Genomic DNA, 230686 nt, shown 5'->3' with positions numbered 1-230686 from the left:
CGCAGTCTGTTAGCCGAGAGGGCAAAACATATTCCGGTTCAGCAGATTACGCATGAAGCATGGTTTTTCGGTCTGCCTTTTTATGTCAATGAGAATGTGCTGATACCAAGACAGGATACGGAAGTGTTGATAGAAGAAGTGCTGTCAGCTGTAAAGAAGTATAGAATACAGACACCAAAAATCCTGGATATGTGTACGGGCAGTGGATGTATTTTGCTGAGTCTGCTTGTAAATATAGAAGGCGCAGAGGGACTTGGAGCAGATTTGTCTGAAAAAGCACTTGAGGTTGCACAAAAAAATGGCAGTCTGCTGAATTTAAAAGTAGAGTGGTGTTTAAGCAATTTATTTTCCCATATAAATGGAAAGTATGATATAATCGTGTCAAACCCGCCTTATATTGAGAGTGCAGTGATTGAAACCTTGATGGAAGAAGTAAGGGAACATGAACCGAGAATGGCACTGGATGGTAAGGAAGATGGTTTGTATTTTTACCGTGAAATTACAAAGCAGGCCGGAGTTTATCTAAATGCCGGAGGAATTTTAGCATTTGAGATTGGATATAATCAGGGAGAAGCAGTCAGCCAAATGCTTAAAGAAGAACAATATGAAGAAATAAAAGTAGTAAAAGACCTGGCAGGACTTGACAGGGTAGTAATTGGAAGAAAAAAACAGGAGGATTCCCATGTTTGATAAATTAGATGATATTTTAATTCGTCTGGAAGAAGTATTAAATGAATTAAATGAACCGACAGTGGCAAATGACACTGTAAGATTTCAGAAACTGATGAAAGAACAAAGTGACTTACAGCCGATTGCAGACGCTTATACAGAGTATAAAAACTGTAAGCAGACCGTAGAAGACAGCCTGATGATGTTAGAGGAAGAAACAGATGAAGAGATGAAAGAAATGCTCAAAGAAGAACTTTCTGATGCAAAGAAACGAATCGAAGAGTTAGAGCATGAATTAAAAATCTTATTACTTCCGAAAGACCCGAATGATGATAAAAACGTAATTGTTGAAATTCGTGCAGGTGCAGGTGGAGATGAAGCTGCGTTGTTTGCTTCTGAAATCTATCGTATGTATGTAAAATTTGCAGAGTCTCAAAACTGGAAAACAGAAATGCTCAGCTTAAATGAAAACGGAATTGGCGGATTCAAGGAAGTTACCTTTATGATTACCGGACGCGGTGCTTATTCCAAATTAAAATACGAAAGTGGTGTACATCGTGTACAGCGTGTGCCGGAGACAGAAAGTGGCGGACGTATCCATACTTCAACCATTACGGTTGCAATTATGCCGGAAGCAGAAGAAATCGATTTCCATCTGGATATGAATGACTGTAAATTCGATGTATTCCGTGCCTCAGGAAATGGTGGACAGTGTGTCAACACAACAGACTCTGCAGTACGTCTGACTCATATCCCGACGGGAATTGTTATTTCCTGTCAGGATGAAAAATCACAGTTAAAGAATAAAGATAAAGCATTGAAAATTCTTCGTTCCCGTCTGTATGAGATGGAACTGGAAAAGAGACATGATGAAGAGGCAGAAGCAAGAAGAAGTCAGGTTGGTACAGGAGATCGTTCAGAGAAAATCAGAACTTATAATTTCCCACAGGGACGAGTAACAGACCACAGAATTAAGTTGACTTTACACCGTTTAGATTCTATTATGAATGGAGACCTTGAAGAAATCATCGACAGTCTGATTGCAGCAGACCAGGCAGCCAAACTGAGTAATCTGCAGGGTGAAGAATAAAAAATAAATAGTTTTAAGTGTTATTTTAATCTTAAAAGATAGGAGTAAATAGCGATGGGAAAATATTTTGGAACAGATGGTTTTCGTGGAGAAGCAAATGTAAATCTTACAGTAGAACATGCTTATAAAGTAGGACGCTTTTTAGGATGGTACTATGGACAGGCGCATAAAGCGCAGATTGTAATCGGAAAAGATACAAGAAGAAGCAGTTATATGTTTGAATATTCACTGGTAGCAGGTCTGACTGCGTCTGGTGCGGATGTATACTTACTGCACGTAACGACAACTCCAAGTGTTTCCTACGTTGTTCGTACAGAAGGATTTGACTGCGGAATTATGATTTCTGCAAGCCACAATCCATTTTATGACAATGGTATTAAGGTTATCAATGGAAACGGACAGAAACTAGAGGCTTCTGTAGAAGCAAAAATCGAAGAATACATTGATGGAAAAATACCGGAACTTCCATTTGCAAAAAGAGAGGACATTGGACGTACTGTAGATTTTTCAGCAGGAAGAAATCGTTATATTGGATATCTGATTTCCATTCCGACCCGTGCATTTAAAAACAAAAGAGTGGGTCTGGACTGCTCAAACGGAAGCGCTTCTGCAATTGCAAAAAGTGTATTTGACGCATTAGGTGCGAAAACTTATGTCATTAATAATGAGCCGGATGGAACAAACATTAATATGAACTGTGGTTCTACCCATATTGAAGTCTTAAAGCAGTTTGTAAAAGACAATCAGTTAGATGTCGGATTTGCTTATGACGGAGATGCAGACCGCTGTATCGCAGTAGATGATAAGGGCGAAGAAATTAATGGAGATTTAATTCTTTATGTCTGTGGGAAATATATGAAAGAGCAGGGCAAATTAAACAACAATACGATTGTTACCACAATTATGTCCAATCTGGGGCTGTATAAAGCCTGTGACAGAGAAGGAATTTCTTACGAAAAGACAGCAGTTGGAGACAAATATGTCTGTGAAAATATGATGCAGAATGGACATTCCATCGGTGGAGAACAGTCCGGACACATCATTTTTTCCAAACATGCGACTACGGGTGATGGAATCTTAACTTCTCTGAAGATTATGGAAGTTATTATCGAAAAGAAACTGCCGTTAAGTACACTGGCATCCGAAGTAAAGATTTATCCGCAGGTTTTGAAAAATGTGCGTGTGTATGATAAAAAAGAAGCCAGAGAAAATCCGGAAGTGGTAAAGGTAATTAAAAAAGTAGAAGAAGCACTCGGAGAGGATGGAAGAATCCTTGTAAGAGAAAGCGGAACAGAACCGGTTGTACGTGTTATGGTTGAGGCATCTACAGATGAAATCTGTAATCAGTATGTCGATGAAGTGATTGCAGTGATGAGAGCCCAGAATCTGGTTCAGTAGAAATGAGGAACAGTGAGTGAACAGAAAATATAGAAGAAGTTTGATAGTTGGCGGATGCCTTCTTTGTCTGCTGACTGGCTGTGCAGGTAATCAGAACAGTAATTATGAGCAGGGTGCACTGGATTTGGAAAATAAAGAATATGAAAGTGCAATTGAAAACTTTGAACTGGCAGTGGCAGAAAAAGAGCACACCGCAGAAGCGTTAAGAGGAGAAGGAATTGCCTATCTTCGACTCGGAAATTATGAAGAGGCCGAGAAAGCGTTTTCCTCTGCATTAAAAAAAGCAGAAAAATCAAAGACAGAGGTAAAGACAGATATTTTATCCTATCTTTCCTCGGTAGAATATAAGCTGGCAGACTATGAGAGTAGTTTAAAACATGCAGAGGCACTGATGGATTTAAAAGAAAGCAAGGAAGCTCATTTCTTAAAAGGAAGTGCAGAACTGCATCTTGACCAGTATGATGATGCAAAAGAAGATTTTTCAAAAGTGATAGAAAAATCAGAAGATTATGATGATTATCTGCAGGTTTACAAAGTTTATGCAGATTATGACTTGAAAGCAGATGGCGCATCTTATCTGGAACAGGCACTTGAAATTGACGGAACAGGCAAAGAAGACGCTTACAATAAAGGCAGAATTTATTATTATCTGGAAGAATATGACAAGGCAAAAGAAGAACTTTCGAGTTCTTATGAAGATGGATATAAAGATGCTGCAATTTATCTTGGAAAGGTTTATGCAGAGCTGGGTGATATTGATAATGCAAAATCCATGTATCAGGAATGTCTGAACGAAAAAGGCTATCAGGCAAAGGCTTATAATGGATTGGCATACTGTAATATTTTAGAAGAAGATTATGCTTCTGCTCTTAAAAATATCCAAAAAGGGCTGGATGCAGGAGATGAAGAAGAAAAACAGGGACTACTGTTTAATGAAATTGTAGTCTATGAAAAGACTTCTGATTTTGCAACTGCAAAAGAAAAAATTGCAGAGTATTTAAAATTATATCCGTCCGATGAAAAAGCGGTAAAAGAAAGTTATTTTCTGGAAACCAGATAAATAGGAGATTAGATGGAATTATTTGATTTAAGTGATAAAACCGAGCGTGTCATCTTAGTCGGTGTACAGGAAAATGACGGAGATGATACGGAAGAATCGCTTCAGGAGCTGGCAGAACTTGCAAAAACTGCAGGAGCAGAAGTTGTAGGAACAGTCATTCAAAAGAGGGAACGGATTCATCCTGGGACTTATGTCGGAAAAGGAAAAATCGATGAAATCCGTACTCTGTTAAATGCACTTGATGCAACTGGAATTATCTGTGATGATGAACTGAGTCCGGTTCAGATGAATCATTTACAGCAGGAACTGGAATCTAAGATTATGGACCGTACCCTGTTGATTCTGGATATTTTTGCAAGCCGTGCAGTCACGAAAGAAGGAAAGATTCAGGTCGAACTTGCCCAGCTCCGTTACCGTGCGGTGCGTCTGGTCGGACTTGGAAGTTCCCTTTCAAGACTTGGAGGCGGAATTGGAACAAGAGGACCAGGAGAGAAAAAACTGGAAATGGACCGTCGTCTGATTAAAGAGCGGATTTCCCAGTTGAAAAAAGAGCTGGAACATGTGAAAAAGCATAGAGAACTCTTAAGAGAAGGACGAAAAAAAGACCGCGTGATGACTGCTGCAATTGTAGGATATACCAATGCGGGAAAATCGACGCTCTTAAATACCTTGACGGATGCAGGCGTGTTATCTGAAGATAAATTGTTTGCAACGTTAGACCCGACCACTCGCCTGTTAGAGTTAGATGGTGGACAGAGGATTTATCTGACCGATACGGTTGGATTTATCCGGAAACTTCCACATCATTTGATTGAAGCATTTAAAAGTACACTGGAAGAAGCAAAGTATGCGGATGTGATTTTGCACGTAGTAGATGCATCAAATCCTCAGGTAGAAGAGCAGATGTTCATCGTCTATGAAACTTTGCGGGAACTGGGTGTAAAGGATAAGACAATTGTCACGTTATTTAACAAGCAGGATAGTTTGGCAGGTAATGAGATTCTTCGGGATTTTAAGGCAGATTATGTTTTAAAAATCTCTGCGCGTACCGGTTTGGGTCTGGATGAATTAAAAAATACACTGGAAAAAATTTTGATTGGAAATCAGATTTATATCGAACGTGTGTTAGATTATAAAGATGCCGGAATGTTACAGCTGGTACGAAAATACGGTCAGTTAATTGAAGAAAAATATACAGAAAATGGAATCGAAATCAAAGCAAGAGTTCCAAAAGATATCTATGGAAGACTTGGAGAATAAAAGAGTTTTATGAAGATTAAAATACCATATATGGTGGAATGTAAAAAAAATCAACCCATATATGGTATTTTTTACGGTTGACTTCTCCAGGGGCATTTGCTAAAATGAATCTACAGCGTTTCAAAACAAGGCGCAAACGAGGAGGAATGAAAAGTATGTTTCAGGTAGTAAAGCGGGATGGAGAAATTGACAATTTCCGAATAGACAAAATAACAAAGGCCATCAAAAAAGCATACGATGCAACCAATAAACAATTCAGTGACGATATGCTAGACATGCTGGCACTTCATGTGACATCTGATTTTCAGAAAAAAATCAAAAAAGGAAAAATTTCTGTAGAAGATATTCAGGACAGTGTGGAGAATGTACTGATTCAGGCAGGATATGCAGATGTTGCAAAGGCATATATTTTATACCGTAAACAGAGAGAAAAAATCCGTAACATGAAATCCACGATTCTGGATTATAAAGAGATTGTCAACAGCTATGTAAAAGTAGAGGACTGGAGAGTGAAAGAAAACTCTACCGTGACATATTCTGTTGGTGGATTAATTTTAAGCAACTCCGGTGCAGTTACCGCAAATTACTGGCTCTCTGAAATTTATGACAATGAAATTTCAGAAGCACACAGAAATGCCGATATCCATATTCATGATTTGTCTATGCTGACCGGATACTGTGCCGGCTGGTCTTTAAAACAGCTGATTCAGGAAGGGCTTGGCGGAATTGAAGGAAAGATTACTTCTGCGCCGGCAAAACATTTAAGCGTGCTTTGTAATCAGATGGTGAATTTCCTTGGAATTATGCAAAATGAATGGGCTGGTGCGCAGGCATTTTCATCCTTTGATACTTACCTTGCACCGTTTGTAAAAGTAGATGGATTAAGCTATAAAGAAGTAAAAAAATGCATTGAAGCCTTTATTTATGGAGTGAATACACCAAGCCGTTGGGGAACGCAGGCACCATTTTCCAATATCACATTAGACTGGACGGTTCCTGATGATTTGGCAGAGCTTCCTGCAATTGTCGGCGGCAAAGAAATGCCGTTTAAATATAAAGACTGTAAAAAAGAAATGGATATGGTTAATAAAGCATTTATTGAGACCATGATTGAGGGGGATGCCAATGGACGAGGATTCCAGTATCCAATTCCGACTTATTCTATTACCAAAGATTTTGACTGGTCTGATACCGAAAATAACCGTCTGCTATTTGAAATGACTTCCAAATATGGAACACCGTATTTTTCAAATTATATTAACAGTGATATGCAGCCAAGTGATGTAAGAAGTATGTGCTGCCGCCTGCGCCTTGATTTACGTGAATTAAGAAAGAAAACAGGCGGATTCTTTGGTTCAGGAGAGAGTACAGGTTCTGTCGGTGTTGTAACAATCAATATGCCGCGTATTGCATACCAGGCAGAAGATGAAAATGATTTTATGCTGCGGCTGGATCGTATGATGGATATCTCAGCACGTTCATTGAAGATCAAGAGAGATGTAATTTCCAAACTGCTCGAGGAAGGTCTGTATCCATATACCAAACGTTATCTGGGAAGTTTTGACAATCATTTTTCCACCATTGGATTAGTAGGTATGAATGAAGCCGGATTAAATGCAAGATGGCTCAAATGTGATATGACCGATGTGCGTACACAGGAATTTACCAAGAGAGTTTTAAATCATATGAGAGAGCGTCTGGTGATGTATCAGGAAGAATATGGTGACTTATATAATCTCGAAGCAACACCGGCAGAGTCAACTGCTTATCGTTTGGCAAAACATGACAGAGAACGCTGGTCGGATATCCGTACTGCCGGAAAAGAGGGAGATACACCATATTATACCAACAGCTCTCATCTGCCAGTGGAATATACCTCCGATATTTTTGACGCACTCGACGTACAGGATGAACTTCAGACCCTTTATACTTCCGGAACGGTATTCCATGCATTTCTTGGAGAAAAACTTCCAGACTGGAAAGCAGCCGCTTCTCTGGTTCGCAAAATTGCAGAGAATTATAAACTGCCGTATTATACGCTGTCTCCAACTTATTCAGTATGCAAGACGCATGGCTATATTGCGGGAGAACATTTTATTTGTCCAAAATGTGGAAAAAAAGCGGAGGTTTACAGCCGAATTACCGGTTATTATCGTCCGGTTCAGAACTGGAATGATGGAAAGAGCCAGGAATATAAGAATCGTACCGTATATGATATCTTACATTTTAATTTGAAAGCAAAACCGGCAGAACAAAAGCTTGAACAAGAACAGCCGGTGAAAACAGAACAAGAAACAGTTGTGGAAACTGCAAAAGAAGAAAAATACTTATTTACAACGGCAACCTGTCCGAACTGTAAAATTGCAAAAAAAATGCTTGAGGGAGAAGAGTATCAGGTCATCGATGCAGACCAGAATCCGGAAATGGTGCGAAAATTTGGAATTATGCAGGCACCGACGCTGGTTGTGTTTGATGGGGACAAGATGCATAAATATGTCAATGCATCGAATATTCAAAGATATGTAGACCAGATGTAAGAAACAAGACATAAGATAAGAAATGAAGATATAGATAAAAGAAAAGCGCTTCAGCGAGAAAGTAAATCACTCGCCGGAGCGCTTTTTGATAGCTTTAAAATTTGATGGTTTTGCAATCTATTAAAACTTAGTTCTGTTTTTCATTTTTTAATTCGGCCATTTTCATAGCACGAACTTTTAACGGAAGACCAAACAGAGTGATAAATCCATCTGCATCGTGGTGGTCATACAGGTCACCTGTTGTGAAAGAAGCAAGGGATTCGTTGTATAAGCTGTATGGAGAAGTGGTACCGGCTTTGATGATGTTACCCTTGTACAGTTTGAATTTAACTTCACCTGTTACATATTCCTGAGTGGAAGTAACGAATGCCTGAATTGCTTCACGCAGCGGAGTGAACCATTTTCCTTCGTATACAACCTGTGCGAACTGGCTTCCGAGTTTCTTCTTTGTTTCCATTGTTTCACGGTCAAGAATCAGTTCCTCTAACTGGTCATGAGCAGCCATTAAGATTGTTCCGCCAGGAGTTTCATATACACCACGGGATTTCATACCAACAACACGGTTTTCTACAATATCAATGATACCGATACCGTGTTTTCCGCCAAGTGTATTTAATTCAGTGATGATTTCAGATACTTTCATGGATTTTCCATTTAAAGAAACCGGAACACCTTTTTCAAATGTCATAGTAACATATTCTGGTTTATCTGGAGCTTTTTCCGGTGTGACACTAAGAACGAGCATATCGTCATAGTTTGGTTCCTGAGATGGGTCTTCCAGTTCAAGACCTTCATGGCTGATGTGCCATAAGTTACGGTCACGGCTGTAGCTGTGGTTTGCATCGAATGGAAGGTCAATTCCATGTGCTTTACAGAATTCTAACTCATCTTCACGGGACTGCATAGTCCATACATCAGTCATACGCCATGGAGCAATGATTCTTAAATCAGGAGCAAGTGCTTTGATACCGAGTTCAAAACGAATCTGGTCATTTCCTTTACCGGTAGCACCGTGGCAGATAGCAGAAGCGCCTTCTTTTCTTGCAATTTCAACCAGTTTCTTTGCGATAACCGGACGAGCCATGGAAGTTCCGAGCAGATATTTGTGTTCATATACAGCACCTGCTTCAACACAAGGCATGATATAATCATCACAGAATTCATCAACAATATCTTCAATATATAATTTAGAAGCACCGGAGAGTTTTGCACGTTCTTCCAGACCGTCTAATTCATTTCCCTGTCCACAGTTTACACAACAGCAGATTACTTCATAATCGAAGTTTTCTTTTAACCACGGGATTAAAGCAGTTGTATCAAGACCGCCAGAGTATGCTAAAATAACTTTTTCTTTCATGATAAGTTTCCTCCTAAGATTTATAAAAATAAATTTTAAAAATTTCAATTATGTTTTTCAACACGGTTTACTATACAACAACTCTTATAATTATGCAATAGAAAATTGAAAAAAGTGTAAAAAAAATAAAAAAACAAGCAAATAAAAGGTCGAATCAATACCTATTTTAAATGTAAACCAAATGAAATTGCAGAAAATGAAAAAAATCAAAAATAGGGGTTGAATATTATGCATAAAAGATGTATTATTATGCAATCGGAGCGAATCTTATGCATAAAAAATAAAAATATCGCATAAAAACAGGATTCTTGGACTTTACTCAAATGAAGAACTGCGGTATTATGGTAAAGATAAAGATATAATCAGGGAGTGTGTTCCTTAAAAAAAATCGTTAAAAGAGAGGTTGGGAAGATATGATAAAAGCAGGAATAATAGGTGCAACCGGTTACGCCGGAGGAGAATTGGTAAGATTACTTTTAAATCATAAAGATGTTGAGATTAAATGGTATGGTTCAAGAAGCTATATTGATAAGAAATACTATGAAGTATATCAGAATATGTTTCAGTTAGTGGATGACAAATGCATGGATGATAACATGGATGCGTTAGCAGACCAGGTAGATGTTATCTTTACTGCAACTCCTCAGGGACTGTGTGCTTCTTTAATCAATGAAGAAATCCTTTCAAAAGTAAAAGTTATTGATTTAAGTGCAGACTTCCGTTTAAAAGATGTAAAAGTATATGAAGAATGGTATAAAATTGAACACAAAGCTCCACAGTATATTGATGAAGCAGTTTATGGACTTTGCGAAATCAACAGAGAACAGGTGAAAAAAGCAAGAATTGTAGCAAATCCGGGATGCTATACAACCTGCAGTATTTTAACTTGTTATCCGTTAGTAAAAGAAGGATTGATTGACCCGTCTACTTTAATTATTGATGCAAAATCCGGTACATCCGGTGCAGGAAGAGGCGCAAAGATTGATAACCTGTTCTGCGAAGTAAATGAAAATATGAAGGCTTATGGTGTTGCAACACATCGTCATACACCGGAAATTGAAGAACAGCTTGGTTATGCGGCAGGAAAACAGTTCTGCATCAACTTTACTCCACACTTGGTTCCGATGAACCGTGGAATCTTAGCAACTGCTTATGCAACCCTGACAAAAGATGTTAGTTATGAAGAGGTAAAAGCAGTTTATGACAAATATTATAAAGATGAATATTTCGTACGTGTCTTAGACAAAGATGTATGCCCGCAGACAAAATGGGTAGAGGGAAGCAACTTTGTAGATGTCAATTTTAAGATTGACAAGAGAACAAACCGTATCATTATGATGGGTGCAATCGATAATCTTGTAAAAGGTGCAGCAGGACAGGCAGTTCAGAATATGAACCTTTTATTTGGATTTGAAGAAAATGAGGGCTTAAAATTAGTTCCGATGTTCCCGTAAATTACAGAAATAGCATTGTAATAGAGCAATCAGGGGATATTATAATTAAAAAAATAAAATTAAAAGAAGTACACGTCAGGAGGAACACTCATGAAAGTAATAGAAGGCGGTGTAACCGCAGCACAGGGATTTTTGGCGGCAGGACTTTCCGCAGGAATCAAAAAAGGAAATACAAAAGATATGGCAATGCTTTACAGCAAAGTACCTTGTGAAGCCGCAGGAACTTTTACAACCAATATTGTAAAAGCGGCACCGGTGAAATGGGATCAGAAAATTGTATATGAATCAGAAAAAGCGCAGGCTGTCATCTGCAACAGTGGAATTGCAAATGCCTGTACAGGAGAAGAGGGCTTTGGCTATTGTAAGGAAACTGCGAAGGCAGCATCTTTGGCATTAAACATTCCGGAAGATTCAGTTTTAGTGGCTTCTACCGGTGTTATCGGACAGCAGATTCCGATTGAAAAGATTAAAAAAGGAATCGAAAATATGGCTCCGTTACTTTCAGAAAGTATCGGTGCAGGAACACTTGCAGCAGAAGCAATTATGACAACCGATACCGTAAAGAAAGAAATTGCAGTTGAAGTTGAAATTGACGGAAAGAACGTAACCGTTGGAGGAATGTGTAAAGGTTCCGGTATGATCCATCCAAATATGTGTACCATGCTTGGATTTATCACAACGGATGTTGTAATTTCAAAAGAACTGCTTCAGGCAGCCTTAAGTGAGAGCGTAAAAGATACTTATAACATGGTATCCGTAGATGGAGATACTTCCACAAACGATACGGTATTATTACTTGCAAATGGACTTGCGGGAAATAAAAAAATCGAGACAAAAGAAGAAGATTATAAAAAGTTTGCGGAAGCATTAAATTATGTCAATACCTGGTTGGCAAAACATATTGCAGCGGACGGAGAAGGCGCATCCGCCTTATTTGAAGTAAAAGTGATTGGTGCCAAGTCAAAAGAGCAGGCAGTGACGTTAAGCAAATCCATTATTACATCGAATCTGACGAAGGCAGCAATTTTCGGTCATGATGCAAACTGGGGACGAATCTTATGTGCAATGGGCTATTCCGGTGCAGTATTTGACCCTGAAAAAGTAGATTTATATTTTGAAAGCAAAGCCGGAAAATTAAAAATTATTGAAAACGGTGTGGCTACCGGATATAGCGAAGAAGAGGCAACCAAAATTCTTTCAGAAAAAGAAGTAACAGCAATTGCAGATGTAAAAATGGGAACAGCTACAGCAACTGCATGGGGCTGTGACTTAACCTATGATTATGTAAAAATTAATGCGGATTACCGCTCATAAAAGTACAAAAAGAAACAGATGGAGGAACGGGAGAACATGGTAAATCAGAAATATCTTGAAAAAGCAGAAGTACTTATTGAGGCACTTCCTTACATACAGCGTTTTAACAGAAAAGTCATTGTTGTAAAATACGGCGGAAGCGCAATGGTCGATGAAGAACTCAAAAGAAATGTCATCAAAGACGTTGTACTGTTAAAGTTAGTTGGATTTAAACCGATTATTGTACATGGTGGTGGAAAGGAAATCAGCCGCTGGGTAGGAAAAGTCGGAAAAGAAGCAAAATTTGTAAATGGACTTCGTGTGACAGATAAAGAAACTATGGAAATTGCAGAGATGGTGCTTGGGAAAGTTAATAAAGAACTGGTCACTTTAGTGGAATCTTTAGGAGTAAAAGCAATCGGAATCAGTGGAAAAGATGGTGGACTCTTAAAGGTAAATAAAAAACTTTCTCAGGGACAGGATATAGGATATGTAGGAGATATAAAAGAGGTCAATCCAGCAATCTTAAATGAATTACTTGAAAAAGATTTTCTCCCGATTGTCTGCCCGGTTGGTCTTGGTGATGATTTTGCAACTTATAATATTAATGCAGATGATGCAGCCTGCGCAATTGCACGCGCAATGAAAGCAGAAAAACTGGCATTTCTTACGGATATCGAAGGTGTTTATAGAGACCCGGAAGATACATCCAGTTTAATTTCAGAGCTTTTTGTAAATGAAGCAAAAGCATTAATCGAAAATGGAAATGTCGGTGGTGGAATGATTCCAAAATTGCAGAACTGTATTGATGCAATTGAGTCCGGTGTAAATCGTGTACATATTTTGGACGGAAGAATCCAGCACTGTCTGTTACTTGAAATCTTTACCAATAAAGGAATCGGAACAGCAATCTTAAGAGAAGGCGAGGGAAAGTACTACAATGAAGAAAACAAGTAGTGAATATATGGAACAAACAGAAGAGTATGTGCTTCATACTTATAACCGTTTTCCGGTTGTAATGGAAAAAGGAGAGGGTGTTCATCTATATGATGTAGATGGAAAAGAATATCTGGATTTCGCAGCAGGAATTGCAGTATTTGCTCTTGGATATAAAAATGAAGACTATAATCAGGCATTAAAAGATCAGGTAGATAAAGTCATTCATACTTCTAATCTGTATTATCATGCACCGCTTGCAGAGGCTGCAAAAAAAGTAGTAGAAGCAACTGGGATGAGCAAAGTATTCTTTACAAACAGTGGGACAGAAGCCATTGAAGGAGCAATTAAAGTAGCAAGAAAATATGCATGGTTAAAAGATGGTTCAAATGACCATGAAATTATTGCAATGCAGCACTCTTTCCACGGAAGAAGTTTAGGCGCACTTGCAGTAACAGGAAATGCACATTACCAGGAACCGTTTAAACCATTAATTGGCGGAATTAAATTTGCACAGTATAATGACCTTGAAAGCGTAAAAGCACAGATTACAGAAAAAACGTGTGCAATTATCTTAGAAACTGTACAGGGTGAAGGCGGAATCTATCCGGCCAAGGCGGAATTTTTAAAAGGAATCCGTGCCCTTTGTGATGAAAAAGACATTTTGCTTATCTTAGATGAAATCCAGTGTGGCATGGGCCGTACCGGAAGCATGTTTGCTTATCAGCAGTATGGTGTGATGCCGGATGTTGTAACCGTAGCAAAAGCATTGGGATGCGGTATTCCGGTTGGAGCATTTGTCTTAAATGAAAAGACAGCAAAACATTCTTTAGTTGCTGGAGACCATGGAACAACTTATGGTGGAAATCCACTGGCTTGTGCAGCAGTGAGCACAGTATTTGATTTGTTTGAAAAAAATAAAATTGTAGAACATGTCAAAGAAGTTACTCCATATCTGGAGAAAAAGCTGGATGAACTGGTTGAAAAATATGACTGCTTCACTGCAAGACGAGGAAAAGGTTTTATGCAGGGACTGGTTGTAGCGGGAAGACCGGTTTCAGAAATTACTTCTAAGGCACTTGAAAACGGACTGCTTGTGATTTCCGCAGGAAGTGATGTACTGCGTCTTGTTCCTCCACTTGTCATTACTGAAAAAGATATTGATGAGATGATAGAAAAATTAGAGAAGAGTCTGTAAGATACAAAAGTTAGAGAAATAAATATAGGGTAAAAAATAGAATAAAATAAAGAATAAAAAAATCCTTCTGCGGAGATTCTAAAAAGAAAAATGATAATTAGAATAATCATACTTAGAACAACGTGGAGGGATTTTTTATGTGGGGAATTTTAACAGCGCTGCTTTCCGGAGCATTGATGAGTATACAGGGTGTGTTTAATACAAATTTAACTAAACAGACGAGTCTGTGGTTGGCAACAGGCTGGGTACAGATTACGGCTTTTCTTATCTGTGTGGGAGCATGGTTTTTTACCGGAAGAGAACCGATTGGAAAATTAATGACCGCAGAGCCGAAGTATATTTTAGCAGGAGGCGTGATTGGTGCATTTATTACGATTACAGTCATTCAAAGTATGGCGGGGCTTGGACCGGCAAAAGCAGCAATGTTAATCGTGATTTCACAGCTTGTAGTAGCCTATTTAATTGAATTACTTGGAATTTTTGGAATGGAAAAAGCTTCCTTTGAATGGAGAAAGGTAATTGGAATGGCAGTTGCAATTGGTGGAATTATTTTATTCAAGTGGGAATCTTGACAGGAGGCAGAAGCAGAGTTTTTTGTCGAACGTATTTTCTTGCCTTTTTAAAATAGAGCGGATATAATAGAAGCGTAAAAATAGAGGGGTGTATAAGAAAAAGAAAGTAAAATGGAAGGGGTCAGGATATGAGTGAGTCCGGCTATTTGGTTTCTCAGGCATCAAAACTTCTTGAAGTGCAGTCTCATGTGCTTCGCTACTGGGAAGAAGAACTGTTATTACCGATAGGAAGAAATGAACTGGGACACCGGTACTACACCCGATATGATATACAGGTTATTTTGTGTATTAAAGAACTGAAGAAAAAAGGTTTTTCATTGAAAGAGATAAAAAAAGTAATTCCGCTGTTTTATGAGACCGTAAAAAAGGAAGAAACAAATTCGAAAGGAGATGATTTAGAAAGAGAAGTATTAGAAAAAGAAAATTCACAAAGAATTTCAGAAATAAAAAACTTAGAAAAAGCAGAGAGAAAGTTCGAGACAGCCGTAAATTCTGTAAGTCGTTCTGCATATTCTGGAAAACGTAAAAAAGCGCAGAAAGCAGCAAGAGCGAGGGAACAAAAAAAGAAAAAGGAACAGAACAGACAGACGAACAAACCAGATGGGCAGGAGAGCGGAGTCCCTAAAGAGTTTATGGAAATTTTGAACCGGATTGTAAAAGAGCGGATGAAAGAGCAAAATTACCGGAATCAGGAAGAAGAAAAATGTAGGAAGCTGGATGAAAAAATAAGAATCTGTCAGAAAGCAAGAAAAGAGGTTGCAGTGGCAGTAGAAAAAGAAAAACAGGAAAAACATCATTTTTTCCGAAAAAAAAAGAGTGATGCATGAAGCACCACTCTTCATTTTTGTAATAGCTTTTTAATAAATTAGCCTTCTACGATAGCTTCTGCAGGACAGACACCAGCGCAAGTTCCGCAATCTACACATTCATCAGCGTTGATTTCGTATTTTCCATCTCCTTCAGAGATAGCGCTTACTGGACATTCTCCTTCACAAGTTCCACAGCTTAAACATTCATCTGTAATTACATATGCCATAATAATTATCCTCCTTATATTCTCTGAACTTCATAGCTCAGTTTATATGCATATTCTAATATATTTAGATTGAGAATACAAGTCTTTATTTACAAACAATTTGTGAAAAAAATTATCATCTTATAAATTCAGATAAAAATAGTTGAATATCGGGGGAAAAACGTTTATAATAGGGACGTACGAAAATTAAGGAGGAAATGAAGAATGACAATTTCTAAAGATATGACAATTGGCGAATTAATCCGCACAGATGAAAATATTGTTCCGATTCTTATGAGAGCAGGTATGCACTGCATCGGATGCCCATCCGCTCAGGGTGAAAGCTTAGAAGAAGCTGCTATGGTTCATGGAATCGACGCAGATGTTTTAACTGCGCAGATTAATGATTTTTTGGCAAACAAATAAGAATTAAGCCGAATAATTGTGAGATTTGGTAAATAAAATGCCATCGGGAAAATTATCCTGATGGCATTTTTAAGTCTGTTTTATAAATCAGCAAGTTGTTCTAACGCATGACCGGAAAGAATACAGTCAGCATGTTCAATCAGATGTGCTTCTCCGGCTAAAGAGAATGGTTTTCCACTTCCATATTCGGAGAGCATGTTGCAGACTTTATTAAAATCAGATGGAGAGCTTCCGGACTGATGGAGTACTAAACTGTATTCTTCAGCAAAGTCATCTTTATATAAAGAATTTTTTCCGGTAAAGAAATGATTCAATGCTTTGGAAGCCAGAATTACATCATCAAGTGTATGGAACGTAAAGTTGCGGATTAAATCAAGCTTGATTTCTGTATCCTCTTCGGAAGTTTCTGATTTAGCAGAGGATGCAGATGCTGTATTGGTTTCAGAAGAAGCAGGCTGTGGTTTGGAAGATTTCTTTTTTGCGGCAGCTTTGCTTCTTGCATCATAAACTTTTTGGAAGAGGTCTAAAATATCATCTGCTCCTTCAATAGCTGGAGGGGCGGAAAGCGTATCATTTCCGGAAGAAGAAAACGGTGTAAATTTTGAAAAACGGGTATCTAACTCGTCAGGGTCTTCTACTTTTGTAATGATTAAGACGATACTGTCCATTGAAATTGGAATTGCCTCAATCATAAGAGGAATATTGTCCGCTTCAAATCCAAATTCAATGTTTGCCTGCTGCATCATATCACGAAACAGACTTTTGGCTTTCTCTGTGCCATAGGCAAGCTCACTTAAACGAATCTGGCGGTCTTCTAAATCCGCTTTTGTTAAAGTGCATCGAATCTGATTTTCATTAATTTTTTCTATTTTCATAAATATCACATCCTGTCTCAAACTATTCTACAATCAAAAGAATATACTTTTTCATTTATATTATATACTATCAAAACGAAGAATGTAAAGCAGTTCCTTGTTTTTTCATAAATCTTCCGAATTTTAAGTAAAAATGCTTGTGGGAAAGCAGGGAGCATGGTATAGTAATACTACAGATAAAAAGGCTGGGCAGGTTTTATGGAAAGGAGGATAAAAAAACTTCAAATCCTTTATTTAGTCGAAAGCCAAATAGAATAAAAGTAAATGAATTAATGCTAGAAACAAATTCATTTATAGAAACAAATCAAAATAATCTGAGACAATTTTCTAATCATATAACCATCTGGTTAAATCGGAACATTCATTCAGAATGTCTGTAGAAATTTCCAATTTGAAAGAACAAAATATAAGAGCATAAATATAAGAATATAAAAAAATCAAAAAACGTCAAAGCTTTTTTGTCTGTAAGGAGATTTGCGCCTGTGCCAAATATCAGAATGTTACATATCTGCTATTTTGTTTCTGCTGTTATCATATATCACAAATATGTATTCTGTGAATACATAAATACAGAAAGGCAGAAAAAGTGTATGAGCAAAGAAAAAGAACCATCCCCGCTTGGGCGTGAACTGGAAACCTATCAAACAGAAGGAATTCCGCTGTGGCTGAACGGAAAACCAAGTACACCGGAAGAAATCGTGCATGCCTGCATGATTGAAGAAGAAGGTACTTATATGCGGGATTATGTGCAGAATGAAAGGGGGAAAGTGGAACGGCTTGAATTTGATTTGATAAAATTAAAAAAAGAAGAAACATAAAAATAAAATGCTATAGGTCCCCGCTTAGGCATAAAAGAAAGGCTGCTGCTTTCATGAATAAAAATTCGGAAAGTAGCAGTCTTTTTGAGTTTCTCTGAATCTTAAAAAAACATAAATTGTCGAAGAAAGATAATGACGGAAGCGAAAAGTATGTTATAATGAAAAAGAATTTGAAGATAAGGAGCGCAAAATGAGTGGAAAAAAAAGAAAAGAAATGGTTCCTGTCATTGTTGTGATTTTATTGATTGTACTGGTTGGATGTGTGGGTGCTCTAACCGCAGTTATCAAAAGAATGACGCCGTCGGATGAGAGGATGGACGTTCGCACTTATTATGGGCTGACTTCGGATGACGATGTCGCTCTGGTTTTGCAAAACACAGTCAGTGATAGAAAAGCGAAAATGATAGACGGACATATTTATCTGGATTATGATACAGTATCCGATGTTTTAGGTGGACGTTTCTACTGGGATGAAGCAAATCAAAAGATGCTTTATTCAACACCGTCAGAAGTGATTTCAATTTCACCGGACAGTAATACTTATACTGCCGGAGGAAAAGAAAAGACAGAAGAATATCCGATTATCTGTGAAAAAGAGGATACCGTATATCTGGCATTGGAATTTATCGAACAATATATGCAGATTATGGTGACAAAGAGTGAGAATCCGGATAAAGTGATTATTTCTTATAAATTTGGAACACAAAAAACGGTAACAGTAACAGAGGATACGGTAGTTCGTTATCGCGGTGGAATTAAAAGTGAAATTCTAACCGATGTCAAGAAAAAGGACAAATTGGTGCTGCTGGAGACACTGGATGAATGGTCAAGAGTTGCAACGGAAGATGGATTTGACGGTTATATCAAAAATGACAGTATTTCAGATGCAAAGGAAGAGAAAACCGAGTATCAGGGCGAATTTAATGAAACTTATACAAGTCTGACCAGAGATTATAAAATTAATTTAGCCTGGCATCAGGTAACTTCCGAAGATGCAAATAAGGCATTATCAGAAGTACTTTCCGGAACAAAGGGAATTAATGTGCTTTCCCCTACCTGGTTTTCTGTGACCGGAACAGATGGAGCAATTTCTTCGCTTGCAAGTGCAGATTATGTAAAGACTGCGCATGAAGCCGGAATGGAAGTCTGGGGACTGGTAGACAATTTTAATTCGAGTGTCAGTACACTTGCAACGCTTTCGAATACCGCTTCAAGAAATCATCTGGTAGAGATGCTTCTCTCAGAAGCAAAACGGGTTGGAATGGATGGAATTAATGTGGACTTTGAGTCTATGACAAAAGAGGAAGCCCCTCATTTTATTCAGTTTATCCGTGAACTTTCCATCGGATGCAGGAAGAACAGTCTTGTGTTATCTGTGGATGATCCGGTGCCGGAATTTACAACTTACTATAATCGTAAAGAGCAGGGGATTGTAGCAGATTATGTGATTATTATGGGATATGATGAACATACGGAAGGCTCAGAAAAAGCCGGTTCGGTGGCATCTCTTCCGTTTGTGGAAAAAGGGATTACGCAGACTTTAAAAGAAGTTCCTGCAAATAAAGTAATTAATGGAATGCCATTTTACACCAGAATGTGGTATACTGATACTACTGGCAGTGTGACGAGTGAAATTCTTGGAATGAGTCAGGCTGGACAGTCAGTAGAAAATATGGGAATGACCTCTGCCTGGGATGAAAAAACTTCACAGAACTATGCAGAACTGGAAACAGGAAGCGGAAAATACCAGATGTGGCTGGAAGATGAACAGTCTCTGGAAGAAAAGCTGAAGTTATTTCAAAAATATGAGCTGGCAGGAGTGGCGGAATGGAAACTGGGACTGGAGCGTAACAGCGTATGGGATTTGATTGAGCAGTACCTTAAGTAGAAAATCCGTAAAATGTAATGAAAATTATTTTGCAAAAATAGAAAGGAAGACAGTGATATGGCAGAAGAAATGTTTAAAACAACATTAATGGGTGGATTTGATAAGGATGACGTACAGGAAAAAGTACAGAAGATGAAAGATGAAACAGCTCAGCAGCAGCTTGCCTTCAAAAAAGAGATTGAAGAAAAAGAACAAAGAATTGCTGAACTGCAGAAAAGACTGGAATTAAAAGAAGCCAATCAGGAACGTCTGGAAAGAGATATTCAGGAAAAATACCAGAAATATGTAGATAATTATGAAACCATCGGAAGAGTTGCGTTGGAAGCACAGTTAAGAGCGGACAAAATGATTGAAGAAACACAGGAAAAATGCGATAAGATGGTTGCCGATGCAGAAGCGGAAGCAAAGCAGAAAATTGCCGATGCAGAGTTAGAAATTGATGGCAAACTCTTAGATGGAAAGAAAAAGTACCTGGCATTACAGGAAGAGATGAGCCAGATTGTAGATTTGATCAACAGTGCACAGAAGCATTTCGCAGATTCCTATAGCGAAGTACATAAAATCATTGATGCAATGCCGACTTCTTTTGCTGAAATGGAAGGTGTGGAAAGTGAACTTCTGCCGGAAACAGAGAAAGAAGGGGCAGAAGTAGAGGCAGAGGCAGAAGTAGAAACAGAAACTGAGCTTGAAACAGAAGCGGAAGCAGAGACTGAAGATGCAGAAACAGAAGAAACACAGGAAATCGAACCGTTAGATGAAGAAGACGAAGACTTGGATGCACTCGATGATTTAGATGAAAATTTAGATGACTTGGAGCTGACTCCGCTTGAAGAGGAGGAAGAGGAAGAAGAAGAAAACAGCGAGGCATTGGATGAAGATGAAAAGATTGCGCTTCAGATTTCAAAACTCTTAAATCAGGAAGACCAGTACATGATGGAAAATGAAGAAGAATAATTTTTTAGAAGTTCTGAATCATTTCGATTGAGAAAATAAAAATCCTTTAAAGCATATACTTAACAGAGTATACTTTAAAGGATTTTTTATTTATGAAAAAGCATATCGCACAGACTGTTATGGCATTGCTTCTTCTGGTTTCTGTCTTTTTTCTTTCAAAAGAAGGGGCACAGCTGGCAAATGGAACACCTAAAGAAAGCAAGGGAGTAATTGTTGTAGACAGCGGGCATGGCGGAATAGACCCGGGAGTGATTGGACAAAATGAATTAAAAGAAAAAGAGATTAATCTTGCAATTGCGAAAAAGCTGGAACGTTTGTTAAAGGCAGCTGGATATGACGTGATTATGACAAGGAAAAAAGACGAAGGACTGTATGAAGAAAACAGTCCAAACAAAAAAGTGCAGGATATGCAGAAAAGATGTGAGATAATTAAAGAAAATCACCCTCTTTTAACAGTCAGCATTCATCAGAACAGTTATCCGGATGAACAGGTCTGTGGACCGCAGGTGTTTTATTATGAAAGTTCAGCAGAGGGGAAGAAGCTTGCAATATGTATTCAAGAAGCATTGAATGAAAAATTAAAGATTGAGCATCCAAGGGTAGAGAAGTCCAATCGTACTTATTATCTTTTAAAAAGAAGCGAGGGGATCTTAAATATTGTGGAATGTGGTTTCTTAAGCAATAAAAAAGAAGCGGGGCTGTTAGTGCAGGATAAGTATCAAGAAAGAGTGGCGAAGGCAGTTGAAAAAGGAATTTTAAAATATCTGGAAGATTAACCGTTTTTATGATATGATAAAGATGTATGTGAAGATAGAAAGAGAGTGTAATTGTGATTACAAAAATAGTAAAAGTAGATAAAGAACATCCGGATGAAGCGGCAATAAAAGAAGCTGGAGAAATCTTGAAAAACGGTGGACTTGTGGCATTTCCGACAGAGACAGTATATGGTTTGGGTGGAGATGGATTAAATGCTCGTTCTTCAGAAAAAATATATCAGGCAAAAGGCCGTCCATCGGATAATCCGCTGATTATTCATATTGCCCAATTGGAAGACTTGGATAAGATTGCAGAGGATGTTCCGGACGGCGCAAAAAAACTGGCAGAAAAATATTGGCCCGGACCTCTTACGATGATTTTTAAGAAAAAAGACATTGTTCCGATTGAGACAACAGGAGGTCTTGAAAGTGTGGCAGTGCGTATGCCGTCTCATAAGGTGGCAAGAGCGCTAATATGCTATGGCGGAAAATATGTGGCAGCTCCGAGTGCAAATACTTCAGGACGTCCAAGTCCAACACTTGCAGAGCATGTAATAGAGGACTTGAATGGCAAAGTAGATATGATTTTAGATGGCGGTGAAGTTGGAATTGGTCTGGAATCAACGATTGTAGATTTTACAGAGAAAATTCCGGTTATTTTAAGACCAGGCTATATCAATCAGAAGATGATTGCAGAGGTAATCGGAGAAGTGCGAATGGATAAAGGGCTTTTGATTACCGATGCCTCTGTGAGACCGAAAGCACCGGGAATGAAGTATCGTCATTATGCCCCGAGAGCGGAGTTGACCATTATTGAAGGAGAAACAGAAGCAGTTGTAGCGGCAATTAATGAGAAATGCCGTAAAGCAGAAGCCGAAGGTCTTCGCGTTGGTGTTATCGGAACAGATGAGACAAAAATGCTTTATCATGCATCTGTTGTAAAAAGCATCGGAAGCAGACAGGATGAAGAAAGCATCGGTCTGCATTTATTTAGAATTTTAAGAGAGTTTGATAGTGAAAATGTTAATTTGATTTTTTCGGAATCGTTTGATACACCGAATATGGGTCAGGCAATCATGAACCGTCTGTTAAAGGCAGCGGGACATCATGTAATAAAAGTATAAAAAACAGGAGGAAAACTTATGATAGCATTAGGGTGCGACCATGGGGGATTTGAATTAAAACAGGAGATTATTGCTTACTTAAAAGCACGTAAAATCGAGTATAAAGATTTTGGATGTTACGATAATAAATCTGTGGATTATCCGGTTTATGCAAAATTAGTAGGAAAAGCAATTCAGTCTGGAGAGTGTGAAAAAGGAATCTTAATCTGTGGAACGGGAATTGGTATTTCAATTGCAGCAAACAAGATGAAAGGAATCCGCGCGGCAGTTTGTACAGACTGCTTCTGTGCTGAGGCAACAAGACTTCATAATGATTCTAACGTACTTGCACTTGGAGGCAGAGTCGTAGGACCTGGTCTTGCAATCAAAATCGTAGATACTTTTTTAAATACAGAATTTTCAGGCGAAGAAAGACATCAGAGAAGAATCAACCAGATTGAAGATTAAAAATTAAAAAAATTGAATTCAGGAAAATTAAGACAGCAGGCTTAAAAATTTTGCAAAGAAAACAGGAGATAAGAAAATGGCGAAAATTAAAATTATGGAACATCCGTTAATTCAGCACAAAATTGGTATCATCAGAAGAAAAGAGACAAGTTCAAAAGAGTTTCGTGAACTGGTTAGTGAAATTGCAATGTTTATGGCTTATGAGGCAACCAGAGACTTAAAATTAACGGACATTGAAATTGAAACACCTCTTCAGAAAACAGTAGTAAAAGAGCTGGCAGGAAAAAAACTTGCGGTTGTTCCGATTTTAAGAGCCGGTCTTGGAATGGTAGAAGGTATGCTTGCTATGGTTCCGGCTGCAAAAGTAGGACACATTGGTCTGTACCGTGATCCGGAGACTTTAAAACCGGTGGAATATTACTGTAAACTTCCGGCAGACTGTGAAGAAAGAGAAGTATTTGTAACAGACCCGATGCTTGCAACCGGTGGTTCTGCGATTGCTGCGATTACGATGTTAAAAGAAAAAGGAGTAAACAACATCCGTTTCCTTTGTCTGCTTGCTGCACCGGAAGGATTAAAAGCACTAAGCGAAGCACATCCGGATGTTGATATCTATGTAGGTGCATTAGATGAATGTCTCAATGAACATGGTTATATTGTACCGGGACTTGGTGACGCAGGAGACCGCATTTTCGGTACGAAATAAAAAAACATACTTTCGAAGTTTCAGACACGAAAATAGTTACAGTGAAGATTCTGAGAATAAATAAAGGCAGAGGAAAGTAATGACGGGGAAGAGAAAAGATTATATATCCTGGGATGAGTATTTTATGGGAGTTGCAAAGCTTTCCGGAATGCGCTCCAAAGATCCGAATTCTCAGGTGGGAGCATGTATTGTAAGTTCAGATAATAAAATATTATCTATGGGATATAATGGATTTCCAAGTGGATGTTCTGATGATGAATTTCCATGGGAAAGAGAAGGCGAGCCTTACAATACCAAATATCTGTATGTAACGCACAGTGAACTCAATGCGATTTTAAATTACAGAGGCGGTTCTTTGGAGGGCGCAAAATTGTATGTTTCCCTGTTTCCCTGTAATGAATGTGCAAAGGCAATCATTCAGGCGGGAATCAAGACAATTGTTTATGACAGCGATAAATACAGTGATACACCGGCAGTAAAAGCATCGAAACGAATGTTAGATGCAGCCGGAGTCCGTTATTATCAATATACACATACAGGCAGAAAAATCAGCTTTGATGTTTAAAAGAAAATCAGCAAAAATTTTCCCCCTTCTATAGTTGGTGAGAAAAACTGTATTTTCTATGTTCTATGAAAGAGAGAGTTTTGAGATAACGGCTAAAAGGAGAAACAGAAAAAATGAAAATAAATGTTCCGAAAGAAGTTCAAGAAATCATTTCCGTCTTGCAGGAACATGGGCATGATGCTTATGCGGTAGGGGGCTGTGTCAGGGACAGTCTCCTTGGCAGAGCACCGGCAGACTGGGATATTACAACATCAGCAAAACCGATGGAAGTAAAGCACCTTTTTCGTCGTACCGTTGATACTGGAATCCAGCATGGAACGGTAACTGTTATGTTTGGCAAAGAAGGATTTGAAGTAACAACTTACCGTATTGATGGAGAGTATGAGGATGGACGTCATCCAAAAGAAGTAACTTTTACCGGAGAGGTAAGAGAAGATTTACGTCGAAGAGATTTTACCATTAATGCGATGGCGTACAATGACAAAGAAGGACTGCTTGATTTATTTGGAGGGATTGATGATCTGAATAAGAAAGTTATTCGGTGTGTGGGAAATCCGGAAGAACGTTTTACAGAGGATGCCCTTCGGATTATGCGTGCCGTGCGTTTTGCCGGTCAGCTTGGTTTTTCAATTGAAGAAAAAACAAAACAGGCAGCATCGAAACTTGCAAGTAATCTTGAGAAAATCAGTGCAGAACGAATCGAGACAGAAATCCGAAAACTTTTGTTATCAAATCATCCGGAACTTTTAAGAACAGCTTATGAACTTGGAATCACAGAAGTAGTACTTCCGGAATTTGATGCCATAATGCAGACCGAACAAAATACACCACATCATTTTACCAATGTGGGAGAACACACATTAAAGGCTTTGGAACTCATTCCGGCAAATAAGGTTTTGCGTTATACCATGCTGCTTCATGATATGGGGAAACCGAAAATGAAAACTACCGATGAAAATGGAAGAGATCATTTTAAAGGACATGGGGAAGAAAGCGAGAGAATCGCAAATGAAGTGCTGCATCGGCTAAAAATGGATAATGACACGATAAAGAAAGTGACCAAACTGGTAAAATGGCATGATGTGAGAACCCAGCCGACACCAAAAGCAGTAAGAAAAGCCATGAATAAACTGGGAGAAGAATTGTATCCTCTGCTTCTACAGGTACAATATGCCGATACAATGGCGCAGAGTACCTATCAAAGAGAGGAAAAACTGGAACGGATTCATAAAGTAAAAGTAATTTATGAACAAATTATTGAAGAGAAACAGTGTTTTTCTATTCGTAATCTTGCAGTGAATGGAAAAGATTTGATTGCAATTGGAGTAACGCAGGGAAAACAGATAGGAGAAATCTTAAATATACTTTTAGAAGATGTTTTAGAAGAACCGTCTCATAATACAAAAGAATATTTACTTGAACTGGCGAGAAATAAAATCGGACAGGAAGCATGATGCCCATGTTTTCTGTCTGTTTTTTGGTTTCCGTTTCTTTCGTATTCTTTCTTATACTAGTCCTCAAAAAAACTGCATACAATAAAAAGACAGATTAATGTATGAGTGAGTTCTTTTGGTTTTTAGAAAGAGTCCTATCGTATGTATGGAAAATAAGGGGGAGGAAAAAAGGAGTGCATGACAGGGGGATTAGCATTTTAGAAAAGTATGATTTAGAAGCATCGGCTGCAAGCAGAGGTCGTGGTGCTTTAATTTGCCAGACCGGGCAGGGGCTTGTTTTAATCAGAGAGTATTACGGTTCAATAAGAAAATTAGAATATCAGGCGAAACTACTTGAAAAAATTTCAGGTCAAAAAGAAATTCATGTAGATACACTAAAACGAAATAAAGAAGAAAACTATATTACAGTTGATAAAGAAAATATTCCATATCTGGTAAAGAACTGGTACGATGGAAAAGAATGTGATACACAGTCCCGCAAGGATATCATGCGCAGTGTAAAAGCACTTGCCAGCTTACATAAAACAATGCAGATGCCGGTCTGGGAGCATTATGTGAGGGAATCTCTTTTGAGTGAATATGAACGCCACAATCGGGAATTGAGAAAAATTAAAAAGTTTATATTTCAAAAACATCAGAAAAATGAATTTGAACGCTGTTATCTGGAACATGCAGACCGTTATCTTTGCTGTGCAGAAGAGGCTTTTAAGCGTATCAGTCAATCTTCTTATGACAGACTGCGTACCGTAAGCCTGGAAAGAGGCTGTGTCTGCCATGGAGCGTTTCATCAGCATAACATTTTGATGTGGGATTCAGAAACTGCGGTTGTCAACTTTGATAATTGGAATTATGATGTGCAGATGGCAGATTTGTATCAGTTTATGAGAAAGATATTAGAGAAACACGGTTGGGACAAAGAACTGGGAAAAGAGATGATTCAAAGCTATTGCGAGATTCGCCCGCTCATAAAAGAAGAGAGGGAAAATCTTGCCGTCCGATTTGCTTATCCGGAAAAATTCTGGAAACTTGCAAATTATTATTATACGCACAATAAAGTCTGGATTCCGAAAAAAAATCTGGAAAAACTTAAAAAGCTGATTTCTCAGTACGAAAAGTGGCTTGAATTTGTAGAAAGTATCAACACATTGGAAAAATAAGAGAAAAAGATGTCCGGGGCTTTTTGAATACGCTTGACAAACTATAGGAAACAAGGTATAAATAACAGTATGTTGAGGTTGTATTTTGCAGCCACAGTTAGAATCAACATTGTAAATAAGATTATTTATTTTAGGAGGAAATATTCATGAACAGAACAGAATTAGTTGCAGCTATGGCAGCAGAAACTCAGTTATCAAAAAAAGATGCAGAAGCAGCTTTAAAAGCATTTATCGATGTAGTATCTGCTGAATTAAAGAAAGGTGAAAAAGTTCAGTTAGTTGGTTTTGGTACTTTCGAAGTAGCTGAAAGAGCAGCAAGAGAAGGAAGAAATCCTCAGACTGGTGAAACTATGACAATCGCAGCTTCTAAAAATCCAAAATTTAAAGCTGGTAAAGCATTAAAAGATATGGTAAACGCATAAAAAATGAGATTAGACAAATATTTAAAAGTCTCCCGTCTGATTAAGCGCAGAACTGTTGCAAATGAAGCCTGTGATGCGGGACGTGTTCTGATTAATGACAAACCGGCAAAGGCATCTGCGCAGGTAAAAGCAGGAGATATTCTGGAAATCCAGTTCGGAAGCAAGAATGTTCGAGTGGAAGTGCTGGATGTGCAGGAAACGGTGAAAAAAGAAGCAGCAAGCGAGCTGTTCCGTTACCTTTAAAATTTGTGTATATTAGAGAAAAATCCCCCATATAATCTTTTTAAGAGAGTTGGGGGATTTTTTATTTTGGAAGAAAAAGTGGTGGAAAGAAGAGCACATAAACTGGAACTTCGTGCAAGAAATAAGGGGAGTATAACCGGAGTCAGTGATGTGCTCTGTTTTGATGAAGAAGAGATTCGTTTGGTGACAGAATTGGGTATTTTAAGTGTAAAGGGAAAAGAACTGCATGTGACACGGCTTGATTTGGAAAAACAAGAGGTAGACATTGCAGGGAAAGTAGACAGCCTTATTTACGACCGGGCAAGGGGAGAAAGTGTGCAGGGAAAAGAAGGAATGATAAAGAGGTTTTTTAAATAAAGATGAGCAAATATATGGAACAGGAATTTTTGCTTCTTCTGAAACTTTTCCTGACGGGGATTTTCCTTGGTCTGCTTTATGACTGCCTTAGAATCTGGCGCAGTGTGATGACGAACAGCCGTTTCTGGATTGATTTACAGGATTTAATTTATTGGAGTAGTGCGGGTCTTTTTGTTTTTTATGTTATATATATGGAAAATAATGGTCAGATACGTGTTTATGCGCTGGCTGGAATGGCAGCAGGAGCTCTTTTCTATTATGCGACAATAAGCAGATGGATTGTGAGACTGTTTGGATTTTTATTGTTGAAAATCGTAACTTTATTTGGAATCTTGCTGACTCCTCTACACAGGGGAAGAAAAAGGTTGAAATTATGTATTAAAAGAGTTAAACTTTTTTTGTATGAACAAAAGTCGATACAAAAAGTCAGGAAGAATCAGAATGAGAAAGAAAGAAAATCAAAAATTCAGTCGGAAACGAAGAGAAAAATTAAAGAAAGATGAAAATAGACAGCCGGAAAGCAAAACGGCGATGATTAGTGTGATTTTAGTTGCTTCTGCACTTTCGATTTCTTTAATGGCAAGAAGTTATGCATTAGAAGAAAAAATAGGTGACTATAAAAGCCAGAGAAAAGAAGTCAAGGCACAGATATCAGCAGAGGAGCAGCGCACAAAAGAGATTGAAGCATTAAAAGAATATATGCAGAGTGATGAATATGCAAAACAGGTAGCAAGAGAAAAACTTGGACTGGTGGAAGGAGATGAAATTATTTTTAAAGAAAAGTGATAATTTTGTCTAAAATTTTTTGAAAACCAGAACATGTTTTTGACAAAGTTTAAAAGAAAAAACATCTATAATACTCTTTGGACAGGAGTGGCTGTTTAGGGAGGGATATAAGATGCAGGAATGGATGATTGCCATGTTCATAGTCAGTATCCTGTTAATACTGAGGGACATGGCAAAAACTGTTTTTTCAGATATGAGAAAAAGTGCGGCAACTGTAATTTATGAAGAGCATCCGCAAAAAGAGAGAATGAGACGTTATGCCGCTGCATTTCAAAAGCTTGCGGATAGTTTTTATGGACTTCCTTATCGAAAAGACTATATCAGCAATGGAGAGCTGGAAGACATGATTCGACAGCTTCGGGATGGTCCTTGCAGAAGTTGTACGGCGGGAAAACTCTGTTGGGAAGAACATCCTTTGCAGACGTATCAGATTTTATATCATCTGCTTCGTTTGATGGAAAAACAGGATGTACAGAAAATCATGTCGGCAAGAGCGAATTTAACAGAGTTTTGTATCAATCAGGGGAAAATGACGGAACAGATGCAGAGGCTGATGGAACGACAGAAGCAAATCCTGATTTGGAATAATAAACTGCTGGAAAATCGGATGGCGGTTGCAGAACAGTTGGGAGAGATGGCACAGCTTATGAATACGCTGTCGAATGAACTCTTTGATATTATCCCTGTAGATGCCGTGTTTCAGGAAGAGTTAAAACGTCGTTTAAAGAAAAAACATATTTTGGCAGGAAATATCTGGATGTTAGAACAGCCAGACGAGAAAATCCAGTATTTCTGTGAATTATATACGAAGGGAAAACGCTGTATTTCGGCAGCAGAAGCAGGACAGGTACTTTCAAAAATGTGTGGCTGTCAGATGACACCCCGAATAGAGGGCAAGATGTTTCTGACAAAAGAAAAGATGACCGTGCGATTTGTAGAGGATGTAAATTTTCGGATTTTATATGGAGCTGCAAAGGTAACAAAAGACAGAGAAACAATTTCCGGTGATAATTATATGTGCACGGCAGAAGATAATGGTCAGTTTTTTATGTGTCTTTCGGATGGAATGGGTTCTGGACTCGAGGCTTGTAAAGAAAGCGAACATGTGGTAGATTTATTAGAACAGCTGGTGGAGTCTGGATTTTCAGGGGAAAGTGCGGCAAAATTAGTGAATTCTGTTTTAAATCTTCAGATGCGGGGCGGTAAATTTTCAACCGTTGATGTGTCAATCATTGATTTATATACGGGAATGTGTCACTTCTTAAAGGCTGGTGCAGCAACGACATTTATCAAGCGTGACCAGTGGGTTGAGAGTATTTCATCGGAGAGTATGGCACTGGGGCTGGTATTTCCGGCAGATTACGAATCACTGACAAAAAAGTTGTATAATGGTGATTTTTTAATTATGGTGACAGATGGAGTTTTAGATGCACTTCCGGAGGAGCGGGCCGAGGAGACTTTAAAGGAAATTATTTTACAGACTCATGCGAAAGCGCCTCAGGAATTAGGAAGAGGAATTTTACAGAAAGTGCTGGCACTTTGTGAATATAAGGCAGCAGATGATATGACTGTGCTGGCAGCAGGCGTATGGAAAAAATAAAGATTGGAAAACAGATGAAATGAAAAAGGTATTTTCCTATATCGAACAATATCAGATGATAAAACCGGATGACAGGGTGATTGTGGGGTTTTCAGGAGGCGTAGACTCAGTAGGGCTTCTGCTTTTATTAAAAGAATATCAGACAGAATGTCAAAAGAAATCTCCGGAAAAAAATTCTTTTTTGCTTGAGGCAGTCCATGTCAATCATCAGATTCGAGGTGAAGAAGCAAACAGGGACGAAACATTTGCAAAAGACTTGTGTGAGTCACTTGGTGTTTCCTGTTCCTGTTATTCCTATCCGGTTTTAGAACTGGCAAAAAAGCAACATTTAACGGAAGAAGAAGCAGGGCGGATGGTCAGACATCGGGCGTTTGAGACGCAGGCGAAAAAGGCGAAAGAGACCGTTAAAATCGCACTTGCACATCACAGAGATGATTTGGCGGAGACAATGATTCATAATCTGGTACGGGGAACAGGAATCGGTGGAATGGCGGGAATCCGTCCGGTTACAGAGATTAATGGGATTTCTTATATTCGTCCGCTCCTTTGTGTGGAAAAAGAAGAAATTAAAGAATGGCTGGAAAATAAAAATCAGCTTTGGGTAGAAGACAGTACCAACAAGGAAGCTTCTTATACAAGAAATAAAATCCGTCAGAATATTCTTCCACAGTTGAAAGGACTGAATGAAAAAGCAGTCCTGCATCTGGCAAATGCAGCAGAAACTTTTCTTATGGCAGAGGAATATATTGGCAGAAATGCGGATATGATGTATAACAGATATGTAATCTGTAAAAAGGACAGAACAATCATAAAACAGGGATTATTTCAGGAAGATAGATTAATGCAGTCTTATGTGATTCAAAGAGCGGTTTCTGAGACAGCAGGTAAAAAGAAGGATATCGGAATGTTACATGTCAAGCTGATACAGGAGCTTGAAAAGAAGCAAAGCGGAAGCCGAATTTCTCTGATTTATGGGATTACAGTCTGGCAGAATTATGGGGATATCTGTCTGATAAAGGGAGAACTTGAAAAAAAATCAGAAATCGAGCTGAAAATGGAAGTATTTCCTTATGAAAACATGCAAATTCAGGAAAAAAAGTATACGAAATGGTTTGATTATGATAAAATAAAAGAGATTCCGTGTGTGAGAAAAAGACAGGCGGGAGATTTCCTTACCGTAACGAAAGAGGGAGGAAGAAAAAAATTAAAAGATTATTTGATTGACTGTAAAGTTCCAAGACAAGAAAGAGACAGTCTTACTGTTTTAGCAGACGGTTCTCATATTTTATGGGTAGTAGGATATCGTATCAGCGAATACTATAAAGTTACGGAAAAGACGAAAACAGTAATCAGAGTACATGTAAAAGGAGAAAGCGAAGATGAGTGAAACAATCAGAGAGTTAATCAGTGAAGAAGATGTGGCTGCAAAAGTAAAAGAAATCGGAGCACAGATTACAAAAGATTATGAAGGTAAAGCGGTTCATTTAATCTGCGTTTTAAAAGGCGGAGTGTTCTTTACCTGTGAACTGGCAAAAAGAATTGAAGTGCCGGTAAGCCTTGACTTTATGTCTGTATCGAGTTATGGGGATGATACTAAATCAAGTGGAGTGGTAAAGATTATTAAAGACTTAGATGAGAGTATTGAAGGAAAAGATGTTCTTATTGTAGAAGATATTATTGATTCCGGAAGAACATTAAGCTATTTAATCGAAGTATTAAAACAGAGAAATCCGGCAAGCATCCGTCTGTGTACCCTGCTTGACAAGCCGGAAAGACGAGTAAAAGATGTAAAAGTAGATTATGTATGTTTCAATATTCCGGATGAATTTGTAGTGGGATATGGTCTGGACTATGCACAGAAATACAGAAATCTTCCATTTATTGGAGTGGTAGAATTCTAAGGGCAGTCCGGTGAAAGGAGATACACGAAGTGAATAAGCAGGCAAGAAGCTGGATTCCAAGTATTCTGCTGTTGATTGTATTGTTTGTTGGCGGTTACTGGTTTATGACCAGACAGTTTACAATTAATAACAGTTATTCCCAGCAGGATTTCTATGAATCCGTACAGAATAATGAAGTGGAAAGTGTATACATCCATCCGAACAAAGAATACCCAACCGGAAGAGTGTCAGTTGATTTAACAAATGGAAATTCCGTACAGTTTTACGCTTTGGATGTAAAAGAAATACAGGATTTTTTGGGAGATTATTCAGAAATTGCACTGGAAGTCGGAGATGTTCCGGGAGATAATATTTTCCTGTCTTCTGTACTGCCGATTATTTTAGTGGCAGGGATGGCATTTTTTCTGATTAGTATGATGAGCAGACAGATGTCTGGAGGCGGAGGTGGCGGAACCAATGCCAAGATGATGAACTTCGGAAAGAGCCGTGCCAGGATGACGGTGAATGAAGAAAATAAGGTGACATTTAAAGATGTTGCCGGTTTGGAAGAAGAAAAAGAAGACCTTGAAGAAGTAGTCGATTTCTTAAAGAATCCACAAAAGTATACAAAAGTCGGGGCGAGAATCCCAAAAGGTGTGATTTTAGTCGGACCTCCGGGAACCGGTAAAACACTGCTTGCAAAAGCAGTTGCGGGTGAAGCCGGAGTGCCGTTCTTCTCGATTTCCGGTTCGGATTTCGTAGAGATGTTTGTTGGTGTAGGTGCATCGAGAGTCCGTGATTTATTTGAAGAAGGCAAAAAAAATGCACCATGTATTATTTTTATCGATGAGATTGATGCGGTAGCAAGAAAACGAGGCACTGGAATGGGCGGTGGTCATGATGAAAGAGAACAGACTTTGAACCAGTTATTGGTTGAAATGGATGGTTTTGGAGTCAATGAGGGAATCATTGTGATGGCTGCGACAAACCGTGTAGATATTTTAGACCCTGCCATTTTACGTCCGGGACGCTTTGATAGAAAAGTTGGAGTTGGAAGACCGGATATTAAAGGTAGAGAGGAAATTTTAAAAGTTCATGTAAGAAAGAAACCTCTTGGAGAGGATGTCGATTTACATGAAATTGCAAGAACAACCGCCGGATTTACCGGTGCAGATTTGGAAAATCTTATGAATGAAGCTGCGATTTTAACTGCCAAAGATGGAAGGTATTATCTGACGCAGAAAGATATCCGTCAGGCATTTGTAAAAGTTGGAATCGGTGCAGAAAAGAAAAGTAAGGTTATTTCAGAAAAAGAGAAGAAAATTACAGCATATCATGAAGCAGGACACGCAATTTTATTCCACCTTCTGCCAAATATGGGACCGGTTCACACGATTTCTATTATTCCGACCGGTCTTGGGGCAGCTGGATATACGATGCCGCTTCCAGAGGTAGATGAAATGTTTAACAGCAAAAATAAAATGCTTGAGAACATTGTAGTAGACTTAGGAGGAAGAGTTGCTGAGGAACTTATTTTCAAGGATGTGACGACCGGTGCTTCTCAGGATATCAAACAGGCAACACAGCTTGCAAGGGCGATGGTGACACAGTACGGAATGTCAGATAAAGTCGGATTGATTAACTACGGAAGTGATGAGGACGAAGTATTTATTGGTCGTGATTTGGCGCATACGAGAAATTATGGCGAACAGACCGCAGCAGTGATAGATAGCGAAGTAAAAAGAATCATTGATGAAGCGTATTCACAGGCAAAAGAGCTGATTGGTTCACATATAGATGTCTTACACAAATGTGTGGAACTGCTGTTGGAAAAGGAAAAAATCGGACGGGAAGAATTTGAGGCATTGTTTTCAGAAAATGAGGAGCAAAAAAGCTTAGAGAATGATTTGGGCGGTACTTTGTATGATTTAACAAAGAGATAAGCAGAGTCGTTTTATAGAGCATGTAAAATTATTCAAAAAAAGTTTTAAAATAATAATAAGATTGTGCACACTTTTTGTGCCGTACATGCTATTATAATAACTGTAAAAACCCCCCAATACATTATATAGTTTTTGCTACACCCCATAAGAAGAAATACCTTCTCCAAAAGAGGCAGTCGAGAGACTGCCTCTTTTACTTTACACTCATTTAGAATTATAAAGAGTAATTCAAACACAGACCGGAATAAAAAGAGAGGATGCAAAATATGAATTACGAAAACTTAAAAAATATGCAAAAAATTCAGGAGTATGTGACGAACATGCGCCCTGCTTTCAATAAACGTGCGGTATTTAGTGATGAGACGGAAAGTTACCGTATGCCATTTGAGCCAAAAGCCGGAGACACAGTAAAAATCAGAATTCGTACGAAACGTGGAAATGTTGATATGGTCTGTCTGGTCAGCGGACAAGAAAAAAAGAAGATGAATCTGGTTGAGACAAGAGATGGGTTTGATTATTACGAAACTAAACTTCTGGTTGGAACAGAAACCATTCATTATCATTTTGAATTATTTTCCGGTAAAGTGCATTGCTACTATAACCGTTTTGGTATTGTAAAAGATTTAGATGAACATTATGCATTTGGAATTGTTCCGGGATTTGAAACTCCGGATTGGGCAAAAGGTGCAGTCATGTACCAGATCTTTGTGGATCGTTTTTGCAATGGAGATAAATCAAATGACGTTGTAACCAATGAATATTCTTATATTTCAGCACCGGTACAAAAAGTAGAAGATTGGAATCGGCCGCCACAGGCAATGGATGTTCGTGATTTTTATGGTGGAGATTTACAGGGAGTATGGGATAAGTTAGACTATCTTCAGGATTTAGGTGTAGATGTGATTTATTTCAATCCGATTTTTGTCTCTCCATCCAATCATAAATACGATATTCAGGATTACGATTATGTAGATCCGCATTACGGAAAAATCGTAAAAGATGGAGGAGAACCGTTAAACTGGGGTGATCAGGATAATTCTCATGCATCAAAATACATTCAGAGAGTAACCGATTATGAGAATCTGGAAGCAAGTAATCGTTTCTTTGCACGATTTGTAGAAGAAGTACATAAAAGAGGAATGAAGGTGATTCTGGATGGTGTCTTTAATCACTGTGGTTCATTTAATAAATGGCTGGACAGAGAGCGTATTTATGAAAATCAGGCAGGTTATGAAAAAGGGGCTTATGTATCGGCAGACAGCCCATACCGCAGTTTCTTTTTATTCCATAATCAAAATGACTGGCCGTATAATAAAGACTATGATGGCTGGTGGGGACATGAAACTCTGCCAAAACTGAATTATGAGGCATCGGACAGTCTGTATGAATATATTATGAAAGTGGCAAGAAAATGGGTTTCTCCGCCTTATAATGTAGATGGATGGAGGCTGGATGTGGCAGCAGATTTGGGACACAGCAACGAATATAATCATAAATTCTGGCGTGATTTCAGAAAGAATGTAAAAGAAGCCAATCCAAATGCGATTATTCTGGCGGAACATTATGGAGATGCCAAGAGCTGGTTAGAGGGTGACCAGTGGGATACTGTTATGAATTATGATGCATTTATGGAACCGGTGACTTGGTTCCTGACCGGAATGGAAAAACACAGTGATGAATACAACGAAGGCATGTACGGAAACAGTGACTGCTTTATCGGGGCAATGAAATATCATATGGCAAGCTTTTATGCTCCATCTTTGATGGTATCCATGAATGAGCTTTCCAACCATGACCATTCCAGATTTCTTACAAGAACCAATCATAAAGTAGGTCGTGTGGCTAATTTAGGTTCCCATGCAGCATCAGAAGATATTAATAAAGCAGTATTGCGAGAAGCCGTTGTCATGCAGATGACTTGGCCTGGCGCACCGACTGTTTATTATGGAGACGAAGCAGGGGTATGTGGATTTACAGACCCGGATAACCGAAGAACCTATCCGTGGGGAAATGAAGATAAAGAGTTAATCGAATTTCATAAAGAAATGATTGCGATTCATAAAGAAAATGAAGAATTTATCAAAGGTTCTTTAAAATTCCTTGCAAATGATTATCAATTGCTTTGTTATGGAAGATTTACGAATACACAAAGAAGTGTGATTGCAATCAATAACAGTAATGAAGCTAAAACAATTTCTCTGTCGGTATGGGAACTTGGAATCTCACGATCCAGAGAAATTCACTTTAAACAGTTAATTGCAACCGGTGATTTCGGTTATAGCCTGATAAAGAAAGTATCTGTCTGTAAAGGCGGTGTGCTTCAGCTGACCCTGCCATCACATGGTGCAGTCGTTCTTCGTTGTACCGAATAGGAAAAAGTGCGTTAAAGCACGTTAAAATACGTTAGAAATAATGAAAATAAAAATATGAATTGACAGACAATACAGGATTTGATATAATTATTTTCAATAAAGAAAAATGCTAAGACGAGGAGGAGTACATGCTCAACCGGTTTTCAGAGAGAAGATGGCAGGTGAGAATCTTCAGCAAGGGAGTATGGAAGTAGCCTCTGAGCAGTGAGACGAACGAAGCGGATAACAGGTTTTCAGTAGCGCTCAACGGAAGTTTCCAACGTTATATGGAAAATGATATCGAAAAAATCTGATTTTTTTCCGTATCAGCAGAGTGCAGGAAGAGATTCCTGAAATTAGGTGGTAACACGGATTGTTTATTCGCCCTAAGCCAGAGATGGTTTAGGGCGTTTTTTTATCCCCTCGTGAGGGCACTCAAGTAAATTTGAATTAGGAGGAAACGATATGAAAGGGACAGAATTGTTTGTAAAGGCATTACAAAAAGAGGGAATTGATTTTCTTTTTGCTTATCCAGGAGGATATGCGATTGATATTTTTGATGAATTATATAAGCAGGATTCCATTCAGGTAATTCTGCCACGTCATGAACAGGGGCTGGTACATGCAGCGGATGGATATGCAAGAGCAACTGGGAGAACCGGAGTCTGTCTTGTAACAAGCGGACCTGGAGCAACAAATCTGGTAACAGGAATTGCAACTGCCAATTATGATAGTGTTCCGCTTGTTTGTTTTACCGGTCAGGTACCGACAAGCTTGATTGGAAATGATGCATTTCAAGAAGTTGATATTGTAGGGATTACAAGAAGTATCTGTAAATATGCGGTAACAGTAAGAAAAAGAGAAGATCTTGGAAGAATTATTAAAGAGGCATTTTATATTGCAAATACCGGAAAAAAAGGACCGGTTGTAGTAGACCTTCCAAAAGATATTATGTTAGAAGAGGGCGATGACCTTTATCCAAAAGAAGTAAAAATCAGAAGCTATAAGCCAAGCAAAGGTGTTCATATCGGGCAGCTTAAAAAAGCAAATTCTCTGCTTTCACAGGCAAAGAAACCATTATTTTTAATGGGTGGCGGAGTCAATATTTCCGGTGCAAATGAAGAAGCAAAAAAACTTGCAGAGCTGACACAGGTTCCGGTTATTACAACCATTATGGGAAAAGGGGCACTTCCAACCAATCATGAACTGTATATTGGAAATGTTGGAATGCATGGATGCTATGCCGCAAATCACGCAATCAGTGAATGTGACCTGTTGTTTTCAATTGGAACACGTTTTAATGACCGTATTACCGGTAAGATTGATGAGTTTGCAAAAAATGCAAAAATTGTTCATATCGATATTGATGCGGCTTCGATTTCCAGAAACATTCAGGTTGATATCCCGATTGTAGCCGATGCAAAAGAAGCAATGACAGCACTTTTAAAACATGCCAAACCATGTGATACCAAAGACTGGCTTGAAGAGATTCGTGGATGGGAAAAAGAACAGCCACTTGGTATGAGGAAAGATAAGGGAATCACACCGCAGAAGATTATCGAATGTATGAATGAAGAATTTAAAAAAGCGGTTGTTGTAACAGACGTTGGACAGCATCAGATGTGGGTAACACAATATCTGGAAATGGATGAAAACAAAAAACTTTTGACTTCCGGTGGTCTTGGAACGATGGGATATGGACTTCCGGCAGCAATCGGTGCAAAATTCGGTTATCCGGATACCCCTGTTATCTGTGTTTCCGGTGATGGTGGAGTACAGATGAATATTCAGGAGCTTGCTACCGCAACAGCTTACGGACTTCCGGTTATTCTCTGTATCTTTAATAACAGTTATCTGGGAATGGTTCGCCAGTGGCAACAGTTATTTTATGGAAAACGTTATTCCTCTACCTGTACCAGAAGAAGAAAATCTTGCAGTGCTACCTGCAAAGGACCTGGAGAACAGTGCCCAAAATATCAGCCGGATTTTGTAAAATTAGCAGAGAGTTATGAAGCTTATGGAATGAGAATTGAAAAAGAAGAAGATATCAAAAAAGCATTTGAATTTGCAAAAGAACATACAGATGCACCGACCATACTTGAATTTATGATTGACAGCGATGAGCTGGTACTTCCTATGGTACAAGGCGGACAGGCACTTGACTGTATGATTTTGGACTGCTAAGGAAAGGAGAAAATGATTATGAAAAAAAGATGGATTTCATTATATGTGGAAAATGAAGTAGGTGTACTGGCAAAAATTGCAGGATTATTTTCAGGAAAATCCTATAATTTAATGAGCCTGACAGTAGGAACAACGGAAGATTCGACCATGTCACGAATGACAATCAGTGTGGAAAGTGATGATGCCACATTTGAACAGATAAAAAAACAGCTCAACCGCTGTGTCGAAGTAATCGAAGTTATTGATTTTACAAATTGTCCGATTCACAGAAAAGAAGTATTGTATATCAAAGTGAAAAAATGTGATGAAAAAATAAAAAATGAAGTGCTTAGAATTGCAGGTATCTTTAAACTTCCGATTGTGGATTATGGAAAAGAAGAAATTTTGCTGGAATGTATGCAGACAGAAACCAGGAATGATGAAATGATTGCTTATTTTTCACAGTACTTTAAAAATATTGAAGTAGTAAGAGGAGGGAGTGTAGCAATCCAGGGAGTTAGTATTCAGGATAAATAAGATTAAGAAAAACAGAAAATAAGAAAACAGTGTCGGTTTAATACGGAAGGGCTCTTGAATCGGCACTGTTTTTTGGTGTGAAAAATCGGTACAAATTTGGTATAGAATAAAAAAAATACTCCAAACCCAGTAAGAATTTGGAGTAAAAAAATGCCGCAGACCGGAATCGAACCGTTTTTCTTAATCTCAAATACTGATAGAAAGGGGCTTTGAAGACTTCATCACGGTTGCGGTGTTCAAAAAGTGTTCAAATGTTTGTCGCATACAAACTTGAAGTTATCTTTTTCCTAATGGCAATGCTATTAAATTTCCCAATAATGCAATAACAGCATATCCAACTACATAAACCCATGCACTTGAGTTATAAAATATAAATATAGATGGCGCAAACATTATTGCTACAATCAAAATATACCAGAAGTTAAAACCATTCCTAATCCCATAAAAAACAGAGGTTATTAAACATATTAGAGGAATAATTACTAACATAACAATCATTGCACTTCCTGTGTTTTTTATAAACCAAGGAACGATATAAAAATCTATCAGCAACAGTAGGTAGAAAACCATGTTCTTTTTTAATTTATCCATCATATCATCATCCTTTCAAATCCCGATTTGTCTGTTTCACATTATACACAGTATAATTCCATTTCACAAAATGTTCAATCAAAAAAAGTATGCAAGATTTTTATATTTTCTTGGCATACCTCTTATTGCAGTATTTCCTTGTTCGTATTTTCGCAAACTAACGTTCCGCAAGGATGCCCAGTGCGACGGTTCCTAACAGGGCGGCGGGTCGACTGGGCAAGTGGTCGGCTGAGAAGCATTTTCTACTCAACGACATATTTAACGTTTGATTCTCTCCGTCCCTCATATTTCTCCTGTGCCAACAGTTTATCAAGAAATTCTGACACTTCTTCCATGTCTTCACTGTCTATCAAATCCAGTTTTATCAATACATCAAGGTCTGTCTGATTCTTCGGTTGTATTGAGATCGGCTGAGATGTATCCACAACCACTTTCAACTGTTTTGTCTTATTTGCTGTTTCAATATCCGTAGTTAATCCCATAACGTGGCTTTTACTCACGCCGAATATCTGTGATAATTTTTCCCATATAGATTCATCTCTCGGCGTTCCGTTTCCATTTTCATAGTTCGTAAGCATACTTTGTGAAATGCCTAATTCTTTTGCAAGTTCCGCAACGGTTATATTCTTTTCTTTCCGCAATTCTTTTATTTTATTCATAGCGAACCTCCTTTATAAGCACATTATATTTCATCAAATTTTCTCTGTCAATCTTTTTATCGGATATTCAGATATTTTCTATTGACATTCTGCAATGCTTGTTTTATCATAAGATTATCTTAATATCTGATAATCAGATATCTATAAGGAGGTGAAACGATGATTAGAGGAAATGACTTTATTTTAAATCCAGACAAACTGCAAGAGGAATTTCAGTTAGTAGAAGTTTCTGACTGGGTAGACTTTTCTACAAAAGAAAAATTAGGATTCTACTATACAGTTCTTCTTCCAAAATTAAAGTTTGAAAAAGTCAAAGTAGGCATTAAAGCTAACACAGCGATTGTTACCAACGAAGAACTTGAACAAAAAGGGCAGATTCCAGTCTCATTTGATGGATTACATACTTGGGCTAGTCTCTATAATGGACGTCTTTCTGTCAAAGCAGAAGCTTCCAATATCAGAAAAGTGGGAATGAAATAATTTCCCTACTATGTCAGCCAGTCAGTACCGGACAACGTCATAGGTGCTGAACTGGCTGACCTCTATACTTGATATATAAAACAACATCTTCCGAAAACAATCGGAGCATTCATTACAAAAATTGGGATATGAGGTGAGATTCGTGAGCAAAACAAAAGAGTGTTTTGCATACAATACGAAAATCATTGAAACTCCTACTACAAAAGAAGTATATATTTACGAAAACCCTATTTTTATTCACTCGAAAGAAAAGGCAAATTTAACAGACACAAGTAACCGAAAAAAATTTGATGAAATGTCAGCTCATAAGCAATATGACAGTTTAAAACGCAAGCAGAAGCATTACGAACAGGCTCGTTGGGATATTGCCCGTATTGTTGACTGCAACTTTGATAACAGAACAAAATTTATAACACTGACATTTAAAGAAAACATTCAGGAAATCCTGATAACCAACAGAGAATTTAAGTATTTTATCCAGCGATTAAATTATTATTTGTACCATACCAAAACCCAGTTATTAAAATACCTTGCAACGTGGGAGAAACAGAAGCGTGGAGCAATCCATTATCATGTTATTTTCTTTGATTTTCCGTATATAGCAAAAGAAAAATTACAGAATTTATGGTCACATGGATTTATTAAAATCAATCGCATTGATGTAGACAGCAAAGAAAACAGAGGTCGTTATCTTAGCAAGTATTTTGGAAAAGACCTTGATTTGAAAGAACATAAGAAAAAAGCCTTTTTTAAATCTCAAAATCTGAAAGTTCCACACGAAACAAAAGTCATGCTGACCGAAGACATTTTACATGACTTACAAAAAGAAAATATCGTCTTTCAGAAAGAATACACAAGGCAAATTTACGATACCAACACTTTCTTATCTACTGGTTCATGCTTAAAGGACAGCAGTGTTATCTACATCAAAATTAAAAAAGAAAATCCTTGCGTAAAGGGGGAATCTTATGGATAATCCCGTTACGTTTTCAGATATAACATTATTGAATACGTTAGCCACCTGTGCTAACATGACCACAGATGAAGTCTTCAAAGATTTTAAAATTATGGCAAATAAAAAAATCTTGAAGAATCACAAATATGAAATTTATTACTCGGAATCAGAAAAAAGCTGGCGTACTTATTTACCCGATGAAACCAAACCTAACAAACGCCGTCCTGTTAAGAGGAAGAGTAAAGAGAACCTTGAAAAAGAAATCATCAGATTTTATATCGAAAAGCAGAAAGCTGAAAACCGTCAGAATGTCACACTAGAAGAATTATATGCTGAATGGCTTTTGTATAAAAGAGATTATACTTCCGTAAAAGCAAAAACAATTCAAGAATATGTATCTGAATGGAATAGATTTTTCAAAGATACAGAACTTGTTAAAATGAAGATAGGCGAAATCAAACCAATCACGCTTATCCGCTTTTTCAGAGAAGCTACAAAAGACCGACAGTTCACGCACAAACGAGTCAGTAATGCCCGTTCTGTTTTGAATGGAATCATGAGTTATGCGATCGAAGAAGAAATTATATCACATAATCCTGTCTCTGATGTGAATTTCAAACAGTTTACCTATAAGCCAGTAGAAGCACAAAGTGACAATGTATTTTCCCGTGATGATACGCATAAGTTATTAAATTATCTTCGGTGTATCATAGAGCCATATTCTCTTGCAATACAGTTATCTTTCTATCTGTTTATCCGTGTTGGAGAAACAAAAGCGATCCGTTGGGAAGATATTGACTACAATAACAGGCTTGTATATCTTCACAGACAGGCGACCTGTGAACGTACATTGAATGATGATTTAACATTCTCAAGCCGAAAAGTAAAAGTAGTAAATCAAATGAAAGGAAATACTTCTCATGGATTCCGTAAACAGTTCCTTACAGACGAAGCACTTAAAATTCTTCACAAAGCAAAGGAATTAAATCCAAATGGAATATATGTCTTTGAACCCAACGGCGAGATTATGACAACAGACAGCTTTAATCGCCGTTTGAAGAAATATTGCAAAGAAGCCGGTGTTCCTTATCATTCCAGTCATAAAATCCGCTTTTACAATGCTTCAACAGCTTTTGACGGAAATAATCTTACAACCCTTAGTTATTTAATGGGACATAGTGAGACAGCTACAACATTGCATTACTTGCGGAATGTCAATAAGAGGAAGAATGACAGGCTTGCTTTTCAGAATCTTGGTATTTCATCATAAAGTGTTCAAAGGTGTTCAAACATTTTAAAACAAAAAAATAAGAGAAACGCTGTAAATTCAACGTTTCTCCTACTTTTTACTAATGCCGCAGACCGGAATCGAACCGGTACGGGTATCACTACCCACGGGATTTTAAGTCCCGGGCGTCTGCCAGTTCCGCCACTGCGGCATAATAAAATAAATAGGATGGGCGATGGTGGATTCGAACCACCGAAGGCGTTGCCAGCAGATTTACAGTCTGTCCCCTTTGGCCACTCGGGAAATCGCCCATATTTATTTTTGCCATTTGTCCTGACAAGGTATTATTATAACAGATAAATTAGAAAAATCAAGAACTTTTTCAAAAAAATTAGAAAAATCTTTATTGCTGTTTAACCAAATCAAGTAAGTCCCATGCTTCAATTGCGAAAAGCAATAAGCAAGGGTGGGGACTTGCTTGTATCAGGAGGGGGCAAGCCCCTTCTGATAAGCTGCGTAGCAGCTATTTGGTTATGAGCAAGTAGCGAAGCGGATTGCGAATATCCACTTGACTACAGGAAAATAATAGAATATAGTGCAAAAATCAAGAAATTGTTGTATAATAAAAGTAATAAAAAATGAAAGCACAGACAATAATGTGACAAATTGCGGGAGGTGTCTTTATGGGGAAAGTAATTACAATCGCAAGAGAATTTGGCAGTGGGGGAAGAATAATTGCACAAAGTCTGGCAGAACAGTTGAAGATTGGATTTTATGATAAAAATCTGATCACACTTGCTGCTGAGCGGAAAAATCTGCCGGAAGAGAGATTAGAGCGGGTCGATGAAAGAAGAGAAAATCCATGGCGCTATGATATGGAAGATGATATTGCCATACAGAGACAGTTTTATTATGAACCACTCAATGATGTATTATTTGAAGCCCAGAGTGAAATCATCAAAGAAAAAGCAGAAACAGAAGATTGTGTAATTGTAGGAAGATGTGCGGATTATCTGTTAAGAATCAAACCAGATTGCCGTTGTGTTTTTATTACGGCACCGTTGGAAAAACGAATCCGAACCATTTCTGCCCGCACCGGATTGGATGCAAAGGCAGCAAAGCAATTAATTAAAAAAGTAGACAAGCAGAGAAAATATTACTATGAAAATTATACGGACCGAAAGTGGGGAAAACATCATGGATATGACCTCTGTCTTGACAGCAGTCGATTGACGAAAGAGCAAATTCTTAAAATATTGACTACATTATATGAAACCATTGAGTAAGCTGTAGTTACAAAATTAAGTGCAAAAAAATTCTGAGAACACATAAATCAGAGAATGTATAAGAAATGTATAAGATAAGATTAGAAGCGAGGGTCAAAAGCCCTCGCTTTTTTTGAGAAAGTTTTTCATTTTCAGAAAAAATCAGCATGAAAAAGGACCATTCAAAGTTGACATTTCGAATGGTCCTTTTAATTACTATTATCCATTGGATTATACCTTCCTGATTTTTAAATTTTTTTGGGATAAAACGTTAAGTTTTCGGTGGTCCGTACCTCCTGTTCTTGAATTTTTAATAAATTTTAAGGTAAATCATTACGTTTTTGGTGGTCTGTACCTTCCTTTCATAAAAATATGAGGTATTACGTTATGTTCTTGGTGGTATCATTCCTTTCGGGTTTGTTTGTTTCGTTCTCTTTGTTTATGATGTTATTATATCAGGTAAAAATCAAAATGTCAACAACTAAATTGAAAATAATAAAAAAAATAACGACTAATTTTAAAATTGATAGAAAATATTGTAATTATCAGAAAATTATAAACAGTAATTTTTTGTCTCTGTATAGCAACTAACATCTGGCAGAATAAAGAAAAGAGTGCTATACTTCATACAGAAAAAACAGAATGAATCATAAGCAGAAAGGAATTAAAATAAAATGAATCAAATTGGAAGAAACGATGCATGTTGGTGTGGAAGTGGAAGAAAGTATAAAAAATGCCATGAGAATTTTGACCATAAACTCAATCTTCTTCATGGTCAGGGACATTTAGTACCTTCTCATAAATTAATTAAGACAGAAGCTCAGATTGCAGAAATTAGAAAGAGTGCGGAGATTAATGTAAAAATCTTAGATTATGTTGCAGAACATATTAAAGAGGGAATTTCCACTGCTGAAATTGACAAATGGGTATACGACATTACAACAAAAGAAGGAGCAATTCCAGCTCCGCTTGGATATGAAGGATTTCCAAAGAGTGTGTGTACTTCGATTAACAATCAGGTGTGTCATGGAATACCATCTGAAGATATTATTCTGGAAGAAGGCGATATCATCAATGTTGATGTGTCTACAATTTTAAATGGATATTATTCCGATTCTTCTCGTATGTTCTGTATCGGAGATGTCGGGGAAGAGAAAGCACGTCTGGTTCGTGTTGCAAAAGAGTGTGTGGAAAAAGGTCTTGAACAGGTAAAAGCGTGGGGCTTTTTAGGAGATATGAGTCAGGCAGTGCATGAACATGCAGTAAAAAATGGCTACAGTGTAGTAAGAGAAATTGGTGGACACGGAGTTGGTCTGGAATTTCATGAAGACCCATGGGTCGGTTATATTGGAGCAGCAGGAACCGGAATGGTAATGGCACCAGGACTGATGTTTACAATTGAGCCAATGGTTAATATGGGAACAGATGAAATTTTTGTGGATGAAAGAGATGGATGGACCATTTATACAGAAGATGATATGCCGTCTGCACAGTGGGAGATTATGGTTCTTGTAACGGAAAACGGACCGGAAGTCATTGCGTGGTAAGAAAAGAAAGCAGAAAGAGGAAAGGAAAAAAGTAAAATATGAGTATTGCAGTTGCAGTGTTGAAAAAAGGGGAAGGACGTGCATTAAAATCAGGCGGACCTTGGGTTTACGACAATGAAATCGCAAGTATTATGGGAAACTTTGAAAACGGAGATATTGTGATTGTACGTGATTTCGACGGCTATCCGCTTGGGAGAGGATTTATTAACACCAATTCAAAAATCCGGATCCGTATGATGACAAGAAATGAAAATCAGGAAATTGACCGTGAATTTTTAAAAATGAGAGTACGAGACGCGTGGGAATATCGAAAGAAAACGGTAGATATTTCAAGCTGTCGTGTGATTTTCGGGGAAGCAGATTTTCTGCCTGGGATGGTGATTGACAAGTTTTCAGATGTTCTTGTTGTACAGTCTTTAGCACTTGGAATTGATAAGTTAAAAATGATAATCATTGAAGAATTAAAATCAGCAATGGCAGAAGATGGGATTACAATCCGTGGTGTTTATGAGAGAAGCGATGCAAAAGTGCGGCTTCAGGAAGGAATGGAAAGAGTCAAGGGATTTATCGGTGAGCCATTTGATACGAAAGTACAGATTGTGGAAAATGGTGTAAAATATATTGTAGACATAGAAGATGGACAAAAAACAGGCTTTTTCTTAGACCAGAAATATAACCGTCTTGCCATTCAGAGATTATGTAAAGATGCGAAAGTTTTAGATTGCTTTACGCATACAGGCTCTTTTGCATTAAATGCGGGAATTGCCGGAGCAAAGAGTGTAACCGGAGTCGATGCCTCTCAGCTTGCAGTAGACCAGGCAACAGAAAACGCGGAGTTAAACGGACTCGAAAAGCGTGTAAAATTCATTTGCGAGGATGTCTTTGAGCTGCTTCCTAAGTTAGAAGCCGAAGGAGAAAAATATGACGTAGTAATTCTCGACCCTCCTGCATTTACAAAATCAAAAAATTCGATTAAAAACGCAGTGAAAGGTTATCGAGAGATTAATTTGCGAGGAATGAAACTGGTCAAAGACGGAGGTTATCTTGCAACTTGTTCTTGTTCTCATTTTATGTCGTATGAGTTGTTTACCCAGACAATCGGACAGGCAGCAAGAAATGTGCATAAACGTCTACGTCAGGTAGAATACCGCACACAGGCAGCAGACCATCCGATTTTATGGTCTGCAGATGAGTCGTATTACTTGAAATTCTATATTTTTCAGGTAATTGACGAAAAATAGAAAATAAAATATTGACAATCTTTTTTATCCATGCTATGTTGTAATTGCTTATATGACTGACGGAAGTGGAATCAACCACAGGGAGTATAAGCCGTTGAAGCCGACCGTCTGGGCATTGGATGTTCAGAAAGTGGGCTTTTTTTTCGTTATTATTATAGAAAATTTTGTTCTATGAAATGAAAGTCAACGGATCAATTAAAAATGTATGATGGGAAAAAGGAGAGACATTCATGAAAATGTTATCGCTGGAAACAGAATTAAAAGAAAATGCTTATCCTGGACGAGGAATTGTAATTGGAAAGTCCAAAGATGGTACAAAAGCAGTGACTGCTTATTTTATCATGGGAAGAAGTGAAAACAGCAGAAATCGTGTGTTTGTAGAAGATGGAGAGGGAATCCGTACACAGGCATTTGACCCGTCTAAATTAACTGACCCAAGCTTAATTATTTATGCGCCGGTTCGTGTACTGGGAAATAAAACAATTGTGACAAATGGTGACCAGACAGATACCATTTATGAAGGAATGGACAGACAGCTGACTTTTGAGCAGTCTTTAAGAAGCCGTGAATTTGAGCCGGATGGTCCAAATTATACCCCTCGTATTTCCGGAGTTATGCACATTGAAAATGGAAAATACAACTATGCAATGTCAATTTTAAAGAGCAATAATGGAAATCCGGATGCCTGCAACCGTTATACCTTTGCTTATGAAAATCCGGTAGCAGGAGAGGGACATTTTATTCATACTTATATGCATGATGGAAATCCACTTCCAAGTTTTGAGGGAGAACCAAAACTGGTAGAGATTCCAGATGACATTGACGCATTCACAAAAAATGTATGGGAAAGCCTCAATGGAGATAATAAAGTTTCTTTATTTGTACGTTTCATTGACCTTGAAACGGGAGACTATGAGACTAGAATTGTAAATAAAAATCAGTAATCTAAAAATGTTACGGCATTAGAGTATTTTTAAATCTGTTCTAACAATAAAGGAGAAAATGAGAATGAAAGAATTAGCATTAAAGTATGGATGTAACCCAAACCAGAAACCGTCCAGAATTTATATGGCAGACGGAAGTGAGCTTCCAATCGAAGTAATCAGCGGAAGACCTGGATATATCAACTTTCTGGATGCATTTAACGGTTTTCAGTTAGTAAGAGAATTAAAAAAAGCGACCGGACTTCCGGCGGCTACTTCTTTTAAACATGTATCGCCAGCCGGTGCTGCAGTGGGACTTCCGTTAAGTGAGACCCTTGCAAAAATTTACTGGGTAGATGATATGGGAGAGCTTTCTCCGCTTGCCTGCGCTTATGCAAGAGCAAGAGGTGCAGACAGAATGTCTTCCTTTGGTGATTTTATTGCACTCTCTGATGAATGTGATAAAGATACAGCGATGCTGATTAAACGAGAAGTTTCTGATGGTGTTATCGCACCGGGATTTTCCAAAGAGGCACTTGAAATTTTAGCGCAGAAGAAAAACGGAAACTATAATATCATTAAAATCGATGAAAATTATCAGCCGGCACCGTTAGAGCACAAACAGGTTTATGGTGTGACATTTGAACAGGGAAGACAGGAACTTCCAATTGATGATGAACTGCTTTCCAATATCGTGACAGAAAATAAAGCAATTCCGGAAAATGCAGTCAGAGACTTAAAGATTTCCCTGATTACATTAAAATATACACAGTCCAATTCCGTCTGCTTTGTAAAAGACGGACAGGCAATCGGTATCGGTGCAGGACAGCAGTCTCGTGTACACTGCACAAGACTGGCAGGACAGAAGGCAGATAACTGGTGGTTAAGACAGTGCCCGAAAGTCATGAATCTTCCATTTATTGATGGAATCCGTCGTGCAGACAGAGATAATGCCATTGATGTTTATATTGGAGAGGAATATATGGATGTTCTTGAAGATGGTGCATGGCAGAGAATCTTCAAGGAAAAACCGGAAGTCTTTACAAGAGAAGAGAAACGTGCATGGTTAGATAAACTGACCGATGTTACTCTTGGTTCTGATGCATTCTTCCCATTCTCGGATAATATTGAGCGTGCACATAAGAGTGGTGTAAAATATATTGCAGAACCAGGCGGTTCTGTAAGAGATGATGCAGTAATCGAATGTTGTAATAAATATGGTATGGCAATGGCATTTACAGGCATTCGTTTGTTCCATCACTAAAATTACGAAAATTATTTTTAAAAGAGGCGGCAGTGAGAGTTTTCTTACTGCTGCTTTTTGATGGTTTAAAAAAGTGAAATTTTAGTTGAAGAGAAAAATAGAATTTGCTATACTGTATACGACGTAACGGGATTGTGGTTGGACAGACCGCTGCGAAATAAATTTACAGGAGAGGTTTAATAAAATGAGTATAAGAATTGGTATCTTAGGTTATGGTAACCTTGGAAGAGGCGTAGAATGTGCAATCAAACAGAATGCAGACATGGAATTAAAAGCAGTATTTACCCGTCGTAATCCTGCAGATGTACATATTCTTACCGAGACAGCAAAAGTATATTCTGTAGATGAAGCAGTAAAAATGAAGGATGAAATCGATGTATTGATTCTCTGCGGAGGAAGTGCAACCGATTTACCGGTACAGACTCCAGAATATGCACAGTACTTTAACGTAGTTGACAGCTTTGATACACATGCAAAAATTCCGGAACATTTTGCAGAGGTAGATGCAGCAGCGAAAAAGAGCGGAAAAATCGGCTTAATTTCAGTAGGCTGGGACCCGGGAATGTTCTCTTTAAATCGTTTATATGCAAATGCAATTCTTCCGGAAGGAAATGACTATACATTCTGGGGCAAAGGTGTAAGCCAGGGTCATTCCGATGCGGTTCGTAGAATTGACGGTGTAATTGATGCAAGACAGTATACCATTCCGGTAGAGAAGGCATTAAACGCTGTAAGAAATGGTGAAAATCCGGTACTTGCAACAGGCGAAAAACATACAAGAGAAGTTTTTGTTGTGGCTGAAGAAGGTGCAGATAAAGATAGAATTACAAATGAAATCAAAACAATGCCGAACTATTTTGATGAATATGAAACAACGGTACATTTCATCAGCGCAGAAGAAATGAAAGCAAATCATGCAGGACTTCCTCATGGTGGCTTTGTAATCCGCAGTGGTCAGACAGGATGGGAAAAAGAACATCATCATGTCATCGAATACAGTTTAAAACTGGATTCTAATCCGGAATTTACATCTTCTGTTATTGTAGCTTATGCAAGAGCAGCTTACCGATTAAATCAGGAAGGACAGAGCGGATGCAAGACTGTATTTGATATTGCACCGGCATATTTGAGTACAAAAACACCAGAAGAACTTCGCAAACATATGCTTTAATAAGCAGATTGGGAGAGGATATCAGTGAATTTTGATTTAAAAACGGAAGTAAAACGAATGGGTCTGGGCTTAATCAGTGCACTGATTATGGCAGTGAATATTAAAACACTGGTAAGAGCAGGAGGGCTGTATCCAGGTGGCTTTAACGGAATTACCCTTTTGATACAGACAATCTGCGAACGATTTTTGAATCTGCAGATTCCATTTACAGCAGTCAGTCTGTCATTGAATGCAATTCCTGTTATTATTTGTTTTCGTGCAATTGGCAAGAAGTTTACAAGCACTTCAGCTCTGATCGTTATTGTAACCAGTGTGCTTACAGACTTAGTTCCTTATCATCCAATTACAGATGATATTCTGCTGATTTCTGTGTTTGGCGGTATTATTAATGGATTTGCAATCAGTTTGTGCCTGATTGGAGGCGCAAGTGCCGGAGGTACGGACTTTATTGGGATTTATTTTGCAGAAAAGAAAAATAAAGACGTATGGAATTTTATTTTACTTGGAAATGCCTGTGTGTTGACCATTGCCGGAGTTTTATTTGGCTGGGATAAGGCACTTTATTCCATTATTTTCCAATTTGCTTCTACGCAGATGATACACATACTTCATACTGCCTACAAGAAAGAAACTCTCTTTATTGTTACGGATCGTCCGGATGATGTTTATAAAGAAATTTATGAAGTGACAAACCATAGTGCAACAGAGTTTGCGGCAACAGGCTGTTATTCTAATAAACAGAGAAAGATGTTATATTCTGTTGTATCTTCCTCAGAGGCAAAAGTTTTAGTCAGTCGTGTGCAGAAAGCAGACCCGGAGGCATTTATTAATGTGATTAAAACGGACTTTCTGGAAGGACATTTTTATCAAAAAATTGACTATTAATCTGGTTAATTTGGTATGCGTATCAGGTGTGTCACAATTTGTTCCGTAAAAATTAAATAAAAGGACTATTACAAAAATGTGAATTTTTTGTGATAGTCCTTTGTTTTTTTACCATTTTGTGGTACAGTAATAAGTGGAGTAGAGCGATTAAAAATCGTGAAAAATAAACGAAAAGAGAAGTCGAAAGTTGTTTCGACGAGAATTAAGGCAGCTTATTGTAAGACAGAGGGAAAATACAGAGAGTATTACAAGCAGCAGGAGGAACTAAATGAAAATAAAAGAAGTAAAAAAACTGCTGGCAATCGCTGTGAGTGTTTCTATGCTTACACCGTCAGGTGTATTTGCATCAGAAGTTTCCAGTACAGAGGCAGCAGTAACGGCTGAACAGACAACAGGGGAAACGAGTGTGACAGAGCCGGAGCAGTCATCAGGAGAGGTTTCTGAACCGGAACAGCCGTCTGAACCGGAACAGCCATCTGAGCCGGACCAGCCGTCGAATCCAGACAAACCAGAAAATCCGGATCAGCCGTCAAACCCAGATAAACCAGAAAATCCGGACCAGCCGTCAAACCCGGATAAACCAGAAAATCCGGATCAGCCGTCGAACCCGGATAAACCAGAAAATCCAGACCAGCCGTCAAATCCGGACACTCCGGAAAATCCAGATAAACCAGCCCAGGGTATGACTCCGGAGCAATATGAGGCATCAACCGGATATAAACTTCCGGATGGTTATGCTTACGTGCTGGATGCAAATGGATATGTCATTATCGAAAATGGTGCACCAAAGCTTGCGAAAAAAGCAGAAGATAATACAAAAAAAGACGATAACAATAATCAGAATAATAACAATAACAATAGTAATAGCAATAACAATAGCAATAACAATAGTAATAACAATAGCAATAGCAATTCTTCTAATGATAACAGCAGTGATACCAAGAAAGATACGGAGAAAAAAGAAGATACAACCGCAGCAAACAGTGGAAGTGGTTCAAATTCCCAGTTAATTGCAAATCAGCAGATTTATTCTTCTCTGCCTACAATGGTGGATGATTTCCGTTTCTGGACAGTTGCAAAGAAATATGCCTTTGCAAAAGAAGAACTGTCAATCGTAGAAGAAATGAAGGATGGAGCAAAAGAAGTAGGTAAACTGTCAAAAGATGGTGTCTGCTATATTCTTCAGGAAGAAAACGATGGATGGCTTTTTGTAGAGTCAGGTGATGTACGTGGTTTTGTAAAAACAGAGCAGGTGATTTTAGGCGATGAAGCAGACCAGATTGTACAGAAACTGACGGAAGAGGCAAAAAAAGAAGCAAAAGAACAGAAAAAGACATACAAAGGAATTGCAAAACTGTTGACAGAAGCAACACCGAGCGTTCCGGAATCCGAAAATGGAGCATTTTTCCATACTCGTTCTACGGTAAAACAGACCGTTGTGGATAAAGTGTATGCACTTTGTAATGCAGATTTTGTAACAATTCATGAAGATAAAAATACGGAGAGTCGTGCTGTCGGAACGTTAAACAAAGACAATATCTGTTATATTTTAGCAGACGAAAATGCGGAGTTTGTTTATGTGGAATCCGGAGATGTCAGAGGATTTGTAGAAAATAAATTCCTTGATACGGACAAGAAAGAAAAGGAAAAAGCAGAAAAAAGTTTGTTAACACAGGCAACAGCCGCAGCTTCTGCTCTTAAGAATACAAAAGAGGTCATCAGTCTGTTCCCTACAACAAAAACGGCTGCTGACCAGAATGATGATATTGATAACATTATCAGTAATAAAATTTCTGCAACCGGAGAAGACCAGTTTGTGACCGCACAGGAAGTCGTAAAACCGGCAGAAAATGCAGCCTGCTATTATACTTTGACTTCTGTAAAATCTGGTGTTCCAAACGGGGAACTGAGAACTTCGATTGTTCAGTTTGCAAGTCAGTTTATTGGAAATCCTTACGTATGGGGTGGAACAAGCTTAACAAACGGTGCAGACTGTTCTGGATTTGTACAGAGCATTTATGCTCAGTATGGTTATACACTGCCGCGAGTTGCAGAAGATCAGGCTCAGTATGGTACAAAGATTCCAGTAGAAGAAGCGCAGCCGGGTGACTTGATTTTCTATGCAAGAAATGGTTATATCTACCATGTTGTTATGTACGCAGGAAATGGAGAAACCGTTGAAGCACAGAGTTCAAGAACTGGTATTGTTCATGGAACGGTCAATACGAACAATGCAGTATGGGCTGTTCGTATTCTCGAAGACACTCCGTCTACAGTAAGTGGAATTTATGGAAGTGATATTTCTGAAGTAAATGCAACACTTCTGCAGTATGGTCAGTCTCTTGGTACATTTAAAATTACACATTATTGTGGTGGTTCCTGCTGTAATGATGAATGGGCAGGTGTAACTGCGACAGGCGCTCCGTTAGTAGAGGGAGATACCATTGCAGTTGACCCGACTGTCATTCCTTATGGAACAAAAGTCATTATCAATGGTCATATCTTTACAGCAACAGACTGTGGTGGAGCAATCAAAGGAAATCGTATCGATGTATTTGTAAATGACCATAATCGTGCAAATCAGCTTGGCGTTTACTATACTGATGTGTATGTTTTAAAATAAAAATTACATAAAAATGATAAAATTCGCCACCTGCATAGGTGGCGAATTGATTTGTAAAAAGAGGAAGGAGCGTATCGTATGATTTATACAAGTCATTTATTAGAAGATACGCAGATGCAGGAAGTGGTTCGTGAATGTGCGACTGGTATAGAGAGTATTGAATTTTCAATTGCTGAAAATCTGGATCGTTTGGAAGAAAAAATCAGCAGTTATCGAGAACGACTCTGGAGAATGGGATGGCCGCATTTGTCCCTTCACGGTCCGTTTCTGGATTTGAATCCGATGACGTATGATTCTTTGATTTTAGAGGCGACAAAAAAACGCTATGAGCAGGTCTACGAAGCAGGAAGACGTCTGGAAGCAGAAAAAATTGTTTTTCATACCTGCCATTTACCGGATGCCTATCTGTTGATTGGCTGGGCAGAGCGTGTGGCAGATTTTTTTAAACGGTTTTTAGATGGGAAAGATGGAATCATGATTGTAATGGAAAACGTATTTGACCGGATTCCGGAACCGATGGTGGAAGTTGTAGAACGGGTAGACCGTCCGGATTTCAGACTCTGTCTGGATATTGGACATGCACATTGTTATTCGGATATTTCTGTCCTGGACTGGGCAAAAAGCTTTGGCAGTTACGTCAGTCATGTCCATGTTCATGACAATATGGGTGACAGAGACAGTCATATTGCACTTGGAGAAGGAACAATTCCTTATGAAGAAGTGCTGGGATTATTAAAACAGAATAATCCACAGATGGATTGTACGATTGAGTGTAGTAGTCTTGAAAAGGTAAAGAAATCTTATGCCTGTCTGAAACAGTTAAAAGAAAATGGTATCTTATGAAAAATAAAAAAGGGCACATTCTGGCGAAAACCAGGATGTGCCCTTTGTAAATATGACTGCGGCTTGGCTGATTTGTACTGTCAGGCTTATCCTTGATGGTTAAAACAGTAGGTGCACATTTTGCATGGACTTAAGCCGATAGAGGCAGTCAGGTCATCTAAACGATGATAGTGCAGAGTTGTGAAGTTTAACTGTTTTCCGATTTCCTCTAACATTTCTTTGTAGTTTGTAGAGTCTGGATCGGCATAATCAGCAAGTACTTTATCTGAAACGTTGTCTCCTTCACGCTTTGCGATGATACGGCGGGTAATTAGATCCATCTCAGATTTGGAACGTGAGAAGTTTAAGTACGGACAACCGAATAAAAGCGGAGGACAAGCCGGACGGATATGTACTTCTTTTGCACCGCTGTTATATAAAAATTCTGTAGTCTCACGAAGCTGTGTTCCGCGGACAATGGAGTCGTCAATTAAGAGCAGACTCTTATTTTTGATTAAGGCTTCGACAGGAATTAATTTCATACGTGCAATCAGATTTCTCTGGCTCTGATGTGTTGGCATGAAAGAACGAGGCCAGGTTGGTGTATACTTAATAAATGGACGAGAAAATGGAATTCCAGACTCATTTGCATAACCGATTGCATGTGCAGTACCGGAATCCGGTACACCGGCAACTAAATCAGGTTTTACATGGTCTCTTCCGGCATCATGCTGAGCCAGTTTTTTACCACATTCATATCGCATTTCTTCGACATTGATTCCTTCATAAGTAGAAGTTGGATAACCGTAATAAACCCAGAGAAAAGAACAGATTTTCATTTCATTTCCAGGTTTTACAAGAGTTTCACAACCCTCAGCAGTCAGAAAAGCAATTTCTCCAGGACCGAGTTCGCGTTCGGTTTCGTATCCAAGATTTAAGTAAGCAAAACTTTCAAATGATGCACAGTAAGCATCTGATTTTTTACCGATAATAATCGGAGTACGACCAAGTCTGTCTCGGGCTGCAAAAATTCCTTTTGGAGTTAATACGAAAAGAGTCATAGAACCATCTATCATTTCCTGGGCATATTGAATTCCCTCTACGATAGACGATTTCTGGTTGATAAGAGAAGCAACCATTTCAGTCGGATTGATACTTCCGCCGCTCATCTCAAGAAAATGTGTGCATCCGTTTTTGAAAGAAATATTGACAAGTTCCTCCATATTGTTAATTTTTCCTACCGTTGTGATGGCGAAACTTCCCAGATGTGACTGTACAAGAAGAGGTTGCGGTTCTGTGTCGGAAATACATCCGATTCCAAGCCGGCCTTCAAGTTCATCTAAATCTCCATCAAATTTGGTACGAAACGGTGTGTTCTCAATATTGTGAATTGAACGCGCAAAGCCGTTTTCACCATACACTGCCATACCACCTCTGCGTGTTCCAAGATGAGAGTGATAGTCAGTTCCGAAAAATAAGTCCAGTGTACAACTGGATTTAGAAGCTACTCCAAAGATTCCACCCATTGTTTTTCTCCTTTTTCTTCAGAATTCTTTTTATAGTACGTGGAATATTATATACTCTTTTTTAAGGATTCGTAAAGATATTTTTGAAAAAATGGTGTATAATGAAGCGAAGAGTTAAAAAAACAGCGCGAAAGGGGAACATTTATGAAATTTATTTCCTGGAATGTAAACGGTTTAAGAGCCTGTGTACAAAAGGGGTTTATCGAATACTTTAATGAAATGGATGCTGATTTTTTCTGTGTTCAGGAAACGAAATTACAGGAAGGTCAGATCGACTTTGCACCGGAAGGATATCATGCATACTGGAATTATGCGGTAAAGAAAGGCTATTCGGGAACTGCCATTTTTGCAAAGAAAGAGCCGATTGCGGTGACTTATGGTCTTGGTATTGAGCAGCATGACCAAGAGGGCAGGGTGATTACCCTTGAGTATGAAGATTTTTATGTGATTACTTGTTATACGCCAAATTCACAGACCGAATTGGCAAGATTAGAGTATCGCATGAAATGGGAAGATGACTTCCGTGAGTATTTAATTGGACTGGATAAAAAGAAACAGGTTATTTTCTGCGGGGACTTAAATGTGGCGCACCGTGAGATTGACTTGAAAAATCCAAAAACAAATAAGCATAATCCAGGATTTACCGAAGAAGAGAGAGGAAAATTCACCAAACTGTTAGAGGCAGGATTTACGGATACCTTCCGATATTTTTATCCGGAAGAAACGGGAATTTATTCCTGGTGGTCTTATCGTTTTAAAGCACGTGATAAGAACATCGGATGGAGAATTGACTATTTTTGTGTCTCAAACCGCTTAGAAGAAAAACTGATTTCTGCAAAAATTCATACAGAGGTACTGGGTTCTGACCATTGCCCGGTAGAAGTTCAGATTAATTTATAAGAAAATCAAAAAGAGGTACAGAGTTTAATGAAAGAAAGTGTAAAATTGACGCAGTTTGCAAAAAGTGCTGGCTGTGCGGCAAAAATTGGACCGAAAGTGCTGGCTGAGATTGTTGGAGGACTTCCGAAATTTTTCGATGAACATCTTTTAGTCGGAACAGAGACAAATGATGACGGCGCAGTGTATCAGATTTCAGATGAACTGGCACTGATTCAGACACTTGATTTTTTCCCTCCTGTGGTAGATGAGCCTTCTCTTTTTGGAGAGATTGCGGCTGCAAATGCATTGAGTGATATTTATGCGATGGGCGGAACACCGAAAATTGCATTAAATATTGTGGCATTTCCAAATTGTCTGGGGCAGGAAGTGTTAGGTGAAATTCTTCAAGGTGGTGCAAAGAAAGTACAGGAAGCTGGGGCAGTGCTTGCCGGCGGACATTCCATTAACGATGAAGAGCCAAAATACGGTTTGAGTGTTACAGGCTTTGTCAACCCAAAGAAAATGTGGAAAAATTCAGGTGCAGAGCCAGGGGATGCTTTGATTCTTACCAAACCAATCGGAACAGGGCTGGTCAATACGGCTGCAAAAGCTGATATGGTATCAGAAACATCAAGAAAACTTGCAATTGGACAAATGAGATGTTTAAATTATTATGCATCAGAAATTTTAAAAGATTATGAAGTACATGGATGTACAGATGTGACAGGTTTTTCTCTTGCCGGACATGCACTTGAGATGGCGGAAGGGAGTCAGGTAACCATTAAAATTGATACCAAAAAAATTCCATTTTTACCGGATGTGGAAGAGTATGCCAAAATGGGTCTGGTACCAGAGGGAACGTATCGAAATAAAGAATTCTTAAGAGAAAAAATCAAATTAAATGATACAATAAAAGAAAGTTTTGAAGATTTGTTGTTTGACCCGCAGACTTCAGGGGGACTTTTAGTCAGCCTGAAAAAGAAAGATGCCAAAGAAGTTTTGAAAAGACTTCAGGAACAGGAACAGACACGCTACAGCAAAATTGTCGGTGAAGTAGAAGAAAAACAGGAAGTACATTTAATATTTTTGTAGAACAAATAACTCTTTTTGTTACAAAAGTAAGTAGAATAAAGACTCAGAGAGTATGTGCAGATGGTAAGGAGTAAGAGAAATGATTTATCTGGATAACAGTGCCACGACACTTAAGAAACCGGATTGCGTAAAAGAGGCAGTCTGGAATGCAATGGAACAGATGGGAAACAGCGGAAGAGGCGGATATCAGACTGCATTATCGGCATCAAGAATGATTTATCAGGCAAGAATGGCAGTTTCCGAGTTTTTTGATTTGAATCATCCATCCGGTGTGGTATTTACCTCCAATGCAACAGAAGCACTGAATACTGTTATTCAGGGATTATTTTCAAAGGGAGACCATGTGATTACCACTGTGCTGGAACATAATTCAGTCCTGCGCCCGCTTTATATGGAGCAGGAAAGAGGTGTGGAACTCAGCATAATCGGTGCAGATGAACAGGCAGATGTGTTATATGAGAAACTGGAATCTGCAATTAAGTGTAATACAAAGGCTGTGGTTTGTACGCATGGTTCAAATGTAACAGGCAATCTGGTTGATATTAAGCGGATTGGAGCAGTCTGCAGAGCACATCAATTATTATTTATAGTGGATGCCTCTCAAAGCGCAGGCTGTATTCCAATTTCCATGAAAGAAAACCAGATTGATATTCTTTGTTTTACCGGGCATAAAGGGCTTATGGGACCACAGGGCACAGGAGGAATCTGTATTCGTCCACAGATTTCCATCCGGCCGTTAAAGAGTGGAGGAACAGGTGTCCTGTCGTTTTTAAAGGAACAGCCACAGGAACTGCCCGAACATCTGGAAGCCGGAACATTAAACGGACATGGTATTGCAGGGCTTTTAGCGGCAATTGGATGGCTGAATCAGACCACTGTGGAAGCAGTTCAGAAAAAAGAAGAGAAACTGTTAAGGTTATTTTATGAAAATGCAAAAGAAATTCCGAAGATTCATTTTTATGGCAGACTTCCGGAAGAGGGCATACCGCATCTACCTGTGCTTGCTTTGAATTTGGGAAATTTGGATTCTGCTTATGTCAGTGATATTCTCGCAGAAGAATATGAAATTTACACGAGAGCAGGAGCGCACTGCGCACCTTTGATGCATCAGACATTGAGAACCGAAAAACAAGGCTGTGTGCGTTTTTCTTTTTCCTGGTTTAATACCGAAGAAGAAATTAAGACAGTGGTAAATGCCTTAAAGGAGCTGTCACGAGAGTTAGGATAAGGCAGAAATATCCGGTAAAAGAAAGGACTTTATAAGTTATGAAAAAATACAGGTCACTGGCAGGAATGATATTAGGCTTCCTGCTGCTTGCCTGGATGTCAAAGACGTGTTATGCAGAGATTGCCGATGTAACAGCATTTGAAAACCTGGAATGGAAAAAAGTGTATGAAGAAGCGTTGATTGCACCTCAAGGTGTTGTTCAGTCAATCTGTGCAACAAAAAATTATATTATCTGTATTGAAAATACGAACGATGCTCAGGATACACCTGATACCGTGTCTGCTTATTATAAGAATGACACGGATGCAGATGGAAATCCGGTTGAACAGTATTCGCTTGCGTTAAGAAATACGGATAATAACTGGGAACATGGAAATGGAATGGCCTATAATCAGGCAAAGGAAGAGATTTATGTTGCTCCTTATACAAGCCAGAATCCGGAGAATCGTGGCTGTCTTTTTGTAATGGATGCCAATACACTGGCATATAAGGGAAAGATTAAAATCAGTGATGATTATAATATACTTGGAATTGGCTATCGAGAAAAAACGGATCAATATGTGATACAGACGAACGTAGAAGGTGGATACAGTTTTAAGATTTTAGATAATCAGTTTCAGATAGCAGAGGATCTTGGAAGATATGAGGGAACTTCTGTTGGAACGAATTTTCAGGATTTACAATTAGTGGATGAATATATTCTAAATTTCCCATTGACCTTGAATATGGGAATTGGAGATTATTTAAACGTATATTCTCTTGAGACAAAAGAATTAGTAAGCTGTTCTAAATTGAATTTTCCGTTTGAGGGTGTTTCTAATGATGAGCCGGAGGGTTTATGTGAAATAGCAGAGGGAACGTATATTGCAGTTGTAGATGAAGATAGAACAGATGGTAGGCGGATGTTCTGTTTTTATGAAACGCAAGTGCCCTGCAAAGAAGAAGTAGTTCCGGAAGAAGGAAACATAGGTACAAACGAAAATGATGTAAGTGAATTAAACCGACAGACAGAAACAGATATACTGGAAGAACAGACAGATTCAGAAAAAAATACAGATTTAGAAGAAAATACCGATTCAGAAGAAATACCGACGTCATTAGAAGATTATAAAAAAGAAGCATCAAAGTCTTTAAAAAAACAAAGTGCAAAAAATACACCGAAGGAAGTTTCATTTGCGGAAAAAATGAGCATTGGTTTTTCAGGGATGATTACGCAGGCTCAAAAGTTATCAAAAAAACTGCCTTCTGTAGTGGAACTTGCGAAAAAAGCGGGAAATCTGGCAGGGACTTTCATAGAAACTTTATCAACAAAAATAAAAACATTGTGGAAGTCAGGTTCAATGATTCTGGCACAGAATCAGAGAGAAGTATTTTTATTTCTTGCAATAGGATTTACAATTATGAGTATTATGGGACTCTGGGTCTATATTGTCCGGCTGATTCGAATCCGAAAGCAAAAAAAAGCAAGAGCAGAATTAGAGCGGCTTAGAAAAGCATGGAGAGAAGAAGCAGAACAGTGGCTTCAGGCAGAAAGAAAGCGTCTTTGATGAAAGAAAGACGCTTTTTAGCATTTTAAAAGTAAAGCAGACATTCGCAATCCGCTTCGTTACTTGCTCATGAACGCAGTCGCTTCGCAATCTGTCAGTGGGAGCTTTCAATTCACACTGACAGAAGCATCCCCCCTCACCTGCCGCTTAGTGATCTGCGCACTTAAAGCAGGGGAATGCTTATCTGCGTTCAAAATGCGGATTTATTTTATTTATTTATAAGTTATTATCCCATTCATCTTTTCTAAAAGAAACAGAATCATCGGTCATGGAATCAACAATTGCGAGGGATTCTACACGGATGCCCTGTTCGCGAAGAGAATCTCCGCCATTCTGGAAGCCTTTTTCGACTACGATACCAGCACCTTCTAAGACAGCACCGGATTCTTTTACGATTTCCATTAATCCCTGTAATGCACATCCATTTGCAAGGAAATCATCAATGATTAAGACATGATCCTCAGCGCTTAAGAATTTTTTGGAAAGAATCACGTCATATACTCTTTTATGAGTAAAAGACTGTACTTTTGTGCAGTACATTTCTCCATCTAAGTTTAAGCTTTGTGCTTTTTTTGCAAAAACAACCGGAACATTGAAATGCTGTGCAACAAGACAGGCGATTCCAATCCCGGAAGCCTCGATTGTAAGTATTTTAGTAATTGGTGCATCTGCAAATCTGCGTTTAAATTCTTTTCCTAATTCATTGATAAATGGGATATCCATCTGATGATTCAGGAAACTATCTACTTTAAGAATATTTCCGGGTTTTACGATACCGTCTTTACGAATACGTTCTTCTAGTAACTGCATGATAAAAATCCTCCTTAAATCTTATACAACATAATACGCTATTTTATTTGCTTTGGCAAATTGTTTTTCGAAATGTTTTGAAAAAAATAATAAAATTTATATAAAACGAAAGAAAAGAGGAGAAATCATGCTATAATAGAAATATTATTGTGTAGAAATTTGAAAGGTTTAAAACGGTTAAGTGCTATGAAAGAATATGAAGTTATCCATGAAATTTTTAATCAGTGTCCGGGAAATAAGACAAGAGATCAGTTTATTGAAGAAATTGAAATTGAAGAGACACCGGAAGAATGGGTCAGAAGAAAATTCAAAAATGAGAAAGAATTACGACTTGAAAAAGTAGAAAAAGAGGATGGAACTGTAGTGATTGATGTGATGACTGCCATGATTCATCAGCGATATACAATTTCCGAAATCTAACAAATTCCAAAGTGTTGTTTTTTTACGGGAGTTTGGTATAATTAGAAAAGTGGTGAGAGGAGTATCATTATATTATGGAAGAAAAAAAACAGGTTCACAGCCATACCCATACTCACACATTAGAGGATGGAACGGTGGTAACACATTCCCACACACACAGTCATACGCATACAAAGGCGGTGTTAAACCGGCTTTCACGTGCAATCGGACATTTGGAGTCTATTCGCCGTATGGTAGAAGAGGGCAGGGACTGTTCCGAAGTATTGATTCAGCTTTCAGCGGTGAAGGCAGCAATCAACAATACCGGAAAAGTCATTCTTCAGGACCATATTGAACATTGTATTGTGGACGCAGTGGAAAGTGGAGATAAGGAAGCTTTAGATGAATTGAATAAAGCGATTGACCGATTCATTAAGTAACAAAACAAAGAATAAATAAAGGAAGGAAAGCGTTATGAGCGAAAACAAACAGTGCAGCAGTTCAAGCTGTGACAAAAAAAGCTGTGAGGGATGCAGTAGTGCAAAGAAAAATACCATCCCGAAAGAGGAATTAAATGCATACTCTGCAATTAAAAAAGTAGTCGGAGTGGTCAGTGGAAAAGGTGGAGTTGGAAAATCTTTTGTAACTGCGTCTCTGGCAAATGAAATGGCGGCGAAGGGATACCGTGTAGGTATTTTAGATGCAGACATTACAGGTCCGTCTATTCCAAGAATGTATGGTTTAAAAGGTGCAGCAATGGCAGATGATAATGGGATCTATCCGATGCTGACAGAAAATGATATTAAAATTATGTCTATTAATTTACTGCTTCCGCAGGAAGATTCACCGGTTATCTGGAGAGGACCGGTCATTGCAAATATGGTAAAACAGTTCTGGACCGATGTTGTCTGGGGTGAACTGGATTATTTATTTGTAGACATGCCGCCTGGAACAGGAGATGTTCCGTTGACTGTATTCCAGTCACTTCCGATTGATGGAATCGTAATTGTATCTTCTCCTCAGGATTTGGTACAGATGATTGTAAAGAAAGCTTACAATATGGCTGAAATGATGAAAATTCCTGTTGTTGGTCTGGTAGAAAACTACAGCTTTGTAAAATGTCCGGACTGTGAAAAACCGATTTATGTGTTTGGAGAGAGCAAAGCAGATGAAATTGGAGCAGAATTAAACATTCCGGTAATGGCAAAAATGCCGTTAGACCCGAATTTTGCATCTATGGTGGATGCAGGAAAATTTGCAGAAGTCAGAAATGAATATCTTTCTGATGCGGTCAAATGTCTGCCTAGAGCGTAAAGATAATAAGGAAATTTGGTTAGTTAATAAGAAAATTTGAGTAAAGAGATTGCAAAATAGAAAAAATGAATAATTGGTATAACCAAAAAGCAAAACAGCAAAACAAAATTGACTAAAATGCGAAGCAAAATATTATAATCATTAAACGAAATGACGAACAAAAGACGAAGTTTGCTTGAGTTTGAAAAAAAATGAAGATTGACAAATCGAAAGAATACTGTCATAATACGTCTAACAATCAAACAAGATTGTGTGAAACAAAGAACATTTTTTTAAAATTCTAAGAAGAGGTGAGAACGATGACAGAGCGTCAGATTAAACTTTCCCAAACAGAAGACGTAAAAAATTTTGTCAGAGCAGCCAGTAAATGTAATTTCGATATTGATGTTTTTTATAATAGAATTGTTGTGGATGCGAAATCAATTTTAGGCGTGTTCAGTTTGGATTTGAACCGTATACTGACTGTAAGATGTAATGGCAGTGATGACAAATTTAATCAGGTCTTAGACCAGTTTGCAATCGCATAATCAAAGAAGAGAATCCTTTGTCTGGAATCAGATAAGGGATTCTTTTTTCTTGACCTGTAAGAAATACAAACGTATAATAAAGAACAGAAAACAGGTTTTAGAGAGGAGACTTTAAGATGAAAGTAGTTAGTACAGAAAAAGCACCGGCAGCAATCGGACCATATTCACAGGCAATGGTTTCAAACGGAGTAGTATATACTTCTGGTCAGATTGCAATTGACCCGGCAGTTGGAGATGTTACTGCAACAACAATTGAAGGACAGGCAGAACAGGTTATGAAAAACCTTGGTGAAGTATTAAAAGCAGCAGGAAGCAGTTATGACAAAGCAGTAAAGACAACCTGTTTCTTAGCAGATATGGGAGATTTCGCAGCGTTTAATGAAATCTACGGAAAATACTTTACAGGAAAACCGGCACGCTCCTGTGTGGCTGTAAAAACACTTCCAAAGAATGTACTTTGTGAAGTAGAAGTTATTGCAGAAGTTTAAAAAATTAATTTACTAACTAAAAAAGAATATTTGAACGCAGATAAGCATTCCCCCGCTTCAAGTGCGCGGAGCACTAAGCGACGGGTGAGGGGGGATGCTTCTGTCAGTGGGAGTTGAAAGCTCCCACTGACAGATCGCAAAGCGACTGCGTTCATGAGCAAGTAGCGAAGCGAATTGCGAATGTCCGCTTTACAAAAAGTGTAAGAGTGTTCCCTTAAAAAAGTTTGGGAATACTCTTTTTTTATCCCCCCTCGGGGCTTGTGAAGTACCAAATACTTTGGTAAAGTAAAGTCTTAGAATAATAATGATGTATCAGGAGGTATGTATATCATTAGGAAAGAGGCGAGGATTTACTATGGCAGAATTATTAAATCAGATAGAAGAGTACTGGAGTACCAGAGTAGAGGGATATTCAGAAGTCAATGAAAAAGAGATAAACGGAACACAGAAAGAGAACTGGCTTCGGGTGCTTGAAGAACGTTTTCCGGATAAAGCAAAAGCAGATTTGAAAATTTTAGATGTCGGAACCGGTCCTGGATTTTTTCCGAGGATTCTTTCAGAAGCCGGTTATTATGTGACGGCTGTTGATTATACTGAGGATATGTTAGAGAAAGCAAAAGAAAATACAAAAGAATATCAAAGCCAGATTGAGTTTTACCGAATGGATGCACAGAATCTGGAATTTGAAAACAATCAGTTCGATGTGGTGATTTCAAGAAATCTGACCTGGAATCTGGAAAATCCGGTACAGGCTTACAAAGAATGGTTTCGGGTATTAAAAACAGGAGGAATCATTTTAAATTTCGATGCAAACTGGTATGGCTATCTCTATGATGAAGAAAAGAGAATGGCGTATGAAAAAGATAGGGAAAATGTAGAGAGAAGTCAGTTAGATGACCATTATCTTTGTACAGACATTGACCGAATGGAAGAAATTGCAAAGAAAGTTCCGCTTTCTGCAAAGAATCGTCCAGGCTGGGATGTGGAAGTTTTAAAAGAAATTGGTTTTGCAGAAATTCGGACAGATGAAAGTATCTGGCAGAGCGTGTGGAGCGAAGAAGAACGGTTAAATTATGCCTCAACACCAATGTTTTTAGTTTCAGGACAGAAAGGGGAAAACTAGTTTGGAAGCACAGAAGAATTTTAAAATTGGAACACTTGAAGTAAAGCCGGGAGAAGCTTATCATGGAAAGCTGGAACTTTCAAAGGGAGCATTTGAAGTGCCGGTGTCTGTTTTTTGCGGAAAACGACCGGGACAGACGGTGTTAATTACCGCGGGAGTTCAGGCAGGGGAATATGTAGGAATTCAGTCAGCGATTGATTTAGCAAGACATTTACAGATAGAGAAAGTAAACGGTACGATTATTATTGCAAAGGTAATCAGAAAAGAAGAATTTGAACATCGTGCCGGAAGTCTGGGAGTCAAAGATGGAAAGAATTTAAATCGTGAATTTCCGGGCAAGGAGGATGGAACAGAGACAGAACGTCTTGCTTATGCAGTTGCAACAGAGCTGTTTCCTCATGTTGACCGGTACATTGATTTACATAGTGGAAATGATTATGAGAGATTAACTCCTTTTGTTTATTATGCAGGCTGTGCAAAAGAAGAGGTTGTAGCAATGTCGAGAAAGATGGCAGAACAGGTCGATGTGCCTTATATGGTACGTTCTGCGGTTGCGACAGGTGGTGCTTATAATTATGCTGCAAGTATGGGAATTCCAAGTATTTTAATTGAACGCGGAGAAATGGGTGCATGGACGTTAGAAGAAGCCCGTTCTACAAGAAGAGATGTAAAAAATATTCTTTGCGCAATTGGAAGCTATGAGGAAAAACGAGATTATCGACAGTATTATCCGCTAGAGGTAGTAGATGTGACTTATCAGGCAGCAGAATTTACAGGATGCTGGTATCCATTTAAAAATCCAGGGGATATGATTGTAAGAGGAGAAGTGATTGGAGAAATCCGTGATTATGAAGGCAATCCTTTGGAAGTCTGCCGTGCGGAATACGATGGAGTAATTTTATTTGAGACGGGTTCTTTGCAAGTAAAAGCAGGAGGTTCGGCAATTACTTATGGACGAATTGCAAGAATATTTGATGATAGAAAAGAGCGGATTACCAAGTATTGGGCTAAACGAAGCGAGAGTTTTTTAGAACAAAGAAGAGCAGAGTTGAAAAGTGCACTCGCAGAGCGATGGATGAAGGAAATTAAGAAACAGCTTCCGGATGGTAAAAAATTAAAAATCTTAGATGTGGGCTGTGGCTCTGGGTTCTTCTCAATTTTACTTGCCAAAGAGGGTCATCAGGTGGTTGGAACAGATTTGACACCGGAGATGGTAGTAAATGCAAAGAAACTTGCAAAGGAAGAACAAGTGGAACCGACATTTCTTGTGATGGATGCAGAAAAATTAGAATTTGAGGATGCTTCTTTTGACATGGTTATTTCAAGAAATCTGACCTGGACACTTCCACATGCAGAAGAAGCCTATCAGGAATGGAAACGTGTTTTAAAGCCAGGTGGAATTTTATTAAATTTTGATGCGAATTATGGGAATGATGATTGCTCAGATACTTCAGGGCTTCCTAAAAATCATGCACATTATACAGTGGGTGATGAATTGCTACAGGAATGTGAAGAGATAAAAAAACAGCTTCCGATTAGTTCTTATGCTCGTCCGGCATGGGATTTAAACGTACTTGGAAAGGCAGGATTTTCTAAGTTTGGAATTGATTTAGAAATCAGTAGTAGAATTTATATTGAAAAAGATGAATTTTATAATCCAACTCCGTTATTTATGTTGTGTTCCAGGAAAGCTTTTTGAACGCAGATAAGCAAGTAGCGAAGCGTATTGCGAATGTCCGCTTTACCTTAAAATGAATCACCTTATGAAAAATTGGAATATCTTAATATCCCCCCAGGGGGCTTAGAAAAAGATTGGAAACTTGATATACTTATCTAATACTTTTAGTAGAATTAGTAGAATGAGGTGATAAGGTGAGAAAATATATTTTAAAAAGATTATTACAGTTAATCCCCATTTTATTGGGGATTACTTTTTTGTCTTTTGCTATGATGCGTGTCGCCGGTTCAGATGCTGTAACAGAGCTTTATACAAATCGTGGGACAGAAGTCTCTCAGGAAATAATTGATGCAAGAAGAGCAGAACTTGGACTGGATAAACCATTTCTGATACAGTATTTTAGCTGGCTTGGAGGAATGTTGACCGGAGATATGGGACAAAGTTATGTCAGTGGTGCAGATGTATTTACAACGTTTCTTTCAAAGCTTCCGGCAACATTGCTTTTGACAGGATTGTCGATAGCGTTAACGGTTATCATTTCAATTCCGCTGGGAATTTTTTCGGCAATGAAACAAGATAAGATTCCTGATCTATTGCTTCGGTTCTGTAGTTTTATTGGAAATGCATTGCCGAATTTTTTTGTTGCAATGCTTTTGATGCAACTCTTTAGTATCAAACTTAAGCTTCTTCCGGTTATTTCAGATGGTGTAAATCTAAAAAGTGCATTGATGCCGGCACTGACGCTCGCAATTTCCATGTCAGCAAAGTATATGCGCCAGGTACGTGCAACAGTACTTGAGGAGTGGAATAAAGATTATGTTCAGGGGGCAAATGCGAGAGGTGTAAGAAAGAGCATAATTCTCTGGAAAAATGTAATGAAGTCGTCGATGCTGACGATTGTTACGCTTTTAGCACTCTCAATAGGAAGCCTTTTAGGTGGAACAGCAATTATTGAAAGCATTTTTATGTGGGATGGAGTTGGAAAGCTGGCAGTGGATGCGATTACCATGCGAGATTATCCATTTATACAGGCTTATGTAGTCTGGATGGCAATTATTTATGTTTTGGTTAATCTGATTACAGACCTTATGTACCATCAGCTTGATCCAAGAATTCGTCTGGGGGTAACAAGAGAATGAGAGAGCCGACAGTAAGAACACAGAAGATACATAGAAACTATTTGAAGTTACGCTTAATTATATTTGGAGGTTTGGCACTGGCTTTAGTCATTGCTTCGTATTTTAGTGAATCATTATGCCCTTATGACCCGTATTTACAGGATTTGGGCAATGCAAAAGCAATTCCGTCAGCAGCGCATTTATTTGGTACGGACCGGTATGGAAGGGATATGCTTTCCCGTGTCATTGTGGGGAGTAAGACCAGTATTTATTCTACTTTATTATTGGTAGGATTTATTATGGTGTTTGGCACAATGATTGGAATCTTCTGTGCATGGAGCGGAAAAAAAATAGATTCTGTTTTGATGCGTATTTCAGATATTTTTCTGGCTTTTCCGGGTCTGGTGTTTGCTTTGGCTGTGGCAGCAGCGCTTGGCGGTGGAGTTCACAATGCGATTATTGCACTTGCGGCCATCAGCTGGCCAAAGTATGCGCGTGTTGCAAGGAGTCAAACGCTGGCACAAAAAGAAACAATTTATATAAAAGCTGCCAGGTTATCGGGATGTGGGACTGGAAAAATAATTTTAAAGCATATTCTTCCGAACATCTTTGGTCCGATTCTGGTTACGGCAGTATTAGATATTGGTACGATGATGATGGAACTGGCAGGTCTTTCCTTTTTGGGGCTTGGAGCAAAGCCGCCGATTGCAGAATGGGGAAGCATGATGAGCGATACAAGAAATCTTTTAACGACTCATCCATGGGTAACACTGGCTCCCGGTTTTGCAATCTTTGTATCGGTTGTGATTTTTAACTTACTTGGGGATACGGTACGAGACTGGTTAGACCCTCGAAATGGGAGGTAGAAAAGAATGTCAGAAATCATTCGATACGAACATGTAGATATCAGCTACAAAGGAGAACTTGCAGTACATGATGTGAGCTTTTCAGTGGAAGAAGGAGAGATTCTTGGAATTGTAGGAGAAAGCGGTAGTGGAAAGTCCACTTTGATAAAAGCTGCGATGGGTTTGCTTGGAAGGGATGGGCTTGTAACAAGAGGAGATATCTGGTATCAGGGACTTGACCTGCCAGATTTAAAACCAAAAGAAATGAGAAAAATCTGCGGTTCTGAAATTGGGATGATTTTTCAGATGGCGGGCAGTTCCTTTTGTCCAATTCGTACGGTTCGGGCACAACTTTATGAAAGTGTAAGAGAGCATGAAAAGCTGACAAAGGAAGAATTTGAAGTACAGGTGACAGAGTTATTTGAAAAATTTGGATTTGATGACCCGAAACGAATCTTGGACAGTTATCCGTTTGAACTTTCAGGAGGGATGCAGCAAAGAGTTGGAATTGTAGCGGCAATGTTGTTAAACCCGAAGATTCTGATGGCAGATGAACCAACTTCTGCGCTTGATGTATCGGTACAAAAGCAGGTAGTTGATGAGATGTGCATGATACGTGAAAAGTTTGGAACAACGATTTTACTGGTGACGCATAACCTTGGAGTAATTCGGGCAATGGCTGATAAGGTACTGGTACTTGAAAATGGAGAAGTAAGAGAGTATGGAAAAACCAAAGAAGTTTTGGAAAATCCACAATCGGAATATACAAAAAAACTGTTGTCAGCAGTATTAGAACTTCGGAGGTGAAAAAGCAGGGTGGATTGTATTTTAAAAGTAGAACATTTGACGAAAACGTTTGTCTCTCAGGGCAGAGATGATTATACGGCTGTTGATGATGTGAGCTTTTCTATGAATTATGGAGAAAAGCTTGCGATTATAGGAGAAAGTGGAAGTGGAAAGACAACAATCGTAAATATGATAACCAGATTGTTGGATGTAACCTCTGGAACCGTTTATCTGGATGGAGAAGAGATTACAAATTTAAGTGGTAAAAAATTAAAGCCAGTTTATAAAAAAATGCAGATGGTGTTTCAGACTCCGACAGAAAGCTTTGACCCGAGACAGACTCTTGGAGCTGGAGTGGCAGAGAGCTTAATCAATCATGGCATGAAAAGAAAAGAAGCTATGAAAGAGGCAGAAAATTTGCTGGAGTTATGCGGATTAAAAAAAGAATTTGCAAAGAGGTATCCGCATGAAGTCAGCGGAGGACAGTGTCAGAGGGCTGCGATTGCACGGGCAATTGCAATTAACCCCAAATTACTCATTTTAGATGAGGCGACTTCTGCGCTTGACGTAACTGTCCAGAAAGAAATCTTGGAATTATTGGAACGTTTGAGAGAAGAGCGTAAGATGTCCTATCTTTTTATCTGCCATGATATTGCATTAGTTCAAAATTTCTGCGACAGAGTACTTGTGATGTATCATGGTAAGATGGTGGAAGAAGGAAAGCCGGATGAAGTAATTTGTCACCCGAAAGAAGCTTATACCAGAAGGCTGATAGAAAGCGTTCTGTAAGATATAAGAAAAATAAACAAAGGGAAAGGGAAAAGGATGAACAAATCAAAAAAATTAATTGGAATGGCATTGAGTGTGTGCTTGTGTGCCAGTATGCTTGCCGGATGTGGAAGTGATAACAAAACAGAAACACCAAAAAATAATTCAAAAACAGAAAGTTCAGAAGCAAAAAAAACAATGGTAATTGGAGATACTACATTCAACAGTTCTAATGAAGAAAACAGTACCAATCCACATGACTCATATTCTGGATGGGCCTGTATTCGTTATGGTATTGGGGAAACACTTGTAAGATATTCTGATAACATGGAGATTCAGCCATGGCTTGCAAAAGAATGGGAAAATGTAGATGAGCTGACCTGGAAAATTACACTTCAGGACAATGTAAAGTTTTCAAGTGGACGTGATATGGATGCAGAAGCAGTCAAACAGTGTCTGGAACATTTAATTGAAAATCATGACAGAGCGAAAAATGATTTGAAAATTGCATCTATTGATGCAGATGGACAAGTACTTACAATTCATACGTCTGAACCAAAACCGGCACTTTTAAATTATCTGGGAGACCCTTATGGCTGTATTATCGATGTAGATGCCGGATTTGAAAATGGAATTGTTGCAGGAACGGGACCTTACATTGCAGTTGATTGTAAAACAGATGACCATTTGACATTGGTAAAAAATGAAAATTACTGGAATGGAGAGCCAAAGATTGATGAATTGACGATTCGTACAATTACCGATGGAAATACACTGGCAAATGCACTTTTGTCCGGAGAGGTGCAGGCAGCTTATGGTATGGCATATGAAAGTTATCCGACATTTGAAAATGATAATTTCCAGTTTTCACAGATTTCCACTTCCCGCTGTTTCTTTGGTAAGATGAATTTTGATGAATCCTCTGTGTGTGCAGATTCAGCAGTCAGAAAAGCAATTGCGATGGGAATTGATAAAGAAAGTTTTGTAACCACATTGTTGGAAGGCAACGGTTATCCGGCAAATGGAGTATTTCCGGAAGGCTCTGCGTTTGGGGGAGATAAAGTTACAACGGAAAGTTATGATCCGGAAGGAGCAAAAAAAGTCTTGGAAGAAGCCGGATGGAAAGATTCAGATGGAGATGGAATCCGTGAAAAAGATGGAAAGAAACTGGTTGTTAAATGGCTGACTTATCCAAGTCGTCAGGAACTTCCACTTCTGGCTGAGTCTGCGCAGGCAACATTAAAAGACATTGGAATTGAAGTAGATATTAACTGTACCGCAGATAATAATTCCATATTGGAAGATCCGACAGCCTGGGATGTTTATGCGATGGCAAATGTACAGGCTCCAACTGGAGACCCGGAATACTGGTTTACTGTATTTGCAACTTCTGATGCAACAAAGAATTCAGGAAAATACAGCAGTGCAAAATTAGATGAATTAGAAGCACAGTTAAGTAAAGAATTTGATGAGGATAAGCGAGCAGAGTTAGCCGTTCAGATGCAGCAGACTATTTTGGATGATAATGCCTTTGTATTTTGTTCGTTTTTAAAGATGAGTATGATTTCACGTTCAAATGTAACAGGATATGAATCTCATGCCTGTGATTATTATCAGGTAACCGCAGACCTTGATATAAACTAAAATATTGTATTGCAAAAGTGGATATTCCGTAGGGGATATCCATTTTTGTCCTTGTGAAAATTTGATGACTTTGGTATGATTTTAAAAAGCAATGAGAAAAAGCGAGGAAAAAGAAAATGCTTGAGACAAAACAGCTACAGTATTTTGTAGTATCAGCGGATTGTGGTTCTTTTCGTGAAGCAGCAAAAATTTTATATACAACGCAGTCTAATGTCAGCAAGGTGATTGCGGGGCTTGAGAGTCAGGTCGGATATCCTTTGTTTTTGAGAGATAGGAAGGGAATCGTTGTTACTTCAAGGGGAAAAATGTTTTATCAGCAGGCACGCAGTTTGTTAGAACAATTACAGAATTTAGAAGATGAGAGTGAAGAACACAGTCTGGAAGTGGTAAGAATTTCTACCAATCCAAGTTCCTGGTTTTCAGAATATTTTTCGGAATTTTATGAAGCACATAAAGAAGAACAGATTCGCTATAATATTCATACGGATACGACTTTAAACATTGTGCAGAGGATGAGAAAAATGGAAGATGAGATTGGATTTGTCTATGTGATGCCGGATGATGTCCTGCAGTTTGAATATGAATTGAAAAAATATCAGCTGGAATTTGAAGTCTTAAGCGAAACATTTGGAATGTTGTATTTTTCTCCTGAAAACTGGATTGAAGAAGAAAAACCGGACTTGCATTTACTAAGTGAGGTAAAACTGATTCAGGCTGAAAAAGATCCCTTTCGGAAATATTCAGCCTGGAAGATTGAAGAAAATGGGGAACGAATTCTGCCCTGTCAGGTTGCAGTTACGACAAACAGTGATTATATTATGAATATTATGATGAAAAAAAACCATCTTGCAAATATCAGCTCGAGAAGCTTTCACGTCTATCCGTTGGGAGAAGAACCGGGTTACGTGCTGTCTGCCAAAGAGGGAAAAATTTTATACGGAATAATAAGAAATCGGAATGTCTCCCGAAATCCTCTCATTGAAGAAATGATAGAAAAGATTCGGGAGAAAATTAATCAGGAAAAGTAATTTAAAAATTCTTTTGCTGCTGCAGACGGGATCTGAGGATGGTAAGCCAGAACCAGATGACGCTGTGGCAGTTTTTCTTTTATCTGAAGCGGATATAGATCTTCGTGCCTCTGCTGCAAAACAAAATCCGGAACGAAGGCAATTCCAAGACCGATTCTTGCAAGGTCGAGCAGGAGATCATTGCTGGAAAGTTCCACTTCGGGATTTAAATTTAAGCTTTTTTGTAAAAATAGAGAGTGAAGAAATTCACTGGTGGTACTTTTTTTATCAAGCATTAAAATCGGGTACTCGTGCAGTTCAAACAGGGAGAGTTTTTGTTCGGTAAAATCAAAGTATTTTTTGTTGGCGGCAAACACATCCTGAAAGGTAAAAATGGTTTTGTAATTTGTGTGAAGCTGTAACTTGGAATTAGGATAGTTACAAAAAGCAAAGTCAATCTGATGATGTTCTAAAAGTTCTGCGCATCCAATCGAAGTAGCATTGGTGACCTTGATTGTGACTTGTGGAAATTCCTTGTGAAAACGCTGTAAGTAAGGGACAAGAAAATAACGGCAGATCGTATCGGAAGCACCGATGCGAAGCGGTGTTTCTAAGGTATTTGTGCCGATTAACTGTCGTTCTCCCTGAACCAAAAGATTAACGGCAGGCTCAACATGGCGAAACAATGTTTCTCCTTCTGGAGTCAGCATGACACACTTGGTGTTGCGGGTAAAGAGTTTATGTCCGAGTTTTTGTTCTAATGATTTGATGGACTGGCTGACTGCTGACTGTGAAATGTACAGTTGTCTGGAGGCTTCAGAAAAACTTAAGGTAGAAGCAACGTAATAAAAAACTTTGTAAAGTTCAAAACTGATATCCATGGAAAAACCTCTCTAAAAAAATGATTGATACAAACAGTATAACAAAGAGAAAAATCAGCGTCAAACTATTTATTATCTGAACTTATTAAAAATATAAGATATATTAATTTTATTAATAAAAATTTCTGTGGTATGATGAACATAGAAATGCGAAAGATAACAAAAAGATGCCCTTTATGGCAGTTTTTATCAGAAAGGAGTTATTTATGAGCAGTGTAAGACGTGTGTACGTTGAGAAAAAACCAGATTTTGCAGTACAGGCGAAAGAATTAAAACATGAAATTTCAAGCTACCTTGGCATCAAGGATGTAACAGGAGTTCGGGTGTTAATCCGCTATGATGTGGAGAATATTTCCGATGAGGCATTTGAAAAAGCCTGTACCTGTGTATTCTCTGAACCACCGGTAGATTTTTTATATCAGGAAACATTTGAGACAAAAGAGGGAGATCAGTCGTTCTCTGTTGAATTTCTTCCGGGACAGTTCGATCAGAGAGCAGACTCCGCAGTACAGTGCGTACAGTTCTTAAAAGCAGATGAGAAACCGATTATTCGTTCTGCAACTACTTATGTAATTGAAGGCGGTATTTCAGCAGAAGAAATGGAAGCAATTAAAAATCACTGCATTAACCCAGTTGATTCGAGAGAAGCTGATGCAAAGAAACCGGAAACTCTGGTTACGAATTTTGAAGAGCCGGCAGATGTAAAAATCTTTACCGGATTTTCTGATATGAAAGAAGAGGAATTAAAAGCACTTTATGAATCTTTAAATCTGGCTATGACCTTTAAAGATTTCGAACATATTCAGAATTATTTTAAAAACGAAGAGAAACGCGATCCGTCTATGACAGAGATTCGTGTGTTAGATACTTACTGGTCTGATCATTGTCGTCATACTACGTTCTCTACAGAACTGAAAAATGTAGAGTTTGGAGAGGGCGATTATAAAACTCCAATCGTAAAAACTTATGAAAAATATCTGGCAGACCGTCAGGTGATTTATAAAGACAGAGATGATAAATTTGTCTGCTTAATGGATCTTGCACTGATGGCAATGAAGAAATTAAAAGCAGAAGGCAAACTTCAAGACCAGGAAGAATCCGATGAAATCAATGCCTGCAGTATTGTTGTTCCGGTTGATGTAGACGGAAAAGAAGAAGAATGGTTAATTAACTTTAAAAACGAGACCCATAACCATCCGACAGAAATCGAACCATTTGGTGGTGCAGCAACCTGCCTTGGTGGTGCAATCCGTGACCCGCTTTCCGGTCGTACTTATGTTTATCAGGCAATGCGTGTGACAGGAGCAGCAGACCCGACTGTATCAGTAAAAGAGACCATGAAAGGAAAACTTCCTCAGAAAAAACTGGTAAGAAGTGCTGCACATGGTTATTCTTCTTACGGTAACCAGATTGGTCTTGCAACCGGTTATGTTAAAGAAATTTATCATCCAAACTATGTGGCAAAACGTATGGAAATCGGAGCCGTACTTGGTGCAGCACCAAGACGTGCCGTTATCCGTGAAAATTCTGATCCGGATGATATTATTGTATTATTAGGTGGACGCACCGGACGTGACGGATGCGGTGGTGCAACCGGTTCTTCTAAGGTACATACCGAAGAATCGATTGAAACCTGTGGAGCAGAAGTACAGAAAGGAAATGCTCCGACGGAAAGAAAGATTCAGAGACTCTTTAGAAGAGAAGAAGTCAGCCATATTATTAAAAAATGCAATGACTTTGGTGCAGGCGGTGTTTCTGTTGCAATCGGAGAACTTGCCGATGGTTTAAAAATTGATTTGGATAAAGTACCGAAAAAATACGCAGGTCTGGATGGAACAGAAATTGCAATTTCTGAATCTCAGGAACGTATGGCAGTTGTAGTTGACCCGAAAGATGTAGAACAGTTCTTAAGCTATGCAAAAGAAGAAAACTTAGAGGCAATTCCGGTTGCAGTTGTAACAAAAAGCCCACGTCTGGTAATGAGCTGGAGAGGAAAAACAATTGTAGATTTATCAAGAGCGTTCCTGGATACCAACGGTGCACATCAGGAAACAGATGTTTTCGTTGATGTACCGACTAAAGAAGGAAATGTATTAGACCGTGCAGAAGTAGACGATATAAGAGCACGCTGGATTGATACTTTAGGTGATTTAAATACCTGTTCTCAAAAAGGACTGGTTGAAATGTTTGACGGCTCTATCGGTGCAGGCAGCGTATTTATGCCTTATGGTGGAAAATATCAGCTGACTGAAACACAGGCAATGGTTGCAAAAGTGCCGGTTATGAATGGAAAAACGGAAACTGTGACAATGATGAGTTATGGATTTGACCCATATCTGTCAAGCTGGAGCCCATATCACGGTGCAGTTTACGCAGTAACAGAATCTGTTGCAAGAATTGTTGCAGCAGGCGGTGATTACAGCAAGATTCGTTTCACTTTCCAGGAATATTTCAGAAGAATGACAGAAGATAAACATCGTTGGAGTCAGCCGTTTGCAGCTTTACTCGGTGCTTATGCTGCACAGCTTGGATTTGGACTTCCATCTATTGGTGGAAAGGATTCCATGTCCGGAACCTTTAATGAGATTGATGTACCTCCGACACTTGTTTCCTTTGCTGTCGATGTAGCAAAAGAAAAAGATGTTATCACACCAGAACTGAAAAAAGCCGGAAATAAATTAGTATGGCTTCGTATGCCAAAAGCAGAGTATGATTTACCGGATTTTGAAGCCTTAAAAGTACAGTATGCGAAACTGCATGAAGACATTCAGGCAGGCAGAGTTGTTTCTGCTTATGCGTTAGACCGTCATGGTATTGCAGCAGCAGTCAGCAAAATGGCATTTGGTAATCAGATGGGTGTAAGAATTGAATCGAATGTAGATGAAAGAGATTTATTTACCGCAGGTTTTGGCGATATTATTTGTGAAGTAAAAGATGGAAAAGTTGGCGAACTGGCAATTACTTATACTGTAATCGGTGAAGTAACAGATAAAGCAGAAATTGAATATAAAAACATGAAGATTTCCATGGCAGAAGCACTGGAAACCTGGAAAGCTCCACTGGAAAAAGTATTTAAGACCCGTTCCGGTTCTGAGACAGATGATATTACAAAGAAAGAAGACAGAGGCTTATATAACGCAGACAGTATCCATATCTGCTCTCATAAGATTGCACAGCCAACCGTATTTATTCCGGTGTTCCCAGGAACAAACTGTGAATACGACAGTGCAAAAGCATTTGAACGTGCAGGTGCGAAAGTGATTACGAAAGTATTCAAGAACTTAGATGCAGCGGATATTCATGATTCAGTTGAAATTTTTGAAAAAGCAATCGATCAGGCTCAGATTATTATGTTCCCAGGTGGCTTTTCCGCAGGTGATGAACCGGATGGTTCTGCAAAATTCTTTGCAACTGCATTCCAGAATGCAAAAATCAAAGATGCGGTAACCAGACTTGTAAATGAGCGTGACGGACTTGCACTTGGTATCTGTAATGGATTCCAGGCTCTGATTAAACTGGGACTTGTACCAAACGGTGCAATTACAGGACAGAACACAGATTCTCCGACACTGACCTTTAATACCATCGGACGCCATATCTCTAAGATGGTTTATACAAAAGTTGTTTCCAATAAATCTCCATGGCTGCAGAAAGCAGAGCTTGGAAAAGTATATACCAATCCGGCTTCTCATGGTGAAGGACGTTTCGTTGCAAATGAAGAATGGTTAAAGAAACTGTTTGAAAACGGACAGGTAGCAACTCAGTATTGTGATTTAGCAGGTAATATCACAATGGATGAAGAATGGAATGTAAATGGTTCTTATGCTGCAATCGAAGGTATTACAAGTCCGGATGGACGTATCTTAGGTAAGATGGCTCATTCTGAAAGACGTGGAGATGGCGTTGCAGTCAATATCTATGGAGAACAGGATATCCAGATTTTTGAATCCGGTGTAGAATATTTCAAATAAGATAAAGTTTGGAATACAAAATTCCGCTTTATATAAAACAAAAATCATTCCTTAAATTTAAATTAAGGTAGAAAATATCTGATTTAGATATTGAAAAAGTTAAAAAAGCCTTATTTTATAGGCTTTACAGACATTTCACAAAAGGAAAAATAGAAACAGAATACAAGAAAAGTACCAAAAAAGTACCAAATGGGAAAATAAAAGCACTCTATCCGGTGGGGGATGGGGTGCTTTTTTGAAGTAGTAAAATATTATTTTTCAAGAAAACGAGAGTCGGGGAACTCTTTATCTTTATGAGTTAAAGAGTTTGAATAATAAAGGTTTTCTTTTGGCTTTGATACAGGCGGATAAATAGGCGGAAAAGTAATATTTGTACTTTCTGGCACTTTGAGCGTAATTTCGCCCTTTTTAACACGATTACAGTACCTTTTTTCTAACTGTTCCATTCTAAAAGAAACGTATTCAATCAACTCTTCTGATAATTTAGAAAGCTCTTGCTCTGTACAATAGAACCCCTTTCCATTGGGTGCAATAACTTCATAAGAAAATTGTATCTTATTTCTTAATTCATCAGGAATTGAATAAAAATAAAATTGTATTGGAGAAACTTTAGGACTAGTTTTAGCATATAATTCATCAAGTCCAAGCTCTTTCCAGTTGCTTATAAATTTGCAAACTATTTTATATCCTGCCAAGTGTAAAATTCCATTTGAATATTCATCAAAAAGCTTTTCATAGTTTTCTTCTTTCTTTTCACGCTCGTCCAAAGTCTTAGAATCACTTTCACAAAGTAAATACTCTGGGCTAACTTTGAATAGTTTTGAAAAATTCATTGCAGCAGGAATGGTTATAGGTTTCTTTCCGGTGGAAAAGTTGCTTATATGTTGTTCTGAATAATGCGCTAATTTGGCAAATTGTTTTTGGTTCAATCCAAGTGATTTAAGACATTCGTTAAAACGGATACTACTTTCAGAGTTTAATTTTTTCATCGCTTTATTTCCCCCTTTTAGGTTTAAATATAATTAATTCCTTTAAAAAAGTATAAATGCTATAAAAACATCATTCATAAAAAATTAAATTAAACTTTAATAGTTGTTTGAAAAAAGTATAACAATAATTTAAAATAAAAGCAAGTAATAAATAATAATCTTAGAAAGGAGTCAATAAAATGGAAGATAATAATTCGTCAAGGTTTGTTGATATTAAGGGTTTTATGGAATACACAACACTTGGAAAAAATCGTGCAACAGAATTTGGAAAAGAAATTGGTTGTACGGTAAGAGTTGGTAAACGGATATTATACGATTTAAGAAAAGCAGACCAATATTTTGACCGATTAACAGGAGTGAAGTAAATGGAAACAAAGAACAGAAACAACCAAGTAAATAAAGGGAATCAGTCCGGCAAGGCTGTATTTCCATCTATCGAAAGCCTGCTGCCAGTCGGGAAAGAAAATGCAATTAGTGGCAAAGATTTGCTTAAGCTGACCGGATGCAGTTCTATAAGAGATTTACAATGCAGAATCGCAGAAGAGAGGGAGCAAGGGGCAGTTATCTGTTCCGGTTCACAGTGTGGTTACTGGAAGCCAAAGAATCGGCAGGAGATTAAAGAATTTGTCCATAATATGGACGCTAGAGCAACAAACATATTAAAGGCGGTACGTTCTGCCAAGGATGTCTTAAAGATTCCAGAGGGGCAGCAGGATTTGAAAGTAGAGAGGAGATAAGGAAAATGGGAAATGAGAGAATGTTTTCACTTGATATTGTGAATGATGATAAGTTTTTGAGTATGCCGGCAAGTGCACAGGCATTGTATTTTCATTTGGGGATGCGTGCAGGGGAATATGATTTTGTATCAAATTCGGAAGAGATTGTAAGAAAGGTAAACGGTAGCATTGATGATTTAGAAACATTGTTAAGAGTGGGCTACATTCTTTCTTTTGATGGCGAAATTATGGTTGAAAAGGGGGTGAACAAGTAAAAATGGGCGGTACGAAATATTTAAAAATGCCGACAGATCTTTTTGAAAATGAAGCGATTGATTTTTTGTTGAGTCAAAAGCAGGGCACGAAATATGTAACATTGTACATAATGTTGTGCTTGAAAAGTCTTAATACAAACGGAAAGTTAGTATGCCAAGTAGGTGAAATGTTAATACCTTATAATGCTGAGTGGATTCAGAAAGATTGTAAGTATTTTTCTAAAAATACGATAAAAAGCGCATTGGAGTTGTTTAAAAAGTTGGGACTTATCCGTCAAGAGGATGAAGAAACTTTGCAATTACAGCTATTATTTGAAAAATACAATGGAAAGAGGTAAAAAAAGTGGCAGAAGTAAAATGGATTAAACTGACAACAGACATGTTTGACAATCGTAAAATTAGACATTTACGCAAATTACCAGAGGGAAACAACATTGTACTTATTTGGGTGATGCTGTTGACTATGGCAGGAAAATGCAATGCCGGTGGAATGATTTTTTTAACTGAAAATATACCGTATAATTCCAAATTACTTGCGGAAGAAGTAGACTTTGAAGAAAGAGTTGTCGAGTTGGCATTGAAAGCCCTTCATGAGTTAGGAATGATTGAAACAGATGGCGATTATTTTACAATTTCAAATTGGAAAGAACACCAGAATGTTGAGGGTATGGAAAGGATTAGAGAGCAAAATAGAATTAGAAAACAGAATCAAAGAGCAAAGCAAAAACTTGCAATAGAAGAAAGTCACGTGACGTCACGTGACAGTCACGCAACAGATATAGATATAGATAAAGATATAGATATAGAAAAAGATAATACTGTATCTATAGATACAGTTCGTAGCACTAAAGTGCAACCAGTCATTGAGGAATGGAACAAATTAAACCTGCAAAAGGTAATTTCTGTTAATGCCGGAACAACCAGAAACACATTACTAAATGCCAGATTGAAAGAATATGGTTTGGAGAAAGTTCTGGAAGCAATCCGAAGCATTGACAAAAGCTCATTCTTGAAAGGGCAAAATAAAAACGGTTGGGTAGTCACGTTTGACTGGTTCTTAAAGCCTAGTAATTTTACAAAGGTCTTAGAGGGCAATTATTTAGACAAAGGAAGAGAGGTAGAACAAGATGGGGAAGATAGAAAAGGGGAAACAACTGACCAATATTATGCCAGGAAGTACGGAATCTTTCAGAGTAACGGAAGTAAGTGAAGTAGATAAAAATGGTAAGTATTTCTTTCGTGTAAAGGGAGAAGTGAGCGGTTATGAAACGGCAGACTTTGTAGAAGATGAAAACAACGTAACCTTAGAAGAGAGCGAATATAGACGGCAACGCAGTGGGATGCCAGACGCTTACATGGCGAAAACTGGAAAGGATTTTGATTGGTCGGTTTATGGGGATGATGCAGGAGTGCAGACAACAAAAGATTTGTTAAATAGATTTATTACGGAGTTTAGACATCAAGAAATAGCCGGACGAGGGCTTTATATTTATTCCTGGACAAGAGGGAGTGGGAAAACACTTTTAGCCTGCTGCATTGCCAATGAAGTGATAAAAAGATATGACATTAATGTCAAATTTATTTCTATGTCGGATTATCTGCAAAAAATGGCAGATAAAAGTGAAACAGCAAGAGAAGAAGTAAAAGCGATTCGTGAAGCAACCCTTTTGATTGTGGACGATATTGGAGCAACGACAACATACAAAGACTGGGATAGAGAAAAAATTTTAGCTTTGGTTGATTTTCGCTATAAAAGAAAACTTTTAACTATTTATACAAGTAACGTGGAAAGTCTTGAATTAAAGTGCGGTGACCGTGCAGTAGAACGCATTTACGCAGATACCTTAGATATAAAATTGCCAGAAGTAAATGTTAGACGAATGAAAGCAGACAAATATAAACAAGAAGAGATAAAAAACATGCTTGAAAAGGCGCAGGAGTTGGGAGAAGATACCGCCTTTTAAGCATGTAACAGGAAATTGCACGTTTCCGGAAAAAGAAACAAGCCCCTTATAGTTTAAATAAATTATAGGGGGCGAATGTTTAAGTGTCAACAGAAAAGACCAATGAAGAACTGGTAAGGCTGATTTGTTCCGGTGTGGATGCAAATACAAACTTAGAACAGCTCTGGAAGCAGATGGAAAGACTTGTATATAAGATTTCAAAGCAGTACCGGTCCGAAACAGATGACTTGATGCAAGAGGGCTTTTTGGGATTAATTCGGGCGGTGGAACTGTACAACGAAGCCGAGGGCATACCCTTTGCAAATTATGCTGCTAAATGGATTCGGGCTTTTATGAGCAAATATGCAGCAGGAGATAAGGTGGTAAAACTCCCTGTAAATGATTATTATCTTTCAAGGAAAATGTTAAAGGTGATAAGTGAGTACAAAAAGCAGGAGAACAGGCAGCCGACTAGATGTGAACTATGTCACTGGCTTGAAGTTTCCCCTAGTCAGCTAAAAAGAATTGAGTACATGGTAAACATGGACGTTTCGGCAAGTTTGAATAAACAGGCATCCGAAGAAAGTGATGGTACCATTGAAGATTTATTGCAAGACTTTAACACGAATGTAGAAGAAAATGCACTTGACAAGGTGCAAAATGAGCAATTAAAAGCAACGATATGGGCACTTGTGGAAACTTTAGACGAACAACAGGCATTTACTTTAAAGGCAAGATATCAAGAAAATTTGACCTTAAAAGAATGTGGTGAACGTTTAGGAGTTACGCTTGAAAGTGCAAGACGATATCAAGAGAACGGATTGAAAGAACTTAGAAAGCCAAGCAAAGCACGACAGTTAAAGCCGTTTTTGTATGACCGAATAGAAAGCGTTTCTTTGCATGGATCCGTTTCATCGTTTAAGCATACTGGAAGCAGTTCCACAGAGCGAGCGATTTTGAAGATGGAAGAGTGGGAAGAAAGAAGAAATGGAACGATTAAATGAGTGCAGGAAAGCAAAGCTAGAAGCAGACAGGATAGCAAAGCAGATTGTGGAGCTTCAAGAAATGGGTACACCTTCATCCGAGATTAACAAATTAGGTCAGATGCTTTTACAAAAGCGCACAAGATGGTTGAAACAGTTCATGGAGATTGACCGGATATTTGGGAAGATGTCAGATACAAACGGTATGCTTGTTTTACGGTACCGGTATATTTGGGGCAAGATGTGGAGCGAAGTACAACAGAGGTTAGGCTATGAACGTGCTCACATAAACCGCATACACAAAAGAGCCTTGAAAGAATTTGAACAGATAGTCGAAAAAGGAACGAAATAGAACTGGTATTCGATTAGTTGAACTCCGAACGAACTCCGAGCGAACCACGAACGAACTACGAGAAAATATAGCCGGGTGCCTTACTAAAATAGGACTAGAATATGCCTATTTTCGCCATATAGCGATTTGAAATAGAATGATGGCAAATTGTTCCATAAAATAAAAAAATAGCTTAAAACGCAAAATACAGCGTTTAAAAGCAATATCGTTTCCAAATGGAAAAATATAGTTTTATCCTGCTGCCAAAAAGCAGCAAAAAAAGACCCCACAATATTTGTGAAGTCTTTAGATAGTGCACGCTAAGTTTCGGTGCAATGCCTTTTTATACTGCCAGTCAATGACTATGTATTACTATAAAGCAAAAACCTGCATAGACTTCTACTAACTGCCGGTATAACATCCAAACAGGAGTAAGAGACTATACAGGTTTACACTAAGGATACCAAGGAAGAAAAAGATTTAATCATCACCATGTATTCTTGCTTCAAGGGAAATTATAGAATAAATTTCCTGTAAATGCAAGCTGTATTTATTTGTTTTGGTACTTTCATCAAAGGGGTGCAACATTTTTCGTGTTTGTTTTGGAAACGTTCCGGAACTTCAAAACCATTAGTCCTAAATTAGTCTAAACCTAGTCCAAAACAACTTAATCGTCATTTTCCTTAGGGGTAGTATGTTCTTTTCGTAATCTTTTCAGTAAATCGTTTAAACCCTCTTTAGACGGTTGTGGCGCATCTTCTTCGGCTCTGGATGCGGAACGCACTCGATTAGTAAGCGGTGGATTTTGGGCTTTCCATTTCTGAATAGCGTCTTGTGTTGATTGCTCTGTACTTTTAAGTACATCCCTTTGAAAGTCTGAATCAATGTTTTCTGGCTGTTTTGGCAAATCTATGCCAGAGCTGACAGAACATTTCGTTCGGTCAGATACATTTACTTTTAGTGTAGTTATCTGCTCTGGCTCATAATAGAACAGGTCACCGACATTGCAGTTGAGTGCTTCACAGATTTTAGAAACAGAATCCACAGGAATTTGTTTGATTGAATTGTTTACGATGCCGGTTATGGTTGCTGGACGTACTCCGGTCAGTTCAGATAATTTGCGTTGGGTTAGTCCCTTTTCAGTGAGTAATATTTTTAAACGAGATTTTATCATTTTGGTTAAAAAATCCTTTCTCAATTTTTGAATATATTATACCACAAGTAGGATGGTGACCGCTACGAATAGCGGAAATAAATTCCGAATAGCGTAATAAAATTACGAATAGCGGAAATAAATTCCGAATAGCGTAACACCCACTACGAATAGCGTAACAGCAAAAAAGGAATATTATGTACTCAAAAGTGAGTACGCAGATTAAGCAAATGAGGTTTTCTAATGTCGGAAAGTGCGACCTTTGGAAGAACATGCAGCAGGGGCAGGGTGTAAAAGATTTAACAGCCAGAAAAGTGAAGCGGAAGTGTTCGGACGTTTCTCGCTTGGGACGTTTTCGTCAATTTTGGAAAAAACTTAAAGATGCTAAGAAATGCTAAGGTTGAGCAAGTACCGTTTTGGTACTCGAGATAACAGAAAGAATGGAACAAGAACATATTCCCATTTTGGGAATGTGCTTTGACAAAATGCCCTGCCCTGTCAAATTGGCAGTGTAGGTTAAAGGGGGATTTGTTCCAGAGTTGCGAAGTAATACGGCAGCAGGATGTTGAGAAATGTCAAGGTTGCGGGGGGATTTGTTCCAGAGCTGCGAAGTAATACACCGAGACAAAAATAGAAATACGGTTGTGACGGAAGCAACCTGCTTATTTTTGAGCGGGTTGAAATATAAAGGGAGTAACGATTTGTTACTCCATCACATAGAACGGTTTAAGCAGAATTGAGTTTCGCTCATTTTTGAGCAAAACTGTGAGTTTGAGATAATGGCAACAGAACCGGCAAGGAATACCGAAGATAAAACCAGTACCCTATTTCAAGGGAGTGAATTTGAGGTTTACTCAAAAATGAGTAAAAGTAAAGGGCTACGGCATTTTACCGCATCCCTGTGCAAAGCTAACATTTGCTAACTTCCTTGTCAGTAGTTCCGGAACAGTTGACAAGGCTTTAGATATTTAAGGGTGTTTCAAATTGCACACCCCTTTACTTGCCCGGTTCATCTTTCTTTTGAATATTGGTAGCAGGGGCAGAACAGGGGAAAATAAAGGTTACCAGTGTACTTTCTGGTACGGTGGTGAGTAGAGCAGGAAAGCATAAGGGGAGTCGATAGAATCTACTCCCATGGTAGGCTATCCAAAACTCAATAACAATTCGTTACCGAGTGGAAGAGGAGCAAAGATAGAACGGTGCCCGACTTGTTCACCGTCAAGAAGTGTTTCTATTCCGGCAATACCGTCGCAATTTCCGACGAAAAAAAAGAGGGGCATTGAATAGAAGTGTTTCCATTTCGGCAACACCTATTCATCATTTTCAGCTTCACGTTCCATTCTATCGTCGATAGCTTTCTTGATGTAACCGTTGACGCTTTCACCTGCTGCTGCTGCCGCTGCTTTGATTTCGTCGTATTTTTCTTTTTGGACATCCAGAGGGATGCGCTTAAGTTTCTTTTTGGCATATTCTAAATCATATTTTGTTTTATTTGAAAGGTCAGACATAGCTTGAGTCTCCTCTTCCTTGTAAAAAATAGGTTTTTCACGTTTAGCTATTATATTTAAAATGTAATTTGTCATTTTACGGCTTTTTTTGAAGTGTTGAAGAGATTCTAGTAGTTCCTCTTTTGTACAACAAGTAGTAGGTGCTTTATTATATCCGTGATTGATTGAATCATATAAATCAATAAAATATTTTTCTCTGCCGAACATATCAAATTGATTAGAACCAGACGGAAGTTTTTCAAGTATCTCTACATGAAAAGTATCTCCCGATTCGACATCTTTTTCAATGGCGGCTGTTGGTGAATAAATATGTTGCTTGATGCGAGTATACACATTTTTTGATGCACCGATATACATTTTACCAGTTCTATTATTGATTAATGCATATACTCCAATTCCGTTGTATTCAGGAATATTAGTAAAAAAATTATTCATTATGTTTCAACTCCATAGTTTCATAAAATTCTTTTTGTGAATCACGAGTAACGGCTTTTAAATCTGCATTTAAGATGTCGCAGATATTGCGCATTTCATCAAATGAAAAGTTGTTGCGATATAGTTTATTACTCATAGATTGCGGTTTTATACCAAGTCTTTCGGCTAATTCGTTGACGTTCATATTTCTTTCAACCAATAATTGTTTAAGGATTTTTGCTCCTGCCATTATAATACTTCCTTTCCTTTCGTGTACTCATTATTGATTATAATCATAATTTGTCTTTGAGTAATAGTCATATTTAAACTTCTTTCTTTTCAGAGAAGTCTAAGACTAAATCATAGCCCAAGGCAGAAAGAACTTTTTCGGCATCTTCAAAACCGAAATTTTTCTTGTTTAGCAGCTTAGTCAAGCCCTGTGGTTTGATGTTTAACCTTTCAGCGATTTCTCTTTGAGAAACTTGTTTTTCAAGCATTAGTTTTTTTATTTCAATGATAATCTGATCGTTATTTTCGTAAATAAAATTAGATGATGGGGTGCCTGATAAAGCTGTGTTTTTGTTAGATATATTATAACTATTAGCTGATGATGTCACCCAGCGACAATTATCCGGGGAATACTCCTTGTTACTGTCTATTCGATCAATGGTCAAATGTTCACCATATCCATGACTTAAAGACCATTCGAAAAAGTTTTGCAAGCCGTTAATTCCTACCCATTCATTACAAATAGTAATACCTTTTGCACCATACCATTGATAATGCTGATTGTTGGGGTTATAGCAACGTTGTTTCATACCGCAATAGATACTATATAATCGAGTTTTGCTTAAATCGTGTTTCATTAGATCACCGTCCCATCATCAAAAACAAATTCAGCGCGCCATGTTCCGCCAAGTACATCTGCGATTTGTTCAAGTTCCTCTTTTGTTAAAGTGTTCCTTTTTACTTTTTGGTTGAGATTTGATGGAGTTGTGCCAATTCTACGGGCAAGCTCTGCTTGGCTGATGCCTTTGTAGGATAAAGCCATATTTAATTTTTGAGCTATAGTCATTATATCACCTCCTAATTATAATATATATCATTCGCTTTATAAGGTCAAGCACATGATTTAAAATATCAAGCGAAACCTTAATGAAATGCTTGACAACGTTAAGCAAACGCTGTATAATATAATCAAGTTAAGGAAAGACAACAGCGAAGAGTGAAAACGATGAGGTGAAAGCGTACCGGAGACACTAACATAATACCGGACAAGGGAAAGGGAAAAAGGGAGTGCCCAAAGATGGCTAAGATTGTTTTAAGACCTTCCGGAGCTGTTGGAAGTAAAAAAAAGGCATCGTCATTTTGATGACTTGAACGAAATAACTAAATAGCGAAGAGTGAAAACTTGAAAAAGAATAGGCTACAAGCTATAATATTACACAAGAAGAATAGAAAAAAAGGATGTGATTAATATTATTAGCACAAGCGAAAAGCTAGAGATTGCGTTGAAACGTGAGGGATTCACTAAGAAAGAACTTGCTGAAAAACTAGGAGTTACGCAACCTACCATTTCTAAGAAATTCAAGTATAACGATTGGCGAGAATCTGACATCAAAAAGATTTGTGATGCCATCGGTATAGATTGTGAAATAACATTAAAACTTAGTGATGGAACAAGTATTTGATGGCTAGCCTAATTTGAAAGTAATTTCATTTTAGGCTAATTTAATAGTTGACAAGATAACTTATAAACTATATAATAAGCCTATAAGCTAATAGTGAACAAAAGAGGTGAAACAAATGAGCGAAGATAAGCGACTGGATGAAGTTATCCGAGTGCGGAAACGTCCCAACAATTTTGTCATGCTTGACAAGACATTTCTGGAAGATGATAGACTGTCATTCAAGGCAAAAGGGATTTTGGCTTACCTGTTGAGTAAACCGGATAACTGGAAAGTAATTGTGGGGAATCTGGTGAAGTATTCCAAAGACGGAAAATCTGCGGTATATGCAGGATTAAAAGAGTTGAAAGAGTGCGGTTATTATGTGAAAACCCCAATACGAAGTGAGGATGGCAGACGCATTTCACGGTGGGAAAGTACCGTGTATGAAATGCCTGATTCTCTACTTTCCGATTTTCAAGAAATAGACAACGAAGAAATTGAAAATCAATATCTTGAAAACCGAGAACGTAATAATAATTATTATAATAATAAATTAAATATTAATAATAATCATGTCAGTCTGTCAGTCAGAGAAGAGGACAAGACGGACGAGACAGACGAAAAAAACAGCATTGAAAACACTCTGGAAGTGATTCACGGCAACATTGGCTATGAACAGTTAAGACAGACAAACCCAGAAGATATGGGCTTGATTGATGAGTTTGTAAATGTGATGCTTGATACTCTTTTGTCTAAGAGCGGTGTGGTTCGGATAAATGGCGAAGAGAAACCAAGAGCACTGGTACAAAGTCAAATCATGAAAGTGGGCTATGATGATATTCTTCTTGTCTTGATGCAATTCACAAAACACAAAGAGCGCATCCAGAAGAAACGGCAATACATTTTGTCAATGCTGTATCATGCACCGATGGAGCGTAACGCACACTACACCAATCTGGTACATGCAGAATTTGGCTATTAAGCCGAGAAAGGGGAAATAAGGCATGAAATACGATTTAGCAAAGATTATGTCAAGAGCATGGAGAATTTACCGAAAAACGGCAAATTTGAGTTTTTCCGAGGCATTACATAGAGCATGGTTATCGGTCAAAGCGGAAGTAGTCAACCAAAAACGAATTGAACAGAGCAAACAGCAAGCAGGGATTACAGAGGACACCAATACATGGGCAGGATGGAAAAAGTTAGGCTATGAAGTGCTTCACGGCTCGAAAGCATTGTTTGGTTGCGATTTGATTTGGGGGTCAAGAGGTGACGGAGCGGTCTATAAAGCAAGATTCTTTGGACGTTCACAAGTGGAGTTGATTCCGGAAAATACATAAAAAAATCCCTTAGCGATGGGACGAGCAACACTAAGGGGTTCACTAAATAGTAAACAGTCGGTAATACAAGTAAATTCTAACATATCAAAAACGAAAAGAAAAGGAAAAATTAAAAAATGAGTTATGAAGTGATTGACGAAGAACAGAAAATCGCCGCTTGTAATGTGGCAGACCTTACAGCATCACAGGCGGTAAGTTTTTTCAAGGCAAATGGAGCAGACAAGAAAATTGGGGATTTTACATTCTTCTGGAGAAAAACAAATGGTATGGTGGTTTTAAACAAAGATAACCCAGAATATGAAGATTTATTATCATGGGTTAAAGATTGGCTTAAACTCCCAAAATCGAAGCGTTTAGAAGCAGAGCAATTAGTTGGAACACGTGCGAAACGAGATGCGGAACGCTTGAATAAGTGCGCAGACAGGAGAGAAGCGTTAGAAGAGTATGAGAGAATACAAATGCATTGTGTGGATGGTAGTGCAGTAGATGTATTAGAACTTATCTATGAACGCAGTGAAAAGCGTCAAGGCTTCCAAGAATATGAGTTACTGATGAAAGCATATACTTATGGAGTGATGCAGGGAAAACGAAAAGAACGTGCCAGAAGAAAAAGAACCTGCTGCCAAGGAACTGTTTAGTCAATTACTAAACAAGCAGAAAATAGGGTAACTCCAATTATCCTATTTTCGATGAATCGTTACCTGTTCGTAATATTCAAGATATTCTACATTCCTTCAATCATCCGGTTTAAGGCGCAACTTAAGCCGGATATTTTGGCAGCAGGTCAAAAAGCACAAGGCTTTTTCTACTTCTGGTGCGGCAACACTAGAAGTAAACAGAAACAACCCAAATAGTTTAAAAAGGGTCACTTTGATTATAATTGCTTATGTGGCTCTTTTGCAAGTGAAAAATGCCGAAAAAGGCATGGAAAGGAGCAGAGCATGGCAAAGGATAAAAGAGGGCGAAAGCTCCCGAAAGGAATAAGACAAAGATATAATGGATTTGAGGGACGTTTCATGTACAAAGGTGAGCGACATCTAGTACATGGAGAAACTATCACAGAAACCCAAAAGAAAATGACAGAATTAAGATATAAATTAGAGCACGGTTTTTTCGTATCAAAAGAAAAAATAGTGTTTGATGATTGGATGCAAATCTGGTTTGAAGAATATAAAAAGAACAACGTAAAACTAGGGACATATCAAACATATCTGACATTGTACAACAGTCAGATAAAAGATAAGTTTGGCGATATGCTGTTGACAGAAATTCGAGGCGAGCATATACAGAACTTTTATAATGAGTTAATAAAAGAAAAGTATGCACTTAAAACGATAAAAGTAATAGGAGCGATAATAAATGGAAGCCTAAAACAGGCAGTTAAGAACCGCTTGATAGAGATAAATCCAGTAGGTGCGGTAGAAATCCCCCAAAAAGCAAGAATAACCAAAAAAGAACGAATTGCAATGACAAGAGAACAACAGGAACTTTTTATGGAATATGCAAAGGAAAGCTATTTGTATAATTTCTTTGCGGTTATGCTTCGTACCGGCTTAAGACGTGGGGAAATGCAGGGCTTGAAGTATTCAGACGTAGATAGAAAGAATAATGTACTGCATGTACGACGGACGTTAAAACAGATAGAGGGACAAGGCTACATGGAAGATACACCAAAGACCAGAACATCGAAAAGAGATATCCCATTGACGGCTGATATTCTTTCTTACATTGAGGTACAGCGCAATTTCTGGGGGCTGAAAGTGGAGAAGATGGACAGGTATCTATTTTGTAATGAAAATGGTGAGCCTATCAGCCGGGAGAGAGTGCAGGGTGAAATAGACAGAACAATAGAACGGATTCATGCAGCAGGATATGATTTTCCACGGATAACATCGCATGTATTCCGGCATACTTTTGCAACCAGAGCAATAGAAGCAGGGATGCCACCACAGGTATTGAAAACGATTCTTGGACATAGTTCTTTAGCCATGACAATGGATTTGTATAGCCATGTATTACCAGATACTAAGGCAGAAGAAATGAACAAAATAGCAGACGTATTTTAATACTTGTACTTGGCTTGAAATATTGTATATGGTACTATGACAAAAAAGGAGTGGAAACAATGGAAGTAAAAGACTATATGAAACTGCCATATACAAGATTAATACAGGAAATCAATGACGAAAGCGGTCACTATTTCTACGGCAGAATCTTAGAATTAGATGGTTGTCAGAGTACAGGTGATACACTGGAAGAACTCTATAGTGATTTGGATGAGGTAATGGAAAGCTATTTAGAAGTGAAAATTGAAAATAATTTGCCAATTCCGTTACCGGAGCAGACAGAAAACTATAGTGGAAAATTCAATGTAAGACTTCCTAAGCCGCTGCATCAGCGTTTGGCGATCGAAGCGAAAAATGAGGGTGTGAGTCTGAATCAATTAGTTCTCTATAAATTGGCACTGTAATAGATAAGCTATTGACCTTTTGGGGTTGATAGCTTTTTTAATTATTGAGGCAAAAAAGTACCAAAAAAGTACCAAATTGCATAAACGATAATAAACTAAGATAAAAAGAAACGTAGATTTTTAGAACACTATAAAATAGGAAATAAAACAATATAAACTTAGATAAATTATAAAAAATTTTTCAAATTTTAAATTTAAATTAAGAAAGATCGTTGCAGAGCCGGTCGGCTCTACAGCGGTCTTTTTTGTCGGTTAGAAATTGTACTTTGAAAATAAAAATATAAAGAAAATCAGGATAAAAAATTAGAAAATATCGCAACTATTAGAAAAATAAAAAAAATTCAAAAAAAGTGTTGACATTTCGACTCATTTAAGGTTATAATAGCAGAGCAGTCAGGTAATGGCTGTTAACGAAATGGGATCTTAGCTCAGCTGGGAGAGCATCTGCCTTACAAGCAGAGGGTCACAGGTTCGAGCCCTGTAGGTCCCATTCCTTTTGAAAAAAACAAAAGAAATAAAAAAAGATGGCGAGATAGCTCAGTTGGCTAGAGCATACGGTTCATACCCGTAGTGTCGAGGGTTCGAATCCCCCTCTCGCTACTTGGTCAAAAGACCAAAAAAGAAAATGGGATCTTAGCTCAGCTGGGAGAGCATCTGCCTTACAAGCAGAGGGTCACAGGTTCGAGCCCTGTAGGTCCCATTCCTTTTGAAAAAAACAAAAGAAACAAAAAAAGATGGCGAGATAGCTCAGTTGGCTAGAGCATACGGTTCATACCCGTAGTGTCGAGGGTTCGAATCCCCCTCTCGCTACTTGGTCGAAAGACCAGAGATTAAATGGGATCTTAGCTCAGCTGGGAGAGCATCTGCCTTACAAGCAGAGGGTCACAGGTTCGAGCCCTGTAGGTCCCATTTCTTTTGCTAAAAAAACAGAAGAAAGAAATGAAAATGTGGCGAGATAGCTCAGTTGGCTAGAGCATACGGTTCATACCCGTAGTGTCGAGGGTTCGAATCCCCCTCTCGCTACTCTTTTTTTATCCATTTTTACATTTTTAAAGAATCATATGCAGAACAGTGCAAATGGTTCTTTTTTGTTGTACAATAAAGAAAAACTAAAAAATAGGGAAGGAAGGTAAAAATAAAATGCAGGAAAACAAAAGCTCAAATTATGATAAATTAAGCGAAGAATGGCGGTTGAAATTTCTGGAGATGGATAAAGAATTAGTGAAGAAAAAACTTCCGGAAATCAGACAGGAAAATGATATCTTTTTAATTACCCATTTTGGAGAACAGTATGGTGTTTCTTTAAAAGACGGAACGATTTTTTTAGTTAATCAAAGAGAAAGACCGGTCTCAAATGGAGTAAAGATGGATATCTATAACTTATTTTGGTATTCTAAAGAAGATGCTTTTTTCATGAACCGCTGGGTTCCTTTTCGGGATGTAAGAGGTGCTTCTCCATTTACACCGGCATTTGAGAGAAATGTGCTTATGCCGTTTGCAAAGACGTTTGAAGGACATACAGAAGAATTAAAAAAGGCAGCGGAAGCAATTGGAGGAATAAGTGTGAAACAAGGCGATGCCGGATATATCATTCCTGCATTTGACTGTATTCCGATGCAGTATTTATTTTGGGATGGAGACGATGAATTTTCAGCACAGGCAAATATTTTATATGATTATAGTGTGACGGATTATATTCATGTAGAATCTACGGTATCCCTTGCGACAGAAGGAATTTTAAGACTGGCAGAAGTGGCTGGTTTGGAACTGAACGGAAATATTTTCAGAATGTAGAAATCCCCTGGATAGGGTTAAAAAATCAAAAAAAAGAATAGAAATGATTGATTTTTAAGGGGTGAAAAAAATGAAAATAAAATCCCCCCAGGTGGCTTGCATAACAGAAAAAGACAGGGTATTATGAATTCAAGGTTATGAAATTCGTCTTCCTCTTTTACGAATAACCTTAACTTTACAGTATTGTTGGACTTGTAGAATACCTCCGCAGAAACTACAAATCCTCTAAGAATTTCGTTGAAAAAGAATTCCGTACGATAAAATGTATGGGATTCTTTTTTCTTGTAAAGGAAAAAGGAATTCGATACAATAAAAGAAAACAGTAAGGGAGAAAAAGTAAATGCAAAAAGAACAAAAATGGCTTGACTGGGCGGTGGAATTACAGAGTCTTGCGCAGAGTGCCCTGTATTATTGTAAAGATAAGTTTGATATAGAACGTTTTGAGCGGATTCGGGAAATTTCCGCAGAGATGTTAAGTGAAGCGTCAGGACTTCCGACAGAAAAAGTAAAAGAAATCTTTTGCAATGAAGTGGGATTTCAGACGCCAAAATTAGACTGTCGGGCAGCAATCTTTAAAGGGGATAAGATTTTACTTGTGCAGGAAAATAATAAGACATGGTCACTGCCAGGAGGCTGGGTTGATGTAGACCAGTCTGTCAAACAAAATACGATAAAAGAAGTAAAAGAAGAAGCGGGACTGGATGTGACAGCGGACCGTGTGATTGCAGTGCAGGACAGAGAGAAGCATAATCTGCCGATTTATGCTTATAAAGTATGTAAAATTTTTGTACAGTGCAGTGTAATCGGCGGAGCATTTCAGGAAAATATTGAAACCATACAGAGTCGATATTTTTCACTGGATGAACTGCCACCGCTTGCAGAAGAAAAAAATACAAAAGAACAGATTGAGATGTGTTTTCAGGCGTATCGTTCCAAAGATTGGGAGACAATGTTTGATTAAAAGTTATAAATTAGTGGCGAAACCCCATAAGCTTGCCTGTGGGAGTAGTCAGCAACTGGAATAAATTTTAAAACAACTTGTCAATACCACCGTACAAGTTATAAAATAAAAACCAAAGGAGTGTGTATAGTGGCAAACGAAAATGGAAAGACAAAATATTATGCACTGATGGAAGAATTAAAACAGGCGATTTTAAGTGGTCAGATTAAACCGGGAGAGAAACTTCCATCCGAAAATGAGCTGTCTGCTCGTTATCAAATCAGTCGTCACACAGTCCGGAAAGCACTGTCTATTTTGATTAATGAGGGATATATTGAGGCAGAACATGGCAGAGGAACATTTTGTTCTCAGAGAATGGGACATTTGAAGAACTCAAGAAATGTGGCAGTTGTGACGACTTATATCTCAGATTATATTTTTCCGCGTCTGATTCAAGGGATGGATAAGGTACTGACGGAAAATGGTTACAGTATTATTCTGAAAAATACAGCAAACAGCAGAACAAAAGAAGAAAAAGTGCTTGAAGATATTTTGACAAAAGATATTGAAGGGCTGATTATCGAGCCGAGTAAGAGCCAGATTTTCTGCAGGCATACGAACTTGTATGGTATGCTGGATGAGTATGAAATTCCTTATGTTTTTATTCAGGGTGTATATTCCCAGATGTTGGATAAACCACATATATTAATGGATGACTGCAAGGGCGGGTATATGGTGACAAAACATCTGTTAGATTATGGGCATAAGAAAATTTTAGGTATTTTTAAGGCAGATGATTCTCAGGGGAGAGAACGGCATAAGGGATATGTAAAAGCATTGCAGGAAGCTGGAATTGCTTATGACCCGGATATGGTGGTATGGTTTCATACAGAGGACAGAAAGACAAAACCAGGAATGATTATGGAACTGTTGTTAAAGCAGAAAAAAGAGATAGACGGAATCGTCTGTTATAATGACCAGATTGCGCTTGAAGTCATTTACTGTCTGCAAAAAAATGGAGTCCAGGTTCCGACAGATATCTCAGTTACGGGATATGATAATTCTGTAATCGGAGAGGGAATGGGAGGTCTGACAACTATTACGCATCCACAGGAAAAACTCGGTGAAATGGCAGCGGAATTACTGCTTGAAAAAATTCGAAAAATCCCGGAAGAAAAAAGTAAAATTCCGAGATTGATCGAACCGGAATTAATTGTTCGAGGTTCAACGAGGAATAGAAATCAAAAATAAAAGAGACACAAAAAAGAAAGTGAGGACAAAAGAATGTTAGAAGAATTAAAAAAAGCGGTATACGAAGCAAATATGCTTTTACCCAAATACGGACTGGTTACATTTACCTGGGGAAATGTCAGCCAGATTGACAGAGAAACCGGATATTTTGCAATCAAACCAAGTGGTGTGGATTATGACAAACTGACACCGGATGATATGGTTATCATGGATTTAGAAGGAAATAAAATCGAAGGAAGATACAATCCATCTTCTGATACGCCAACTCATCTGGAGTTATACAAAGCATTTCCAAACATTGGAGGTGTCGTACATACGCATTCTCCATGGGCAACAAGCTGGGCTCAGGCAGGACGTGGTATTCCATGTTATGGAACAACCCATGCCGATTATATGTATGGAGAAATTCCATGTGTCAGATGTCTGACAAGAGAAGAAATTGAAGGTGCTTATGAGAAAAATACAGGACTTCTGATTGCAGATTATTTTAAAGATAAAGATTACGAAGCAGTGCCGGCAGTACTCTGTAAAAATCACGGACCGTTTACCTGGGGAAAAGATGGACATGAAGCAGTACATAATGCAGTCGTATTAGAAGAAGTCGCAAAAATGGCAGCACGTTGTGAAATGATTAATCCGCAGGTAAAACCAGCCCCACAGGAACTGCAGGATAAACATTATTACAGAAAACATGGTGCAAATGCTTATTACGGACAGAAATAAATTTTGGCTATAAAAATTCCGAGAGTATAGAATGAAAAACGGAGGAAACAAAAATGGGTTTCGATACAAAAAGCGTAATTGAAAACGGAAAAGCAGTACTTGGTATTGAATTTGGTTCAACCAGAATTAAAGCAGTTTTAATCGGAGAAAATAATGAACCGATTGCTTCCGGTGCACATGACTGGGAAAACCGTCTGGAGAACAATATCTGGACTTACACATTAGAAGATATCTGGACAGGTCTTCAGGATAGCTATAAAAAAATGACAGAAGATGTCAAAGAAAAATATGGAGTAGAAGTAAAGAAACTGGCTGCTCTTGGATTCAGTGCGATGATGCACGGTTATATGGCATTTAATGAAAACGATGAGCTCTTAGTACCATTCCGTACCTGGAGAAATACCATGACACAGCAGGCATCTGATGAGCTGACTGAATTATTTCAGTTTAATATTCCACAGAGATGGAGCATTGCACATCTTTATCAGGCAATGTTGAATAAAGAAGAACATGTATCTAAAATTAAATTCCAGACTACGCTTGCAGGTTATATTCACTGGAAACTGACAGGAAAGAAAGTACTTGGTGTAGGCGAAGCTTCCGGTATGTTCCCGATTGATATGAATACAAAAACCTACAATGCAACAATGGTAGAAAAATTCAATGAAAAAGTGGTTGAAAAAGGATATAGCTGGAAATTAGAAGAAATCTTTCCGGAAGTATTAAGCGCAGGAGATGCAGCAGGTGTTTTAACAGAAGAAGGTGCAAAACTGCTTGATACGACAGGAACATTGGAAGCAGGTGTGCCGGTATGCCCTCCGGAAGGAGATGCAGGAACAGGTATGACTGCAACAAACAGTATCGCAAAACGTACCGGTAACGTATCTGCCGGAACTTCTGTGTTTGCTATGGTAGTACTCGAAAAAGAATTATCCAAAGTATATAAAGAAATCGATATGGTGACTACTCCGACAGGAAGTCCGGTTGCCATGGTGCACTGCAACAACTGTACTTCTGACTTAAATGCATGGGTTGGACTGTTCAAAGAATTTGCAGAAGCATTTGGAATCGAAGTGGATATGAATAAACTGTTTGGAACATTATATAATAAAGCACTTGAAGGTGAAAAAGACTGTGGCGGACTTTTAGCCTATAACTATTTCTCAGGAGAACATATCACAGGATTTGAAGCGGGTCGTCCATTATTTGCACGTACGCCGGACAGCAAATTAAGCCTTGCAAACTTTATGCGTGTGCATCTGTATACTGCACTTGGCGCATTAAAGACAGGTTTGGACATTTTGTTAAAAGAAGAAAACGTAAAACTCGATAAGATTCTTGGCCACGGTGGTCTGTTTAAGACAAAAGGTGTGGGACAGAAGATTATGGCAGGTGCAGTCGGTGTTCCGGTATCTGTTATGGAAACCGCAGGAGAAGGCGGAGCATGGGGAATTGCCCTTCTTGCTTCTTATATGGTCAACAAAGCAGAAAATGAAACATTAGATGATTATCTGAATAGTAAAGTATTTGCCGGAAATGCAGGAAGTGAAATGGAACCAGATGCAGAAGATGTAAAAGGATTTGATGCATTTATTGAACGTTACAAAAAAGGACTTCCGATTGAACGTGCAGCAGTAGAAAACTTACAGTAACAAATAGCAGAACTCACAGGGATAAAAAAATCCCTGTGAGTTTTTTAATATAGAATAATTTATCCAATCAACGCGAGAATGTAAAAAAATATTTAAAAAAAACTATTGACAGAAATAGGATAATTATGTATACTAATTGTAGTTAGATAACACTAACCAACAACAACACACACACTACATACACAGGCGGCTGCAAAGACAGTCGCCAAAAAAAGAGAATGGAGTTAGAAAGAACTAACTTTAAATAGAAAATTGATATAAACCACTAAAAACTGTTTTGAAAGGAGAATTAAAATGAGTATTGTTATTGTGGGCGGAAATGAGAGAATGGTCTGTCAGTATCAGAATATCTGTAAAAACTACGGCTGTAAGGCAAAGGTATTTGCAAAAGAAAAAGGCGCTATGAAAAAGAAACTGGGCTGTCCGGATTTGATGATTTTGTTTACAAATACAGTATCTCATAAGATGGTAAACAGCGCATTGCAAGAAGCGAAGAAGAATAATATTCCGATTGCGAGAATCCATACAAGCAGTGCAGCCGCTTTACACACAGTACTGAACGAATATACAGGAAAGGAAAGTGTAGTATGCTAGAACAGTATCTGGTGGAGCATTGTTCGCCAACCCTTGCCGGATTAAAGACGGCGAATCTTTTTTCAGTTCGTTTTATTGATGAAGAAGAGTTAAATCAGCATATGAAACAGTGTGAAAAAAAATTTCAGAATAAGGGAGTCTCATTGATTCTCTTGAAAAAAAGAGCTGATACGGCATTGATTTATGTATGCAGAAGAGAGAAACTTCAAAAAGATTTACAGAAAAACGGTGTAAAAGAATTTCTAAAAAAGTATGGATATGAAAATACTGATGAAGAAGAGGCCATTGCGTGTTTAAAGGCACGATTAAATTTAGAAGAAAAATTCCCTCATGAAATTGGACTGTTTCTTGGCTATCCTCTTGGCGATGTTATCGGATTTATCGAGAACGCAGGAAAAAACAGTAAATGTGCAGGTTGCTGGAAAGTTTACTGTAATGAGTGTGAAACAATGAAATTGTTTGAGAAATTTAAAAAGTGTACAAGGATTTACACAAAACTTTGGAGACAGGGTACAAGTGTAGAAAAACTAACAGTGGCAGCTTAAAAAGAAAAAAGGAGACGAAGAAATCATGAGTAAAATTGCAGTTGTATATTGGAGTGGAACAGGTAATACAGAAGCTATGGCAGAGGAAGTTGCAAATGGAGCAAAAGCTGCAGGCGCAGAAGTAGAATCCTTTACAACAGATGATTTTGCTGCAGATAAAATGAATGATTACGATGCAGTTGCATTTGGATGCCCGGCTATGGGAGATGAAGTATTAGAAGAGGACGAATTTGAACCATTATTTGAGGACTGTAAAGCAAAACTTTCCGGTAAAAAAATTGCTCTGTTCGGTTCTTACGGATGGGGAGACGGAGAATGGATGAGAAATTGGGAAGAAGACTGCAAAACAGCAGGTGCAATACTTGCCTGTGACCCGGTTATCTGTAATGATGAACCAGATGATGACGCAAAAGAAGCTTGCCAGAACCTTGGAAAAGCACTTGCATAAATAAATTCAAGAAGAAATATAACAAATACAAGAAATATAACCAAATAGAATCAAAATAAAAAATAAAATATAACGTAAAAAGAATAAAGAGAAGAGAAGCGAAAGTGGAGTAGAAGTGTTGACTTTTACTCTGCTTTTTGCTATGTTCAAAGAAAACTAAAAAAGGAGAACTTCAAAAAGATGATGCGTGTAGGAATGGGATATGATGTACACAAACTGGTAGAAGGACGCGACCTGATTCTTGGTGGTGTTAAGATTGACTGGGAAAAGGGGCTGCTTGGACATTCAGATGCAGATGTGCTTTTGCATGCGATTATGGATGCACTTTTAGGTGCAGCAGCCCTTGGAGATATCGGACGGCATTTTCCGGATACCGATGAGAAATATAAAGGAATTTCAAGTATTAAGTTATTACAGCATGTAGGAGCATTGTTAGAAGAAAACATGTACGTGATTAATAACATTGATGCAACGATTATTGCACAGAAGCCAAAGATGATGCCGCATATTGAAAAAATGCGGGAAAATGTGGCAAAAGCTCTGAATATTGAAAAAAATCAGGTCAATATCAAGGCAACAACAGAAGAGGGACTTGGATTTACCGGAAGTGGAGAAGGTATTTCTTCACAGGCAATCTGTGCACTTCAAGATGCCAGGGATTTCATGGCAGATGACCGTATAATGCCGGCAGGATGCGGTGTATGCTGTAAAAAAAATTAAAAGGTACGTCAGGAGTTTTGGCGCACATAAAAAACATCAGGAGAAAAAGAAAGTATGAGTATATTAAACGTAGAACATTTATCCCATGGATTTGGTGACAGGGCGATTTTTCAGGATGTGTCCTTTCGTCTGTTAAAGGGGGAGCATATCGGGCTTGTCGGAGCAAATGGAGAGGGAAAGTCTACCTTTATGAATATTATAACCGGAAAGCTGATGCCGGATGAGGGAAAGATTGAATGGGCAAAGAATGTAAGAGTCGGATATCTGGATCAGCATACGGTGCTTGAAAAGGGCATGACAATCCGTGACGTCTTAAAGTCTGCGTTTGGATGGCTGTTTGAAATGGAAGAGCAGATGAATGGGATCTGCGATAAGATGGGGGAAGCATCTGAAGAAGAGTTAACTCAGATGATGGAAGAACTTGGAACAATTCAGGATATGCTTACGATGCATGACTTTTATATTATTGATTCTAAGGTAGAAGAAGTGGCAAGAGCACTTGGGCTTACAGAAATCGGTCTGGATAAGGATGTGACGGATTTAAGCGGTGGTCAGAGAACAAAAGTATTGTTAGGCAAACTGCTATTGGAAAAGCCGGATATTTTGCTTTTGGACGAGCCTACGAACTATCTGGATGTGGTACATATTGAATGGCTGAAACGTTATCTGCAGGAATATGAAAATGCCTTCGTGTTAATTTCACATGATATTCCATTTTTGAATCAGGTCATCAATTTGATTTATCACATGGATAACCAGCAGTTAACACGATATGTGGGCGATTATGACCATTTTCAGGAAGTTTATGCAGTAAAGAAAGCCCAGCTTGAAGCAGCTTATCAGAAACAACAGCAGGAAATCAGTGAATTAAAAGATTTTGTGGCAAGAAATAAAGCAAGAGTGTCAACCAGAAATATGGCAATGTCCAGACAAAAGAAATTAGATAAAATGGATGTTATTGAACTGGCAAGAGAGAAACCAAAGCCGGAATTTCAGTTTAAGACTGCAAGAACACCAAGTCGTTTTGTGGTAGAGACGAAAGAATTGGTGATTGGATATGACGAACCGCTTTCCAAACCGCTTACCCTGACGGTAGAGAGAGGCGAAAAAATTGCTTTAACCGGTGCAAACGGAATTGGAAAGACTACGCTTTTAAAGAGTATTTTGGGGCTTATTCCGGCACTTGGTGGAAAAGCAGTGCTTGGAGATTATCTGGAGATTGGATATTTTGAACAGGAAATGCCACAGGGAAATAAGCATACCTGTATCGAGGAAATTTGGGAAGAATTTCCGTCTTATACACAGTATGAGGTAAGAGCCTCACTTGCAAAATGCGGACTGACGACAAAGCATATTGAAAGTCTGGTGCGTGTCTTAAGTGGTGGAGAGCAGGCAAAGGTGCGTTTATGCAAAATTATTAACCGTGAGACGAACCTGCTTGTACTTGATGAGCCGACCAATCATCTGGATGTAGATGCAAAAGAAGAACTTAAACGGGCGCTTAAAGAATACAAAGGAACAATTCTGATGGTCTGCCATGAACCAGAGTTTTATGAAGGGCTGGTTTCAAAGGTCTGGGATTGCTCAGAGTGGACTACAAAAATTGGGTAAAATAAATGCTGGACTTTATGCAAAAAGTGCTTTAAATTGACAAAGTATATGCAGTTTTTATAAAAAACCACTGCAAATTTCGTCATAAAACTGATGATTTCTCCAAAAACTACGAAAAATATGAAAGAAATAAAATTTCAGCTTGCAAAATCTGTCCGAGAGTTTTATAATCAATTTGAGTTTACAAATAGCGAAAATGAATCAATATTAGGAGGACAGAAAGTCATGTCATACGTAGATGAGGTTATTGAATCAGTTGTAAAGAAAAACCCAGGCGAACCGGAATTTCATCAGGCAGTAAAAGAAGTACTTGAATCTTTAAAACCGGTTGTAGAAGCAAACGAAGAAAAATATCGTAAAGAAGCTTTATTAGAGCGTCTTGTAGAACCGGAACGTGTTATTATGTTCCGTGTACCGTGGGTTGATGACAAAGGTAATGTACAGGTAAACAAAGGATATCGTGTACAGTTCAACAGTGCAATCGGACCATACAAAGGTGGTCTGAGATTCCATCCATCCGTATATCTTGGAATCATTAAATTCCTTGGATTTGAACAGATTTTCAAAAACTCCCTTACAGGTCTGCCAATCGGTGGTGGTAAAGGTGGTTCTGATTTCGATCCGAAAGGAAAATCAGACAGAGAAGTTATGGCATTCTGCCAGAGCTTTATGACAGAACTTTCCAGACACATTGGCGCTGATACAGACGTACCGGCTGGTGATATCGGTGTAGGCGGAAGAGAAATCGGATATCTGTTTGGACAGTATAAGAGAATCCGTGATTCTTACGAAGGTGTACTGACAGGAAAAGGTCTTACATTTGGTGGTTCTTTAGTTCGTACACAGGCGACAGGATATGGTCTGTTATACTTAACAGAAGAACTGTTAAAATTAAACGGAAAAGACCTTGCTGGTAAAACAGTAGCTGTTTCCGGTGCAGGAAACGTTGCAATCTATGCAATTGAAAAAGCATATCAGTTAGGTGCAAAACCAGTAACCTGCTCTGATTCCACAGGATGGATTTACGATGCAGAAGGTATCGACTTAGAAGCATTAAAAGAAATTAAAGAAGTAAAACGTGCACGTTTAACAGAATACTTAAACTACAGACCAAACGCTGAATATCATGAAGGCAAAGGCGTATGGAGTGTAAAAGTAGATGTAGCTCTTCCTTGTGCAACACAGAACGAATTACAGTTAGAAGATGCAAAACAGTTAGTAGCTAACGGATGCTTCGCAGTTTGCGAAGGTGCTAATATGCCTACTACATTAGAAGCAACTCAGTATCTGCAGGAAAATGGTGTAATCTTTGCACCTGGTAAAGCTGCAAATGCTGGTGGTGTTGCTACATCTGCTCTGGAAATGTCTCAGAACAGTGAACGTTTAAGCTGGACATTTGAAGAAGTTGATGAAAAACTTCAGGGAATCATGGTTAACATCTGCCACAACATGGTAAATGCTGCTAAGAAATATGGTCATGAAGGCAACTACGTAGTAGGTGCAAATGCTGCCGGATTTGAAAAAGTTGCAGAAGCTATGATGGCACAGGGTATCTGCTAATCAAAATTTGGAAAATAAATTGCTATAAAAACAGAAAAACCGTGGCGTTTAAAAAACGTTGCGGTTTTTTCATCTAGTGAATCCAAAAGTAGTTTCGGAGTGAAATCAAAAGTGGTTCTGTGAAATAGAGGTTGACAAATTTGTCATTTATGAATAAACTAGAACAAGACAGATTAAGATAAATTTAAGATATAAAAAAGCGATGAATGGAAAGAGTACCACAGAAATTTTTTACAGAGAAAGAGGGTCATCGGCTGGAAGCCTTCTAAAAAGGAATGTGTGAAAGTGCCTCCAGAAGCTGACAGCTAATCCCTGTCCGTAATCCTGCGTTAAAGGAAGAAAAGCGGAGGAATGTATCCTCAAGTAGAGTGGAACCGCGGAATATTTCGTCTCTATATGGCACAAGTCATATAGGGATTTTTTTATGAGTTAATTTAAGAATAAACAAAAAAGAAGGGAAAGAAAATGGGATTTATCAAGCATATTAAAGAAGAATTCCAGGTGATTCAGGAAAGAGACCCAGCGATTAAGACACCGCTGGAAGTGCTCTTATATCCAAGCTTTCGTGTTATGATTCAGTATCGGAAAGCGCATAAACTTTACCAGAATGGACATTATTTTCTTGCAAGATGGATTTCTCAAAGAGCGGCAAGAAAAACCGGAATTGAAATTCATCCAGGGGCACAGATTGGAAAAGGGCTGTTTATTGACCATGGAAACGGTGTTATCATTGGAGAGACAGCAATTATTGGAGATAATGTTACCTTATATCAGGGTGTTACGCTTGGAGGTACCGGAAAAGAAACCGGAAAACGTCATCCTACGTTAAGAGATAATGTAATGGTGAGTGCAGGAGCAAAAGTTATCGGTTCTTTTACGATTGGTGAAAATTCAAAAATTGGAGCAGGAAGTGTCGTACTTGAAGAAGTACCGCCAAACTGTACCGTAGTAGGTGTTCCGGGACGTATTGTAAAAAGAGAAAACAGAAAAGTGCCGAGAAGCGATATGGATCAGATTCATTTGCCAGACCCGGTATTAGAAGATATTCGTACTTTACAGAAAGAAAATGAAGCGTTAAAATCCAAATTACAGAGAATGGAATATCAGCTGCAGGAGATAAGAGAAGAAAAGGAGAAAAACGAATTATGAAAATTTATAACACACTGACGAAGAAAAAAGAAGAATTTGTACCGCTTGAAGAAGGAAAAGTAAAAATGTATGTGTGCGGACCAACGGTATACAACTTTATTCATATTGGAAATGCACGTCCGATGATTGTATTCGATACCGTAAGAAGATATATGGAATACAAAGGCTATGATGTAAACTATGTTTCTAACTTTACCGATGTAGATGATAAAATCATTGCAAAAGCAATTGAAGAAGGGGTGTCTGCGGAAGAAATCTCCAAACGTTACATTGCAGAATGTAAAAAAGACATGGCAGATATGAATGTAAAACCGGCTACCACTCATCCGCTGGCGACTCAGGAAATCGATGGAATGATTGACATGATTCAGACCTTAATCGAAAAAGGATTTGCTTATGAGGTAAATGGAACCGTATACTTCCGAGTAAAGAATTTTAAAGAATACGGAAAACTGTCTCATAAAAATCTGGAAGATTTACAGTCTGGTTTTCGTTCCATTCAGGTATCCGGTGAAAATCAGAAAGAAGACCCTCTTGATTTCGTATTGTGGAAACCGAAAAAAGACGGAGAACCATTCTGGGTATCTCCATGGGGAGAAGGCAGACCGGGATGGCACATTGAGTGCTCTGTTATGTCCAAGAAATATTTAGGAGAAGAAATTGATATTCATGCCGGTGGAGAAGATTTAGTATTCCCGCATCATGAAAATGAAATTGCACAGTCTGAGTGCTGTAATGGAAAGCAGTTTGCAAGATATTGGATGCATAATGCATTTTTAAATATTGACAATCGTAAGATGTCAAAATCTCTGGGTAACTTTTTTACCGTACGTGAAATAGGAGAGAAATATGATTTACAGGTGCTTCGTTTCTTTATGCTCAATGCGCATTACAGAAGTCCGTTAAATTTCAGTGCAGAATTGATGGAAGCTTCCAGCAATGCCTTAGAACGTATTGTAACCTGCGTAGAGCAGTTAAAACATTATTTGGAAAAAGCAGAGGGCAATGAGTATGCAGAAGCAGAAACTGCGCTTGTGAAAGAAGTAGAAGCGCTGGTGGAAAAATATGAAGAAGCAATGGAAGATGATTTCAATACTGCAGATGCTATTGCGGCTATTTTTGAAATTGTAAAACTTGCAAACACAAACACAGATGCGGAAAGTACAAAGGCATTTGTACAGTTCTTATTTGATAAGATTGTAGGGTTAAGTGATATCTTAGGATTGATTGTAAATAAGAAGGAAGAAGTGTTAGATGAAGAAGTAGAAAAGCTGATTGAAGAACGTCAGGCTGCAAGAAAAGCAAAAGATTTTGCAAAAGCAGATGAAATCCGTGACAAATTAGCAGATATGGGAATTATCTTAAAAGATACCAGAGAAGGAGTACAATGGAAGCGAGCTTAAGTTATTTAAAAGAGCTGTTTGCACTGGGGAATACGGATATTAAGACGTATTCCCCACTGACACTGGCTTATATCGGCGATGCCGTGTATGAGATTGTTATTCGTACGGTTTTGGTAGAAAAAGGCAATGCACAAGTCAATAAACTGCATCAGAGGGCAAGTAAGCTGGTAAAGGCTTCTGCGCAGTCTGAAATCATTGAAAAATTAAAAGAGGATCTGACGGAAGAAGAACTTGCCGTTTATAAGAGAGGCAGAAATGCGAAATCTTATACGATGGCAAAAAATGCAACTATGTCTGATTATCGAAGAGCAACCGGATTTGAAGCTCTGATGGGATATTTATATCTGACCGAACAGTGGGAGCGGATGTTACAGTTGATTAAAAAGGGAATTGAAAAAGGAGAAACGGATGGAAGAGAAGTTCCAGGAAAGTAAAGTAGAGGGAAGAAATGCAGTATTGGAGGCATTTCGTTCCGGTCGTGTAATTGATAAATTGTTTGTTCAGGAACATTGTGAGGATGGTCCGGTAAGAACGATTTTACGAGAAGCAAAAAAACATGATACAATGGTGCGTTTTGTAAAAAAAGAGCGCCTGGATCAGATGTCTGACACTGGAAAACATCAGGGTGTGATTGCAATGACGGCTGCGTATGATTATGCAGAGGTATCAGATATTTTAGAAAAGGCAAGAGAAAAGGGTGAACCGCCATTTATTATTTTATTAGATAATATTGAAGACCCGCATAATCTTGGAGCAATTATCCGTACTGCAAATCTGGCAGGTGCACATGGAGTCGTTATTCCCAAAAACCGTGCGGTCGGGCTGACTGCGACAGTGGCAAGGACTTCGGCAGGGGCATTAAATTATACACCGGTTGCAAGAGTGACCAATATGGCAAGAACAATTGAAGACTTAAAGAAAGAGGGATTGTGGTTTGTCTGCGCAGATATGGGTGGAACAAATATGTATGACCTTGATTTAAAAGGTGCAATTGGTCTTGTCATTGGAAATGAAGGCGACGGTGTATCAAGAGTAGTAAGAGAAAAATGTGATTTTATTGCTTCGATTCCTATGAAGGGAGACATTGATTCTCTTAATGCATCAGTTGCGGCAGGTGTTCTGGCGTTTGAAATTGTAAGACAGAGAATGTAAAGAAAATAAAAAGATGAAAGATTTACAACAATATACGGATGAAGAATTAATTGTACAGCTTCGTAATGGTAACCAAAGCGTGGAAACGTATCTGCTCAACAAATATAAGGGGCTGGTCTTAAAAAAGGCACATGCGATGTTTTTAGCAGGTGGAGAGACAGAAGATTTGATTCAGGAGGGAATGATTGGACTCTTTCAGGCAGTCCGTGATTATCAGCCGGATAAAAATACGCTGTTTTCAACGTTTGCAAATCTCTGCGTAGTACGACAGCTTTGTAAGGCAATCGAAGTTTCAGGAAGGAAAAAACATAAACCACTCAATGCGTATGTCTCTTTAAGTGGAGACGATTCTCCACTTTTAGAAGCATTTGATTTCAGCCAGCAGAATCCGGAAACGATTGTGATTGACAGAGAAAATACGGAGCAGATGCGTAATAAAATTCGGGAATGTTTAAGCGAATTTGAAAACGAGGTGCTGGATTTGTATCTTGAAGGAAAGACTTATACGCAGATTGCAGTACTTATGGAAAAAACACCAAAATCAATTGACAATGCACTACAGCGAATCCGTGGCAAAATCAAAGAATTGTCGCTGGATTCGCGTTAATTGAGAGGACTCATAAAAGAATCTTTGCATTAACATAAAAAATAAAAGAAATATTACAAAAAGTATTGACATTTCAAACAATTTTTGCTAGAATCTGTAATTGTGATGAACGGCTTGTGATATCACAAGTCAGGCTGCCTTGGCTCAGTTGGTAGAGCGTCGCCTTGGTAAGGCGGAGGTCGGCGGTTCAAATCCGCTAGGCAGCTTGTAAAAAACCTCTCTGAAATCTCAGAGAGGTTTTTTTGAATGCTTTACAAATAATTAAAACGAATGCCTTTTTTAAATATAGTATTCAATTGTTTCGTGAGATTTCATATTAAAGATTTCGTAGACTTTATCACGAATCATCAGGAAATCATTGGAAGTACGGTCTCTGTGTTTTGGAAGCTGTACCGTAAGGAGAGCCTTAATTCGTCCGGGGTTTGCGGACATTATGACAATTCGGTCGGCAAGAAAGACGGCTTCTTCAATATCATGTGTGACAAAGACTACGGTCTTTTTTGTGTCCTGTGCAATTTCCAGAATGTCTGTCTGAAGTTTCATTCGAGTGATGGCATCCAGTGCACCAAATGGTTCGTCCATAAATAAAATATCCGGTTCTACGGCAAGGGCACGGGCAATTGCGACACGTTGCTGCATACCACCGGAAAGCTGTGCCGGACGTTTTTTTGCAGCATGTTCGAGTCCAACCATTTTTAAATAATGAGATGCAATTTTGGCTTTCTTTTCTTTACTGTATTTTTGGGTCTCAAGTCCCAGTTCTACGTTCTTTTGTACCGTTCTCCATGGAAGCAATCCATAATTTTGAAAAATGGTGACATATTTCATGGAAGGTTTCTGAACAATCTGATTTTCGATTTTGATTTCGCCGGATGTCGGTTTTAAAAATCCCGCCATTGCATTTAAGAGAGTAGATTTTCCACAGCCGGATGGTCCAAGCAGGCAGATAAATTCCCCTTTTTCAATATTTAAAGAAACATCATCTAAAATGACATGAGTTTGATTTTCTTCTTCAAAAGAAATTGTTACATTTGATACATCTATCATTTTTTACGCTCCAAATCCGAATTTTGTACGAATCAGTTTCTCAGCTATCCGAAGAAATCCATCTAAGATAAAACCGATGACACCGATAGTTAACATAGTTGCAAGTAAAGAGTCAAACCGCATGCAGTTTTTTGTATCCATAATCAGGAAACCAAGTCCGGACTGAGAACCAACCATTTCACCGGATACAAGGAAAATCCAGGAAGTTCCAAGTGCCAGACGAAGTGCGTTGGAAATCTGGGTAAAAATGGCAGGAAAGATAATACAAAATAATGTTTTTACTTTATTTACACCAAAGCTGTCTGCGATTTTATAATAGATTTTATCGACATTTTGAACTGCACTGACAACAGAGAGCAGAATTGGGAAAAATCCGGCGATAAAGATGATTACAATTGCAGGTACATCACCGATTCCAAACCAGAATACGATAAATGGCATGAAAGCAACGGGTGCAATCGGGCGGATAATCTGAAGAATCGGATTAATAAAGGTAAATACACGCGGAAAACTTCCAAGTAACAGTCCAAGCAGAATTGCCGAAACAGCAGATGAAAAATAACCGATGGCAAAACGAATAAGACTGGTTTCAATATGAAGAGGAAGTATAACAGAAGAAGTACTTCCCGGCAGTCCGGTCGTACAAAGCTGAATGAATGCCTGTAATACTTTATATGGAGACGGAAACAGGGTTTCATTGGTGTGGGCGAGGGTGCAGGCTGTCTGCCAGAGCACCACTACAACCACAAAAGAAAGAATCGTTCGTATTGTCTTTTTTAACATAATCTTTTGTCCTCACAATCTGGATACTGATTTACTGGTAAATGAAATCATTGTAGGACGGTGGATTATCGTTGATTCCGTATTCTTTTACTTTTTCACTTAATTGTTCATAATCATCAAGTGAGATGTCAAGGTCATCGTAATGAATCCATTCTAATGAGACATCAAGAGTTTTTTCGTCCTGTCCTAAGTATTTTTCAGCTACTTCTTTTGCGATTCCTTCGTCCAATAAACTTCCGGCTTCTTTGTATGTAGAAAGAAATTCGTCTGCGGCCTCTTTATTCTTATCAAGGAATCCGCCGTTAAATACGAGTGCACAGCAGATAGAATCCTGCCATAAATCAGTGGAATCATATAATACGTGACCGTAACCCTGTACAACAGCCTGTGCGCCAAATGGTTCTGCAACACAGTATCCATCAATGGAACCGCTTGCAAGGGAAGAAGGCATTTCAGATGGAGCAAGCTGTACCACATTGATATCATCAATACTTAAGTCGCCAAGTGCAAGCATGTCATTTAATAAGATATTGTGTGAGGACTGATTAGAAGGAATTGCAAAAGTTTTTCCTTTTAAATCACGGACATCTGAAATATCATCAGATACGATGACAACATTTCCGTCTTTATGACCAAGAGCAGCAGCCTTTAAGTCAATTCCGTTACTTACGGCTCCCATTGCAAGTTCAACGAGAACAGAAGCACCATCGATTTTTCCGGAGTTCAGTGCATCCATTAAATCCGTCCAGGAACTGAATTTTTGAAGAGTGACTTCAATATCGCTGTCTGATTTTTTATCTAAAAGTTCTTTTGTCTCAAACACAGCCAGTGCATGTGTGATTGGCAGATAGCCTAAGGTAATATTGGTTTTTGAAGAGTCTGTTTTTGTAGTGTCAGCGGCTGAGGTAGAGTCTGGATTTGTGGTACCGCAGCCGGTCAGAGCACTAAAAGAAAGTGTAGCGGCTAAAGCAAATGTAAGTAAGCGTTTGAATTTCATGGTTATACTCCTTTAATTGACGGTAAATTCCTAATTGTTTTCGTTTTTCTTTCATATCTGCGACAATTTTTTCGCCAAGTACAACAGGGTCGGCATCGACAATCATTGCAGAATGAAGTGTTTTTTTCGTTCCTTCTTTTAAGAACTCAATGACTTTAGAAGAACCGTGAATTGGAGCTTCTACACAATGGTAGGAGCTGATTCCGTTTAAGCGGAAGCCAAGAGCGGCATCGATTCCTTTTTCATTGGACCATTCCGGTGAGGAAAAAGCAAATGGCATTTCGTAGAGTGCTTTGTTAAATTCACCGGCAATTCCTCCGAAAATACCAGAAGAACGGGTATTGTCAATACATTCTCCAACATGCCATACGGGAGGCATATCCGGATTTAAAAATTCTCTTAAACCATCCCCGCATTTACTGTAGGCAAATTCAGAAGTCTGACAGTATCCCATTTTCATAAGAGGGAAGGAAGCACATCCGTTTGTGATAATAAGTACGTTATTTTTTAACAGTACATCACAGACATCTAAGATTGCTTTTTCATAAAGGACTTTTGGATTGTTACATCCAACCATATTGACTACTCCGAGAATCTTGCCGGAGCGGATGGCGTCGGCAATCGGTTTGAAACTGCCGTATTTTTTACAGATGTATTCAACAGAAAATCCGACTTCTGCTTCCACTTCGTGTTTTGGAATAAAGACCGGAATGCCTTTTCTTGCTTCAAAACTTTCGATGGCACGCATGACAATCCGTTTTGCAATTGCTTTGGTTTCGGCAACATTGGAGTGATGGTGGTCATATCCGATGTGTTCTGCACCTGGAAGGCGGGCAGAATCATGAGTAGTAACAACCGTTGTTTTAAAACAGCGTGCTACATCCATGATAGCCGGATAAACTTCCTGTACGTCGGCAACCCAGAGGTCAAGCGCACCTGTTCCAAGTACCAGTTCTGCGCTGACGGCATTAGAAAGAGGAATGACTCCTTCATAGCGGTACATTGCGGAGAGACCGGAACAGCAGATTCCATAAAACTGGATACCTTTTGCTCCTTTTTCTTTTGCAAGGTTTAAGAGTTCTTCACTTTGTCCGGCTTTTACAATTTCTTTTACCAGAACCGGAAGATGTCCGTGAACTGCAATGTTGACATAGCCTTTTTTGAGGGCACCGATATTTACTTTGGAAGTGACACGGTCACCGACCCCGAGCAGGGCATCTGTTGCAATGGAAGTGGAAACGACCCCGCTAAAAGTAAAAGCGAGTCCACAGCGCAAAAACTGTTTCATAACACTTTCCCAGTCGCCATCTGTCGCACATCCGGTTTTATGATAAGCTTCAAAAACTTCGTGGTAAGCACTGATTGGAAGAATATCAAGGTCTTTCCATACTTTCTGGCGTTCTGGAGCTGCACAGGCAGAAATGACTTTGTATTCATCCGGCTCGGTTCTGGATAAATCATCAAGCAGAGTATCTGCAAGGTCAATTGCAATGTTTTTTAACGTACGTTTTTTAGTTTTGATTCCGAAGGCTTCTGCCATGGAGCGTACTTTGTATTCTCCGATGATTGGAAGGTCAAGTTTGCCCTGGGCAGCCCATTTTAACATTAAAAGCAATTCTCTGGCGTGCATCCCGTGTTGGGCAGCACCGGCAGCAGCACCACGCAGAAGATTTCTTGCGACAATTAAGTCGGCATCTGCACCACAGACTCCGCGAGGAGACTTCGGGGTGATTTTACAAGGACCCATGTTACAGATACGACAGCAGGTTCCGCTTAAACCAAAGGTACATTGTGGCTGTTGTTTATCAAAACGGTCAAATGCAGTGTCATATCCAAGCTGTTCCATTCGAAGCATCATTTCTTTTACAGCAGGGTCTGGAACATTATCAAGCACATCCTGTTTGGTTGGAAAGGTTTTGCGGTAAGCAGAAACCGCTTTCCTGTAGTCCTCGGTAAAGACTTCTTCATGGCTGTGTTCATATTCGTTGCCGTTTTCATCAATATGTTTATGAGTATGACCGCTGACCGGTACTAAAACCTTTGGGATTCCGTTTTTATCAAAGCCGATAATGGCTCTGTGATTATGTGGTTCAATAACGGTGTTAAATGTTTCATCAGTTGTATTTTTATTTTCCATAAATTAATTCTCCACTAAATTACTTGGTTTTTGGTTAACGAGATAGTACCACTAAAAACATAGTTTGTCAATAGGTTTAGGGGGATAAAGTGAAAAGTTGTGAAAAAAATGTGAAATAAAAATAAGAAACTTGACAGAAAAAAACACTGGTGTTATATTACAAATAGAACAAAAAACGGAAGGAGGAGGAAACAATGGCTGTAAAACGAGATTATTATGAAGTGTTGGGAGTGTCGAAAAATGCAGATGAAAATGCGATTAAGAAGGCATACCGAAAACTTGCGAAGAAATATCATCCGGATACAAATTCAGGCGATGCGGATGCTGAAAAAAAATTTAAAGAAGTTACAGAGGCATATTCTGTTTTAAGTGATAAAGAAAAAAGAAAATTATATGACCAGTTTGGTCATGCTGCGTTTGATGAGGGAGCCGGCGGCGGAACTTATCAGTCGCAAAATCAAAATGGAGGATATCAAAGAGCGTACCATTTTAATTCCGATGATATGGGGGATATCTTTGGGGATATTTTCGGGGATATGTTCCATGGAGGACAGAGAAGTGGAAGAAGAAGCAAGAGCAGCTTCTATCAAGGCGGTTTTGGAAATGGCTTTGGAGGCGGTTTTGGAGCGGATTTCGCACAAAAAGGTGAGGATTTGAATGCAGAAGTGACCGTTACATTTGATGAAGCGGCATTTGGCTGTGATAAGAGAATCCGCCTGTCTTTACAAAATGGTCAGACACAGACTTTGGAGGTGCATATTCCGGCAGGAATTGAAACCGGAAAGAGTATCCGTTTAAGAGGAAAAGGACACCCGGGAAGCGGAGGCGCTGAGGCAGGAGATTTACTGTTAAAAGTAACGGTCATGGAAAAATCCGGCTATGAACGAAAAGGAATGGATGTCTATACAAAAGTTCAGGTTCCGTTTACAACCGCAGTATTTGGCGGAGAGGCTATGGTAAAGACCCTTTATGGAAATGTCATCTGTAAGATTCGTCCAGGAACACAATCCGGAACGAAAATCCGTTTAAGAGGAAAAGGAATTGTATCGATGAAAGATGCTTCGGTACATGGAGACCAGTATGCAGAAGTAGAAATCTTGGTTCCAACGGATTTAAGTGTAGAAGCACGGCAGAAATTAAAAGAATTTGAAGCACTATGCAAAAAAAAACAAGATAATCGGTCAGTAGCATAAGGAAAACCGCAGTATCAAGAGAAAATGATACTGCGGTTTTTGCATGTTTAAACACTTTGTAAAAGTTAGTTTCTTTGATAAATCCGAACTAATTTTTTGATTTTATTTTGTAAATCCGAAGTAAATTCTCCATCTAAGAGACGCCATTTCCAGTTGGTTCCTAAAGTAGATGGAGTATTGATTCGGCAGGTGTTGTCAAGTCCCAGATAATCCTGCATTGGAATCATACAGATACGTGCAGGGCTTCCCATAACACGGCAGATAACTGACCAGTGCAGACTGCGGTCAGAAGTTGTATAATCATGAATATAATCGCGTAACATTTCTCTGCCCTCTTTTGGGATGTCCTGATACCATCCGATTAAAGTCGCATTATCATGAGTTCCGGTATAGACAACAGAGTTGACCGGATAATTATGTGGCAGGTAATCACCTGCACATCCGGTATCTCTGGAATCAAAGGCAAATTCAAAAACTTTCATGCCTGGAAATCCGCTTTCAAAAACCATCTGGCGGACACTATCCGTTACATAACCTAAGTCTTCTGCGATGACGTCACGTTCACCGAGAACTTCTTTCATACGGTGGAATAATTCAATTCCGGGACCTTTTTCCCAATGACCGTTTCTTGCAGTGGTATCTCCATAAGGGATAGAGAAATATTCATCAAAGCCACGGAAATGGTCGATTCTGACTACATCATAGAGATAAAATGCGTAAGAAAGACGCTGCATCCACCATGTATAACCGGTCCGGCGGTGATAATCCCAGCGATAAAGCGGATTTCCCCATAGCTGTCCGTCAGCGGCAAACCCGTCCGGAGGGCATCCGGCAACCGCAAGAGGAACATTTTCTTCATCTAACTGAAAGAGTTCCGGATGAGCCCAGGTATCTGCACTGTCATAAGCAACGTAAATCGGGATATCACCGATGATGCGGATACCGTTTTCATTTGCATAAGTTTTTAATTTTTTCCATTGAATGGAAAATTCAAATTGCATGTATTTCTGGAATTCAATTTCAAAATAAAGCTGTTCCCGGTAATAATCAAGGGCATATCCGTAACGTTTTTTGATATCCTCCGGCCACTTATCCCAACATTCGTCTTGAAAGAATCCTTTTACAGCCATAAATAAGGCGTAATCGTCGAGCCACCATGCATTTTCTTCCTGGAATGTCCGAAATTCTGGATTTTGGGAAATATTGCTTCTTTCATAAGCTTTTCGAAGCAGTTTGTAGCGGGCTTTATAAAGTTTTCCGTAATCAATAAAACGAGAATCCAAACCAAAATCAGCAAGATCACATTCTTTTTTAGTCAGAACGCCTTCTTCGATTAAGGTATTTAAATCGATAAAATAAGGATTTCCGGCATAAGTGGAAAAAGACTGATACGGGGAATCTCCGTAACTGGTTGGTCCAAGTGGCAGAATCTGCCAGTATTTTTGATTGGCCAAAGCCAGCTGGTCTACAAATTCATAAGCTTCTTTTGAAAAACAGCCGATGCCGTATTGGGACGGCAGGCTGGATATCGGTAATAAAATACCACTTTCTCTCATAATATAAAAACTCCTTTCTTTTGTCGCAAAAAGCTTCTTCCTGGTTAGAGCTATGTGTGAATAAAGATATTCTAACACAGGGAGAAGCATTTTTAATAAAAATTAAAATTCTAAAATTAAAGCCTGATATCCATGAAGTGTTACTTCGTTTCCGTTTAATACAACATCATTATAGTTGTTTAAGAGAACGGATTTATATGGAGCTGGAAGAGCAATGGTCTGTTCTTGTGTCTGATAGTTTCCGATAACAAGAAGCGTCTTGTCTCCTTTTCTGTAATAAGCCATCAGGTTATGGGTATCTTCAAGATACGGAATGACATCACCATAAACGATTGTTTCTTGATAAGCAGGATCTTTTCTAAGTGCGATTAATTTCTTATAATAAGAAAGAACTGAATGGTCATCATGTAACTGGCTTTCTACATTAATCTGGGTATAGTTCGGGTTTACCATCAGCCATGGGGTGCCTGTTGTAAATCCGGCATTTGTGCCGGCATTCCACTGAACCGGAGTTCTTGCATTATCGCGGTTATAAAGGGAAATAATTTTTAGGGCTTCTTCTTCGGAGTATCCGGCTTCTATTGCTACATGGTACTGGTCAAGTGCGGAAACGTCATCAACTTTTTCAAAAGGAATTACACCGAGATTTTCCATACCAATTTCCTGTCCTTGATAGATGAACGGAAGTCCACGAAGCATGAAGTATAATGTAGCCAGCATTTTTTTGCTTTGGTCGGAACACTCTCCTTCCGGAATATAATAGCTGACACCACGTGGTTCATCATGATTTTCAATAATGTTAGATAAAAATCCGATCGAACCGATTCTTTTCTGAGAGTGGAAACAACATTTTTTATAATCATCTGGAGTAATGCGGGTATTTGCATACCAGCCTTTATCACTTTTTCCAAAGGAAGTGCCGGCAAAATCAAACATGGAAGAGAAGTAGCCGTTATCTCCGATGAAATCCGGAAGCTCTTCGTCTTTTTCATTAAAAACTTCACCGACGGTAAATGCATTATGAGGATTAAAGGTTTTGTCACGCATTTCGCCTAAAAATTCACCAACACCCTTTGCATCAGCAAGCATCTGGTCGATACAGCTTAAATTATCATCGCGGTCTACCGTGTAGTCTTTATAAGGAAGTTTCTTTTTGATGTTGATGATAGCATCAATACGGAACCCGCCAAGTCCTTTATCTAACCACCAGTTGATGTTTTTGTAAACTTCTTCGCGGACTTTTGGATTTTCCCAGTTTAAATCCGGCTGTTTTTTGTGAAATACATGCATGTACTGCTTGTCAGGATGTCCTGGAAGTGGTTCCCAGACCGGACCTCCAAAATAACTTCTCCAGTTACATGGAAGTTCTCCCTCTTTGCGGTCTTCAATATAGAAGAAGTTTCCATATTCTCCGTCAGGGTCTTCACAGGCTTTTTCAAACCATTCATGTTCATCAGAACAGTGATTTACAACCAGGTCCATTAAGATATACATGTCACGTTTTTTGGCTTCTTTTAAAAGATGATCCATGTCATCCATTGTGCCGAAGCAAGGGTCAATTTGATAGTAGTCAGAGATATCATATCCCTGGTCTGCAAATGGAGAAGAGTAAATTGGAGAAATCCAGACAATGTCTACTCCTAATTCTTTTAAATAATCTAATTTTAAGGTGATTCCTGGCAAATCACCGATTCCGTCGCCGTTGGAATCATAAAAGCTCTTCGGATAAATCTGATAGGCAACTTTATTGTGCCACCATTTTCTTTCCATAGCGTGTATCCTCCTGATTTTTTTATCAATTTTCGTTTCGCTCATTACTTATGCGGATAAGTAATAGTATAATGACAAAAAATGATTTTGTCCTACGAATATCTGATGAAAAACTACGTTATTTTGACTTGTGCGTTTGTGAAAAAGATTTTCGATACTGCAGAGGTGTCATTCCGGTTTTTTTTCGGAATTCTTTTAAAAAATTTCCGAGATTATGAAATCCGCAGTCAAGACAGATGTCCATAACCGGACGCTGGGTATCCTGAAGCAGAGTAATGGCACGCCCAATGCGGTATTCATTGATATAGGCGACAGGAGTTTTGCCGATATATTTTTTAAAAAATCGGCAGAAATACTGTTCATTTAAGCCGGCATTTTGAGCAAGGGTATGCACATAAAATTTTTCACCATAATGCTGATGAATGTAAGCAAGTGAATTTTTAATAATTTCAACCCGATAATCATCATCCGTATGCTCTTTTACGGATAGAAGCTGATATTGTTCTAAAAAGGCAAGGATTTTTAATAAACCGGCACGAATAAACAGCTGGGAGGCTAAATCGTTTGTGACCATCTGATACTCGTTGATTGGAGCAAATCCATTTTGATAAAACGCATTTACAATTTCAAGATATTCTTGTTTTAATCTGGAAAAAACAGGATGTTCCGGTTTAATACAGCGTGGAAAATAGAGCTCTCCCTTCATCATGGGCTGTAAAATTCGGCTCTGTGCGATATCATAACTGTCAAAATTTAAGATTCTCGGATGAAAAACGACAGCTGATTCTTTTACAGAAGTTTTTGCTAAAATAGAATGGAGTTCACCAGAATTTACAAAATAAAAACATTCATCTGTGATGGTGTAAATATTCATATTGATGACTAATTCAAATTCGCCTTCCATAAAATAAAGAATTTCAAGTTCATCGTGCCAGTGGTGTTTGACACCGTTCCAGTTCTCATCATCATAAGTCTCATAAAGACCACAGGGAAAAGAAAAGGTTCCGTGGTCTTTTTGTTCTTTTAAAGTCGGGTTTGTGTTTGACGGCTCAGTCTTTTGCATGATACATTCCACCTTTCTGCTTTGTAAAACACAATAATCCACTTAAAGTGATAAACATTGTAGCAAATTCCGCAGCGGGAAATGCCAGCCAGATCCCGGTCATTTTAAAGCAGGCAGAAAGCACAAAGGCAAAGAAAATAGTTGCAACAAATCCACGTGAAATAGAGGCACAAAAAGCATATTTAACGGATTCTACAGCACTTAAGGCCGCAGTTCCGACGATGTTAATTCCAGCAAATAAAAATCCGATAAAGTATAATCTTAAGCCAGAGTCTGCATAAGCAGCAAGCTGCAAATCGTGTTCACTGTTAAAGACAGCGGTGACAGCAGGTGCAGAAAAGAAAATAAAAATCATCAGTAAAAAACCAAGACCAAGTGCAGTGGTGAGAGCCATTTTTAAAAGGGAGCGGACATTTTGTTCTTCTCCTCGTCCATAGGAGCGACTGATAAGCGGCTGAGACCCTTGTGCAATTCCATTAAACAGTGCAACAGCGACCAAAGAAGTATTGGCGACGACTCCATAAGCAGCAACACCGGTATTTCCGGCAAGATTTAAGATAATCATATTAAAGGTAACTGTAATAACGCCCGAAGAAATTTCTCCAACAAAGGCAGAAACTCCAACCTGACAGGAATAAATCAGCTTTTTGATGGACGGCAGGACAGGAATCAATTTAATCGTGGATTTCCTGGAAAAAAAGTGAATACAGCAGATTAAAATTCCGACAACCGGAGAAAAACCGGTAGCAAGAGCTGCCCCTTTCATAGCAAGACCGAGAGGAAACATTAAAATGTAGTCAAAGACAATGTTAAATAAACTGCTGAATAACGTAGCAGCCATGGCGATGGATGGATTTTTATCATTTCGCACAAAAGCGTTGCAGATATGGTTCCACATAAAAAATGGGGAAAAACACATAAAAATCCGTGTATAGGAAGTTCCGGTCTGAATGATTTCGGCATCGCCGCCAAGCAGTGCAACTAATTTATCCGGAAGAAAAATCCCAATAAAGACAAAAATTAAGCTGATAAAAAATGCACAGATTAGTGCATGGAAAAAGTATCCGTCTGCATCCGGATTCTTCTTTCCACGTTCAATCACAAAGCGGATAGCAGAGCCCACTCCAATCATTGCCCCAATTGCAAAAATGAGATTATAAAGTGGGAGTACCAGGTTTAGGGCGGTGATACCATTTGAACCGACTGCTTTTGAAATAAAATACGTGTCTGCGAGAATATAAAGCGACATGCCGAGCATACCAAGCATATTCTGGGAGACATATTTGGTGAATTGTTTTAACATAGTTTTGAAATACCTTTCATTTAGATATAATTCTAATAGATATGGTAGCAAAAAGTGGCGGATTTTGCCAGACTTTCTTTTTAAAAACGCTTATGCTATAATGGATAATCATAAAGATTGGAGCAAAGGCATGAGTAAAAAAGAGAAGAAAAAAGGCAGAATGGGAGGCATTATCCGTAATTTGGTCCTGATTATCGCAGCCGCAGTCTTTTTGTTTTCTGCTTATCAACTGGTCATGATTTATTTGGAGTATAAAAAAGGTACGGATGAATATGATAAAATCAGACAGTATGCGGTAGAAAGTCCTGTAAAAGAAGAGACAAAAGAAAATGATGAAGCAGAAGGGGAAGAAGAGGGGGAAGAGGCTCAAGAGGTTCAAGAACCTCAAGGACCACAGATTGATTTTGAAGCGTTAAAGGCAGTAAATCCCGATGTGGTTGGCTGGATTGAAATTGAAACACTGGATATCAGTTATCCGATTGTACAGACGACAGACAATGACCATTACCTTCATTATACTTTTGAAGGACAGCGAAATGCGAATGGTGCGATTTTCTTAGAGCATACAAACAGCAGCGATTTTGAGGACTGTAATACCATTATTTATGGTCATAATATGAGAAATGGCTCGATGTTTGGTACATTTCGCAAGCTTCATGAGCAGTCAAATCTGACGAGTCCTTATGTCTGGATTTGTACACCAAAACATACCTGGCGTTATAAAATCTTTTCGGTTCATACTGCGTCAGTAACGGGAGAAACGTATACTTTATTCAGCATGGCAGATGAACAGTTTGCCGAGTATTTAAAATCTATGAAGTCAGCGTCAGAATTACAATTAGATGCCGAAGCAGACAAAGACGATAAAGTGATTACTATGTCAACTTGTACGGGAAACAGCAGTACTCGTTTTGTTATTCAGGCAAAGCGCCTTGAGAAAGGAGAAAATTAAAATGGATAAAAAAATTGAAGCATTGCAGAAATTAATTTCAGGGCATCAAAATATTGTGTTCTTTGGAGGAGCGGGTGTTTCAACAGAAAGTGGAATTCCGGATTTCAGAAGTGTGGATGGCTTATATCATCAGAAATGGGATTATCCGCCGGAGACGATTTTAAGCCATACTTTTTTTGTAAGAAAGCCCAAAGAGTTTTATCGCTTTTATAAAGAGAAGATGTTATGCGAGGGTGCAAAGCCAAATGCAGCACATAAAAAACTGGCACAGTTAGAGAAAGCCGGGAAATTAAAAGCAGTTATTACACAGAATATTGATAATCTGCACCAGATGGCAGGCAGTAAAAAAGTGTATGAATTGCATGGAAGTGTGTATCGTAATTATTGTACAAAATGCGGGGCATTTTATGATTTCTCCTATATGAAACATGCAGAAGGGATTCCGGTCTGTAAAAAATGTGGTGGAATTATTAAGCCGGACGTTGTGCTCTATGAAGAAGGATTAGATAATGAAGTCATAGAAGGTGCAGTCCAGGCAATCAGAGAGGCAGAAGTGCTGATTATCGGAGGAACTTCTCTTGCGGTTTATCCGGCAGCTTCGTTGATTGACTATTTTAAAGGAGATGCACTGGTTGTGATTAATCGAGATAAGACGCCGAGAGATAAGATGGCAGATTTGGTCATCAATGAACCGATTGGAACGGTATTTGAACAGATTCGTGTAGAATAAAGGGAGATAAAGTGATTTGGAACAGAGAGAACGGTAACAGAGTAACAGAAGAAAGGAAGAGAAATGGCATATCAGTACGAAGTTGGTGATATTGTAAAGTTAAAAAAACAGCATCCGTGTGGAAGTAACGAATGGGAAATTCTTCGAGTGGGAGCCGATTTTCGTTTAAAATGCATGGGATGTGGACATCATATTATGCTTGCAAGAAAGCTTGTAGAAAAAAATACGAGAGATTTGAAAAAAAATACTTGATTATTCAGAAAAAGCATGGTAGAATTAATCCTCGTGATATATGATTATCCTTGCTCTCCAAAAAGAGTGGAGGGCCAAAAGACCAAAAGGAGGTAAAACAGGCATGAACAAATATGAATTAGCGTTAGTTGTTAATGCGAAAATCGAAGATGAAGCTCGTGCAGCAGTTGTGGAAAAAGCAAAAGGCTACATCGCCCGTTACAACGGAAATGTAACAGAAGTTGAAGAATGGGGAAAGAAAAGATTAGCTTACGAAATCCAGAAAATGCGCGAAGGATATTACTACTTCATCCAGTTCGAAGCAGACGCTGACTGCCCAGCAGAAATCGAGCGTCACGTTCGCATTATGGACAATGTATTAAGATATTTAGTTGTAAGAAAAGACGCTTAATTTTTTCTTAGAGCACAAAATGCGAATCCCCTTAGAATTATAGTGTTTTATAATTCCCGATTCTATGTGCTGCGACGTACAATGTAAAAAATGTTGAGGTGAAAGATATGAACAAAGTAATTTTAATGGGACGTTTAACAAGAGACCCGGAGGTAAGATACTCTGCGGGAGAAAACTCACTGGCGATTGCCAGATATACACTGGCTGTTGACAGACGTTTCAAGAGAGACGGAGAAGCAACTGCTGATTTTATCAGCTGTGTTGTATTTGGAAAACAGGCAGAATTTGCAGAAAAATATTTTCGTCAGGGAATCCGTATCGTAGTGAGCGGAAGAATCCAGACAGGAAGCTACACAAATCGTGATGGTGTAAAAGTTTACACGACAGAAGTTGTTGTAGAAGAACAGGAATTTGCAGAGAGCAAAGCAGTAAGCGACAGCCACGTAAACCGTAGTGCAAGCCAGCCGGCAGCACCGGATATGGCAGATTCCTCAGCAGAAGGATTTATGAACATTCCTGATGAAATCGGTGGAGAATTACCGTTTTAAGAACGGAATATAGCAGGAGGTAGAAACCATGGCTTTCGAAAAAGGGAATAGACCGGACTCTCCAATGAAGAGAAGAGGCGGACGCAGAAGAAAAAAAGTTTGTGTATTCTGTGGAAAAGAAAATAACGAAATCAGCTACAAAGATGCAAATAAATTAAAAAGATATGTCTCTGAAAGAGGAAAAATTCTTCCAAGAAGAATCACAGGAAACTGTGCAAAACATCAGAGAGCTCTTACTGTAGAAATCAAGAGAGCAAGACACATGGCTATTATGCCATACGTACAGGATTAATTTGCTGTATCGAAGCCGTCACAAAGTACTGTGGCGGCTTATTTTTTTACTTTAGTTCAAGAGAATTTACAAGGAAGAATAGATACAGCACTTCCAAGAAGGGAAAAAATTTAGGGGTATGAAATATAATATATTAATAACTGAGGATGAAAGAGAAATTGCCGAATTAATCAAACTATATCTGGAAAATGAAAGTTATATGGTATTTTGTGCGGAGGATGGAAAAGAGGCGTTAGAACTCTTAGAGCAGGAATCAATAGATATGGCAATACTCGATATTATGATGCCGGGGATGGATGGATATGAACTGACGAAACAGATTCGTAAAAGAAGTAATATGCCAATTCTGATTTTGTCTGCGAAAACACAAAGTTGTGATAAAATAAGAGGCTTAAATCTTGGGGCAGATGATTATATGACAAAACCATTTGACCCGCTTGAAGTTGTAGCAAGGGTAAATTCGGCATTGAGACGTTTTTATCATTTAAATGGTGAGCCGGAATCCAAAAATGAGAATCATATTTTAAAAGTAGGAGATTTGGTGTTAGATACCCAGACTCTTGCACTGAAAAAGAGAGACGAAGAAGTTTTTCTGACACCAATGGAATATAAAATTCTTGCATTGTTTATGAAAAATCCAGGGATGATTTTTACCAAAGTTCAGATTTATGAAAATACCTGTGGGGAATATGTCGAAAGTGATGATAATACAATTATGGTGCATATCTCAAATCTTCGGGAAAAGATAGAGGAGAATCCCAAAAATCCACAGTATATTAAAACCATTCGAGGAGTAGGATATAAAATTGAAAACCGATAAACGAAAAAAGGGCAGTTTTTTATCACTTATTATCCGGAATTATCTTTGGTTTTCGTTTGCTGTGCTGCTGGCTTTGATGTGTATTGTTGTTGTGATTAACTGGATGGGAGAACAGCATTTTTCAGGGTTAAAAACCAAAAAAATTAAAAAATTTACGGAATATCTGGAAGAGGGGAATTATGAAAAATTTCCATCTGATATTTTGCTGGGACAAAAAGGAGCATTTGTTATTTTGGATGAAAATTTTCAAATGATTTATCAAAGTAAAAGTGACATGCCAAAAAGATTTACAGAGGAAGAATTGTTTTTTGTCAATGAGTTGGGTATGAAAGAAAAGATAAAAGCAATTTTTTATCAAGATGAAAATGAAAACGAACGGATTTTAATCCAAAGGGAAAAAACAAAAGAGGGTACTGAAAAGAACAAAAAAGAATATCTGCTTTTGGATAATTCTGGAACAGTATTGGTCAATCAGATGGGGTTTACAGGAAAGAATGTGAATCAAAAAGAGTTGGATTATATTATAAAAAAGGGGAAAAATCCGGTTCAGTATGCAAAGTGGGAATTTAAAAACAAGCGGGGAAAGAGCTATACAGCAGTTTTTCGCTATGAAAAAAAAGATGCAAAGAAATATCTTGAATTTACAAAATCCATGCGAGTGGTTCAGTGGTTGATTCTTCCACTTTATGCTCTGATTGTAGCAGTTTTTGCCGTGCGTTTGAATCATAAGGTGAAACGTCCGCTGATGGCACTGAAAGAATCAATTGTATGCTATCAGAAAGGTCAGAAATTAAGTAATGACAACAATGGACCGGATGAATTTGTAGAAATCGGGGACGATTTTGTAAAATTGGCACAAAGGCTGGCTGAGAGTGAAGAACGAAGAAAAATTTCTGATGAAGAAAAACAGCAGATGCTTGCAGACATTTCTCATGACTTAAAGACTCCGATTACGATTATCCAAGGCTATGCAAAGGCAATCTGTGATGGTGTCATAAAAGAAGAAAATAAACAGCAGTATCTACAGACAATTTATCATAAGTCAATTGTTTTAAATGAATTGATTAATGCATTTTCAGAATACAGTAATTTGGAGCATCCGGATTTCAGACCGGTGAAAACAAAGGTGGATATCTGTGAATATGCAAGAGAATATTTAGCGACAAAATATAATGAATTGGTGTTGGGCGGATTTTTGATAGAAGTAGAGATACCGGAGATGATAATCTGGTGTCAGATTGATGTACAACAGATGAAGCGGGTATTTGAAAATCTGATTAATAACTCTGTCAAACATAATAAAAGAGGGACAATGCTTTTCTTTTCGATGAAAAAAGAAGCAGATACGATTTGTATCAGTATCGGAGATAACGGTACAGGAATTCCAAAAGAGCTAGCTCAAATGGTATTTGAACCGTTTGTGGTGGGAGATGAATCAAGAAATAGCCGGCAGGGAACAGGTCTTGGGCTTGCGATAGCAAAGAAAATAGTGGAGGCGCATGACGGAGTGATTGAACTTGTAAAATTTCCCAAAGAAGGGCTTTCAACAGAATTTCGAATCTGGATGCATACGGATAAGGAATAAGAAGCGGTATTGTACAAAAATAAAAAAAATGATATAATAAGCCAGTACATGCTTATCCGGATGAATCGAAAATACCGGAAAATGTTAAGAAATCGGAAGGTAAGAGGATATGAATGGCAATATCAAGATAAAGGGACAGCTTAAGCTGTATATGCAGTGGCCGGTTATCATGGTACTTTTACTCCTGCTTATGGATTTGTGTATTTTCCGCATCAGTATAAAGGGCGGAGTGATTGCAACCTGTTTTATAGCGGTGTATCTTGCGATAGCAGTTTTTCAGTATCATAATAGTCGGGCTGATATACTCAATGAGCTGATTTCTTTTGCCACACAGTATGGGCAGGTACAGAAAAGTCTGTTACGTGATTTTATTGTACCTTATGCTTTAGTGGATGGCAGAGGAAGAATCCTGTGGATGAATGAGGCATTTTCACAGTTGAGCCAGAAACCGGTCAAATACCACAGGTCGATTACAAGCATTTTTCAGGAAATTACAATTGAACGTCTGCCAAAGGATGAATCTTCAGAGGTTCTGTTTCAGTTTGAAAACAGAGATTACAGAGCTTCGATGCGCAAGATTTCAATTGAGGCAATGTTAGAAGATTCAGGTTTGATTGAATCGGATGCAGATAATTTTCTGACGGCAATTTATATTTTTGATGAGACAGATGTAAATCGTTATAAAAAAGAACGCGATGAAGAGAAACTGGTAACAGGACTTTTATATCTGGACAATTATGAAGAGGCGTTAAACAGTGTGGAAGAAGTCCGGCGTTCGCTCTTAGTTGCGTTGATAGAGAGAAAATTAAATAAATATTTCTCCGAGATGGATGGTCTGGTGAAAAAGTTAGAAAAAGATAAGTTTATTCTGATTTTATGCCAGCGTTCGTTAGAAGAGTTAAAAGAAAAACGGTTTAGCATTCTGGAAGAGGTAAAAAGCATTAATATCGGTAATGATATGGATGTCACAATCAGTATTGGAATTGGAATTAATGGGGCAAATTATGTCCAGAATTATGAGTATTCGAGAATTGCAATTGATTTGGCGCTTGGACGAGGTGGAGACCAGGTTGTCATAAAAGACCGTGATACTATGATTTACTTTGGTGGAAAGTCACAGCAGATGGGCAAGACAACACGAGTTAAAGCGAGAGTCAAAGCACATGCCTTAAAAGAGTTTATGGTAGCGAAAGATAAAGTTGTGGTTATGGGGCACAAGATTTCTGATGTGGATTCAATCGGTGCGGGAATTGGAATTTACCGTGCAGCGAAATCTTTGAATAAACGGGCTCATATCGTAGTTAATAATCCAACCATGTCGGTGCGTCCGATTATTGAAAACTTTATTAATAATCCGGAATACGATGAGCACATGTTTGTAAACAGTGCAGAGGCAAAAGAAATCGTAGATAATAATACGGTAGTCGTAGTCGTAGATACGAATAAACCGAGTTATACGGAATGTGAAGACTTATTGTCAAAGACAAAAACGATAGTGGTATTAGACCATCACCGTCAGGGTGCAGAAGTTATTTCCAATGCTGTACTGTCTTATATTGAGCCGTTTGCTTCGTCTGCCTGCGAGATGGTTGCAGAGATTCTGCAATATTTTTCAGATGGAATTCGAATTTATAATATCGAAGCGGATGCCCTTTATGCAGGAATTGTAATTGATACGGATAACTTCACTTCAAAAACGGGAGTCCGTACTTTTGAAGCAGCTGCATTTTTACGGCGCTGTGGCGCAGATGTAACCCGTGTAAGAAAAATGTTCCGTGATGATGTCAGCTCTTATCGGGCAAAGGCAGAGACAGTTCGGACAGTGGAAACTTACAGGGATTCGTTTGCAATTGGAATCTGCCCAAGCAGTGGACTGGATAGTCCGACTATCGTAGCAGCACAGGCTGCAAACGAACTGTTAGATATTGATAGTATAAAAGCATCATTTGTATTGACGGATTATAACAATTTGATTTATATTAGTGCAAGGGCAATTGATGAGGTAAATGTTCAGCTGATTATGGAACGGCTGGGAGGTGGCGGTCATATTAACGTGGCTGGTGCACAGTTGAAAGATGCAACGGTAAATGGAGCAATTATTCAATTGAAAGATACAATTGACCAGATGATTAAGGAAGGAGCAATTTAAGATGAAAGTAATTTTAATTGAAGATGTAAAATCTCTTGGAAAAAAAGGAACAATTGTAAATGTAAGTGATGGATATGCAAGAAATATGCTGTTTCCAAAAAAACTTGGATTAGAGGCAACCCCAAAGAATATTAATGATTTAAAACTTCAGAAAGCACACGAAGAAAAAGTGGCAAAAGAAGTATTCGAAGAAGCAAAAGCGTTTAAAGAAGAATTAGAGACAAAAGAAATCACAGTTGGATTAAAAGTAGGAGAAAACGGACGTACCTTTGGATCTGTTTCCACAAAAGAGCTTGCAGAAGCAGTGAAATCACAGTTGGGATACGACATTGATAAGAAGAAAATGCAGCTTTCTTCTCAGATTAAAGAGTTGGGTGTAGTAAGAGTACCGATTCGTCTGCATCCAAAAGTAACAGCAGAATTAAAAGTCAACATCAAAGAAATGAAATAAGATACGCTTAGAAAGGAGCCATGACTGGCATGGACGAAGCACTCATAAAGAGAATACTTCCTCATAATACAGAGGCAGAACAGTCGGTAATCGGCTCCATGATTATGAATAAAGATGCGATTGTGACAGCATCTGAAATTATTACAGGCGAAGATTTTTATCAACAGCAGTATGGAATTGTATTTGATACGATGGTGGAACTTTTCAATGAGGGGAAACCGGTTGATTTGATTACTCTTCAGGATCGTTTGATGGAAAAAGATCTGCCGCCGGAAGTATCAAGTATGGAATTTGTCGCAGAATTAATGAGTTCTTTGCCTACATCTGTCAATGCAAAGACCTATGCGGAGATTGTAAAAGAAAAATCGATGCTCCGTAAGATGATAAAGACGATGGAGGAAATCACAAATACCTGTTATCTGGGAAAAGAACGGGTGCAGGATATTATGGAGGATACCGAAAAGAAGATTTTTGATTTGGTTCAAAGAAAGAGCAATGAGGAATTTGTTCCGATTCGACAGGTTGTCTTAAATGCGATTGAAAAAATAGAAAAGTCTTCGAGAACAAAAGGCAGTGTAACGGGAATTCCGACAGGATTTGTTGATTTGGATTACCAGATGTCCGGTTTTCAGCCGTCCGATTTGATTTTAGTGGCGGCACGTCCATCTATGGGTAAAACTGCGTTTGTATTAAATATTGCCCAGTATATGGCATTTCGGAAGGATGTCACGGTTGCAATTTTCAGTTTGGAAATGTCAAAGGAACAGTTGGTTAACCGTCTGCTGTCTCTTGAGTCAAAAGTAGATTCTCAGAATATCCGTACAGGTAATCTTGAGGATGAAGAATGGGCAAAACTGATTGAAGGTGCAAATATTATTGGTTCTTCCAATATGATTATAGATGATACTCCCGGTATCTCAATATCAGAACTGCGTTCAAAGTGCAGAAAATATAAGCTGGAACATAATCTTGGAATTATCTTTATTGACTATTTACAGTTAATGACGGGCAGTGGAAAGAGAAGTGAATCAAGACAACAGGAAATTTCCGATATTTCCCGTTCATTAAAAGCATTAGCGAGGGAGCTGAATGTGCCGGTAGTTGCACTGTCTCAGCTTAGCCGTGCCGTGGAACAGCGTCCAGACCATCGACCAATGCTCTCGGATTTGCGAGAATCCGGAGCGATTGAGCAGGATGCCGATGTTGTTATGTTTATTTATCGTGATGATTATTACAATAAAGATTCAGAGAATAAAAACATAGCAGAAATCATTATCGCAAAACAGAGAAATGGTCCGATTGGAACGATTAATCTGGTATGGCTGCCGAACTATACAAAGTTTGTAAATATGAAAAAATAAAATGATGTAAGTGTCAAAAGTATAAATTGCGGTTGTGCTTGCACAAAGAGCAATTTATACTTAATTGACACGCCGAGCACCGAAAACGAAATAAAATGGTGTGAATACGCCATTTTACGAGAGTTTGAGGTGTTCGAGGATTGCGAGAATTGCATAGCAATGGAGCAATCCGGTTACATCAGTGAGTGACAAAATTTACTTTTGACACTCACATCATAGGATAAAAAACTGCGGAGCTTTTTTAGTTCCGCAGTTTTTTTGCAAGCATTTCAGGATTGGACGCATGATTGAGTGCTTCCTGACGGTCGATGACTCCTTGTTGGTAAAGTCGTAATAAACTGTTATCCATCGATAACATTCCGTTCGCAGAAGAAGAATAGATTAAGCCGTCAATCTGATGAACTTTATTATCTCGTATCATATTTTTAATTGCCGGAGTGGTATTCATAATCTCAAAAGCTGGTGTTAAACCTCCGGTCAGATCTGGAACAAGCTGTTGGGAGACAACTGCCTGAAGCACAGAAGAAAGCTGAACGGCAATCTGTCTTTGCTGGCTTGGCGGAAATACATCAATGATTCGGTCAATAGTATTTGCAGCACCTAACGTATGAAGGGTAGAAAAGACCAGATGTCCGGTTTCGGCAGCCGTCATGGCAACAGCCATTGTCTCGTGATCTCGCATTTCTCCAAGCAGAATAACGTCTGGGCTCTGTCTGAGAGAAGCACGCAGGGCAGTGATATAATTTTCTGTATCCGTACAAATTTCACGCTGACTTACGATGCTTTTCTTATGGCTGTGAAGAAATTCAAGAGGGTCTTCAAGAGTAATAATATGCTTTTCCATTGTGCTGTTAATTGCATCAATGATACAGGCAAGCGTGGTGGATTTTCCACTTCCTGCAGGACCTGTGACAAGAACCAGCCCTTTGTTATGAGTTCCAAGATCAATGATTTCCGGTGGGATTCCAAGGTCAGACGGATTTGGAAGGTGGAAGGTGATAACCCGGATGACGGCTGCCATGGAACTTCTCTGCATATAGGTGTTGACACGAAAGCGGGAAAGACCGGAGACTGCAAAGGAAAAATCATCATCTCCGGTTTTTAAAAAATGGGAAATATCACGGTTTCCGGCAAGGCTATAAATCTCACGAATCAATATTTCAGTATTTTCCGGCATGATACGTTCAGAAGTCAATTCCATTAACTGACCGCTTTTTTTATAAGAAAGAGGAAGTCCTGCTACAATGAAAAGGTCAGAAGCTCCAAGTTCTGTTGTCTTTTTTAAAAAAGTAAGTGCATCCATGTTTATATTCCTTTCTTGGATTAGTTATCTCCGGTGTAGACAGGCAGGGTATCATCGGCTTCCCATGTCTGTGCGTTGATCAGTTTCCAGGTCTCTATCTGATAGAAAGAGTCCCCTTTTTTGATTTCAGAATTTAAAAGAAGCACCACCTGCAGAATTTGATGTTCATTTACTTTGATTTCATAAGCAATCTGGTCTTTGGATGGAAAGGAGATTCCATCAAGGCTGGTTAAATTCTGCTGTACCTGTTTAAGATAGTCGGAAGAATCGGAGGATTGATAGGTGGATTTAAGAATAGAATCAATTTTATCCATTAATTCGTTCGCTGAATTTTCAGCTTCATAGACTTCATGAGTATGAGCGCTGTTTTTTTTCACCAGCTTATAGTCTGCATTTGCACTGACAAGGGAAAGCACTGCGAAAGTCAGCAGACATAAAATAACGAAGATCAATAAGATAGAAGAAATTCCAATTCCAATAGGAAGCTGATGTTTGTCTTTCATTAAGAGTTCTCCTTTTTTTCATCTGCGGTGCGGGGAATGGCAGTTTTTAAATCAAGTGTATCGATAGAAGCTCCGTCTGCATCTTTTAATACAATAGAATAATGGTTCAAATGACCGTTTGTCTCTTTTATAATAGTCAGATAGTAAGTGGCATTATTAGAAGAAACAGCAGTTCCATTTTCATCATAAGCAATCTGCCATCCGTCTTTGGTTTCTTTCGCTTTCGGAAATAATTCTTCAAAAGGAGTATTTGTATTAGAAGTATCCATATAGGAGAGTGCTTCTGCGACAGAAGAGACAAGAGTAGAACCAAGAGACTCTTCTTTTGCTTCTTTGCTGGTTAAGTGTGCTTTTACAAATACCTGAACGCAGAGCATACTGGTAAGAGAAAAAAAGAAAATAACAAAAATCAGCTCGAGTAAAAAAAGGCTGGACTGTGAAGCGTTTCTTTTATTCATGATGCTCCTCCTTTTGTGTCGGTCGAATGACTGCGGATATGAATAAGAAGAGAGGCGGAAGTATTTTCTTCGTCCGTTACGGTAAAGCGCAGTAAATTTTCGCCCGCTTGTTCAATGGAAAAATTTTGTATGGCTAAAATCTTTTCTCCTTGTGATTTTTTTACAGGTTGTGAGGCTTGTACAAACAGCTCTTTTAAGGCATTTTCATCTTCATAAATATAAGTAATGTAAGAAACGCCGCCAATGGATTCAGAAAGTTCAAGGGCAGGAGCATCTTCAAGAGTTCCAAGGGAGATTGAAGATGTCGAATCATGTTGGCGGACTTTTTCAGCAACATAGGTAAGAGCCGTACGAGTCGTATAGTTTGTTTTCATATCAAGTGCTGTCTGTTTATAAACATGTGCTCCGATTAAGAGAACGGTCAAAGAAGAGATGGTAAACAGACATAGAAGCCCAAGGGAGAAAAGCAGGTCTGTAATATGCACTTGTTCATGGAAGCGCCTTTTTTTACTTATTTTACGCATGGCAGTTCCCCCTTGTTTGTCAGAATAATGACATCAATATCCGGCATCAGGTTAGAAGCATGAACCTCATAGCTTATAAGATATTTTGAATGATCATAAGTGATTCCATAATGGTTCTCCAGATAAGAAAGACTTTCCGGATAAGCTCCTTCCACGGCATAACAGTAAATGGTACTGCGGATAACAGCCTGTTTTAAGTTCTCTATTTCTTCTTGTTTTGTAGTAGCTGAGATAGAAGAGACAGGAAGAAGAAACAGAAAAAAAACGGCAAAAAAGACAACAACTGGAACAAGAATCGAAAGGACACTTTTTGAAATTGGTTTTTGCTGTGTAAAACGATTCATAATAAAAACTCCTTTTGGATAATAGGTGCTTTCAGCCACAAAAGCAAGGATAATAAAAATTCCGAGCGTACATGAATCAGCCCATTCCGGACATAATTCCCATAAGAGGAAGCATAACAGATAAAAGAATCAATCCTACAATAATCGAAAGGACGGCAACGAGAGTTGGTTCTAATTTGCTGATTAATTGAAAGATGCGTTCATTTATATCTTCCGAATATTGGAGGGAAATCTGTTTCATGACCATGTCTACTGCACCTGTTTTACAACCGATAGAAATCATGCGGGTTGAAAGCGAATCGAAAATCTGACTTTCGGAAACTGCTTCGGAAAAACCTTGTCCCTCTTCAAGCAGGGCACGTGTTTTGGCTATTTTTTCTTCTAATACCGGATGGTCGGCAAGACGGGCAGCCATTTCAAGACTTTCATCGGTATCCAGACCGCTTTCAAGTGCCAGATACATTCCACTTGCAAATCGGGAAACAGCAATTTTTTCAGAGAATTTTTGAGTAAACGGCAGTTTGGAGCTAAATCTGAAAAATTGGTTCCGGCCTTTTTCTGTAAATGTAAAATACAGGAAACATCCCGCAAGTACGCCTGCAAGAAGGACAAGAACAAAGGCATAACGGTTCATCAGGATTCCCAGGTTTAAAATATTTTTGGAAACACCGGTTAAGCCTGTTCCAAGCTGTTCATAAACCTGGTTGAAGACAGGCATAACTTTGACAATCAAAACAAGAATAACTGCAAGCATCATGGTAATCATAATAAATGGATAAGTAATGGCATTTTTGATACTGCGGGAGATGGTTTCCTGCTGTTCATAATGTTCAGAGAGTGCAGACATAACTTCATCGAGTCGTCCGCTCTCTTCTCCGATTTGTATCATATTGCACATATATTCCGGAAACACTTTGGTATCTCGAATTGACTGATGAAAAATACCGGTTTCTTCCATATTGGAAATCAGTGATTCTAATAATTCTTTTCCCTGTTCGGGGCTGTCCTCTGCCATCAGGGAAAGTCCTTCGGTAGAAGAAATGCCGGAATGAAGAATCATTGACATCTGCCCACAGAACATAGAAAGTTCATTGTTGGATAAAGGCTTCATAATTAATATGGCTCCTTTCGTAAAGTAAAATAGGATAAGGATAGCAGAGTAAGATTAACGAGTATATCGTGTCACATAATTGTCTCCATCGCCAATATAGTTTAAAATTTTTTTACTGTTAGCATTTGCAGAGGCAAAGGTTGGATCCATTCGTTCCCAGTGTTTGCCGTCAAATTGGATGATATCGTCAATCCATCCTGTTTCCTCAAGATAGACACTAATCCAGGCATGATAAACTTTGCCTGCATAGCCAATTTGAAGCTTTGTTGGGATTCCCTGAGAGCGAAGCATTGAGGTCATTAATGCGGCGTAATCAAAACAAATTCCTTTTTGGGTTTCCAGAGTTTTATCGACATCCGGCAGATATCCGTTTTGGACCGTTTCTGCTTTTTTTGTATCATAAGTGATGTTGTTGATCACATAATGATAGATAGAAGAAACCGCATCGAGATCTGAAGTGGCATTTTTTACGATATCAGAAGCTTTGGATACAATCTTGCTTTCTTTGGAAAAATTCACATACTGGTTTGGATAAAGATAAGGAACATAATCATTTTCCAGAGTGACTTCAATGTTTTCAGTATAAAGAGAAGCATACTGTGTTCCGGAAATATTTTCATAAGTCTTGACGGTATAGGTGCCGTTACCGCTTGTAATCGGCAGGGTTACATATCCATCTTCCGGTTTTATGAAATATTTATATTCAATTTCATCCGGTCCAATTAACTGGATATTTGCTTTTTCGGATGTTCCCGAATAGTAAGCCATCACATAGCCCTGGTCCAAATGGGATATGTCAATTAACAAAGGCTCTTGTCCGATTACAGAGGTACCGGAGGCTTTTGGAATATGTAAATCCGGTTTATTTGGACGGACAGTTTTTGAGGAAGAAGAATTTTCCTTTGTTGTACCAGAAGAAGATTTGCCGGAAGAGCAAGCAGTCAGAGGAAATAAAACCCATAAGAGATTAAAAAAAAGAAGAAAGAATAAAACCTTATGGTATTTATAAAACATAAGAAAAACTCCTTAATCTGAGGTAAAATCTGAGGTTAAAATCTTGTAATTATCATAGCATTTTTTAAAGATAAGTGCAATGATAAGCAAAAGTAACCAAAAACTGTAAAAAGTTATTAAAAAACTTGAAGGATTAGATATTGTATTCTCTCAAAAAATTCGATAAAATAATGGATATGCATACGGGGACCTTATAGCGGAAGCTGTAAAGGAGTGATGCAATGAAAAAAATAATAAAATTAAAAAATAAATATGGTATGATTGTGTGTGTGTTGTTTTGTGTGATTTATTTTTGTCTTGGATGCGGACAGGAAGATGAGACGGTATTTTTGGAGCAAAAAGAGGAACTTTCAGAAGAGACAGAAAAAACGAACGAGACGGAAGTGGAAAAGGAATCAAAGCCAAAAGAGTCAGAAGAATCTGAAACAGAAGACCGGGAAACCAAAAGTGCCGGTCAGGAACAGATTTGTGTTTTTGTCTGTGGATTTGTAAGAAATCCAGGGGTCTATTATTTGAATATAAATGCCAGACTTTATGAAGCGGTAGAAGCAGCAGGAGGTTTTTTGGAAGAAGCCGATGCCGGATGGCTTAATCAGGCTGAGATTTTGTCAGATGGAGATAAGGTTCGGATTTATTCAAAAGAGGAAACACAAAAAATGCAGGAAGCCGGAATGAAAGAGGAAAGCGGGACAGCAGAGAAAAGTGTGGAAACGAATCAGCAAAATCAGACACAAGATGCAGGAAAGGTAAATATCAATACTGCATCTGCAGAGGAACTTCAGACGATACCCGGAATTGGAGCGGCAAAGGCGGCTGCGATCATTGAATACAGGGAAGTGCAGGGGGAGTTTAAAAGCACAGAAGAGATACAGAATGTACCAGGAATCAAGGGGAAAACCTTTGAAAAAATACAGCCTTATCTAACGGCAGGATGAAAAAAAAGCAAGGAGAGAATCGATGAGTAAAAAAGTATTGGTAGTAGATGATGAAAAACTGATTGTAAAGGGGATCCGTTTCAGTCTGGAACAGGAAGGAATGGAAGTAGATTGTGCTTATGATGGAGAAGAAGCGTTAAATAAAGCAAAAGAAAATCAGTATGATATGATTCTCCTTGATATCATGCTCCCTAAAATGACCGGTCTTGAAGTGTGTCAGCAGATTCGGGAATTTTCTTCTGTTCCGATTATTATGCTGACCGCAAAGGGAGAGGATATGGACAAGATTTTAGGTCTTGAATATGGAGCAGATGACTATATTACCAAACCATTTAATATCCTTGAGGTAAAAGCACGTATCAAAGCAATCATGCGAAGAACGCAGAAAGAAAAAAAACAAGAAGAACGCTCGAATACATTAGAGGCAGGTGACATGCGTTTAGACTGCGAAGGTCGTAGAATTTTTATTGCAGGAAAAGAAATTAATCTGACTGCAAAAGAGTTTGATGTGTTAGAATTGCTTGTAAAAAATCCAAATAAAGTTTACAGTAGAGAAAATCTGTTAAATCTTGTATGGGGATATGAATATCCGGGAGATGTGCGCACAGTGGATGTACATATTCGGAGACTTCGTGAAAAAATTGAAACAACTCCAAGTAATCCTAAATATGTGCATACAAAATGGGGAGTCGGCTATTATTTTCAACTGACAAAATAAATTTTGACGAGGGCATAAGACGTGAAGGAAAAAATAAAATTTACTTTTTTTAAGAGTTTAAGATTCCGGATTATGGTGATTTTAGTGGTAATCGGAATTGTCCCAAGTTTTATTGTAAAAAATGTAGTTGTAAATAGTTACGAGACAAGAGCAGTTTCCATACGGGAAGTCAATCTCAAAAATCAGTGTGATATTCTGGGAAATCAGCTGATGAAAGAAAATTATTTAAGAGAGCCGGATTCCGATGTGATCAATGGAGAACTTTCGATGTTGTCGGCAATCTATAATGGTCGGATTCTTATTATTAATAAGGATGCAAAAATTATTAAAGATACCTATGATATTGATGTCGGAAAATACGCACTTTCAGAAGAAGTCATTCAATGTTTTGAAGGGAAGAGTACGGCAAATTATGATGATAAAAATGCTTATATAGAGATGACAAGTCCAATCACCAAGATGGATTCCAATACAATCGAAGGTGTAATGCTAGTCAGTATCTCTACCAGTGAAATTGAGGACAGTATCGATATGCTGGAAAACAGGGGAAATCTTCTGCTTAGTATTATCTGTATTTTGGTACTGGTTTTTGGATACCTGTTGGCAGGAGTTTTAGTAAAACCGTTCTCAAGAGTTACAAAAGCAATCGAAGATTTGACAGACGGTTATCTGGATGAAGAAATTTCTGTTCCGGATTATACGGAGACCGAGCTGATTACAAATGCATTTAATAAGATGCTTGGCCGGATGAAAACACTTGATGAATCCCGTCAGGAGTTTGTATCCAATGTGTCTCATGAGTTAAAGACACCGATGACTTCTATAAAAGTACTTGCGGATTCTTTAGTGGGACAGGAGAATGTACCGGTAGAGTTGTATCAGGAGTTTATGCAGGATATCACAGTAGAAATCGATCGTGAAAACAAGATTATTACGGATTTATTATCTTTGGTTAAACTGGATAAAAAAGCAGCAGACTTAAATATTGCCGAAGTTGATATTAATGAAATGCTTGAAAATATTTTAAAACGGTTAAATCCAATTGCTTCTGTCAAGCATGTGGAACTTGTGTTAGAAAGTTTCCGTCCGGTTGTGGCAGAAATCGATGAAGTAAAATTAAGTCTGGCATTTTCTAATTTGATTGAAAATGGAATCAAATACAATGTAGAAAATGGATATGTGCATGTCAAACTTGACGCAGACCATAAATATTTCTTTGTAACTGTAACAGATTCGGGAATCGGTATTCCGGAGGAAAGCATTGACAAGATTTTTGAACGTTTTTATCGAGTCGATAAATCACATTCCAGAGAAATCGGCGGAACGGGTCTTGGGCTTGCCATTACAAGAAGTGCAATTGTAATGCATAGAGGTGCAATTAAAGTAAAAAGTGAAGAACATAAAGGAACAACGTTTTCGGTAAGAATTCCGTTGACGTATATCGCGTAAGGAGGCAGAAGCATGAAAAAAATGCGGATGGCAGGACTCTTTTTTCTGATAGTCTGTATGTTGACTGCTTGTGGCACAAAGAAAACGGAAGAAAAAACAGAGTACAAAATGTATTATCTTTCCGCAGCAGAAACTTCTCTTGAAGAGGAAATCTATACACCGACAAAGACAGAAACAAAAGACATTGTAGAGGAAATCTGTGAAAAACTGACCGAGACGAATCCAGATAATGATCATCTTCGTCTGCTTCCCAAAAAAGTGGAAATTCTTGACTGTGAGTATAAGAATGGAACAGTCTGCATCGACTTCAATAAAGAATATAAGAAAATGAAAAACACCAGAGAAATTCTGGTGCGGGCAGGAATTGTGAAAGTTTTCACTCAATTACAGGCGGTTTCCGGGGTTACGTTTGAAGTAGAAGGAGAACCACTTTTAGATTCCAATGGAGAAGAAGTGGGAACTTTGGGGAAGGATTCCTTTATTGAAAATGAGGGAAGAAATATTAATACCTATCTATATACAGAACAGACGTTATACTTTTCCAATAAAGATGGAGATAAACTGGTGAAACAGCAGGTAAGTCGGCATTACAGCAGTAATGTTCCGCTTGAAAAAGCAATTGTGGAATGGCTGATTAAAGGTCCGACAAATTCTGATGCGCAGGCAACGATTTCTCCGTCTACTAAAATTTTGGGTGTTTCAATTGTAGAAGGAGTCTGCTATGTCAATTTGGATAAAACATTTTTAAGTGACCCGATGAATATACAGGAAAAACTTCCAATTTATTCGATTGTCAATTCTTTGATGGATGCCTGTAAAATTCATGGGGTGCAGATATCGGTAGAAGGTGAGACAAAAGTAACATTTCGGGAAAGTATGAATCTGGATAAACTATATAAAGCAGATTATAGTTTAGTAGAAGATGAGGAGACCATTGATGAGTAGGAGACCGTTGTGCATCATAGGATGTCTGGTCATACTGATTTTATGGAGTTTAAATCTGATGGGAGTTTCCACTTTTGGTGGAACTTCTTTGGATTTAACCGATTCTGACCGTTCAGTAATCATACAAGGCATCCTATATAAACAGGAATCAAATTCTTTTTATACAAGTCTATATTTAAAAAAAACAAATCTGATTCAAAATTCAAAAAAACAATCCATTGATAATGTAAAAGCAACAATCAAAACAGAATATTTAAAACAACTTCCTTCAGATGGTGACAGACTTTTAATACAGGGGAGATTAAAGCAGATCCAAGAACCGGGAAATCCGGGGCAGTTTAATGAACGAAGCTATTATTATGCACGAAAAATAAAATGGTATCTGGAGGCAGAACAGGTAACAATTCAAAAAACAGAGGCAGATAAGGGTGTCACATTCAGAAGTCGGTTAAAAGAGTTATTAAAAACAAAAATTAAGCAGATTACCACAAAAAAGACAAGTGGTCTTTTCATGGCGATATTGCTTGGAGAAAAGTCAGAAGTAGAGAGAGAAACGTTATTGCGGATGCAGTTAAGTGCTATGTCACACTGTGTTGTGGTATCAGGAACTCATCTTTCAATTTTAGGCTGGGGTTTGTTTCGTTTGCTTAGAAAATTAAGAATTCCGCTTTGGATGGCAGGAATGATCAGTATTTTTCTGATGATACAGTATGGAATTTTCACAGGAAACGGGGCGTCAGCCGTACGTGCCGTGATTATGTTTTCTATGGCTGTGGGAGCTGTGCTTGTGGGAAGAACGTATGACCTGCTTTCTGCGCTGGCACTTTCTATCTTACTGCTTTTATCAGATAATCCCAAATGGCTGACAGACAGTGGTTTTTTACTTTCATTTGGTGCAGTCATTGGTCTAAGTATTTTTTATCCGAAATTAAAAAGTAAGAAAGAAAACAAACTTGGAAATACATTTTTGGGAAGCATAGCTGTTCTGCTTGTCACCTTGCCCATTCAAATGTATGCGTTTTATGAAATTCCGCTTTTGGGAATTTTGGTAAATCTTTTTGTTCTGCCTACAATTGGAATCGTTTTGATAAGTGGAATGGCAGGTTGTGTAGCTGCATTTTTTTCTCTTTTTCTTGGGAAAATTCTGGCTTTTCCTGCAATTCTTATTTTAAATTTTTATTTAAAAATCGGGAAAGTGATACAAAGTATTCCACAGGCGACGTATATTACAGGAAGCGTTTCTCTTAAAAGAGCAGTAGTTTATTATGGAATACTGGCAGGTTGGTGCTTTTTAAGAAAGAAAAGTAAAAAAGTTCCAAGGGTTGGTCTGATTCTGGCAGTTTTGGTTTTACTGTTTCCGACTCCCCGAAATCAGACAAAGATTACATTTTTAGATGTGGGACAGGGAGACTGTGCAGTGATTCAGCAAAAGAAAGAAGTCTATCTGATAGATGGAGGAAGCAGTGATGTATCAAAAGTGGGAACCTATCGGATTTTGCCATTTTTAAAATATAGTGGAATCCGAACAGTAGATGGAATTTTTTTATCGCATCCAGATAATGACCATATCAATGGAATTGAGGAACTGTTTGAGGCAGTTGCCAAAAAAGAGACCAGTCTAAAGATAGAAACGGTTTATCTTTCAAAAAATAAAGAAAAAGAAGAGAAAATCAATGAAATCGCACAACTTGCAAAGCGTGCAGGCTGTGAGGTGCGTTACATAAAAAAGGGGGCACAGTTAAAACAAAAGGCATTTCAGGTAGAATGTCTTTCTCCTGAGAATGAGACGGGAGAAAGCAATGAAAATTCCCAGGTTCTGCTTTTTAAAACAGATAATTTAAGTGTGCTATTTACCGGAGATATGGAACAAAAGGGAGAAGATGCAGTGACAGAACAGTTAAATGAAAGGCAGGAACAGATTGATATTTTAAAAGTACCACATCATGGCTCAAAAAATTCAGCAAAGGAGGCATTTTTAGAGGCTGCAGGTGCAAAGATTGGAATCATTTCCTGTGGAGAAGGAAACTCTTATGGGCATCCTCACAAAGAATTGTTGGAACGGCTGAAGGAAAAGCAGATAGGGTGGTATGTGACCATAGAAAGAGGAGCGATTACCGTTACAGCGGGAAAAAGAAATAAACTTTCTTTCTATAAAAAATGAAGTGTGATAGAATAGATGAAAAGAGCACACAAGAAAGAAATAGAGGAATAATATTATTATGAAGAGTTTGCAGGAAGACATCAGGCAGAAAGAGTTTAAAAATGTCTATCTTTTTTATGGAGAAGAAGCGTATTTAAAACAGGTATATAAAAAAAGAATGAAAGAGGCATTGCTTCCTGATGGAGATGAAATGAATTTTACTTTTTTTGAGGGAAAAAAGACAGAACCGCAGGAAGTGATTCAGATGGCACAGACTATGCCCTTTTTTGCAGAAAGACGAGTGATTTTTCTTGAGAATACCGGATTTTTTAAAGGTCAGTGTGAAAGTCTTCCTGAGTATCTGTCACAGCTTCCCGAGTATCTGTGTATGATATTTATAGAGGAAGAAGTAGATAAACGAAGCCGGATGTATAAGGCAGTAAAAAAATCCGGAAGGATTGTAGAGTTTGCAAAACAGGATTCAGATATGCTGATTCGCTGGATATTTGGAATTTTAAATAAGGAACAGAAAAAGATTACAAGAAACGATATGGAACTGTTTTTAACAAAAACCGGCACGGATATGGGAAATATTGAAAAAGAGCTGGAAAAACTGCTTTGTTATGTCTTAGAACGGGATGTGATTACAAGAGCCGATATTGAAGCTGTCTGCACCTCACAGGTTTCGAATCATATTTTCGATATGCTTCGTGCGGTGACAGAGAAAAAACAACAGAGGGCACTGGATTTGTATTATGATTTACTTGCCTTAAAAGAACCACCGATGCGTATTTTATATCTGCTGGCAAGACAGTTTAACCAAATGCTTCAGGTAAAAGAACTTGAGAAAGAGGGATATGACCAGAGCGCAATTTCAAAGCGTCTGGGAATCCAGCCGTTTGTCGTAAAAAATTATCAGAAGATTTTAGGACGGTACTCCTTAGGACAGTTAAAATCAGCAGTGGAAAAATGCACCAAAACCGAAGAGCAGGTCAAAACAGGATATTTAAATGATGCCTTAAGCGTGGAACTGCTTTTAGTTGAATTCAGCAGTTAAAATACTCGCCAAGAGGACTTGACAAGGTGCCTGTGCAATGATATCATCTTAATGATACGAGATGTAGATAGAGGTTGCATTTTTCATGAGTAAATGGTTGGATGTTCAGGAGCAGATGAAGGCTTTTGAAAGGGAAAGATGCCGAAAAAATACAAGACCTGAGCTTGTGTTTTTGGGCATGTCATTAAGAGTGGCATGACTGTCATCGCAGGATGGAGTGCTATCTGATAGATATGAAACGGATATCTGGAGACGGCGCATCTTGCCGTCTCTTTTTTAGTTAATCATTCAAGGAGGAAAAGATATGGCAATTTTTAAAGGCGCAGGTGTTGCAATTGTTACACCAATGAAAGACAACTTAGAGGTAAATTATGATAAACTGGATGAGATTTTAGAGGAACAGATTGCAGGAAAAACAGATTCCATCGTAATTTGTGGAACAACAGGAGAATCCGCAACACTCTCCGAAGAAGAACACTTAGAAGCAATTCGTTTTACTATTGAACGTGTCAATCACAGAATTCCTGTTGTTGCAGGTACTGGTTCAAATTGTACTCAGACTGCAATTCAGATGAGTAAAGAAGCAGAAGAAGCAGGAGCAGACGGAGTGCTTTTAGTAACACCTTACTATAATAAAGCAACTCAGAATGGTCTGATTGCACATTATACAGCAATCGCAAACGAAATTAAAATTCCGGCAATTCTTTATAATGTACCAAGCCGTACAGGATGCGCACTTCAGCCAAAAACAATTGCTCATCTGGTAAAAAATGTAGAAAACATTGTAGGTGTCAAAGAAGCATCCGGAGATATCAGCCATGTGGCACAGGTTATGAATTTGTGTGACGGACAGATTGATTTATATTCCGGAAATGATGACCAGGTTGTACCGCTGTTATCTTTAGGAGGACTGGGAGTTATCTCTGTACTTTCTAACGTAGCACCACAGTATGTACATGATATGGTTTACAAATTCTTTGAAGGGGATGTTGCAGGAAGCCGTAAAATGCAATTAGAGGCACTTCCGGTTATCAATGCATTATTCTGCGAAGTAAACCCGATTCCGGTAAAAGCTGCAATGAATCTGCAGGGAAAAGAAGTTGGACCGCTTCGTGCACCGCTGACTGAGATGGAACCGGAGCACCAGGAAGTACTCAAAAAAGCAATGAAAGAGTTAGGAATTTTATAAAATAAACAGAAGAATCCGCTATAAGATACGAAAACAAACGTTCTTATAGCGGATTTTTTGCATTTTTTTAGAGGAAAATGACAGGGGAAACTGTGGATTTTAAGAAATGTTTAGTTGCCTTTTTGTTAATTTTATAGTATTATAATTTAGAAATTTAATGAATTAGCAAAAAATTTAATGAATTAGAAATAAAAGAATAGAAGGTGGTTAGACCTTGATAAAGGAAAATCAGAAGCATTTTAACCGGCTGCATGTGGTGATTGATGCTTTTGTGATTATTATTTCTTATTTTTTGGCATGGCTTTTAAAGTTTCATCTGCCGATTTTAAGAGATGAGGGCGGACGGCTTCCATTTCATATCTATATGAGTGCGCTGTTATTTATTGTACCAGCTTATCTTATGTTGTATTATGCATTTAGTTTGTATACGCCAAAACGAGTACAAGGAAGAAGACTTGAATTTTCAAATATATTTAAGGCAAATACATTAGGATTGTTTCTGTTGATTACAGGGTTGTATCTAATTAAGCAGATTGACTTTTCCCGTCATGTAATTGTTATTTTTTATGCAATTAATGTCGTGTCAGAAGAGTTGACTCGAATGTTGATTCGGGTTGTACTTCGCAAGATGCGCGCAAAAGGTTATAATCAGAAACATATTTTACTGGTGGGATACAGCAGAGCGTGTGAAGAATATATTGACCGGATTCTTGCAAATCCTCAGTGGGGATATACGATTCGTGGAATTTTAGATGATAATGTACAGGCAGGGTATATGTATCGTGGAATTAAAGTGCTTGGACGAATTGATAATCTGATGGTGATTCTCCCGCAGAATCATTTGGATGAGATTGCGATTACACTGGGATTGAGCGAATATTTTCGATTAGAACAGATTGTTGCGTTGTGTGAGAAATCCGGAGTGCATACAAAATTTATACCAGATTACAATCGAATTATACCGACAAAACCTTATACCGAAGATATTTTAGGTCTTCCGGTTATTAATATTCGTTATGTACCTCTTACCAATACATTTAATGCATTTACAAAACGGGTAATGGATATTGTAGGAGCGTGTGTTGCAATTATATTATTTTCACCAGTCATGCTGTTTTCGGTGATTATGATAAAACTAACTTCTCCGGGACCTTTGATTTATAAACAGGAAAGAGTCGGACTTCATAACCATAATTTTCTGATGTATAAATTTCGTTCCATGGAAGTGCAGCCTCCGGAAGAAGAGAAAAAAGCATGGACCGTAAAAAATGACCCGAGGGTTACAAATTTCGGTCGGTTTATGAGAAAGACAAGCATTGATGAGCTCCCTCAGCTTTTTAATGTGTTAAAAGGTGAGATGAGCCTTGTAGGTCCGCGTCCGGAACGTCCATTTTTTGTGGATAAATTTCGGGAAGAAATTCCGCGTTATATGATTAAGCATCAGGTGCGTCCGGGATTGACCGGATGGGCACAGGTCAATGGATATCGTGGAAATACTTCGATTCGCAAAAGAATTGAGTATGATTTATATTATATTGAAAACTGGACGTTAGGTCTGGATATCAAGATTTTGATACTCACATTTTTTAAAGGATTTATCAATAAAAATGCATACTAAATACAATAAGGGGAAATAAGATGGCAAAGAGAAGCAGAAATACTGTAAAACGCAAAAGAAGACGATTGATATTTGGAATTGAACTGGTTGTACTACTGGTTTTAGTCGGTGTGCTTTTTGTATATGCGAATATTACAAATAAACTTGGCAAAATTGATATTTCAGACAGTGCAGGCAGTGCAGATGTCAAAGTCAATGAACAGGTAGTAGGCAGTAAAGTCATGAAAGGCTATACAAATATTGCGTTGTTTGGAGTGGATTCCCGAGAAGAAAATCTGGATAGTTCCAACAGTGATACGACAATTGTAGCAAGTATCAACAATGATACAAAAGAAGTAAAACTGGTTTCTATTTATCGTGATACTTACTTAAATATTGGACAGGATAAAGATAAATATGACAAAGCGAATGCTGCTTACGCAATCGGTGGACCGGTTCAGGCAATGTCTATGTTGAATACAAACATGGATTTAAATATTAAAAATTATGTGGCAGTTGACTTTAATGCGTTGGTGAAAGTTATTGATTTACTTGGCGGATTGGATGTGGATCTGTCTTATGAAGAAATTGAACATATGAACAACTATTGTGTAGAGACTTCTGAAAAAACCGGAGCAAGCTATGAGCCGATTGAAAAACCGGATCCAAAACCGGAAGATGAATCAAAAATTTTAGGAACCTATCATTTAAACGGTGTACAGGCGACTTCGTACTGTCGAATCCGTTATACCAGTGGATGGGATATGAAACGTACCGAACGCCAGAGATATATTATTTCTCTGATGGTGGAAAAAGCAAAAAAAGCAAGTCTTTCTACCTTAAATGATATTATGGATGAAGTATTTCCAATGATTAAGACAAACTTTACCAAAACAGAATTGATTCAGCTTGGAATGGGAATCCTTTCTTATCAGTTAGGAGATACGCAGGGCTTCCCGAAGAGTAATATCATGGGAGAAGATGTAAAAGATGCAATCGGAATTGATTGTGTTGTTCCAACGACCCTTGAAGCAAACGTCAAACAATTACATGCATTTTTATTTGACCAGGAGGATTACAGCCCTTCTGAGACTGTTTTGAAGAGAAGTGACTATATTGCAGCTCATACCGGATTTGGAAATGATTATGTTTCGGATGAATTAAAACAGTATATCTCAGACAGAGAATCTGCATTGGATGATGAGAAAAATTCTGACAGCGAAGAAGAGATAGATACACAGTCCGATGCAAGCAGTGAGACTTCAGCAGATGATATGTCAGCTTACAGTCAGGATTCTTCAAGTTCGGATAATTATAGTAATGGCAATTCAAATCATAATGATTATGATGACAGCGATTATGATTATGAAGATAACAGTGACGACTATAGTGGATATGGCAATAATAATGGCTATTATAATAGTTATAACGAGGATAACAGTGATGGTGATGAGTCCGGCAGTTATAATTCTGAAGAAAGTGATGATAGTGACAACAGCTACAGTGATGATAATACCTATAGTGAAGAGGAAGAATAAAAAAGAATCTGATTTTGCAGATTCTCAAAGGGGATGTCGTTTAACGACATCCCCTTTTCTAGGCTGGAAAATGTGCATAAAATTTTTCTTATATCCAGTGTAAGGATAGAGTCTGCTGAAACTCAATGTTTGATAGATCAGTTGACAATAAAAATAAAAGATAAGAGGAATAAAACAAGATGAGAGATTTATTTGAAAATGGAAAGAAGCCGGAAGTATCTGTGATTATACCGGCATACAGACCAGGAATAAAATTTGAGCGTCTGCTGAAAAAAATTCAGAAGCAGAGTTATCCGGTAAAAGAGATTATTGTAATGAATACAGAAAAAAAATATTGGAACATGGATTGGGAGTTTGTAAATCCAAATTTGAAAGTGTATCATATTAAAAAATCAGAGTTTGACCATGGAAAGACCAGAGCAGAAGCAGTGAAATTAAGTACCGGTGATATTATGGTGCTCTTTACACAAGATGCAGTGCCGGTCGATGAATTTGTAATCGAAAATCTGGTAAAGGCATTTCGAAATACCAAAGTCGGAGCAGCTTATGGACGTCAGCTTCCAAATCCGGAATGTGCCTTGATTGAGCGTTATACCAGAGCATTTAATTATTCGGATAAAAGCAGATTAAAAGGAAAAGCAGATTTGGATGAGTTGGGAATTAAGACATTTTTTTGTTCTAATGTCTGTGCAGCCTATCGAAAAGACTTATATATGGAGATGGGCGGATTTATTACGCATACAATTTTTAATGAAGATATGATTTATGCCGGGAAAATTGTACTAAAAGGCTATCTGGTAGCATATCAGGCGGATGCAAGAGTGTTTCATTCTCACAATTATGGAAATGTGGAACAGTTTAAAAGAAATTTTGATTTGGCAGTCTCACAGGCAGACCATCCTGAAATTTTTGGAACCGTGAAGTCTGAGAAAGAGGGAATTTGTCTGGTAAAAAATACAGCCCGTTATTTGTGTAAAATTCATAAACCATGGCTGGTTGTTGACCTGGTGATAAAGAGTGGATTTAAATTTTTAGGATACCGTACCGGAAAAATCTATAAACGCCTGCCTAAGAAAGTAATTTTAGCGTGTACAATGAATCCATCCTATTGGAGAAAGTAAAATAATTTTTTAAAATCTATGATTTTTATCACATTTTGGACACAATTCCCTGTTAAACTGTGCTCATAAAGAAAAAAGGGAGTAATTACTATGAGTGAAGAATTCAAGAATGAATTTGATGAAAATAAAGAAACAGAGACAGATAATGTAAATACGCAGGAAGAAACAGAGACTGTTTTTGAAGATAATGCGTCTAAGCCGGAAGAAACAACAAATGAAAGTGCAGTGACACAAGAACCGGGAAATGCGCCAACACCGGAAAATCCGGTTTATGCAAGAGCATACCAGCCGCATGAACAGCGGGAGGCCACAAAAGAAGAGTGGTATCAGGAAGCACAGCAGGAACAGAAACAGCAGCAAAGTTATAATGCTTATCAGTTTACTGCTCCGGAATCAAAGAAGCCAAACAGATCCGGAAAGAAGTTAAACGGACAAGGCAGAAAATTTGGCACAGTCGTTGCGACAGCGGTTGTGTTTGGTCTGGTTGCAAGTGCAGTTTTTCAGGGGACAAATTATGTGGGAAGTAAATTAAATCCACAGGGAAAAAAATCTGTTCAGGTACAGTCTACACAGACAATCAGTCAAAATAAATCATCTGATTCAGAAGAAAGTGTATCAGGAAGCACTGAGGGAACTTCAAGCGTAAGTCAGGTTGCCCAAAATGCAATGCCGTCAATTGTATCGATTGTAGGAGTCAGCGTTCAGGAGATTCCACAGATTTATCAGTACTTTGGATATGGACAACAGCAGGAAACTCAGAGCAGTGGTTCTGGAATTATTGTAGGACAAAATGATACCGAGCTTTTGATTGCAACAAATAATCATGTAGTCAGCGGAACAAATTCTCTTACCGTGTGCTTCACAAATCAGGACGGAAGTGCAGTAACCGGAAATGGTGACGTGGAAAAGACCAGTGCCGAAGGTGAAAGCGGCAGCACAAATCAGGATGGTCAGGACAGCAGTTTGGATGATGTTCAAAGCGGTGCGGTATCTGCACAGATTAAAGGTACGGATGCAGATAATGATCTTGCTGTTATTTCAGTAAAATTGGAGGATATTCCGGAAGATGTATTAAGTGAGATTAAAGTGGCAACAATTGGAGATTCTGATTCCCTTCAGATGGGTGAACAGGTTGTTGCAATTGGAAATGCACTTGGATATGGTCAATCTGTGACAAGTGGTTATGTCAGTGCATTAAACCGTCAGGTAAGTTCAGATGATACAGATGGAACTTTTATTCAGACTGATGCAGCAATTAACCCTGGAAACAGTGGTGGTGCACTTTTGAATATGAAAGGTGAACTGATTGGTATTAACTCTGCAAAGATTGCTTCTGATGAAGTGGAAGGAATGGGATTTGCGATTCCGATTTCAAAGGCAGAACCAATCCTTGATGAGATGATGAATCAGGAAACCCGTTACAAAGTAGAAGATGAAGATAAAGCAGCATATATTGGAATTACCTGTGAAAATGTAACCAGTGATGTCAACCAGATGTATGGAATCCCTCAGGGAGTTTATGTAGATACTGTAGTAGAAGGTGGACCGGCAGAAGAAGCAGGAATCAAAAAAGGTGATGTCATTACTAAGATTGATGGTACTGCGATTGATGCATACAAAGATTTGGTAGACAGACTGGAATACTATGAAGCCGGAGAAACCGTAGAATTAGAAGTTTACCGTGCACAGGATGGAGAATATAACGCTCAGAAAATCAGTGTGACTTTAGGAGCAAAGAAAGATGCGCCGAGCACAAATTCTTCTTCTAATCAGCAGCAAAATGAAAAAAATAATAAATAGTAAAAAGAGATATCAGAATACCGTAGGAATGTTGTTTGTTCCTGCGGTATTTTTTTGATAAGTTCCAAGAAAAGTCAAATGCCTTACCATGCAAGCATGAAAGTCATTTGAACTTTCTGACCCTTGATATCATAATATAATACTGTATCTTTTATTTTTAGGGATTATTATTATGGAAAGATATTGTATGCAAAATCATTATACCTGCCGTTCAAACAGGATGTCAGAGAATCGTTCTATGCAAAACCGTCCGTTTAGTGGGGACTGTTTTGATGACACTGCTATTTATAAACATGCAGACCATCTGCCTCTTACAATGGCTTATGTTCCGATGCAGAAATTCTCTGGAATATTTTCTCTTCAGAAGAGTCTGTCTTGTGGAACTGTTTTTCCGGAGCTTTGTAAACCATTTTGTGGAAAGAGAGGTCGTTGCAGATGAATCAGTGTCGTGAACAAACTGCCCTGTTTCAATATATCAATGAAGTTAGTTTTGCAATCAATGATATGAATTTGTATTTAGATACGCATCCGGAAGATAAAAAGGCATTGGCATTTATGGAAGAGCACGTAAAAATGCGCAAACGTGCGTTAAAAGAATATGCTATGAAATACGGACCACTTACAATTGATACGACCGATGACAGACAGAGTTGTTCATGGGACTGGGTGATGCAGCCCTGGCCATGGGAATAATCAAATTGGAATAAAGAAAAAGAGCAGAAAGGAAAGTATTTGTTATGTGGAATTATGAAAAACGGCTTCAGTTTCCGGTTAATATTAAAACGCCAAATGCGAAACTGGCGTTATTTATCATGAGCCAATACGGTGGCCCGGACGGTGAAATCGGAGCATCCATGCGTTATCTTTCTCAGCGTTTTACCATGCCAAACCGTATTGCAATGGGAACGTTAAACGATATCGGTACGGAGGAACTTGCACACCTTGAGATTGTTTCTACAATCGTGCATCAGCTGACCAGAAACCTTTCTATGGAAGAGATTGAACAGTCGGGGCTTGGACCATATTATATTGACCATACCGTGGGAATCTGGCCTCAGGCAGCAGGAGGTATTCCATTTAATGCCTGTGAGTTTCAGTCAAAGGGCGATCCGATTACGGATTTATTTGAAGATTTGGCAGCAGAACAAAAAGCAAGGAGTACTTATGATAATATCCTGCGTGTCGTAAAAGATTCTGAAGTAGCAGAGCCGATTCGTTTCCTGCGTGCAAGAGAAATTGTGCATTTCCAGCGTTTTGGTGAAGCACTTCGTTCAGTACAGGAAGAATTGGATTCGAGGAATTTTTATGCATTTAATCCAAGTTTTGATGCACCTTGCCAGGCCTTTTGCGAATCTACGACAAAGAATGGGAATTAAGTCAAACGTAAAATAATTTGACAATTGATTATGATTCTGTTATCATAGTTTTCGCTGACTAAGTTTTGTGAGATGCCACAATAAGCATTACGAGCGCTTACTGTGGCATCTATTTTTCTGTCAATTCATAGAAAAGCAGGTGAAAAAGTCTTGAGATTGTTTTTATTGTTATTTCTATTGATTCACAGATGCCTACTAATAGAAAGGAAATTTATATATGGAAACCATTACATTTGAAGAACTCGGCTTATGTCCTGAAATTGAAAGAGCAGTCCGTTTTATGGGATTTGAGGAAGCTTCTCCAATTCAGACAAAAGCAATTCCGGCTATTATCAGCGGAAAAGATATTATCGGACAGGCACAGACCGGAACTGGAAAAACCGCTGCATTTGGTATTCCACTTCTTCAGAAGATAGACCCGAAAAATAAAAAGCTTCAGGCAATTGTACTTTGTCCGACAAGAGAGCTTGCAATACAGGTTGCAGATGAAATTCGTAATCTTGCGAAATATATGCACGGAATCAAGATTCTTCCAATTTACGGGGGACAGGATATTGTGAAACAGATTCGTTCTTTAAAGAACGGAACTCAGCTTGTTATCGGAACTCCGGGTCGTGTGATGGATCACATGCGCAGAAAGACTGTAAAGATGGACCATATTCATACAGTTGTGCTTGATGAAGCAGATGAAATGTTAAACATGGGATTTCGTGATGATATTGAAACTATTTTAAGTGGTGTTCCAGAAGAACGTCAGACTGTTTTATTTTCTGCAACAATGCCAAAACCAATTTTGGAAATCACAAAGAAATACCAGAATCATGCAGAGTTAATTAAAGTAACCAAAAAAGAGCTGACCGTTCCGAATATCGAACAGTTTTATTATGAAGTAAAACCAAAAAATAAAGAAGAAGTGTTATCCCGCTTATTAGATATTTATTCTCCAAATCTTTCTGTTGTATTTTGTAATACGAAAAAACAGGTAGATAATCTGGTAACAGCTTTAATCGGAAGAGGATATTTTGCAGCCGGATTACACGGAGATTTAAAACAGTCTCAGCGTGACCGCGTGATGCAGAGTTTCCGTACCGGAAAAACAGAGATTCTTGTTGCAACAGACGTTGCTGCACGAGGAATTGATGTCGATGATGTCGAAGCTGTTTTCAACTATGATTTGCCACAGGATGAAGAATATTATGTACATCGTATCGGTCGTACCGGACGTGCCGGAAGAGGCGGACATGCATTTTCTTTTGTCAGCGGAAAAGAAATGTATAAATTAAAAGAAATTCAGAGATACTGCAAGACAAAGATTTATGCACAGAAAGTGCCGTCTATCAATGATGTTGCAAACACTAAGATGGAACATATCCTTGCAAAGGCAGATTCAGTAATTGAGCGTGAAAATCTTTCTCTTATGTTAGATGCCATCGAAGAACGTGTCAATGCGTCTGAGTATACGACAATGGATATGGCAGCGGCCCTGCTTAAAATGTATATGGGAATGGTAAAAGAAGAAACCGAAGAGGAAGAAATAACAGATTTTGGAGATACCGGTGCAGAAGAACCGGGAATGGTTCGTCTGTTTATCAATATTGGTAAAAAGCAGAAAATTCGTCCAGGTGATATTTTAGGCGCAATCGCCGGTGAGAGCGGAATGCCTGGAAAATTAATCGGAACAATCGATATGTTTGATAAATATACCTTTGTTGAAGTACCAAGAGAATATGCCTCAGAAGTCTTAAAAGCAATGAAGAGTGCAACAATCAAAGGAAATCATATTGCAATTGAACCTGCAAATCGTAAATAGCTTTTTTGAGTCCAGTAAAAAGTGCTGGACTCATTTTTTTATTGCATAGAATAGTATAGGTAAGTATCAAATGGAAAATTACATTTTATTAGATTTTGATTTACAAGTCATAAAAGAACATGTACTGTTGTAAAATTCCGGCATATCCATTATATTTCTCATAAGGAAATCCATCCGGATAATGTTCAGCTAAAATTTTTTTTACGTGTGTATCAATCGGAAAAGCATCTACGTGATGCAGAGCAAATAAAGCAATGCAGGCTGCCACTTTATTTCCGATGCCATATTGGTCTGTCAGCATTTTATGAGCAGTCGCAGTATCCTGTTTTTTTAATGTTTCAAGGGAAAAAGAGCCGTCTGCTACGGAACAGGCCATTTTATAAATATATTTGTCACGGTATCCAAGTCCAAGACCGGCAAGTCCTTCCATTTTGGCAGAGGCAAGAGTTTCACTTTCAGGAAAAGTGTAATAAATTTTGTCTTCTGGGGTTATTTTTTTCTCTCCGAATTTTTCACAGAGAGCCGCTACGCTTTTTCGGATTCTCGGAATATTATTATTTTGCGAAATTAGAAATGTAATGATGATTTCCCATAAATCCTGATTTAAAATTCGCATGCCCCATCCATAATTCACAGCTTTGGTAAGGTAACTATCGTTTTTGTCTACAGAGGCTTTTATTTTGTGATAATCTGTTTTCAAATCAAAATAAGATTCCCAGATTTCTTTAAACTCAGTTTCAGAACAGTCAAAGAGTACCTGCTCATTTTTTTGGATGATTCGCAGATGCTTTCCAAATGCAACATTAGAGAAACTGCCATCTTTTTCTTTATGAATACGGAAACATTGCCCGGATTTTGCAATTTGTTCAATACTAAAATCTTTGATTTGTTTTTCTATCATGAGTGTTTTTCTTTCTTTAATAATTTTATGTTGGTTATAGAATTTATAAAATTTTTTAATTTTTAAAAATGAAAAAATGGATTCTACCTTTTCCAGAACGGTCCCGGTAAAATCCTGTAATATCCACAAGAGCAGCGGAAGAGATGCAGTTAGAATATCTTTTTTTATCAAGGGAAAACTTCTCCCGAACGGGACCGACCTCATAAGAAAAGACTCTAAAATTACTATATCGAACTTTACTAGCTTTGTCAAGAAAATTGTCGATATCTTCCAAAAAAAACGACATTATACGATAAAATTCGTATAATTTGACAAAAATCGACAAGCGAACACTTTTTATAAAATAAGAGAAGAATCCTGCATTAGGATTCTTCTCATTCGACTTAAGCTTTATAACTCTTTTGTTTCAAGCTGTAATACGGTCTGACCTCTTGGAATAATTCTTGGTCCGCCAGAGTGTTCAATATATTCTTTTGTAAGGATAACTTCTCCGATATTATCATCTTTTGGGATTTCATACATGATATCCAGCATGTATTCTTCTAAGATTGCACGAAGCGCACGGGCTCCGGTATGTTTTTCCAATGCCATTTTTGCAATCGCATGAAGTGCTCCTTCTTCAAATTCAAGTTTTACTTCATCCAGTGCCAGTAATTTCTGATATTGTTTTAAAATTGCATTTTTTGGTTCTTTTAAAATCTGAACAAGCATTTCTTCAGATAGACCGTCCAGTGTAAAGATAATCGGAAGACGTCCTAAAAATTCCGGAATCATACCAAATTTCTTTAAGTCATCAACAGTTACTTTATTTAAAAGCTTGCTGTCATTGTCATATTTATCTTTTAAGTCTGCCATGAATCCAATAGAAGCCTGTTTATTTAAACGTTCTTTAATGATGGATTCAAGGTCGGGAAATGCTCCGCCACAGATAAATAAAATATTTTTGGTATCTACAGTTGCAAGTGGAACCATTGCATTTTTGCTGTTGGCACCTACCGGAACTTCAACCTCGCTGCCTTCTAAAAGTTTTAACATTCCCTGCTGTACAGCTTCCCCGCTGACATCTCTTTGATTGGTATTTTTCTTTTTGGCGATTTTATCAATTTCATCGATAAAAATAATTCCGTGTTCTGCCTTTTCTACGTCATTATCAGCGGCTGCAAGCAGTTTGCTTACAACGCTTTCGATGTCATCCCCGATATAGCCGGCTTCGGTAAGAGAAGTAGCATCTGTGATTGCAAGCGGTACATCAAGCAGTCTTGCCAGTGTCTTGACCAGATAGGTTTTTCCACTTCCGGTTGGTCCAATCATAAGCATATTGGATTTTTCGATTTCAATTTCATCGGCATTGTCTGCAAATACTCGTTTATAATGATTGTAAACGGCCACAGACATTACTTTTTTTGCATATTCCTGTCCAATTACATAAGAATCCAGGCTTTCTTTGATTTTATGAGGTGCCGGTATACTGCGGATATCAAATACCTTTTTGGCGATTTTTTCATTTGCTTCTTTTTCAGGCTGAGCTTTTTTCTTTTTAATTCTCTGTTTTTTTGGAATTTCATTTTGTAATGAATTTAAATCAACCATGCTGATGTTGGGCATGTTTTTCATTAATTCACTGTAATCCATCGGCATATTGTTCATAGAATTAAAACTCTTCTGCATACAGTCCATGCAGACGTGAATTCCGCCCGGAATATCGATCATTTTTCCGGCTTTGCTTTCCGGACGTCTGCAGATAAAGCAGACATTTTCATAATCTTCTTTGTTTTCTTCTTCCTGTTCTAAATAATCCTTATCTTCTGCCATAGTTTCCCCTGCTTTCCATCTATCTATATGATTTTTGTTCTCTGTATAAGCTTATATGTCTGTGGGTATCTTAACATAATTCATAAATTCGAACAAGTAAACTTTTCATGAAAAAAGTCTAAAATGAAAAAACCCAAAGATAGGTCTTGTATGTAAGGTGGTAGATTTGGTAAAATAAAAACAATAAGTTAAAAAAGCAAAGAACAGGAAAAAAAGATGATACTAAGAATTAAAAGTATGTGGAAGATGATAAAATATAATATGATAAGTCTGCTTTTGTTTGAAGCAGGATATCGGGTTGCTACTTTTTTAATTATTACAAATTTGACTTCAACAGCAGTTAATTACTCTTTAAAAAAGCGCAATTTCAGTTATCTGACAGCAGAAAATTTCCACAAATTTTTACAAAATCCAACTTCCCTGATTTTTCTTTTTGGAATTTTATTGCTGATTTTATTTTTCTTTTTAATAGAAATTTCAGCGGTTTTATCCTGTTTTTCCCATTCCTATCAAAAACGAAAAATCTATACCAGTGATATGTTGATTGAAGGAATCCGACGGACGTTACATTTTTTAAAACACAGTCAGAGCTCCTGGATTATATGTATTTTGATGGCAGCTCCGTTTTTGTCGGTCTATTTTTTAATTATGGAAATCTCTTATTTTGGAGTGCTTCAGTACAGTGTGATGCAGATCTATAAATGGGTGAAGCCACACTGGATTTTATATCTGGCGGTTGGAGTTATTTTGGTGATTTCTTTTCTGGCGGTATTTTCGCTTCCCTATTGTTTGCTGGAGGAAAGAAAAAGCAGCAGAGGATTAAAATCAGGATGGATTCTTTTAAAATGGCACTGGAAGCGAATTATTTTAGGTTTTGTGGCACTCCATATCGTGATGCTTGCAGTTATCATGGGTGTTTATTTTCTGGCAAATGCCACAGCTTCCGGTTATGCAATTTTAAGCAAACCAAAGTCAGCAGTTGTAAGCGCAGTGCTTGTCTATAATGACTGGATTCGTATGGGAATCGGTATCTTTGCAGGAGCACTCCAGCTGATGCTGAGCCTTGCCTTTGTTTATTTTATTTATGCGCGTTACCATATCCAGAAAAAAAGTGAAGCGGGAATTGCTGCTATTTTCAGACAGAAATTATGGTATCAGAAAATCGGTCAAAGAAGAGCAGCGGCCATCTTTACTGCGATTTTACTCGTCATGGAAGGTTCTTATCTGGTTGTACTGGCTTCTGACCATAGCAGTGCCGTAAACAGTCTGATGAGTACAACCGGAGTCACTGCACACAGGGGAGGGGCTCTTATGGCACCGGAAAATACAATTAGTTCTCTGGATTATACTATAAAATGTGGAGCAGATTACGCAGAGATTGACGTGCAGGAAACAGCCGATGGGGAATTGGTTCTCCTGCATGATAATTCTCTAAAACGAACGGCGGGTGTAAAGAAGAATGTATGGGAAATGACTTATGCAGAGATTGCACAGCTTGATGCAGGTTCAAGTTTTAATAAAAAATTTCGTGGGGAAAAGATTCCAACATTAGATGAAGTATTGAAATTCTGCAGGGGAAAACTGGATTTGAATATTGAAATTAAATACAATGGGCAAAATAAAGGAATTGTAAAGAAAGTTGTGCGTATAATAGAACAGAACCATTTCGAGGATCATTGTGTGGTTACTTCGATGAATTATTCGTTTTTGAAGCAAGTGAAAAAGGCAAATCCTGACATCCGTACCGGATATATCATGACGATGACTTATGGAACCATTTCACGGATAGAAGCAGCAGACTTTTTCAGTGTGAAATATACTTATGTGGATGAGGCGTTTGTGAGGGAAGCACATTCTCTTGGTAAAGAAGTACATGCCTGGACGGTGAATTATCGTGGAGATATTAAGCGGATGCTGGATGTGGGCGTGGATAATATTATCACGGATAATCCGGTTTTAGTGAGAAAAGTTAAAAACCAGGAAAGTGATATGCAGACTGACTTTTGGGATTTAATGCGCTATGCATTTAAGATGTGAGAAAAAACTGTTGACAAATAGTGGCAAAGAAGATATACTTTGAGCATCAAAGTAATTTTGAGCCTAATTGAAAAAAATAAAAAATGAGATATATTTTATAAGGAGATTAAAGATTATGTTAGAAAAAATGAGAGAAATTATTGCAGAACAGTTGAATTGTGACGAAGGAGAAATCAACGTAGATACTTCTTTTAAAGATGACTTAGGAGCGGATTCCTTAGATTTATTTGAATTAGTTATGGCTTTAGAAGATGAATATTCTGTAGAAATTCCGGCAGAAGAACTTCAGGAATTAACAACAGTTGGTGCTGTTATTGACTATTTAAAAAATAAAGGCGTAGAAGAATAAGAAAGACTGGAATCTGCCGCAATGGTAAGAAATAACTCTTGCGGCAGATTCTTTTTAGGTAAATAGTTTGAAATACAAAATATTCTAGTTTCAAAGGAGTTTTATATGAGCAAGACAGCTTTTATTTTTCCGGGACAGGGAGCACAATATACCGGCATGGGAAAAGATTTTTACGAAGAAATTCCTGTGTGCAGGGAAATGATTGATTTAGCAGGAGAAGTTACTGGTCTTAATATGCCGGCACTGTTATTTGAAGAAAACGAAGAGTTAAATATTACAGAATATACACAGATTGCAATGCTTAGTGTGGAAGTTGCCATTTTAAAGGCATTGGAAGCACAGGGAGTGAAAGCAGATGTGACTGCCGGCTTAAGTCTGGGTGAATACGCTGCCTGTGTCTGTGCAGGAACTCTTTTAGAAAAAGATGCTTTTTTACTGGTCAGAAAAAGAGGAATTTTAATGCAGGAGGCAGTTCCGAGTGGCGGTGCAATGGCAGCAGTAATGGGAACAGGTGCCGATTTGATTGAAGAAATCTGTGAAAAGACGGAAGGAATTGTATCGATTGCCAATTATAACTGCCCGGGGCAGATTGTCATTACCGGAGAAAAAGAGGCTGTAGAAAGAGCATCCGAGGCATTAAAAGAAGCTGGAGCAAGAAGGATTGTTCCTTTAAAGGTATCTGGTCCATTTCATTCTGCAATGCTTGAGCAGGCTGGAGAAGCACTTGGAGAAGTATTGGATGCAATAGAGGTAAAGAAACCGGAAATTCCTTATGTGACAAATGTGACAGCACAATATGTGACCAAGGCAGAAGAAGTCAGACCACTGCTTGTTAAACAGGTTTCCTCTTCTGTAAAATGGCAGCAGTGTGTAGAAGCGATGATTGAAGATGGGGTAGATACCTTTGTGGAAATCGGACCTGGAAAAACCTTAAGTGGATTTATGAGAAAAATTAACCGGAATGTGACCGTTATGAATATTCAGAATAAAGAAGAGTTTGAAACGGTAGTAAATTGTTTGAAATGATTTAACCAAATCAAGCAAGTAGCGAAAGCGGATTGCGAATATCCGCTTGACAATAAACGGATTTGAAATTTGAAATTAAGAAAGGCAGAATCATGTTAGAAGGAAAAATCGCATTAGTAACCGGCGCAGGAAGAGGAATCGGAAGAGCAGTTGCCTTAAAACTTGCAGGGCAGGGTGCAGTGGTAGTGGTAAATTATAACGGCTCGAAAGAAAGAGCCGAAGAAGTCGTAAAAACCATTTTGGAAAATGGAGGAACTGCATCTGCATATCAGTGCAGTGTCAGTGATTTTGAAGCCTGCGAAAAAATGATAAAAGATGTGATTGCACAGTATGGACATCTTGATATTTTGGTAAATAATGCCGGAATTACAAGAGATGGACTGATTATGAAAATGAAAGAAGAAGATTTTGATGCTGTCATTGAGACAAATTTAAAAGGAACATTTAATACAATTCGTCACACAACGAGATGGATGTTAAAACAAAAAGGCGGAAAAATCATCAATATTTCTTCAGTGTCCGGAATCCTTGGAAATGCGGGACAGGCAAATTATGCAGCAAGCAAGGCTGGTGTGATTGGTCTGACGAAAACAATGGCAAGAGAACTTGCAAGCCGTGGAATTACCGTCAATGCGGTTGCACCGGGATTTGTGGAAACGGATATGACAGAGGTGTTACCGGAGGCTGTGAAAGAAACTTCCTGTAAACAGATTCCGCTTGGAAGATTTGGAAAACCAGAAGAAATTGCAAATGCAGTTGCATTTTTAGCATCAGAAGAAGCAGATTATATCACAGGTCAGGTCATCAGTGTCGATGGCGGAATGAGCATGTAGGAGGACGTTATGAGACGAGTAGTAATAACAGGAATGGGAGCAATCACTCCGCTTGGATTAAATGTAGAAGAGTTCTGGAACGGATTAAAAGAAGGCAGACATGGATTTGGAGAAATTACCCGTTTTGATGCCTCTGAATATAAAGCACATCTTGCCGGTGAAGTAAAAGGATTTGTCGGAAAAGAATTTATGGATGCAAAGGCAGCAAAGAGAATGGAACTGTTCTGCCAGTATGCGGTCGCAGCCACAAAAGAAGCCATCGAAGAGGCAGGTCTTGACATGGAGAAAGAAGATGCTTACCGTGTGGGCTGTTCGGTTGGTTCAGGAATCGGAAGCCTTCAGGCAATGGAGCGTGAACACACCAGATTATTAGAAAAAGGACCAAACAGAATCAATCCTTTATTAGTACCAATGATGATTTCCAACATGGCAGCGGGAAATGTATCGATTCAGTTTGGATTAAAAGGAAAGAGCTTAAATGTCGTAACTGCCTGTGCAACAGGAACAAACTGTATCGGTGAAGCTTATCGCAGTATTCAGTTTGGTGATGCAGATGTCATGGTAGCAGGTGGAACAGAAGCCGCAATCAGTCCGATTGGAATTGGCGGATTTGCTGCATTGACTGCACTTTCAAAATCCACAAATCCAGACCGTTGTTCGATTCCGTTTGATAAAGAGCGGGATGGATTTGTAATGGGAGAGGGCGCTGGAATTGTCGTATTGGAAGAATTGGAACATGCGAAAAAACGTGGTGCAAAGATTTTAGCAGAAGTCGTGGGATATGGAGCAACCAGCGATGCCTATCATATCACTTCTCCGGCAGAAGATGGAGAAGGTGCTGCAAATGCAATGGCAAATGCCATCAAGGAAGCAAAAATTCAGCCGGAAGAGGTTACTTATATCAACGCACATGGAACAAGTACCCATCACAATGACTTATTTGAGACAAGAGCAATTAAAAAATTGTTTGGGGAACATGCCTATAAGATGAAAATCAATTCTACAAAATCCATGATTGGACATCTTTTAGGAGCAGCGGGAGCAGTGGAAGTGATTGCCTGTGTAAAACAGATGGAAAACAATTATGTACATACAACAGCAGGATATCAGGTAAAAGATGAAGAATGTGACTTGGATTATGTAGCGGGAAGCGGAGTAGGAATGGAAATTCCGTATGCACTGACAAATTCTCTGGGGTTTGGTGGACATAATGCCAGTCTGTTGCTTAAGAAATGGAATGACTAGGAGGTAGCTTAAAATGGAATTTGAAAAAATGATTGAATTAATCAAGACCGTCAGTGATTCTAATCTGACGCAGTTCCAGATAGAAGAAGACGGATTTAAGCTTTCCATGAAAACAGATAAACAGTCCAAAGTAGTAGTTCAGAAGCAGGAAAGCGTACCAAAAGAAATTCAAAGTGTTGCGATGGATGAGATTAAACCGGCAGAACAAAAAGAAATCAAAAAAGCAGAGGGAAATGTTGTGAAATCTCCATTAGTTGGAACATTTTACAGTGCCTCTTCACCGGATTCTGCCCCATTTGTAAAAGTAGGAGATACCGTAAAAAAAGGTCAGGTACTTGGTATTGTAGAAGCGATGAAACTTATGAATGAAATCGAGTCCGAATTTGACGGAGTCGTAAAAGAAATTCAGATTGAAAATGAACAGGTTGTAGAATATGGACAGCCATTATTTGTCATTGGTTAGGAGAAATCAGATGAAGCTTACAACAAAAGAAATTATGGAGATTATTCCTCATAGACAGCCATTTTTATTAATTGACACGATTGAAGAATTAGAGCCGGGTGTACGTGCAGTCGGAAGAAAATGTGTCAGCTACAACGAGCCATATTTTGCAGGACATTTTCCACAGGAGCCAGTGATGCCAGGCGTTTTACAGATTGAGGCACTTGCGCAGGTCGGTGCTGTTGCAATTTTAAGCAAGCCGGAAAATAAAGGAAAAACTGCTTATTTTGGTGCAATTAACAATGCGAAATTTAAGACAAAAGTCGTTCCGGGTGATGTGTTAACGTTAGAGCTTGAAATTATAAAAGAAAAAGGACCGATTGGAGTAGGAAAAGCGGTTGCCAAAAATCAGGAGGGCAAGATTACAGTCTCAGCAGAACTGACATTTGCAATCGGATAGGAGTGTGGAAAAATGTTTCATAAAATATTAATTGCAAATCGCGGAGAAATTGCGGTCCGTATTATCAGAGCGTGTCGTGAAATGGGAATTAAGACGGTTGCGGTTTATTCGGAAGCAGACAAAGATGCGCTTCATGCCCAGCTTGCAGATGAAGCAGTCTGTATTGGACCGGCTCCGGCTTCGGAAAGTTATTTAAATATGGAACGAATTTTAAGTGCGACGGTGGCAACAAAGGCAGAAGCGATTCATCCGGGATTTGGCTTTCTCTCTGAGAACAGTAAATTTGTCCGAATGTGTGAAAAATGCAATGTGGTATTTATCGGTCCGTCTGCAGATGTAATTGACAAAATGGGAAATAAATCGCAGGCGAGAAAGACCATGCAGGAAGCCGGAGTACCAGTCGTTCCAGGCACAAAAGAGCCGGTTTATACTGCAAAAGAAGCTTTAGAAGAAGCAAAAAAAATCGGATTTCCGATTATGATTAAAGCATCCTCCGGTGGTGGAGGAAAAGGAATGAGAGTTTCTGAAAGTGAGGCAGATTTTGAAGAAAATTTTAATACTGCACAAAGAGAATCCATTAATTCCTTTGCAGATGATACAATGTATCTGGAACGCTATGTGGGACGTCCTCGTCATGTAGAAGTACAGATTTTAGGAGATAAATTCGGAACAGCCGTTCAGCTTGGAGAACGTGACTGTTCGATTCAGAGACGTCATCAGAAGATGATAGAAGAATCTCCATGTTGTGCAATTACTAAAGAAATCAGAAAAAAAATGGGTGAAACTGCAGTTCGTGCGGCAAAGGCAGTCGGATATGAAAGTGCCGGAACGATTGAATTTTTACTTTCAGAAACCGGAGAATTTTTCTTTATGGAAATGAATACCCGAATTCAGGTGGAACATCCGGTGACAGAGTTTGTCTCAGGCGTGGATTTGATTAAAGAACAGATTCGTATTTCGGCAGGACTTCCGATTTCTGTTAAGCAGGAGGAAATTCAGGTTAAGGGTCATGCAATTGAATGTCGAATCAATGCAGAAAATCCGAAGAAAAATTTCATGCCGTGTCCGGGAAAGATTGAAAATCTGTATCTTCCGGGAGGAAACGGAGTAAGAATTGATACCGCAGTTTACAGTGGTTATCAGATTCCGCCCAATTATGATTCAATGATTATGAAAGTGATCGTATATGACAAAGACAGGGAGTCTGCAATCGCAAAGATGCGAAGTACGCTTGGGGAAGTCGTCATTGAAGGGGTTCAGACAAATCTGGATTTTCAGTATGATATTTTAAATCAGAAAGATTTTTTAGAAGGAAACGTAACCACACATTTTATTGAAGAACATTATGAGTAGTAAGGAGCAGGCGAAATGTCCAGATTGAAGGATTTATTTAAAAAATCGACAAATGAATCAGCCAAAACAGAAGAAATAAATGAAGCCCAGTTTGGTCCGTCTGTACCAGAAGGTCTGTGGGTAAAATGTCCAAAATGCGGAGAACTGCTTTATAAAGAAGATGTAGTAAAAAACAGTTATGTCTGCCCAAAATGTCAGGGATATTTTAGAATGAAGGCAAAGACGAGAATCCGCATGATTGCAGATAAGGGAAGTTTTAAAGAGTGGAGTACGGATATTAAGACAAAGAACTTTTTGAATTATCCGAATTATGAAGAGAAAATTGCCGAAGTGCAGGAAAAGACTCACTTAGAAGAAGCAATCAAAATCGGAGAAGCCCAGATTGATAAGACAAGAGTCGTGCTTGGAGTCTGTGATGCCCGTTTTTTAATGGGAAGCATGGGATATGTGGTAGGAGAGAAAATTACCAGAGCATTTGAATGTGCGACAAAAGAAAAGCTTCCGGTTATTTTATTCTGCTGTTCGGGCGGAGCAAGGATGCAGGAGGGAATGGTTTCTTTAATGCAGATGGCGAAAACCTCTGCGGTAATTAAAGCACACAGCAAAGCAGGACTGCTCTACATTCCGGTTCTGACAGACCCGACAACAGGAGGAGTGACCGCAAGTTTTGCAATGCTTGGAGATATTATTCTGGCAGAGCCTGGAGCACTGATTGGATTTGCCGGTCCAAGAGTGATTGCACAGACAATTGGACAAAAACTTCCGGAAGGATTCCAGCGTTCTGAATTTTTAGTAGAACATGGAATTATTGATGGAATTGTAAAACGAAATGATTTACGAAGAACCTTGTCCGGTCTTGTAAAACTGCATGAGCGAAATGCAAGTTATAGTCAGTTTAATAAAATTTGTTTTCAGGGTGAACAGAAACAGAAAATCGAAACAAAGAAGCGAAGAACCAGAAAAAAAGAAATGACTGCATGGGAGCGGGTAGAAATAGCTCGTGATTCTAAAAGACCAACCAGTTTGGATTATATTGGAAAGATATTTGATACCTTTATGGAACTGCATGGAGACCGTGCCTTTCGAGATGATGGGGCAATGATTGGTGGACTTGCATTATTGGACGGACAACCGGTTACGGTTATTGGAGTACAAAAGGGTCGTAATACAAAAGATAATATTACGAGAAATTTTGGGATGCCGTCTCCGGAAGGGTATCGAAAAGCACTTCGACTGATGAAACAGGCAGAAAAATTTAATCGTCCGATTATCAATTTTATTGATACTCCCGGAGCATTTTGTGGAATTGAAGCAGAAGAACGCGGACAGGGAGAAGCGATTGCCAGAAACTTAATGGAAATGTCGGATTTAAAAGTTCCGGTTTTAAGTATTGTAATCGGAGAAGGCGGAAGTGGTGGTGCACTTGCCATCGGTGTTGGAAATGAAGTCTGGATGCTGGAAAATGCCACTTATTCGATTTTATCGCCGGAAGGATTTGCCTCTATCTTATGGAAAGACAGCAAAAAAGCAAAAGAAGCTGCGGAAATTATGAAAATTACGGCAAAGGATTTAAAAGCACTTGGAATTATTGAACAGGTGATTGAAGAACCGTATCCGGCATGTGAAGAAAACTTAGAAGAAATTTCTGAGAATATGAAAACGAAGATGCGAGAATTTCTTCAGAGAATGGATAAAAAAACAAAAGAAGAACTGGCAGAAGACCGTTATGAACGTTTCCGCAAGATGTAAGAACTTAAGAAGATAAGAAGAAATAGGCAGGAAAAAATATGAGCAAATCATTAAAAATAGGGGATTTGGAAGTAAAAATTCCGGTTGTGCAGGGCGGAATGGGCGTTGGAATCAGTCTTTCAGGACTTGCAGGAAATGTCTCTGCCTGTGGCGGGCTTGGTGTGATTTCAACCGCTCAGATAGGCTGGAGAGAACCGGATTTTTATGAAAAACCATTTGAGGCAAATTTCCGTGCAATTGAAAAAGAAATTAAAAAGGCAAGAGAACTGGCAAAAGGCGGAGTGCTCGGAGTGAATATCATGGTGGCAACACAGCGTTATGAAGAGTATGTAAAATCAGCCGTAAAAGCCGGAATTGACATTGTTATTTCCGGAGCCGGACTGCCGATTGACCTTCCCAAATATGTAGAGGGAAGCAAAACAAAGATTGCACCGATTGTCTCTTCTTTGAAATCTTTGACGGTTATCTGCAGGATGTGGGAGCGAAAATATCAGACAGCACCGGATTTGGTTGTGATTGAAGGACCAAAAGCAGGCGGACATCTTGGATTTTCAAGAGAAGAATTAGAAACTGTTACAGATGAGGCTTACGATGACGTGATTGTCTCGATTATTGAAAAAGTAAAAGAGTATAGTGAAAAATTCTCAAAAAAGATTCCAGTAGTAGTTGCCGGCGGAATTTATGAGCGAAAAGATATGGAACACGTTATGAAACTTGGCGCAGATGGAGTTCAGATGGGAACAAGATTTGTGACAACGAAAGAATGTGATGCCGACGAAGCCTACAAGCAAAGCTACATCAAGGCAAAAAAAGAAGATATAAAGATTGTACAAAGTCCGGTTGGGATGCCGGGACGTGCGATTTTAAATCCATTTCTGGAAAAAGTAAAAACAGAAAAATGCAAAATCAAACACTGCTATCAGTGTATTGTGACCTGCGATAAAAAGACGATTCCATACTGCATTACAGAAGCGCTGGTTAATGCAGCAGAGGGCAGAGTAGATGAAGGTCTGCTGTTTTGCGGAGAAAATGCATATCGTGCAGATAAGATAGAAACAGTAGCAGAGATTATGGAAGAGTTTCGATAAACCGATAACAAAAAGAGTCCTGAAATCAGGATTCTTTTTTGTTTATCAGGTATTTCAAGAATAGTTAGCACTTGAAAAGTCAAAATTCATAAGGTATAATTTTAGTCGTATCGATGGAGTCGAGAAAAAAGTCTGAAAAAGACGATTTTTAAGGAGATAGAAAATGAGTACAGTAAGAACAAGATTCGCACCAAGCCCGACAGGAAGAATGCATGTCGGAAATTTAAGAACTGCATTATATGCTTATTTAATTGCAAAACATGAAAACGGAAGTTTTATGCTTCGTATTGAAGATACCGACCAGGAACGTTTCGTAGACGGAGCACTGGATATTATTTACCGTACACTGGCAAAAACAGGTCTGGTTCATGATGAAGGTCCGGATAAAGATGGCGGATATGGTCCTTATGTTCAGAGTGAAAGAAATGCACAGGGAATTTATTTAAAATATGCAAAACAGTTAATTGAGCAGGGAGATGCTTATTACTGTTTCTGTACCAAAGAACGTCTGGAATCTTTAAAATCCAACGTTGGAGAAGATGGAAAAGAAATCTCTGTTTATGATAAACACTGCCTGCATTTAAGCAAAGAAGAAGTTGAAGCAAAACTGGCAGCAGGAGAACCGCATGTTATTCGTTTTAACATGCCGACAGAAGGTACAACAACCTTCCATGATGATATTTATGGAGATATCACCGTACAGAATGATGAATTAGATGATTTAATTCTGATTAAATCCGATGGATATCCGACTTACAACTTTGCAAACGTAATCGATGACCATCTGATGAACATCACACATGTAGTAAGAGGAAATGAATATCTTTCTTCTTCACCGAAATACAATCGTATTTATGAAGCATTTGGATGGGAAATCCCGACTTATGTACACTGTCCGTTAATCACAAACGAAGAACATAAAAAATTAAGCAAACGTTCCGGACATTCTTCTTATGAAGATTTATTAGAGCAGGGATTCTTAACAGAAGCAATCGTAAACTACGTTGCACTGCTTGGATGGTGTCCACAGGACAATCGTGAGATTTTCAGCCTTGAAGAACTGGTAAAAGAATTTGATTACCATCACATGAGCAAATCTCCGGCTGTGTTTGACATGACAAAATTAAAATGGATGAATGGCGAATACATTAAAGCAATGGATTTTGATAAATTCTATGAAATGGCACTTCCATACATTCAGAGTGTAATTAAAAAAGACTTAGACTTAAAGAAAATTGCACAGATGGTAAAAACCAGAATCGAAGTATTCCCGGACATTCCGGATTTAATTGACTTCTTTGAAGCAGTTCCGGAATACGATGTTGCAATGTATACTCATAAGAAAATGAAAACAAATCCGGAAATTTCTTTAGAAGTATTAAATAAAATCATTCCGGTATTAGAAGCACACGAAGATTACACAAACGATGCATTATACGAATTATTGTGTGGATTTGCAAAAGAAAACGGATACAAAAACGGACAGATTTTATGGCCGATTCGTACCGCACTTTCAGGAAAACAGATGACACCTGCCGGTGCAACAGAAATCCTTGAAGTACTTGGAAAAGACGAATCCATTATACGTTTAAAAGCAGCAGTAGAAAAACTTTCTTAATTCAACAAATATAGCAAGGATTCTCCCACCTCTATAGGTGGTGAGAGAAATTGCAAACAGAAAGGTTAACGGCAGTGATGGGCGGAGAGAAATCGGTATCCCCCACTGACATGAGGTAAACCACAGTCAGCGTTTTGCTGACATGTCAGACGCTGTGAAATTACCGACTGTGGGTTGAAACAATTTGAACTGGAGAAAAGTAAATGAAAGAAAATTCAGCACAAAACCGTGCGATTTCCCATGATAAAGGACCGATGATGCTTCTTGCCGGTCCTGGTTCAGGGAAAACAACGACGATTACAAAACGAGTGGTGAATTTAATACAAGAAAAAAAAGTGACTCCTTCTTCTATTCTGGTGGTGACCTTTACAAAGGCTGCTGCCAGAGAGATGAAGGAGCGTTTTTTACGCCTGTGTAAAGAAAAAAATGTGAATGCGCCTTATGAACAGGTTACCTTTGGTACGTTCCATGGTGTTTATTACACTATTTTAAAATATGCTTATCACTTAAATGCGCAGAATATTTTAAGTGAAGAGCGTAAATATGATATCTTAAAAGAAATTGTATATCGCCAGAAGCTTACGATAGAAGATGAAAAAGAATTTTTTCAGGGACTGGTACAGGAAATTTCCATGGTAAAAAACGGACGGATTCCACTCGAACATTATTATTCAGCCAATTGTCCGGATGATACATTCCGTGCGATTTATCAGGCTTATGTGAAGCGATGCAAAGCTTCAAAACTGCTTGATTTTGATGATATTTTATTATATACTTATGAACTTTTGACAAACCGAAATGATATTTTAAGAGGCTGGCAGAAGCGTTTTTCCTATATTTTAGTAGATGAATTTCAAGATATTAATCAACTGCAGTATGATGTGGTAAAACTGCTTGCAAAGCCGGAAGATAATTTATTTATCGTAGGAGATGATGACCAGTCGATTTATGCCTTTCGAGGCGCAAAACCGGAGATTATGCTGCATTTTCCAGAGGATTATCCAGATGCAAAAACAGAACTCTTAGCCTGCAATTACCGTTCTGCTTCTACTATTGTAGAACTCTCACAGAAAGTGATTTCAAAAAACTTAAGACGTTATAAGAAAGAATTGTTTGCAGATAAAATGGGTGGAAAACCTGTAACAATACAGGTATTTGAAGATGGAAAACAGGAAGAACTATATGTGAAAAGTCAGGTGAAGGAGCTGTTAAAAAAGGGAATTCCTTATGAAGAGATGGCAGTTTTGTACCGCACCAATTCCGGAGCACGTTTTCTTGTGGAAACCCTGATGCGGTACCAGATTCCATTTTGTATGCGGGATACGCTTCCAAATCTTTATGAACACTGGATTGCGCAGGATGTGATTTCTTATATCCATATTGCAATGGGTGAGAGAAGCCGAAGAGAGTTTTTACGGATTATGAATCGTCCCAACCGCTATTTTTCAAGGGACGCTTTGGATGAGGCACAGGTTTCTTTTGAGGGACTGCGTTGGTTCTATGAGGAAAAAGACTGGATGTGTGACCGGATTGATAAACTCGAAGAAGATTTGAATACATTAAAACGTATGACACCCTATGGCGCGATTAATTATATCCGTTATGGAATCGGCTATGAAGAATACTTAAAAGAGTACGCAGGGTATCGGAAAATTAAGTCAGAAGAATTGTTTGAAGTGATGGAAGAACTGGCTTCAAGTGCAAAAAACTTTAAGTCATTTTCGGAATGGTTTGTCCATATAGAAGAGTATACACAGCAGTTAAAAGAACAGGCAAAAAAACAGGTTTCAGAGAAAAAAGGAATTACGATATCTACTCTGCACAGTATCAAAGGACTTGAGTTTGATGCAGTCTTTTTAATGGATGTTAACGAGGGTTCCCTTCCCTATCATAAGGCAGTGACAGAGAGCAGTATAGAAGAAGAACGACGTCTGTTTTATGTGGGAATTACAAGGGCACGGAAATTTTTATGGATTTTATATGCAAAGAATCGACATGACAAAGAATTGGAAGTCTCCAGATTTTTAACGGAAAGCGGTCTGGTATTAAAAGAAGAGAAGGATAAGAAAAAATGACAAATCAGATATGGATTTACTATGGAAAAATAGAAAATCTGGTAAAAGAAGAAAGTTCAAAACAAAAGCGGGAACGAACAGCCGGAAGACTACTGTTGTTAAATGCAATAAAGAAAAGAAACATCCAAACCATTCAAAATCTGGAAGAACTAGAACAGTCTATTGAAATCGGAGCACATGGAAAACCGTATTTTAAAGACAAAACCCGCTTTCCTTTTTTTAATATCAGCCATTCCGGAGACTATGCAGTCTGTGCAGTGGCAACTTGTGAAATCGGAATTGATATCCAAAAAATACAATCTTACAGTCCAAGGCTTTTAAGACGGATCTTAACGAAACAGGAGCTGTTACAGCTTGAACAGTCAGAGGAAAAAGAATCTTTCTTTTGCAGTCTCTGGAGCCAAAAGGAAAGCTATGTAAAGTGGAGTGGTCAGGGAATTACGAGAGAACTTGACACTTTAGAAAAAAATGCATGGCAGGAAAGTTTTTCAATCGAGGATTACTGGGTCTGTGTAACAGCACAGTCTGCGTGTGAAATTGAGTGCATAAAAGAATCAGAATAAAAAAAGATAAAGGAAAGCGGCAAGAAAGAAATTCCTGTATTAAATAAAGATTGTCCTCATATATTATTTTAAGAGGTGAAAAAGATGAAAGAAAAGGGAATTACATATCTCTTTCCTGCTAAAATACGGGAAATACTCGAAAAGACCGGATTTGATTTGGAAGAGCTTTATGAAATCAGGCTTCGGGTTAATGCTCCGATGATTGTAATCTACGGTGGGAAAGAATACTTTGTTGCGAAAGATGGAAGGCTGACCAAAAATATGCAGAATGTCTGCATGATTGAGGCAGAAGATTTGCGGGAAACAATGGAATATGTCAGTAATTATTCCATGTATGCATTTGAAGAGGAAATCCGAAAGGGATTTATTACAATTCAAGGCGGGCATCGGGTCGGAATAGCCGGAAAAACCGTCTTAGATGGGGATAAAATAAAAAGTCTAAAATACATATCTTATATCAATCTGAGATTATCACATCAGATAAAGGGGTGTGCGACCCCAATTCTCCCTTATATTATGAAAAAAAATAATGTGTGTCATACCTTGATTATTTCTCCGCCGATGTGCGGAAAAACAACGCTGCTTCGGGATTTAATCCGCCAGGTCAGTGACGGGAATCGTTATCTTGAGGGGAAAACGGTGGGAGTGGTGGATGAACGTTCTGAGATTGCAGGCTCTTATCAGGGAATTCCGCAAAATGATTTGGGAATCCGTACGGATATTTTGGACTGTTGTCCAAAAGCGGAGGGCATGATGATGCTGATTCGTTCGATGTCTCCGGAAGTGGTTGCAGTGGATGAGCTTGGCGATTATGAAGACATTCATGCGATTGAGTCAGTCATTCACTGTGGCTGTAAGTTATTTGCAACCGTTCATGGTAGTTCCATTGATGATATGAAGCGAAAACCGCTGATGCAGAGACTCATGCAGGAAAAAGTGTTTGAACGCTATATTATTTTGCAAAATAAGGACAGGGCAGGACAGGTCAAGGCAATTTTTGATGAAAGAGGAACGTGTCTGTATGACCAAAACCGAAAAAAGGGAATTTTATGTTAAGAGTGGCAGGTGCATGTCTGATATTAAGTGCGTCCTCTTTGCTGGGTGTACAAAAAAGCAGGCAGTTTACAAAAAGAATCGAACAGCTTCAGGAATTACAACGGATTGTGCTGTTGATTCAAGGAGAGATTCTTTATAAGAACGCAGCACTTCCGGAAGCCTTAAGAAGCAGTGCCGGAAAAGTAAAAGTACCGTTTGATTCTTTTTTAAGACAGACAGCAGGAAGGGCAGATGCCTTTGATGGAGTCCGTTTTTCTGATTTGTTTGAGACAGAAATAAAAGAGCAGTTAAAAGGTACAGCACTTACAAAAGAAGATAAAGAGGAATTTGCCCGTTTTGGAGAATCGCTTGGATATCTGGATGTGGAAATGCAGAAAAATGCAATGAAGCTTTATTTAAAAGAACTCGAACAAAAAATTGAATATCTGCAAAAAGAAATTCCACAAAAAAGAAAATTATATCAAAGTCTGGGGGTCATGGGGGGAATCTTTCTTTTGATTTTGCTCTGGCAGTAAAAAATCGAAAAAAAGCTGAAATTGCAGGGGAGGGAAGTACTTGGAAGTTACGATTTTATTTAAAATTGGAGCAGTCGGAATTCTTGTTTCGGTACTTTGTCAGATTTTAAAACACAGCCAGAGAGAAGAACTTGCTTTTCTCACCAGTCTTGCAGGGCTTTTAGTCGTACTGTTCTGGGTGCTTCCTTATATTTACGAACTCTTTCAGACGATTGAAGATTTGTTTTCTTTGTAGGGGGCAGGATGGAAGTTGTTAAAATTGTGATGATTGGAATTACGGGAGTTCTTTTGGCACTCTTTTTAAAAGAAAGTAAGCCGGAGTATTCTGTTTATCTGAGCTTTGCCGTTGGAATCTGTATTTTAGGATATGCAGTGGAAAAATTATCCTATCTGTTTGAGAGTATCAAAAAAATACAGGAATTTCTTCCGGTAGATGAAAAGTATGTGCTTGTTCTGCTTAAAATGACAGGAGCAACCTATATTGGACAGTTTTCATCAAGTATCTGTAAAGATGCCGGATATGCAGCAATTGCAGGACAGATTGAGTTATTTGTGAAACTTTATCTTATGGTATTATCTTTACCGGTGTTATTGGCACTGGTTGAGACCATTCATAATTTTTTATTATGAAAAGAAGAAAAATTCGATTCATACTGGCAGTTTTTTTGATCTGTCTGGAATTTGGAGCAACTTTTGTAAAGGCAGGACAAAAACAGAGAGAACAACAGGAAGAAGAAACGAGACAGAAGCTGATGGAAGATATGGAACTTGGGCAAATGCAGGATGCAGTCAATCAGATTTTAAAAGAGGACAGCTTTTCCATAGAAGAAATCTTAAATCAGATTTTAAAAGGAGAGTCTTTGTTTCAAAAAGAGACAATGAGTAAGTGGTTTAAAAATATAGTAAAAGCACAGCTTCAAAGAGAACAAAAGGCAATGTTTCAAGTTGTACTTTTGGTACTTCTTGCAGCTGTGTTTTCTAATTTTACAGCAGTATTTGGAGATGGAAAAACCGGAGAAACCAGCTTTTATATTACTTACATGCTTTTGCTTGCATTATTGATAAAATCGTTTGGAAGTATGGGAGTGGAGTTAAAAGAACTTCTGGAAAATTTTATTTTATTTTTAAAAGCTTTAATGCCGTCTTATTTTCTTGCGGTTACGGCTTCCTCAGGAAGTGCGACGGCAATGATTTTTTATGAAGCAGTGCTGTTTTTAATTTATGTGATTCAGGTTGTCTTTTTAAAAGGCATTGTTCCGGCCATTTATGTTTTGGCACTTGTAGAACTGGTCAATTATCTTCATAGCGAAGATTTCTTATCCAAAATGGCAGAGCTGTTGCAGACTTTGATTGAATGGAGTTTAAAAAGCTGTATGGCGGTGGTGCTTGGCATGCAGTTGATTCAAAATATGATTGGACCGGCAATGGATTCTCTAAAGCGGGACATCATTGGAAAGACAGCAGCTTCGATTCCCGGAATCGGAAATGCCATTAATGGAGTGACAGAAGTTGCCCTTGGGACAGCCGTGATTATCCGAAATGGAATCGGTGTAGTGGGAATTATTATTTTAGTCTGTATTGGAATCCGGCCGGTGATTCGTCTGGCGCTGCTTGCATTTTTATATAAACTTTTGGCAGCGGTAGTACAGCCGGTATCGGACAAGCGGATGACAGGAGCACTTAGCACAATTGGTAATGGCTATGTTTTATTTTTAAAGGTACTGCTTTGTATGGAACTTTTGATTTTTATCACGATTGCAATTCTAAGTATTTCATTTATCGGAAAATAGGATAAAAATCAGGCAAGTCAATATGGGAGGGGAGTCGATGCCAGAGAGAGTTTGTCTATGGATGCAGAGTGTTGCCTGTTATTTTATCTTTCAGTCTGCACTTCTGCATTTTCTGCCAGAGGGAAGTTATAAAAAATACATTCAGTTTTACATGGGACTTTTATTTATCTGGGTTTTGATTGTAACAGGAGGGAAGCTTTTAGGAGCAGAGGAAACCATGTTTGAGATGCCGGATATGGAGCTTCAAGAAGAGACAGAGAGTCAAAAGGAATGGGAGCAGAAGGCTTATGATGCAGAAAACCGCTATTGGCAGGAACGGGAAGAAGAGGTGGACAAGCCATGAGAGGATTTCCGGACAAATTAAAAAAAGAATATCTGGCGGTTGCTCTGTTAGTTGGAATTTTGTGTCTGATACTTGCAATTCCGGTGAAAAAAGAGACGATAAATGAGACAAATACAGCGATAGAAGAGAAAAGTGAAGATTTAAAAGAAGGGGCATGGCAGGAGCAGATTCAGGCAAGGCTTCAAAACATGCTCAATGAATCGGAGGGGGCAGGAGAGACGAAAGTATTTTTAACTTTTGAAAACAGTTGGGAAAATGTAGTAGAAAAGGATGAAAACCAGACGGTGTTTCAAAAAGATGCAACAGGAAATCAGACTCCTTATGTAAAAATGCAGAAGTATCCGAAAATCAGCGGAGTTTTGATTCTTGCAAAGGGAGCAGATAATCCGGTAGTGGTACAGAATATTCAGGAGGCAGTGCAGGCATTATTTCAGGTGGAAGCCCATAGAATAAAAGTAATGAAAATGAATTAAAGGAGAAGCGTGGGTGAAAAAGATTTTTAAGAAAAATCAGGTGATTATTACTGCTTTGGCAATTATGATTGCGGTTGCCGGCTACATTAATTACTCAGACACACATCTGGGAATGGATAAGGTACTACAGAAAACAGGTGCTGTTTCGGATACTTCAGATACGGAGGCGCAGGAAACCGCAGGAACAGATGGAATTGTGGAAGAGATTGACAGTCTGGATTATGATTTGACAGATGAAAGTGCCCTGTTAGAAGAAAATCAGGCAGCAGGGGACAATCAGGCAGGAGAAGCGAGTGCATCTGCCGAGACACCTGGAGAAGCAGTATTAACAGGCGCATCCACTTTTGCTGCACAGGCAAAACTGAATCGGGAGCAGGTACGTTCTGCCAATAAAGAAACACTGATGGGAATTATCAACAACGAAAATATAGGAGAGGATAAAAAACAGGAGGCAATTGCTTCAATGGTAGAAATGACAGACCTTGCAGAACAGGAAGAAGCCGCAGAACTTTTACTGGAAGCAAAGGGATTTGCAAATGTAGTGGTGAATCTGACCAATGAATCGGCTGACATTATTGTACCGCAGGAGTATATGGCAGATGACAAGCGGGCTCAGATTGAAGATATTGTAAAACGGAAAACATCGGTTCCGATAGAGAATATTGTGATTACTCCGCTTGAAGCGGAAAGCTCGGATGGCGAATAAATCTTTTTAAAATCCTTGACACTGTTTGTACGGTATACTAAAATATGCTAAGTGTTTACTTATGAAAATTTTAATTTGAGATAAAAAAAGAGAAGGAGGTCATTTCAGTGGCTGACTATACAAAAGAAATTACAAAAAGAAGAACTTTTGCAATTATTTCCCATCCGGATGCAGGTAAGACAACTCTGACTGAGAAATTTCTTCTTTACGGAGGAGCAATCAACCTTGCAGGAAGTGTAAAAGGAAAGGCAACAGCTCGTCATGCGGTTTCAGACTGGATGGAAATTGAAAAAGAAAGAGGTATTTCCGTTACATCTTCCGTACTTCAGTTTAATTATGACGGTTATTGCATTAACATATTGGATACTCCTGGACATCAGGATTTCTCGGAGGACACATATCGTACTTTAATGGCAGCAGATTCTGCAGTTATGGTCATTGATGCTTCAAAAGGAGTGGAGGCTCAGACCAGAAAACTGTTTAAAGTTTGTGCGATGCGCCATATTCCAATTTTTACGTTTATTAACAAAATGGACAGAGATGCAAATGATACCTTTGATTTACTGGATGATATCGAAAAAGAGCTTGGAATTCCAACCTGTCCGATTAACTGGCCAATTGGTTCCGGTAAAAAATTCCGTGGTGTTTATGATAGAAATACAGAAAAAGTGCTGACATTCTCAGATACCATGAAGGGAACAAAAGAGGGAATCGAAGAAGAAATCGGAATTGATGAAGCACACTTGGATGATGTAGTGGATGCAGAACAGAAAGAGCAGTTATTAGAAGAAATTGAACTGCTCGATGGCGCAAGTGCGGAATTTGACCAGGACTTAGTCAACGAAGGAAAGCTTTCACCGGTATTTTTCGGTTCTGCGCTTACAAACTTTGGTGTGGAGACATTTTTGAAACATTTCTTAAAAATGACTTCTTCCCCGCTTCCAAGAAAGGCAGATATCGGAGAGATTGACCCGATGAAAGAAGATTTCTCTGCCTTTGTATTTAAAATTCAGGCAAATATGAATAAGAACCACCGTGACCGAGTTGCATTTATGAGAATCTGTTCCGGTAAATTTGAGGCATCCAAAGAGGTGTATCACGTACAGGGCGAGAAAAAAATGCGTCTCTCCCAGCCACAGCAGATGATGGCGCAGGACCGTCATGTGGTGGAAGAAGCGTATGCCGGAGATATTATCGGTGTATTTGACCCAGGTATCTTTTCAATCGGTGATACGGTATGTGCACCGGGAAAAAAATTCCAGTATGAAGGAATCCCAACGTTCGCACCGGAACACTTTGCAAGAGTACGTCTGCTTGACAGCATGAAGAGAAAGCAGTTTGTAAAAGGGATCAACCAGATCGCACAGGAAGGTGCGATTCAGATTTTCCAGGAAATCATGGGCGGAATGGAAGAAATTATTGTCGGAGTTGTCGGTGTGCTTCAGTTTGATGTCTTAAAATACCGTCTGGAAAATGAATACAATGTGGATATCCGTCTTGAGACACTGCCTTATGAACACATTCGCTGGATTGAAAATAAAGATGAAGTAGACGTTAAGAAACTGACCGGAACTTCTGACATGAAGAAGGTTATGGATATGAAAGGCAATCCTCTGTTATTGTTTGTAAACAGCTGGAGTGTTGGCATGACCTTAGATAGAAATGAAGGATTAAGACTGGCTGAGTTCAGCAGAAACTAAGAAGGACTCCGTTTTCTGTTTAAAAGACAGGAGGCGGAGATTCTTTTTTATATTTTCTATAGAAGTTTTGACACCACAATTATATTTTGATATAATGTCAGGTAGGAGATTATCCTTTTAAAAAATAGGAGGTTTGGTTATGGCGGAAGATAGAAATATCTATAAGATACATGATAATGGCTCATTGGGCGAGGTTCAGATTGCCGATGAAGTGGTTGCTATTATTGCGGGACTGGCAGCAACAGAAGTAGAAGGTGTCGGTTCTATGGCAGGAAATATCACAAATGAACTGGTTGGAAAACTGGGAATGAAAAACCTTTCAAAAGGGGTAAAGGTAGATATTTTAGAAAACATTGTCTGCGTGGATTTGGCTTTAAATATCGAGTATGGATACAATATTTTAGAGACAAGTAAAACCGTACAGGAAAAAGTAAAAGCAGCAATCGAAAATATGACAGGTCTTGTAGTCTCTGATGTAAACGTGCGTATTGCAAGTGTAGAGATGGAAAAAGAAAAGACAAAATAGTTCTTTGAAAAATGAAACACAGATAGAGTAAAAATGAAAAGGTGTCTCGCAAAAGGACACCTTTTTTTATAAATGGAGGATAAGATGAAAAGAAGAGAAATGAGAGAACATATATTTAAGTTATTGTTTATGGGAGAATTCAATACAGTAGAAGAAATGCCGGAACAGAGCAGTCTGTATTTTGAAACATTAGAAGAACTTTCTCCACAGGAAGAAGAATATATGCGTGGAAAATATGAAAAAGTATTAGAACACGTAGAAGAAATTGATGAGTTATTAAACAAGGTATCTTCCGGATGGAAAGTAAACCGTATGAGCAAAGTAGACTTAAATATCTTAAGACTTGCTGTTTATGAAATGAAATACGATGAAGATGTACCGTTTAAAGTTGCAATCAATGAGGCAGTTGAATTAAGTAAAAAATTCGGAGGAGACGAATCTTCTTCTTTCGTAAATGGTATTTTAGGAAAGATTGCCAAGGAGCAGTAAAAGGAATATGAATCGGACCTATTCGGTTGGACAGATTAACCGTTATATTCAAAATATGTTTACGCAGGATTTTCTGTTGAATAAAATCTCTGTAAAGGGAGAAGTTTCAAATTGCAAATATCATACTTCGGGGCACATTTATTTTTCGCTGAAAGATGCTGCGGGAACGATATCCTGTGTCATGTTTGCCGGTGCGAGAAAGGGTCTTGCTTTTTCCATGAAAAATGGAGACAACGTGGTAGTCAAAGGCAAAGTGGAAGTATATGAGCGGGATGGAACGTATCAGCTTTATGCCAGAGAAATTAAGTTAGAAGGTGCCGGAGCATTATATGAAAAATATCTGGCGTTAAAAGAAGAATTAGAAGACATGGGAATGTTTGCACCGGAATATAAACAGCCGATTCCAAAATACATTCAGAAACTTGGAATCGTAACTGCTGCAACCGGTGCAGCGGTGCGTGATATTCAAAATGTTGCGGGAAGGCGAAATCCGTATGTTCAGCTGATTCTTTATCCGGCACAGGTACAGGGAATCGGAGCAAAAGAAAGTATTGTAAAAGGAATTGAAATGCTCGATGCTTATGGCGTAGATACGATTATTGTCGGTCGTGGTGGTGGAAGCATTGAAGAATTATGGGCGTTTAATGAAGAAGAGGTTGCAAGGGCAATTTTTGAATGTCGAACACCGATTATTTCTGCGGTTGGGCATGAAACAGATACGACGATTGCAGATTATGCGGCCGATTTGCGTGCACCGACTCCGTCTGCGGCGGCTGAGCTTGCTGTATTTGAGATACAGGATTTATTGGGAAGATTGGAAGAGTATCATGCAAAATTAAACCGTGAACTGCAACAGCAGATTGCTCAAAAGCGACAAGGCTTAAAACTGTATGAAAATAAATTAAGTTACTTGAATCCAAAAAGTCAGATAGAAGAGAAAAAACAGCATTATGAAAGTATTCAGATACGGCTGGAATCTGCAATGAAAACCAGGATTTTAACTTCCAGACAGGAATTGAGGCTTTATATTGAGCGGATGAAAGGTCTGTCTCCGTTGGATAAATTAAATCAGGGATTTTCTTATGTAGAAAATGAAGCGCATAAGGCGGTGACGAGTATTTCACAGGTAAAATCAGGTGAGACGCTTCTGATTCAGGTAAGTGATGGAACAATAGAAGCCAGGAGTATCGGAATAAAACAAGTAGAAAGAGGTGTGTTTGATGACACCGGATTTGAAACAAAAAGAAACACAGACGATTGAAGAAGCTTTTGAAGAACTGGATGGAATTGTGGAGCAGTTGGAACGTGCAGATGTTTCGCTTGAGGAGTCATTTTTGATTTATCAGACTGGCATGAAACTGCTTAAAGAATGTAGTGAGAAGATAGATACCGTTGAAAAAAGAATGTTAATGATGAATGAAGATGGTGGGCTGAGTGAATTTTAAAGAAGAATTAGAACAAAGAACCAGAGAAGCGGAAGAAATTATCAAAAGCTATCTGCCAAAAGAAGAGGGCTTTGCCAAAAATATGGCAGAGGCAATGAATTACAGCATGCTTTCCGGTGGAAAAAGACTTCGACCGGTATTTATGAGAGAAGTTTACAGTATGTTTGGCGGAACAGGGAAAGTGATAGAGCCTTTTATGGCGGCAATGGAGATGATTCATACCCATTCGCTGATTCATGATGACCTTCCGGCACTTGACAATGATGAGTACCGAAGAGGAAGAAAAACCACCCATGCTGTTTATGGAGAGCCAGCGGCAATTCTTGCAGGAGATGCACTTTTAAATTATGCTTATGAGACGGCATTTCGTGCATTTGACTTATTAGATGAGTCAGATATGGAAGAATGGAAGCGTGTGGCAAAAGCCTTATCAATTCTTGGAAAGAAAACCGGAATTGACGGCATGCTTGGCGGACAAAGCGTAGATGTAGAAAATGACAAAAAAGAGCAGGAACTGGACAGGGAAATGCTGGATTATATTTATGAAAATAAAACATCTGCATTAATTGAATGTGCAATGACAATCGGAGCAACTCTTGCAGGAGCGAGAGAAGAAGAGATACAGAAGATAGAAACTCTTGCAGGAAAAATAGGAATTGCCTTTCAGATTCAAGATGATATTTTGGATGTCACAGGTACAATGGAGGAACTGGGAAAAGCAGTAGGAAGCGATGAAAAGAACCATAAAACAACTTATGTGACTCTGGAAGGAATCAAAAAGGCGGGAGAAGATGTGAAAGAGCTGACCAAGGAGGCATTGAATCTGCTTATGGAACTTCCGGGTGAACAGGAATTTTTAAGAGAACTGCTTCTTTCACTTTGTACCCGCAGAAAATAGAGGTGCAAAAGAGATGCTGTTAGAAACAATTGAAAAAGAAAACGATATAAAGAAAATACCGTTAGAACAGATGCCTGTGCTGGCACAGGAAATCAGAGATTTTTTATTAGAGTCCTTAAGTAAGACCGGAGGGCATCTGGCTTCTAACCTTGGGGCGGTTGAACTTACCATGGCACTGCATTATGTGTTTTCACTTCCAAAAGACAAAATTATCTGGGATGTCGGTCATCAGTCTTATACACATAAGATTCTGACCGGAAGAAAGGATGGATTTAAAAATCTGCGTCAATATGGAGGGTTGAGTGGATTTCCCAAAAGGGAGGAAAGCCCTTGTGATGCTTACGATACCGGACACAGTTCAACTTCCATCTCAGCAGGAGTCGGCTATGTCTGTGCAAGCAAAGTAAGTGGAGAAGAGTATCATGTGGTATCGGTAATCGGAGATGGTGCGCTGACCGGCGGAATGGCCTACGAAGCTTTAAATAATGCAGCGAGCTTAAATAAAAATTTTGTTATCGTATTAAATGATAATAAGATGTCGATATCGGAAAATGTGGGCGGAATTTCAAGCTATTTAAGTAATCTAAGAACAGCAGAATCTTATACGGATTTAAAGAGCGAAGTCAAAAAGACATTAAATAAAGTACCGGGAATCGGACCGGTCATGGTACAAAGAATTCATAAGACAAAAGACAGTATTAAACAGCTTATGATTCCAGGAATGTTTTTTGAGGATATGGGAATTAAATATTTGGGACCGGTAAATGGACATGACTGTGGAAGAATGATTCAGATTTTTCAGGAAGCAAAAAAAGTAAACGGACCGGTGCTGGTGCATGTTCAGACCGAAAAAGGACGAGGATATGAACCGGCAAGAAAACACCCGGCAAGATTTCATGGAACATCTGCATTTAATCTGGAGCATGGGATTCCATTAAAAACCGGGGGAAAGGCAAATTATACAGATATCTTTTCGACAGTTATGCTAAAGTTGGCAGACAGAATACCAAATCTTGTTGCTTTGACAGCGGCAATGCCGGACGGTACCGGTTTAAAACGGTTTCGAAACCGCTTTCCACAGCGCTTTTTTGATGTGGGAATTGCGGAGGAACATGCGGTAACCTGTGCAGCAGGAATGGCACTTGGAGGCATGATACCGGTTGTGGCAATTTATTCTTCATTTCTTCAAAGGGCAGTGGATCAGATAATCGAAGATGTTTGTCTGCAGAACCTGCATGTGATTTTTGCAATAGACCGTGCAGGGCTTGTAGGAAGTGATGGAGAAACCCATCAGGGATGTTTTGATTTATCGTATCTGTCGATGATACCGAATATGACGGTGTTAGCACCAAAGAACAAATGGGAGCTTTCAGATATGTTGAAATTTGCAGTGCGTTATCAAGGTCCAATTGCAATTCGCTATCCAAGAGGAGAGGCTTATGATGGTTTAGAAGAATATCGTGAGCCTATGGTTTATGGAAAGAGTGAGTTGATTTTTGAGGGCGAAGAAACGGCATTGTTGTCAGTAGGCAGTATGGTAGAGACGGCAGTAGAAGTAAGGGAGAAATTAAAAGCAGACAAAATCAATGCAACTTTAGTCAATGCAAGATTTATAAAACCACTGGATACCAAAATCCTTGACCGGCTTGCATTGAAGCATAAAAAAATTGTGACAATGGAAGAGAATGTGAAAAATGGTGGATTTGGAATGGCGGTTTCCGAGTATATGCAGGAATATCATCCAGAGGTAAAAGTGCAGATTATCGCTCTTCCGGATGCATTTATTACACATGGAAATCCAAAATTGTTAAAAGCAAAAGCCGGAATCGATGCAGATTCTATTTATGGGGCAATCAAGGAGGCAGAGAAGAGATGAAAGAACGTCTGGATGTACTGTTAGTAAAAAGAGGACTGGCAGTATCAAGAGAAAAGGCGAAAGCAGTCATTATGTCAGGCTGTGTTTATGTAGAGAATCAGAAAGAGGATAAGGCAGGTTCGATGTTTGCAGATACAGCAAACATTGAAGTGCGTGGCAATACTTTAAAGTATGTAAGTCGTGGTGGATTAAAACTGGAAAAAGCGATGAATAACTTCGGAGTAACCCTTCAGGATAAAATCTGCATGGATGTAGGTTCTTCTACCGGTGGTTTTACAGATTGTATGCTTCAAAATGGAGCAGTAAAAGTTTATGCAATTGATGTAGGACATGGTCAGTTAGACTGGAAATTAAGAAATGACGAGCGGGTTGTCTGTATGGAAAGAACCAATATCCGATATGTGACACCGGATGATTTGCAGGAGCCGGCGGATTTTTCTTCGATTGATGTTTCTTTTATTTCTTTAACAAAAGTACTGCTTCCGGTTTATCATCTGTTAAAATCAGGTGGAGAAGTGGTATGCCTGATTAAACCGCAGTTTGAAGCAGGGAGAGAAAAAGTTGGGAAAAAAGGCGTAGTCAGAGATGCGAAAGTACATCAAGAAGTCATTGAGAAAGTAATGGAGTATGCAAAAAGTATTGGATTTGCACCTCAGCACCTTGAATTTTCACCGATAAAAGGACCGGAAGGAAATATTGAGTATCTGCTTCACATTGTAAAGACAGATACCGAAAATCCGGTAAAAGAGCAGGAGCTTTCAATTCAGAATGTCGTTGCTCTGGCTCATGCGGAGTTGGATAAATAATGGATAAATTTTTTATTATTGCAAACAGACAAAAAGATAAAGAATTAAAGACGGCAAGAAAAGTCGAAGCGTATTTAAATTCCAAAGGAAAATCTTGCATTTTAAGAGAAGAAACATCGGAACAAAAAGCCAGAAGCAATCATTATACGGATGTGGAAAAAATCCCAAAGGATGTGGAGTGTATTATTGTGATTGGCGGAGATGGAACACTTTTGCAGGCTGCAAGAGATGTGGTAAATCGTCAGATTCCGCTTTTGGGAATTAATATGGGTACGCTTGGATATCTTGCTGAAATTGACCGTTCTTCTATTGATGGAGCATTAAATCATCTGATGTTAGATGAATATACAATAGAGAAACGAATGATGTTAAACGGAAAAGTTTATCATAAAGAAGAACTGATTGCAGAAGATGTTGCATTAAATGATATCGTGATTGGTAGAGATGGTCCTTTGCACGTAACGAGATTTCATAACTATGTAAATGGTGAATTCTTAAACAGCTATACCGCAGATGGAATCATTATAGCAACTGCAACTGGCTCGACCGGATACAGCCTGTCAGCAGGAGGACCGATTGTATCTCCTGAAACAAACATCCTGATTATGACACCGGTAGCACCGCATACCTTAAATACCAGAAGTGTGATTTTTCCGGCAGAAGATGAGATTACGGTAGAAATCGGAGAGGGAAGTCAGGGCTGTGAGGCAAAGGCAGTAGTAAGCTTTGATGGAGATACCAATGTTCCGATGCGTACGGCAGACAGAGTTGCGATACGACGTTCCGTGAAAGACACCCAGATTATAAAGATAAGTAATATTAGTTTTCTTGAAGTATTAAGACGGAAAATGAAAAACTAAGGAGACGGACAGATTATGAAAATTGCCAGACATTCAAAAATCATTGACCTGATTAACCAATATGATATTGAAACCCAGGAAGAACTGGCAGCTAAACTGCAGGAAGCCGGATTTGCAGTGACTCAGGCGACAGTTTCAAGAGATATCAGAGAGTTGAAATTGATGAAAATCGCAAAACCGGATGGGGGTTCTAAATACACAGTTTTAGAGCAGCGGACGAATCAGGACAGCGAAAAATATAAAAGGGTTTTGCGGGATGCACTGTTATCCATGGAAATAGCGCAGAATATTCTGGTTATAAAAACAGTTGCCGGAATGGCAAATGCTGCCGGAGCAGCGCTTGATAACATGAAGATGAATGAGATTGTGGGCTGTATTGCCGGGGACGATACGATAGCCTGCATTAACCGTACAGTAGACGATACGATTATCTTAATGGAAAAAATTAAAAAAATTATTAACACAGGCGAAGAGAGTACAAGGTAAAAAATATGTTGTTGCATTTGCATGTAAAAAATCTGGCACTGATTGATGAAGCAGAAGTAGATTTTACAGAGGGGCTTAATATTCTGACTGGAGAGACCGGTGCCGGAAAGTCAATTTTAATTGGTTCGATTAATCTGGCACTTGGTCAGAAAGCTTCAAAAAGCATGATAAGGGAGCATGCGGAGTATGCGTTTGTGGAACTGGTATTTGAAGCAGGAGAGCGGACTGCCGAAAAATTGAAACAGATGGATATTTTCCCGGATGACGGACAGGTTATTATCAGCAGGAAACTGACGGGAAACAGAAGTATCTGTAAAATAAATGGAGAAACCTGTACGGTTTCTATGGTAAAACAGGCAGCGTTTTATTTGCTTGATATTCATGGACAGCATGAACACCAGTCTTTATTATATCCGGAAAAGCAGATGGAAATTCTGGATGCTTATGGAAAAGAAGAGATTCAAAAGAAACGAGAGCAGGTTCAGAAAGATTATGAAATTTATAAGGCATTAAGAAAAGAACTTGAACAGTATGAGATAGACGAAGAACAAAAAAAACGGCAGATGGATTTTCTGGCATTTGAAATTTCAGAAATTGAAGATGCAAAATTAAAAGTGGGCGAAGATGAAGAGTTAGAGGCACAGTATCGCAAAATGATAAATGCAAAGCGGATTACGGAAAGCCTTTCAGAAGTGTATGAACTGACAGGGTATGAAAGAGAAGGAAGTTCAGAACAGATTGGCAGAGCCGTCCGGCAGTTATCGCAGTTATCGGAACTGGATGATGACTTAAAAGGAATTTATGAAACCCTGAACGATATAGATGCTCTTTTAAGTGACTTTAACAGAGAGCTTTCTTCTTATCTTTCTGGTTTCCAATTTTCACAGGAAGAGTTTTTGGAGACAGAAGAACGTTTAAATCTTCTGAATCATCTAAAATCAAAATATGGAGCAAGTATTGAGGCAGTACTGGAATATAAACAGGAAAAAGAAGAAGAATACGAAGCACTGGAACATTTTGAACAGAATCAGGCGGAATTAAAAAGAAAAATAGAAGAGCAGGAAACGGTGTTACAAAAACAGTGTGAATGTTTAACAAAAAGTCGAAAAAAATGGGCAAAAAGTCTGGAAAAAGAGATTATCGAAGGACTGCAGGAACTAAATTTCCTGGATGTTGCATTTGAGATTGTGTTTGAGGAAAAAGCAGAGTTTTCTTCAAATGGAAAAGACAGCATCTGCTTTTTTATTTCGACCAATCCTGGAGAACCGAAAAGAGAACTTCAAAAAGTAGTTTCCGGTGGAGAGCTTTCCCGAATTATGCTTGCGATTAAAACGATTCTGGCGGATAAAGACGAAAAAGAAACACTTATTTTTGATGAGATTGACACAGGAATCAGTGGAAAGACGGCATGGAAAGTTTCAGAGAAAATGGCAGTGATTGCAAAGTCTCATCAGGTACTTTGTATTACGCATCTCCCTCAGATTGCAGCGCAGGCAGATTCTCATTTTTTAATTGAAAAAAGTGTAAAAGAGCTGGAAACTCAGACAAAAATCTGGCGTCTTGATGAAGAAAAATCGGTGGAAGAACTGGCAAGAATGCTTGGTGGAGAAAGTATTACTGAGACGGTACTTTCAAATGCGCGTGAGATGAAAGAAATGGCACAACAACAAAAAAATACAAGAGTGAAATAATAGAATTTTCACATACTAAAAAGGGTACACAATTAACGTGTATCCTTTTTTGTATGTGAAAACTGCAAAATAAAAGTTTGCATTTAGAATGAAAAAAGAATTTATTTGAAAAAAATAACAAAAGGATGTGATTTTTTGAAAAAAAAGTGTAATTTTCGTCGTCTTTTATTCGTATTATTATTAGCAGATATTATCTGCGCAGGATTTTTTGGATGGAAAATCACCGAACAGGCAATTCCGGATACGGTGTATCTGTCCAAGAAAGAAGAAAAAGGAATTTCTGAATTACGAAATCTGCCATTTGTGACTTATGAAGATACAATTCAAACTTCGAAGGGGAATGCATACTGGATTTCCTGTAAACTGTTTGATACGATTCCGGTAAAAAAAATAAAAGTTCAGACAGTAGAGGAAGATAAAGTTTCGGTTTGCGGGCAGCCGGTAGGACTTTACATGGAGACGAAGGGAGTATTAATAATTGATACAGGAGAAATTGTACAAGCGGATGGAATGACCTGTACACCAGCAAAAAATATTGCAAAATCAGGGGATTACATTCTTAAAGTAAATGGGGAGACAATTCAGACGAAAAAGGAGCTGATTGATAAAATACAAAATTCAGAGGGAAAAGAAGTAACACTTTTAGTAGAACGGGATGAGGAAGAAATTCCAATCTGTATTCAACCGGTAAAAGCGCAGGATTTAAAGTATAAGCTTGGAATCTGGGTCAGGGATAATACGCAGGGAATCGGAACGTTGACATTCTTAACCAAAGAGGGGACTTATGGTGCACTGGGGCATGGAATCAGTGATACAGATACAGGAGCTCTGCTTAAGATTTCACAGGGAGAACTTTATGAGGCTCAGGTTGTCTCTGTAGTAAAGGGAGGCAGAGGAACACCAGGTGAGTTATCGGGTTATATTGATTATAGTGAGGGAAAAAAACTTGGAACAATTGAAAAAAATCAAGAAAATGGTGTATATGGAATGATTGGAATACAGGAACAAGGAAAACTGCCCCTTTGTCAGATGAGTATTGGTTATAAGCAGGAAGTTTGTACCGGAGAGGTTGAAATTTTAACAAACGTAGAGGGAGAGGTAAAAGCATACCGTGCACAGATTACAGAAATTTTTCCGGAACACGCAGATTCAAATAAAGCGTTTTCTATTGAGGTGACAGATGAAACATTGCTTGGCATCACAGGTGGAATCGTGCAGGGAATGAGTGGAAGTCCCGTGATACAGAACGGAAAACTGATAGGGGCTGTGACACATGTATTTGTTCAGGATTCAACAAAAGGGTATGGGATTTTTGTTGAAAAAATGCTGGAATAAATAAAGAGTCGTAATTTGTCAAAATGTCGAAAAATAATAGAAAGAAACACTTATTGTAGAAACAATTTTCTTGATTAACTGACAGACAGAGAATATAATACAAGTAATCCTTAGAAAATGGCAATTCAACAGGGCGCCCGTCGTTTACTGAGGAAAGCAGCAATAAGTGATGGAGGATTAGAAATGGAAAAATTAAATGTCGCAATTGCAGATGATAATGAAAAAATGATAGACTTACTGGAGACGCTCATCAAAGAAGATAATGAACTGGAATTAGTCGGACACGCAAATAATGGTGCTGATATTTATGATATTATTAAAGAAAAAGAACCGGATGTTGTACTTTTAGATATCATTATGCCAAAAGTAGACGGGCTGACCGTGATGGAGCGGGTTGGAAAAGATTGCACAATTAAGAAACATCCGGCATTTATTGTAGTATCCGCAGTCGGACAGGAACAGATTACGGAAGATGCTTTTAATCTTGGCGCAAATTATTATGTGTTAAAACCATTCGATAATGATATGCTGATTTCAAGAATCAAACATATTCGTCAGTTGAGAGACGGAAGAAAAGATTTAAGAAGAATTAATGCTTATGAAGATAAGAACACTTATTTTGAACGCAATCTTGAGACCGATGTAACAAATATCATTCATGAAATCGGAGTTCCGGCACACATCAAAGGATATCAGTATTTAAGAGATGCCATTATTCTTTCTGTCAATGATATGGAAATGCTGAACTCTATCACGAAAATTTTATATCCGACGATTGCAAAGAAACATCAGACTACTCCAAGTCGTGTAGAAAGAGCGATTCGTCATGCAATTGAAGTTGCATGGAGCAGAGGAAAAATGGACACCATCGATGAATTATTTGGATATACAGTCAGTACAGGAAAGGGTAAGCCGACAAATTCGGAGTTTATTGCTTTAATTGCAGATAAAATCCGGTTAGAATATAAAAAATAACTTTCAATGCCAGACAAAAAGGAGTATAATCATCTTAAATAGACATCGAAGCAAGGAGGAATTTTTTGGTGAAAAAGATTTTATTTGTGGCATCAGAAGCAGTGCCTTTTATAAAAACAGGAGGACTGGCAGATGTTGTAGGGGCATTGCCAAAGTGTTTTGACAAGAACGAATATGATGTGCGGGTGATTATTCCGAAATACATGTGTATGAAAGAAGAATATAAGAATCAGCTTCAGTATGTAACACATTTTTATATGGATATTGGTTACCGCAGAGAGTATGTTGGAATCATGCAGATGGTATATGAGGGAATCCAGTATTACTTTATCGATAATGAATATTATTTCTCAGGCTATCAGCCTTATGGAGATATTCGATTTGATATTGAGAAATTTTCTTATTTTTCAAAAGCAGCCTTATCCATTCTTCCGGTTATTGACTTCAGACCGGACTTGATTCACTGTCATGATTGGCAGACCGGATTAGTGCCTGTATTCTTAAAAGACCGTTTTCAGGATGGTCCGTTCTATCAGGGAATCAAAACTGTTATGACCATACATAACTTAAAATTCCAGGGAACCTGGGATATTAAGACAATCCGTGATTTAACCGGACTTCCGGCATATTACTTTACTCCGGATAAACTGGAATCTTATAAAGATGGAAACCTTTTAAAAGGTGGTCTGGTTTATGCTGATGCAATCACAACCGTAAGTAATACTTATGCCGAAGAGATTAAGACAGAATTTTATGGTGAAAAACTGGATGGGCTGATGAGAGCGCGTGCAAATGACCTGCGTGGAATCGTAAACGGAATTGATTATGATGAATGGAATCCAGAGACAGATCAGTTGATCGCAAAGAATTACAATGCGAAAACATTTCGTAAGGAAAAAGTAAAAAATAAAATAGAGCTGCAAAGAGAACTTGGTTTAAATCAAGACCCGAAAGCCATGATGATTGGTATTGTATCTCGTCTGACTGACCAGAAAGGTTTTGACCTGATTGCTTATGTGATGGATGAATTATGTCAGGATAATATTCAGTTAGTGGTACTTGGTACAGGGGAAGAACAGTATGAAAATATGTTCCGTCACTTTGCATGGAAGTATCAGGGAAAAGTATCTGCAAACATTTTCTATGATAATGCAATGTCCCATAAAATTTATGCTTCCTGCGATGCATTCTTAATGCCGTCTCTGTTTGAGCCATGTGGTTTAAGTCAGTTAATGAGCCTTAGATATGGAACGATTCCGATTGTAAGAGAAACGGGTGGATTAAAAGATACCGTAGAACCATACAATGAATATGAAAGTACCGGAACCGGATTCAGCTTCACAAACTATAATGCACATGAAATGCTGGCGACCGTTCGTTATGCAGAAGCTGTTTACTATGACAGAAAACGCGAATGGAACAAGCTGATCGACCGTGCAATGGCAAAAGATTTCTCCTGGGGAAATTCTGCAAAACAGTATGAAGAAATGTATAATTGGTTAATCGGTTAATAAATAAATCAATTAATAGAAAAAAGGATATCCCTTGTCATTTTGGGATATCCTTTTTTAATATAAATTTACATCAGATTATAAGAATAATGGAGTAAATACAACAGCAACAATTGTCATAAGTTTAATCAGGATGTTGATAGATGGTCCTGAAGTATCCTTAAACGGGTCACCGACAGTATCACCGACAACAGCTGCTTTATGAGCCGGACTTCCTTTTCCGCCATGGTGTCCATCTTCGATGTATTTTTTGGCATTATCCCATGCACCACCGGAGTTTGCCATGAAGATTGCCATTAAAACACCGGTTACAAGAGCACCGGCAAGCAGTCCGCCAAGTGCAGAAGAACCAAGAATGACTCCACATAAAAGAGGAGCAGCGACTGCCATCAGACCTGGAAGCATCATTTCTTTTAAGGCAGCCTGAGTAGAAATTTCCACACAGGAAGAATAATCCGGTTTGCCTTTTCCTTCCATGATACCAGGAATGGTTTTAAACTGACGGCGAACTTCTTCAATCATTTTATTTGCTGCTTTGGAAACAGAATCCATAGTCATAGCAGAGAATAAAAATGGAAGCATACCTCCAAGGAAGAGTCCGATGATAACCTGTGGATTTAAGATATCAATGGATTCCAGTCCGACAGCCTCTGAATAAGAAACGAATAAGGCAAGGGCAGTCAGGGCAGCAGAGCCGATAGCGAATCCTTTTCCCATAGCTGCGGTTGTATTTCCGACAGAGTCAAGTTTGTCTGTAATATTACGAACGGAATCTTCTAATCCGGACATTTCTGCGATACCACCGGCATTATCAGCGATTGGACCATAAGCGTCAATTGCGATTGTGATTCCGGCTGTGGAAAGCATACCGACTGCGGAAAGAGCAATTCCGTACAGTCCACAGAAATGATAGGAACATAAAATACCAATTGCGATAAAAAACAGTGGAAGCATAGTGGAACGCATACCAACAGAAAGACCACTGATGATTGTGGTAGCAGAACCGGTTTCTGACTGGGCTGCAATTCTCTGAACCGGTTTATAATCGCCGGAAGTATAATATTCTGTCATAATACCGATTAACAGTCCGACAATCAGACCACTGATGATAGCGAGTGCTGCTTTCATATCACCAAAGAATACCTTACTTAGTACAAGTGAAAGAACTAATACAACGGCACTGGAACCATAAGTTCCGGCTTTTAATGCTTTTCCTGGGTCTGCATTTTTGCTGGCTTTTACAAAGAAAGTACCGGCGATCGATGCAAGGATTCCAAATGCAGCAAGTGCAAGAGGGAATACGGCACCCGGTTCTTTGAAGTAGATGACACCAAGAGTAATTGCAGATACAAGAGAGCCGACATAAGATTCAAAAAGGTCAGCCCCCATACCGGCAACGTCACCGACGTTATCACCAACATTATCAGCGATAACAGCAGGGTTACGAGGGTCATCTTCCGGAATACCGGCTTCTACTTTACCAACAAGGTCAGCTCCAACATCGGCAGCTTTGGTGTAAATTCCTCCACCTACACGGGCAAATAAAGCGATGGAAGAAGCACCAAGCCCAAATCCGGAAATGACGCCGGTATCTTTTGTAATTAAGTAGACAATGCTGACACCAATCAGACCAAGTCCGGTCACGCACATTCCCATAACAGAACCACCGGAAAATGCGATGGATAATGCTTTAGGCATACCGGATTCTTTTGCAGCTCCGGCAGTGCGGACATTTGCTTTTGTGGCAACCTGCATGCCGAAATAACCGGCAGCAGAAGAGAACAGTGCACCTAAAAGAAAGGCGCAGGCAGTACTCCAGCTTTTTAAAGCAAAGCCTAAAATAAAGAATAAAAGTGCAACGAAGATAATGAGAATACGGTACTCTGCCATTAAAAAGGCCTGTGCGCCTTCATGAATGTAAGAAGCGATTTCCTGCATTCTCTGATTTCCTGCATCCTGCTTTTTGATGTTGTTTGAGAGTGTAAAAGCAAAAAGCAGGGCAAGGACACCAACGATTGGTGCGAGATAGATCATGGTTTCCATAAGTCTCCTTTCTTACTTGTGTGATGTAATTTTCTGTAAATAATAAAAAAATCACACAAGATATAAAAAAATAATATTTATAGGTACATTATACGGTTAATTCGTCTAAAAGACATCAAATTAATTTATCTAAAACGTAAAAAATGACAAAAAAATAATTAAAAAATCAACTTTTCTTGACTTTTTGTAAAAAATCGAGGATAATAAAAAGCAATAAATCAAAGATAAATCTTAAGATTCTTAAATTTTTTATCCTTAGCGTTCGCTGAAAATAATCTCCAAATAATCTATAAAGCTGTAAGCAGAAAAAGAAAACTCATTGACAATTAAGAGAAAGTATACTATTATATCAACTATAGATACGAACATAAGTTCGCTGCATATAAAAAATAAAATAAAGGAGTAAAAAGATGGTCAAAGAAGATAAATTAAAAGCACTTGATGTAGCGCTTGGACAGATTGAAAAACAGTTTGGAAAAGGTTCTGTTATGAAATTAGGTGATTCCAGCGTAAATATGAATGTAGAAGCTGTTCCGACTGGCTCTTTAAGCCTTGATATTGCATTAGGTCTTGGAGGAGTCCCAAAAGGGAGAATTATTGAGATTTACGGACCAGAATCAAGTGGTAAGACAACAGTAGCCCTCCACATGGTTGCAGAAGTACAGAAAAGAGGAGGAATTGCAGGCTTTATCGATGCAGAACATGCGTTAGACCCTGTTTATGCAAAAAACATTGGTGTTGATATTGATAATCTTTATATTTCCCAGCCGGACAACGGAGAACAGGCGATGGAAATTACAGAAACCATGGTGCGTTCCGGTGCAGTGGACATTGTAATTGTAGACTCTGTTGCAGCACTTGTTCCGAAGGCGGAAATTGAAGGTGATATGGGAGATTCCCACGTTGGACTTCAGGCAAGGCTGATGTCTCAGGCACTTAGAAAACTGACAGCGGTTATCAGTAAATCAAACTGTGTGGTAATTTTTATTAACCAGCTTCGTGAAAAAATTGGAGTGATGTTTGGAAATCCGGAAACAACAACAGGTGGACGTGCCTTAAAGTTCTATTCTTCCGTGCGTATGGATGTCAGAAGGATTGAAGCATTAAAACAGGCAGGAGAGATTATCGGTAACAGAACCAGAATTAAAGTTGTAAAAAATAAAGTTGCACCGCCGTTTAAAGAGGCAGAGTTTGATATTATGTTTGGAAAAGGAATTTCAAAAGAGGGTGACGTGCTTGATTTGGCTGCCGGACTTGGAATTATTGTAAAAAGTGGTGCATGGTATGCCTATAAGGATGCAAAGATTGGTCAGGGACGTGAAAATGCAAAACAGTACTTGAGAGACAATCCGGAGATTCTTGAAGAAGTGGAAACACAGGTTCGTGAGCATTACGGACTTCCGACTGAGAAGAAGCAAACAGAGTCTGCAAAATCCGAGAGTAAAAAAGGTGAATAATGGAGATAACGAAAGTACAGGCTTTGACAAAACAGAAGTATAGAATATTTTTAGATGGGCAATCTGCTTTTGCGGTTTATAAAGGCGAACTTTCCCGTTATCATTTAGAGGAGGGAGCAGTGCTTCCTCCTGAAGTTTATGAAGAATTAGTCAACAGGGTACTCAAAAAACGTGCAACTTTGCGCGCTATGCATATTTTGGAGCGTACGGATAAAACAGAAGCACAGCTTAGAAGAAAACTGGAAGAAAGTGAGTATCCAAAAGAAGCAGTGGAATCTGCGATTGCTTATGTAACATCTTATGGATATTTAGATGACAGACGATATGCCGAACATTATATTGAGTGGAAAAAGCAGGGAAAAGGAAAAGCGAGACTGAAAATGGAACTTGTCCAGAAGGGAATTTCCAGAGAAATTATTGAAGAGGTATTAGAATCGACAGATTTTGGAGAAACGAGAGAAATGATTCGTCAGATTATCTTAAAGAAGCGAAAGACAGATATTCCCATGAATGAAAAAGAGAAGCAGAGACTTTATGGATTTTTAATGAGAAAGGGATTTTCTTCGTCGGATATTCTGGCTGTTATGCGTGAGGAAGAATGGCGGAATAATACAGAATTTTAATAAAAAAGTTCGACAAATTATACAGAGAGAGGTAATTTTTAAAACGCTTTTTAGTTGACTTTTTATTGAAAACAGTATAAAATTATACTGTTGTATTTGTACAATGAAAATTAAATATAAGGAGGTGCTCCTGTGGGAATCATTGTGATAACTGCGATTATTGCTGTTATAGTTACCTTAGCTGTTTCAGTGCCGGTTACTGCAAATCTTTCTGTAAAGAAAAAGACAGAAAAAGATGCGGAAACAATTGGAACTGCTGAAGTAAAAGCAAGAGGCATTATAGATGAAGCATTGAAAACTGCGGAAACGAAAAAGCGTGAAGCTCTTTTAGAGGCGAAAGAAGAAAACCTTCGCACCAAGAATGAATTGGAAAAAGAGACAAAAGAGAGACGTGCAGAACTTCAGAAATATGAGAAGCGTGTTGTCTCCAGAGAAGAAGCTTTGGATAAAAAAGCAGATGCCATCGAAAAGCGAGAAGCAGATTATTCAGCAAAAGAAGCAGAGTTAAAGAAAAAAGAAAAGAAAATCGACGAATTACATGACCAGAGAGTACAGGAACTGGAGAGAATTTCCGGTCTTACCTCCGAACAAGCAAAAGATTATCTTTTAAAAACTGTTGAAGACGAAGTAAAAACTGACACTGCCAAGCTTTATAAGGAATTAGAGAGTAAGGCAAAAGAAGAAGCTGGTAAAAAAGCAAAAGAATATGTGGTAACTGCAATTCAGAAATGTGCAGCAGACCATGTAGCGGAAGCTACAATTTCAGTCGTGCAGCTTCCAAGTGATGAAATGAAAGGACGTATCATTGGTAGAGAGGGACGTAACATCAGAACACTTGAAACCTTAACAGGGGTAGATTTGATTATCGATGATACCCCGGAAGCGGTAGTCCTGTCCGGATTTGACCCAATCAGACGTGAGGTGGCACGTATTGCATTGGAAAGACTGATTGTGGATGGAAGAATTCATCCAGCCAGAATTGAAGAGATGGTGGAAAAGGCACAAAAAGAAGTTGAAACCATGATGAGAGAGGAAGGAGAATCTGCTGCACTTGAAGTTGGAGTGCATGGTATTCATCCGGAATTAATCCGTTTGTTAGGACGTATGAAATTCCGTTCCAGCTACGGACAGAATGCTTTAAAACATTCAATTGAAGTAGCACAGATTGCTGGATTATTAGCCGGAGAAGTCGGAACCGATATCCGGATGGCAAAACGTGCTGGTTTATTACATGACATCGGAAAATCCATCGACCATGAAGTGGAAGGTTCCCATATTCAGATCGGTGCTGACTTATGTAGAAAATATAAAGAGTCCCAGATTGTAATTAATGCGGTTGAGTCCCACCACGGTGACGTAGAGCCGAATTCTCTGGTGGCTTGTCTTGTACAGGCGGCAGATGCGATTTCAGCTGCAAGACCAGGTGCAAGAAGAGAAACTGTAGAAACATATACCAACAGGTTAAAACAATTAGAAGACATAACAAACTCCTTCAAGGGAGTAGAAAAATCTTTTGCTATTCAGGCAGGTAGAGAAATCCGTGTAATGGTACTTCCGGAACATGTAAGTGATACGGATATGGTATTGTTAGCACGAGATATTTCCAAACAAATTGAAGCTGAACTGGAATATCCAGGACAGATTAAAGTTAGTGTAATTCGTGAAAGCCGCGTAGTCGATTACGCAAAATAAGAAACTGATGCAGAGTCAAAGAAAAAATTCTTTGGCTCTGTTTTTTAACCAAATCAAGTAAGTCCCCTGCTTCAATTGCGAAAAGCAATAAGCAGGGGACTTGCTTGTATCAGGAGGGGGCAAGCCCCTTCTGATAAGCTGCGTAGCAGCTATTTGGTTATGAGCAAGTAGCGAAGCGGATTGCGAATATCCACTTGACTTTGCAGGAAATTGCTTTTCTGTAAAAAATTTTTTGTGTTAAGTATAATAAATAAGGCATACCTTGTATAGGGGGAAAAAATGAAAAAAAGGCTTTCCATTTTTTTGATTCTATATTTTGTAGGCTTTACAATTGGAATTCTTTGTACGAGTCTGTTGAAAAAGGTGACACAGGAGAATACAGCTTTACTTGGTATCTATCTGAAAAATCAAAATACAGAATCTGTTTTAAATGTTCAGGTATTTGGTCACTTATTAAAACTGAGGGGGAAATGGTTTCTGTTTTATTTTATAGGCGGAATGACGCCTGCAGGAATTGTAATGGTATTGGCAGGCTGTCTGTGGCTCGGACTTTTAGCAGGCTGTCTGGTTACTTTATTTTTGATGGAGTATGGGGTCATTGGAATTTTTTTCTGTATAGGATGTGGGATTCCTCAGATTTTCTTTTATCTTCCCTCTGTTTTAGCTCTGTTTTTTTTATGCAGTGAGATGAGTCTTAAATTCTGGAGGAAAAGTTACCGGAGAAAAGAGGACTATAAGGGGTACGTTTTTTTTATGACCAGTGCGGCACTTATATTTTTGCTTGGGATTTTTTTGGAAAGTTATGTGAGTCCCAATTTATTAAGAGTATTATTTCATTAAAAAATTCATAAAAAGTTAACAATTTAAAATTTACCATATATGGTGGATGAAAAATAGTGGCTGCCGATATCTTGTATAAATAAAAAAACATAATGGAAAACAGGAAAAGGAACCTTAAAAAGGGGTTTGATTTTTAATCCAAAAGTGATATATAATCCATTTATAGCAAATATATTCTTGAAGTTTTTGTGATTTTGACGTTGCAGAAAGACTTTGAGAGTGTCTATAAAGATTAGAGATAAAGGATTGTATCATGAAGTGTGAGATAGAAGAGTTTATTGGGTATTTACATAACACAAGAGGCACTTCTTTCAATACAGAAATTTCTTACGAGCGGGACTTGCGCAAATTGGAGCAGTTTTTGAAGGACAAAGGGATACGCAGAATAAGGCAAGTGACAGAGGTAGAATTAAACAGTTATGTTACTTATTTGGAACGGGAGGAGTTTGCGGCTTCTTCTATTTCCAGAAGTATTGCTTCAATTCGTGCATTTTTTCAATATTTTTTTAATCAGGGACTTATTCCCAAAAATCCGGCAGATACTTTAAAAGCTCCAAAAGTAGAAAAAAAGATACCGGAGATTCTTTCTGTAGAAGAAGTGGATTTGCTGCTTGCCCAGCCAGATGAAAAAACAATAAAAGGAATACGGGACAAGGCAATGCTTGAACTGCTGTATGCAACGGGGATACGTGTCAGTGAACTGATTCATTTATCCGTCAGGGATGTGAACCTGAAATTAAATTATATCAGCTGTAGTTCAATGGAAAAGAGCCGTGCGGTTCCATTTGGAAATACAGCAAAAAAGGCAGTGGAGACTTATGTGGAACAGGCAAGAGATGTACTTTTAAAAGAAAATGACAGTCCCAATTTGTTTATCAACTGCAATGGAACGGCAATGAGCCGTCAGGGATTTTGGAAAATTTTAAAGTATTATGCAAAACTTGCAGGAATTGAAAAAGAAATTACACCGCATACTCTGCGTCATTCTTTTGCGGTGCATTTATTGCAGAATGGTGCAGATTTAAGAAGTGTGCAGGAAATGCTGGGGCATTCAGATATTTCTACCACTCAGATTTATTTAAGTTTGAATACAAATCGAATCAGGAATGTCTATAAAAAAGCGCATCCAAGAAGCTAAAAAAGTGATGTACCAAAAAAGACCGTAGTCTTCTTTTCAGTGGAAGACTACGGCCTTTTTTATTAGCAGAGCTCTGCAATTGTATAAAGCAGTTTTTCAGTTTCATCCCATCCAAGGCATGGGTCTGTAATAGATTTTCCATAGACATGGTTTGGTCCGATTTTCTGATTTCCCGGTTCAATATAACTTTCAATCATAACGCCTTTTACTAACTGGCGGATGTCTTTAGAAACAAGACGGCTGTGAAGGACTTCTTTGACGATACGAATCTGCTGTTCATATTTTTTACCGGAGTTTGAATGGTTGGAATCAATGATAACAGCTGGATTTGCCAGGTCACGTTCTCCATACATTTCAAGCAGAAGCTGTAAGTCTTCGTAGTGATAGTTTGGAATGGTATTTCCGTGTTTGTTGACAGCACCTCTTAAGATGGTGTGAGTCAGAGGATTTCCTTCAGTGCTGACTTCCCAGCCTCTGGAAATAAAATCATGACCATGCTGTGCAGCAACAACGGAATTAAGCATAACAGAAAAGTCACCACTGGTCGGATTTTTCATACCAACCGGAATGTCCAGACCGCTGACCATCAGACGATGTTCCTGATTTTCAACAGAACGAGCGCCAATTGCAACATAAGAAAGCAAGTCAGAGAGATAATGCCAGTTATCCGGATAAAGCATTTCATCTGCAGAAGTTAATCCGGTTTCTTTAATGGAACGGATATGCATGTGACGGATTGCAAGGATACCGGCAAGTACGTCTGGTTTTGCTTCCGGGTCAGGCTGATGAAGCATTCCTTTATATCCTTCTCCTGTTGTACGAGGTTTGTTGGTATAGATTCTTGGAACTAATACAAGACGGTCGGCAACTTTTTCCTGAACTTTTGCAAGACGGTTGGTGTAATCGCAGACTGCTTCTTCATTATCAGCAGAGCAAGGACCTACAATAACCAGAAATTTATCAGAATTGCCTGTAATGACATCCTGAATCAGACGGTCTCTTGTTTCTTTCACTTTTTTCATTTCTTCGGTTACCGGAGACATTTCTTTGATTTCTTCCGGAGATGGAAGTTGTTTCACAAATTTAAAACTCATCTTAACTTTCTCCTTTATCTCTGTTCATTTTCTGTGGATATTGTACAGAAAGTATCCTATCAATGTTTGATTATAATACAGAAAAAAAGGCTTGTCGACTGTTTTTGACGATTTTATGCTTTAAAGTTAAAAAGAAATATTGCTTTCCTTTCAGATGCTCTGGTAACTTAGTTGCAGAGTAGTTCACAAGCATTTCCCTTTCAGAAAAAGATGAAGAAAAAAAAGCGTTAAAAATGTAGTAATAAGTTCACTTAAAAGCAGTCCCCAGAGGTAACCGATGATTCCGTGGGTCGGAATTACGAAAAAAACAAATAAAAGCCGGATAGAAAGACCTGTCATATTTTGAAAAAAGTAAGGACCGGTCTGACCAAGTCCATTTAAAATTCCACTTAAGGTACTTGAAAGATAGAGACAGGGACAGATAAATGATAAGGTGCGGATAAAAGTGGAAGCAAGTTCATTTTTGAATAAAAACAGTCCGAGAAAATCTGCCAGAAAAAAGAAGCTGAATGTGAAGAGAAAACCAAGAATCAGACAGTAACGAATTGTTTTTTGAATACAAAGCCGAATATTATCATAATTTCCAAGTGCCTGGTGTTCTGCAACGGAAGGCAGCAACATGACCGAGACTGCATTTGTAATTGCACAGGGAAATAGAATTAAGGGCAGCGCCATTCCATTTAAGACACCATATACAGACAGGGCAGTCTGCTGAGTCATTCCAAACAAGCGCAGATGTCCCGGAATTAAAATGGATTCAATACTGTGCAGAAGATTGACCAGAAGGCGGTTACAGGTAAGAGGTGTAGAAAAAGCCAGAATTTCTTTTAACTGCCGAAAAGGTCTGATTATCTTGCGAACAGGCTGAGTGGAGGAGTGAAAATCCATGATGGTAATAAATAAGGCGAACAGCATGGAAATAAATTCCCCAAAAAAAAGACCAAAGACAGCAAGCATAGGAGTGATTGCGTGTCCTTCCTGACTCCAGACAAGCCAGAGCAGATAGGAGGCGGCAACACGGGCAGTCTGTTCGATTAACTGAGAGAGAGCCGGTAAAAGTGTTTTTTTTCGGGCAAAATAATAACCGTTTACGCAGGAGTGAAACGTTCCCATCGGAATGGAGAGGGAGGATACTTTTAAAAGAGAAGTACATTGTGGTTCAAATAAAATATGTATAGCAAACCAGTCAGCATAATGAAAAAGAAAAAAAGTGACGAGAATAGAAAGTAAGGTAGAAAAAGATGTGGCGATTAAAAAGACGGCTCTTGCATAGGAGTCCTCTTTTTTGGCAAATTTGGCAGCAACAAGGCGTGAAATTGCAGTCTGGATGCCACCGACGGTCAGAGCAAAACAAAGAGCATGAATTGGAAAAATCAACTGATAAATTCCCATTCCGGTAGAACCGATTGTCTGAGAGAGGAATATTCTATACAAGAAACCGATTATTTTTGTAAGGAAGCCGGAGAGCGTTAAAATCAGAGTCCCTTTGAGCATAGTACGAGTATGATTCATGGCAGATTTCCAAAAACCTTTTTCTCAAATATATTCAAAAAACCATCTTGACAGAACAAGATAAGAATGATATTCTACTTTTAAATCCGAGTGGAATAGTCGGAATTTAAAAGGATGGTGGTTGTTTGAAATTATCAACCAAAGGAAGATACGGATTAAGAGCCTTGATAGACCTGGCATTATATAGTGAAAATGAGACTGTTTCCATACAGAGTATTGCCAGAAGACAAAACATTTCTGACAGTTATCTGGAACAGTTGATGCGAAAGTTACGAAGTGCAGGACTGATTGTCAGCGTCAGAGGTGCGCAGGGTGGTTATAAACTGGCGAGACCGGCAAACGAAATTTCTGTGGGAGATGTCTTAAGGGCACTCGAGGGAAGTTTAGAGGCCGTAACTTGCGGAGGAGAAGACAATAGTTGCCAGGGGGCAGATTTATGTGTAACCAAATTTGTGTGGGAACGGATTAACAGCAGTATCCGTGACACCGTAGATTCAATTAAGCTGAGTCAGCTTGTAGAAGAAAGCCGTCTGATGCGGGAAAAGGGGCAGATTCAGGTACAAAAATGCGATAATTAAAGTTTATAGGAGAGATAAAGCTATGAAAACAAGTATCTATTTGGACAATGCAGCAACAACAAAAACAGCACAAGAAGTAGTCGATGCAATGCTTCCATATTTTACAGAAAATTACGGAAATCCATCTAGTATTTATGATTTGGGAACAAAAAGTAAAGAAGCTATCACAAAAGGAAGAGAACAGATTGCAGAAGTGCTTGGTGCAAAAAGTGAAGAAATTTATTTCACAGCAGGCGGAAGCGAAGCAGATAACTGGGCATTAAAAGCAACATTTGAAGCTTATAAAAATAAAGGAAATCATATCATCACAACAAAAATTGAACATCATGCAATTCTTCATACCTGCGAATATCTGGAAAAACGCGGTGCAAAAATCACTTATCTTGATGTAGATGAAAATGGTGTTGTTGATTTAGACCAGCTTCAGAAAGCAATCACACCAGAAACCATTTTAATTTCTGTTATGTTTGCAAACAATGAAATTGGAACAATCCAGCCAATTAAAGAAATCGGTATGATTGCAAAAGAGCACAATATTTTATTCCACACAGATGCCGTACAGGCATTTGGACAGGTTCCGATTAATGTAGATGAATTAAATATCGACATGCTCAGCTCCAGCGGTCATAAAATCAATGGACCAAAAGGAATTGGTTTCTTATACATCAGAAAAGGGGTGAAAATTCGTTCCTTTGTACATGGTGGTGCACAGGAGAGAAAGAGAAGAGCAGGAACAGAGAACGTTCCGGGAATCGTAGGATATGGTGTAGCAGCAAAACGTGCAGCAGATTCTATGGAAGAACGTACAAAAAAAGAAATTGAATTAAGGGACTATTTTATCGGAAGAATTTTAAATGAAATTCCGTATGTACGCTTAAACGGAGACCCGAAGAGACGTCTGCCAAATAACATTAATGTAAGTTTCCAGTTTGTAGAGGGTGAATCTCTTCTGATTATGCTTGATATGAAAGGAATTGCAGCTTCCAGTGGTTCCGCATGTACATCTGGTTCTTTAGACCCATCTCATGTATTGCTTGCAATTGGACTGCCTCATGAAATTGCACACGGTTCTCTTCGTATGACAATCAGTGATGAAACAACAAAAGAAGATTTGGATTACACCTTAGACCAGATTAAAGAAATTATAAGCAGACTGCGTCAGATGTCTCCTCTTTACGAAGATTTCGTAAGAAAACATCAGGCATAAGAAAGGCACATAAAAAAGACATAAGAAAAGTTTAAGATTAAGATAACGGTAATAGTTAAGATTTGATTTAAGATAAAAGAAAAAGACAGGATATAACGGAGGAATAAACGATATGTACAGTGAAAAAGTAATGGACCATTTTCAGAATCCAAGAAATGTAGGTGAAATTGAAAACGCCAGCGGAGTAGGTACAGTAGGAAATGCAAAATGTGGAGATATCATGCGTATCTACCTTGACATTGATGATGACGGAATTATCAAAGATTGTAAATTTAAAACATTTGGCTGTGGTGCAGCAGTTGCTACAAGCAGTATGGCAACTGAAATGGTAAAAGGAAAAAGCATTCAGGAAGCACTTCAGGTAACAAATAAAGCAGTTATGGAGGCATTAGACGGACTTCCGCCGGTAAAAGTACATTGCTCTTTACTTGCAGAAGAAGCAATTCATGCTGCACTTTGGGACTATGCTGAAAAACATGATATCAAAATAGAAGGCTTAGACAAACCGAAGTCAGATATCTCTGAGGGTGAAGAAGAGGAAGATTATTAATGGCAAAAAAGAAAGTTGTCGTGGGTATGTCTGGAGGAGTAGATTCTTCCGTAGCAGCATATCTTTTAAAGGAACAGGGATATGATGTCATTGGTGTTACCATGCAGATCTGGCAGGAAGAAGACCAGTTTACGCAGCAGGAAAACGGTGGCTGTTGTGGATTAAGTGCGGTAGATGATGCAAGAAGAGTAGCCCAGATGCTTGAAATTCCGTATTATGTCATGAATTTCAGAAAGGAATTTCAGAAAAGTGTTATTGACTATTTTGTCAAAGATTATTTAGAGGGACGAACTCCAAATCCATGTATTGCATGTAACCGCTATGTAAAATGGGAATCTTTACTGCAAAGAAGTATGGAAATAGGTGCAGATTATATTGCAACCGGTCATTATGCGAAAATTGCACAGCTTGAAAATGGACGTTATACGATTGCAGTGTCAGACGCTGTTGGAAAAGACCAGACTTATGCTTTGTATAACCTGACACAGTATCAGCTTTCTCATACTCTGATGCCGGTAGGTGCGTATAATAAAGATGAAATTCGCCAGATTGCAGAGAAAATCGGACTTCAGGTTGCACATAAAAAAGACAGTCAGGAAATTTGTTTTGTGCCGGATAAAGACTATGCTGGCTTTATTGAAAGAAGCACAAATCGGAAGATACCACAAGGAAACTATGTGCTGGCAGATGGAACGGTAATCGGAGAACACAAAGGAATTACGCATTATACTATTGGTCAGAGAAAAGGGTTGAATCTTGCGATGGGCCATCCGGTATTTGTCACAGGAATTTGTCCGAAAACTAATGAAGTCGTTATTGGTGAAAGTGAAGATTTATTCAAAAAAGAATTAGTCTGTCAAAATATTAACTTTATGGCAATGGAAGATTTGCCTAAAGGAGAAGAAAGACGAGTGCTGGCAAAAATTCGTTACAATCATCAGGGTTCCATGTGCACCATCAGAAGAACCGGTGAGGATGAGATTACAGCAGTTTTTGATGAGCCACAGCGGGCAATTACCCCTGGACAGGCAGTTGTATTTTATGAAAATGGCTATGTAGCCGGAGGCGGAACAATTATCAACAATACAGTAAATTAGTACAGCGTATTAAAAAATCGGGCAGGGCTGATAAAGGCTCTGCTCGATTTTAATTTATAATTATGCAATTATAATGGAAAAAATATAGGTTTTCGTTTTTCAAAAACCGTATAATAGGAAAAGCCACATTGCTTTAAAATATCTACTGCACGTTCAAATTCATAAGCAATATACTGCGGGACATGTGCATCAGAACCAAGAGTGATAATTTCCCCACCCAGTTCACGGTAGCGTTTTAAGATTTCTTCGGTCGGATTTGAATGACCAAGACCGTATTTAAAGCCTCCTGTATTACATTCCAGACCGATGTTTTTATCGACAAGAACACGGAGAATTTCGTCAATGATTTCCTGATAGTTCTGATAAGAATAATAAAGATTTTTGTTTGGACCGTAGCGTACAACGTAATCTATGTGTCCGCAAACATCAAAGCAGGAATATTTTTTGACATTTTCTAAAAGACAGGTAAAATATCGTAAGTAGGCTTCCTTTTCACTGCGGTTTTCATAGAACACAGATTCGTAAGGGTCGAGCCGGTCTACAACATGGACAGAACCAATGACAAAATCAAACGGATAAGAGTTTACAAAATCGGAAAGCTGGTTTCCAAGTTGAGGCTGAAGTCCAAGTTCAATTCCAAAACGAATGTGAATCTGTTCCTGATATTTTTTAGCGAGTGTAGAAAGTGTCTGCTGATAAGCGTCCATGTCTACGAGAAAATCAAACTCTCCAGGTGGGAAATCCAAATCTTGATGTTCTGTAAAACACATAGAAGAAAGTCCTTTTGAAATGGCTGTTTGAATCATTTCTTCCATGGGAGTGTCGCTATCACTGGAGAAAGATGAGTGTAAATGTGAGTCCGAATACATAAAAAAAGCCCTCCTTTGGTTAGTTTTTAACTTGATTTTTGTAAAAAATAAAACAAATTTACTTCTATTATATAGGAAAGGTTGGCAAAAGTATAGGAAAGATGGAAAACTGGAATAAATATTCAAATTGGACTTGAATTTTTGTCCAAAATTAGGTACAATATGAAACAGGTTGATGTTTCTTTAACAATCTTTAGAAACTTCACGTTAAACAAACACTTTTAGGAGGAATGAATATCATGGCAGTAAAAGTAGCAATCAATGGTTTTGGACGTATCGGACGTCTTGCTTTCAGACAGATGTTTGGAGCAGAAGGATTTGAACTTGTAGCAATCAACGATTTAACATCCCCGAAAATGTTAGCTCACTTACTGAAATATGACTCAACACAGGGTAAATATGAGAAAGCAGATACAGTTACAGCAGGAGAAGATTCCATCACAGTTGACGGAAAAGAAATCAAAATCTATGCTAAAGCAAACGCTGCAGAACTTCCTTGGGGAGAAATCGGTGTAGACGTAGTTCTGGAATGTACAGGATTCTATACATCTAAAGAAAAAGCAGAAGCTCACTTAAAAGCTGGTGCTAAGAAAGTTGTTATCTCTGCTCCTGCAGGAAATGACCTTCCTACAATTGTTTACAATGTAAACCATGAAACACTGACAAAAGATGATAACATCATCTCCGCAGCTTCTTGTACAACAAACTGCTTAGCTCCTATGGCAAAAGCATTAAATGACCTGGCTCCAATCAAAACAGGTATTATGTGTACAATCCACGCTTACACAGGCGACCAGATGACTCTGGATGGACCGCAGAGAAAAGGCGACTTAAGAAGAAGCCGTGCTGCTGCAGTTAATATTGTACCAAACAGCACAGGTGCTGCAAAAGCAATCGGTCTGGTTATTCCAGAACTGAACGGAAAATTAATCGGTGCTGCACAGCGTGTTCCAACCCCAACAGGTTCTACAACTATCTTAACAGCAGTAGTAGAAGGAACAGTAACAGTTGACCAGATTAACGAAGCTATGAAAAACGCTTCTACAGAATCCTTCGGATACAATACAGATGAAATCGTTTCCAGCGATATCGTTGGTATGAGATATGGTTCTCTGTTCGATGCTACACAGACAATGGTTCTGCCTCTGGACAACGGAACAACACAGGTACAGGTTGTTTCATGGTATGATAACGAAAACTCTTACACAAGCCAGATGGTAAGAACAATCAAATACTTCGGAAAATTATTAGCAGAATAATTTTATTCGCTGAATTTAAGAAGAATAAAGACTCAGTGAAGGGGTCCGGTCTTTTGTTGGACCGGACTCCTTTTGTCATTTTATGGGGAAAATATCCTGTAAATTTGTCCATTATTTGACATATTTTATGTTAAATTCAGACTACAAATACAGTTTAAGAACGGACAGAAAATAATAATTTATTTAAGGAGGCATCATTTATGCTGAATAAGAAAACAGTTGATGACATCAACGTAAAAGGAAAAAAAGTACTGGTACGCTGTGACTTCAATGTACCGCTGCAGGATGGAAAAATCACAGATGAAAACCGTCTGGTAGCAGCTCTTCCAACTATTAAAAAACTGATTGCAGATGGAGGAAAAATTATTCTTTGTTCTCATCTTGGAAAACCGAAGGGAGAACCAAAACCAGAATTATCTCTTGCACCGGTTGCAGTTCGTTTAAGTGAATTACTTGGACAGGAAGTAAAATTTGCAGCAGACCCAGAAGTTGTTGGACCAAATGCGAAAGCAGCAGTGGAAGCAATGAACGACGGAGATGTTATTTTACTGGAAAACACACGTTATCGTGCAGAAGAAACAAAAAATGGTGATGAATTTAGTAAAGAACTCGCATCTCTGTGCGATGTTTTTGTAAATGATGCATTCGGAACAGCTCATAGAGCACACTGCTCAAATGTAGGTGTTACAAAATATGTAGATACAGCAGTTGTTGGATACTTAATGGAAAAAGAAATTGCCTTCCTTGGAAATGCAGTAAACAATCCGGAAAGACCGTTCGTTGCAATCCTTGGTGGAGCGAAAGTATCCAGTAAAATCTCTGTAATCAATAACCTTCTTGATAAAGTAGATACTTTAATCATCGGTGGTGGTATGTCTTATACTTTCTCTAAAGCATTAGGCGGACATATCGGAACTTCTCTTTGTGAAGATGATTACCTTCAGTATGCACTTGACATGCTGAAAAAAGCAGAAGAAAAAGGCGTAAAACTGCTTCTTCCTGTAGATAACCGTATCGGTGATGCATTCTCTAACGACTGCAACATCAAAGTTGTAAAACGTGGAGAAATCTTAGACGGATGGGAAGGCATGGATATCGGACCGGAAACAGAAAAACTTTTTGCTGAAGCAGTAAAAGATGCAAAAACAGTTGTATGGAACGGACCGATGGGATGTTTTGAAATGCCAAATTTTGCACATGGTACAGAATCTGTTGCAAAAGCATTGGCTGAAACAGATGCTACAACAATCATTGGTGGCGGTGACTCTGCTGCCGCAGTTAACATTTTAGGTTATGGCGACAAAATGACTCATATCTCCACAGGTGGTGGTGCATCTCTGGAATTCCTTGAAGGAAAAGAACTTCCGGGCGTAGCTGCTGCAAACGATAAATAATAACATTTTATTAATATCTGTTAGAGAAAAAAGGAGATAAGAAAAATGGCAAGAAAAAAAATTGTTGCTGGTAACTGGAAAATGAACATGACTCCAAGTGAAGCAGTAAAATTAGTAGAAACTTTAAAACCATTAGTAAAGAATGAAGAAGTAGACGTAGTATTCTGTGTACCGGCTATCGATATCATTCCGGTTGTAGAAGCAGCAAAAGGCACAAATATTCAGGTTGGTGCAGAAAATATGTACTTTGAAGAAAAAGGTGCTTACACAGGAGAAATTTCTCCAAATATGCTGACAGATGCAGGCGTAAAATACGTTGTTTTAGGTCATTCTGAAAGAAGAGAATACTTTGCTGAAACAAATGAAACAGTAAACAAAAAAATGTTAAAAGCATTTGAACATGGAATTACTCCAATTATGTGCTGTGGTGAAACTCTGGAACAGAGAGAACAGGGCGTAACAATGGATTTCATTCGTCAGCAGGTAAAAGTTGGATTTATGAATGTAACAGCTGACCAGGCAAAAGAAGCGGTTATCGCTTATGAACCAATCTGGGCAATCGGAACAGGTAAAACAGCTACAACAGAACAGGCTCAGGAAGTTTGTGCCGGAATCCGTGCATGCATCGCTGAAATCTATGATGAAGCAACAGCAGAAGCAATCCGTATTCAGTACGGCGGTTCTGTAAATGCAAAAACAGCACCGGAACTGTTTGCACAGGCTGATATCGATGGTGGTCTGGTAGGCGGAGCTTCTTTAAAAGAAGATTTCGGACAGATTGTTAATTACAATAAATAATTAGTTAGAAAAAAATAAAGGAATCCCCGTATCTTGGAAAATATTTGAAAAGATACGGGGATTTTTTATAACCCTTCCAAATTAAATGGTGGGGTATATTCTTCTTTTGCACTGCTTTTTTCCTGCATAAAACCATCTACAAGTCCAAGTGAAATGGCTTCTTTTAAAACAGATTCATATTCATAAGTAGTAATTCTGCGGTTCAGTTCCGGATATTCATGACTTTTATAAAAAGGTGTATACTGACTTAAAAGACTGATAAGATAGCTTTTGTCAGGAAGCGCTTCTTTTATCCAGTGAAGCAGGGTGATAGAGTCTTTTCGACAGTTTGGAAGTACAAGATGCCGGATAATTACTCCTTTTTGCAACATTCCGTCGGAGTCAAAGACGGGAGCGCCTGTCTGCTCTATCATAAGTTTGATGGCGCATGAGGCAATTTCAAAATAGTCTTCTGCTTTAGAATATTTTCTGGAAAGTTCAGAACTGAAATATTTCAAATCCGGAAGATAGATATCAACATAACCTTTTAAAAGCCGGATGGTTTCTGGTTTTTCGTATCCACTGCTGTTATAGACAATGGGAATTTTAAGCTGATTTTTTACCAGGTCAAGAGCATTTAAAATAGATGGAAGATATTGAGTAGCAGTAACCAGGTTAATATTATGTGCGCCCTGGTTTTGAAGTTCAAGAAAAATCCGGGCAAGTTTTTGTTCGGAAATTTCTTTGCCGTAAGCCGCACTGCTGATCCTATAATTTTGGCAGAAACAACAGCGAAGAGTACAGCCGGAAAAGAAAATTGCCCCACTGCCTCTTGTACCGCTGATACAGGGTTCTTCCCAATGATGAAGGGCAGCACGGGCAGCCTTTATCTGAGAAGAGGACTGACAAAATCCAAAAGACGAAGTCCGGTCAATGTGACAGTTTCTTGGGCAAAGTGAACAATTTTCATAAATTTTAGAATAATTCATAATCAAAAATTCTCCTGTAAACTTAAGGTATCTTAATATTAATGAAATTTCTCTGAAATTTCAAGAGAAGCTGGAAAAAGTCTTTCTTTTTGTCAATTTTTGGGGTAAAATAGGGTCGATTATAATTATAATTGAGAGGACTAAAAGGGGTAAAAGAGACAAAATGGAAGAAACACAGGGAAAGAAAAAACATAAAGTACTAAAAAGAGTGCTGATTGGACTGGTGATTCTGATTTTGCTTGGTCTGGCGGCCGCTTATATTGCGATTGGCTATTATTATCAGGATAAGTTCTATGAAGGCACAATAATAAATGGAACAGACTGCAGTAATCAGAATGTAGCTTATATAAAAGACATTGTAAAAAAAGAGGCAGAAATTTATTCTCTTACGATTAAAGAACGTGGAGATGCACAGGATATGATAGATGCTTCAGATATTCAGATTACTTATAAAGATGATAATGAAATTGAAACAATCATGAAGCAGCAGGATGCATGGAAATGGATTTTTCGAATTGGAAAAGACAAAAATTATACCGTGAGTCAGGAAAACTCTTATGATGAGGCGAGTCTGGAGTCTTATGTGAATCAGATGGCATGTATGCAGGATGCAAATATGACAGCTCCACAGGATGCGTATATGAAAGATAACGGAAGTTCTTATGAAATTGTTCCGGAAGTAGAAGGAAATACGCTGGATAAGACAAAGACCTTGGAGGCTATCAAAGAAGCAGTAGATAAACGTGAAAAAGAAGTTTCTCTGGAGGACGCAGGCTGTTATGTAGAGCCGGCTGTTCGCCAGAATGATGAAACATTGAAAAAAGAAGTGGAACAGTTAAATAAGATGACATCTGCGCAGTATGTGCTTGATTTTGGCTCTGGACAGGAAACAGTCGATAGAAATAAGCTTCAGTCCTGGTTAAAAGAAGATGAGGCAAATCATACTTATTCGTTTGATGAGACTGCAGTTAAACAATATGTCATTGATTTATCTTCTAAGTATAATACGGAGGGAAAAGCAAGAAGTTTTGTAACAAGCGGAGGTCAGACGGTAAATTTAACGACAGGAGATTATGGATACCGTTTATGGCAGGATAAGACGACAGAGTCGCTTTTAACTGCTATGAACAGCGGAGAAAGCCAGACTGTAGAAGTAACCTGGCTGTATAAAGGACAGACACACGAAGGAAATGAAATTAACGGAACTTATGTAGAGATTTCCATTTCTGAGCAGAGAATGTGGTTCTATAAAAACGGAAGCCTGATTGTTGACACACCAGTCGTAACCGGAAATCCAAATACCGGACATGCAACACCGGCAGGTGGTGTCTGGAAATTAAAAGACAAAAAAAGTCCGTTTACATTAACGGCATACAATCCAGATGGAAGTCAGCAGTATGCAGAGCCGGTTACTTATTGGATGCCATTTAACGGTGGTGTTGGAATTCATGATTTAACAAAGAGAACTGCATTTGGCGGGGATATCTATCTGACAAATGGTTCTCATGGATGTGTCAACACACCGCTTGATGCAGTAGCGACAATTTATAATAACATAGAAATTAATACACCGATTGTGGTTTATTAATAATTTATTAATAAAAAGAAAGAGAACGATTTTGAGCTGGTCGGAGTCGTTCTTTTTTATCGGGATTTTAAATGTTGAAATTCTGCTTTAAAACTGGTATAATGCATTAGGCTGAATATTAATACATCATGAGGTAAAAATCATGAATAAATAAAAGAAGGAGAAAACAAAATGAAGAAAAAATTATTTGCATTAGTGTTAGCTTCTGTTATGGCAGTTTCCATGACAGCATGTGGAGAAAGTAAATCCGCTTCTGATAACAGCGGTTCTGCGAAAAGTGATTCCGCAGGAAGTAGTAAAGGAGTAAAAGTAATTGATATCGATCTGACAAATGAAGAATATGCTTTTGGTGTAGATAAAGACCAGGAAGAGCTTTTAACACAGGTCAATGATTTCATCGGAAAAATCAAAGAAGATGGAACATTAGATGACATCTGTCAGAAATACTTTGGCGGTGGAGAACCGACAGCAGTAAAATCAGCACAGCTTGATACTTCAAAAGATCAGCTTGTTGTTGCAACAAACGCAGCATTTGAGCCATTTGAGTATACAAAGGGTGAAGATTACTACGGAATCGATATGGAAATCGCTTCTATGTTAGCTGATGAATTAGGACAGGAACTGGTAATCCAGAACATGGATTTTGATGCAGTGTGCCTTTCTGTTGGACAGCACAAATGTGATATTGCAATGGCAGGTCTGACTGTAAATGAAGAAAGACAGGAATATGTAAACTTCTCAGATACTTATTATCAGGCATCTCAGCGTCTGATTGTGAAAGCAGATGATACCACATTTGATGACTGTAAAGAAGCAGCAGATGTAGAAGCATTACTTCAGAAAACTACTTCATCTGACAAGATTGGTGTACAGGCAGGAACAACCGCACAGTACTATATTGAGGGAAGCGATGACTGGGATTTTGCAGGGCTTCCGGCTGAATGTGTACAGTACAAAAATGGTTCTCTTGCGGTACAGGACTTAGTAAATGGAAACCTCAAATATGTAATTATTGATGCGGCACCGGCTGCCTGCATTACAGAAGCAATTAATGCAATGCAGTAAAAAAAATTCCTGTAGATAATAAAAAAGAAACAGGAAGCGAAACAGATAAACTAAAAAAGCGGGCAGAATTTCGTCCGCTTTTTTCTTTACAAAAGGTGATAAGATGGGAAATTTTGGACAGAAGATTGATAAATTTATTGAAATTTTTCTGCAGCAGAACGGATATGTAAAGGTAGTACAGGGACTTCAAAATACACTCCTGATTGCAATTACCGGTTTGATTATTGGTATTGTAATCGGTACTTTGATTGCGACTGTGCGTGTGCTGCCAAAATATAAACGTCTGCCGAAAGTATTAAATGCAATTTGCAGTGTATATGTTAGTCTTTTTCGAGGAACACCTATGGTAGTACAGCTGCTGGTATTTTATTATGTGCTTCTGCCGATTATTGGGGTGCATATTACCGGTGTTCAGGTGGCAATGGTTGTATTTGGATTAAACAGTGGCGCTTATATTTCTGAAATTATGAGAAGTGGTATTCAGTCTGTTGACTCCGGACAGTTAGAAGCCGGACGCGCAGTCGGATTAAGTTTCGGTGTTACAATGGTGAAAATAGTCATTCCTCAGGCGGTTAAAAATATTTTGCCAACGCTGGGAAATGAATTTATTTCTTTGATTAAAGAGACTTCTGTTGTAAGTTTTGTCGGTGCGGCAGATTTATATGTGGCATTTAGTTACATTGGAAGCAATAGTTATGAATTTATGGTACCTTATCTTGTAATGGCTATGATTTACATTGTATTGGTATTAATTATTTCACTGTTGATTAAACTGTTAGAAAGGAGCCTGAATAGAAGTGATAGACGTAATTAATCTGAAAAAAAGCTTTGGTGAAACCGAAGTATTAAAAGATATCAGCGTAACGATTAATAAAGGTGATATCGTGGTTGTCTTAGGACCTTCAGGTTCTGGAAAAAGTACTTTTTTACGTTGTTTAAACTGTATGGAAGACCCGACAGGCGGAAGCATTATCTTTAATGGTGTAGATATTGCTGATATAAAAGTGGATATTAATATTCACCGCCGTCATATGGGAATGGTATTCCAGCATTTTAATCTGTTTAATAATAAAACAGTAATTCAGAATATTATGCTTGCTCCGGTCTATGTAAAATGTCAGGAGCTTCGTAAAAATAAAAGAAAAAATATCAAAATCCGAATCAAAAATTTATTTTCCAAACAAAAAGAAGAATTAATTCCGATTACGACATCCAAAGCAGAAATTCAAAAAGAAGCAAAAGAGCAGGCAATGAATCTGTTAAAGAGAATTGGTCTGGAGGACAAAGCAGATGTGTATCCGTCTACTTTATCAGGCGGTCAGAAACAGAGAGTTGCAATTGTTCGTTCTCTTGCAATGAATCCGGATGTGATTTTATTTGATGAGCCGACCAGTGCACTTGACCCTGAAATGGTTGGAGAAGTATTAGACCTGATGAAGGCACTTGCAAAAGAAGGCATGACCATGATTATTGTTACTCATGAAATGGGATTTGCAAAAGAAGTGGCAAACCGTATTCTGTTTATGGATGAGGGATATATTTTAGAGAGTGGTTCTCCGAAAGAGTTTTTTGAACATCCAAAGAGTGACCGGGCAAAAGAATTTCTTTCAAAAGTACTGGCATAAAAGAATTCAGAAAAAATGGATTTACCCAAAATCTGATTCGTGCTATAATAAGTTACTGTGAGAAATTAAGACAGACAAAGCAGAAAAAGTGATAGAAACAGAAGGGAGAAATTATGAGTAAAAAACCAACCGTATTAATGATTCTTGATGGATATGGACTCAATGATAGATGTGAGGCAAATGCAGTATGTGAAGCCAAAACTCCGATTATGGATCAGTTAATGGCTCAGTGCCCGTTTGTAAAAGGAAATGCCAGTGGTATGGCAGTAGGACTTCCGGAAGGTCAGATGGGAAACTCAGAAGTTGGACATTTAAATATGGGCGCTGGTCGTATTGTGTATCAGGAACTGACAAGAATTACAAAAGAAATTCAGGATGGAGATTTCTTCAAAAATGAAGCACTGTTAAAAGCAGTAAAAAATGCAAAAGAAAATAATTCTGCCCTGCATTTATTCGGATTATTATCTGATGGTGGTGTACACAGCCATAACACACATTTATATGGACTGTTAGAGCTGGCAAAAAGAGAAGGACTGGAAAAAGTATTTGTACATTGCTTCTTAGACGGACGTGACACACCGACAACAGGTGGAAAAGAATATATCAAAGAATTAAATGACAAGATGAAAGAGCTTGGTGTCGGTCAGGTTGCGACAGTAGTAGGTCGTTACTATGCAATGGATCGTGATAACCGTTGGGATCGTGTAGAAAAAGCTTACAATGCAATGACAAAAGGCGAAGGAATTTTGGCAGAGTGCCCTGTATGCGCAGTAAAAGCTTCTTATGAAGCAGAAAAAACAGATGAATTTGTAGAGCCGACGGTTATTGTAAAAGATGGAAAACCAGTTGGAACGGTTCAGGATAAAGATTCTGTTATCTTCTTTAACTTCCGTCCGGACCGTGCACGTGAAATTACAAGAGCATTTTGTGATGATAACTTTGAAGGATTTGCAAGAGAAAAGAGACTGGATTTAACTTATGTATGCTTTACAGAGTATGATGTAACAATTCCAAATAAAGAAGTTGCATTCCACAAAGTTTCTATCGAAAATACATTTGGAGAATTCCTTGCAGCACACAATATGAAACAGGCGCGTATTGCGGAAACTGAAAAATATGCGCATGTAACATTCTTCTTTAACGGTGGCGTAGAAGAACCGAATGAAGGAGAAGATCGTATTTTGGTAAAATCTCCAAAAGTAGCAACTTATGACTTAAAACCGGAAATGAGCGCTTATGAAGTATGCGATAAACTGACTTCTGCAATTCGTTCTAAAGAATACGATGTCATTATCATCAACTTTGCGAATCCGGATATGGTTGGTCATACAGGTGTGGAAGCAGCTGCAATCAAAGCTGTAGAAGCAGTAGATGAGTGTGTTGGAAAAGCGGTAGATGCATTAAAAGAAGTAGACGGACAGATGTTTATCTGTGCAGACCACGGAAATGCAGAACAGTTAAGGGATTATGAGACAGGTGAAGTATTTACTGCTCATACAACAAATCCGGTTCCATTTATTCTGGTAAATGCAGACCCGGCTTATGGATTAAGAGAAGGTGGCTGTCTGGCAGATATCGCTCCGACTCTGATTGAACTGATGGGTATGGAACAGCCGAAAGAAATGACAGGAAAATCTCTGTTAATTAAAAAATAAAATTTTAGATTTTGATTGTTAATTCAATTATAAGACCTCAGGAGATGGAGGAAAGTCCTTCTATCTCTTGAGGTCTTTTTCAAGTCTTTATTTATTGCTTGTGAAAAAAAGATTCCTGACAGATATAAAACTTTTTTAGAGAATCTTCTAATTTAGGAGAGTATCTGCGTTTTTACTGAAAATAAGTGAAATTGCCTGGAAAGTATTTAGTAAATATTCCGAGTTGTTTTTTTAAAACAGATATGTTATTATTTCATTACACTTCAGATACAGAAAAAATCAAGTCTGTATGTTTAATCCTGACCATTCGGTCAAAAATTTCAACTTTTCAAAAATACAATAGTGCATGAATATACAGAAAAAGGAAAGTTCGAGGATTTTTTACGCTTTTTTCTGTGTAGCTATGCGGAAAGGGGTAATTATGTCCTGGAGAAAATGTAGAAACAAACTGTTTGCCTTAGGTCTTTCTGCCTTGATGTGGGGAAATACCTTCTCAGGAGCTGTCTGGGCTTCTGACTTGGAAATGCAAAATACAACCGTGCAGGAGCAGGAAAATGTAATGGAGGGAGAGTTACAAGAAAAATCAGAAATACAAGAATCAGGGTCACAAGACACAGATGAGTCAGGAACAAAAATGCCGGAATCGAAGATATCGGAATCAGAAATATTAGAAACGGAAACTTCAAAAGAGACACAAGAATCAAAATTAAAGCAAAAAGAGGAAGTAGAAAAAGCCGGATTAGAAAAAGAAGAAGTAGAAAAAGAAAAATTAAAAGAAAAATTTGAACAGGACAAATTGTTAGAAGAATTAGAACCGGAACTGGTTGACTCAGGTCTTTATGAAAAAAATCAAGCATTTCATTTATTTAGTGCGACAAGCAGTAAATTAGAGGTGAAATGGAATGAATCCTTTGCCAGTTTTGATTCTGGTCTGATGAGCGCCAATGATAAGATGAACAGTTCGATTAAGTATGTGGCAGCTACGGATAAAAATAATCCGGATTTAAAGGGAAAACAACGTGCGGTATACTGCCTGCAGTATAATAAAGATGGCCCACTTGGCGATGTGAGCTGGAATGGTTCTGGCAGAATTGCGCCAAGTCTTGCATATCTTCTATATTGGGGATGTCGTTATATTGGAGAACAGAGTGTCTGGAGTGGTTATCAGACCGGATATGGCTGGAAATATGATTATATGGCAACTCAGTATGCAATTCATATCGTAAACAACGAATATTCTTTAAATACATTTTATAGTCATCTCTTAAATAGTTCGAAAAAAGAATCCTTTTATAAAATAGTAAAAAAAATGACAGAAGATGCAATAAATCCTGTCTATTATAATCCGTTTGAAGATGGATGGCAGAATTTTAAATATTCGTTATCCGATACTTCTGTGACATGGAGTGCGCAGAGTTATAACGGAAAAGCAGGATATATGACAAAATGGATTTCTCAGAAATTAAATGATGGACAGGTAAACTGCAATGAATATATTCAGTCACGAAAAATTACAGTAGACCATAATGCGACAGTCATTTGGAAAGACAGTGGAGATTCTTCTGATTTTCGACTTTGGATTCCGTTGTCTGTTTACTTGGAATTACAGGCAGAAGGAGGAACGATAACAGCTTCTGTAAATGGAACGCATTCCGCATTTCTTTCGGGATGGAATTATTTAAGTGTCAGTAACCCGGATGATTTTCAAAAAGTAACACTGTTAGAAGGTGGAGGAAGAAATGTAGGACATTCAGCAAAAGTTACAGCAACAGTTCCAAAAAAAGATGTAAAATGTTACATTGATCTTCAAAAACTGGATAAAGAAACCGGACTGGATAAACCACAGAAAAATGCGAGTCTGAAAGGTGCGGTATATGAAGTCCGAAACGCAAAAAATATTGTAGCAGACAAAATGGTAACAGATGAAAATGGAAAGGCAACGAGTAAGGCACTGGAGATAGGGACTTATACCGTAAAAGAAATTGAGGCTTCATCAGGGTATGAACTGGATACACAGACTTACACAGTAACATTTTCCAATACAGATGTAAATCAGACAATTTACCGTGCTGAGGTGAAATCACAAGAACCTGTCCATGTTCCAAAAGAAGTTTCCATTGAACTGGAAAAAGAAATCTTAGAAAAAGAGATTAATTTTGCAAATGGAGAACCGGTGTTTTTATTTGAAGTAAGAGGGACGAAAGTGGATGGCACAGAATGTGTTTATCATAAAGCGGTTTCGTTTACCAGAGAGTATGTAGAAAAGAATAAAAACTCTGATGGGACAATTCGTGCAAAAGTGACGTTTGAACATCTAATGGAAGGAATTTATACGGCAAAAGAGATAAAAGTGATGCGGTATGTCTTAAAAGACATCAAAGAAATTTCAGGTGGTGTCAGAAAAGGAGAGACGGTCGTATTTGATTTAAAGCAAAATGAAAAAGGAAGTGCCGTATTTGTAAACGAGAAAAAGGAATGGCAGGACTGGTCTGATGACAGTTATTGTGAAAATGTGATTCCGGGGAAAGCAGGTGATGCAAAATGAAAATCAAAATGAAAAAAAGAACAGGTAGAAAAGAGAAAATATACAAGAAATACAGCCTTTTGTGGATTAGTGTAATTGCTTTAGTTGTATTGGATATCAGTGTTGCTTCTGTTTCGGCTTATTTTAGTGACAGGGAAGAAAAGAGGAATCGAATAACGGTAGGAGACAGTAATATTGAAATTGTTGAAGAATTTGACCCTCCTGAAAAAATCGAACCAGGAAGTCATTTTACAAAAAAAGTCTGTATGAAAAATCTGGGAAAATCGGACTGTTTTATCCGATGCCGTCTGGAATTAAGTTCAGAAGAGATTCTTCCGTACCTTGAATTTGATATAGATAAAGCAAAGTGGAGTCTTGAGGAAGATGGATATTATTATTATCGGGAAGCAGTAGAAGTGAAAAAACAGACCACAAATCTGCTGGAAGAGATTCAGATAAAAGAAAATGCTCCATCAGAAGTGACAGAGAAAGGATTTTCTGTTTTAGTTTATGCAGAGTCCTATCAGCAGGGCAATTTTGAAAAAAATCAATGGAAAGAAGCCTGGGAACATTTTGAAAGAAATCAGCATGCAAAGGTTTTAAAGATGGACAATCAAACAGTAGCTGCGTCTGCTTCAGATAAGAGAATTCAGAATACAGAACAAAAAGCAGTATCGAAGCTTTCTAAAGCAGATGGTGAAGTAGATATTGAATTAAAAGAGTATACGTTGGATGAAAAAGGAAAAGAAACAGCGTGGAAAAATCTGTCAGATACACTTCCGGGGCAGAAAATTGTAAAAATCCCAAGAGTAACCAATGTGGCGTCGGAGTGTGAAATTCGGGTAAAAATAGAAATGGTAATGGGAGAAGAAGTAGAAATTCCGATTACAGTTGATTTGCTTGAAGGAATGTCCAAAGATTGGAGTTATGATAAGACAGATGGATATTATTATTATAGAAAAAAACTGAAAAAAGGAGAATCTGTGGATATATTTCAAGGATTCAGAATTCCACCAGTATGGGATACAAGGTATACAGAAAATAAAGCAATTAAAAAATATTATACGGAAAACACAGTAGATGTGGTAGTAACCGTAGAAGCAATTGGAGAAGAACAGCAAGAACAGGAAGAGAAATGGCAGGGAGAAAAAACAGTTGTAAGTTCTGTGAATGCCCCAAAAACCTCGGATGAGACAAAAAAGATGCCATTTTTTTTCGCAACAGCTTCGGCAGCAGGAGTCATACTTATCTATTTCTCTTTAAAAAAGGACAAAAACAATGAGACAAAGATTTGAAAAAATGCTTTATTTATCAGGTAGTATTCTATTCCAAATTCTTTTGATAGGTCTTGTTATCAATCTGGCAGGCTGTGTCGCAGGGATTAAACCGGTGGCTGTAAAAAGTGGTTCTATGGAACCGGCAGTCAAAACCGGCAGTATCTGCTGGGTAAATTTTAAGGCGGATAAATCAAAACTTGGAACAGGAGATATAGTTGCATTTGAACGGGGAGACGGACAACTGGTATTACATCGAATCGTTCGATGCACCAAAAAAGGATTCATTACGAAAGGAGATGCAAATGAAACACAAGACATAGGAGTGGTCAGATGGGATCAAATTAAAGGAAAACAACTCTTTGGACTGCCATATATTGGTTTTTTATTTCTAAGAACAGAAAAACAGATGGCGGTTTCACTTCTCATCGGCAGTTTGATACTGTTTAGTCTATTTGTAATTCAAAATCAATTCAAAAGACGAATTTGAAAAACAAATCCAAAAAACAAATCAAAAGAAATTCAAAGAAATACAAGTCAAATTTTAAAATCACTAAAATTACAAATTAAAAAATTTATAATATCTAAAAAGGAGAACAGATTATGAGAAAAAGTAAAAAAATGACAGCAGGAATTTTAGGTGCATTAACACTGGTTATGGTAACAGGAAGTGCAATGGCGTACTTTACAGACAGCGAGCAGGCAAAAAATCATATTACAATCGGTAAAGTAGACATTTCGCTGACAGAGCCAAACTGGGATAAAGTTCCAGATAAAGAGAAAGAAAATATTGTTCCGGGAAAAGAATTGGTAAAAGACCCAACCATTACAAATACTGGGATTAATGATGCGTTTGTATTTATGAAAGTGACTGTGCCGGCAGCGGAATTAGTTACTGCAAATGAAGATGGAACAAAAAATGAAAAAGCATTAAAGCAGTTATATTCCTGGGAGATTAACAAAGGATGGATTCAGTTAGGGGATGCAAAAGCAGTAACAGAAAATGGAAAGACAACTGCATTTGAATATATTTATGCTTATGGAAGTAATGCATCCTGTAGTGCACTTGCAAAGAACGCATCCACATCTGCTCTTTTTGATAAAATTACATTTTTAAATGTAATTGAGGGACAACAATTTGCAGATGGAACAGGATTGGAAGAATCGGAAACTGAAATCAATGTGCAGGCATATGCAATTCAGACAACTGACTTAACTTCAAATGATGTGACAACACCTTCCGCAGTATGGCAGGTACTGGCAAATCAGAATCAGCTGTCTTAATTCATACATGGAACGTAGATAAGCATTCCCTCGCTTCAAGCTTGCATATAAGAAAATTATTTAACCAAATCAAGGAAGTCCCCTGCTTCAATTGCAAAAAGCAATAAGCAGAGGTGGGGACTTGCTTGTATCAGGAGGGGCAAGCCTCTTCTGATAAGCTGCGTAGCAGCTATTTGGTTATGAGCAAGTAGCGAAAGCGGATTGCGAATATCCGCTTGACTTATACTGCACTGGAAATTTGACTTTGACTTAAATTAGCATAGTTTCAGGAAATCAAGAGAATACTAATTGTGAAGGAATGTAAAGACACAGGAGGTATTCAAATGAATCGATACTTGCCAATACGAAGAGTATATGCACGAGAAGTTTTGGACTCCAGAGGAAATCCGACCGTTGAGACGGAAATCACGGTGGGAGAAGGAATCATAGGAAGAGATGGTATCACAGGCAGAGCGATTGTTCCGTCCGGAGCATCGACGGGAAAATTTGAAGCGGTTGAACTGCGTGATAAAGAAAATCGTTATTGGGGTCTTGGGGTACAAAAAGCGGTTAATCATATCAATAGGGTGCTGGCAGAAGAAATCTTAGGGGAGAATGCATTGAATCAATGCAGAATCGATAGGATTCTAAAAGAAGCAGATGCAACAGAAAATAAATCCAATATGGGTGCAAATGCACTTTTAGGAATTTCCCTTGCTGTGGCGAAAGCAGCAGCAAAAGCAATGAAGCTGCCGCTTTATCAGTATCTTGGCGGAACTTATACGACACAGATGCCAGTACCGATGATGAATGTATTAAATGGAGGAAGACATGCGGATAATACGGTAGACTTTCAGGAATTTATGATTATGCCGACCGGAGCTGAAACTTTCAAAGAGGGACTTCGTATGTGTGCAGAAGTGTATCAGAAGTTAAAACAACAACTAAAAGTAAGAGGATTATCAACCGGAGTTGGAGATGAAGGAGGATTTGCACCGAATCTGGCGAATGCAAAGGATATCTTTTTGATTTTAAACGAGTCTGTTGAACAAAGTGGGTATCAGATTGGGAAAGACATCTGTTATGCAATGGATGCAGCAGCGAGTGAATTGTATGATTCGAAGCGAAAACAGTATTATTTTCCCGGAGAATCTAAGGCGATGCAAAAAGAAATCTATCGGACAACAGATGAGATGACCGCTTATTATAAAGAATTAACGAAAGAATTTCCAATTGTATCAATTGAAGATGCTTTGGATGAAGAGGACTGGCAGGGCTGGAAGATGTTAACGGATGAACTTGGAAAGAATATTCAGCTTGTCGGTGATGATTTATTTGTAACAAATTCGGAACGTTTAAAAAAGGGAATTGAATTAAATTCTGCAAATGCAATCTTGATTAAAGTAAATCAGATAGGAACGTTAACTGAAGCAATGGATGCAGTTCAGACTGCGCAAAAAGCTGGGTATCGTGCCGTGATTTCTCATCGTTCTGGTGAAAGTGAAGATACATTTATTGCAGATTTGGCAGTTGCCTGCAGTGCAGGACAGATTAAAGCCGGAGCACCCTGCAGAGCAGAACGAACAGCAAAATATAACCGATTACTGCAAATCGAAGATGAATTGAAACAAGAAGCCAGATACCGAAATCCATTTGCGGGGGAATCCCTAAAAAAGAGTTGAAATCTCCGAAATACTATGTTAAACTGAATATGTTTAGCGATTAGGAGGTGTACGCATGGAGATTTTGAGAATAGTTTTAACGGTTTTATTCGTTATTGATTGTATAGGATTGACTGTGATTATTCTGATGCAGGAAGGCAAATCTCAGGGCCTTGGAACAATTGCAGGCATGGCAGATACCTATTGGGGAAGAAATAAGGGACGTTCTATGGAAGGCGCTCTTGTAAAAGCAACCAAAATTATGGGAATTCTGTTTTTTGTATTAGCTTTAGTTTTGAATCTGAACTTTTAAAAATGACACTCTTGCAGTCATGCAGGGGTGTCATATTTTTATATTATAAGAAATTGTGTCCTATGAAATAAAAAAAGTTCTGCGGGGTTCGTACTGCGGTGAATGGGAAAAGTGTTGCTTAGTAAACCGATGCAGGCGGAGAAGCAAGAGAGGAGCGAATTTTGAAGAAAAATTATAATTTGAAGAAAAGAAAAAAAATGCTTTATGATGTAATGTGCTGTAAAGAATATACCCCGATGAGGGCAAAAGATATGGCAGTTTTACTTCAGATACCGGCAGGAAAGCGGGAAGAACTTCATAAAACGCTGGATGCTTTATTAGAAGAAGGAAAAATTACGGTTAATAAACGGGGGCGTTATGAAGCTGTAAGAGAAGAAAAGAGAAAAGATGCAAAGAAATCGGGTAAAAAAGAGCGAATAGGAGAAAAGAGAGAGAAAAAAGAAAAGCGGGGAAAAAATAAACGAGAAGAAGCGTATCTGACAGGAACATTTATCAGTAATCCCAAAGGGTTTGGTTTTGTTGAGATAGAAGATGAGGAAACGGATATCTATATTCCGGAAGAAAATACCTGTGGTGCATTTTATAAAGACCTCGTTCAGATACAGATTGTAAAAGAAGAACGGGAAGGTCACAGACGAGAGGGAAAAGTTGTAAAAATTCTGGAGCATACTGTGACAAGTGTAGTTGGAACAGTCGAAAAAAGTGACAGCTTTGGATTTTTAATTCCGGACAACCGTAAAATTACAAAAGATATTTTTATTCCGATTGAATGTATGAAAAATGCGGTAACTGGTGACAAAGCAATTGCGCAGATAAAAAAATATGGAAGCAGCAAACGAAATCCAGAGGGAAAAATCATCGAAATTTTGGGACATGAAGGTGAAAAAGGGGTAGATGTCCTATCTGTTGCAAAAAGTTATGAACTTCCGATGGAATTTCCGGAAAAAGTTATGAACCAGGCAGAAAAAATTAAAACGGAATTAAATGAAGGTGACTTTTTTGGAAGAATGGATTTACGTGACTGGACCATGGTGACAATCGACGGAGAAGATGCAAAGGATCTGGACGATGCGGTATCTTTGACAAAAGAAGGAGAATTCTATCGTCTTGGTGTTCATATTGCGGATGTCAGTAATTATGTGCAGTATAATAGCGCACTTGACCGTGAAGCTTTAAAAAGAGGAACGAGTGTGTATCTGGTAGACCGTGTAATTCCAATGCTTCCAAAGAAACTTTCCAATGGAATTTGTTCTTTAAATGCCGGTGAAGACAGACTGGCTTTAAGCTGTCTGATGGATATTGACAAAAAGGGAAATGTGGTAGGACATAAAATTGCAGAGACGGTCATTCATGTAACCGAGAGAATGACCTATACAAATGTCAATAAAATTCTGACGCATGCAGACGAAGCAGTAACAAAGAAGTATCAGGAATTAGTTCCAATGTTCTTTTTAATGAAAGAGTTATCCGAAATTGTTCGTAAAAACCGCAAAAAAAGAGGTGCAATTGATTTCGACTTTCCGGAAAGTAAAGTGATTTTGGATGAAAATGGAAAACCTGTCGATATTTATGAGTATGAACATAATTCAGCAACGGATTTGATTGAGGATTTTATGTTGCTTGCGAATGAAACAGTGGCAGAGGAATATTATTTTAATGAAATTCCGTTTGTTTATCGTACGCATGAAGAACCGGATTCAGAAAAAATTGAGAGTGTATTTTCCATGATTCGTGCCGGAAAAATTAAAGTAAAGAAGGCAAAAGAGAATGTAAGCCCAAAAGAAATTCAGCAGGTATTAAAAGAAATAGAAGGACTCGAATGTGAACCATTTTTTGCGAGATTGTTACTGCGTTCAATGAAACAGGCGAAATACACGACGGACTGTATTGGGCACTTTGGACTTGCAGCAAGATATTACTGCCACTTTACTTCTCCAATCCGAAGATATCCGGATTTACAGATTCATAGAATTATTAAAGAAAATTTAAGAAGCCGGATTACAAAGGAGAAAAAACAGCATTATAAGGAAATTCTTCCGGACGTGGCAAGTCGTTCCAGTATGCTTGAGAGAAGAGCAGAAGAAGTAGAACGTGAAACTGTCAAAATGAAGAAAGCGGAATATATGATGGCACATATTGGAGAAGAATTTGAAGGAATTATTTCCGGTGTGACAGAATGGGGCTTTTATGTGGAACTGTCAAATACGATAGAAGGACTGGTGCATGTCAATCTGCTTACGGATGATTATTATGAATATGACAGAGAACATTATACTTTGACAGGAGAGGATACAGGAAAGGTCTATAAAATGGGACAGAAAATCCGGGTTAAGGTGTTAAGAGCAGACCTTGCAACAAGAACGGTAGATTTTCTCCCTGCAAAAGAGAAAACAGCAGTTTTCTCTTATCTGGACGAAGAATAAAAAGAGTAGAAAGAAGGAAAGAAAAATGGCAAAAGAATCAGGGAGTCGTCTGATTGCAAATAATAAAAAGGCGTATCACGATTATTTTATTGAAGATACCTATGAAGCAGGAATTGAGCTTGCAGGAACAGAGGTAAAATCCATGCGTATGGGAAAATGCAGTATCAAAGAATCTTTTGTTCAGATTGAACATGGTGAAGTATTTGTATATGGGATGCATATCAGCCCTTATGAGAAGGGAAACATATTTAATAAAGACCCGCTTCGTACAAGAAAGCTTTTGCTTCATCAGTATGAAATAAGAAAAATTGCAGCAAAAATTGCAGAAAAAGGATTTACCTTAGTTCCATTAAAAGTTTATTTTAAAGGAAGTCTGGTAAAAGTAGAGATTGGAATTGCAAAAGGTAAAAAGTTATATGATAAACGTCAGACCATTGCAAAGAATGACCAGAGAAGAGAAGCGGAAAGAGAATTTAAAGTAAAGAATTTATACTAAAGAATTTATCTAAAAAGTTCTGAGAGTACATGAAATGGAGGACGAACATGAAGTTTTGTGACATGCCATATCAGAGAATTGATTTTGCTGAGGCAAAAAAAGAATTAAATGCTTTGATGGAAGAGTTTAAACAGGCAGAAGATGCAGAAGCACAGTTTGAAGTTCATAAAAAGTATTATAAACTAACCGATAAGGTATCAACGCAGATTACGCTGGCATCAATCCGTCATACCTTAGATACAACAGACGAATTTTATGAAAAAGAACAGGCATATTATGATGAAAAAGTTCCGGAGTACAGCAATCTTTTAATCGAATATCAAAAACAGCTGTATCATTCTCCTTATCGTAAGGAACTGGAAAAAAAGATTGGTCCGGTTGCATTTAAAAATATGGAACTGGCATTTGAATCGGTCAATGAAACAGTTATTCCCCTGATGCAGGAAGAAAACGCACTGACAACTGAATATGAGAAACTGCTTGCGAGTGCCAAAATTGAATGGAATGGAGAAATTTTAAATCTTTCTCTGCTGGGTCCGTACTTAAAAAGCAAAGACCCGAAAGTGCGAAGAGAGGCATGCGAAAAACAGAACGAGTTTTACTTAAGTATTGCAGATAAATTGGATGAAATCTATGATAAGCTGGTAAAAAATCGTACCGAGCAGGCAAAACTTCTTGGATTTGATACCTATACGGAGCTGGCTTATCGACGGATGCAAAGAAACAGTTATGGACAGGAGCAGGTAGAAGCTCTGCGCAGACAGGTGAAAGAATACTGGGTTCCATTTTCAGAAAGCCTGTATGAAAAAAGAAAAAGACGTCTGAATTTGGAGCACTTGTATTTTTCAGATGAACAGGTTTATGGACCGGAAGGAAATCCACAGCCGTCAGGCAGTCCGGAGGAGATACTGGCACAGGGACAAAAAATGTATTGTGAACTTTCAGAGGAAACAAAAGAATTTTTTGATTTTATGATGGAAAATCAGCTGTTGGATGTTTTTGGAAGAAAATCGAAGGCAGTTGGTGGCTATATGACTTATCTGCCAGATTATCATGCCCCGTTTGTGTTTGCAAACTTTAACGGAACAAGTGGAGATGTGGATGTTATCACACATGAATGTGGACATGCCTTTCAGGGATATCTTTCTGCAAAAGACCCAATTCGGGAGCATGCAGATATCGGAATGGAAACCGCAGAGATCCATTCGATGTCGATGGAATTTTTTACTGAGCCTTGGTATGGGCTGTTTTTTGAAGGGAAAACTGCGGATGACTACAAAGAAATGCACTTAGAAGATGCAGCATTATTTATCCCTTATGGCTGTATGGTAGATGAATTTCAGCATCGTATTTATGACAATCCGGAATTAACTCCAGATGAACGAAAAGCAGTGTGGAAAGAATTAGAACAGATTTATAAGCCACATCAGGATTATGGAGCGCTTGCATTTTATGCAAAAGGATGCTATTGGCAGAGACAGCATCATATTTACAGTTATCCATTTTACTACATCGATTATGTGATTGCACAGCTTTGCGCATTTGAATATAAAAATAAAATGGATGAAGATTATAAAGAAGCATGGCAGAGCTATTTAAAATTATGTCGTCTGTCTGCATCTGATTATTTTGAAAATCTGTTAAAAGCAGCAGGAATCCGCTCTCCGTTTGAAGAGGGGTGCATGAAGGAGATTGTAGATAAACTCAAAAAGAAAATTAATTAGAAAAAAGACAAAATAAAGAATAAAAAAGAATCTCGTTTGAGGGATTCTTCGATAAATTCAGAAAGGAGGGCAGGGTGAGCTGTTTCGGTTCACCCTGCGTTTATGAAAAAAACTAAAAAAGTTAATAGTAACAGTCGTTGTTAAGGTGGTTTTGTTTTTCTTTGTTGATTCTAATATAAACCAAAGATGTGAAGAAACTGTGGTTAAAATTTGAAAAAACTGTAAATAATCTAAAAAATTAAAATAAAAATAGAAAATGAAAAAAAACTTGACAAAGGCTGTAAAAACAGGTATTGTATACTTTGTATCAATACTTTCGGATAGAAAGACCAGTAACGGGCTTGTACTGGTTTCGACGGGGGTTTTGAAGTTGAGGAAGCCATCCGCAGACTCCGGGACTGCGTACCAACCTGGAAACTAAATATAAACGCAGATAATAATTTAGCGTTAGCTGCCTAAGTGCAGCTTGTCAGCCTTAAGTCACCTGCTGCTTAAGAATCTGGCATCGAACTTGCAGGGCACTTTGCTTTCAAAGCTTTGAGAAAGTAGAAGAATTTATGAAGCTACTAAATGCAGCAGCCTGTTGCTCGGCGGTTGCAGGAGGGAATGTCAAAAGAACAACTGTGATGGGAGATGCCGCAAGGGATAGACTTTCGGACGCGGGTTCGATTCCCGCCAGGTCCATCTGACTAGAAGAAGTCGAATTTAAAAAGGAATGAAGAAGTGTCAAAGATGCTTTTTCATTCCTTTTTTGTTTCTCAGTCTATAGAACAAAATGGTTCCTAAGTTTTTAAATAAGAAAGAAAAAATTCACAAAAATATCATAGATAGCTGTTATAATGAAGTAAGTGTTAAAAGTATAATTGCGTTTGTGCTTGCACAAAAACGGCAGGAAAGAGGAGTAATTATGGATAAAGGCAAAATTTTAGTAGTAGATGATGAAAGCAGAATGAGAAAGCTGGTTCGTGACTTTTTGGTAAAACAGAATTTTGAAGTATTAGAGGCTGGAGATGGAGAGGAAGCCCTGGATATTTTTTATAAAACAAAAGATATTTCTTTATTGATATTAGATGTGATGATGCCAAAGCTGGATGGATGGGGGGTCTGCAGAGAGATTCGTAAAGAATCCAAAGTTCCGATTATCATGTTGACTGCAAGAGGGGATGAAAGGGATGAACTGCTTGGATTTGAGCTTGGAGTAGACGAATACATTTCAAAACCGTTTAGCCCGAAGATTCTGGTAGCACGTGTGGAGGCAATTTTAAGAAGAACCAATGTCGGAGCGACCGATGTATTGGAAGCAGGTGGAATTGAAGTCAATAAATCGGCTCATATTGCGACGATTGATGGAAAACCAATGGAATTGAGTTATAAAGAGTTTGAACTTTTGACTTATTTTTTGGAAAATCAGGGAATTGCACTTTCCAGAGAAAAAATTTTAAATTCGGTATGGAATTATGATTATTTTGGAGATGCAAGAACCATCGATACGCATGTAAAAAAACTGCGTAGTAAAATGGGAGAGAAAGGAGAGTATATTAAAACAATATGGGGAATGGGATACAAGTTCGAGGTTTAGGAATTAAAAAATCAATTAAAGCCCGTCTGATTGTTACATTTGTAGGGATTGTTGTAATTGCATTTGTGCTGATAGCTCTCTCAAACAGCTTTCTTTTAGAACGGTATTATGTAGCAAAAAAGACGGATGCCATTCAGGATGTCTATGAAAAGTTGAATCAATATGACAGTCTGACCAGTGATAAAGTGCAGAGCTTAAAAAGTATCTGCATTGAAAAAAATATCTCATGGGTTATCTTAGATACGAATCATTCGGAAATTCTGGATTACGACAGCAGAAATGCAAACCGTTTATATGCGAGTTTATTTGGATACATTACGGGAGTTGCACCTGCAAAAAGTTCGACTTTAGAAGAAACAGATAATTACACGCTGGAAGTGAATCGTGACATGGATATGGATTATCTTGATATGTGGGGAATGCTTGACAATAATAATGTGTTCTTGATTCGCCTGCCGATGGCAGGAATTAGTGACAGTATCCAGATTTCCAATATGTTTTATCTTTATACAGGTATGATTGTTGTGGCAATTAGTATTCTTGCTATCTGGTTTTTAAGCCAACGTCTGACAAAACCGCTTGAAGAGCTGACAGATATTTCCATTCGGATGAGTAATCTTGATTTCAATGCAAAATATGAAAGTGGTGGAGAAGACGAAATCGGTGTTTTGGGACAGAATTTTAATAAAATGTCAAAAGAACTGGAACAGACGATTTCAGAACTGAAAACTGCAAATAATGAACTGCAAAAAGACATTGAAAAAAAAGAGCGGATTGATGATATGAGAAAAGAATTTCTTTCAAATGTATCGCATGAGTTAAAGACGCCGATTGCTTTAATTCAGGGATATGCAGAAGGCTTAAAAGAATGTATCAATGATGAAGCAGAAAGCAGGGATTTTTATTGTGAAGTCATTATTGATGAAGCTGCAAAAATGAACAATATGGTAAAGAAACTTCTTACTTTAAATCAATTAGAGTTTGGAAACGACCAGATTTCAATGGAATGTTTTGATTTGACCGAATTGGTACGTGGTGTGGTAAATTCCGCACAGCTTCTTGCAGACCAGAAAGATGCACAGATTTTGTTTGTTCAGGATACTTCGGTTTATGTATGGGGAGATGAATTTAAAATCGAAGAAGTTGTGACAAATTATGTCTCCAATGCAATTAATCATATCGATGGAGAGCGGAAAATTGAGATTAAAATGCAAAGGAGAGAAGGACATATCCGACTGTCTGTATTTAATACCGGAAAACCAATTCCGGAGGAAGACATTGATAAAATCTGGATTAAGTTCTATAAAGTTGATAAGGCGAGAACAAGAGAATATGGTGGCAGTGGAATTGGCTTATCTATTGTAAAAGCAATTATGGAAAGTATGAACCAGAAATTTGGTGTGAAAAATTATGAAAATGGGGTAGAATTCTGGTTTGAACTTGAATGCAGATAAGCATTCCCCCGCTTCAAGTGCGCGGGGCACTAAGCGGCGGGTGAGGGGGGATGCTTCTGTCAGTGAGAGTTGAAAGCTCCCACTGACAGATCGCGAAGCGACTGCGTTCATGAGCAAGTAGCGAAGCGGATTGCGAATGTCCGCTTTACTGCAGATAAGCATTCATCCGCTTTAAGTGCGCAAATGTCTGCTTTACTTGCAGTCACAGAATAGAGAAAATTAAAAAAGGAAATCAGACAATGTAAAAGTGTGGTTGGATGAGAATTAAGAATCGGGCAGAACAACAATCTGTCCGCTTCTTGCTTTTTAATACTGATTCTGCTAAACTGAATGATGCCAGAATAAAAAGAGCAAACGCTATTTGTACTTCAATATATTTTAGATACAATAAGATGTTTGGCTTTGGTAATAAATATAAGAAAATATGCAAAGGAGGAATGACTATGCCGCCATTACAGGGGCAGTGGTATGAGGCTTTAAAGCCGGAATTTGGAAAAGAATACTATCGAAAGTTATTTACAACAATAGGACAGGAATATAAAACATATAAGGTTTTTCCCGCACCGGATGATATTTTTAATGCATTTCATTTTACTCCGCTTGATAGAGTAAAAGTTGTTATTTTAGGGCAGGATCCATATCATAATGACGGACAGGCACATGGATTATGTTTTTCCGTAAAACCGGAGGTAGAAGTTCCACCATCATTGGTAAATATCTATCAGGAGCTGCATGATGATTGTGGATGTTATATTCCGAATAATGGATATCTGGAGAAATGGGCGAAGCAGGGAGTGTTAATGCTCAATACCGTGCTTACGGTTCGTGCGCATCAGGCAAATTCTCATAAGGGAATCGGCTGGGAAGAATTTACGGATGCAGCAATTCGTATTTTAAATAAGATAGACCGCCCGATGGTGTTTTTACTTTGGGGACGTCCGGCGCAGATGAAAAAAAGTATGTTGAATAATCCAAAACACTTGATTTTAGAAGCTCCTCATCCAAGTCCATTATCTGCATACAGAGGATTTTTTGGATGTCATCATTTCAGTCAGACAAATGA

The 230686-nt window shown here is 38.4% G+C and carries 222 protein-coding genes, 9 tRNA genes, 1 other RNA gene, 2 riboswitches and 2 other annotated features (2 of these 236 only partly in view); of the genes, 194 read left to right on the top strand and 38 right to left on the bottom strand.

Annotated features, from left to right (window positions below; genetic code table 11):
• From prmC to ACYQ2D_RS05330, 6 genes are all read left to right on the top strand, one after another.
• Window positions 1–690 carry the 3' portion of a peptide chain release factor N(5)-glutamine methyltransferase gene (gene prmC, locus ACYQ2D_RS05355; RefSeq protein ID WP_459784829.1) on the top strand. The gene continues 174 nt to the left of window position 1, outside the view, so only the last 690 of its 864 coding nucleotides appear in the window; its start codon lies beyond the left edge, outside the window; it ends in the stop codon at window positions 688–690.
• Window positions 683–1759 (top strand): peptide chain release factor 1, encoded by a 1077-nt coding sequence (gene prfA / locus ACYQ2D_RS05350; protein ID WP_022302929.1) that lies wholly within the window; start codon window positions 683–685, stop codon window positions 1757–1759. Before prmC ends, prfA begins: the two co-directional genes overlap by 8 nt.
• Window positions 1760–1813: 54 nt before the next feature.
• A complete protein-coding gene (gene glmM, locus ACYQ2D_RS05345) occupies window positions 1814–3157 on the top strand; it encodes a phosphoglucosamine mutase (RefSeq protein WP_022302930.1) in 1344 nt (447 codons plus the stop codon).
• Between the two features lie 16 nt (window positions 3158–3173).
• A complete protein-coding gene (locus ACYQ2D_RS05340) occupies window positions 3174–4217 on the top strand; it encodes a tetratricopeptide repeat protein (RefSeq protein WP_117455425.1) in 1044 nt (347 codons plus the stop codon).
• Between the two features lie 12 nt (window positions 4218–4229).
• Window positions 4230–5477, top strand: a complete 1248-nt coding sequence (hflX, locus tag ACYQ2D_RS05335; RefSeq protein WP_459784828.1) for a GTPase HflX — start codon at window positions 4230–4232, stop codon at window positions 5475–5477.
• Window positions 5478–5632: 155 nt separating this feature from the next.
• Window positions 5633–8014 (top strand): ribonucleoside triphosphate reductase, encoded by a 2382-nt coding sequence (locus tag ACYQ2D_RS05330; RefSeq protein ID WP_459784827.1) that lies wholly within the window; start codon window positions 5633–5635, stop codon window positions 8012–8014.
• Between the two features lie 127 nt (window positions 8015–8141).
• Here the strand turns inward: ACYQ2D_RS05330 and ACYQ2D_RS05325 are convergent, their stop codons facing one another.
• On the bottom strand, window positions 8142–9371 hold the full coding sequence (locus ACYQ2D_RS05325) for an argininosuccinate synthase (protein WP_022302934.1): 1230 nt from the start codon (window positions 9369–9371) through the stop codon (window positions 8142–8144).
• Between the two features lie 413 nt (window positions 9372–9784).
• Between ACYQ2D_RS05325 and argC the strand changes: the two genes are divergently transcribed.
• From argC to ACYQ2D_RS05295, 6 genes are all read left to right on the top strand, one after another.
• Window positions 9785–10825, top strand: coding sequence for an N-acetyl-gamma-glutamyl-phosphate reductase (gene argC / locus ACYQ2D_RS05320; RefSeq protein ID WP_117455432.1), 1041 nt, complete (start codon window positions 9785–9787; stop codon window positions 10823–10825).
• Between the two features lie 90 nt (window positions 10826–10915).
• A complete protein-coding gene (argJ, locus tag ACYQ2D_RS05315) occupies window positions 10916–12139 on the top strand; it encodes a bifunctional glutamate N-acetyltransferase/amino-acid acetyltransferase ArgJ (RefSeq protein ID WP_117455434.1) in 1224 nt (407 codons plus the stop codon).
• Window positions 12140–12175: 36 nt separating this feature from the next.
• Window positions 12176–13075 (top strand): acetylglutamate kinase, encoded by a 900-nt coding sequence (gene argB / locus ACYQ2D_RS05310; RefSeq protein ID WP_187558333.1) that lies wholly within the window; start codon window positions 12176–12178, stop codon window positions 13073–13075.
• Window positions 13059–14252 (top strand): aspartate aminotransferase family protein, encoded by a 1194-nt coding sequence (locus tag ACYQ2D_RS05305; protein WP_022302938.1) that lies wholly within the window; start codon window positions 13059–13061, stop codon window positions 14250–14252. Before argB ends, ACYQ2D_RS05305 begins: the two co-directional genes overlap by 17 nt.
• A gap of 137 nt (window positions 14253–14389) precedes the next feature.
• On the top strand, window positions 14390–14824 hold the full coding sequence (locus ACYQ2D_RS05300; protein WP_022302939.1) for a DMT family transporter: 435 nt from the start codon (window positions 14390–14392) through the stop codon (window positions 14822–14824).
• 128 nt (window positions 14825–14952) lie between these two features.
• The gene (locus ACYQ2D_RS05295; RefSeq protein ID WP_459784824.1) at window positions 14953–15651 is read left to right on the top strand and encodes a helix-turn-helix domain-containing protein; all 699 of its coding nucleotides are present in this window, start codon (window positions 14953–14955) and stop codon (window positions 15649–15651) included.
• A 38-nt stretch (window positions 15652–15689) separates the two neighbouring features.
• Here the strand turns inward: ACYQ2D_RS05295 and ACYQ2D_RS05290 are convergent, their stop codons facing one another.
• Complete coding sequence (locus ACYQ2D_RS05290) at window positions 15690–15860, bottom strand: DUF362 domain-containing protein (protein WP_022302941.1); 171 nt, start codon at window positions 15858–15860, stop codon at window positions 15690–15692.
• 204 nt (window positions 15861–16064) lie between these two features.
• Between ACYQ2D_RS05290 and ACYQ2D_RS05285 the strand changes: the two genes are divergently transcribed.
• Window positions 16065–16265 (top strand): DUF1858 domain-containing protein, encoded by a 201-nt coding sequence (locus ACYQ2D_RS05285; RefSeq protein ID WP_022302942.1) that lies wholly within the window; start codon window positions 16065–16067, stop codon window positions 16263–16265.
• An 80-nt stretch (window positions 16266–16345) separates the two neighbouring features.
• Here the strand turns inward: ACYQ2D_RS05285 and ACYQ2D_RS05280 are convergent, their stop codons facing one another.
• Complete coding sequence (locus ACYQ2D_RS05280; RefSeq protein ID WP_187558177.1) at window positions 16346–17140, bottom strand: adaptor protein MecA; 795 nt, start codon at window positions 17138–17140, stop codon at window positions 16346–16348.
• Between the two features lie 482 nt (window positions 17141–17622).
• Here ACYQ2D_RS05280 and ACYQ2D_RS05275 point away from each other — a divergent pair, with 482 nt between their 5' ends.
• The 22 genes from ACYQ2D_RS05275 to ilvN all read left to right on the top strand — a co-directional run bounded on the left by ACYQ2D_RS05275 (window position 17623) and on the right by ilvN (window position 39290).
• Window positions 17623–17958 (top strand): hypothetical protein, encoded by a 336-nt coding sequence (locus ACYQ2D_RS05275; protein ID WP_243182644.1) that lies wholly within the window; start codon window positions 17623–17625, stop codon window positions 17956–17958.
• A gap of 190 nt (window positions 17959–18148) precedes the next feature.
• Window positions 18149–19846 (top strand): glycosyl hydrolase family 18 protein, encoded by a 1698-nt coding sequence (locus ACYQ2D_RS05270; protein ID WP_459784823.1) that lies wholly within the window; start codon window positions 18149–18151, stop codon window positions 19844–19846.
• Window positions 19847–19903: 57 nt separating this feature from the next.
• Window positions 19904–20800, top strand: a complete 897-nt coding sequence (locus ACYQ2D_RS05265) for a hypothetical protein (RefSeq protein ID WP_459784822.1) — start codon at window positions 19904–19906, stop codon at window positions 20798–20800.
• A 92-nt stretch (window positions 20801–20892) separates the two neighbouring features.
• The gene (locus ACYQ2D_RS05260) at window positions 20893–21576 is read left to right on the top strand and encodes an N-acetylmuramoyl-L-alanine amidase (RefSeq protein WP_022302947.1); all 684 of its coding nucleotides are present in this window, start codon (window positions 20893–20895) and stop codon (window positions 21574–21576) included.
• A 53-nt stretch (window positions 21577–21629) separates the two neighbouring features.
• Window positions 21630–22679: an L-threonylcarbamoyladenylate synthase gene (locus ACYQ2D_RS05255; protein ID WP_117455449.1), complete on the top strand. Its 1050-nt coding sequence runs from the start codon at window positions 21630–21632 to the stop codon at window positions 22677–22679.
• A gap of 18 nt (window positions 22680–22697) precedes the next feature.
• Entirely contained in the window at window positions 22698–23126 is a 429-nt protein-coding gene (rpiB, locus tag ACYQ2D_RS05250) for a ribose 5-phosphate isomerase B (RefSeq protein WP_022302949.1), read from the top strand.
• 76 nt (window positions 23127–23202) lie between these two features.
• Window positions 23203–23832, top strand: a complete 630-nt coding sequence (upp, locus tag ACYQ2D_RS05245) for a uracil phosphoribosyltransferase (RefSeq protein ID WP_022302950.1) — start codon at window positions 23203–23205, stop codon at window positions 23830–23832.
• 79 nt (window positions 23833–23911) lie between these two features.
• Entirely contained in the window at window positions 23912–24397 is a 486-nt protein-coding gene (locus tag ACYQ2D_RS05240; RefSeq protein WP_022302951.1) for a deoxycytidylate deaminase, read from the top strand.
• Between the two features lie 113 nt (window positions 24398–24510).
• A complete protein-coding gene (locus tag ACYQ2D_RS05235; protein WP_459784819.1) occupies window positions 24511–25851 on the top strand; it encodes a CCA tRNA nucleotidyltransferase in 1341 nt (446 codons plus the stop codon).
• A gap of 173 nt (window positions 25852–26024) precedes the next feature.
• The gene (locus ACYQ2D_RS05230; protein WP_117455451.1) at window positions 26025–27008 is read left to right on the top strand and encodes a CotS family spore coat protein; all 984 of its coding nucleotides are present in this window, start codon (window positions 26025–26027) and stop codon (window positions 27006–27008) included.
• A 146-nt stretch (window positions 27009–27154) separates the two neighbouring features.
• Entirely contained in the window at window positions 27155–27430 is a 276-nt protein-coding gene (locus ACYQ2D_RS05225) for an HU family DNA-binding protein (protein ID WP_022302954.1), read from the top strand.
• A 3-nt stretch (window positions 27431–27433) separates the two neighbouring features.
• On the top strand, window positions 27434–27673 hold the full coding sequence (locus ACYQ2D_RS05220; RefSeq protein WP_018593722.1) for an RNA-binding S4 domain-containing protein: 240 nt from the start codon (window positions 27434–27436) through the stop codon (window positions 27671–27673).
• A gap of 66 nt (window positions 27674–27739) precedes the next feature.
• Complete coding sequence (gene yabP / locus ACYQ2D_RS05215) at window positions 27740–28030, top strand: sporulation protein YabP (RefSeq protein WP_117455453.1); 291 nt, start codon at window positions 27740–27742, stop codon at window positions 28028–28030.
• A 2-nt stretch (window positions 28031–28032) separates the two neighbouring features.
• Window positions 28033–28533 (top strand): spore cortex biosynthesis protein YabQ, encoded by a 501-nt coding sequence (gene yabQ, locus ACYQ2D_RS05210; protein ID WP_117455455.1) that lies wholly within the window; start codon window positions 28033–28035, stop codon window positions 28531–28533.
• Window positions 28472–28816 carry a septum formation initiator family protein gene (locus ACYQ2D_RS05205; protein WP_022302957.1) on the top strand — a complete coding sequence of 115 codons (345 nt, stop codon included), beginning with the start codon at window positions 28472–28474 and terminating at the stop codon, window positions 28814–28816. Before yabQ ends, ACYQ2D_RS05205 begins: the two co-directional genes overlap by 62 nt.
• 112 nt (window positions 28817–28928) lie before the next feature.
• Complete coding sequence (locus ACYQ2D_RS05200) at window positions 28929–30416, top strand: SpoIIE family protein phosphatase (protein ID WP_022302958.1); 1488 nt, start codon at window positions 28929–28931, stop codon at window positions 30414–30416.
• Window positions 30417–30435: 19 nt separating this feature from the next.
• Window positions 30436–31803 carry a tRNA lysidine(34) synthetase TilS gene (tilS, locus tag ACYQ2D_RS05195; RefSeq protein ID WP_459784817.1) on the top strand — a complete coding sequence of 456 codons (1368 nt, stop codon included), beginning with the start codon at window positions 30436–30438 and terminating at the stop codon, window positions 31801–31803.
• Complete coding sequence (gene hpt, locus ACYQ2D_RS05190) at window positions 31796–32317, top strand: hypoxanthine phosphoribosyltransferase (protein WP_022302960.1); 522 nt, start codon at window positions 31796–31798, stop codon at window positions 32315–32317. The genes tilS and hpt overlap by 8 nt, the downstream gene beginning before the upstream one ends.
• A gap of 29 nt (window positions 32318–32346) precedes the next feature.
• Window positions 32347–34239, top strand: a complete 1893-nt coding sequence (ftsH, locus tag ACYQ2D_RS05185; RefSeq protein ID WP_459784814.1) for an ATP-dependent zinc metalloprotease FtsH — start codon at window positions 32347–32349, stop codon at window positions 34237–34239.
• Window positions 34240–34505: 266 nt separating this feature from the next.
• Window positions 34506–36611 carry a glycoside hydrolase family 13 protein gene (locus ACYQ2D_RS05180; protein ID WP_459784813.1) on the top strand — a complete coding sequence of 702 codons (2106 nt, stop codon included), beginning with the start codon at window positions 34506–34508 and terminating at the stop codon, window positions 36609–36611.
• A 102-nt stretch (window positions 36612–36713) separates the two neighbouring features.
• Window positions 36714–36982: a binding site (T-box leader), on the top strand.
• A 73-nt stretch (window positions 36983–37055) separates the two neighbouring features.
• Window positions 37056–38774: a biosynthetic-type acetolactate synthase large subunit gene (gene ilvB / locus ACYQ2D_RS05175; protein WP_117455461.1), complete on the top strand. Its 1719-nt coding sequence runs from the start codon at window positions 37056–37058 to the stop codon at window positions 38772–38774.
• A gap of 18 nt (window positions 38775–38792) precedes the next feature.
• The gene (gene ilvN, locus ACYQ2D_RS05170) at window positions 38793–39290 is read left to right on the top strand and encodes an acetolactate synthase small subunit (RefSeq protein WP_022303267.1); all 498 of its coding nucleotides are present in this window, start codon (window positions 38793–38795) and stop codon (window positions 39288–39290) included.
• Window positions 39291–39566: 276 nt separating this feature from the next.
• Here the strand turns inward: ilvN and ACYQ2D_RS05165 are convergent, their stop codons facing one another.
• Complete coding sequence (locus tag ACYQ2D_RS05165; RefSeq protein WP_081733101.1) at window positions 39567–39884, bottom strand: DUF2651 family protein; 318 nt, start codon at window positions 39882–39884, stop codon at window positions 39567–39569.
• Between the two features lie 239 nt (window positions 39885–40123).
• Window positions 40124–40540 carry a helix-turn-helix domain-containing protein gene (locus ACYQ2D_RS05160; RefSeq protein ID WP_005424130.1) on the bottom strand — a complete coding sequence of 139 codons (417 nt, stop codon included), beginning with the start codon at window positions 40538–40540 and terminating at the stop codon, window positions 40124–40126.
• 159 nt (window positions 40541–40699) lie between these two features.
• Here ACYQ2D_RS05160 and ACYQ2D_RS05155 point away from each other — a divergent pair, with 159 nt between their 5' ends.
• The 3 genes from ACYQ2D_RS05155 (at window position 40700) to ACYQ2D_RS05145 (ending at window position 43245) form a co-directional block, all read left to right on the top strand.
• Complete coding sequence (locus tag ACYQ2D_RS05155) at window positions 40700–41020, top strand: hypothetical protein (RefSeq protein WP_005330993.1); 321 nt, start codon at window positions 40700–40702, stop codon at window positions 41018–41020.
• Between the two features lie 142 nt (window positions 41021–41162).
• The gene (locus ACYQ2D_RS05150) at window positions 41163–41996 is read left to right on the top strand and encodes a rolling circle replication-associated protein (protein WP_199705024.1); all 834 of its coding nucleotides are present in this window, start codon (window positions 41163–41165) and stop codon (window positions 41994–41996) included.
• Window positions 41989–43245, top strand: a complete 1257-nt coding sequence (locus ACYQ2D_RS05145; protein ID WP_117980795.1) for a tyrosine-type recombinase/integrase — start codon at window positions 41989–41991, stop codon at window positions 43243–43245. Before ACYQ2D_RS05150 ends, ACYQ2D_RS05145 begins: the two co-directional genes overlap by 8 nt.
• 83 nt (window positions 43246–43328) lie before the next feature.
• Here the strand turns inward: ACYQ2D_RS05145 and ACYQ2D_RS05140 are convergent.
• Window positions 43329–43414, bottom strand: a tRNA-Leu gene (locus ACYQ2D_RS05140).
• Window positions 43415–43432: 18 nt separating this feature from the next.
• Window positions 43433–43514 (bottom strand) — tRNA-Tyr (locus ACYQ2D_RS05135).
• 372 nt (window positions 43515–43886) lie between these two features.
• Between ACYQ2D_RS05135 and ACYQ2D_RS05130 the strand changes: the two genes are divergently transcribed.
• The 9 genes from ACYQ2D_RS05130 to ACYQ2D_RS05090 all read left to right on the top strand — a co-directional run bounded on the left by ACYQ2D_RS05130 (window position 43887) and on the right by ACYQ2D_RS05090 (window position 54965).
• Window positions 43887–44489, top strand: a complete 603-nt coding sequence (locus ACYQ2D_RS05130; protein ID WP_022303268.1) for a cytidylate kinase-like family protein — start codon at window positions 43887–43889, stop codon at window positions 44487–44489.
• 653 nt (window positions 44490–45142) lie between these two features.
• Window positions 45143–46015, top strand: coding sequence for a methionyl aminopeptidase (locus ACYQ2D_RS05125; RefSeq protein ID WP_459784810.1), 873 nt, complete (start codon window positions 45143–45145; stop codon window positions 46013–46015).
• Between the two features lie 38 nt (window positions 46016–46053).
• Window positions 46054–47256 (top strand): class I SAM-dependent rRNA methyltransferase, encoded by a 1203-nt coding sequence (locus ACYQ2D_RS05120; protein ID WP_118701488.1) that lies wholly within the window; start codon window positions 46054–46056, stop codon window positions 47254–47256.
• A 42-nt stretch (window positions 47257–47298) separates the two neighbouring features.
• Window positions 47299–47377: riboswitch (ZMP/ZTP riboswitch) on the top strand.
• A gap of 109 nt (window positions 47378–47486) precedes the next feature.
• Window positions 47487–48200: an IMP cyclohydrolase gene (locus ACYQ2D_RS05115; protein WP_117455476.1), complete on the top strand. Its 714-nt coding sequence runs from the start codon at window positions 47487–47489 to the stop codon at window positions 48198–48200.
• Between the two features lie 64 nt (window positions 48201–48264).
• Window positions 48265–49443: a phosphoribosylaminoimidazolecarboxamide formyltransferase gene (locus ACYQ2D_RS05110; RefSeq protein ID WP_459784808.1), complete on the top strand. Its 1179-nt coding sequence runs from the start codon at window positions 48265–48267 to the stop codon at window positions 49441–49443.
• 184 nt (window positions 49444–49627) lie between these two features.
• Window positions 49628–50614: a diaminopimelate dehydrogenase gene (locus ACYQ2D_RS05105; RefSeq protein ID WP_022303273.1), complete on the top strand. Its 987-nt coding sequence runs from the start codon at window positions 49628–49630 to the stop codon at window positions 50612–50614.
• Between the two features lie 24 nt (window positions 50615–50638).
• Complete coding sequence (locus ACYQ2D_RS05100) at window positions 50639–51499, top strand: YitT family protein (RefSeq protein ID WP_459784806.1); 861 nt, start codon at window positions 50639–50641, stop codon at window positions 51497–51499.
• A gap of 268 nt (window positions 51500–51767) precedes the next feature.
• Window positions 51768–54122 carry a C40 family peptidase gene (locus ACYQ2D_RS05095; protein ID WP_459784805.1) on the top strand — a complete coding sequence of 785 codons (2355 nt, stop codon included), beginning with the start codon at window positions 51768–51770 and terminating at the stop codon, window positions 54120–54122.
• Between the two features lie 78 nt (window positions 54123–54200).
• Window positions 54201–54965: a sugar phosphate isomerase/epimerase family protein gene (locus tag ACYQ2D_RS05090; protein WP_022304542.1), complete on the top strand. Its 765-nt coding sequence runs from the start codon at window positions 54201–54203 to the stop codon at window positions 54963–54965.
• 86 nt (window positions 54966–55051) lie between these two features.
• On the opposite strand, the gene ACYQ2D_RS05085 is transcribed toward ACYQ2D_RS05090, so the two are convergent.
• The gene (locus ACYQ2D_RS05085; protein ID WP_117455486.1) at window positions 55052–56470 is read right to left on the bottom strand and encodes an amidophosphoribosyltransferase; all 1419 of its coding nucleotides are present in this window, start codon (window positions 56468–56470) and stop codon (window positions 55052–55054) included.
• Window positions 56471–56614: 144 nt separating this feature from the next.
• On the opposite strand from ACYQ2D_RS05085, the gene ACYQ2D_RS05080 reads away from it, so the two are divergent.
• The 4 genes from ACYQ2D_RS05080 to ACYQ2D_RS05065 all read left to right on the top strand — a co-directional run bounded on the left by ACYQ2D_RS05080 (window position 56615) and on the right by ACYQ2D_RS05065 (window position 61216).
• A complete protein-coding gene (locus ACYQ2D_RS05080) occupies window positions 56615–57370 on the top strand; it encodes an exodeoxyribonuclease III (protein WP_022304540.1) in 756 nt (251 codons plus the stop codon).
• A 27-nt stretch (window positions 57371–57397) separates the two neighbouring features.
• Window positions 57398–58441, top strand: coding sequence for a selenide, water dikinase SelD (selD, locus tag ACYQ2D_RS05075; protein WP_117455488.1), 1044 nt, complete (start codon window positions 57398–57400; stop codon window positions 58439–58441).
• A gap of 79 nt (window positions 58442–58520) precedes the next feature.
• Window positions 58521–59669, top strand: a complete 1149-nt coding sequence (locus tag ACYQ2D_RS05070) for an aminotransferase class V-fold PLP-dependent enzyme (RefSeq protein WP_117455490.1) — start codon at window positions 58521–58523, stop codon at window positions 59667–59669.
• Window positions 59670–59707: 38 nt separating this feature from the next.
• On the top strand, window positions 59708–61216 hold the full coding sequence (locus ACYQ2D_RS05065; protein ID WP_117455492.1) for a LapA family protein: 1509 nt from the start codon (window positions 59708–59710) through the stop codon (window positions 61214–61216).
• A gap of 216 nt (window positions 61217–61432) precedes the next feature.
• Here the strand turns inward: ACYQ2D_RS05065 and ACYQ2D_RS05060 are convergent, their stop codons facing one another.
• On the bottom strand, window positions 61433–62026 hold the full coding sequence (locus tag ACYQ2D_RS05060; RefSeq protein ID WP_117455494.1) for a xanthine phosphoribosyltransferase: 594 nt from the start codon (window positions 62024–62026) through the stop codon (window positions 61433–61435).
• A gap of 186 nt (window positions 62027–62212) precedes the next feature.
• Here ACYQ2D_RS05060 and ACYQ2D_RS05055 point away from each other — a divergent pair, with 186 nt between their 5' ends.
• From ACYQ2D_RS05055 to ACYQ2D_RS04995, 13 genes are all read left to right on the top strand, one after another.
• Window positions 62213–62446, top strand: a complete 234-nt coding sequence (locus ACYQ2D_RS05055; protein ID WP_117455556.1) for a hypothetical protein — start codon at window positions 62213–62215, stop codon at window positions 62444–62446.
• Between the two features lie 74 nt (window positions 62447–62520).
• Window positions 62521–62865, top strand: a complete 345-nt coding sequence (locus ACYQ2D_RS05050; RefSeq protein ID WP_022304534.1) for a metal-sensing transcriptional repressor — start codon at window positions 62521–62523, stop codon at window positions 62863–62865.
• Between the two features lie 34 nt (window positions 62866–62899).
• Window positions 62900–63739, top strand: coding sequence for an Mrp/NBP35 family ATP-binding protein (locus ACYQ2D_RS05045; protein ID WP_117455496.1), 840 nt, complete (start codon window positions 62900–62902; stop codon window positions 63737–63739).
• Window positions 63740–64038: 299 nt separating this feature from the next.
• Window positions 64039–64266 carry an HPr family phosphocarrier protein gene (locus ACYQ2D_RS05040; protein ID WP_117455498.1) on the top strand — a complete coding sequence of 76 codons (228 nt, stop codon included), beginning with the start codon at window positions 64039–64041 and terminating at the stop codon, window positions 64264–64266.
• A gap of 116 nt (window positions 64267–64382) precedes the next feature.
• Entirely contained in the window at window positions 64383–64754 is a 372-nt protein-coding gene (locus tag ACYQ2D_RS05035) for a RidA family protein (protein ID WP_117455500.1), read from the top strand.
• Between the two features lie 355 nt (window positions 64755–65109).
• A complete protein-coding gene (locus ACYQ2D_RS05030) occupies window positions 65110–65877 on the top strand; it encodes a class I SAM-dependent methyltransferase (RefSeq protein ID WP_022304530.1) in 768 nt (255 codons plus the stop codon).
• 1 nt (window position 65878) lies between these two features.
• On the top strand, window positions 65879–67576 hold the full coding sequence (locus ACYQ2D_RS05025) for a methyltransferase domain-containing protein (protein ID WP_117455502.1): 1698 nt from the start codon (window positions 65879–65881) through the stop codon (window positions 67574–67576).
• A 173-nt stretch (window positions 67577–67749) separates the two neighbouring features.
• Window positions 67750–68694 (top strand): nickel ABC transporter permease, encoded by a 945-nt coding sequence (nikB, locus tag ACYQ2D_RS05020; protein ID WP_117455504.1) that lies wholly within the window; start codon window positions 67750–67752, stop codon window positions 68692–68694.
• Complete coding sequence (gene nikC / locus ACYQ2D_RS05015) at window positions 68691–69539, top strand: nickel transporter permease (protein ID WP_117455506.1); 849 nt, start codon at window positions 68691–68693, stop codon at window positions 69537–69539. Before nikB ends, nikC begins: the two co-directional genes overlap by 4 nt.
• Window positions 69540–69545: 6 nt before the next feature.
• Window positions 69546–70325 (top strand): ABC transporter ATP-binding protein, encoded by a 780-nt coding sequence (locus tag ACYQ2D_RS05010; protein ID WP_117455508.1) that lies wholly within the window; start codon window positions 69546–69548, stop codon window positions 70323–70325.
• Between the two features lie 9 nt (window positions 70326–70334).
• Window positions 70335–71093 (top strand): ABC transporter ATP-binding protein, encoded by a 759-nt coding sequence (locus tag ACYQ2D_RS05005; protein ID WP_117455510.1) that lies wholly within the window; start codon window positions 70335–70337, stop codon window positions 71091–71093.
• Between the two features lie 36 nt (window positions 71094–71129).
• Complete coding sequence (locus ACYQ2D_RS05000) at window positions 71130–72716, top strand: ABC transporter substrate-binding protein (RefSeq protein ID WP_459784802.1); 1587 nt, start codon at window positions 71130–71132, stop codon at window positions 72714–72716.
• A 116-nt stretch (window positions 72717–72832) separates the two neighbouring features.
• Window positions 72833–73744, top strand: a complete 912-nt coding sequence (locus ACYQ2D_RS04995; protein ID WP_118701474.1) for a LysR family transcriptional regulator — start codon at window positions 72833–72835, stop codon at window positions 73742–73744.
• Here ACYQ2D_RS04995 and ACYQ2D_RS04990 read toward each other — a convergent pair.
• Entirely contained in the window at window positions 73732–74604 is an 873-nt protein-coding gene (locus ACYQ2D_RS04990; protein ID WP_118701473.1) for a LysR family transcriptional regulator, read from the bottom strand. The two genes, ACYQ2D_RS04995 and ACYQ2D_RS04990, sit on opposite strands and share 13 nt — an antisense overlap.
• Before the next feature lie 206 nt (window positions 74605–74810).
• Here ACYQ2D_RS04990 and ACYQ2D_RS04985 point away from each other — a divergent pair, with 206 nt between their 5' ends.
• Window positions 74811–78575 carry a phosphoribosylformylglycinamidine synthase gene (locus ACYQ2D_RS04985; RefSeq protein WP_187558164.1) on the top strand — a complete coding sequence of 1255 codons (3765 nt, stop codon included), beginning with the start codon at window positions 74811–74813 and terminating at the stop codon, window positions 78573–78575.
• Window positions 78576–78826: 251 nt separating this feature from the next.
• On the opposite strand, the gene ACYQ2D_RS04980 is transcribed toward ACYQ2D_RS04985, so the two are convergent.
• A complete protein-coding gene (locus tag ACYQ2D_RS04980; RefSeq protein WP_459784801.1) occupies window positions 78827–79564 on the bottom strand; it encodes a helix-turn-helix transcriptional regulator in 738 nt (245 codons plus the stop codon).
• A 179-nt stretch (window positions 79565–79743) separates the two neighbouring features.
• On the opposite strand from ACYQ2D_RS04980, the gene ACYQ2D_RS04975 reads away from it, so the two are divergent.
• The 8 genes from ACYQ2D_RS04975 (at window position 79744) to ACYQ2D_RS04940 (ending at window position 83833) form a co-directional block, all read left to right on the top strand.
• Window positions 79744–79929, top strand: coding sequence for a hypothetical protein (locus ACYQ2D_RS04975; RefSeq protein ID WP_459784800.1), 186 nt, complete (start codon window positions 79744–79746; stop codon window positions 79927–79929).
• Window positions 79930–80301, top strand: a complete 372-nt coding sequence (locus tag ACYQ2D_RS04970; RefSeq protein ID WP_459784799.1) for a hypothetical protein — start codon at window positions 79930–79932, stop codon at window positions 80299–80301.
• Between the two features lie 5 nt (window positions 80302–80306).
• Window positions 80307–80555, top strand: coding sequence for a hypothetical protein (locus ACYQ2D_RS04965; protein WP_459784798.1), 249 nt, complete (start codon window positions 80307–80309; stop codon window positions 80553–80555).
• Between the two features lie 2 nt (window positions 80556–80557).
• On the top strand, window positions 80558–80893 hold the full coding sequence (locus ACYQ2D_RS04960) for a phage replisome organizer N-terminal domain-containing protein (protein WP_459784797.1): 336 nt from the start codon (window positions 80558–80560) through the stop codon (window positions 80891–80893).
• Window positions 80894–80898: 5 nt separating this feature from the next.
• The gene (locus tag ACYQ2D_RS04955) at window positions 80899–81765 is read left to right on the top strand and encodes a phage replisome organizer N-terminal domain-containing protein (RefSeq protein WP_459784795.1); all 867 of its coding nucleotides are present in this window, start codon (window positions 80899–80901) and stop codon (window positions 81763–81765) included.
• Window positions 81683–82519 carry an ATP-binding protein gene (locus tag ACYQ2D_RS04950; RefSeq protein ID WP_459784794.1) on the top strand — a complete coding sequence of 279 codons (837 nt, stop codon included), beginning with the start codon at window positions 81683–81685 and terminating at the stop codon, window positions 82517–82519. Before ACYQ2D_RS04955 ends, ACYQ2D_RS04950 begins: the two co-directional genes overlap by 83 nt.
• An 83-nt stretch (window positions 82520–82602) precedes the next feature.
• On the top strand, window positions 82603–83502 hold the full coding sequence (locus ACYQ2D_RS04945) for a sigma-70 family RNA polymerase sigma factor (protein WP_459784793.1): 900 nt from the start codon (window positions 82603–82605) through the stop codon (window positions 83500–83502).
• Window positions 83486–83833, top strand: coding sequence for a hypothetical protein (locus ACYQ2D_RS04940; protein ID WP_459784791.1), 348 nt, complete (start codon window positions 83486–83488; stop codon window positions 83831–83833). The genes ACYQ2D_RS04945 and ACYQ2D_RS04940 overlap by 17 nt, the downstream gene beginning before the upstream one ends.
• Before the next feature lie 646 nt (window positions 83834–84479).
• On the opposite strand, the gene ACYQ2D_RS04935 is transcribed toward ACYQ2D_RS04940, so the two are convergent.
• From ACYQ2D_RS04935 to ACYQ2D_RS04915, 5 genes are all read right to left on the bottom strand, one after another.
• Window positions 84480–84986, bottom strand: coding sequence for a helix-turn-helix domain-containing protein (locus tag ACYQ2D_RS04935; protein ID WP_459784790.1), 507 nt, complete (start codon window positions 84984–84986; stop codon window positions 84480–84482).
• Between the two features lie 1289 nt (window positions 84987–86275).
• Window positions 86276–86908, bottom strand: a complete 633-nt coding sequence (locus ACYQ2D_RS04930; RefSeq protein ID WP_459784789.1) for a GIY-YIG nuclease family protein — start codon at window positions 86906–86908, stop codon at window positions 86276–86278.
• Window positions 86901–87137 (bottom strand): helix-turn-helix domain-containing protein, encoded by a 237-nt coding sequence (locus tag ACYQ2D_RS04925; RefSeq protein ID WP_444147634.1) that lies wholly within the window; start codon window positions 87135–87137, stop codon window positions 86901–86903. Before ACYQ2D_RS04925 ends, ACYQ2D_RS04930 begins: the two co-directional genes overlap by 8 nt.
• Before the next feature lie 73 nt (window positions 87138–87210).
• Window positions 87211–87753 (bottom strand): helix-turn-helix domain-containing protein, encoded by a 543-nt coding sequence (locus ACYQ2D_RS04920; protein WP_459784787.1) that lies wholly within the window; start codon window positions 87751–87753, stop codon window positions 87211–87213.
• Window positions 87753–87962, bottom strand: coding sequence for a helix-turn-helix domain-containing protein (locus ACYQ2D_RS04915; protein WP_459784786.1), 210 nt, complete (start codon window positions 87960–87962; stop codon window positions 87753–87755). Before ACYQ2D_RS04915 ends, ACYQ2D_RS04920 begins: the two co-directional genes overlap by 1 nt.
• A 394-nt stretch (window positions 87963–88356) precedes the next feature.
• Between ACYQ2D_RS04915 and ACYQ2D_RS04910 the strand changes: the two genes are divergently transcribed.
• From ACYQ2D_RS04910 to ACYQ2D_RS04770, 29 genes are all read left to right on the top strand, one after another.
• Window positions 88357–88578 carry a helix-turn-helix domain-containing protein gene (locus ACYQ2D_RS04910; RefSeq protein ID WP_459784785.1) on the top strand — a complete coding sequence of 74 codons (222 nt, stop codon included), beginning with the start codon at window positions 88357–88359 and terminating at the stop codon, window positions 88576–88578.
• 115 nt (window positions 88579–88693) lie between these two features.
• Window positions 88694–89539, top strand: a complete 846-nt coding sequence (locus tag ACYQ2D_RS04905) for a DUF6017 domain-containing protein (protein ID WP_459784784.1) — start codon at window positions 88694–88696, stop codon at window positions 89537–89539.
• Window positions 89540–89561: 22 nt separating this feature from the next.
• Window positions 89562–89897 (top strand): hypothetical protein, encoded by a 336-nt coding sequence (locus ACYQ2D_RS04900; protein WP_459784783.1) that lies wholly within the window; start codon window positions 89562–89564, stop codon window positions 89895–89897.
• Between the two features lie 116 nt (window positions 89898–90013).
• On the top strand, window positions 90014–90535 hold the full coding sequence (locus ACYQ2D_RS04895) for a hypothetical protein (RefSeq protein ID WP_459784782.1): 522 nt from the start codon (window positions 90014–90016) through the stop codon (window positions 90533–90535).
• Window positions 90536–90838: 303 nt separating this feature from the next.
• On the top strand, window positions 90839–91963 hold the full coding sequence (locus ACYQ2D_RS04890) for a tyrosine-type recombinase/integrase (protein ID WP_459784780.1): 1125 nt from the start codon (window positions 90839–90841) through the stop codon (window positions 91961–91963).
• A gap of 59 nt (window positions 91964–92022) precedes the next feature.
• Complete coding sequence (locus ACYQ2D_RS04885) at window positions 92023–92367, top strand: type II toxin-antitoxin system HicB family antitoxin (protein WP_459784778.1); 345 nt, start codon at window positions 92023–92025, stop codon at window positions 92365–92367.
• Window positions 92368–92784: 417 nt separating this feature from the next.
• A tRNA-Val gene (locus ACYQ2D_RS04880) sits at window positions 92785–92857 on the top strand.
• Between the two features lie 36 nt (window positions 92858–92893).
• Window positions 92894–92967, top strand: a tRNA-Met gene (locus tag ACYQ2D_RS04875).
• 27 nt (window positions 92968–92994) lie between these two features.
• Window positions 92995–93067: transfer RNA gene (locus tag ACYQ2D_RS04870), tRNA-Val, on the top strand.
• A 36-nt stretch (window positions 93068–93103) separates the two neighbouring features.
• Window positions 93104–93177: transfer RNA gene (locus tag ACYQ2D_RS04865), tRNA-Met, on the top strand.
• A 26-nt stretch (window positions 93178–93203) separates the two neighbouring features.
• Window positions 93204–93276: transfer RNA gene (locus tag ACYQ2D_RS04860), tRNA-Val, on the top strand.
• Window positions 93277–93316: 40 nt separating this feature from the next.
• Window positions 93317–93390, top strand: a tRNA-Met gene (locus ACYQ2D_RS04855).
• A gap of 117 nt (window positions 93391–93507) precedes the next feature.
• The gene (locus tag ACYQ2D_RS04850; RefSeq protein WP_459784776.1) at window positions 93508–94161 is read left to right on the top strand and encodes a DUF3786 domain-containing protein; all 654 of its coding nucleotides are present in this window, start codon (window positions 93508–93510) and stop codon (window positions 94159–94161) included.
• Between the two features lie 340 nt (window positions 94162–94501).
• Window positions 94502–95122 (top strand): NUDIX hydrolase N-terminal domain-containing protein, encoded by a 621-nt coding sequence (locus ACYQ2D_RS04845; protein ID WP_022304519.1) that lies wholly within the window; start codon window positions 94502–94504, stop codon window positions 95120–95122.
• 129 nt (window positions 95123–95251) lie between these two features.
• Window positions 95252–96352 carry a GntR family transcriptional regulator gene (locus ACYQ2D_RS04840; RefSeq protein WP_330600288.1) on the top strand — a complete coding sequence of 367 codons (1101 nt, stop codon included), beginning with the start codon at window positions 95252–95254 and terminating at the stop codon, window positions 96350–96352.
• Window positions 96353–96385: 33 nt separating this feature from the next.
• Window positions 96386–97075: an L-ribulose-5-phosphate 4-epimerase gene (locus ACYQ2D_RS04835; RefSeq protein WP_022304517.1), complete on the top strand. Its 690-nt coding sequence runs from the start codon at window positions 96386–96388 to the stop codon at window positions 97073–97075.
• A gap of 53 nt (window positions 97076–97128) precedes the next feature.
• Window positions 97129–98727 carry a xylulokinase gene (locus ACYQ2D_RS04830; protein WP_459784774.1) on the top strand — a complete coding sequence of 533 codons (1599 nt, stop codon included), beginning with the start codon at window positions 97129–97131 and terminating at the stop codon, window positions 98725–98727.
• A gap of 294 nt (window positions 98728–99021) precedes the next feature.
• Window positions 99022–99321, top strand: a complete 300-nt coding sequence (locus ACYQ2D_RS04825) for a DUF2325 domain-containing protein (RefSeq protein WP_022304515.1) — start codon at window positions 99022–99024, stop codon at window positions 99319–99321.
• A complete protein-coding gene (locus tag ACYQ2D_RS04820) occupies window positions 99315–99866 on the top strand; it encodes a DUF3793 family protein (protein ID WP_022304514.1) in 552 nt (183 codons plus the stop codon). The genes ACYQ2D_RS04825 and ACYQ2D_RS04820 overlap by 7 nt, the downstream gene beginning before the upstream one ends.
• Window positions 99867–99891: 25 nt before the next feature.
• The gene (locus tag ACYQ2D_RS04815) at window positions 99892–100314 is read left to right on the top strand and encodes a flavodoxin (RefSeq protein WP_459784771.1); all 423 of its coding nucleotides are present in this window, start codon (window positions 99892–99894) and stop codon (window positions 100312–100314) included.
• A 183-nt stretch (window positions 100315–100497) separates the two neighbouring features.
• The gene (ispF, locus tag ACYQ2D_RS04810) at window positions 100498–101034 is read left to right on the top strand and encodes a 2-C-methyl-D-erythritol 2,4-cyclodiphosphate synthase (protein WP_117457533.1); all 537 of its coding nucleotides are present in this window, start codon (window positions 100498–100500) and stop codon (window positions 101032–101034) included.
• Between the two features lie 54 nt (window positions 101035–101088).
• On the top strand, window positions 101089–102645 hold the full coding sequence (locus ACYQ2D_RS04805; protein WP_459784770.1) for an ABC-F family ATP-binding cassette domain-containing protein: 1557 nt from the start codon (window positions 101089–101091) through the stop codon (window positions 102643–102645).
• A gap of 225 nt (window positions 102646–102870) precedes the next feature.
• Window positions 102871–104205 carry an NADP-specific glutamate dehydrogenase gene (gene gdhA, locus ACYQ2D_RS04800; RefSeq protein WP_117457465.1) on the top strand — a complete coding sequence of 445 codons (1335 nt, stop codon included), beginning with the start codon at window positions 102871–102873 and terminating at the stop codon, window positions 104203–104205.
• Between the two features lie 193 nt (window positions 104206–104398).
• Window positions 104399–104602 (top strand) — a binding site (T-box leader).
• A 68-nt stretch (window positions 104603–104670) separates the two neighbouring features.
• Window positions 104671–105354, top strand: a complete 684-nt coding sequence (epsC, locus tag ACYQ2D_RS04795; protein ID WP_022304509.1) for a serine O-acetyltransferase EpsC — start codon at window positions 104671–104673, stop codon at window positions 105352–105354.
• On the top strand, window positions 105351–106757 hold the full coding sequence (gene cysS / locus ACYQ2D_RS04790) for a cysteine--tRNA ligase (protein ID WP_117457466.1): 1407 nt from the start codon (window positions 105351–105353) through the stop codon (window positions 106755–106757). The genes epsC and cysS overlap by 4 nt, the downstream gene beginning before the upstream one ends.
• Window positions 106742–107191: a Mini-ribonuclease 3 gene (locus tag ACYQ2D_RS04785; protein ID WP_117457467.1), complete on the top strand. Its 450-nt coding sequence runs from the start codon at window positions 106742–106744 to the stop codon at window positions 107189–107191. Before cysS ends, ACYQ2D_RS04785 begins: the two co-directional genes overlap by 16 nt.
• Window positions 107166–107909: a 23S rRNA (guanosine(2251)-2'-O)-methyltransferase RlmB gene (gene rlmB / locus ACYQ2D_RS04780; RefSeq protein WP_117457468.1), complete on the top strand. Its 744-nt coding sequence runs from the start codon at window positions 107166–107168 to the stop codon at window positions 107907–107909. The genes ACYQ2D_RS04785 and rlmB overlap by 26 nt, the downstream gene beginning before the upstream one ends.
• A gap of 13 nt (window positions 107910–107922) precedes the next feature.
• Window positions 107923–108516 carry a sigma-70 family RNA polymerase sigma factor gene (locus tag ACYQ2D_RS04775; RefSeq protein WP_022304505.1) on the top strand — a complete coding sequence of 198 codons (594 nt, stop codon included), beginning with the start codon at window positions 107923–107925 and terminating at the stop codon, window positions 108514–108516.
• A 133-nt stretch (window positions 108517–108649) separates the two neighbouring features.
• A tRNA-Thr gene (locus ACYQ2D_RS04770) sits at window positions 108650–108722 on the top strand.
• 73 nt (window positions 108723–108795) lie between these two features.
• On the opposite strand, the gene ACYQ2D_RS04765 is transcribed toward ACYQ2D_RS04770, so the two are convergent.
• The 4 genes from ACYQ2D_RS04765 to cooS are packed head-to-tail and all read right to left on the bottom strand — an operon-like array spanning window position 108796 to window position 113480.
• Window positions 108796–109563 carry an ABC transporter ATP-binding protein gene (locus ACYQ2D_RS04765; protein ID WP_022304504.1) on the bottom strand — a complete coding sequence of 256 codons (768 nt, stop codon included), beginning with the start codon at window positions 109561–109563 and terminating at the stop codon, window positions 108796–108798.
• Between the two features lie 3 nt (window positions 109564–109566).
• A complete protein-coding gene (locus tag ACYQ2D_RS04760) occupies window positions 109567–110346 on the bottom strand; it encodes an ABC transporter permease (RefSeq protein WP_022304503.1) in 780 nt (259 codons plus the stop codon).
• A gap of 31 nt (window positions 110347–110377) precedes the next feature.
• A complete protein-coding gene (locus tag ACYQ2D_RS04755) occupies window positions 110378–111343 on the bottom strand; it encodes an ABC transporter substrate-binding protein (RefSeq protein WP_022304502.1) in 966 nt (321 codons plus the stop codon).
• Window positions 111291–113480, bottom strand: a complete 2190-nt coding sequence (gene cooS, locus ACYQ2D_RS04750) for an anaerobic carbon-monoxide dehydrogenase catalytic subunit (RefSeq protein WP_459784768.1) — start codon at window positions 113478–113480, stop codon at window positions 111291–111293. Before cooS ends, ACYQ2D_RS04755 begins: the two co-directional genes overlap by 53 nt.
• Window positions 113481–113674: 194 nt before the next feature.
• Between cooS and ACYQ2D_RS04745 the strand changes: the two genes are divergently transcribed.
• Window positions 113675–114673 (top strand): DnaJ C-terminal domain-containing protein, encoded by a 999-nt coding sequence (locus tag ACYQ2D_RS04745; protein ID WP_118701467.1) that lies wholly within the window; start codon window positions 113675–113677, stop codon window positions 114671–114673.
• Between the two features lie 65 nt (window positions 114674–114738).
• Here ACYQ2D_RS04745 and malQ read toward each other — a convergent pair whose 3' ends face one another.
• The 4 genes from malQ to ACYQ2D_RS04725 form a co-directional block, all read right to left on the bottom strand.
• On the bottom strand, window positions 114739–116232 hold the full coding sequence (gene malQ / locus ACYQ2D_RS04740; protein WP_459785306.1) for a 4-alpha-glucanotransferase: 1494 nt from the start codon (window positions 116230–116232) through the stop codon (window positions 114739–114741).
• 99 nt (window positions 116233–116331) lie between these two features.
• On the bottom strand, window positions 116332–117999 hold the full coding sequence (locus ACYQ2D_RS04735) for an alpha-glucosidase (protein WP_459784767.1): 1668 nt from the start codon (window positions 117997–117999) through the stop codon (window positions 116332–116334).
• A 118-nt stretch (window positions 118000–118117) separates the two neighbouring features.
• A complete protein-coding gene (locus ACYQ2D_RS04730; RefSeq protein ID WP_117457474.1) occupies window positions 118118–119062 on the bottom strand; it encodes a helix-turn-helix domain-containing protein in 945 nt (314 codons plus the stop codon).
• A complete protein-coding gene (locus ACYQ2D_RS04725; RefSeq protein ID WP_117457475.1) occupies window positions 119049–120365 on the bottom strand; it encodes an MATE family efflux transporter in 1317 nt (438 codons plus the stop codon). Before ACYQ2D_RS04725 ends, ACYQ2D_RS04730 begins: the two co-directional genes overlap by 14 nt.
• A 130-nt stretch (window positions 120366–120495) precedes the next feature.
• Between ACYQ2D_RS04725 and srtB the strand changes: the two genes are divergently transcribed.
• The 11 genes from srtB to dnaB all read left to right on the top strand — a co-directional run bounded on the left by srtB (window position 120496) and on the right by dnaB (window position 129896).
• Window positions 120496–121317 carry a class B sortase gene (gene srtB / locus ACYQ2D_RS04720; RefSeq protein ID WP_022304495.1) on the top strand — a complete coding sequence of 274 codons (822 nt, stop codon included), beginning with the start codon at window positions 120496–120498 and terminating at the stop codon, window positions 121315–121317.
• A gap of 1 nt (window position 121318) precedes the next feature.
• Window positions 121319–122047, top strand: a complete 729-nt coding sequence (locus tag ACYQ2D_RS04715; RefSeq protein ID WP_117457476.1) for an NAD-dependent protein deacylase — start codon at window positions 121319–121321, stop codon at window positions 122045–122047.
• Window positions 122048–122110: 63 nt separating this feature from the next.
• The gene (locus ACYQ2D_RS04710) at window positions 122111–122299 is read left to right on the top strand and encodes a DUF951 domain-containing protein (protein WP_117457477.1); all 189 of its coding nucleotides are present in this window, start codon (window positions 122111–122113) and stop codon (window positions 122297–122299) included.
• Between the two features lie 103 nt (window positions 122300–122402).
• Window positions 122403–122690 carry a 30S ribosomal protein S6 gene (gene rpsF / locus ACYQ2D_RS04705; protein WP_022304492.1) on the top strand — a complete coding sequence of 96 codons (288 nt, stop codon included), beginning with the start codon at window positions 122403–122405 and terminating at the stop codon, window positions 122688–122690.
• 107 nt (window positions 122691–122797) lie between these two features.
• Window positions 122798–123238, top strand: a complete 441-nt coding sequence (locus ACYQ2D_RS04700; RefSeq protein ID WP_022304491.1) for a single-stranded DNA-binding protein — start codon at window positions 122798–122800, stop codon at window positions 123236–123238.
• 28 nt (window positions 123239–123266) lie between these two features.
• The gene (rpsR, locus tag ACYQ2D_RS04695; RefSeq protein WP_022304490.1) at window positions 123267–123530 is read left to right on the top strand and encodes a 30S ribosomal protein S18; all 264 of its coding nucleotides are present in this window, start codon (window positions 123267–123269) and stop codon (window positions 123528–123530) included.
• Between the two features lie 118 nt (window positions 123531–123648).
• On the top strand, window positions 123649–124350 hold the full coding sequence (locus ACYQ2D_RS04690; RefSeq protein ID WP_459784766.1) for a response regulator transcription factor: 702 nt from the start codon (window positions 123649–123651) through the stop codon (window positions 124348–124350).
• Window positions 124337–125935, top strand: coding sequence for a sensor histidine kinase (locus ACYQ2D_RS04685; RefSeq protein ID WP_459784765.1), 1599 nt, complete (start codon window positions 124337–124339; stop codon window positions 125933–125935). Before ACYQ2D_RS04690 ends, ACYQ2D_RS04685 begins: the two co-directional genes overlap by 14 nt.
• A 109-nt stretch (window positions 125936–126044) precedes the next feature.
• A complete protein-coding gene (locus ACYQ2D_RS04680) occupies window positions 126045–128084 on the top strand; it encodes a DHH family phosphoesterase (RefSeq protein ID WP_022304487.1) in 2040 nt (679 codons plus the stop codon).
• Between the two features lies 1 nt (window position 128085).
• Window positions 128086–128535: a 50S ribosomal protein L9 gene (gene rplI / locus ACYQ2D_RS04675; RefSeq protein ID WP_022304486.1), complete on the top strand. Its 450-nt coding sequence runs from the start codon at window positions 128086–128088 to the stop codon at window positions 128533–128535.
• 29 nt (window positions 128536–128564) lie between these two features.
• Entirely contained in the window at window positions 128565–129896 is a 1332-nt protein-coding gene (gene dnaB / locus ACYQ2D_RS04670) for a replicative DNA helicase (protein WP_022304485.1), read from the top strand.
• A 241-nt stretch (window positions 129897–130137) separates the two neighbouring features.
• On the opposite strand, the gene ACYQ2D_RS04665 is transcribed toward dnaB, so the two are convergent.
• The 7 genes from ACYQ2D_RS04665 to ACYQ2D_RS04635 all read right to left on the bottom strand — a co-directional run bounded on the left by ACYQ2D_RS04665 (window position 130138) and on the right by ACYQ2D_RS04635 (window position 135153).
• Window positions 130138–131199: a type IV pilus twitching motility protein PilT gene (locus ACYQ2D_RS04665; RefSeq protein ID WP_187558151.1), complete on the bottom strand. Its 1062-nt coding sequence runs from the start codon at window positions 131197–131199 to the stop codon at window positions 130138–130140.
• Window positions 131200–131219: 20 nt separating this feature from the next.
• The gene (locus ACYQ2D_RS04660; protein WP_187558150.1) at window positions 131220–131702 is read right to left on the bottom strand and encodes a hypothetical protein; all 483 of its coding nucleotides are present in this window, start codon (window positions 131700–131702) and stop codon (window positions 131220–131222) included.
• Complete coding sequence (locus ACYQ2D_RS04655) at window positions 131702–132160, bottom strand: hypothetical protein (protein ID WP_187558149.1); 459 nt, start codon at window positions 132158–132160, stop codon at window positions 131702–131704. Before ACYQ2D_RS04655 ends, ACYQ2D_RS04660 begins: the two co-directional genes overlap by 1 nt.
• Window positions 132157–132684, bottom strand: coding sequence for a DUF4860 domain-containing protein (locus ACYQ2D_RS04650; protein ID WP_187558148.1), 528 nt, complete (start codon window positions 132682–132684; stop codon window positions 132157–132159). The genes ACYQ2D_RS04655 and ACYQ2D_RS04650 overlap by 4 nt, the downstream gene beginning before the upstream one ends.
• Window positions 132672–133028, bottom strand: coding sequence for a hypothetical protein (locus ACYQ2D_RS04645; RefSeq protein ID WP_187558147.1), 357 nt, complete (start codon window positions 133026–133028; stop codon window positions 132672–132674). Before ACYQ2D_RS04645 ends, ACYQ2D_RS04650 begins: the two co-directional genes overlap by 13 nt.
• A 76-nt stretch (window positions 133029–133104) precedes the next feature.
• Window positions 133105–134139, bottom strand: coding sequence for a type II secretion system F family protein (locus ACYQ2D_RS04640; RefSeq protein WP_187558146.1), 1035 nt, complete (start codon window positions 134137–134139; stop codon window positions 133105–133107).
• Window positions 134140–134193: 54 nt separating this feature from the next.
• Entirely contained in the window at window positions 134194–135153 is a 960-nt protein-coding gene (locus ACYQ2D_RS04635) for a transglutaminase-like domain-containing protein (RefSeq protein WP_187558145.1), read from the bottom strand.
• Window positions 135154–135374: 221 nt separating this feature from the next.
• Here ACYQ2D_RS04635 and ACYQ2D_RS04630 point away from each other — a divergent pair, with 221 nt between their 5' ends.
• From ACYQ2D_RS04630 to ACYQ2D_RS04560, 15 genes are all read left to right on the top strand, one after another.
• The gene (locus ACYQ2D_RS04630) at window positions 135375–136088 is read left to right on the top strand and encodes a helix-hairpin-helix domain-containing protein (protein ID WP_118701453.1); all 714 of its coding nucleotides are present in this window, start codon (window positions 135375–135377) and stop codon (window positions 136086–136088) included.
• A 22-nt stretch (window positions 136089–136110) separates the two neighbouring features.
• Complete coding sequence (locus tag ACYQ2D_RS04625) at window positions 136111–136806, top strand: response regulator transcription factor (protein ID WP_022304476.1); 696 nt, start codon at window positions 136111–136113, stop codon at window positions 136804–136806.
• A 21-nt stretch (window positions 136807–136827) separates the two neighbouring features.
• Window positions 136828–138255 carry a sensor histidine kinase gene (locus ACYQ2D_RS04620; RefSeq protein ID WP_022304475.1) on the top strand — a complete coding sequence of 476 codons (1428 nt, stop codon included), beginning with the start codon at window positions 136828–136830 and terminating at the stop codon, window positions 138253–138255.
• 12 nt (window positions 138256–138267) lie between these two features.
• A complete protein-coding gene (locus tag ACYQ2D_RS04615; RefSeq protein ID WP_459784763.1) occupies window positions 138268–139200 on the top strand; it encodes a GerMN domain-containing protein in 933 nt (310 codons plus the stop codon).
• Entirely contained in the window at window positions 139193–141361 is a 2169-nt protein-coding gene (locus ACYQ2D_RS04610; RefSeq protein ID WP_459784762.1) for a DNA internalization-related competence protein ComEC/Rec2, read from the top strand. Before ACYQ2D_RS04615 ends, ACYQ2D_RS04610 begins: the two co-directional genes overlap by 8 nt.
• A gap of 58 nt (window positions 141362–141419) precedes the next feature.
• Window positions 141420–142397, top strand: coding sequence for a DNA polymerase III subunit delta (gene holA / locus ACYQ2D_RS04605; RefSeq protein ID WP_444139664.1), 978 nt, complete (start codon window positions 141420–141422; stop codon window positions 142395–142397).
• Between the two features lie 60 nt (window positions 142398–142457).
• A riboswitch (Lysine riboswitch) is annotated at window positions 142458–142628 on the top strand.
• Between the two features lie 73 nt (window positions 142629–142701).
• Entirely contained in the window at window positions 142702–143586 is an 885-nt protein-coding gene (gene dapA / locus ACYQ2D_RS04600) for a 4-hydroxy-tetrahydrodipicolinate synthase (protein WP_022304471.1), read from the top strand.
• Window positions 143587–143800: 214 nt separating this feature from the next.
• On the top strand, window positions 143801–145204 hold the full coding sequence (locus tag ACYQ2D_RS04595; RefSeq protein WP_117457491.1) for an undecaprenyl-phosphate glucose phosphotransferase: 1404 nt from the start codon (window positions 143801–143803) through the stop codon (window positions 145202–145204).
• A gap of 20 nt (window positions 145205–145224) precedes the next feature.
• A complete protein-coding gene (locus ACYQ2D_RS04590) occupies window positions 145225–146721 on the top strand; it encodes an LCP family protein (protein WP_117457492.1) in 1497 nt (498 codons plus the stop codon).
• 179 nt (window positions 146722–146900) lie between these two features.
• Entirely contained in the window at window positions 146901–147842 is a 942-nt protein-coding gene (locus tag ACYQ2D_RS04585) for a glycosyltransferase family 2 protein (protein WP_459784759.1), read from the top strand.
• A gap of 90 nt (window positions 147843–147932) precedes the next feature.
• Complete coding sequence (locus ACYQ2D_RS04580) at window positions 147933–149642, top strand: S1C family serine protease (RefSeq protein WP_459784758.1); 1710 nt, start codon at window positions 147933–147935, stop codon at window positions 149640–149642.
• 172 nt (window positions 149643–149814) lie between these two features.
• Window positions 149815–150081: a spore coat associated protein CotJA gene (locus ACYQ2D_RS04575; RefSeq protein ID WP_117457495.1), complete on the top strand. Its 267-nt coding sequence runs from the start codon at window positions 149815–149817 to the stop codon at window positions 150079–150081.
• The gene (locus tag ACYQ2D_RS04570) at window positions 150078–150335 is read left to right on the top strand and encodes a spore coat protein CotJB (RefSeq protein ID WP_117457496.1); all 258 of its coding nucleotides are present in this window, start codon (window positions 150078–150080) and stop codon (window positions 150333–150335) included. Before ACYQ2D_RS04575 ends, ACYQ2D_RS04570 begins: the two co-directional genes overlap by 4 nt.
• A gap of 44 nt (window positions 150336–150379) precedes the next feature.
• The gene (locus ACYQ2D_RS04565) at window positions 150380–151018 is read left to right on the top strand and encodes a manganese catalase family protein (RefSeq protein ID WP_117457497.1); all 639 of its coding nucleotides are present in this window, start codon (window positions 150380–150382) and stop codon (window positions 151016–151018) included.
• A 217-nt stretch (window positions 151019–151235) separates the two neighbouring features.
• Window positions 151236–152828, top strand: a complete 1593-nt coding sequence (locus ACYQ2D_RS04560) for a DEAD/DEAH box helicase (protein WP_459784756.1) — start codon at window positions 151236–151238, stop codon at window positions 152826–152828.
• Window positions 152829–152928: 100 nt separating this feature from the next.
• On the opposite strand, the gene ACYQ2D_RS04555 is transcribed toward ACYQ2D_RS04560, so the two are convergent.
• Complete coding sequence (locus ACYQ2D_RS04555; RefSeq protein WP_459784755.1) at window positions 152929–153729, bottom strand: DNA-3-methyladenine glycosylase family protein; 801 nt, start codon at window positions 153727–153729, stop codon at window positions 152929–152931.
• 390 nt (window positions 153730–154119) lie between these two features.
• Window positions 154120–155541: an ATP-dependent Clp protease ATP-binding subunit ClpX gene (gene clpX / locus ACYQ2D_RS04550; RefSeq protein ID WP_459784754.1), complete on the bottom strand. Its 1422-nt coding sequence runs from the start codon at window positions 155539–155541 to the stop codon at window positions 154120–154122.
• Between the two features lie 216 nt (window positions 155542–155757).
• On the opposite strand from clpX, the gene ACYQ2D_RS04545 reads away from it, so the two are divergent.
• The 35 genes from ACYQ2D_RS04545 (at window position 155758) to glgA (ending at window position 189860) form a co-directional block, all read left to right on the top strand.
• Entirely contained in the window at window positions 155758–157578 is a 1821-nt protein-coding gene (locus ACYQ2D_RS04545; RefSeq protein ID WP_118700942.1) for a glycerophosphodiester phosphodiesterase, read from the top strand.
• Between the two features lie 115 nt (window positions 157579–157693).
• Window positions 157694–157927 (top strand): acyl carrier protein, encoded by a 234-nt coding sequence (gene acpP / locus ACYQ2D_RS04540; RefSeq protein ID WP_022304460.1) that lies wholly within the window; start codon window positions 157694–157696, stop codon window positions 157925–157927.
• Between the two features lie 105 nt (window positions 157928–158032).
• Window positions 158033–158953 (top strand): ACP S-malonyltransferase, encoded by a 921-nt coding sequence (gene fabD, locus ACYQ2D_RS04535; RefSeq protein WP_459784752.1) that lies wholly within the window; start codon window positions 158033–158035, stop codon window positions 158951–158953.
• A 92-nt stretch (window positions 158954–159045) separates the two neighbouring features.
• Window positions 159046–159786, top strand: coding sequence for a 3-oxoacyl-[acyl-carrier-protein] reductase (gene fabG, locus ACYQ2D_RS04530; protein WP_117457501.1), 741 nt, complete (start codon window positions 159046–159048; stop codon window positions 159784–159786).
• A gap of 9 nt (window positions 159787–159795) precedes the next feature.
• The gene (gene fabF / locus ACYQ2D_RS04525; RefSeq protein WP_022304457.1) at window positions 159796–161031 is read left to right on the top strand and encodes a beta-ketoacyl-ACP synthase II; all 1236 of its coding nucleotides are present in this window, start codon (window positions 159796–159798) and stop codon (window positions 161029–161031) included.
• A 13-nt stretch (window positions 161032–161044) separates the two neighbouring features.
• Window positions 161045–161494, top strand: a complete 450-nt coding sequence (gene accB / locus ACYQ2D_RS04520) for an acetyl-CoA carboxylase biotin carboxyl carrier protein (RefSeq protein WP_118700941.1) — start codon at window positions 161045–161047, stop codon at window positions 161492–161494.
• Between the two features lie 10 nt (window positions 161495–161504).
• A complete protein-coding gene (gene fabZ / locus ACYQ2D_RS04515) occupies window positions 161505–161933 on the top strand; it encodes a 3-hydroxyacyl-ACP dehydratase FabZ (protein ID WP_022304455.1) in 429 nt (142 codons plus the stop codon).
• 12 nt (window positions 161934–161945) lie between these two features.
• The gene (locus ACYQ2D_RS04510) at window positions 161946–163286 is read left to right on the top strand and encodes an acetyl-CoA carboxylase biotin carboxylase subunit (RefSeq protein ID WP_022304454.1); all 1341 of its coding nucleotides are present in this window, start codon (window positions 161946–161948) and stop codon (window positions 163284–163286) included.
• Window positions 163287–163301: 15 nt separating this feature from the next.
• Window positions 163302–165035, top strand: coding sequence for an acetyl-CoA carboxylase carboxyltransferase subunit alpha (locus ACYQ2D_RS04505; RefSeq protein WP_459784751.1), 1734 nt, complete (start codon window positions 163302–163304; stop codon window positions 165033–165035).
• Between the two features lie 38 nt (window positions 165036–165073).
• On the top strand, window positions 165074–166123 hold the full coding sequence (locus ACYQ2D_RS04500) for an NAD(P)H-dependent flavin oxidoreductase (protein ID WP_117457503.1): 1050 nt from the start codon (window positions 165074–165076) through the stop codon (window positions 166121–166123).
• 163 nt (window positions 166124–166286) lie between these two features.
• Window positions 166287–167741 (top strand): glutamate--tRNA ligase, encoded by a 1455-nt coding sequence (gltX, locus tag ACYQ2D_RS04495; RefSeq protein ID WP_022304451.1) that lies wholly within the window; start codon window positions 166287–166289, stop codon window positions 167739–167741.
• A 203-nt stretch (window positions 167742–167944) separates the two neighbouring features.
• Entirely contained in the window at window positions 167945–169816 is a 1872-nt protein-coding gene (locus tag ACYQ2D_RS04490) for an ATP-dependent helicase (protein ID WP_459784750.1), read from the top strand.
• Window positions 169813–170379: a 4'-phosphopantetheinyl transferase family protein gene (locus ACYQ2D_RS04485; protein ID WP_459784749.1), complete on the top strand. Its 567-nt coding sequence runs from the start codon at window positions 169813–169815 to the stop codon at window positions 170377–170379. The genes ACYQ2D_RS04490 and ACYQ2D_RS04485 overlap by 4 nt, the downstream gene beginning before the upstream one ends.
• Window positions 170380–170463: 84 nt before the next feature.
• Complete coding sequence (spoIIIAA, locus tag ACYQ2D_RS04480) at window positions 170464–171435, top strand: stage III sporulation protein AA (RefSeq protein WP_459784748.1); 972 nt, start codon at window positions 170464–170466, stop codon at window positions 171433–171435.
• Window positions 171429–171950 (top strand): stage III sporulation protein AB, encoded by a 522-nt coding sequence (locus ACYQ2D_RS04475; RefSeq protein ID WP_117457507.1) that lies wholly within the window; start codon window positions 171429–171431, stop codon window positions 171948–171950. The genes spoIIIAA and ACYQ2D_RS04475 overlap by 7 nt, the downstream gene beginning before the upstream one ends.
• A 40-nt stretch (window positions 171951–171990) precedes the next feature.
• The gene (spoIIIAC, locus tag ACYQ2D_RS04470; protein ID WP_022304448.1) at window positions 171991–172185 is read left to right on the top strand and encodes a stage III sporulation protein AC; all 195 of its coding nucleotides are present in this window, start codon (window positions 171991–171993) and stop codon (window positions 172183–172185) included.
• A gap of 8 nt (window positions 172186–172193) precedes the next feature.
• The gene (locus ACYQ2D_RS04465) at window positions 172194–172580 is read left to right on the top strand and encodes a SpoIIIAC/SpoIIIAD family protein (protein WP_022304447.1); all 387 of its coding nucleotides are present in this window, start codon (window positions 172194–172196) and stop codon (window positions 172578–172580) included.
• Window positions 172577–173740 (top strand): stage III sporulation protein AE, encoded by a 1164-nt coding sequence (locus ACYQ2D_RS04460; RefSeq protein WP_459784747.1) that lies wholly within the window; start codon window positions 172577–172579, stop codon window positions 173738–173740. Before ACYQ2D_RS04465 ends, ACYQ2D_RS04460 begins: the two co-directional genes overlap by 4 nt.
• Window positions 173741–173777: 37 nt before the next feature.
• Window positions 173778–174083: a stage III sporulation protein AF gene (locus ACYQ2D_RS04455; protein WP_187558136.1), complete on the top strand. Its 306-nt coding sequence runs from the start codon at window positions 173778–173780 to the stop codon at window positions 174081–174083.
• Window positions 174080–174556 carry a stage III sporulation protein AG gene (locus ACYQ2D_RS04450; RefSeq protein ID WP_022304444.1) on the top strand — a complete coding sequence of 159 codons (477 nt, stop codon included), beginning with the start codon at window positions 174080–174082 and terminating at the stop codon, window positions 174554–174556. The genes ACYQ2D_RS04455 and ACYQ2D_RS04450 overlap by 4 nt, the downstream gene beginning before the upstream one ends.
• 13 nt (window positions 174557–174569) lie before the next feature.
• A complete protein-coding gene (locus ACYQ2D_RS04445) occupies window positions 174570–175262 on the top strand; it encodes a SpoIIIAH-like family protein (protein WP_187558135.1) in 693 nt (230 codons plus the stop codon).
• A gap of 107 nt (window positions 175263–175369) precedes the next feature.
• Window positions 175370–176962 (top strand): peptide chain release factor 3, encoded by a 1593-nt coding sequence (locus ACYQ2D_RS04440; protein WP_022304441.1) that lies wholly within the window; start codon window positions 175370–175372, stop codon window positions 176960–176962.
• A gap of 139 nt (window positions 176963–177101) precedes the next feature.
• The gene (locus ACYQ2D_RS04435) at window positions 177102–177488 is read left to right on the top strand and encodes an Asp23/Gls24 family envelope stress response protein (protein WP_022304440.1); all 387 of its coding nucleotides are present in this window, start codon (window positions 177102–177104) and stop codon (window positions 177486–177488) included.
• Window positions 177489–177572: 84 nt separating this feature from the next.
• Complete coding sequence (gene nusB / locus ACYQ2D_RS04430) at window positions 177573–177977, top strand: transcription antitermination factor NusB (protein WP_022304439.1); 405 nt, start codon at window positions 177573–177575, stop codon at window positions 177975–177977.
• 7 nt (window positions 177978–177984) lie between these two features.
• Complete coding sequence (gene xseA, locus ACYQ2D_RS04425; protein ID WP_117457511.1) at window positions 177985–179238, top strand: exodeoxyribonuclease VII large subunit; 1254 nt, start codon at window positions 177985–177987, stop codon at window positions 179236–179238.
• Window positions 179198–179422, top strand: coding sequence for an exodeoxyribonuclease VII small subunit (xseB, locus tag ACYQ2D_RS04420; RefSeq protein ID WP_187558134.1), 225 nt, complete (start codon window positions 179198–179200; stop codon window positions 179420–179422). Before xseA ends, xseB begins: the two co-directional genes overlap by 41 nt.
• A complete protein-coding gene (locus ACYQ2D_RS04415; protein WP_022304436.1) occupies window positions 179412–180320 on the top strand; it encodes a polyprenyl synthetase family protein in 909 nt (302 codons plus the stop codon). The genes xseB and ACYQ2D_RS04415 overlap by 11 nt, the downstream gene beginning before the upstream one ends.
• Before the next feature lie 13 nt (window positions 180321–180333).
• Entirely contained in the window at window positions 180334–182196 is a 1863-nt protein-coding gene (gene dxs / locus ACYQ2D_RS04410; protein WP_117457513.1) for a 1-deoxy-D-xylulose-5-phosphate synthase, read from the top strand.
• Entirely contained in the window at window positions 182193–183002 is an 810-nt protein-coding gene (locus tag ACYQ2D_RS04405) for a TlyA family RNA methyltransferase (RefSeq protein ID WP_022304434.1), read from the top strand. Before dxs ends, ACYQ2D_RS04405 begins: the two co-directional genes overlap by 4 nt.
• A complete protein-coding gene (locus tag ACYQ2D_RS04400) occupies window positions 183002–183862 on the top strand; it encodes an NAD(+)/NADH kinase (RefSeq protein WP_117457514.1) in 861 nt (286 codons plus the stop codon). The genes ACYQ2D_RS04405 and ACYQ2D_RS04400 overlap by 1 nt, the downstream gene beginning before the upstream one ends.
• A gap of 15 nt (window positions 183863–183877) precedes the next feature.
• Window positions 183878–184348, top strand: coding sequence for an arginine repressor (argR, locus tag ACYQ2D_RS04395; protein ID WP_022304432.1), 471 nt, complete (start codon window positions 183878–183880; stop codon window positions 184346–184348).
• Between the two features lie 5 nt (window positions 184349–184353).
• Entirely contained in the window at window positions 184354–186039 is a 1686-nt protein-coding gene (recN, locus tag ACYQ2D_RS04390; RefSeq protein ID WP_459784746.1) for a DNA repair protein RecN, read from the top strand.
• 135 nt (window positions 186040–186174) lie between these two features.
• Window positions 186175–187374: a SpoIVB peptidase gene (gene spoIVB / locus ACYQ2D_RS04385; protein WP_459784745.1), complete on the top strand. Its 1200-nt coding sequence runs from the start codon at window positions 186175–186177 to the stop codon at window positions 187372–187374.
• 183 nt (window positions 187375–187557) lie between these two features.
• Window positions 187558–188349, top strand: coding sequence for a sporulation transcription factor Spo0A (spo0A, locus tag ACYQ2D_RS04380; protein ID WP_022304429.1), 792 nt, complete (start codon window positions 187558–187560; stop codon window positions 188347–188349).
• A 68-nt stretch (window positions 188350–188417) separates the two neighbouring features.
• The gene (gene glgA, locus ACYQ2D_RS04375; RefSeq protein ID WP_372554152.1) at window positions 188418–189860 is read left to right on the top strand and encodes a glycogen synthase GlgA; all 1443 of its coding nucleotides are present in this window, start codon (window positions 188418–188420) and stop codon (window positions 189858–189860) included.
• Between the two features lie 78 nt (window positions 189861–189938).
• On the opposite strand, the gene ACYQ2D_RS04370 is transcribed toward glgA, so the two are convergent.
• Entirely contained in the window at window positions 189939–191903 is a 1965-nt protein-coding gene (locus tag ACYQ2D_RS04370; RefSeq protein ID WP_459784744.1) for a sodium-translocating pyrophosphatase, read from the bottom strand.
• A 410-nt stretch (window positions 191904–192313) separates the two neighbouring features.
• On the opposite strand from ACYQ2D_RS04370, the gene recA reads away from it, so the two are divergent.
• The 5 genes from recA (at window position 192314) to xerD (ending at window position 197653) form a co-directional block, all read left to right on the top strand.
• On the top strand, window positions 192314–193360 hold the full coding sequence (gene recA, locus ACYQ2D_RS04365) for a recombinase RecA (protein WP_117457519.1): 1047 nt from the start codon (window positions 192314–192316) through the stop codon (window positions 193358–193360).
• Complete coding sequence (locus tag ACYQ2D_RS04360) at window positions 193360–193983, top strand: regulatory protein RecX (RefSeq protein ID WP_459784743.1); 624 nt, start codon at window positions 193360–193362, stop codon at window positions 193981–193983. The genes recA and ACYQ2D_RS04360 overlap by 1 nt, the downstream gene beginning before the upstream one ends.
• A gap of 132 nt (window positions 193984–194115) precedes the next feature.
• Window positions 194116–195675 (top strand): ribonuclease Y, encoded by a 1560-nt coding sequence (rny, locus tag ACYQ2D_RS04355; RefSeq protein ID WP_022304425.1) that lies wholly within the window; start codon window positions 194116–194118, stop codon window positions 195673–195675.
• 279 nt (window positions 195676–195954) lie between these two features.
• On the top strand, window positions 195955–196515 hold the full coding sequence (locus tag ACYQ2D_RS04350; RefSeq protein ID WP_022304424.1) for a stage II sporulation protein M: 561 nt from the start codon (window positions 195955–195957) through the stop codon (window positions 196513–196515).
• A gap of 253 nt (window positions 196516–196768) precedes the next feature.
• The gene (xerD, locus tag ACYQ2D_RS04345; RefSeq protein WP_459784742.1) at window positions 196769–197653 is read left to right on the top strand and encodes a site-specific tyrosine recombinase XerD; all 885 of its coding nucleotides are present in this window, start codon (window positions 196769–196771) and stop codon (window positions 197651–197653) included.
• Between the two features lie 62 nt (window positions 197654–197715).
• On the opposite strand, the gene ACYQ2D_RS04340 is transcribed toward xerD, so the two are convergent.
• Together ACYQ2D_RS04340 and ACYQ2D_RS04335 are read right to left on the bottom strand one after the other, a co-directional pair.
• Window positions 197716–198747: a 3-deoxy-7-phosphoheptulonate synthase gene (locus ACYQ2D_RS04340; protein ID WP_187558130.1), complete on the bottom strand. Its 1032-nt coding sequence runs from the start codon at window positions 198745–198747 to the stop codon at window positions 197716–197718.
• Between the two features lie 183 nt (window positions 198748–198930).
• A complete protein-coding gene (locus ACYQ2D_RS04335) occupies window positions 198931–200259 on the bottom strand; it encodes an oligosaccharide flippase family protein (RefSeq protein WP_459784741.1) in 1329 nt (442 codons plus the stop codon).
• Window positions 200260–200384: 125 nt separating this feature from the next.
• Between ACYQ2D_RS04335 and ACYQ2D_RS04330 the strand changes: the two genes are divergently transcribed.
• From ACYQ2D_RS04330 to mnmA, 4 genes are all read left to right on the top strand, one after another.
• Window positions 200385–200837 (top strand): RrF2 family transcriptional regulator, encoded by a 453-nt coding sequence (locus ACYQ2D_RS04330; protein ID WP_022304420.1) that lies wholly within the window; start codon window positions 200385–200387, stop codon window positions 200835–200837.
• Window positions 200838–200859: 22 nt separating this feature from the next.
• Entirely contained in the window at window positions 200860–202044 is a 1185-nt protein-coding gene (nifS, locus tag ACYQ2D_RS04325) for a cysteine desulfurase NifS (protein ID WP_022304419.1), read from the top strand.
• A gap of 112 nt (window positions 202045–202156) precedes the next feature.
• On the top strand, window positions 202157–202594 hold the full coding sequence (gene nifU / locus ACYQ2D_RS04320; RefSeq protein ID WP_022304418.1) for a Fe-S cluster assembly scaffold protein NifU: 438 nt from the start codon (window positions 202157–202159) through the stop codon (window positions 202592–202594).
• Window positions 202594–203691 (top strand): tRNA 2-thiouridine(34) synthase MnmA, encoded by a 1098-nt coding sequence (gene mnmA / locus ACYQ2D_RS04315; protein ID WP_459784740.1) that lies wholly within the window; start codon window positions 202594–202596, stop codon window positions 203689–203691. The genes nifU and mnmA overlap by 1 nt, the downstream gene beginning before the upstream one ends.
• A 68-nt stretch (window positions 203692–203759) precedes the next feature.
• On the opposite strand, the gene ACYQ2D_RS04310 is transcribed toward mnmA, so the two are convergent.
• A complete protein-coding gene (locus ACYQ2D_RS04310) occupies window positions 203760–204560 on the bottom strand; it encodes a histidinol-phosphatase HisJ family protein (protein WP_459784739.1) in 801 nt (266 codons plus the stop codon).
• A 239-nt stretch (window positions 204561–204799) separates the two neighbouring features.
• Between ACYQ2D_RS04310 and gap the strand changes: the two genes are divergently transcribed.
• From gap to tpiA, 3 genes are all read left to right on the top strand, one after another.
• Window positions 204800–205819 (top strand): type I glyceraldehyde-3-phosphate dehydrogenase, encoded by a 1020-nt coding sequence (gene gap, locus ACYQ2D_RS04305; protein ID WP_022304415.1) that lies wholly within the window; start codon window positions 204800–204802, stop codon window positions 205817–205819.
• Between the two features lie 200 nt (window positions 205820–206019).
• On the top strand, window positions 206020–207213 hold the full coding sequence (locus ACYQ2D_RS04300; RefSeq protein WP_022304414.1) for a phosphoglycerate kinase: 1194 nt from the start codon (window positions 206020–206022) through the stop codon (window positions 207211–207213).
• A gap of 45 nt (window positions 207214–207258) precedes the next feature.
• Window positions 207259–208011 carry a triose-phosphate isomerase gene (gene tpiA / locus ACYQ2D_RS04295; RefSeq protein ID WP_243182642.1) on the top strand — a complete coding sequence of 251 codons (753 nt, stop codon included), beginning with the start codon at window positions 207259–207261 and terminating at the stop codon, window positions 208009–208011.
• A 65-nt stretch (window positions 208012–208076) separates the two neighbouring features.
• On the opposite strand, the gene ACYQ2D_RS04290 is transcribed toward tpiA, so the two are convergent.
• Complete coding sequence (locus ACYQ2D_RS04290; RefSeq protein WP_187558126.1) at window positions 208077–208979, bottom strand: radical SAM protein; 903 nt, start codon at window positions 208977–208979, stop codon at window positions 208077–208079.
• A 163-nt stretch (window positions 208980–209142) separates the two neighbouring features.
• On the opposite strand from ACYQ2D_RS04290, the gene ACYQ2D_RS04285 reads away from it, so the two are divergent.
• The 18 genes from ACYQ2D_RS04285 to ACYQ2D_RS04200 all read left to right on the top strand — a co-directional run.
• The gene (locus tag ACYQ2D_RS04285) at window positions 209143–210567 is read left to right on the top strand and encodes a L,D-transpeptidase family protein (RefSeq protein WP_459784738.1); all 1425 of its coding nucleotides are present in this window, start codon (window positions 209143–209145) and stop codon (window positions 210565–210567) included.
• A gap of 171 nt (window positions 210568–210738) precedes the next feature.
• Complete coding sequence (locus tag ACYQ2D_RS04280) at window positions 210739–211632, top strand: transporter substrate-binding domain-containing protein (protein WP_022304410.1); 894 nt, start codon at window positions 210739–210741, stop codon at window positions 211630–211632.
• A gap of 103 nt (window positions 211633–211735) precedes the next feature.
• Window positions 211736–212446 (top strand): amino acid ABC transporter permease, encoded by a 711-nt coding sequence (locus ACYQ2D_RS04275; protein WP_022304409.1) that lies wholly within the window; start codon window positions 211736–211738, stop codon window positions 212444–212446.
• Window positions 212430–213257, top strand: coding sequence for an amino acid ABC transporter ATP-binding protein (locus tag ACYQ2D_RS04270; protein ID WP_022304408.1), 828 nt, complete (start codon window positions 212430–212432; stop codon window positions 213255–213257). The genes ACYQ2D_RS04275 and ACYQ2D_RS04270 overlap by 17 nt, the downstream gene beginning before the upstream one ends.
• Before the next feature lie 113 nt (window positions 213258–213370).
• Window positions 213371–214912 (top strand): 2,3-bisphosphoglycerate-independent phosphoglycerate mutase, encoded by a 1542-nt coding sequence (gpmI, locus tag ACYQ2D_RS04265; RefSeq protein WP_022304407.1) that lies wholly within the window; start codon window positions 213371–213373, stop codon window positions 214910–214912.
• Between the two features lie 421 nt (window positions 214913–215333).
• On the top strand, window positions 215334–217457 hold the full coding sequence (locus tag ACYQ2D_RS04260) for a SpaA isopeptide-forming pilin-related protein (RefSeq protein WP_459784737.1): 2124 nt from the start codon (window positions 215334–215336) through the stop codon (window positions 217455–217457).
• Window positions 217454–218731, top strand: a complete 1278-nt coding sequence (locus tag ACYQ2D_RS04255) for a hypothetical protein (protein WP_459784736.1) — start codon at window positions 217454–217456, stop codon at window positions 218729–218731. The genes ACYQ2D_RS04260 and ACYQ2D_RS04255 overlap by 4 nt, the downstream gene beginning before the upstream one ends.
• Window positions 218715–219200: a signal peptidase I gene (locus ACYQ2D_RS04250; RefSeq protein ID WP_117456659.1), complete on the top strand. Its 486-nt coding sequence runs from the start codon at window positions 218715–218717 to the stop codon at window positions 219198–219200. Before ACYQ2D_RS04255 ends, ACYQ2D_RS04250 begins: the two co-directional genes overlap by 17 nt.
• A gap of 113 nt (window positions 219201–219313) precedes the next feature.
• Window positions 219314–219994: a TasA family protein gene (locus ACYQ2D_RS04245; RefSeq protein ID WP_022304403.1), complete on the top strand. Its 681-nt coding sequence runs from the start codon at window positions 219314–219316 to the stop codon at window positions 219992–219994.
• Window positions 219995–220317: 323 nt separating this feature from the next.
• On the top strand, window positions 220318–221655 hold the full coding sequence (gene eno / locus ACYQ2D_RS04240; RefSeq protein WP_022304402.1) for a phosphopyruvate hydratase: 1338 nt from the start codon (window positions 220318–220320) through the stop codon (window positions 221653–221655).
• A gap of 55 nt (window positions 221656–221710) precedes the next feature.
• A complete protein-coding gene (secG, locus tag ACYQ2D_RS04235; protein WP_022304401.1) occupies window positions 221711–221947 on the top strand; it encodes a preprotein translocase subunit SecG in 237 nt (78 codons plus the stop codon).
• A 197-nt stretch (window positions 221948–222144) separates the two neighbouring features.
• The gene (rnr, locus tag ACYQ2D_RS04230) at window positions 222145–224370 is read left to right on the top strand and encodes a ribonuclease R (protein WP_459785305.1); all 2226 of its coding nucleotides are present in this window, start codon (window positions 222145–222147) and stop codon (window positions 224368–224370) included.
• A 25-nt stretch (window positions 224371–224395) separates the two neighbouring features.
• The gene (gene smpB / locus ACYQ2D_RS04225) at window positions 224396–224866 is read left to right on the top strand and encodes an SsrA-binding protein SmpB (RefSeq protein WP_117456663.1); all 471 of its coding nucleotides are present in this window, start codon (window positions 224396–224398) and stop codon (window positions 224864–224866) included.
• A 47-nt stretch (window positions 224867–224913) separates the two neighbouring features.
• A complete protein-coding gene (locus tag ACYQ2D_RS04220) occupies window positions 224914–226590 on the top strand; it encodes a M3 family oligoendopeptidase (RefSeq protein ID WP_444147376.1) in 1677 nt (558 codons plus the stop codon).
• A 337-nt stretch (window positions 226591–226927) separates the two neighbouring features.
• Window positions 226928–227277, top strand: a transfer-messenger RNA (tmRNA) gene (gene ssrA, locus ACYQ2D_RS04215).
• Between the two features lie 220 nt (window positions 227278–227497).
• Complete coding sequence (locus ACYQ2D_RS04210; protein ID WP_022304397.1) at window positions 227498–228169, top strand: response regulator transcription factor; 672 nt, start codon at window positions 227498–227500, stop codon at window positions 228167–228169.
• Window positions 228139–229623 (top strand): sensor histidine kinase, encoded by a 1485-nt coding sequence (locus ACYQ2D_RS04205; protein ID WP_022304396.1) that lies wholly within the window; start codon window positions 228139–228141, stop codon window positions 229621–229623. The genes ACYQ2D_RS04210 and ACYQ2D_RS04205 overlap by 31 nt, the downstream gene beginning before the upstream one ends.
• 443 nt (window positions 229624–230066) lie before the next feature.
• Window positions 230067–230686: the 5' portion of a uracil-DNA glycosylase gene (locus ACYQ2D_RS04200; protein ID WP_022303609.1), read on the top strand. 55 nt of this gene lie beyond the right edge of the window; 620 of the gene's 675 nt are visible here — the first part of the coding sequence; its start codon is at window positions 230067–230069; its stop codon lies off the right edge, out of view.

It is taken from the genome of Blautia stercoris (assembly GCF_054657695.1).
This window is presented reverse-complemented; position numbering and strand designations above follow the sequence as displayed.

Bases quoted from the DNA above. Each gene is read 5' to 3' on its own strand.
- upp (WP_022302950.1), top strand. From the start codon at position 23,203: ATGGCGAAAATTAAAATTATGGAACATCCGTTAATTCAGCACAAAATT.
- ACYQ2D_RS04755 (WP_022304502.1), bottom strand. From the start codon at position 111,343: ATGAAATTCAAACGCTTACTTACATTTGCTTTAGCCGCTACACTTTCT.
- ACYQ2D_RS05090 (WP_022304542.1), top strand. From the start codon at position 54,201: ATGATTTATACAAGTCATTTATTAGAAGATACGCAGATGCAGGAAGTG.
- ACYQ2D_RS04930 (WP_459784789.1), bottom strand. From the start codon at position 86,908: ATGAATAATTTTTTTACTAATATTCCTGAATACAACGGAATTGGAGTA.
- ACYQ2D_RS04455 (WP_187558136.1), top strand. From the start codon at position 173,778: ATGCCAGAGAGAGTTTGTCTATGGATGCAGAGTGTTGCCTGTTATTTT.
- ACYQ2D_RS04665 (WP_187558151.1), bottom strand. From the start codon at position 131,199: ATGGATGCACTTACTTTTTTAAAAAAGACAACAGAACTTGGAGCTTCT.
- nusB (WP_022304439.1), top strand. From the start codon at position 177,573: ATGAAAAGAAGAGAAATGAGAGAACATATATTTAAGTTATTGTTTATG.
- ACYQ2D_RS05155 (WP_005330993.1), top strand. From the start codon at position 40,700: ATGATTAGAGGAAATGACTTTATTTTAAATCCAGACAAACTGCAAGAG.
- ACYQ2D_RS05180 (WP_459784813.1), top strand. From the start codon at position 34,506: ATGAATTACGAAAACTTAAAAAATATGCAAAAAATTCAGGAGTATGTG.
- ACYQ2D_RS05035 (WP_117455500.1), top strand. From the start codon at position 64,383: ATGAAAGTAGTTAGTACAGAAAAAGCACCGGCAGCAATCGGACCATAT.
- ACYQ2D_RS04450 (WP_022304444.1), top strand. From the start codon at position 174,080: ATGAGAGGATTTCCGGACAAATTAAAAAAAGAATATCTGGCGGTTGCT.
- ACYQ2D_RS05290 (WP_022302941.1), bottom strand. From the start codon at position 15,860: ATGGCATATGTAATTACAGATGAATGTTTAAGCTGTGGAACTTGTGAA.
- nifU (WP_022304418.1), top strand. From the start codon at position 202,157: ATGTACAGTGAAAAAGTAATGGACCATTTTCAGAATCCAAGAAATGTA.
- accB (WP_118700941.1), top strand. From the start codon at position 161,045: ATGGAATTTGAAAAAATGATTGAATTAATCAAGACCGTCAGTGATTCT.
- dxs (WP_117457513.1), top strand. From the start codon at position 180,334: ATGCTGTTAGAAACAATTGAAAAAGAAAACGATATAAAGAAAATACCG.
- ACYQ2D_RS05295 (WP_459784824.1), top strand. From the start codon at position 14,953: ATGAGTGAGTCCGGCTATTTGGTTTCTCAGGCATCAAAACTTCTTGAA.
- tpiA (WP_243182642.1), top strand. From the start codon at position 207,259: ATGGCAAGAAAAAAAATTGTTGCTGGTAACTGGAAAATGAACATGACT.
- ACYQ2D_RS04405 (WP_022304434.1), top strand. From the start codon at position 182,193: ATGAAAGAACGTCTGGATGTACTGTTAGTAAAAAGAGGACTGGCAGTA.
- ACYQ2D_RS04990 (WP_118701473.1), bottom strand. From the start codon at position 74,604: ATGGATATCAGTTTTGAACTTTACAAAGTTTTTTATTACGTTGCTTCT.
- ACYQ2D_RS04975 (WP_459784800.1), top strand. From the start codon at position 79,744: ATGGAAGATAATAATTCGTCAAGGTTTGTTGATATTAAGGGTTTTATG.
- ACYQ2D_RS04835 (WP_022304517.1), top strand. From the start codon at position 96,386: ATGTTAGAAGAATTAAAAAAAGCGGTATACGAAGCAAATATGCTTTTA.
- ACYQ2D_RS05060 (WP_117455494.1), bottom strand. From the start codon at position 62,026: ATGCAGTTACTAGAAGAACGTATTCGTAAAGACGGTATCGTAAAACCC.
- ACYQ2D_RS04735 (WP_459784767.1), bottom strand. From the start codon at position 117,999: ATGGAAAGAAAATGGTGGCACAATAAAGTTGCCTATCAGATTTATCCG.
- ACYQ2D_RS04655 (WP_187558149.1), bottom strand. From the start codon at position 132,160: ATGAATAAAAGAAACGCTTCACAGTCCAGCCTTTTTTTACTCGAGCTG.
- ACYQ2D_RS04290 (WP_187558126.1), bottom strand. From the start codon at position 208,979: ATGAATTATTCTAAAATTTATGAAAATTGTTCACTTTGCCCAAGAAAC.
- ACYQ2D_RS04660 (WP_187558150.1), bottom strand. From the start codon at position 131,702: ATGAAAGACAAACATCAGCTTCCTATTGGAATTGGAATTTCTTCTATC.
- ACYQ2D_RS04925 (WP_444147634.1), bottom strand. From the start codon at position 87,137: ATGGCAGGAGCAAAAATCCTTAAACAATTATTGGTTGAAAGAAATATG.
- ACYQ2D_RS04985 (WP_187558164.1), top strand. From the start codon at position 74,811: ATGAGCAGTGTAAGACGTGTGTACGTTGAGAAAAAACCAGATTTTGCA.
- fabD (WP_459784752.1), top strand. From the start codon at position 158,033: ATGAGCAAGACAGCTTTTATTTTTCCGGGACAGGGAGCACAATATACC.
- ACYQ2D_RS05305 (WP_022302938.1), top strand. From the start codon at position 13,059: ATGAAGAAAACAAGTAGTGAATATATGGAACAAACAGAAGAGTATGTG.
- ACYQ2D_RS05085 (WP_117455486.1), bottom strand. From the start codon at position 56,470: ATGGGTGGAATCTTTGGAGTAGCTTCTAAATCCAGTTGTACACTGGAC.
- ACYQ2D_RS05235 (WP_459784819.1), top strand. From the start codon at position 24,511: ATGAAAATAAATGTTCCGAAAGAAGTTCAAGAAATCATTTCCGTCTTG.
- fabZ (WP_022304455.1), top strand. From the start codon at position 161,505: ATGAAGCTTACAACAAAAGAAATTATGGAGATTATTCCTCATAGACAG.
- argC (WP_117455432.1), top strand. From the start codon at position 9,785: ATGATAAAAGCAGGAATAATAGGTGCAACCGGTTACGCCGGAGGAGAA.
- ACYQ2D_RS04570 (WP_117457496.1), top strand. From the start codon at position 150,078: ATGAATCAGTGTCGTGAACAAACTGCCCTGTTTCAATATATCAATGAA.
- ACYQ2D_RS04935 (WP_459784790.1), bottom strand. From the start codon at position 84,986: ATGATAAAATCTCGTTTAAAAATATTACTCACTGAAAAGGGACTAACC.
- ACYQ2D_RS04710 (WP_117457477.1), top strand. From the start codon at position 122,111: ATGGCATATCAGTACGAAGTTGGTGATATTGTAAAGTTAAAAAAACAG.
- ACYQ2D_RS04690 (WP_459784766.1), top strand. From the start codon at position 123,649: ATGAAATATAATATATTAATAACTGAGGATGAAAGAGAAATTGCCGAA.
- xseB (WP_187558134.1), top strand. From the start codon at position 179,198: ATGACACCGGATTTGAAACAAAAAGAAACACAGACGATTGAAGAAGCT.
- ACYQ2D_RS05125 (WP_459784810.1), top strand. From the start codon at position 45,143: ATGAATCAAATTGGAAGAAACGATGCATGTTGGTGTGGAAGTGGAAGA.
- prfA (WP_022302929.1), top strand. From the start codon at position 683: ATGTTTGATAAATTAGATGATATTTTAATTCGTCTGGAAGAAGTATTA.
- acpP (WP_022304460.1), top strand. From the start codon at position 157,694: ATGTTAGAAAAAATGAGAGAAATTATTGCAGAACAGTTGAATTGTGAC.
- ACYQ2D_RS05105 (WP_022303273.1), top strand. From the start codon at position 49,628: ATGAGTATAAGAATTGGTATCTTAGGTTATGGTAACCTTGGAAGAGGC.
- ACYQ2D_RS04205 (WP_022304396.1), top strand. From the start codon at position 228,139: ATGGGGAATGGGATACAAGTTCGAGGTTTAGGAATTAAAAAATCAATT.
- ACYQ2D_RS04995 (WP_118701474.1), top strand. From the start codon at position 72,833: ATGCTTGAGACAAAACAGCTACAGTATTTTGTAGTATCAGCGGATTGT.
- ACYQ2D_RS04825 (WP_022304515.1), top strand. From the start codon at position 99,022: ATGAGTATTGTTATTGTGGGCGGAAATGAGAGAATGGTCTGTCAGTAT.
- ACYQ2D_RS05300 (WP_022302939.1), top strand. From the start codon at position 14,390: ATGTGGGGAATTTTAACAGCGCTGCTTTCCGGAGCATTGATGAGTATA.
- ispF (WP_117457533.1), top strand. From the start codon at position 100,498: ATGCGTGTAGGAATGGGATATGATGTACACAAACTGGTAGAAGGACGC.
- ACYQ2D_RS04785 (WP_117457467.1), top strand. From the start codon at position 106,742: ATGGAAGCGAGCTTAAGTTATTTAAAAGAGCTGTTTGCACTGGGGAAT.
- ACYQ2D_RS04890 (WP_459784780.1), top strand. From the start codon at position 90,839: ATGGCAAAGGATAAAAGAGGGCGAAAGCTCCCGAAAGGAATAAGACAA.
- hflX (WP_459784828.1), top strand. From the start codon at position 4,230: ATGGAATTATTTGATTTAAGTGATAAAACCGAGCGTGTCATCTTAGTC.
- ACYQ2D_RS05065 (WP_117455492.1), top strand. From the start codon at position 59,708: ATGAAAAAATACAGGTCACTGGCAGGAATGATATTAGGCTTCCTGCTG.
- ACYQ2D_RS04585 (WP_459784759.1), top strand. From the start codon at position 146,901: ATGAGAGATTTATTTGAAAATGGAAAGAAGCCGGAAGTATCTGTGATT.
- ACYQ2D_RS04745 (WP_118701467.1), top strand. From the start codon at position 113,675: ATGGCTGTAAAACGAGATTATTATGAAGTGTTGGGAGTGTCGAAAAAT.
- ACYQ2D_RS04485 (WP_459784749.1), top strand. From the start codon at position 169,813: ATGACAAATCAGATATGGATTTACTATGGAAAAATAGAAAATCTGGTA.
- ACYQ2D_RS05055 (WP_117455556.1), top strand. From the start codon at position 62,213: ATGAAAGAATATGAAGTTATCCATGAAATTTTTAATCAGTGTCCGGGA.
- ACYQ2D_RS04580 (WP_459784758.1), top strand. From the start codon at position 147,933: ATGAGTGAAGAATTCAAGAATGAATTTGATGAAAATAAAGAAACAGAG.
- ACYQ2D_RS05110 (WP_459784808.1), top strand. From the start codon at position 48,265: ATGAAAGAATTAGCATTAAAGTATGGATGTAACCCAAACCAGAAACCG.
- yabQ (WP_117455455.1), top strand. From the start codon at position 28,033: ATGAGCAAATATATGGAACAGGAATTTTTGCTTCTTCTGAAACTTTTC.
- ACYQ2D_RS04340 (WP_187558130.1), bottom strand. From the start codon at position 198,747: ATGAGTTTTAAATTTGTGAAACAACTTCCATCTCCGGAAGAAATCAAA.
- recA (WP_117457519.1), top strand. From the start codon at position 192,314: ATGGTCAAAGAAGATAAATTAAAAGCACTTGATGTAGCGCTTGGACAG.
- ACYQ2D_RS05070 (WP_117455490.1), top strand. From the start codon at position 58,521: ATGATTTATCTGGATAACAGTGCCACGACACTTAAGAAACCGGATTGC.
- fabF (WP_022304457.1), top strand. From the start codon at position 159,796: ATGAGACGAGTAGTAATAACAGGAATGGGAGCAATCACTCCGCTTGGA.
- ACYQ2D_RS05325 (WP_022302934.1), bottom strand. From the start codon at position 9,371: ATGAAAGAAAAAGTTATTTTAGCATACTCTGGCGGTCTTGATACAACT.
- secG (WP_022304401.1), top strand. From the start codon at position 221,711: ATGGAGATTTTGAGAATAGTTTTAACGGTTTTATTCGTTATTGATTGT.
- ACYQ2D_RS04965 (WP_459784798.1), top strand. From the start codon at position 80,307: ATGGGAAATGAGAGAATGTTTTCACTTGATATTGTGAATGATGATAAG.
- nikC (WP_117455506.1), top strand. From the start codon at position 68,691: ATGAGAGAGCCGACAGTAAGAACACAGAAGATACATAGAAACTATTTG.
- ACYQ2D_RS04730 (WP_117457474.1), bottom strand. From the start codon at position 119,062: ATGCAAAAGACTGAGCCGTCAAACACAAACCCGACTTTAAAAGAACAA.
- ACYQ2D_RS04635 (WP_187558145.1), bottom strand. From the start codon at position 135,153: ATGTTTTATAAATACCATAAGGTTTTATTCTTTCTTCTTTTTTTTAAT.
- argR (WP_022304432.1), top strand. From the start codon at position 183,878: ATGAAAATTGCCAGACATTCAAAAATCATTGACCTGATTAACCAATAT.
- fabG (WP_117457501.1), top strand. From the start codon at position 159,046: ATGTTAGAAGGAAAAATCGCATTAGTAACCGGCGCAGGAAGAGGAATC.
- ACYQ2D_RS04475 (WP_117457507.1), top strand. From the start codon at position 171,429: ATGTTAAGAGTGGCAGGTGCATGTCTGATATTAAGTGCGTCCTCTTTG.
- ACYQ2D_RS04280 (WP_022304410.1), top strand. From the start codon at position 210,739: ATGAAGAAAAAATTATTTGCATTAGTGTTAGCTTCTGTTATGGCAGTT.
- ACYQ2D_RS05130 (WP_022303268.1), top strand. From the start codon at position 43,887: ATGGGGAAAGTAATTACAATCGCAAGAGAATTTGGCAGTGGGGGAAGA.
- argJ (WP_117455434.1), top strand. From the start codon at position 10,916: ATGAAAGTAATAGAAGGCGGTGTAACCGCAGCACAGGGATTTTTGGCG.
- epsC (WP_022304509.1), top strand. From the start codon at position 104,671: ATGGGATTTATCAAGCATATTAAAGAAGAATTCCAGGTGATTCAGGAA.
- ACYQ2D_RS05225 (WP_022302954.1), top strand. From the start codon at position 27,155: ATGAACAGAACAGAATTAGTTGCAGCTATGGCAGCAGAAACTCAGTTA.
- ACYQ2D_RS05220 (WP_018593722.1), top strand. From the start codon at position 27,434: ATGAGATTAGACAAATATTTAAAAGTCTCCCGTCTGATTAAGCGCAGA.
- gpmI (WP_022304407.1), top strand. From the start codon at position 213,371: ATGAGTAAAAAACCAACCGTATTAATGATTCTTGATGGATATGGACTC.
- ACYQ2D_RS04980 (WP_459784801.1), bottom strand. From the start codon at position 79,564: ATGAAAAAATTAAACTCTGAAAGTAGTATCCGTTTTAACGAATGTCTT.
- ACYQ2D_RS04915 (WP_459784786.1), bottom strand. From the start codon at position 87,962: ATGACTATAGCTCAAAAATTAAATATGGCTTTATCCTACAAAGGCATC.
- ACYQ2D_RS04630 (WP_118701453.1), top strand. From the start codon at position 135,375: ATGAAAAAAATAATAAAATTAAAAAATAAATATGGTATGATTGTGTGT.
- ACYQ2D_RS04500 (WP_117457503.1), top strand. From the start codon at position 165,074: ATGAGCAAATCATTAAAAATAGGGGATTTGGAAGTAAAAATTCCGGTT.
- ACYQ2D_RS04970 (WP_459784799.1), top strand. From the start codon at position 79,930: ATGGAAACAAAGAACAGAAACAACCAAGTAAATAAAGGGAATCAGTCC.
- ACYQ2D_RS05045 (WP_117455496.1), top strand. From the start codon at position 62,900: ATGAGCGAAAACAAACAGTGCAGCAGTTCAAGCTGTGACAAAAAAAGC.
- ACYQ2D_RS04285 (WP_459784738.1), top strand. From the start codon at position 209,143: ATGGAAGAAACACAGGGAAAGAAAAAACATAAAGTACTAAAAAGAGTG.
- xerD (WP_459784742.1), top strand. From the start codon at position 196,769: ATGAAGTGTGAGATAGAAGAGTTTATTGGGTATTTACATAACACAAGA.
- ACYQ2D_RS04920 (WP_459784787.1), bottom strand. From the start codon at position 87,753: ATGAAACACGATTTAAGCAAAACTCGATTATATAGTATCTATTGCGGT.
- ACYQ2D_RS04435 (WP_022304440.1), top strand. From the start codon at position 177,102: ATGGCGGAAGATAGAAATATCTATAAGATACATGATAATGGCTCATTG.
- ACYQ2D_RS04260 (WP_459784737.1), top strand. From the start codon at position 215,334: ATGTCCTGGAGAAAATGTAGAAACAAACTGTTTGCCTTAGGTCTTTCT.
- ACYQ2D_RS05260 (WP_022302947.1), top strand. From the start codon at position 20,893: ATGAAAAAGCATATCGCACAGACTGTTATGGCATTGCTTCTTCTGGTT.
- ACYQ2D_RS04555 (WP_459784755.1), bottom strand. From the start codon at position 153,729: ATGATAGAAAAACAAATCAAAGATTTTAGTATTGAACAAATTGCAAAA.
- ACYQ2D_RS04700 (WP_022304491.1), top strand. From the start codon at position 122,798: ATGAACAAAGTAATTTTAATGGGACGTTTAACAAGAGACCCGGAGGTA.
- ACYQ2D_RS05165 (WP_081733101.1), bottom strand. From the start codon at position 39,884: ATGATGGATAAATTAAAAAAGAACATGGTTTTCTACCTACTGTTGCTG.
- ACYQ2D_RS04830 (WP_459784774.1), top strand. From the start codon at position 97,129: ATGGGTTTCGATACAAAAAGCGTAATTGAAAACGGAAAAGCAGTACTT.
- xseA (WP_117457511.1), top strand. From the start codon at position 177,985: ATGAATCGGACCTATTCGGTTGGACAGATTAACCGTTATATTCAAAAT.
- dnaB (WP_022304485.1), top strand. From the start codon at position 128,565: ATGGACGAAGCACTCATAAAGAGAATACTTCCTCATAATACAGAGGCA.
- ACYQ2D_RS04820 (WP_022304514.1), top strand. From the start codon at position 99,315: ATGCTAGAACAGTATCTGGTGGAGCATTGTTCGCCAACCCTTGCCGGA.
- gltX (WP_022304451.1), top strand. From the start codon at position 166,287: ATGAGTACAGTAAGAACAAGATTCGCACCAAGCCCGACAGGAAGAATG.
- srtB (WP_022304495.1), top strand. From the start codon at position 120,496: ATGAGTAAAAAAGAGAAGAAAAAAGGCAGAATGGGAGGCATTATCCGT.
- ACYQ2D_RS04775 (WP_022304505.1), top strand. From the start codon at position 107,923: ATGAAAGATTTACAACAATATACGGATGAAGAATTAATTGTACAGCTT.
- ACYQ2D_RS04805 (WP_459784770.1), top strand. From the start codon at position 101,089: ATGAGTATATTAAACGTAGAACATTTATCCCATGGATTTGGTGACAGG.
- dapA (WP_022304471.1), top strand. From the start codon at position 142,702: ATGGCAATTTTTAAAGGCGCAGGTGTTGCAATTGTTACACCAATGAAA.
- ACYQ2D_RS04590 (WP_117457492.1), top strand. From the start codon at position 145,225: ATGGCAAAGAGAAGCAGAAATACTGTAAAACGCAAAAGAAGACGATTG.
- selD (WP_117455488.1), top strand. From the start codon at position 57,398: ATGAAAGAAAGTGTAAAATTGACGCAGTTTGCAAAAAGTGCTGGCTGT.
- ACYQ2D_RS04460 (WP_459784747.1), top strand. From the start codon at position 172,577: ATGAAAAGAAGAAAAATTCGATTCATACTGGCAGTTTTTTTGATCTGT.
- ACYQ2D_RS05080 (WP_022304540.1), top strand. From the start codon at position 56,615: ATGAAATTTATTTCCTGGAATGTAAACGGTTTAAGAGCCTGTGTACAA.
- ACYQ2D_RS04275 (WP_022304409.1), top strand. From the start codon at position 211,736: ATGGGAAATTTTGGACAGAAGATTGATAAATTTATTGAAATTTTTCTG.
- ACYQ2D_RS04645 (WP_187558147.1), bottom strand. From the start codon at position 133,028: ATGAATCGTTTTACACAGCAAAAACCAATTTCAAAAAGTGTCCTTTCG.
- ACYQ2D_RS04960 (WP_459784797.1), top strand. From the start codon at position 80,558: ATGGGCGGTACGAAATATTTAAAAATGCCGACAGATCTTTTTGAAAAT.
- ACYQ2D_RS04545 (WP_118700942.1), top strand. From the start codon at position 155,758: ATGATACTAAGAATTAAAAGTATGTGGAAGATGATAAAATATAATATG.
- ACYQ2D_RS05205 (WP_022302957.1), top strand. From the start codon at position 28,472: ATGAGAAAGAAAGAAAATCAAAAATTCAGTCGGAAACGAAGAGAAAAA.
- rpsF (WP_022304492.1), top strand. From the start codon at position 122,403: ATGAACAAATATGAATTAGCGTTAGTTGTTAATGCGAAAATCGAAGAT.
- ACYQ2D_RS04255 (WP_459784736.1), top strand. From the start codon at position 217,454: ATGAAAATCAAAATGAAAAAAAGAACAGGTAGAAAAGAGAAAATATAC.
- ACYQ2D_RS04905 (WP_459784784.1), top strand. From the start codon at position 88,694: ATGAGCGAAGATAAGCGACTGGATGAAGTTATCCGAGTGCGGAAACGT.
- ACYQ2D_RS05095 (WP_459784805.1), top strand. From the start codon at position 51,768: ATGAAAATAAAAGAAGTAAAAAAACTGCTGGCAATCGCTGTGAGTGTT.
- rpsR (WP_022304490.1), top strand. From the start codon at position 123,267: ATGGCTTTCGAAAAAGGGAATAGACCGGACTCTCCAATGAAGAGAAGA.
- ACYQ2D_RS05145 (WP_117980795.1), top strand. From the start codon at position 41,989: ATGGATAATCCCGTTACGTTTTCAGATATAACATTATTGAATACGTTA.
- rnr (WP_459785305.1), top strand. From the start codon at position 222,145: ATGCTTTATGATGTAATGTGCTGTAAAGAATATACCCCGATGAGGGCA.
- ACYQ2D_RS05200 (WP_022302958.1), top strand. From the start codon at position 28,929: ATGCAGGAATGGATGATTGCCATGTTCATAGTCAGTATCCTGTTAATA.
- ACYQ2D_RS05040 (WP_117455498.1), top strand. From the start codon at position 64,039: ATGACAGAGCGTCAGATTAAACTTTCCCAAACAGAAGACGTAAAAAAT.
- ACYQ2D_RS04640 (WP_187558146.1), bottom strand. From the start codon at position 134,139: ATGAAGCCTTTATCCAACAATGAACTTTCTATGTTCTGTGGGCAGATG.
- ACYQ2D_RS04245 (WP_022304403.1), top strand. From the start codon at position 219,314: ATGAGAAAAAGTAAAAAAATGACAGCAGGAATTTTAGGTGCATTAACA.
- ACYQ2D_RS04575 (WP_117457495.1), top strand. From the start codon at position 149,815: ATGGAAAGATATTGTATGCAAAATCATTATACCTGCCGTTCAAACAGG.
- ACYQ2D_RS04950 (WP_459784794.1), top strand. From the start codon at position 81,683: ATGGGGAAGATAGAAAAGGGGAAACAACTGACCAATATTATGCCAGGA.
- eno (WP_022304402.1), top strand. From the start codon at position 220,318: ATGAATCGATACTTGCCAATACGAAGAGTATATGCACGAGAAGTTTTG.
- ACYQ2D_RS04625 (WP_022304476.1), top strand. From the start codon at position 136,111: ATGAGTAAAAAAGTATTGGTAGTAGATGATGAAAAACTGATTGTAAAG.
- hpt (WP_022302960.1), top strand. From the start codon at position 31,796: ATGAGTGAAACAATCAGAGAGTTAATCAGTGAAGAAGATGTGGCTGCA.
- ACYQ2D_RS04615 (WP_459784763.1), top strand. From the start codon at position 138,268: ATGAAAAAAATGCGGATGGCAGGACTCTTTTTTCTGATAGTCTGTATG.
- ACYQ2D_RS04210 (WP_022304397.1), top strand. From the start codon at position 227,498: ATGGATAAAGGCAAAATTTTAGTAGTAGATGATGAAAGCAGAATGAGA.
- ACYQ2D_RS04725 (WP_117457475.1), bottom strand. From the start codon at position 120,365: ATGTTAAAACAATTCACCAAATATGTCTCCCAGAATATGCTTGGTATG.
- cooS (WP_459784768.1), bottom strand. From the start codon at position 113,480: ATGGAAAATAAAAATACAACTGATGAAACATTTAACACCGTTATTGAA.
- ACYQ2D_RS05000 (WP_459784802.1), top strand. From the start codon at position 71,130: ATGAACAAATCAAAAAAATTAATTGGAATGGCATTGAGTGTGTGCTTG.
- tilS (WP_459784817.1), top strand. From the start codon at position 30,436: ATGAAAAAGGTATTTTCCTATATCGAACAATATCAGATGATAAAACCG.
- ACYQ2D_RS04400 (WP_117457514.1), top strand. From the start codon at position 183,002: ATGGATAAATTTTTTATTATTGCAAACAGACAAAAAGATAAAGAATTA.
- spoIIIAA (WP_459784748.1), top strand. From the start codon at position 170,464: ATGAAAGAAAAGGGAATTACATATCTCTTTCCTGCTAAAATACGGGAA.
- gdhA (WP_117457465.1), top strand. From the start codon at position 102,871: ATGTCATACGTAGATGAGGTTATTGAATCAGTTGTAAAGAAAAACCCA.
- ACYQ2D_RS05240 (WP_022302951.1), top strand. From the start codon at position 23,912: ATGACGGGGAAGAGAAAAGATTATATATCCTGGGATGAGTATTTTATG.
- ACYQ2D_RS05120 (WP_118701488.1), top strand. From the start codon at position 46,054: ATGAGTATTGCAGTTGCAGTGTTGAAAAAAGGGGAAGGACGTGCATTA.
- ACYQ2D_RS05285 (WP_022302942.1), top strand. From the start codon at position 16,065: ATGACAATTTCTAAAGATATGACAATTGGCGAATTAATCCGCACAGAT.
- smpB (WP_117456663.1), top strand. From the start codon at position 224,396: ATGGCAAAAGAATCAGGGAGTCGTCTGATTGCAAATAATAAAAAGGCG.
- ACYQ2D_RS04850 (WP_459784776.1), top strand. From the start codon at position 93,508: ATGCAGGAAAACAAAAGCTCAAATTATGATAAATTAAGCGAAGAATGG.
- clpX (WP_459784754.1), bottom strand. From the start codon at position 155,541: ATGGCAGAAGATAAGGATTATTTAGAACAGGAAGAAGAAAACAAAGAA.
- ACYQ2D_RS05280 (WP_187558177.1), bottom strand. From the start codon at position 17,140: ATGAAAATAGAAAAAATTAATGAAAATCAGATTCGATGCACTTTAACA.
- ACYQ2D_RS04465 (WP_022304447.1), top strand. From the start codon at position 172,194: ATGGAAGTTGTTAAAATTGTGATGATTGGAATTACGGGAGTTCTTTTG.
- glmM (WP_022302930.1), top strand. From the start codon at position 1,814: ATGGGAAAATATTTTGGAACAGATGGTTTTCGTGGAGAAGCAAATGTA.
- ACYQ2D_RS04510 (WP_022304454.1), top strand. From the start codon at position 161,946: ATGTTTCATAAAATATTAATTGCAAATCGCGGAGAAATTGCGGTCCGT.
- ACYQ2D_RS04350 (WP_022304424.1), top strand. From the start codon at position 195,955: ATGAAAAAAAGGCTTTCCATTTTTTTGATTCTATATTTTGTAGGCTTT.
- rpiB (WP_022302949.1), top strand. From the start codon at position 22,698: ATGATAGCATTAGGGTGCGACCATGGGGGATTTGAATTAAAACAGGAG.
- ACYQ2D_RS05010 (WP_117455508.1), top strand. From the start codon at position 69,546: ATGTCAGAAATCATTCGATACGAACATGTAGATATCAGCTACAAAGGA.
- ACYQ2D_RS05270 (WP_459784823.1), top strand. From the start codon at position 18,149: ATGAGTGGAAAAAAAAGAAAAGAAATGGTTCCTGTCATTGTTGTGATT.
- recN (WP_459784746.1), top strand. From the start codon at position 184,354: ATGTTGTTGCATTTGCATGTAAAAAATCTGGCACTGATTGATGAAGCA.
- ilvB (WP_117455461.1), top strand. From the start codon at position 37,056: ATGAAAGGGACAGAATTGTTTGTAAAGGCATTACAAAAAGAGGGAATT.
- mnmA (WP_459784740.1), top strand. From the start codon at position 202,594: ATGGCAAAAAAGAAAGTTGTCGTGGGTATGTCTGGAGGAGTAGATTCT.
- ACYQ2D_RS04610 (WP_459784762.1), top strand. From the start codon at position 139,193: ATGAGTAGGAGACCGTTGTGCATCATAGGATGTCTGGTCATACTGATT.
- ACYQ2D_RS04895 (WP_459784782.1), top strand. From the start codon at position 90,014: ATGAGTTATGAAGTGATTGACGAAGAACAGAAAATCGCCGCTTGTAAT.
- ACYQ2D_RS05050 (WP_022304534.1), top strand. From the start codon at position 62,521: ATGGAAGAAAAAAAACAGGTTCACAGCCATACCCATACTCACACATTA.
- ACYQ2D_RS04360 (WP_459784743.1), top strand. From the start codon at position 193,360: ATGGAGATAACGAAAGTACAGGCTTTGACAAAACAGAAGTATAGAATA.
- ACYQ2D_RS04845 (WP_022304519.1), top strand. From the start codon at position 94,502: ATGCAAAAAGAACAAAAATGGCTTGACTGGGCGGTGGAATTACAGAGT.
- ACYQ2D_RS05265 (WP_459784822.1), top strand. From the start codon at position 19,904: ATGGCAGAAGAAATGTTTAAAACAACATTAATGGGTGGATTTGATAAG.
- ACYQ2D_RS04250 (WP_117456659.1), top strand. From the start codon at position 218,715: ATGAGACAAAGATTTGAAAAAATGCTTTATTTATCAGGTAGTATTCTA.
- ACYQ2D_RS05030 (WP_022304530.1), top strand. From the start codon at position 65,110: ATGGCAGAATTATTAAATCAGATAGAAGAGTACTGGAGTACCAGAGTA.
- ilvN (WP_022303267.1), top strand. From the start codon at position 38,793: ATGAAAAAAAGATGGATTTCATTATATGTGGAAAATGAAGTAGGTGTA.
- ACYQ2D_RS04940 (WP_459784791.1), top strand. From the start codon at position 83,486: ATGGAACGATTAAATGAGTGCAGGAAAGCAAAGCTAGAAGCAGACAGG.
- cysS (WP_117457466.1), top strand. From the start codon at position 105,351: ATGAAAATTTATAACACACTGACGAAGAAAAAAGAAGAATTTGTACCG.
- holA (WP_444139664.1), top strand. From the start codon at position 141,420: ATGAAGAGTTTGCAGGAAGACATCAGGCAGAAAGAGTTTAAAAATGTC.
- ACYQ2D_RS04370 (WP_459784744.1), bottom strand. From the start codon at position 191,903: ATGGAAACCATGATCTATCTCGCACCAATCGTTGGTGTCCTTGCCCTG.
- ACYQ2D_RS04565 (WP_117457497.1), top strand. From the start codon at position 150,380: ATGTGGAATTATGAAAAACGGCTTCAGTTTCCGGTTAATATTAAAACG.
- spo0A (WP_022304429.1), top strand. From the start codon at position 187,558: ATGGAAAAATTAAATGTCGCAATTGCAGATGATAATGAAAAAATGATA.
- ACYQ2D_RS04560 (WP_459784756.1), top strand. From the start codon at position 151,236: ATGGAAACCATTACATTTGAAGAACTCGGCTTATGTCCTGAAATTGAA.
- ACYQ2D_RS04815 (WP_459784771.1), top strand. From the start codon at position 99,892: ATGAGTAAAATTGCAGTTGTATATTGGAGTGGAACAGGTAATACAGAA.
- rlmB (WP_117457468.1), top strand. From the start codon at position 107,166: ATGGAAGAGAAGTTCCAGGAAAGTAAAGTAGAGGGAAGAAATGCAGTA.
- ACYQ2D_RS05115 (WP_117455476.1), top strand. From the start codon at position 47,487: ATGAAAATGTTATCGCTGGAAACAGAATTAAAAGAAAATGCTTATCCT.
- ACYQ2D_RS05330 (WP_459784827.1), top strand. From the start codon at position 5,633: ATGTTTCAGGTAGTAAAGCGGGATGGAGAAATTGACAATTTCCGAATA.
- gap (WP_022304415.1), top strand. From the start codon at position 204,800: ATGGCAGTAAAAGTAGCAATCAATGGTTTTGGACGTATCGGACGTCTT.
- ACYQ2D_RS04715 (WP_117457476.1), top strand. From the start codon at position 121,319: ATGGATAAAAAAATTGAAGCATTGCAGAAATTAATTTCAGGGCATCAA.
- argB (WP_187558333.1), top strand. From the start codon at position 12,176: ATGGTAAATCAGAAATATCTTGAAAAAGCAGAAGTACTTATTGAGGCA.
- ACYQ2D_RS04760 (WP_022304503.1), bottom strand. From the start codon at position 110,346: ATGTTAAAAAAGACAATACGAACGATTCTTTCTTTTGTGGTTGTAGTG.
- ACYQ2D_RS04885 (WP_459784778.1), top strand. From the start codon at position 92,023: ATGGAAGTAAAAGACTATATGAAACTGCCATATACAAGATTAATACAG.
- ACYQ2D_RS04765 (WP_022304504.1), bottom strand. From the start codon at position 109,563: ATGATAGATGTATCAAATGTAACAATTTCTTTTGAAGAAGAAAATCAA.
- ACYQ2D_RS04680 (WP_022304487.1), top strand. From the start codon at position 126,045: ATGAATGGCAATATCAAGATAAAGGGACAGCTTAAGCTGTATATGCAG.
- ACYQ2D_RS04900 (WP_459784783.1), top strand. From the start codon at position 89,562: ATGAAATACGATTTAGCAAAGATTATGTCAAGAGCATGGAGAATTTAC.
- nifS (WP_022304419.1), top strand. From the start codon at position 200,860: ATGAAAACAAGTATCTATTTGGACAATGCAGCAACAACAAAAACAGCA.
- ACYQ2D_RS04490 (WP_459784750.1), top strand. From the start codon at position 167,945: ATGAAAGAAAATTCAGCACAAAACCGTGCGATTTCCCATGATAAAGGA.
- ACYQ2D_RS04335 (WP_459784741.1), bottom strand. From the start codon at position 200,259: ATGAATCATACTCGTACTATGCTCAAAGGGACTCTGATTTTAACGCTC.
- rplI (WP_022304486.1), top strand. From the start codon at position 128,086: ATGAAAGTAATTTTAATTGAAGATGTAAAATCTCTTGGAAAAAAAGGA.
- ACYQ2D_RS04505 (WP_459784751.1), top strand. From the start codon at position 163,302: ATGTCCAGATTGAAGGATTTATTTAAAAAATCGACAAATGAATCAGCC.
- ACYQ2D_RS05160 (WP_005424130.1), bottom strand. From the start codon at position 40,540: ATGAATAAAATAAAAGAATTGCGGAAAGAAAAGAATATAACCGTTGCG.
- ACYQ2D_RS04300 (WP_022304414.1), top strand. From the start codon at position 206,020: ATGCTGAATAAGAAAACAGTTGATGACATCAACGTAAAAGGAAAAAAA.
- ACYQ2D_RS04650 (WP_187558148.1), bottom strand. From the start codon at position 132,684: ATGCGTAAAATAAGTAAAAAAAGGCGCTTCCATGAACAAGTGCATATT.
- ACYQ2D_RS04220 (WP_444147376.1), top strand. From the start codon at position 224,914: ATGAAGTTTTGTGACATGCCATATCAGAGAATTGATTTTGCTGAGGCA.
- ACYQ2D_RS04310 (WP_459784739.1), bottom strand. From the start codon at position 204,560: ATGTATTCGGACTCACATTTACACTCATCTTTCTCCAGTGATAGCGAC.